Raw genomic sequence first — 230,686 nt, 5'->3', positions numbered from 1 at the left:
CCCTGGAGGGAATCGCAATCACCGCGCTTCGCGTGGACGGTGTGCAGCACGAGTTCTCGATGATCCCCGGGGTCACCGAAGACGTTGCCGACATCATCCTCAACCTGAAGGGCGTGCGCTTCAAGGCCGAGGAGCCGACCGACGGTGCCGTGCACCTGATGGTGAAGGGCCCCGGCACGTGGACGGCAGCCGACATTGGTGAGGCCACGAGCGAGTTCGAGATCCTGAATCCCGAGCACCACATCGCGACGCTGTCCGAGGACGCCAACCTGTCCGTGGAGCTGCGCATCGGCGTTGGTCGCGGATACGTGCCGGCCGACGAGAACAAGCGCGCCGACGACCCGATTGGTGTCGTTGCGGTCGATGCCATCTTCACGCCGATCCAGAACGTTCGCTACAACATCACGCAGACGCGTGTGGGCGAGAAGATAGACTACGAGCGCCTGAGCCTCGAGGTCACCACCGACGGTTCCGTCCAGCCTGAAGATGCCCTGGCGCGGGCCGCGCAGATTCTGCGTGACCACGTCAACATGTTCATCAAGATGGACAGCGAGCCGCAGCCGACCGAGCAGGAGAAAGAAGTGGATGCCGAAGTGGCCCGCGTTCGCGAGCTGCTGAGCCAATCCGTAGACGAACTCGACCTCTCGGTCCGTGCCCACAACTGCCTCAAGGCCGCCAACATCAAGACCATCGGTGATCTGGTGCGTCGCGAGGAGTCCGAGATGCTGAAGTTCCGCAACTTCGGCCGCAAATCGCTCCAGGAACTGATGCAGGTCCTGGAAGAGCGCAACCTGCACTTCGGACTCGATGTCGACAAGTACCTCGAGTCGGTCAAAAACTAGCTAGCACGGGAGGCCGCGCCGGTCTTCCAGCAAGGTTTACGTCATGAGACACCAGAACAAGATCGCCAAGCTGGGGCGCACCAGCTCGCACCGCAAGGCCACCATGGCCGCGCTGTCGACGGCGCTCATCAAGCACAAGCGCATCACGACCACGCTGGCCAAAGCCAAGGCCCTGCGTTCCTACGTGGAGCCGCTGATCAGCCGGTCCCGGACCGACAACACCCACAACCGTCGTCAGGTCTTTCGCTACCTGCAGGACAAGCACGCCGTGACGGAGCTGTTCTCGGGTATCGCCGACAAGGTCGGTGACAGGCCCGGAGGCTACACCCGTGTGGTGAAGCTCGGGCAGCGTGCCGGGGACAGTGCCCAGATGGCCATCATCGAATTCGTTGATTACAACGAGACCGGTGATTCCGGCCGTTCTACCGGACGGAAGCGCCGCACGCGTCGTGGACGCTCGGGTGGGGGCCGTTCAAAAGTGGCCGCCGCCGCATCCGCCGCCGTGGAGACGGTGAAGGACGCTGCCGAGTCGGTCGCGGATTCCGCCGAGGATCTCGCGGAGAAGGCAGCTGATGTGGCCGAGGACGCGATGGACAAGATCGAGGACGCTGCGGAAGCCGTCGTCGACAAGGTCGAAGACGCCGCCGAGGCCGTAGCCGACAAGGTCGAGGACCTGGTCGACGACGCCAAGGAGAAACTCTCGGGCGACGACGACTCCGACGAGGAAGCGAAGCAAGGCTGATCCGCGCTCGGTCAGAATTGAAGCGGGGTGCTCCCAGATTGGGGGCACCCCGTTTTTTTGTATAGCCAGAGGCCGGTTTAGCCCGGGCCCACAGGAACCGGCCCCATCGGACGCGTACCATTCGGCATGGCACTGTCTTCATCGATTCTGAAGGGCACGGAGATCGAGGTCGAGCCGGAGTTCCGGGAGGCTGTCGACAACCTGATCGAGTCCTGCCGGCGCACGCTGCCCGCTGTGGATGAAGACATGATCCGTCGTGCCTTCCACGTTGCGCACTGGGCCCATCGCAACGATCGCCGGGCCACCGGTGAGCCGTACATCGTCCATCCCCTGGCGGTCGCCCAGATCTGTGTCGATCAGATTGGTCTCGACGACATCACCGTCGCCGCAGCGCTTCTGCACGACGTAGTGGAGGACACCGAAGTGTCGCTGGAGTTTATTCGGGCGACGTTCGGGGATACGATGGCCGAGATCATCGACGGTCTGACGAAGATTGGCGGCGCGTTCGAAAGCCGGGCCGTCGGGCAGGCGGAGAATGTGCGCAAGCTCATGCTGTCGATGGCCTCCGATATCCGGGTAATCCTGGTCAAGTTTGCCGATCGCCTGCACAACATGCGCACCCTGGGTTCGCTCTCCCGGCACAAGCAGTTCAAGATTGCGACAGAGACCCATGAGCTCTTTGCGCCGCTTGCACATCGCTTCGGGTTCAATGCGCTGAAGAGTGAACTCGAGGACCTGTCTCTCAAGGTGCTCAATCCCGACATGTTCTCGCTCATCGAGAAGGGGCTTCGGGACTCTCGCAAGGACAGAGAGGGCTACATCGAGCGCTTCATTGGTCCGGTCACCGAGCGGCTGGAGCAGGATGGATTCAAGTTCACCATCTACGGTCGGTCGAAGAACTTTTATTCGATCTACCGCAAGATGAAGCGGCAGAACAAGCCGCTGAGCGAGATCTATGACATCTTTGCCATCCGCATCGTGCTGGAGTCGAGCGGCAAACAGGGCAGGGAGGATTGCTGGCTGGTCTATTCCATTCTGACGGATCTCTACAAGCCGCTGCCGGAGCGATTCAGGGACTTCGTTTCGGTGCCGAAGTCCAACGGTTATCAGAGCCTGCACACTACGGTGCTCGGGCCCGAAGGCCGCCGGGTTGAGATTCAGATCCGCACCCGCGAGATGCACGAGGTGGCAGAGAAGGGTGTGGCAGCCCACTGGAAGTACAAGGAGGGGGTGGCCCGCTCGGATGCCGAGATGGAGGACTTCCTCACCTGGGTGCGCGAGCTGCTGGAGGGGCCGAAGCCGGAGCAGGCCACGGAGTTCGTTCAGGACTTTCGCCTCAATCTCTATGACGAGGAGATCTACGTCTTCACTCCTCGAGGCGACCTCCTGACGCTGCCCGTCGGGGCGTCACCGGTGGACTTTGCCTTTCAGGTGCACACCGAAGTCGGATTCCATTGCATCGGTGCGAAGGTCAACGGCAAGATGGTGCCGCTATCCCACAAGCTGCACAGCGGAGACCAGGTCGAGGTCATAACCTCCAAGAAGCAAACCCCCAATCCGGACTGGATCAAGTTCGTCGTCACCCAGAAGGCGCGCAGCCGGATTCGCCACTGGATCAACGAGAAGCGGCGCAAGGCCATCGAGCACGGCAGGGAGACCTGGGCAAAACGAGCCAAGAGGGCCGGGATCGAGTTCACGGAGCACGAACTGTCCATCTGGGCCACCAAGCTGCGCTTCCCCAACCAGGCCCAGCTTTTCTACGAGATCGGGACCGGCCTCTTCGACGTCAAGGACCTGCTCTCCCTGGTCCGCGGTCTGCGCAACGCGGAAGGCGATGGGGCGGATGTTGCACCGGAACGCCCTGACGAGTTTGAGACGTTCCTGGAAACCGCCCAGTCCAGCGGTTCGCCGGCCCTTCTCATCGATGGAGAGTTGCACAACGACATCGCCACGGACTATGCGTCGTGCTGCAACCCGATCCCCGGCGACGATGTGTTCGGTTACATCTCCCGAACCGGAGCCATCAAGATCCACCGGGTGAACTGCCGCAATGCGCCGAATCTGCTGATCAACCAACCGGACCGCGTGGTGCCGGTGCAATGGAGCCGTCAGAAGGACGTCAGCTTTGTGACGGCCCTGCGCATCATGGGTGAGGACCGGGTTGGCATTGTGTCGGACATCACGACCGTCATCTCCAAGAACCTCAAGACCAACATCCGATCCATATCCGTGGAGACGGTCGACGGGGTGTTCGAGGGCACGATCGTCATGTTTGTCTCGGACCTTGCGCACCTCAGGCGCCTCATCGACCGGATCAAGAAGATCGAGGGCATCCACGGGGTGTACCGGTTCGAGGAGCAGATCGAGGACGGGCGCTGAGTCGCTTAGCTGCGGCGCCCCTTTGCGCCGGGTCCCGTCGCTTCGGCGCCCCCTCGCGCCGGGTCCCGTCGGCGCGGCGTCTCTTCGTTGCTGAGTCCCCCGGCTTCGCGCCCCGCAGGCGCCGAGCCGGCCGGCCGCCGGGCTCCTGAGCATCTCCCGGGGAAAACCCCGGCTTCTACGCGGCTTCATGGAGCGTCGGGCAGATCCGGTTGACAAGCGTCGACGGCAATCGTTTCTTCTAGGCCTCAGGAAAATCAATGCTTTACCCCAAGAGCGAATGAGCGCGAGACCGCGTACACTGACCAAGAAGGACGTCGCACGGCGCGTGTCCGAACTGGTGGACAGTCCCATCTACAAGTGCGAGCCGTGGGTAAGTGCGGTGGTAGACGCGCTGGGGGGGTTGATGATGGAGGCCGACCCGGAGGTCCGCATCGAACTACGCGATTTCGGGGTCTTCGAAGTGAAGAAGACCAAGGCGAAGCCCAAGGCGCGCAATCCGAAGACCAATGAGACCGTCTTCATCCCAAGCCGCCGCAAGACTCACTTCAAGCCCAGCAAGAAGCTGAAGGCTGTGCTGCAGCAGCCGCTGCTGGACCTCAACTACGAGGTGCCGCAGGGTAGCGCCGATGAGCTGGGAGAAGTGCTGCTGGAGGACGCGGCGTACTAGGGCGGCGTTGAACAGCTCGAGTGCGAGGAACGCCCCGGCCGGCTCCGGTCCGGCGGCCAGGGTTCTCGGCGTGGACGTCGGCAACAAGCGAGTGGGAGTCGCGAAGGCCGATCCGCTGCGCATGTTTGCCCAGCCTGTCGGCACGTTTGATCCCAACACCGCTCTGGAACGCATCCGTCTCATCCATGAGTCGGACGGTGTTGAGACCGTGGTTGTGGGGTGGCCGCTCACCGAGAAAGGTTCAGAGGGTCCGGCCACCCGCATGGTGAACACCTATGTCCGGCGCATCCGGAAGGCCGTCCCCGGCGTGCACATCGTTCGGCTCGATGAGCGCTATACCAGCGAAGAGGCTCGTGACCGGTTGCGCACGAGCCGATCGGGCGTTCCGGTCGATACCATAGCCGCGGGCATCATCCTGCAGGAGTATCTGGACCGCAACTAGAGGGAACGTTTCGTCAGGCCGACGTACACGGTGCCTCTCAAGCGAGACGCATGATTCTGCCCATTCATACGTACGGCGACCCGATTCTGCGAGAGCAGACGAGGGAGGTGACGGAGAATTCCGAGGGCCTGCAGACGCTCATCGACGACATGATCGAGACGATGCACGGTGCGGCCGGAATCGGCCTGGCAGCGCCCCAGGTAGGCCGGACGGAACGCCTGTTCGTGGTGGATCTCGGCCCGCTGATTGACGAGGAGGACCCTGCCACGCTGACGTGGCCGGAGCAGCCCATGGTTTTCATCAATCCGGTCATCGTCGAGGAGTCCGACGATGAGTGCGAGTACGAAGAGGGCTGTCTGTCTATCCCGGACCTCCGTGAGTACGTGGCGCGGCCGGAAGCGATACGGGTGCACTACCGGGACCGCAATCTCGAGAAGCAGGATATCCAGGTGGACGACATGCTGGCACGCGTCATCCAGCATGAGTTTGACCACCTGGAAGGCGTGCTCTTTATCGATCGCATCTCGCCGTTTCGCAGGCGCCTGTTGAAGCGACGCCTCAAAGACATGGCAGCCGGGAATGTCGAGGCGGAATATCCGCTCGCAGTCGATCCGGCCTGATCAGGTGCGCCAGATGATGGCCGCGCCAGCGAAGAGAGCAGCCTGAACAAGCACGATGGTCGCTCCGCTGGGCAGGTCCGCCACGTAAGCCAGCGCCAGTCCGGCCAGCGAGGAGAGCACCCCCACGGTGACTGAGATCACCGTCATCGTCGAGAAGCGTGCGGCTGCGAGTCGTGCGGTCGCTGCCGGGATGACGAGGAAGGCCGCCATGAGAATGATGCCGACCATCTTGACGGATACTACAACCGTTATTGCAAGGAAAACGAACAGGATATAGTCGTCGCGTTCGACAGGTAGGCGGTCGGCATTAGCGGCATCGCGGTCGAAACTGGCGTAGGCCCAGCGACCCCAGAGGCGGGGGATGGTGAGGGCCGTCATGATGGTCATCGCTCCGCCGACCAACAGATCAATTGTCGAAACGGCCAGCACGGAGCCGAACAAATAGGCAAACGCATCGACATTGACGCTGCGCCGCAGGGCCAGGAAAATGAGGCCAAGGGCGACCGCCACCGCAAAGAAAACGCCGACGGCAGTATCGCCGGCAAGGCGGGTCCGTCTCCTGACGACGTTGATGCCGATGGCGACGACAATGGTAAAGGGCAGGGCAACCACCAGTGGTTCTGCACCCAGGAGCAGTCCAAGGGCCACGCCGCCAAAAGCGGCATGGGCCAGTCCTGCTCCGAGGAAGCTCATTCGACGCTGGACCACGAACACGCCGAAGTAGCTGGCCATGGCGCCTACGAGCACCGAAGCCAGCACTGCACGCTGGAGAAAGGGGTAGGAAAGGGCCTCGATCATCGAACCCCGGCGGTTTGCACGCCGTGGGCGTGCCCGACATGACCGAACGCGGCGCGGACATTGGGTTCGCTGAGTGCGTCGGCCGGCGTGCCGAAGGCGATCTGGCGCCCCTTCAACAGGAGGACCTTGCTGGCGTGGTGCACGGCGGCATCCCAGTCGTGCGTTACCAGCACAACCGTGCCTCCGGTCTGCTCCCGAAAGTCGTCAAGCAGCGCGTACAGGTCTGCCGTGCCGGCCGCATCAACGCCGGCTTCCGGTTCGTCCAGAAGCAGCACTTCGACTTCCCTGGCCATCGCTCGTGCCAGATACACACGCTGCAGTTCACCGCCGGAGAGCTGGTTGACCTGACGGTCCGACAGATGGGCGGCACCGACCCGGCCCAGCGCCCTTTCCGACCACGTCCTGAGTTCGCGGTCCAGCCGCCCCGGCCAGGCGCGGCTGCGGGCGCTGGCGACGAGTTCCACCGCGCGGGCCGGAAAAGTGCGGTCGAGTGTCTTGATCTGGGGCACATATCCGACGGAGCCCGCAGGCACCAAAGACGGCACGTGTCCCAGGACCAGCAGTTGGCCGGCGGTGGGCGGCGTAAGTCCGATCAGCGTGCGGACCAGCGTCGATTTGCCAGAGCCGTTGGGTCCCAGGACCGCAACGAGGTCGCCGCCCTCGGCCAGGAACGAGACGTGACTCAGTACATCCCGTTCGCCCAGGCGCACGTGCAGGTTCTCTGCTGCGAGGGTGATGCTCACGGTGTGGCGTTCTCGGTCCGGACCGCCTGAGCGATCCCGCTGGTGATTGCTCGAATCAGCGCATCGTAGGTGGGTGCCGTTTCCGGACGGCCTACGGGATCGACGGCAACAAAGGGAACGCCGGCAGCCTCGGCGACTCGGCGCGCGGCGAGCTCCGGGAAGCCGGTCTGACCTACCACGATGCCGGTTTCCCGTGCGTGGTCGATGGCGGCGCGCACCGCGGCAGGGGAGGGCTCCACACCTTCGACCGGGGCGATGACAAACCGGGTGACCACGCCGGCTCGCGCCAGGTAAGCAGACAGGAACGTGGAGGCCACGACGACGGTCTGACCCCGCAGACGCTGCATGTCGGCAGCGGTTTGTGCGAGTGCTTCTGACTGCATGCGAGCCCGCTCCCGGAGCTGATCACAGCCCAGGGGCGTCTGTCCGCACATGGTCTCTGCGAGCGCAGGCAATCGCCCAGCGACGGCCAGGGGATCCAGCCACGCATGAGGGTCCATTTCCGGGGTCAACAACCACGCAACGGGCCCAGGAGACAGGTCTTCGATCCAGCCATCGACTTCCGGCGTCACGCCAACCACCAGGGACGACTGAGCGGCAAGCCGTGCCGCGGACGGAAGCGGATCGTACGCGTGCGGGGACACGCCTGCCGGCAAGATGGAGGCGACAGGCGCTCCAGTGAGGTCGCCCAGCAGGAGAGAGACAGGGTGCATCGTGGCCACCGGCGCCCCGGTCCGGGACGGCGGCGACGTGCAAGCCGTCAAGCCGACAGCCAGAACAAGGAGCACAGCTTTCATCGAACAGCCGCCGCCATGTCACGGGCCGTCTCCAGGAACGGCCTGAATTGAACGCCCAGCTCCGCTACCGCCTTGGCGTTTTCATAACAGGTTCGGTGTCCGGTCACGCGGGCGGCCTCCCGTGTCAGGAGCGCGGGTCGTCCGGAAATTCGCGCCCACACCTCTGAAACCGCTCCGGCGACCAGGGCCTTGCGAAGCGAAATGGATCGTTTGGGAGGCTGCACGCCGAGTTCGTCGGCCAGAGTCGACAGAATGACCTGCCAGGTCAGGTTCTCCGAGGCCAGGATGTAGCGTTCCCCTGTTCGGCCTCGGTCCATGGCAGCGATGTGTCCGGCTGCGACGTCCCGCACATCGACCACATTCGTGGCCCCGGAAGGAATGCCGGGCACTTTACCGCGCTTCAGGTTGCCCGCAATCCGCATGGTGTTCTCTCCGGGGCGCCCCGGCCCCATCACCAGGGATGGGTTCACCATGACGGCGTCGAGTCCCTCCGCTACACCCCGATGGATTTCGAGTTCGGCGAGGTGTTTGGACAGCGCGTAGTGGGTGTTGAGTGAGGACTCCACCCAGTCCGTCGTCTCGTCATAACAGCCCTGGGACCGTTCGGGTCGGCCCAGCGCGGCAATCGACGAGGTATGCACCAGACGTTCGACGCCTTCCTCGAGACACGCGTCGACCACCGTCCGCGTGCCGCCTACGTTGACCCGCATCATCGGGGCGTGCTCCCTGGCGCCCCCGAATCCGACGAAGGCCGCACAATGATACACGCGAGCGCACCCGCGAACGGCCTGCTGCACAGGTTCCGGGTCCGTCACGTCCCCTTCGATCACTTGCAGGCGCTCCACCGGCAGGCGGTCAAGTCTGGCGGGGTTGCGCGCCAGCACGCGGACCTCATCGCCAGCATCAAGCAGGGCTCGCACCAGCCAGGTCCCGACGAAGCCCGAGCCGCCGGTCACAAGGGTCACACGCATCAGGAGGCCAGTCTGATCAGCAACGCGTCCTTGCCGACGGCATCTCCGGGCACCACGGAGACGGACTCAACGGTGCCCGCCGAAGCAGCGCGAAGCTCATTTTCCATTTTCATGGCCTCAAGAACCACCAGGCCGTCTCCGGCAGACACCTCTGTTCCAGGTTCAACCAGCACCTTGAGTACCAGGCCGGGCATGGGAGCCCGGACCTCGCGCTCGGCGGCACCCTGCGAATTCTCAAAGCCCATCGACTCCAGAAGCAGGGCGCGACGGTCCTTCCAGCGGATCTCTCGTCTCCCGGCGGGAGTGCGTACGATGAGGCCGTCGGGAAGCCGTTCCTCAATCGTTACCACGACAGAGGATCCGTCCAGCAGCACTGCGAAGCGGTCCGGTCCCACGGGCGTCACGGTCAGCGGGAGGGGCACGTTGTCCCTCACGACGCGTTTGCCGTCTGCGTCGAGCGTGTGGGTGTCGCCTTCGACGTCGATATGGTAGGTTTCCAGGGCCACGCGGTCTGATTCGGGCCGCAATATACTCTGCTCCGCGTGCTGCGATGATCAGGATTCCGTGACGGTGTTGACCCCCGAACTGATGGTGCGGGCGTATGCCTCGGGATACTTCCCGATGGCGGACTCCGAGGAGGATGGTGCCGTCTATTGGTACCGGCCGAAGCTCCGCACGGTCATTCCCATTGTCGGGCTCCACGTGCCGCGGCGCCTACAGCGCACGCTCCGGTCGGGCCGCTTCGAGTCACGCTTCAATGCCGAGTTCGAAGCCGTGGTCCGCGCTTGTGCGGACCGGGAGGAGGGCACCTGGCTCTCTGAGGAGATCATTCAGGTTTTCCTGGAACTGCACGGCCTGGGCCGGGCCTACTGCATGTCGGTCTACCGGGAGGGTCGACTGGTCGGTGGCATCTACGGGATGATGCTCGGGAGGGCATTCTTCGCTGAGTCCATGTTTCATCGGCATCGCGATGCGTCGAAGGTGGCCCTCGTCGAGCTGGTCAACTGGCTGCGTGAGCGTTCATTTCTGCTCCTGGATGCGCAGTTTATGACGGACCACCTCCGCCAGTTCGGTGCCTATGAAGTCGAGGACACGCAGTACGAGGAGTTGCTGAACCGCGCGCTTCGTTTGGGGGCCGACGCGGATCCGCTTGTGGCGCAACTGCTCGGCTAGACCCGTTTCTACTGATCTTCAACGCCTTTGGCAGATCCACCGCGTCCAACCCGCATCTAAGTCGCCGCACCTACATGACCATGAGCGATATCACCCGTCTTGGAGTCTTTACTTCCGGTGGCGATGCACCCGGGATGAATGCCTGCGTGCGAGCGGTCGTGCGCACCGCGCTGTCGTATGACCTGGAAGTCGTCGGCATCCGGCGCGGCTACCAGGGCATGATAGAGGACGACATGGTGGAGATGGACGGGAAGTCGGTCTCCAACATCGTGCAGAAAGGTGGCACCATCCTGAAGAGCGCCCGGTCCCAGGCGTTTCGCACGGCAGAGGGGCGAGCAAAGGCCGCCGAGAACCTGAAGAAGGCCGGGGTGGAGGGTCTGATCGCCATCGGAGGCGACGGGAGTCTGCAGGGGGCGTCCGTATTCTATGACGAACACGGGTTCCCGCTGGTCGGCTGTCCGGGTACGATCGACAATGACCTGTTCGGCACCGACGAGACCATCGGCTATGACACGGCGCTGAATACCGCCCTGGAGAACATCGACAAGATCCGTGATACGGCCGACGCACATGACCGTCTCTTCCTGGTCGAGGTCATGGGCAGGGACGCCGGCTTTATTGCGCTGAATTGCGGGATTGGAGGCGGAGCCGAGTTGGTACTGATCCCGGAGATGCTGTCCGATCTCGATGAGGTCAAGCGCCAGATCCGGTCCCAGATGAGCAGCTCCAGCCGCTCCTCAATCGTGGTCGTGGCGGAAGGCGATGAGCTCGGCGGTGCAAACAGCATTGCGCAGGCATTGCGGGCAGATGCGGGCTTCGACCACATCGACCTCAAGGTCTGCATTCTGGGACATACCCAGCGGGGTGGCTCACCGACGGCCCGGGATCGGGTCCTGGCAAGCCGCCTGGGTGCCGCTGCCGTCGACTCGCTGATGGAAGGTCACTACAACGTGATGGTGGGCGTAATCAACGGGGACATCCGGTTGACGCCTTCCAAGAACGTCTGGGGCCGCAGCAAGGCCATCAATTACGAATTGCTCAAGCTGACCGAGCAGCTGCGTTGACATGAGTACCGAGAACTATCCTTCACCGGCCGCAGCGGCGGGCAAGAAGAGCGATGTGGCGGCGATGTTCGACACCATCGCGCCCCGGTACGACCTCCTGAATCGGGTGCTGAGCATGGGCATCGATCGCGGGTGGCGCAAGCGTGTCGTGCAGGCGGTCAAGGACGTAGCTCCGAGTCGTGTGCTGGACGTGGCCACCGGAACCGGAGACCTGGCCATCGAGTGCGTCCGGGCCGGGGTCCCTCAGGTGACCGGAGTGGACATCGCCGAGGAAATGCTGGTCTACGGTAGGGAGAAGCTCAACTCACCCGACCTGAAAGGCCGGGTGACGCTACGCTACGGCGATGCCGAGAATCTGCCGTTTGAATCAGACGAGTTCGACGCGGCCATGGTCGCGTTCGGCGTTCGCAATTTCGAGGACCTCGATGCCGGTCTCCGGGACATGGCTCGCGTGCTCAAACCTGGTGGCAAGCTGGTGGTCCTGGAATTCAGTCATCCGACTGCATTTCCGATCAAGCAGGCCTACGGCCTGTACAGCAAACACATTTTGCCGCGCGTGGGCGGGTGGCTGAGCGGTGATTCCGGGGCGTACCGCTATCTGCCGGACTCGATCGCCGTGTTTCCGGATGGGGAAGACTTCCTGGCGCGCATGCGAAATGCCGGATACCGGGATGTCGCGCAGCGACGCATGACGTTCGGCATCGCCTCCATGTACACAGGCTTCGCGACCTGAGACCGCCTGGACCAGTTCAGGAGCGGTACTTGGTCAGGCAGCACTCGTTCTTCCGCCCGCGCTTCTTGTACTCGACCTGATCCATCAGGCGGCGCATGATGTGCACACCCAGGCCGCCGGCCCGACGCGCGCGCGCGAACTTCATCAGATCGGGCTCCGTGTAGTTGCTCGGATCAAAGCTCTCGCCCTCGTCCCGAATCCGCACGGTGAAGCGATCCGGTTGCACGATGACGGCGATGTCGATGGGGTGTTCAGCCTCCCCCTTGTAGGCGTGCTTTATGACGTTGGCGCATGCCTCGTCCACGGCCATCTTGAGCTGCTCCACCGTGTCCTCGGGGAATTTGGCATCCGCGGCATGGACCTCCACGAACTGACGCACGTCCTCCAGGTAGCGCGTCGAGCTCGGGATGGTCAATTTGTGGATGCGTTTGGTCACGGTGCTGAGGACCTCAGGCGCTGGCGGGCGGCGTATCGAACTTGCCGACGGCATCGTTCTCGGACTCGACGATGTCGAACAGCATCGGGAAGCCCAGCAAGTCGAAGACGTTGTACACCTTGGGCTGCAGCGCGGCGATCTTGATATCGCCCCCACGCTCGCGGATCTCTTCGATGTACGCCATGAAAACGCCCAGGCCCGCGCTCGAGATGTAGTTCAGGTTTGCGCCGTTCACGAGGATCTGCACACAGTCATCCTCCTGACACTTCTGAATGGCGGCTTCCAGTTCGGCTGCGGTATGCGCGTCCAGCTCGCCCTTCAGGTCGAGGACCTGGACCCGGCCGACTGATCGGAAGCCTACTGAAAAACTGCTCATGCTGACGGATTGGTGTTCTGGAGTGGCCGGCGCAAACTACGCGTGCTGCACGGCTCCCGCCATGTCCAGCTCAGCGGCCTCGGGCAGGGCCGCCAGGCCGTGCCACTTGAGGACCATGAGTGTCATGTCGTCTCCGTATTCGCCGTTCTCGGTGATAAAGGTGTTCAGGTCGGTGATCAGCGCCGTGTGAATGCCTTCTGCGGACTCCTGGCGCACGTCTGAAAGGACTTCCAGGAGCCGGTCATAGCCATATTCGCTACCGTCGGGAGCCCGCGATTCCACGACCCCGTCGGTGTAGAGCACGTACACATCGCCTGGTTGCAGTGCGATGCGGGTCTCGGTCAGCGCCTGTCGGAACAGACTCCCCCGGTCCAGCCCCAGGCCGATTCCCTGCGAGCGGAGAAAGCGGGCTTTGCCGTCAATACCGACTGCCGCCGCGGGGCAGTGCCCGGCGCGGGCCAGCACAAACTCCTGCTTGCGGGTGTCCACAAGGCCGTAGATCACGGATACGAACACGTTGCGATCCAGCGACTGGGAGAGTGCCGTGTTCGCATGCTCCAGAAAGTCCGCCGGGGTCGGCGCCAGCCGGGATACGGACTGGAAGATGCCTTGCATTTCGGCCATGTAGAAGGCGGCCGAAGTGCCCTTGCCCGAGACATCCGCAATGATGATCCCCAGCCGGTCTTCCGAGAGGTGCACAAAGTCGTAGTAGTCGCCGCCGACCTCCTGGGCGGGCACGCTCGACGCGGCCACGGAAAGACCGGCAATGCTGGGCACGGTCTGCGGAAGCAGTCGCTGCTGCACTTCCCGGGCGATGGCGAGCTCTCGTTTCAGGCGCTCCTTTTCGACCTGCTGTTCGAACAGATTGGCATTTTCGATGGCCAGGCTGGCCTGGGCGGCCAGGATGGCGATGGTATCCACCTCGTCCCGTTCGAAACCGCGGACCACCTCCTTGCAGGCGAAGAGCGCGCCCAGAAAACGGTCCCGGCCGATCAGAGGGGCGACGACCATGCTGGAAATACTGCTTGCCGCTTTCGCCCGCACGCGGTGATCCCTGACCGCCTGCTCCAGTACGATGGGATTCATCCCGCTGGTGGCCTCCTCAAACAGGCCGTGGAGGTCAACCAGCTGGCCGACTTCCTCCGGGCCGACCCGAGAGGCGGCAACCACTCTCGGCGTGAGCGTGCCCGACTCGGGATCGGCAATGGCCAGCCATGCCGAACTCGCAATGCCCGCCTCCACCGGCGACGCCGCGATCGCCGCGTGCAACCGATCTGAGTCAAGCACCTGCCCCACAATGGTGGTCAGACTCTGCATGGCTGCACGCTCGCCTGCCCGAGCCTCAAATTCGCCGGTGGTCGGCAGATGGAAGAGCAGCGAAAGCACCGTGGTCGTGCAGTAGAGGATGCCGAAGATGGCCGCCAGGCTGCTGAACATGGCCAGCGGATAGCTGAAGCTCTGCACATACGTGTGACTGCCCGGCAAGGTGGATTCCGTCAGGATCGGGTCACCCATGATGCCGATGCCCAACACCAACACAAGGAGCAGGAGCAGCGAGAGACCGATGGCCACCATCTTCTCCCGAAAACTGAGAAACACAATCCAGGACAGCCGGAACGAGCAGACCACCATGAAGACGACGGCCACGATCATGGAGATGGTCTGGAGGTCGCCCAGCGGCTCGCCTGCCCGGATCCCGATCACCGAGAGCGCGGTCACCACCATGGCGCCGACCATGAGGTACCAGTTCCGCTGCGAGGACCGGGTACGTTTGACCAGCACGAGGTCCTTGATGCGCAGCATCAGTATCACAGCGAATGTCCCGTAGAGCAGCCCGATGATGTTCATCTTGAACACCGTGGCCAGCGAAAGCGGGGCACCGGTCTCGAAATCGAACCCAAGGGCCAGACTCGGATCCACCGAGGCGGGGGGGCGCGCAATCAGCAGCACCAGATGCGAGACCACGATGACGACACTGGCCGCCAGGGCCGTGGACCAGAACGACTTGGCGGGTGCGGGTCTGCGTCTCGCGAAGGACTCGGCCAGGAGCGCCCAAAGCCCGCCGTAGCCAATCATGATCACGACGTCGTAGCCCAGCGCCAGCGCCTGGGACGGGGGCTGACCACTCCAGGCAAGGATGTGGTAGACCAGTGCCAGCGCGGTGGCCCCTGTAAACAGCAGGCCCATCAGCAGCGACCGCGTCCGGGTAGGAGCGGTTTTCTTTCGCCGGGGTATGGGTAGCTGCATCAGGTGGAGTGCGGGCGGCCTGGGAGGTTGGCAGTGTACCGCCCCTCCGGGGGCTTTGTTACACGGATCGAGGGCCAGAGAAGGCTCGAAACCCCCAGTGACCGAGGGGCCTCCTGGAGGCGTTGTGACCGTGTCCGGAGGCCAAGTTAAGCGAGATTCGCCCCTCGCGCCGCAGCGGGGTAACTTCCGTGCGCACCCTCCGTAGAGCAGCGGACTCCCGACCTCCACCTATGAAGCGTAAACGCGTCGTACGCCTCCAGCTCCTTGCTCTGGCGGCTATAGCCGTCCTGGTTTTCTGGCGATTCACTCGAGGTCCGGGTACCCCCCCCGGCCTTGTGACCATTTCCGATCTGGACGAGGGGGAGGTGGTGGTAAGGACCTTCGAACTCGAAACGGGCTCCACGGTGGCGATCCATGCCGTCGGCTCGGTTGAGGACGAGGACGGTCAGGTGCCGGCAGCCTATGGTTGGATCCTCCGCCGTGACTCGCGCGAGGTTGTCTGGACCCAGGATCTCTCCGATGGTCTGCGGGAGCGCACGCGTGTCACGACTTCGGATTCGGTGTGGATGGAGCCGGGGACCTACGAGGCCTACTTCACCAGCTTTGGGGCCACGGAGCGCTCCAGGAGCGGTCGCGGGGCTCTGGGGCTGAAGGCACACTGGACCAACGACCAGAAATTCTGGCAGATGGTCATCACCCCGACGAACGGAGCCGGGCAGGTGGTTCGACTGGAGTTGGATGCCTGGGACGACGATGCGGTCTGGAGCACCGGTGCCGTGGGAAATCGCAAGACAGTCTCGACCCGCCTGCGCGTTGAAGAGCCCACGGAGGTGAGGATTTATGCGGTCGCCGAGCTGTGCGTGCGTGACTGCGACACGGCCACCATCACCCCGCTCGGCGAAGACGAGCCTGTGTGGCAGATGACCCGGGAGAACACCTCCGAAGCCGGGGGTTTGCTTCGCAACAGAAAGTTTGACGGCCCGGTGGCACTGCAGCCTGGCATCTACGAGGCCGTGTTCACGACAGACGGCTCGCACGCGGCACGTGGATGGAGGGCAAACCCACCCTTTGATCCGATCGCTTGGGGCATGCGCCTGTGGGGCAACCCCGAGCAGGTCCGGGAATTTGATCCATGGACGGGCCCGGAGCCCATCGTCTCGTTCCGTGAGGTCGGGAACGACGCCGATCTGGAGGCTGTCCTGGAGGTCTCGGAGCCGGTCCGGCTCGTTGTGGTGTCTACGGGCGAGGTGGGTTCCGGTGATACGGTGTATGACTATGCCTGGCTTGAGGCTGAAGGAGTAGACCGGGTCTGGGAGCAGACCGTCGACAACAGTGAGTCGGCCGGTGGCGACCGCACGAACCGGGTCGAGACGGCTTTTCTGGATCTGGAGTCCGGCACCTACACGCTGCGCTATGTGACGGATGGCTCACATGCATTTGGAGACTGGAGACGACGAGAGCCGGCCTTCCCCGAGCGATGGGGCGTGTCCGTATTCCCGCTGGAGGCGGCTGACGGAGACCGGGTGCAGGTGATCTCATCCGGTTCGCGGGAAGCCCCGGTAGTTGCCGTGTCGGACGATCCCGGCGAGACCATGGGCGCTCCGCCGGACGAGAGTCAGATCCTGTTCAACGCGACTCGATTGGGAAACGAGCAACAGCGCACCGGTGCCTTTTCGTTCGAGAAGAAGACCCGAGTCCGCATCATAGGCCTGGGCGAACTCTCGGATGGCGGCCGCTACGACTACGGCTGGATTGAATCATCCGAGGGTGCGACCGTCTGGGAGATGACCCGGCGCAATACGCGTCCGGCCGGAGGAAACGACATCAACCGGATCTACGACGGGATTCTGGAATTGGACCCGGGCAGTTATGTGATAGGCTTCAAGACCGACTTTTCCCACTCCTACGGTGATTTTGGCGGGGGCGCACCCCGCAATCCGGAGGCCTGGGGGATTCGGGTCTACAATCTCGATAGATGACGGACAAGGCAGGGACCCTGTTGTGTCGATTCGAGGGTCCCGCCGACACAGCCGAATGGCTGATCGCGGAGCTCAGCGAGTTCGGCTTTGGTGCATTTGAGGAAACCACGGAGGGCGTGCTCGCCTACGGCGACGAACTGGAGCTACCGCCCGATGCTACCGATGAGCTGAGGAGATTGGTCGCGCCGACGGGTCATCGCCTGGTTTCAGTCTCCCGTCAGGCTCCGCGAAACTGGAACGAGCGGTGGGAGCGCGGTATCACCCCCGTCTCCGCCGGCCCGTTCTGCGTGCACCCGCCCTGGCACCCACCGGAGCCTGGACTCAGGGCCATTTGCATCGAGCCGAAGATGAGCTTCGGAACGGCACACCACGCGACCACACGACTCATGCTGCGCGGCATGCCGCATGTGGTGCGGTCGGGCGATTCGGTGCTGGATGCAGGGACCGGGACGGGCGTGCTTGCCATCGCTGCGCGCATGCTGGGAGCCCGTCAGGTGATCGGGTTTGACATCGATCCCTGGAGTGAAGAGAACGCTCGCGAGAACCTGGAGCGCAACCAGACCACCGGCGTGGAAGTGCGCATCGGCGGGTTGCCCGCTGCGGGGCCAGGCCCGTTTGATGCCGTCCTGGCCAACATCAATCGCCGTGCCCTGCAAGAGATGCTCCCCGGCTTCACAGCCAGACTCGCCGCTGGGGGGCGGCTGCTCCTGTCCGGTGTGCTGCGCACGGACCGAGCGATGATGGAGAGCGCCGTTTCCGCGGCCGGGCTCAGGGTTATTGACGTGGATGTTGAGGATGAATGGATAACGATTCGCGCGGAGAAGCCCGTGGAACCTTAGGTCCGGCCCCCGTAACACCCGGCCCTTGAGAAGAAACAGGCCGACCCCATGCTTGACCGGGTACTGGATGCCCTGGAAACCGTAATCGAACCGGACTCCGGAGAACACGTGCTCCGGCGGGGCATGGTGCGAGACCTGGATGTCGACGATGCGAGCGTTTCGCTCACGCTGGTCCTGGACGATCCGGGCAGCGCGTTCGCGGCCACCGCTCAGCGGGAGGTAGAACACGCACTTCGCGCGGCGCTGGCTGACGGAGTGCAGATTGGCGTTGCCGTCGACAACCCGGTCATCGGATTCGGGGATGACCTGCAGGTGGACGGAAAGAAGGAGCTGCTTCCCGGTGTTCGCCACACGCTGGCAGTGGCCTCCGGGAAAGGGGGCGTGGGCAAGAGCACCGTGACCGTCAATCTGGCCGTGGCTCTGGCTCGCCAGGGCTATCGGGTGGGACTGGTCGACACCGACATCTACGGCCCCTCGATGCCCGTGATGCTGGGCCTGGAGACGGCCAAACCACGAGTGAACGAGCAGCGGCGCATCCTGCCGATCGAAACCCGCGGCATCAAGGTGCTGTCGATGGGATTTCTGGTCGATCCGGACAAGGCCGTGATCTGGAGAGGCCCCATGGTCTCCAGTGCGATCCGGCAGTTTCTCGGGGAAGCCGAGTGGGGGGATCTTGATTTCCTGCTCATGGACCTCCCGCCGGGCACAGGGGACATCCAGCTCACCATCGTGCAGACCGTGCCTCTGGCTGGGGCCGTGATCGTGTCGACCCCACAGAAAGTGGCCCTGGCAGACGCGCGCAAGGGGGTAGCCATGTTCAGACAGGTCGACGTTCCCGTTGTCGGCATGGTCGAAAACATGGCATGGTTCGAGCCGCCGGATGCGCCCGGCAAGCGCTACTTCCTGTTCGGCGAGAATGGCGCGGCGGAATTGGCGCAAGAGGAGGGCGTGCCTCTTCTGGGTCAGATTCCCCTTCAGCAGCCCCTCCGGGAGGCCTGCGATTCCGGGGAACCGGCCGCTGCAGGGGATGGGCCCATCGCGGCTCAGTTTGATGCTCTGGCTCGCAACACGGCCCGTTCGGTGTTTCGACGGGCTGCCACGCTCCCTGCGTCCAAAAAGATTGAAATACTCTACAAGTAGATCTTTCCCCGGGTTGAGCCGTTCCCATTCCATCCCAGATTTCGCCCCGTATGCCTGAGCAGCCCTCGTCCCTGAGCCTCGAAGACCGCGTCGAAGCCGCACTCGATCAGTTGCGGCCCTACCTGATGGCGGACGGAGGGTCGGTGCGGTTGCGCCGGATTACCTCGGACATGGTGGCGGAGCTCGAACTTCTGGGGGCCTGCGGCACCTGTCCCATGTCGACCATGACCCTGCGAGCCGGGATCGAGCAGGCCGTGCGGCGCTCCGTACCGGAAATCATGCGCGTTGAGGCCGTAGGAGCAGGCAGCTACGCCTGATCTCCCGAGTGTGCCCGTGGCCGGAGAGGTCGGCTGGATCTAGCCCTGCGGTCCGCCATTCAGGCGATCCTGGATGTGCCATCCCCAATCGAGGATGGAGCGCATGGAGCCCGCGGCCTCGATCAGCCTGCCTGTGAACTCCGGAGCCATCAGCTCCTCCTCCTGGAAGGATTGCGTGACGATGAACGATTTGTGTCGGATCGCCTCGCCGATGTCCTCATCGTCCGTTTGATAGCCTCGTGGCAGTCTCTTGAGCATGCCGCCGTATTCCATCAGTTCCAGTCCGCCCAGCGCATTCATCATGCCACGAAAGCGGTCCGGTTCTGCAACGATGTCGTCTCGGATGGCTGCCAGCAGGTCCTTGTCCGGCTGCCAGAAGCCGGCCACAGTGAAGCAGTTGTCCGGCTCCACGTGGATATAGAGCCCTCCGCTTGCCTTCCGGGATCCGGATCGCGATAGCACGGCGCCAAGGTGGGTCTTGTAGGGATCCTTGTTCTTCGAGAAGCGGGTGTCCCGATAGATGCGGAAGACTGATTTGGTGGCATCGCCGCGGAGAGGGATGCCAACGGTGGTTGCCGCACGCCCCGCATCCTCGACCAGGCAGCGAAGCGGCCAGAGGCACTCGTCGTCGAAGGTCTGCTTCCTTGGCTTGAACCAGTCCCGCTCATTGTTTGCCTTCAGGTCCCGGAGAAACTGAAAGGCCTCGGGCCGAAAACCGGGGAAGGGAGGAAGCGTGTCCATCTTAGTCGGGGTTGGCACCAGTGTGCCATGCAAGGTAGGCCAGGAAACCAGCTCCTGTGGCAAGCGCCGGTTCGTCCACGGTCATGCGCGGCGTGTGCAGTCCGTGCACGATACCCTCCGGCTCGTTGCGAATGCCCAGGGTGTAGTAGCACCCGGGCACCTCGCGCAAATAGTAGGCAAAGTCTTCGGCCACGTACCAGCGATCCAGATCCACCACGTGGTCCGGCCCGACGTACTCCTCGGCCGCCCTGCGTACACGAGTCGCCTGGACCTGGTCGTTCACCAGGGTTGGATAGCCCACGTGAATGTCAACGTCCGCTTTAGCGCCGAAGGCAGCGGCCGTGTGCTCGGCCACTCGCGTGATGAGGTCATGACCCCTGAAGCGCCAGGTGTCATCCATGGATCGGAAGGTGCCGCCCAGCACGACCCGGTCGGGAATGACGTTGGGCGCATCGCCCGCATCTACCTTGCAGAAGGACAGCACCGAAGGCACGTCCGGCGGACGGTTGCGGCTGATGACAGACTGCAACGCGGTGATCACGTGAGCGGCTGCGTGCACCGGATCAGAGCGTAGCAGGTGTGGCTCAGCCGCGTGCCCGCCCTGGCCCGTGATGGTGATGAAGACCTCGTCGGAGGCAGCCATGAAGGCGCCTGCCCGCACCCCGATCGTGCCGGAGGGAAGGTCCGGCCTGACGTGCTGGCCGAAGGCCGTGCCTACCGAAGGACGTCCCTCCAGCGGAGCGAGGCAGCCGTCCTCAATCATGGGTTTGGCTCCCCCCGGCACCTTCTCCTCGGCCGGCTGGAAGATCAGGCGCACCGAACCGTGCAGTTCCTCGCGCAGCTCCTGCAGGATCTGCGCGGCGGTCAGCAGCATGGCCGTGTGCCCGTCGTGGCCACACGCATGCATTTTGCCGGGAACGGTGGAGACAAAGTCGAAGATGTTTTCCTCGAGAATCGGTAGCGCATCCATGTCCGCGCGCAGCATGCGGGAGGGTCCCGGCAGTGCACCGTCGATGAATCCAACTACACCCGTCCGCGCAAGACCACGACGCACGGGGATGCCGAAGCTCTTGAGGGTTTCTGCGACGAGACCGGACGTGCGAATCTCCTCGAACGCCAGTTCAGGATGGCGGTGAAGGTCCCGGCGCACCGCGATTGTGTTCGGGAGCAGGTCCCGGGCACGTGTTTGAATGCGATCCCGCACGTCTAGTTGAACCCGGTGCCGGAAACGGCCGGCCGGGCATCCTGATTGGCCACCTGCCAGGCCGTGGCAAAAATCAGTCGGCTGATCGTCGCGAGCCGGTCATACTCAATCTTGTGGGGCTCGTCGCCTGGGCCGTGGTAGTCTTCGTGGGTCCCGGTAAAGAAGAAGATGAACGGGATCTCGTGCTTGCCGAAGTTCCAGTGGTCGGACCGCCGGTAGAATTGGTTCGGATCGTTGCGGGAATTGAACCGCTCGTTCAGGTCCAGATCGGTCCCCAGCAGGGTGTTCATGCGACCGTTCAGGTCGTGCAGTTCCTGCGAGATCAGGTTGGAGCCGATAATGTAGACGTAGTGGTCGCTGTCGCCCGGGTGGGTGGGATCAACACGGCCGATCATGTCGATGTTGAGGTTGGCCACCGTGTTGTCCAGGTCAAAGATGGGCTCCGCGTCCGTGTAATACCGGCTTCCGAGCAGTCCCTTCTCCTCACCGGACACATTCAGAAATACCACGGAGCGCCGTGGGCCGTGGCCGTCCGCACGGGCCTTCTCGAATGCTTCGGCGATCTCCAGAACGGCCACGGTGCCCGAGCCATCGTCGTCGGCACCGTTGAACACCTGGTCCTCACCTTCAGGCCGGCCGGTCATGCCTACGTGGTCGTAGTGAGACGACACGACCACCACCTCATGGCGAAGCTGTGGGTCCGATCCTTCGATAAAAGCAACGACGTTCTCCGAAGACGTCTCGTAGGTCTCGGTCTGGATGGTCGCCGAGACTTCCGCGTCTCCAAGGTCGAACACCACTGGCGCCCGGTCCGCGGCAATCCGGTCACGGATGTCGGCCACCGTGCGTCCCGAGGGAGCGAGGATCGAGTTGGCCAGATCCGAGGAGATCAACATGATGGGGGGCGTGGGACGCCCGCTGCCCGAGGGTTCCTCCAGGGACAGCGACCCTACACCGCCGAGGCTCGCTGCCCGTTCGTCGGCGATGGCCATGAGCGCCTCGTTACTGCGCGGGGAGGAGTCAGAAATAAGGAGCACGCCCTTCGGCAAACCCGACTGAAAGAGATATCGCAGCTTGACATTTGGGGAAGAGGACCAGCGTGATGGGGTGCCGTCTGCGGTGATCAGGCTGGTTTCGGCATCGGACATGGGTTCGTCCGCAAGCAGCATCAACCATTTGTCCGAGTAGTCGAGACCGGCTGCCTTCATGGCTGCAAAGTCGTCGTAGTCCAGGCCTGCGTCCGCAATGCCATGGCCACCGAAAACAACGCCTGCCGTGGTTTCAGGGGTGTCCCCGAACACGAGTACGGAGTGGCCGTCACGGTTGGCCGCGGAGAACACACTGGTTCTTCCGCCCGGCACAGTGAGTTCCGAGCCCGACTGGCGTCGGCCATAAAGCGGAAATGGCTGCAGGTATGCCTGGGGTCCTGGTGTTTCGGCCGGCGCCGCTGTCCCGGCTGGCGTGATGCCCATTTTGCGGTACTGGGCCGCGAGGTACTCAGCCGCCATGCGCTGTCCCCTCGTAGCCGTCTCCCGTCCTTCGAAATGGTCGGAGGCGAAGAAGTACAGGTGTGCGGCCAGGTCGGACGCAGAGATGGTCTCTTGATAGGATCGCACGAGGTCCGGCGCATCGTCTGCCGTTGGCGTCGTGGCGGGGGCGGGCACCGGGGTAGCGTCCTGCGCCTGCGCAGGCATCACCAGCAGGAGTGTCAGCAGGGGAAGAAGTTGTTTCATGACGTCAGGCCAGGCGCCCGCGCTTGTTCAGATACGCAAGCAGCGCCTTGTTGTAGGGTTGGGCCGTATCGAGCTCAACGAAATCAATGTTGCGCTCGCGGCATCGATTGCGGAACCGCTCCGAAAAGGCCTCGACCGCGGCCCGATAGTTCTCTTTGATCTGTGCCGGCTGCAGGGTCATTTCCTCGCCGGTCTCCATGTCCCTGAAGAGCATGGGCACATCGGGAAAGCTGAAACGGCGCTCGGTCTCGCTTTCCAGAACATGGAACACCAGGACTTCGTGACCTCGGTAGCGCAGATGGCGGAGGGCCTTCATCAGGTCCTCGTGCTGACTGACGTTTTCGAACAGGTCGGTGATGACTACCACCAGCGAGCGGCGCGAAATCCTCTCAGCCACCTCGTTGAGCACGGTGGCTGCTCCGGTCCGGGACTCTGAACTGTCCAGCTGGGTGAATTCGTGCAGAGTCGTCAGCAACTGGCGGAGATAGCCCTGGGTGGATCGGGGCGGCCGCAGCGTGTGCACCCTGTCGTCGAATCCGATCAGGCCAGTGGCATCCTTCTGCTTTACCATCAGGTAGTGCAGGGCGGAAGCGAGGTAGGCTCCGTACTCCAGTTTGGACAGTTCCGCCGAGCCGCGGTACCGCATGGAGGGGGAGGTGTCCAGCACCACGTAGTGGCGCAGGTTGGTCTCTTCCTCGTACTGCTTGACGTAGTGCCGGTCGGTCTTGGCGTAGACTTTCCAGTCGACGTGACGAAGCTCATCGCCCGGATTGTAGGGTCGATGCTCAGCAAACTCGACCGAAAACCCGTGATAGGGGCTCTTGTGCAGTCCTGTAATGAAGCCCTCTACAATCAGACGGGCCCGCATCTCCATGTTGCGCAACTGGGACACCACGACCGGGTCCAGGTAGCGCAGCACAGTATCGGTTTCAGCCATGAAGTCCGGTTTTCAGGAGGCGATGGAAGGCACGCCGTCCACGGGAGTTCCGCCGGACAACCAGACCCTTGAGCAGCGGGGTCTTGACGGAAGTTCAACGGTGCGGGAGGGGGTACGACCGGCACTTCCGTGCGTAGATTGCCCGTATGGAATCGGGGGACGTCGTAAAGGCTCAACTGCTGGACGAGCGTGATCTGGGACGCACCCTGGATCGCATGGCGCAGCAGATTGTGGAGCACGTCCCGCCGGGCGCAGACGCCGCCGCGACCATGGCCCTGGTGGGCATGCAGTCGCGCGGTGTGCATCTGGCCCGTCGCATTCACGACCGCATCAGCACGTTCGAGGGCATCGACATTCCGCTGGGTGTGCTGGATGCGACCATGTACCGGGACGACTTCAGACTCCGTCTCAAGCAGCCCGTCATCCGGGAGACCCGCATTCCGTTCGATCTGTCGGAGCGCCAGGTCTTCCTCGTGGACGATGTACTCTACACGGGGCGAACGGTAAGAGCGGCCCTCGACGCCCTCATGGACCTGGGCCGCCCGTCCGCGGTTCACTTCATGGCCATCGTTGACCGCGGTCTGCGCGAACTGCCCATCCGCGCCGATATCGTTGGCCGTCATGTGCCCACGTTCCCGGGAGAGGAAGTTCGGGTTCGCCTCAAGGAGTGTGACGGCATGGACGGCGTCTGGCTGGTTGAAAACCCCAAAGCCGGAGGAGGTCGCTAGTGGAGATCGCGGAGCAGTTGCAGCATCGTCACCTGCTTGGTCTCCAGGGCTATTCGGCGGCCGAGATCAAGCTGATCCTCGCTACGGCGCGCGAGTTTCGGGAGGTGCTGAATCGCCCCATCCGTCGTGTGCCCTCCCTGCGGGGCGTGACGGTTGTCAATCTTTTTTTTGAGGCTTCCACCCGAACCCGAGTGAGCTTCGAGTTGGCTGAGAAGCGGCTCTCCGCGGACACGGTCAACTTCTCGGCGTCGGGCTCTTCGGTTTCCAAGGGGGAAACCCTCAAGGACACCGCCCGCACCATCGAGGCGATGAAGATCGACATGGTCGTCATCCGGCACCGGTCGCCCGGGGCGCCGCAGTTCCTTACACGGTGCGTGGACGCCGCCGTTATCAATGCGGGGGACGGCTCCCACGAGCATCCCACGCAGGCGTTGCTCGACACGCTGACAATCTCTGATCACTACCCGGAGTTCAGGGGGCTCAAGGTCAGCATTCTCGGGGACATTCTGTTTTCCCGCGTGGCCCGGTCCAACATCTATGCGTTGGCGGCGCTTGGCGCGGAGATCACGCTCTGCGGACCGCCGACGCTGCTGCCGCCTCAGGTCGCCGATATGGTCGATGCGCCTGTCCGCATTACGCACCGACTGGATGAGGCGCTGGAGGGTGCCGATGTCGCGATGGCACTTCGGATTCAGTTGGAGCGACAGGGCAGGCAGCTGTTCCCCAGCGTGCGGGAATACCACGAACGCTTCGGAATTACCCGCGAGCACATCGACCGGTACAAGGACCTCATCGTCATGCACCCCGGGCCCGTCAACCGCGGCGTGGAGTTGGCCTCCGACGTGGTGGATCACGAGCGCGCAGTCATCCTGAACCAGGTGACCAACGGTGTGGCGGTCCGCATGGCAGTGCTCTACCTGCTGTCAGGACGTCAGAGCTCGGCCGAAGGGTAGGTTCTGAGGATGTGGTAGCGGTGGCCTGCGACGCAGTGCCCCTGGACCGCAGTGCCCTTTGATCGCAGTTCAGTCGATTCGTCGTTCAGGGGTTGACCCGATGCGCTGCGGGCGCGTACCGTTTGTGCGTCGGATTGGAAGCGCTTCCAGTCAGGACATCCCTCCAAACCATCCCTTGGGGCCATGGAAGTGAAGCAGGACCGCCTGGAAACGTTCTTGGATGCCGTCAAACACCGCAATCCGGGAGAGGCTGAATTCCACCAGGCGGTCAAGGAGGTGGCCGAAAAGCTGTGGCCGTTCCTTGCGAAGCACCCCGAATACCGGGACGCGCGCATTCTCGAGCGCATGACCGAACCGGACCGCGTGATGATGTTCAGGGTGACCTGGGTCGACGATAATGGCCAGATCCAGGTGAATCGCGGCTACCGCGTGCAGTTCAACGGGGCGATCGGTCCGTACAAGGGCGGGCTGAGGTTTCATCCCAGCGTAAACCTCGGGATTCTGAAGTTCCTGGCGTTTGAGCAGATCCTGAAGAACAGCCTTACCACACTACCCATGGGAGGCGGGAAAGGCGGAAGTGACTTCGATCCGAAAGGCAAGAGCGACAACGAGGTGATGCGCTTCTGCCAGAGCTTCATGTCCGAACTGTTCAGGCACATCGGCAAGAACGTGGATGTGCCGGCAGGGGATATCGGCGTCGGCGCCCGGGAGGTCGGTTACCTGTTTGGTCAGTATCGACGTCTTCGGAACGAGTTTACCGGGACCCTGACCGGGAAAGGCATGGAATTCGGGGGCAGCCTGATCAGGCCCGAGGCCACCGGCTACGGCTCCGTCTATTTTGCGCGCGAAATGCTGGCCACGCAGGCAAAGGACATCGAGGGCCACACCTGCCTCGTCTCGGGCTCCGGCAATGTGGCGCAGTACACGGTAGAGAAGCTTATCGAGTTGGGAGGCAAAGTCCTGACCATGTCGGATTCCTCCGGGTTCGTGTATGACCCCGAAGGCATCGACAGGGAAAAGCTCGAATTCATCATGGAGCTCAAGAACCAGCGTCGCGGTCGGATATCCGAGTTCGCCGAGGAGTACGGGGTCGAGTACCATGAGGGCAAGCGGCCATGGCACGCCGGCGGCGAGCTGGCCTTTCCATCGGCAACGCAGAACGAGATTTCCGAGGAGGACGCGGAAGCCCTGGTAGACAACGGATGCATTCTGGTGTCAGAAGGCGCCAACATGCCCACAACGGCCGAGGCTGCAAAAATCTTCGAGGATGCCCAGCTGTTGTTCGGGCCCGGCAAGGCGGCCAATGCGGGAGGCGTTGCCATTTCCGGCCTGGAGATGACCCAGAACTCGATGCGTCTGCAATGGACCCGGGAGCAGGTTGACACCAAGTTGAAGGAGATCATGTCCAACATCCACGAGACCTGCGTCGAATACGGCCGGGAGAGTGACGACTACGTGGACTACGCGCGTGGAGCGAACGTGGGCGGATTCGTGAAGGTGGCCAACGCGATGCTGGCGTACGGAGCAGTCTAGGCCGCGAGACCTCTCCCAGACGTCGGCGCGCATCGACCGGCGGCTGAGGCGGCCGTGAAGCGGCCATGAGAACCCCTGGCCGGGTGAACCGCCCTCTCCGGGCGGCGTGACACCCGCATGGAACCGATTCTCAAGCTGGAGTCCGTGCGCAAGCACTTTGTGGAGGGAGGGCGCCGCCGCGACATCCTGCGAGGCGCGTCCCTCGAGATGGCCCCGGGAGCCTTCACGGCGCTACTCGGCAGGAGCGGGGCCGGGAAGAGTACGCTGCTGAATCTGATCGGGGGTCTCGACGTCGCGGACGGGGGTACCGTAAGCGTGGCGGGTCAAGACCTCGGCAAGCTGGACGACGATGCGCGCACCGACCTGCGTGCACGATCGATGGGATTCGTGTTTCAGGCATTCAATCTCATCCCTACCCTGACCGCCGCAGAGAATCTGAGCTTGCCGCTCGTCCTTGCGGGCAAATCGCTCAGGGAAGCATCCGAAGCCGCAGGGATGATGTTGCAGCAGGTAGGCCTCGGCGACCGTGGGACTGCCAGGCCGGACAGGCTCTCCGGAGGCGAGCAGCAGCGAGTGGCCATCGCCCGCGCGCTGATTCATGAGCCGCGACTGGTGTTGGCCGACGAGCCCACGGGCAACCTTGACTACGAGACCGGACGCGAAATCATGGATCTCCTGCACGGCATGGTTCGGGAGCGAGGCGTCAGCATGCTTGTGGTAACCCACGACACCGATTTCCTGCGCATCTCGGACCGGGTTGTGCGTCTGCACGGCGGTCTGCTCCATGAGCAGGAGGGAAGAGCGGCGTGATTCGGCTGCTGGCCATTGCGGCGGGACGTTATTTCGCCGGACACCGGCTCCAGTTGGTGATGTCCGTGGTCGGAATTGCCGTCGGTGTTGCCATGATCACCGGCGTCGATCTGGCGGTGAGTTCGGCCAATCGCGCATTTGAGTTGTCGGCAGAAACGGTGGCCGGCCGCACCACGCATTATCTGACTGGTGCCGACGGAACGGTCGAGAGCGAGGTGTACCGAACCCTGCGCGTTCGGCACGGGATTCGGGACGTGGCACCCGTTGCCGAAGGGTATGTGCGCACCGCCGCCGGCACGTTCCGGCTGCTTGGCATCGACCCTCTGGCTGCGACGGCTCCCGGCCGCTCATTGCCGGGTTTTCCAGAACCCGGCCGGCTGATGGTCGGGTCTGACGCGGTCGTGCTCTCCGCCGGAGGCTTGGCAGTGCTTGCCGGAACAGACTCGGTCACAGTGGACGCGGCGGGAAGGTCGTTCACGCTGGCGGTCGCAGGCGTGGTGAGGCCGGACGAGGAGGCAGGCAGACAGGGTTGGTCGGACCTGATGGTGGCGGATGTTGCCACGGCGCAGCGGGTGCTTGGGCTGGGCGATCAGTTGAGCCGGATAGATCTCATTACAACCGATGACGGGGCCCGGGAAATTGAGGCACTTGCCGGCCCCGGCATTCGGCTTGAGCGGCCGGAATCGCGGAGCAACGCGCTGGGGCAGATGACCGCTGCGTTCGAAACCAACCTGCAGGCACTGAGCTACCTGGCGCTTGTGGTCGGCATGTTCCTGATCTACAACATCATGAGCTTCTCCGTCGTGCAGCGGCGGCCGGTTTACAGCAGGCTCAGGGCGACGGGTGTATCCAGGACACTCGTTCAGGGCTCCGTGCTCATGGAGGCCGCTGCGTTGGGGCTGGTCGGCAGCGTGGTCGGACTGGGACTCGGAGCCGCACTCGGTGAGGGCTTGGTACGCCTGGTCACCCGAGCCATCAACGACCTGTACTTCGTGGTGAATGTGCGGGAGGTGGGTCTGGACGGCTGGCAGGTGGGCAAGTCACTAGTGGTGGGACTTGCTGCGAGCCTGGGTTCGGCGTGGGTTCCTGCCCGCGCGGCGGCCTCGGTGCCGGCAGCAGATGCCCTGCGACGTTCTGACGAAGAAGATCGATTTGCTGCTGGGATCGCAGGCATGGCCCGCTGGGGTGCGGTGCTTGGTGGGCTGTCCATCGTCGTGCTGGTGCTGCCCGCAGGAGTGGCTGGTGGTTATCTCGGACTCTTGCTTCTGATCGTCTCATTCGCACTGACTGGTCCAGCGCTCGTCCGGGGCCTCGCAGCCGGAGCACGACGCTTCGGAGGAGGACTTCCTGTTCGCATGGCGGTCGGCGGGATTCGGGAGCACCTGAGTCGCACTTCGATTGCCACGGTGGCACTCGCGGTCTCGGTGGCCGCCGCCGTGGGCGTCGGGGTAATGGTGGACAGCTTTCGCGGGACCGTTCAGGAATGGCTGGGGACCACGCTGCGGGCAGATCTCTACATCCGCGCTCCGGGCTCTGTGCTCCGGCTGGGAGGAGGCGTCGTCGCCCCGGAAGCGATAGCCGTCATGCGCGGTATGGAGGGTGTGGAGGCGTCGTATGGTGTCCGGCGGGTCGACGTCGAAACCTCGGATGGACCGGTCGCACTTGTCGTGATTGAGTCGGGACCCCAAGGCAGAGCCGCCTATCGGTTCACGGAGACCACGGTCGACGATCCATGGGCCGCCTTTGCCGGCGGAGACGTCTTTGTCTCGGAGCCGTACGCATTCCGGACCGGGACCGGCGCAGGCGATACTCTGGAAGTGCAGACCGAGACGGGGCCTCAGGTTGTGCGCGCGGTCGCCGAGTATGTGGATTACGGATCCGACATGGGCGTCGTATTGATGGAAAGGGCTGCGTACGAGCGGTCCTTCGATGACACCACCTACAACGGCATTGCATTGTACCTGGAGCCAGGAGTCGACCCGGAGGCCATGGTCACTCGCGTTCGGGAAGAGACGGCTGGCATACAGGGGCTGATCGTCAGTTCCAATCGCGCTCTTCGGGACGCCTCACTCGAAATCTTCGACCGCACGTTCGCCATCACATGGGTCCTGCGTGCTTTGGCGCTCATTGTAGCCGTCATCGGGGTGATCAGCGCGCTTGCCGCCATCCAGCTGGAGCGCTCCTGGGAGTTTGCGGTACAACGGGCCGTCGGATTGCGCCGGGGAGCCCTCCAACGGGTAATGCTGCTGCAAAGCGGCCTCATGGGCGCTTTCGCCGGGCTACTTTCCATTCCGCTCGGCATCGCCCTGGCTGCCGGACTCGTTTATGTCATCAATCGCCGGTCCTTCGGGTGGACGCTCGACTTCAGTGTGGACCCCGTCATTCTCCTGCAGGCGGTGGTGGTCTCCATCGTGGCGGCACTTGCCGCCGGGTGGATTCCGGCTCGGGCGGCATCGCGCGCCTCTCTCGCCTCTCGACTCAAGGGACCCCATGCGTAGCCTCTCCCTGTTTGCGCTTGTGCTGTGTCTGGCGGCCTGTGATTCACCCAGTCCCCTGCCGTCCATCTCCATCACAGAGGCGCTGTCGGTAGACACGACCGGCTTTGCCAGGGCGAAGCCCGACTACCGATTGGATTTCCCCGGTGATCACGGTCCGCACCCGGACTTTTTCCTGGAATGGTGGTACTTCACCGGCAATGTGGATACGGAGGACGGAGAGCAGCTGGGCTATCAGTTCACCATTTTCCGAAATGCACTTGCGCCGGGGGGCCAGGAGAGCTACCCGACAGGATGGTCAACGAACCAGCTGTACAGCGCGCATCTCGCACTGTCCCGTCCGGACAAAGAGGAATTTGTCAGCATGGAGCGGCTCGCACGTGGAGCTGCCGGATTGGCTGGAGCGTCGGTGACCGACTCGGTGAACGTATGGGTCGAGGACTGGCGATTTACCGCAGACCCCGAACTCAGCACGCTGAAGCTCCATGCGTTCGGCGGCACGGGAGGGCTCAGTCTCAACCTGCGGCCCCTCAAACCGATCGTGCTTCAGGGAGAACAGGGATACAGCCCGAAGGGGCGGGACGATGGGCAGGCGTCCCACTATTACGCCATAACCCGGATCGAGACGGACGGGCTCATGGTGGTGGACGGCGACAGCCTCGCCGTGAGTGGCTTTTCGTGGTTTGACCGCGAATGGAGCACGTCCTTACTCTCACGCGACCAGGCGGGGTGGGACTGGTTCGCTTTGCAACTGGACGACGGCTACGACCTGATGTATTTCCGCCTGCGCTCGGACAGCCTCGACTACGTGGACGGGAGCCTGATTGACCCGAGCGGCCGCCGCCAGGCGTTCGATGCGGGATCGGCGGTCCTGGAAGCGACGCGGTTCTGGACCAGCCCGAGGTCTGGCGCGAGGTATCCGGTAGCATGGAGGCTGACGGCCCCTGAAGCCGACATCGCCCTCGAAATAGAGTCCGCACAGAATGATCAGGAGTTACAAACCTCGATTCGCTACTGGGAGGGCATGGTCAGGGTTGGCGGCACGTCGCGTGGGCGCGCAGTTTCCGGGAGGGGCTATGTGGAGATGACGGGATATGAGCCTGATGAGTAACCGTCCCGCGTTACGGTTGGAGCAGCCGGAACTGCGTATCAGGGATGGCCGGGTGCTGGATCTGGTACGCCGCAGATGGGTGGTGCTGACTCCCGAGGAGTGGGTGCGCCAGCACACCATGCATTTCCTGCTGCAGAGGGCCCGGGCTCCCCACGGGTTGCTGTCGGTTGAGAAGGCGCATCATTCGCATGCCGGCGCGCGGCGCACAGACGTCACCGTGTATGCCCGGGACGGCTCCAGATGGATGGTGGTGGAGTGCAAGGCGCCCGACGTGAGGCTTGCACAGTCCTCCCTCGACCAGGTCGCACGCTATGCCCGGGAATTGAAGCCGCGTTACATTGCCGTGACGAACGGTATGTCCCTGTACTGTGCGGAGCGTGTCGGCGACCGGTACGCGTTCGTGCCTCAATTCCCCGAGTATCCCGACATTGAATCCTCTTGATCCCGGCCACCACGCCGAGGAACTGAAGGCCGCGCTCGCCGCCGTCCAGGCGGCAGCAGCACTGACAGAGGCCGTTCGGGCCTCCACCAGGCCAGACACACTGGAGAAAGGTGACCGGAGCCCGGTAACGATTGCGGACTTCGGAAGTCAGGCCGTGGTGTGTCGGACGCTGGAGGTCGCTCTTCCGGATGACCCGGTGATCGCAGAGGAATCCGCCGACGCCCTGCGCAGGGACGGCCACCAGGCGGTGCTAGAGCGTGTCACGCACTTCGTGCGCGGAGTCGTCGCGGACGCGACGGCCGAATCCGTGCTGCACTGGATCGATCGGGGAGCACTGCAGGAGGCCCGGCCGCGGTTCTGGACGCTGGATCCCATCGACGGGACCAAGGGGTTCCTGCGGGGCGACCAGTACGCCGTGGCACTGGCCCTCATCGAAGGCAATCGACCCGTGGTCGCGGCCCTGGCCTGTCCTGCTCTCCCCGGGGCTGACGGGGCCGGGGTGGTCCAGTGGGCGGTGTCAGGGGCCGGGACCTGGGAGGCTCCACTCGGCGACCTGTCCCGCGCCCGTCGGATTTCCGTCACCGAGGCGCGAACTCCCCGCGAAGCGCGATTGGCGGAGTCGGTGGAATCGGGTCACAGCTCGCACACCGACTCGGCGCGGGTCCAGGCGACGTTGGGTATTTCCAGGCCACCTGTGCGCATGGATAGCCAGGCCAAATACGCCCTGGTAGCCCGCGGGCAGGCGGACATGTACATGCGACTGCCGGTGCGCAAGGCGTATACAGAGCGTATCTGGGACCACGCGGCGGGGTCCCTGGTCGTTTCGGAGAGTGGTGGGCGGGTCACCGATGTGTTCGGCAACGCACTCGACTTCGGCTACGGGGCCTTCCTGAAAACCAATACGGGCGTGGTAGCGACCAACGGCCACCTTCATGACCCCGTGCTGGCGGCCCTCGAGCGGGAGGGAATCGGACTGAAGCCCGTGCCCTAGGAGCGGCCCGGGCTCGACGATCAGGCTCGGCGACAGACCGTCAGAATGCGCGGGGCCTGGGTCGCGCCGCGGCGGGCTCAGGCGAAGGCATCAACCAGCTGCTCGCACGCACGCTGGAGCTCGTCGAACTCCTTGGCATAGCAGAACCGCAGGAATCCGGCGCCGTCGACCGGGTCCCTGAAGAAGCTTCTGCCGGCAACCGCACCGACGCCGGCTTCGCTGACCAGCGTGCGAGCTGCTTCCTGGTCGTGCGAAAAGCCCTCAAACCGGCCTTGAAGCGGCGTGAAGTCGGCCAGCACGTAGTAGGCACCCTGAGGGCGGTTCGCACGAAAACCCGCCTCCTCAAGTGCCGTGCACATCATGTCTCTCTTGACCGTGTAGTCGGCCAGCATTTCGGTAAAGTAGGCCTCAGGCATGCGCAGTCCGGCCGCCACGCCGTGCTGAAGGGGGGTTGGGGCGCAGATGTATACGAGGTCGTTGATCAGGCCCATCGGGGCAATGAGGTGCTCGGGCCCCATGGCATACCCCAGCCGCCAGCCGGTCATGTTGAAGGTCTTCGAGAAGCCGCTGATGGTCAGCGTGCGCTCCCAGGCCCCCTCGATGCTGCCCAGGGAAACATGCTCCCGACCATCATAAACCATGTGCTCATAGATCTCGTCCGTGAGCGCGTACAGATCGTGGCGTTCAAGCAGGTCGGTCAGCTGCTCCAACTCCGCGCGGCTCCACACCTTGCCGTGCGGGTTGCCGGGGGTATTTACCAGGACGGCCTTGGTCCGAGGCGAGATGGCGGCCTCCAGGGCCTCGAAATCAATGTCCCAGTTCGGTGCGGTGGTCTTTACAAACCGCATGTCGATGCCGAGCAGCGCCAGCATGTTGCGGTGGTATCCATAGAAGGGCTCGAACAGGATCACTTCGTCGCCCTGGTCAAGCATTGTCAGCATCGCGCACATGAACGCACCAGTGGACCCGGCTGAAACCATCACCTCCCGTGTCCCGGTGATCGGCAGTCGGTTGAAGTCGCGAGCCTTCTGAACCACGAGCTCCCGAAGCGACTCGATGCCTGCATAATGCGAGTAGATGGACCGATCACCGTCTATCGCCTGCTTGGCGGCCTCCTTGATCGGGTCCGGTGTGGGCATGTCACAGATGCCCTGACCCAGGTTGATACCCCCGTGCTCGCGGATCAGCAGGGAAATGGCTCGGATATCACTCTGACCCAGCCTGCTGGTGCGGTCGGATAAAGGCTTCATACGCTCTGAATTCGAAGGGAGTGGAGGGGGGAGCTTCCGATGGGGGCGCGCACAGGCGCGCCAGCATCTCGCTGCGGATACGCCAATGTCCGTTTGTGGCGGACGACGAGTATAACATTTCAGACGCCCGCAGCACAAAGCGGACTTTTTGCGCCACGATCGCGACAAAAGGGGTCTCAGGAGCCGATTTCAGCAGACTGCCCCGTTCTCGACAACTGGTGTTTCGTTGCTGTCTAATCACATCAGCAAGTCCGATGAAAGCTGCTGCTACGCAAATGTGCTCCAAGCACGGATGGCTCCGCGAGGGTCTCTCGACTATCGTGTCCGCCGTCCTGCTTCTGGCGATGTTCGGCGCCGCGCCCGCCTTTGGGCAGACGGCCGTTGATCTCGTCATTGGCAAAGGAAATACGCCCGATCAAGTGGCGTACCCAGGCGATGTCACTACGTATACCGTAACGCTTACCAACTCAAGCGCAACGGTAGACGCAGACGACATCGAAATCACGGATGACCTCCCCGAGGATCATCTGGGCAACGCCATTTTCGGTGTGCCCTTCAACGTGATGAACACGCACGGCACGTACTCCTACGATGCCGGCACTAACACGATCACCGTGAGTGACATCGATCTGGCCCCGCTGGCTACGATGACGCTTACGTACGACGTGGCTGTGGTCACGCCCTTTGAGGGTGACTACACGAACACGGCGGCTGTGACATTTCCTCCGGCCTGGATCTTTGATCCGGACCTGTCGAACAACACAACGTCGTATCTCCTGACGGTTCTTGAGCCGATTAAATTCCCGGCCAAGTCCGCCGTCCAGGCACTGGTTGCCTGCCAGAATGAGGCAGACGCCTTCCATATCCTCGCCGGCCAGATGAATGGTCCGATCCTGCGCTCCGTGCCGGACGGATTCTTCCTCGGCGGACGTCGCTGGTCCACCTCTACGGTTGGCCTGCCCGTTGAGAATCTGGTTGTGAATGACCTCTTTGTTGTCCGTAACCCGGTTTCCGGTGTTGCTGACCAGGTCTTCGCCGCGGTTTGGGGCTATGACGGCCTTTACCGCACGGACGACTGCGGTCGCACGTGGTCTACGGTCGACTTCCCGGGCATGGCCCAGTACGGCGATCCCTTCAAGATTGTCTACGCCATTACCCGTGGCCCCGGTGGTCCGCTTGGCTACATCCTGTACGCCTCTGCCGACCGCGGTCGCATCTTCCGCTCGCTTGACGGTGGCATCACCTGGGACATGACCATGTCTCTGCCGGGTGGAAGCGCCGACACGCCGTGGGCGATCGCTGCCGATCCGACCACGGAAGGTCTGCTCTTTGCCGGAACGTTCGGCAACGGTCTCTACATCTCCCGTGACTACGGCGAGTTCTGGGAGCGTACGGGCAACAACGGCATCCCCGGTTCGGGCGCCATGCACATCTTCGACCTGGAGTTCGATCCCGAGAAGATGCCCATGACGTTGTGGGCGGCCACCGCTGAAGGCGTGTTCTTCACGCAGGACGAAGGCTTCTCATGGGCCGAGCAGTCCGACGGTCTCGAGATCACCGGCAACAACGGTGTGACGTTCGTCACCAAGGAGGCACGCGCCATTGCGTTCGCCAAGCCGAACCCCGGTTCGACGCTGCTCGACTACAGCCTCTACACGGCTGTCTGGGGCGCGGGCATCTTCAAGCTCGAAGGCGACCGCTACTACACCAACTGGGACCCGGTTCTCCTGCGCAACTTCGACTCCAACGCCATCCTGGTGCACAACGGTTCTCTGATCGTGGGCACCAACGGCCAGGGCATGTACGAAGTGCCGATCGCTGCCTCCTCGACCTCCACCGAGGGTGTCACGGCTGAGATCCCCGAGGGCTTCAACCTGCAGCAGAACTACCCGAACCCGTTCAACCCGACCACGTCGATCTCCTTCGACCTGCCGGAAGCAGCGGCTGTTCGACTCTCCGTATTCGATGTGCTCGGTCGCGAAGTTGCCGTCCTGGTCGACGGTAAAATGAATGCCGGAAACCACGCCGTGTCTTTCGACGCAGCTGGCTTCCAGAGCGGCATGTACATCTACAGGCTGGAAACGGCCGCGCACACGCTCACCAAGAGCATGGTGCTGATGAAGTAACTCGCAGCCGCGAGGCACAGTAGCGTAGCGGAGCAGGTCGGGACGCGGGCTTTCGAGCACGCGTCCCGACCGCATTTTCCAGGGGTAAATGCCCCTCGCCCCAGCGCGGGATTCCGGATGTCCGGGATCCCGCGCCGTGTTTTGGCGGAGCCTTCAGGCGCGCGATCCGGTCTCGGGTTGAGACGGATCGTTTCGAAATGGAACGTGCGCGGAATCCGCAAGAAGCCGTTTTTGGCCCGAAATGGCCGGTTTGTGCGATCCGGTCATGTCCGAATGGTTTTCGGCCCCGCTTTTGTGTCAGGCAGTCCGAACACCAACAGAAGGGGGGCAGCGCCACCCCCAACAGCCATGATCGGACTCATTCTCCTCGTTATCAGCCTCGCCATTGCCGGCGTCGGATTGTACCGCGCCGAAAAGACGCTCTTCTCCAGAGGCACGGCAAGTGCGGATGCCTCTGCGCGACAGCTTGCGGAAGCAGCCGAGGCTTTCCCCGTTGAAGCAGCGCGCCACGACACGTTCGAGTCGGAGGCACCGCTGGCCGATCAGGACTTCCCGATTGCCACGGGCGATGGGGTTGCGAGCGTGCCCGGGCCAATTTCCGTCTCTCCAAACACCCAGATCCCGGTCGCCAACGATCAGGTGCTCGTGGTGGACCTTGATCAAAAAGTGCGCAGCAGGCTTCGCGAAATTCTGGGCGACACGTACAGTGTGGTCGAGGCCGAGAACGCAGCGCGTGCGGTGTCCATGATGTCGCGGCGCCAGCCGGCGCTTGCCATCGTCGGTTCCAATGTCAAGGACCGCCATGGACGCCCTTTCTGGGAATGGATGCGGCGCTCGGACACGCTGGGCCAGGTGCCGGTCCTGCTGATCACGGCATTGACGGCGCACGAGGACATCGCCGATCGCTTTGATCACCTGCCGTATCGTCCGTCGGCCGTGCTCCGCAAGCCGCTTCTCATCGACGAGGTGGGCCGTACGGTGTCCCGCATTGTGGAAGGCAACGAGGACTCCTGGAGCAGCGATCCCACATGGGGAACGTTCCAGATCGGCAATGACGAAGATGCGCGGTTCGTGCGGCGCGCCCAGCAGGATGTAGAAGGCAATATCGCCAACCCCTCCTTCGGTGTGCGCGAGCTGTCGGCCGAGATGGGCCTGTCGGCGCGGCAGCTCCAGCGACGGCTTCGCGAAACCACCGGACAGTCTCCGAACTCATTTATCCGCTCCATTCGCCTCCAGCAGGCGGCCCGCATGCTCGAGCATGGTTCGGAGCCGGTCTCTCAGGTGGCGTATGCTGTCGGCTTCAACAGCCTGTCGTACTTCGCAAAGTGCTTCCGCGAGCACTTCGGACGGAACCCCTCCGAGTTCACGGCGCGTCGCGCTCGCACCGGCGCCTCGGTCTGAGACCGCCCGATCCGGCAACTCGGGCCCGCCGTCCCACGGTCCGGGCTATGAGTCCTCCCCGGAGGCGACGTTCTCGGGGGGCGGATCATCCCGGCCCAACCAGCGACGGAGCACTCGGCGCCAGGACGGGAAATCGGTCTGATAGGTGAGGCCGGCTCCGGCGGTGTTGGTGAGGTCGGCATTCTGAAGAATGTCCCCCTCGCGGCGGAAGAAGACTTGCGCAGAGACGGCCGGGCTCAGTCTCACCTCGACGACGAACTCGCCCTGAATGCCTTGGGTGTTCGCCCGCGTGTTGTCGGTGCTGGATCCCTGGTAAACCCCCTCGCCCCGGATGATGAGTCGCTCATCGAGCAGTCGGAGCGCCACCCCATAGGTGATGTCGAGGTCTTCGGCCCGCTCTCCCTGGAGCCCGAAATTGAAGTCGACATTCGGCAGTGCCGCATCCAGGAAGCGGGACAACTGCGACGACACAAGCTGGGAAACGCTGTTGAATGCCAGCTGCTCGCCCGCTCCGGCGCTCAGGTTGTCGGTGGTAAGCTGGAAGGAATTGGTCAGCAGCACGCTGGTGGCATACTCCGTAGCGCGGTCCGGTTGGTTGAGCCGGGCCTCCAGTGCCTGATAATCGCCCAGGGCGTTTTGGTTGGAGCGATCGATACTCAGTCCCAGATCCACCTGGGGCGATGCGACGAGGCCGGTGATGGACAACTCGACGACCAGGGGAATCAGCGCGCCGCCAAGATTCACATCATCCAGACCTGTCGTGCTGGCCCGCGTCCGGTACAGCGCGGACAGATTCATGCGCGCGTTGATGGGGTCTCCAACCCAGGAGAGCGTTCCACCAGGCTGAATGATGAAGCGGCGCACGAACACCTCGCCTGCTGTAAACAGGTAGTCGCCGCCAAGCACCTCCATCTGACCGAAAACGAGGAATTCCCCCTGATTGCGTCGGATCTGCACGCGTCCGGTGCTTTCGGCATTGATCACATCGCCCAGAAGCGGGTCGATTACAAGGTGAATGAGTGATCCGCGCGGGGCCTGGATATTCATGTCCATGTCCAGCCCGTCAAGAAATTGTCGCTCGGCAGAAGCGCGTCGTGCCAGCACAAACGGTCTGCGGATCAGTCGCTCAAGGTCCGGCAGCTGGCCGGTCGAATCGGCGAAAATGATGAACGACGCATCTCCCTCCTCGATGGCCTCCACGATGGGGATGAAGAGCTGGCTGTCCTCGGACGTACGGCCGTCAGGAATGCGCAGCGTGGCGTTGGTGAGGGGGCCGGTAAGTGTGGCTGAACCGGTGCCTTTGATAAACCCGTAGAACGGCAGCTCCGGCGTCTCGCCCCGATTCATGACAAGCAGGTCTTCGAGGGTCCCCGACACGTCGAAGGAAAAGAACCTGTAATCGTTGAAATACATCGGCCCCGCGAGATCGGCGGTGCCCCCATTCTCATCGGTGAGCAGCACGCGCTCGAAATGGATGGCATCCCGGTCGATGCGCACCGAGCCCTCCATGGAATAGTCGATCCCGATGAGCGGAATGCCGAAATCGACCCGGTCCACGTCCAGCCTGGCGTTCACGGTGGGGCTGCCGAACGCGCCAGTCATGGTACCGCCTCCGTACGCGAATCCGGTAAACCGGTCCACGCTCTCGTTGAAGATGTACTTCAGGAAGAAGAGGTCGATGCGCTCGCCGTCGATGGCCAGGTCCCAGTTGCCCGGGTCACCCTCGGAGGGAGGTCGCACGGTGCCGGCTACCGTCAGCCGGTTGTCGATGACTTCACTCACGGGTGCAACCGACGCGGGCGTAGGGGTTGGCGCGATGCGAAGATCAAGGCGAATTTCCTCAGAGCCGGGCGGTATGTCGGTGCGAATGAATACGCTGCCCAGCTGCCGGTCATCCATGATGAAGGCCGGTACGCGCACCGTGCCGGTCGTCAAAGGCCGATCAAACCCTCCGGTAATGCGCACATCCGCCGAGAGCAGTCCACCTAATTGCCGACGCAGGCTGGCAAATTCGGTCAACTCGGCCAGACGGAGTGAGCGGGCTGTGACTGAAAGGGTATCCCCCGGTGCCGGAGAAATTGTGCCCGCCAGGGTCAGCCGCTGTGATCCCAGTCGTTCCGTAATGGTCAGGTTGTCGACGGCCACGGCATCATTGAAGAGATCAATGACGGCAGGGGACTGAAGGGACCAGTTCAGCTGACGGGCCTCGACCTGCAGGGTGTCCAGGCGCAAGCGCGTCCGGTCGTCACGAAGCCGGGTATCAGCCGAGACGACAAAGGGGCCGATGTCAGACCCCCTTCCGGCCCGCATGGTGACTCGGCCGCGCCGTTGTGCCAGATCGACGGCCAGGTGCCAGTCAGGCACGGCGGTCACCCCTGCCGTCACGGTATCGGAGCGCACGTCCAGCGAGAGGATCAGGTTTTCTTCCACCTGCCCGTCGTACCGCGTTTCGAGCGCCAGCGTGGCCTCGCCGGAGCGCAGCCCGTATCGGCCCCATCGCAGGGAGTCGGACAGGAGGGTGAGTTGCGAGTCGATGTGATTGGCGTCGGCGTTCAGGCGCAGGCCCAGTTCGGCGGTTCCAGCCACGGCCGGGATCCCGGGAACGAGCGACGCCGGCCTCGACAGATCTGATATGGTCAGGCTGCCGAAGGATTGCAGGGGCTCGGTGCCGAGCAGCGGTTCGCGCAGCAGAGAGGCGGTGACGTCATCGACCGATGCCAGGCCACCGGACCGGTCATAAGGCTTCTGCTGCTCCCGGCGCAGTCCGTCCGTCAGGGCACGACCCCAGAATTGCAGCGCCTGCAGGGCGTGGTCCGGTGAATCGCCAAGTACGACTCGACCGGCCGCCCCGGTGCCGTCCAGGGTCAGTACGTAGAGCGTGTCCTCAAGCGCGGACCGGAGTCGGACCTGCTGCGGCAAAGCATGTGTCTCTCCACGTGGGTTCGTGATTCTGGAGGAGTCGACGCGAGCGGAGACGGTGCCGAGCAATCGACTGCGGTCGTCAATCTGGGCTACCAACTCGCCGTTGAGGCTGGTCGACAGTCCATCCCGACCAAGAAGCGCGCCGAGGTCGACATCGTCCAGTTGCGCGTCCAGTTCGAGCGCGCCGGAGGCCTGCCAGGCCATGTCGGCAGTCATGGCGCCGGCCGGCTGGATCAGTCGCGTGGTGGCCGAGCCTCCGCCTGGATTCCAGCTGGATTGCAGGCGCACCACGTCCGCAAAAACGGGTCCGATCCGGGAGTCCCGCATCGAGGCGGTCAGCGTGCCCGAGGTCCGCGCGCTCTCGAGTGCCAGCACGCCGTCCAGCGTCGTAATGGTATTGAGCAGGGCATCGCCTCCACCGGTGAGGTACAGCTGTCCGGTATCGAGCGATGTAGTCTCCAACAGACCCTGGACCCGCAGGTAGGTGTCCGATCCCGCAAGTCGGGGTGCTGCCGAGTCCAGCTCGTCAAATCCCGGTGCCAGGCGGAATTCGCCATCGAAGGATGCAGAGCCGGCCTCCGTGGCAGCAACCAGCCGAACGTCGGACCGGCCGGCCAGGGCGCCCTCAAGCTGAAGCCGGCCGTTAACGAAGACTTCAGCCGCAAGGGAGTCAACCAGCAGTCTGTCCGGTAGCAGCAAGGAGGGTGCGATGCGCTCGAGGTCGCTGCGCAAGAGTGGTGTCGCTTCCAACTCCATGTCCGCCAGCGCCACCGTCGGAAGCCCCGAGACGGTGCCCGAGAGTGCTACCCGGGATCCGCCGGAAGAGAGGCCGAGCTCGGAAATCACAAAATCGTCGAGCGTGCCGCTGGCCGACAGAGTCAACTCCGCTGATCCTCGCAGGGGAGATGAGGTGACAAAACCGGACAGTTCGTCAAAGGACACCCGGGACGGCTCCAGGGCAACTCGGAATTCGGGCCGATCGGTGCGTTCGACAAAGCCGGAAAACTGCACGTCAGACCCTGCCGTTTGCAGAATAGCCTGGTTGACCGTGATGCGGGAGGAGTCGACGACGGCCTGTCCGGAAGCCCCCAGCACATCGAGTGCCGGCTCCCGACCCAGTCCGCTCGCCGCTAGCAATTCGATCAGGTAACGACCTTCCGACTGTTCGATACGCGTATCGAAGGACAGGTTCTCCGCAAGCGTAACGGCCTCGCCGGACACTATGCGGCCGCCCCGGGCCAGCAGTCTTGCCGAACGGAAATCCCAGGCGGACGCGCCTGTCCGGGCGGAGTCCGGCCGGCGTGGAAACACATCCGACCACCCCGTGGCTCCCACCGAATCGACGGCCAGCCGCAAGGACGGATTTATGAGCTCTACCCGGCGCGTGTCCAGACGTCGCCTGAGCAGGTCTTCCCAGGAAGGACGAACCCGGATGGTGTCAACCTGCAGCAGGTCCATGCCGCCTGCATCGCGCACGCGCACATCGATGGCGGTGAACTGTTGTGCCAGATTTCCCGTCAGTCGTCCAATCTGCAGGGACGCCTCGGTCGAGCGCGAGAACTGGGCTTCAATCTGCCGTGCTACCTGTTCACGACCGATCTCTGTGCGTGTCGCCGCGAAGAACGCTACCACAAGAAGCAGCAGCACGGCACCGATCGCGCCGGCGGTATTCCGGGAGATATGCTTGAGGGGAGCAGCCATCCCGTCAAATACGACGGCCGCGGGTCAGAGTGCCCGGGAGGTGCCGTTCAGGTGCATTTGCGTGGGTGCGGCCGCGGGTCAGAGTGCCCGGGCGGGGCCGTTCAGGTGCATTTGCGCACGGCGGGTAGCGTTCGGGCCTCGGCGCCCCGGGCAGTCACGTCACCAGCACGTGTCGCCAGGCCGCTTCCAGGTCGGCCGGAGCGATATTCTCCTCCAGGTACGGTTGCCCGAGCCGCTTCAGGAGCACGAATCGAAGCCGGCCCGCATCGACCTTTTTGTCGGCGCGCATGGCCTGCATCACTTCTCCCAACGCCACGTCCGCGGGAATGGGTGGCACGGGAATCTGGCGAACCAGCAAGTCCGTGCGCATATAGTCCAGCTTCGGGTGATACCGACGTGACAGGTAGAGGGCAGCGCGCATGCCGATGGCAACGGCCTCCCCATGAGTCAGGATCTGATACTCTGTGGCCTGCTCCAGCGCGTGCCCGAACGTGTGGCCGAAATTGAGGTACATACGCGGCCCGCGCTCGCGCTCGTCGCGGCTCACGATGTCCACTTTGACCTGGCAGGCCCTGCGAAGCACTTCGCCGACTACCGCCTGATCCCGCGCGGCGAATCGAGGCCAGGCGTCACTGAGGATTTCGAACAGCCGCGGGTCGCCGATGAGCGCGTGCTTGATCACCTCCGCCGCGCCGCTCATCCACTCCCTCGGCGGAAGCGTGGCGAGGGTGTTCGTGTCCGTCAGCACCAGCGCCGGCTGGTGGAAGGCCCCGACCAGATTCTTGCCGGCGTCGTGGTTGATTCCCGTTTTTCCGCCGATGGAGGAGTCGACTTGCGCCAGGAGCGAGGTGGGCACGTGTACGAGGGGCACGCCACGCAGCAATGTCGCCGCTGCGAATCCGGCCAGATCACCGATAACCCCACCCCCGAGGGCAACAATCGGTGTTTTTCGATCGATCCCCCAACCGAGAGCCGCGTCGTAGATGGCTTGCAGGTGTTCGGGGCTCTTGGTCGACTCTCCCGGCGGAAGGGCCAGCAGCCGCGGCTCCCAGCCGTCCTGCTTGAGGGTCGTATCCACCGGCACGCCGTAGAGATCGGCCACATTCTTGTCGCTGACAACCAGGACGCGGCCGGGTCGCAGGCCGACGTCCCGCATGGCGACGGCGAGATCAAGCAGGGGGCGAAAGGCGACCGGGTATCCAATACCGGTCGGAAAATGAACGCGAATGGCGTCAGATCTCATGCTGCGGGAGAATCGGGAACGATGCGAATCACGACGCAAGTTAGGTCGTCGTGCGGCTCCTGTCCCGATACAAACGCGGCATGGGCTCCGCGAATGGCGGAAAGCACAGACTCTGCCGAGCCCTCCTGTGCCCGGACGAGGTCGATGAGCCGTTGACGACCGAACTCGTTGCCCGCAGGGTCACGTGCCTCCGTGAGGCCGTCCGAGTACAGAATGAGCAGGTCGTCCCCCTGTATCTCGAGCGTCTCTTCCGTAGTGAACCGCTCAAACAGGTCCGTGCGCTCCAGGCCGATTCCGATGCCGGGAGGCTGCAGCACGTAGACCGACGCATCCGATCTCCGAACCACGAGAAGGGGGCAGTGACCGGCCCGGGCAAAGCGCAGTTGTCGCTTGCGCACATCCAGAAGCGCGTAGACCAGGGTGGCGAACATGCTGCGATCAGAGGACTGACCGAACATGCGGTTCACGTGGGCCAACACGCTGAGTGGCGACTGGTCCGATTCAGACCGCGACTGAAGAAAGCCCTTGAGCATGGTCATGTAGAGCGCGGCCGGCATGCCTTTGCCGGACACGTCCCCTACGACAATTCCGAGTCGATCGTCGTCGAATTCCAGGAAGTCGTAGTAGTCGCCACCGACCTCCCGGGCGGGCTCGGAAAAGGCCGCCACCTCCAGGCCTGCCGGCTCAGGCACGCGCGCCGGCAACATGCGAAGCTGCGCCTGGCGGGCGATATCGAGCTCCAGCTTCAGCCGCTCCCGCTCGGAAATGAAGCGAACATATTTGGGGGCAAACGCCTTGTCGTCCACCTGTTCGCCCCGGAAGACCGCATACGTGCCGTAGGCCAATACGGTGAGACCGGCTGTCAGCGTGATGAGACCGGCCGTTTCGAAGGCCGGGTGCAACAGGTAGGTGGCCGTGACCTTGCTCAATCCGATGAAGAGAAAGCCGCAGAACACCGTCCACAGGTCGTACCGCGCAAAGAACAGGTAGCCCGCCACACCCGTCACCACCGACAGCGCCGCGCCGATGCGGCGGTCCAGCACGACCGTCGTTTCGGAAAAGAACGTGCCGAACAGCACGGCGGTGATGGCCATGGCGACCCACGTTCTTTTCAGTCTCAGCTTCAGAAGGCCGAGCACGAACAGGAAGGCATAGGTGGTGCCGAGAACGGCGTCAATGATCGCCGTCGGTACCGCAAACCCGTGTGGAAACACCGCCGACATCAGGTACAGGTCCTGCTGTCCCACGACCGTCCACTGATTGCCGGCCACTAGGGGTAGCAGCACGTACCAGACGCCCAGAGTAATCCCGGCAAGCGACGCACCTCTGAGGATGCCGGAGCCCACATCGCGCGTGAAAAGCCGTTGGGCAAAAAGCTTGTCGAACGTGGCCAGTTTGGACGGCCAGGCCTCTCGGGAGACGGATTCCCCGGCGTTCCACACAAAGAAGACGGCGAGGGAGGTGAAGAACACCTGCAGGCTGATTCCAACCAGCGCAAATGCGGCCGTGAAGTTGCCCTCTGCATCCGAAAACGTCGAATGCATGATGTAAGGCGCCACGTTGAAGGTCCACCAGGAAAACAGGACCAGCACGGCAAACGCCATCAGAAAACCATTGCGCACCCCAATTTCGCTGGATCGGAATCGCAGTGCGAAAATGATCAGGGCGGCCACCCATACCAGCGTGACCAGAATCAGGATGCCGAAGTCCCAGAGCGTGTGCAGGGTCTCTACCGGCTGGAACCGGGCCTGGAATTCGTCCGAGAGCTCCACGGTACGGGACCAACTGGCCACCTCATCGCCCGCAATCACCAGGCGCAGGAACTGGCGCGAGTCCTCGGCCCCCGGCATGGGTCGACTCCAGAGCAGGGTATGATCGCTTCGCGCGGTCAACTGGTCCACGCGCGACTCTACCAGCGTCCATCCGTCGAGGGGCTGGCCGGCCACCTGCTCAACAAAGGTCGTCGCCATCGCCCGGGCCTGCGTCTCATCGAGCCGGACGCCACTGGCTCCCGGCACCGTCGGGTGGGCGATGCGGAAAACCGACCCATCAGGCGCCACACGCACCCGGATCGGCGCACTCCGCGAGGGGTGGGACAGGAACACCTCCCACCAGACCGGTGGACGGAAGGCAATCAGTTCCTCGGCTGCCTGTACCTCGGTTTGCAGGAACGCAGACCATGCGTGGTCGGTGCGCAGCGAGACATTCTCGACCTCGGCGTCTGCCACATGGTAGCCCAGCTCCTTGAGATGCGCGATGGCCACATAACCCGCTTCGGTCCGGTCAATCTGAAGCGGCGACCGAGACAGCGGCTGATGCTGTTCGAACCGTTGCCAGAACACCAGAATTCCAACCAGGCCCAGAACGGCGAGTAACCCGCGCTCCACGTACCAGGAGCCGGAGCGGGAGGGAGTCTCGGACGTTGGAGGGGGCATAGGCGACGACAATGGCCCACAAGGTACTGGACTTTGCACACAACGTGGCTGCGCGCATCCTGCGGCCGGGAGATGCGGCGGTGGACGCTACCGTGGGTAACGGTCACGACACCCGCTTTCTGGCCGAAAGGGTCGGACCGGGAGGGCAGATCTGGGGCTTCGATGTACAGGCAAAGGCGTTGCGTCGCGCTCATGAGCGGCTGCGGGACGTGTCCGCATCCGTCACGCTGATCCGCGACTCGCACGCTTCGATGGCAGCTTACGTGGCAATGCCCATGCGCGTTGCACTTTTCAACCTTGGATACTTGCCCGGGGGATCTCGCGCGGTCACGACCACGGCGGAGAGCACGATCACCGCGCTGGAAGCCTCCTGGAGCCTGCTGACGCACGATGGGCGCATCGTACTGGTGCTCTACCGCGGTCACCCGGGAGGGGCCGAAGAGGCGCGGGCTGTCCTGGACTGGGCCGGGGGACTGGGTTCTGCATCGGTGGTGCGCTTTGGATTCACGGGGCGCGGTGGGGCACCACCCGAAGCCTTGGTCGTAGCACGCCGCCCCTCGCACGGATCCCGGTAACGCCCGGAGGCCTGTCGCAACCGAGACCCCGTCATGTGCCTCATACTCTTCGCCATCAACAGCCATCCGGAGTATCCGCTGGTGCTCGCGGCCAATCGAGACGAGTTTCTCTCCCGTCCAACGGCACCGGCCGGCTTCTGGAAGGATGCGCCTGAACGGCTCGGCGGCCGAGACCTGACGGCCGGCGGAACGTGGCTGGCGGTATCGAAGGTCGGAGGTCTGGCTGCGGTCACCAACGTGCGCGAACCGTCTCGATTTCGCGAAGGTGCTCGGTCCCGGGGGGATCTGGTAACGGGTGCGCTCGAGGCCCTGCCGGACACCGAGACCTATCTCCAGGGCCTTGACGGATCCGAGTACAACGGGTACAACCTGATTGTCATCTCAGGCGGTGAAGCGTGGTACACGTCAAATCGTGTTGAGGGTCAGCAGAGACTGGCAGGCGGCGTCTACGGGCTCAGCAACGCCCGGCTCGATACCCCGTGGCCAAAAGTGGTGCGGGGCAAGGACAGGCTGGCTGAGGCCCTCAGCGGCCTCGCTGCGACGCGGCCCGACCTTGAGCCGCTGTTCCGGCTGCTGGCCGACACGGATGGTGCCCCCGATGCAGAGCTCCCCGACACCGGCGTGCCACTCGACGTGGAGCGCAGGCTGGCCTCCCCGTTCATTCGCATGGACGGCTATGGGACGAGGTCGTCCACGGTTGTGCTCTGGCGCTCCGACGGCACGTGTCTGTTCGCAGAACGCACCTTCCCACCGGCCGGTGGCTCGGCCGAAGACCGCCGGTTCGAGGTGGCGTTACCCGAACCCATTCCCTCTCTGTCATGAAGCCCGTACGCTCCCGCGTCGAACGCGGTCATTACGAAACGCGCGTCACGACCAGGCACCACCGCCTTGTCGCAGACGAGCCCAAAGAGCTGGGCGGTTCCGATCTCGGCCCGACGCCCTACGAACTGCTGGCTGCCGCCCTCGGCACCTGTACTGCGATTACGCTTCGCATGTACGCGGACCGCAAGGGTTGGCCGTTGGATGCGGTTGATGTGCGCGTGGACCACCAGAAAATCCACGCCAGGGACTGTGACTGCGAGACCACCGCAACGGGGCGCATTGACCTCATGCGCAGAGACATCGTGCTGGAGGGAGCCCTGGAAGCCGATCAGCGAGCGCGGCTGCTGGAGATCGCCGACAAGTGTCCGGTACACCGCACGCTGGAAGGCGAGATTGTTGTGACCACCAACCTGCTGGAGCAGTTGGACTGACCAGTCAGGCGTGCATGGTCGCTCTGACTCCAATTCCGGGGGCGACCGGAAGCCTTGGGTGCCCGTCGACAAGTGCCACGCCTTCAAACGGAGGATTGGCGATCAGTTCGGCGCCGTCCAGATCCGTGAAGTCCGCCAGCGAAGCCAGATGTGCCGCGGCCGTGATGGCGACGGCGCTTTCGACCATGCAGCCCAGCACGACCTGCATGTCAAGCGCACGCGCCATGTCGATCAGCTTGAGTGTCGCAGCGATGCCGCCGCACTTGGCGAGCTTGACGTTGACGCCGTCCGCCGCACCGGCCAGTGCGATCAGATCGTCCACCGTGTGCGCGCTCTCGTCCGCAATCAGCGGTGGGCGTCCCGATGGAGCCAGCAGTCGACGCAACAGGTGCCAGTCCTCCGGGTCGGTCTGGGCGATGGGCTGCTCAATGAATGAGACCTTTAGTTCAGCCAGTTGCGGGATGATGCGCACCGCCTCGGGGATGGACCACCCACCGTTGGCATCGACGCACAGTTCGGCCTCGGGACGGGTCAGGCGCACGGTACGCGCCACGCGCACGTCCTCGTCGGTGTCGCCCGAGCCCAGCTTGAGTTTCAGACGGTCGCCCTCGGGCAGGGTGGGAGCGGCTCCGGTTTCCGGAATTCCAACGGTGCGGTAGCTGGCCGGGGCGGCAGACGGATCCAGGCCGAGCATTGCATGAAGCGGTTGGCCGGCGGCCTGGGCCCACCAATCGTGCAGGGCAAGGTCCAGGGCGCAGCGAGCCGCAGCCGGGCCGTCGGGCAGATTCGAGATCCATGTGCGGATGGGAGGCGGCGAATCCGGGTTCCATTCGGGCAGCTTCACTCCGTCAAGCCACGCTGCCACCTCCGGATAGCCGACCCCGAGGTAGGGCGGCAATCCCGCCTCGCCAACCGCTTCGCCAAGCCGCACGAGCACATTGGTGCGCTCGGCACTGACGCCGTGCGCAATACGAAAGGGGCGTGCCAACTTCAGAACGAGTGGCTCGGTGACGATGGGTCTCATGCCAGGTGAAACGTGCTCATATCCATACGCGCCGATTCGGTCCGTAAAGGGCCGTGTGGCTGGCTTCGGGCGTGTCAAAATCCACGAGACCTGGTCCGGAAACGCTCGGAAGGCCCGTGCGCGTGCCCGCATCATACGCCGTGACGGTCGTCCAGGCCTGGAATGCGACGCGGTGGGCAGGGCTCGCCGCGCGGCCGACCGGGCGGATGGTCAGTCCCTCCGGACCCTGGTCTTCAGGTCCCGAGCTCAACCCGATCGGACCGTTGCCCCGGCTGTCGGCAGTACGGGCGATGGACGCTTCGCACACCCTGCCGCTTCCGTCTCCGGTCCGCACGTGACCGCACAGTGCGCGGGTGGAGGCCGTGATCTCAGCAAGGTGACGGAGAACAAGAGCGTCGCCCCGCCGCGACGACAGGCCGTCTGCCCACTCCAGGCGCAACGCCGGGGTTGCGGAACCGAGAATGACCTGATCCAGGGAGGCCGCCAGGCGTAGCAGGGTTTCTCCGTCCAGCGTGTCGGCCAGTCGCGAGAGCGAGTACAAGATCGGCACGGTCGGCACGTGTCGCGGGGTGGCGGTCACGGCACGCGAAAGCAGTTCCCAGCCGGCCTCGCACGCATCCACCGGCCGGGCGCCGGAAACCGGCGCCGGCCGGATCTCCACCTGCGCGCCGAGCAGGCCCTGGGGCAATTGCCCTTCGGGCCAATGCCCCAGGGCCCGCTCGGCAAGGGCCTGAACGGCAGACGCCGCGGCTGCGGAGCCAAGCTCCGCGGCCGCGGCGTCTACTGCTGCCTCGATGCGATTCAAGTGACCTAGGGTTTGGTCAGCGCTGTGAAGTAGGTGGTTACCTGTCCGTTCGCCGGACGGAGAACTCGCACAATAAACGAGTCGCCGGATTCAATATCCCGGTAGATCCCCCGGAAATCCTCTACACCGGCGACGGGCTGCCGGTCGGCTTCGATGATCACATCGCCGTTGCGCAACTCGCCTTCGCTGTACGCCCGGCTGGAAACATCCACGTTGGTCACGAGCGCGCCGCGCTGACCGGCTTCAAAGCCCAGACGTTCCGGATTGCTCAGGTCCCGCAGCGCCATGCCGAGGTCGGCCATGGGGTTGGCATCGTCCTCCTCCTGGAGAACCGGCTCCTGACCATTGTTGGCGGTGATGATTTCGGCGCGTCGACCGAGCTCGACGGTCACTGTGCGGCGATCGTCGTCGCGAACCACTTCCAGCTTGACGCGCGCGCCTGGAGCCAGGTTGCCCACAAGAATGCGCAGCTCGTTGGCATCACGCAGCCGGCGATCGTTCACGGCGGTGATCACATCTCCCTCCCTGAGTCCTGCGTTGTCGGCGGGCTGGCCAGGCAGGATCAAGGTGATCTGTGCGGCACCACGCGGCACGTCCAACGCTTCGGCGAGCGCGGCGCTGATCGGTGCGAAGTTGAGGCCGAGGGCTCCGCGTTCCACGCGGCCTTCGTCAATCAACTGGGCCGCGACGTTCTCCACGACGTCAACCGGGATGGCGAAGCCGATGCCCTGGTTGCCCCCAGTTCGTGAGTAGATGGCCGAGTTGATGCCGATCATGCGTCCCCGCAGATCTACAAGCGGCCCGCCCGAGTTGCCCGGGTTGATGGCCGCATCGGTCTGGATGAACTGCGCAAAAAAGTTCAGGCCCGAAAGATTGCTGCTCGAGCGTCCAAGCGCCGAGACAATCCCGGAAGTCACCGTGTTGCCGAGATCGGCTGACAGGGGGGAGCCGAATGCCATGACCCACTGGCCGACGCGCACGTCATCGATCCGCCCATACTGCAGATATGGCAGCCCATCGGCTTCAATGCGAATGACGGCCAGATCACTTTCGGCATCCGTTCCGACGACTTCCGCGTCGTAGAACTCGCCATTGAACAGCTGCACCTCCAGATCATCCGCGTTGCGGATGACATGGTCATTGGTGATGATGTAGCCGTTGTCCCGGATGATTACCCCCGAACCCAGCGCCTGGGACCGCTGCTGATCGGGCTGCTGGTCACGACCGGGCCCGTTGAAGAAGTTCTCGAAGGGAGTTCCCGAGAACGGGTCGGGCCGGTCCACAACCCGCTCGGAGCGGATTTGTACCACTGCCGGATTCACGGCTTCAGCGACGGAGATGAAGGAGGACTCGAAGTCCAGGACGCTCGGTGTCGGAGCTGCCTCTTCCAGGGTCACGGGACCGGCCTTGACAGGCGTCCCGATCTTGTCACCGGCGTCCATCCAGTTGGCCCCGACGGTAGCCGACAGCAGGCCGGCGATAAAAGCGCCTACCAGAAGCATGGCCACCGTGGTGCGTGCGAGAGCGTTCATTTCTGGGTGCGAATAGTCAGTTATACGTGTCAGGTTTGTACGCAAAACTGGCCGATTTGTGCCAGTAGGCGCACATTCTCAAGGGATACGGTCAGCAAACGAACGAGGGTTGGGCATTCGTGTGTGCCCTGCTACCGTTCGGCCTTCCATAGCGCCGGTTAGCGATGCCGGACCCTTCGCACGATTCGGATCAACCCTTCGCGAGGTGCCCCAGCGCATGGGCGTGAAGCGCCGCCAGCAGGCGATCGTGGATGCCGCCGAAACCGCCGTTCGACATGATCAGGGCCACGTCGCCCGGCGCGAGGTATTCGGTGAGCGCAGGCAACAGCTCGTCTGCAGATGCCCCGACGACACCGTGCACCCCTCCGGTGCCAACGGCTTCCAGCAGCGCCTCGGTGTCCATGAAGTCCTCGCGGCGGTCGTTGTGTCGGAAGGGTGGGGAGGACAGAAACAAAGCGTCGGCACCGAGGAAAGCCTCCTGGTAGCCTCTCTGAAAGACCCGCCGACGGCTTGAGTTGGAACGCGGCTCGAAGACCGCGACGATCCTGCGGGCCGGCCAGCGCTCGCGCGCGGCCTGCAGGGTGGCGCGAACGGCAGTAGGGTGATGGGCAAAATCGTCGACTACCACCACGCCCCCGGCCTCGCCTCGAACCTCCTGCCTGCGCTTGATACCGGCGAACGTCTGCAGTCCGTCGCAGAGCGCATCGACCGGGACGCCCTCCGCCAGGGCCACCGCCAGCACGGCCAGCGTGTTTTGCAGATTGTGGGTGCCGGACAGAGGCAGATAGAAGTCGCCGACTTGATCGCCTCCGGATACAAGGGTAAAGTGCTGACCCTCGTCCGCCGGCCGGACCCCGGTAGCGTGGATGTCCGCTGCAGGGCTGATGCCGTAAGTAGTCGTTCTGGCGCGGGTCCATCCGGCGAGCGCGGCGACCTCCGCATCGTCCGCATTGAGTACCAGCGTGCTGTCCGGTGCGGCCGACGCCGCAAACAGGCGGAAGGCCTGCCTGTAGTCTTCCCAGGAGTCGTAGATGTCGGCGTGGTCGAACTCCATCGATGTCACGATGCCGACATCGGGGGTGTAATGCAGGAATTTGGGGCGCTTGTCGAAGTAGGCGCTGTCGTACTCGTCTCCTTCGACCACGAAATGCGTTCCCGAACCGATGGAGTAGGAGCGGTTTCCGTTCACCATTACGCCACCGACCAGAAATCCCGGGTCGCAGCCGGCGGCGGCCAGCACGTGGACCATGAGGCTGGTGGTAGTCGTCTTGCCGTGCGTTCCGGCCACGACAATGGACCGGCGTTCGGCGAGGAAATAGCGGGCGAGGATCTCCGGGAAGGAGCCCTGAACAAGCCCCCGATCACGGGCCGCTGCGGCCTCTGCATGGGTCGGAGTGCAGGCGTTGCCCACGACCACCAGATCCGGTTGCGGGTCGAGGTTGTCGGCAGAGTAGCCCTCCGCCACGGGAATGCCCAGTTCCGCCAGGCGCGTGCTCATGGGCGGCCAGGCAGCCGCATCGGAGCCACGCACCTCATAACCGGCCTCCCGGAGAAGGCCGGCCAGCGAGCCCATACCCGTGCCGCAAATGCCGATCAGCCAGGCATCACGAAAGGAACCCGGCTCCGGCAGCTCGGGCCGGTCGAAAACCCTCAGATGAGCGTCCGGGAGCCGGGTGATGTCTTTCATGCGGTCACGGGCTGCTTGCTGGACATGCGCTCAGAGACCGAATCGAATACCGAGTACATGACAGGCACAATGACCAGTGTCAGGAACGTGGCAAAGGTCAGTCCGCTGATAATGGCGGTGCCCATCGGACCCCAAAACTGCGTGTTCTCGGAGCCGAACTGGAAGTTGGGATCCAGATTCGTCAGCAGGCCCACGAAGTCGATGTTGATGCCGAAGGTCAGCGGAATCAGGCCGAGCACGGTCGTCATGGCGGTAAGCAGCACCGGTCGCAGTCGGGTGGCCCCGGCCTCGATGATGGCGTCATGCTTGGCCATGCCGCGCTCTCGCAGCTGCATGGCGTAGTCGACCAGGACGATGTTGTTGTTCACCACGATACCGGCCAGACTGATGACGCCGATGAAGGTCATCAGACCATACGGGGTGCGGGTGAGCAGGAGGCCGAGCAGCACGCCGATCAGCGACAGGCCGACGGCCACCATGATGATGAACGGGGCGCTCACGCTGTTGAACTGCGCGACCATGATCATAAAAATCAGCGCGACACCCACGAGGAGTACGATGGTCAGGAAGCTGAAGCTCTCATTGAATTCCTCGTTCTCGCCGGTGTAGGCCATCTGGTACCCGGGAGGCAGCGCTTCCTGGTAGGGCCCCAGGAGCTGCTGGACCTGCGCCAGGATCGCCTGACCGTTGGCGCCGGGGGCAGCGTCACCGCTGACGGTCGCCACGCGATCCAGGTCCAGACGGGTAACCGAGCCGAGTCCGCCCTGCACGCTCAGGTCGGCGACCGCTGTCAGCGGAATCTGCCTGCCTTCGTCCAGGATGGTCAGGTTGTTCAGGCTTTCCAGGCTGGCCCGGTCCGACTCGCGCAGCCGCACGGTGATGTCGAACTCGTCCTCGCCGTCCCGCCACTTGCCGGCCTCGACACCGTTGATGGCCGAACGCACGGTGGAGGCCACCTTGCTGGTGTTCAGTCCGAACCGGGCTGCCCGCTCGCGGTCGATTTCCACCTGGAGCTCGGGCCGTCCGGTGTTGAGGTTGTCACGTACGTCCACCAGGCCTGGGATGGCGCCGGTGTCGGCGGCCTCGACCAGCATCTGCTTGACTTCCTCGGCAATGCGCTGGATCTCGACAAACTCCTCCCCGGAGATCTCAATGTTGACCGGTGCGCCGGTCGGCGGGCCGTTCGAGTCCTGCGTGATCTCGATCTCAGCACCAGGAATTCCCTGGAGCTGATCCCGGATTCGAGCCAGCGTCTCCGTGGACGGCTCATCCCGGTCGGCATAATCCACCAGGTTCAGCGTCACGCGGGACCGTTCCGGGCTGGCGCCCCCGCCTCCGAAGTCAAAGTCACCGCCGACTCCGACGTTGACGAGCAGGCTCTTCACGTTGTCCTTGGCCGCCTCAGAGGACTCCAGCAGGCCCAGGATGCGTGAATGCACTTCCGTGGCCAGCTGGTTGGAGGCCTGGATGTTCATGCCCAGCGGGCCGGAGGCCGTGATGCGTACCTGACGTGGGTCCGTCGTCGGGAAGAACTCGGTGCCTGTGGGCGCCAGACCAAACATGGTCAGGATGGCCACGAATGCGCCGAGCGACACGTTGAGCAGGCGCGAGCGGTTGTCGGTGAGGATCAGGCGCTCTCGTTTGTTGAACGCCCAGCCGAGTGCGCCCACGACCACAATGATGATGGGCAGCACCAGCAGATCCACAATGGTGCTGACCGCCACGGTGCGCGGCCCCATTGCCATGAGCAGCAGCAGTGCGAGCGAGATGCCGCCAAAAATGGCGCCGCCCCGCACGGAGCTCTTGCCCCCGATGTAAATGGCCTCGAGGGAATGCAGCACCACGCCCAGCACGCCGATCACCAGCAAAATGACGCCGGGAATGAGCACAATCGTGGCGCTCGTACCGCCGAGGGTTGCCGAGACCAGGCCGGAAACGACCAGGAGCACGAAACCCGCGGTCAAACTGACCAGGGCGGCCGTGTTGCGCAGCATGGCGCGCTTGACGCTGTAGTCTCGGACCAGCATCCAGTCAAGGAAGGACCGGTACCGCTGGATCAGACGAGGGAGGCCTGTGGAGACAAAACGGTCCCCGATGGGCTTCATGACTCGCGCGTGCAGAATCATGAGAACCGGGACGGCCACCGCAAGCACCACGAGTGTCTTCCAGTTGGCCAGCCCGATCATGAGTGCCAGCGCCACAATCGCGGCCGTAAACACCCTGCGCTGCAGCTTGGACCGCTTCGGCTTGTCCTCGGACTCCAGACGCACAAAGATGCCGGTGATGACCGGGTTGATGATGATCGCCACAAAGAGCGAACAACAGAGTGTGACGATCAGCGTGAGCGGCATGTAGCTCATGAACTCGCCAATCACGCCCGGCCAGAAGAGCATGGGCACGAACACCGCCACGGTCGTGAGCGTGGAGGCGATCACGGCGCCGGCCACCTCGGCCGTCGCCAGCCGGGCGGCCTCAAACCGCCCGTAACCCTCTTCCCTGAATCGGTAGATGTTCTCTACGATCACGATTGCGTTGTCGACGAGCATGCCGAGCGCAATGATCAGTGAGAAGAGGATGATGAAGTTCAGCGTGTAGCCCAGGGCCTGGAAGACCGTGAACGAGATGAACATCGAGAGCGGAATGGCGATGCCCACCAGCGTCGCGTTGCGCACGCCCAGGAAGAACAGCAGCACGGCGATCACGAAAATCAGCCCCGAGATGATGCTGTTCTCCAGGTCCATGATGAGTTCCTCGACCGCTTCGGACTCATCGCCCGTAATCACGACGTTCGTCCCGTTCGGGAACGGATACTCAGCCAGCACCTGATCCACGGCCGCGACAGTCTCGAGGATGTTCTCACCGGAGCGCTTCTTGACGTTCAGGCTGATGACCGGCAGTGTGTCCGGGTTTTCGGCGACCACCTCCAGTTGGCCCTCGATTTCCTCGACCTGGTACACGGCCAGACGGGAGTATGACTCGCGCTCCTTGAAGCCAAACGTCACGTTAGCCACGTCGCGCACATAGATCGGAGTGCCACCGGGGCTTTTGACCACCAGGTCGCTGATCTCGGAGGGCTCCGAAAACTCGCCGTCGACGCGCACCAGGAAGTTCAGGGCATCGACATCCACGGAACCGCCCGGGATGTTGGTATTCTCGTTGCGAATGGCATCAACCACGTCCTGGAACGCCACGTTGTAGCCCTGCAGGGCCACGAGATCCACATCGATCTGGACCTCACGCTCGAGTCCACCGATCAGGTCCACCTCGAGGATGCCCGGCACGCCCTCGATCTCGTCCTGAAGCTCCTCGGCCACCTCCTTCAGGCGGGGCAGCGGGTACGGCGCTGACAGGTTGACGACCAGAATCGGGAACTCCGAAAAGTCGATTTCACTGACGATGGGCTCCTCGACATCGTTGGGCAGGTCAGCCCTGGCCACATCCACCTTGTCCCGAACCTTCGAAAACGCCTCGTCGATGGAGATGTCCGGCTCAAATTCGATGATCACCGAGGACACCCCCTCGGTGGAGGTGGATCGGATTTCCTTGATGCCGTTGACGTTCTGAACCTCACGCTCCACGTGTTGCGTGATCAGGCTCTCGATGTCGTCCGGAGACGCCCCCGGGTACACCGTGGTCACCACGATGTTGGGCACCTCGATGGAGGGAGCGGCTTCCTTCGGAATCGTCGTGTAGGAGTAGATGCCGCCCAGCACCAGCGTGACCGTCAGAACAACGACGGTCGTGCGATACTTGATAGCCAGATTGGTAATGGTCATGTCGGCTACTCGGTCGTGGTGCGGTTGGCGATTTCTATGGCGTCCCCTTCGGTCACATTGGTCTGCCCGACGACGATGATTTCATCGCCCGCCTGCAGACCCGACTCCACCACCGCGAGGCCGCGGTAGGAGGCGCCGAGCACCACCGGACGTCGCTCTGCAACCTGCACCGTGCCGTCTCCCGGGGAAGTGACCACGAAGACAGACGAACGGTCCTCTTCGCGCAGTACCGCGGTGATGGGCACCACGAGACGCTGATCGAGCACGGCACGGGTGACGAGCAGATTGGCGATCATCGCGGGCTTGAGTGCACCGTCGGGGTTGTTCACCTCCACCTCCACACGGAATGTGCGGCTCTGAGGATCGATGACGCGGCTCGCGAAGCGCACGACTCCTTCGATGTCAGGGATGCCATATGCGGAAAACGAAGCCCGGGCGCCACTGCCGACCTGAATGTCGGAGGCGTAGCGCTCCGGCACTCCGGCGACAATATTGACGCGGCTTGTATTGACCAGGCGAAGCACCTGGCTGCCAGGCAACAGCTGTTCGCCGGCATCGGCATAGTGCTCCTCGACGGTGCCGGAGAATGGGGCCAGCACGCGTGTATTGTCCAGGGCTTTCGTTGCCTGGGCCACCGCAGATTCCGCCTGGCTGCGCTGGGCACGGGCCTGAATGAGCTGGGTGCGCACGGACTCGAACTCCAGTGCACTGATGATTGAGTCCTGGAAGAGCGGCTCCTGGCGGTTGAAGTTGTCCTGCGCCAGGTTTTCCTGGGCTTTCTGGACTTCCAGGATGGCCTCGGCCTGTCGCAACGCGGCGGCCAGCAGTTCAGAGTCCATGCGCGCGACCACGGCTCCGCGTCCGACAGTGCGGCCGAGCGGCGCAATGTACTCGAGCGTACCACCTGCCTGTGCGGACAGCGACGCGTCGTTCGGGGCTTCGATGGTACCGGTGATCTGCACCACGTCCTCGAACGTGGTGGGCTGAACCACAGCCGTCTCCACGCGCACCACGCGGGTGGTGGGCGCCGGGGTGGCGGTGGTGGTCGGCTCGGCGTCGCCGTTGGAACCGTCCTCGCCGGATGCAGCGCAACCAGCCAGGACCAGAAGGAGGGCGACGATCAGGCCGCCAGTAACTGAAGAGAGGGGACGGGACATTGTAGTCATCATGTTGGGGCGCTACTGGTTGGACGTCAGGGACGGGTCGGTGAGTCCTTCCGGAGCACCTACGGCGGCTTCGAAAGCGGATTCGGCCACGAGGAAATCGTGGATGGCCTGGAGATAATTCAGTCGGCTCTGGTCCAGCTGGTCACTGGCCTCGCGGACCTCGAGGGGGGAGGCGACGCCTTCACGGAGTCGGGTCTCCGCAAAGCTGTAGTTCAGCTCCGCACGCTCGACGTTCTTCTCCTGGCTGGCCAGGCGCTGGCGGGCGGTGCGCAGGTTGCGCAGGGCCTGGTCGACTTCGACGGCCACGGCGCGCTGCAGGAATTCGTGATCTACCTCTGCCTTCTGTTTGGCGATGCGGCGCTGCTGCACCCGGCGATGCGTGCCCAGGCCGTCAAACAGCGTCCAGCTCAGCCGAAGGCCCACGTTCACAGACGTGTCCCAGTAGGCGTCGCTGAAGTAGCCGAGTTCCTGCGTCGAGAAGCTGAAGGGGTCATTCGGGTCACTGACCGTGATAACCCGGGAGTCCGGCACGTTGCCGATGTAGCCCACGTTCAGGAAAGCGTCCAGGGTGGGCAGATAGGCAGACTTGGCCACCTTGAGCTGGATGTCTTCCAGTTCGACCGCGATGCGAGCCTGCTCCAGGTCCGGGCGCCGGGTGAGGGCTTCGTTGATGGCCGCATCGCGCGCAATCAGCAGGGCGCTGGCAGCGCGTTCTCCGTCGAGGCTGCCGCGGAGGCGTACCTCCTGGGTCCCCGGAATGCCGAGGAGAAGCTTGAGGTTGTCGATGGCGGAGGCGGCCGCCGTCGAGGTCTGCGTCAGCTGGGTCTCCAGGTTGGCCAGGTTCACTTCTGCGCTCAGGCGCTGGAATTTGGGCGCAACGCCCTCGGCCACCTGACGCGCGACTTCGGAGGTCGTGGCGCGTGAGCGTCGCACACTGAGGTCCATCACACGAGTCTGTTCCTGCGCCAGAAGAGCGCCGAGAAAGGCGGCCTTGACGTCATTCACGACAACCTGCTCCTGCCGCTCGAGGGCCGCCGAGTTCAGCGGTTTCAGCCACCGGGAAGCTCCGGCTGCGCCGAGCACGGCGCGAGGGTCGAAGATCTTCTGCGTGATTGACAGACTGTTTGCGTACTGGGTCGGTACCGCAAACGGGTTGTCGGAGTTGTCCCGTACTATTCCCGCAGCTTCCAGGCCTGCCTGCTGCCTCAGGAAGAACTCCTCAACCGAGATCGGCTGAGTCTCTGCGCTTCCGTCAGTTCGGGCCTGCTCGTTGAACGCCAGCCAGTCGATAAACCCGAGGGACTGAAAGAAGCTGCCTGCAGACGATCCGGAGAAGGGGTTGGCCGAGCGCACGTTTCGCGTGTACGACGATGACAGCGAGACCTGCGGGAAAAGCTGAGCCCACCCTTCGTTCACCAGGGCGCTGGCGTTCTCTTCCTCCAGCTGGAGATTGCGGATGACATTGTTGTTCACCCGGGCAATCTGGATCGCCTCGTCCATCGTAAGCGTCACAGGGCCGTCCGTCTGCGCCTGTGCCGGGTGGGGCAGAAGCGTCATCGCGACCGTCACCAGGGCGATCAGTAGGGGGGGCAAGGGTAGTCGATTCATGGTCACTCCTGCGGAATCAGAAGTCCGTCAAAAAGGAACGTCGATAGGAAATCGCCGGCGGCTTCTGCACCACCGGAGGGCTTGGCCTGACCCGTATGGGCACGTTCGAGCGCCCGATGCATCTGCAGGCCATTGATGTTGCCGAAAAGCATGTCGGCCACCGCGTGCGGCGGAAACGGGCGCATGGCACCAAGCTCGATGGCTCGCTGCACGTGGCCGGAAAGGGCAGTCGTAACCCGGTGCCGCTGGCCCAGGAAGAAGTCGAGCTTCTGCGGGTCGTCCGAAAGGCACATGCGATGTGCCTCGCGGGCCAGAATCAGAAACAGGTTTTCCCGCTCTTCGAAGTATTCGAAGCACCGCGTGATGAAGCCCCGAAACCTTGCGCGCGCACTGCGGCGCCAGGTTTCCGGGTCGGTCTCCGGGAAGGAGCGCTCGATGATCGCGGTGAGGTCGTCATAGATCTCCTCGAAGATGGCGAAGAGAAGCTCGTCCTTGCCGTCGGGGAAGTAGTTGTAGAGCGTGCCTTTGCCCAGCTCCGCGCGCAACGCGACTTCATCCAGGGTCGCCCCACCAAATCCTTTCTCCGCAAACACAGAACGTGCTGCGACGAGAATTTCGGTACGTCTGGCCAGTCGCTCGCGCTCGCGTCGGCTGGCAACGGGTGAGGATGAAGCGAGACCGGCGGCGGTCTCGGAAGAGGCGGGTCGGATCAAGGGAAAGGGGGACGGCCGGCTTGGAAGTCGTAAGGTGACCGGCCAGTCAGATCGCGACCGATACGTCAGCATCTTTGACGAGATGCGCCCTTCCTGTTAAGCGAGCGTGAACAAACGGCCCTCCCCAGCCCTGCACATATGTGCCGGCGCATCCTAGGACCCGAACATGGACGAACGCGCAGTTGAACCCCTACTGCGGGAGGGGCGGGCCGGCGCTCCTGCCGGGGTCTAGACGTGTTCTCCCAGCTGGTGCGAGTCCAGGTAGTCGACGACCGCCTTCACCTGCTGCGCGTTGTCGCGGTTGCAAACCAGCACGGCGTCCCCGGTGTCGATGACCATGGCGTCGTGCATGCCGACCAGCACAATGAGGCGGTCGTCAGAGGACACCAGACACCGGCTGGAAGAGTGCATGACCGCCTGCCCGGTGATGGCATTTCCATGCTTGTCCTTGGGGCTGAGGTCATACACGGCCCTCCAGTCCCCGACGTCGCTCCAGCCGAACGTGCCGGGCACCACATAGACTTTCTCAGCCCGCTCCATCACCCCGTAGTCGATGGAGATGCTCTTGCACGAGGAGAAGGCGCGCACCAGGGCGGCCGACTCTTCCGGCGTGTCGATCACCCCATCGACCGGGGAGAAGGCCTCGGCGAGATCCGGCATCAGGCGCTCGATCGCGTCAATGATGGTCTGTGCGCGCCAGACAAACATGCCGGAGTTCCACAGGAAATCGCCCGAGTCCAGGAAGCGCTCTGCGGTAGCCATATCCGGCTTTTCGGCGAACGTGCGCACACGATGGGCCTCCAGGGCCTCCGAATCGGAGGCCTCGAACTGGATGTATCCGTATCCGGTGGCAGGGTGGGTGGGCTCGATACCGATGGTCACCAGAGCCCCGTTTTCCTGCGCTGCATCTATGGCAACCCGCAACACCTCCTGGAACCGGGCCACGTTCGTGATGACATGGTCTGCCGGCAGGACCACCATGGTTGCGTCGGGGTCCCGCGCTGCCAGCTTCATCGCCGAATAGAGAATGCACGGGGCCGTGTTCTTGCTGAGCGGTTCCGCCAGGATGTTCTCGGCGGGAAGCGACGGCAACTGCTCGGCGGTCGTCTCGACGTAGCGTGCATTGGTGACGACATACGAGTGCTCTGGCTCGACGACCCCCTGAAGGCGGGCGACGGTGTTCTGGATCAGCGTCGCCTCTCCGAAGACATTCAGAAACTGTTTCGGTCGCGCTTTTCGGCTTCTTGGCCAGAATCGGGATCCAATCCCACCGGCCATGATGACCGCATGCGTCATAGGGGGAACACAGGTAAGGAATAGAACTGCTCGCCCGGAAACTACAGGTTGAACCCGCAGGACCGGCGTTAATTGCGGAGTAAGATAGAGGCCGCCGACTGTCCATATTTGTGGACGCCATATGGACGGCTTTTCCGCTGTTTCCGCCGTTTTCGGGCGATGGGCTCTTCATGTCGATACGGGCGCGCGCTTTGCACAGGCGCTGGTCACATCGGAAGAGAGCTGTTACAGACCCAACCCGAACGATCATGAAAGCATTCCGTACCATTCCCGCCCTCCTGGCACTCGCCGTGGCCTTCTCGGGCTGCGTCTTTGAAGAGTCTGTCGGCCCTCCCGGACCGACCGGCCCCCCGGGCCCTGCCGGAAACGCCAACGTGTTCACGTTGAACTTTGACTTCTTGCTGGCAGATGCTGCGTTCAATGGAGACGTCGCCTCGGTACAGTACGATGTCGACGACATCACCGTGAACGTGGTGGACGAAGGCGCTGTGCTGCTCTTCTTCCGCGATCAGGGCACGTGGACCGCCATGCCCTACACGTTCTACACGCCGGGAGGCAATCCCGTCTCGTTCAATTTCGGTTACGAGGTCGGTTTCCTGGAGGTGTTCTACGAGTCGCCGTCGGCCAATTTGGCCAATCTGCCGGACCGCGAAATGAAAGCGGTGATCATAGACGGATTTCCGGCCTTCAAGGCAGGGATCGACCTGACGGACTATGATGCCGTGGCTCGCTATTTCGGTCTTGAGGACTGAGCCCCTGCCAGAATTGTGAGAGTGGCGGTCGACCGGCTTTAGTCGATGTGGGCTGCGTCGATAATCAACGCAACACTGGACGACCCACCTCAACGTGATTCTGGCACCATGCGCGACCTCAATTTCGAGTCCAAGAGCCTGATTCGTCGCACGAGCACGCCCAAAATGCGGCACGTCATCGCAGGCTTCTGCCGAACAGCACTCGAGGACTATCGTGAGGCGGGGTATCCCTTTGGCAAAACCATGGACGGCATGCTGCTCTGGTTCGAGTACGGCCAGCGCACCACCGACAACTAGGGATCCACGCCAGGAATTTGCCAGAAGCCCCGTGTCCAGCTGGACGCGGGGCTTTTCCTTGTCTCAGCAGTTCGGCCGCCCGGCCGGCGTCATTTGAGGGGCATCAGCCGCTTGCGGGCACCGTTCTCCGACAAGACGCTCACGGCATAGACCCCGGTGCTGAGCTGCGAGACATCGATCGACATGCGCCCCGGCATGTGAGCCTCTCGCTCCAGCACCACCCGGCCCAGCAGATCTGTGACGACCACCCGTGCAGGTATATCAAGGTTCAGCCAGACCTGACCCGTCGCAGGTAGTGGCCACAGCTCGAGCTCGGGAGCACGGCTGGGCAGTTCCGTGCCGGTTGGCGTCGAAAAGCTGAAGCGTGCGAACACCGGGAGGTGGTCGGAGGTGCGGCTGTACTGGGATAGCTCCTGCAGCAACTCGTCGAAGCGATCCGTCGAACCGGGGACCAGATCGGCGTAGAGCTCATCGGAGATCATCACATTGTCGATGGTCGAGCCGGAGGTACAGCTCGAACTGTTTCCGCAGAACGTCGGCACGTTGTCCGGAAGCAAGAACTGGTAGTCCGGATCGTCGACCAGCGAGCGGAAAGGCGTATCCCGACCAAAGGTGATGGAGCGGTCGGTCTCATCGTTCCAGTCGCCGAGCACCATCACTTCGTCACTCGCATGCAGGAAGTCCAGCCTGTTCTTGAGCGCCGTCGCGGCGTCCTTGCGCCGCTGCCAAGACGTGGTATCGGAGCAGCACTTCATGTGAAGCGTCACGAACATCACCTGCAGCGTGGTGTCAGGCAGTGTGACGTTGGCCTCCATGACGTACGGGCGTCGACCTGCGTACTCGTAGTCGAAGTCAGAATTGCTGAACATCGGGCGCGCCGTGCGCACGCTGATTACATCCTTTCTGTAGACAAATGCGGTGTACAGATTGGTTGTCGTCGAAACGCGGGCATCCCAGTCGTTTCCAAGTCGCGCGAGCAGCTCGGTGATGACGGACGGCGCCGTGACTTCCTGCAGCGCCCAGAGATCGATTCCGGATTGCTGCATTACGGAGACGACGTTGGCCATCTGCGGGTCTGCCGTCTGGAATTGCTCTACGTTCCAGGTCGCCACGTCCAGCGTAGAGACCGAGCCTTTTCGGGTCACGGTCTGGGCAGAAGCAAGTCCGGCAGCGACCGCAAAAACGAGGAGGAGCGTCGAGGTTCTGATCATGGCGCGTGCAACGAAGGCGTTCGAAGGGCGATCCACGAAAAAGAGGTTGCGCCGGCCGGAGATGTAACGTCGGCTTGAGAGATCGCAGCCGATGATGGTCTACTCGAAGTCGGTGTTCAGCCGAAAGCGCGACAGGCGATTGTTGCCGGTGTCCGCGACGTACACGATGCGGTTGAAGTAGCCGACGCCCTGCGGATTCCGGAACTGCCGGGAGCCGTCGCCGGTGCCGCCGAAGGAAACGACGACGGGTTTCGAAGACCGCGCACCCGGCGGCGGGGCCACGCCCTCGACGCCCGCAGCGGTAAACGTGAAGAGACTGTCCTTGGCGGCGTCCAGGACAAACAGGTAGTTGGAGCCGTCAGCGGCGAACATCAGGTCCGACGGATGCGAGAACCGGAATTCGTCATACAGGAATCCATCTCCTGCCTGGTCGTTGGCCGTGATGGTGAGTTTGTCGGTGTCCGGGCGATACTCGAGGCCGTCGGAGGTGAGCACGGTGATGATGCTCAGCACGGCAAACCGGATCGGAGCTCCCGCCGGCTTCGGGCCAAGCGGCCCGTCAGGATCGGATGACTGCGCGAGAATCAATTCCTTGTTCTCATCCGGAGAGCCGAAAAAATTGCGCTGCGGAGGATGCACGAACGTGGTCACGTCCGTCGGAAAGATGGCGCTGCGCAAGCTCTCCCGGTTGGGGTCCAGCACGCCGATGGCCTGCACGTTCTGGCCCTCGACCGTGAATTCCAGGATGCCGTTGTGGGGCAGAATGATGGAAGTCCTGTCGTTGATCGGCCCCCGACGGGAGACGTAGATGCGGTTGTTGTTCAGCACCCCGACGCCGGTGAACTCGACTTCCTCGTCCGTCTCGATGGGATCCGGGCGATTGAACTTTCTGGAGTCGTCGTCGAACGGATGCCAGATAATGTTGGAGAGACGGGGCGAGCCGGTGGTCAGGCCGGCGTAGTGCAACACCACCGGCAGGCTCCATGTCTGGCCGTTGAGCAGGGTATCGCGTCTGGCTGTCACATAGACATCCAGCTTGCGGTCCTGAACGACCGACGTGGCCCCCTGCGGAATGTCCAGAAACAGCGCGGGGCGGCCGGACAGGTCCAGAACGTGCAGGCCTCTTCCGTCGACCACGTAGATGAACTCGTCGTAGCCCACGTATACGTCCTGAGGCGCATCGAAAGGCGCACCGTCAGCCCCCACTTCGAAGAACGGGAAGAGCGGCACGTACTCGACCTCGGAAATGAGACCGGGCTCCTGGCGTCCGGCCTCGAAGATTTCGTCCGTCACCGGATCACTCTTCGAACCGAAGATGTCGTCACAGCCCAGCAGCAGGCCGGTCAGCAGGAGAGGGGCGATGAGGGAGGTGGACTTCACGGACAGGGTCACAGAGAGATATTCAGTCCCAGGCGGTGCACGTTGCCCAGGCGCTCGAGTCGATTGAATCCATAGTCCGCGCGCAGAGCGGGAGTGATGCCCGGGATGGCAAGGCCCGCTCCAAGGCTTGGTGCGGTGGCCTCCTCGACGCCCAGCCGAAATCCGGCGCGCAGCCACAGGGTCGACTGCCATCCGTATTCGATGCCCATGTTCCAGGTCTCGGCGTTGTCCGCGGGGTTGTTGAGCTGCGCAGAAATGGTCGCGGCGTGTTCGGATGAGTTGCGGAGCACATCGTAGGCGAGCCCCAGCATAAAGGTTGTCGGCGGCGTGGTCCGTTCGAAGTCCGTCTCGAGTGTCGTCGGCGTGTCTCCGATGATCGTGCGCTCAAGCTCGCCGCTGGGGGTGCCGTCCAGCCCGAAGTTGCGCACTGCGACTCCCATCTGGGCGCCGGTGGCACCGACGCGATAAAAGACTCCGAGGTCGAACACGTACGTCGAGTTGGTCAGACCGGCGACGGACTCCCGCACGTACTTGGCAGTGATTCCATAACTGAAGAGATCAGTCAGGCGCTGAGAAGCCGTCAGCCCCAGCGCAAGGTCTCTGAGGGCGAAGGTCTCGCCCGTGCCGAACGGCTGGAACTCCGTGGTGACATCCATGGCCCCAGAGTCCAGCGTCTGCACGCCGAAGCCCAGGGAGAAGCTGCTGCCGGGCAGTCGGTAGACGGCGGACGCTCCGGCCATCTGGATGTCGACGAAGTAGGAAGCGCGCTGCAGGGAAACGTGCAATCCGTCCAGTTGGGCGCCCAGGGCCGGGTTCCAGAAGATCGCCCCCGCGTCTTTGGCCGTGGCCACGGCGGTCTGACCCAGAGCGGCGCCACGGGGGTCGACCGGAATCTTCAGAAACTGGAATCCGGAGGTGCCGGCTCGCTCGCCGCCGAGGGACGGGAGGATCTGGGCACCTGCCGGGGCAGGGGCGACGCTTGCGGCAAGCGTCAGCAGCAGAAGGGCGGCGATGAGCGTCCCTGAGGATGCTCTGCGAGCGCCGCGGCGTATGCAGAAGGGCATTCTCATCAGAAGCGGAACGATGCCCCCAGCATGATGTGGCGCTGTGCCATGAAGCGCGCGGGGTTGAACGGCGGCAGTCCGCTGCTGTTGGGATCCTCGTAGCGGGGGTCACGCGTGCCTGTGGAGACGTCGTAGGCGGGGTTGTCCCGCAGGGATACGAAATCGGTGCCTTCGGGCACTTCCGGGTAGGCTTCGCCGGTCACAGGGTTGACGATGACCGAGTTCTTCTGATTGAAGACGTTGGTGATCTCCAGGCTAAGCGCGAGGTCGGTGCCGGCGATATTGACCGTGCGCTGGATGTTCATGTCGAACCACCACCAGGATTTGCCGATGTTCTCGAATCGCGCGCTGGGATCCGAGTCCTGTTCGTAGACGGGTCGCCAATCCTGCTCGCCACTGAACGGGTTGATTTCGTTTCCTCGGAAGATGACCGGCGTGTAGCGCTGTCCGCTGCGGAACGTGGTGGACAGGTAGGCCCTGAAGTTGTTCAGACCGGGGATACCGAAGGCCGGCCGGTCTCGGAACCGGGAAAACGTCACCGAGGCCTTCAGGTCCAGGGGCCGGTCCCAGGCCAGGGGCGTCTCGAAGGTGTTGTCAATGTCGCCGTTGGCCAGGAATTGGCTCAGCGCGTCGTTATTGGTCGAACTCAGACCTGTAGCGCGGGAAAATGACCCCGAAACACGTCCCTGGAACCAGTCACCGATGCGCTTCAGATAGCTGGCCTCGACGCCGCGTACGCGCGCGAAGTCTCCGTTCACCCGGAATGCCCTCGAGACCTCGCGGCCGGTCGGATCGGGAACGACCACGTTCTCGACGGTAATGAAGTCGAATTTGTCCCGCCAGAAGGCCGTCAGGTTCAGAGCGTCGTTGCTGGAAAACTGCGTGCGCAATCCCAGCTCGTAGCTGATGTCTACCTCCGGATCCAGATTGGGATTGCCCAGATCGGCGAAGAAGGAGCGGTCCTGGAAGAAGGGATCCAGGCCGGTGTAGACAAATGTCGGGTGGGGGATGCGCGTTGAGTGGCCGTAGTTGAAGAACAGGACACGGTTTTCCTGGATCGGGAAGGACACTCTGACCTTCGGCAGGAGCCGGAATTTGGTGCGCAGACCCAAAAAACCGATTGTCGCGCTGTCGTAGGCTTCCCGAACCGAGGGCAGGATGGGCGCGCGCTCATCGTCCATGAGATCGTCCACATACCGGCCCGGTGACCAGTACTCCAGCCGAGCGCCCAGATTGGCGATGAGGCCGCGATAGCGAACCTGGTGTGTGCCGAACAGTGCACCACGCCGTGGCTTCACCCGCCAGATGTCGGAGCTCTCGCCCAGGCGGTCCGTGCTCGTGCCCTCGGATGTGCCGATGGGAGCCCCGACCCACGGGCGGATGACGTCAATCCACTGGTAGTCGTTGAACTTCAGTTCCAGGCCAGCCGTGGTGCGGTTGTTCTTGTCCTCACTGAAGAGGGTATAGGTCATTCGGGCGGTGACTTCCTCGGCAAAATGGTCGTGGAAGCGGGTCGCAATACCGCCATTGTTGATCAGCCCGGGGCCGGGCAGCACAAACAGGGCGTTCGGGTCCAGCGGTTCGCCGTCTGCATCGACGAACACATTCGCGGGGAAGGGCACGATGGACGTCGGGTCCAGTTCGGTGTCCACGTTCTGCGGTCGCCAGTCCCGTCCGTTCGCATCTGCCCGCAGGCGGGTGAACAGCCGCGACAGCTGCACGTCATAGAACGAGCGGTCGTTCAGCACATGCGACCACTTCACGTACGAAATGATGTTGTCGTGCGCGTACGTATTCCCGTTGTCAGGCTGAAGAATGAAGGCGTACTGGAATCCGGGCTGAACGATGGCTTCGTTGCCCGTCACCTGCAGCATGCGGGTGTTCTGGTTGACCGTGAGCGAACGCTGGTACGAGGTCTGCACCTTCATGCCCGGCTTCACGTCATAGGTTAGCTTACTGATGCCGTTCCACCGGTTGCCCGTGCGCGGGCTGAAGAACGTATTCTGGATCAGCGAAGAGCGCACCTGCTCGGGCGTAGCCACCTGGCGCGTGAACCCGTCCGAGAGCTGAACCTGTCCGGATGCGAAGAAGCGCAGTTTGCCCTTCACGACGGGACCGCTGAGATTGAACTCGTAGATGGACTCCGCAAAATTGGAGGGGGCATCCTCATTGAAGCCGAGTCCGTCCCGCTTGTGGCTAAAGAAGCCGGCGAATTCGTCCGTCCCGTCCTGGGTGGTGACGGCAACGACCCCCGAAGTCACATCTCCGAATTCGGCTCCGAGGCCTCCGGTCGTCACCTCAATTTCCGAGAACGCGTTGGATCCGATGTCCAGGCCGAATCCGGTGCCGGCCAGGGGATCCTTGGCGGACACACCGTCCACAATGAAGCCGGTCTCGTCGGCGCGCCCGCCGCGAATGTAGAGGCCCGTTGGGTCCTGGATGATGCCGACCTGGGTGGCAACTGCAGATTGCACATCGCGCAGAGGCGCCACCTCCAGCTCCTCGCGGCTGATGGAGAGCGTGCTGGAGGAGTTCTCGACGTCGACCAGCGGCCGATCACCGACCACCACAATTTCGTCGTCGGTGGAGAGGACGGCCTCTTCCAACTGCACGTCGAGGCGGGTCGTTTGCCCGTCGCGTACGACGATGCCCGTGAAGAGCAGGGTTTCGAACCCGATGTAGGAGACGCGCACCGAGTATTCGCCGGCGCGCATCGACGGGATGGAGTAGTTGCCGTCGATATCGGAGGCGGCCCCGAAGCTGGTGCCCACCACGATCACGTTGACGCCGATCAGAGACTCTCCGGACGACGAGTCCGTGATCCGTCCGGCAATCGTACCCTGGGCAAATGCCTGCGGTACGAGGCCGCTCCCCAACAGGAGCATCGAGAGTATCAGGCAGCTTCGATTCATCGTGGGAAGCCCAGGCTTTCTAGCATCAGGTGCACCGCTCGGACGGGTGCGGTCGGATCGCCGTTTTCGCCGACGAGCAGGTCGGCACCGGTTTGCTCATTGATCAACGGGATCGCAAACAGTCCGACACGGCGGTCACCACTGATCGAGGCCACGGTGGACGGTCCTGTCCACGTACCCTGGCGACTGCCCTGACGGGTCACGTACCGGTAGCGCGCATCGTAGAGCGGAATCACATTGGCTCCGGTCGCGACGTAGGGGAGTGTATTGATCTGGAATCCGGAGGACTTCAGGGGCGGCATGGGCTCCGAAACGCCCGGCAGGGTCCCCGTGGGGGTCAGCGGCGCATTGAACGCCAGGCGCAGGGACGGGCGAAGACTGTCGGGGAACGTGATCAGCTCCGTGATGGGCATCAGGAAGATGGCCGGATTGACCTCGGCTTCGTCGGACTCGATGGGCAGGGAGACGGGGGAGTGCACCATGAGTTTGCCGCCGTTGTCGAAGAACGTGTCCATCGATGCCGCGGCAAACGGCAGGTTGTTGGTGCTGATCCGGTCTGTCGTCGAGGTGGACAGCCAATAGATGTAGTTCCACCGGGCCAGCGTCTGGGCCAGCGTCGGGTCCGCTAGGGCGGGGAGGGATTCGGACCGCGGAGTACCGCCGGCCGACCCCGTTGTGAACGGTCGCGTCAGATCCCACACGTCTACTTCCCGGCCGGCCGGCAGGTAGTCCTGCAGCACGCCCAGGTGGTAGGTCGCCATGCGCGGGTTCGTCGACTTTCGATAGTCGTTTACGAAGAGCACATCGGAAGTCTGGGCCTTGACGTACCACGTATAGCGTTCGATGACGCTGGTGGTGTCGGTCTGGTCGACAGCCCGGAGATAGAACGTGTTCTCCTCGTTCAGGCGCATTCCCGGAACGGTCTGTCCTGAACGGAAGAATCCGCGTCCGGTAAACACCTCCGCGTCCGTGGCAAGGCCTCCGGAAACGTCGGTAGGGCCGACGAGGGTCACGAAATCAACGTCCGGCTCCAGCGGCACGTACGTCGTGGAGTCGTTCAGGCTGATTTCGATGCGACTCAGGTTGGCCAACCCCTCCGGGTCGTCCGCCCGCCAGGAGAAGGAGACGAGTGGAAACGTCGTGTCCGGCGGAAGCTCGAATTGTCCCAGTCGGATCGTGGGAGGTGAGTTCTGAATCGGGAAGACGGTCCGGGCTGGCGTCGGGTCGACAAGTCCCTCGTTGTCGATGGCCCGGACCTCGAACACCACATCGGCGATGCGCTCACCCCGTGGGATGGGCAGCAGAACCAGCGAATCGTTCGATGTGGTAAAGGTCCATTCACCGGTTGCCGGCTCTGTCGTGCCAAAGAAGCGGACTTCGAAGCCGGAGACGAAGCCGTCCGGATCGGTGCCGCTCCAGGACACCAGCACGGTGCTGGTCAGGCGGATATTGCCCGCCAGGTTGTCGACCAGCGAGGTGTCTCTGACGGCCAGTTCGGTGTCGGGTGTGCGCGGGTCAAAGCGCTCACCCTCGAAGCCGGTGTCGCAGGCGGCCAGAAAGGCCGCCGCGACAACGGCTGAGATGATGAAGGTGCGAAGTCGCAAGAACTGCAGGGAACGGCATTTCGGGGAGGGCGCTGGGCGCCCTCCCCGGATGCCGGTTTCGCTTACTTGAGCAGGAGCATGGTGCGTGTAAACACACGCGATCCGGCCTCGAGGCGGTAGACGTACACGCCGGACGCAAGGTCACGTGCGTTGAAGTCCACCGTGTACTTGCCGGGGGTCTGCTGGTTGTTCACGAGCGTCGACACGCGACGGCCCAGCACGTCGAACACCTCCAGCCTGACCATTTCGGTCGCGGCCACGTCGTACCGGATGGTTGTCGCCGGGTTGAAGGGGTTCGGGTAGTTGGCGTGCAGCTCGAAGTCGACCGGCAAACCGTCGGCTTCGTTGGACAGACCGCCCATGCCGATGTCGTCCATGGTCTCCGGCATCAGCTTGTAGTTGCTGAACGTATAGGACCACAGCCCCTGGATGAAGGCAAAGGTCTGACCCTCTGCCAGGCCGTCGTTGAACTCCTCGGAGATCTGGTCCGAAGCATCGTCCACGCGCACGTAGGCGCCCGTGCCAATGGTACCGACCGTGAACTCGCCGAAGTCTCTTGAACCGTCGGCCTGCGGGGTGCCCACCTCGACGCCCTCAAAGCGCAGCATCATGCCCTCGTGGGCTTCAGCAATCGAGGCATCCTGCAGGGCCTCCGTCGAGACGACCTTGTAGTCGAGCGATGCGCCACCGGTGGACACGACCTCAAACGTCAGATCACTCAGTCGGGTGAGACCGAATCTCTCCTCGATGAGCGCGTTCGTGATCTGGATCACGTCGCCCCGAAGCAGTGCGTCGGTCGCGGAAGACCCGCGCAGAACAACACCGGACCAGGCGCCGAGACCGGAGTCATCCTGGATGGCGGTCAGGCCGGAGGTGCCCGGGTCCGTCACGACGGTTGCCGTGATGTTCATGTCCGCGGTGATTCCCACGAATGGCGAGTTGCCGGGGCCGCCATCCGGAGTCTGCTGCACGTGGGAGATCCGGGTGATGCCGTTTGCGAGCACTCGGTAGGAATCGGAGGGCTCGAACTCAACGGAGGAGGCACCCGTGTTGTCGGTCGCCCGCACGTAATACACGACGAATACCTCGTCCACCTGGGCCGGGATGGTGAAGCTGAAAGTGCCGTCCCCGTTGTCGGTACCCGGAGTGGTCTGCTCGGCAGCATTGTCGGAGGTGATGTACACCAGTTCGACCGTGTCGAGCGAGCGACTCGGGTCGGCAGCAACGCTGGCAGTCACAGTGATCGGGTCCGCGCCCGGCACGAAGTCGGGTTTGGTCAGTCCGGTCACCAGCGGCGGCGACTGCGTGATCTCGACATCCGCGTCCGCGAAGGGAACGAAGTTGAGGATGGTCTCGGAGCCCTCGGGAATACCGCGATTGAACGGGTCATCGCCCTGGAAGACGACGAATCCCTGCACGTTTACCCGAGATCCCGGCGGCGGCGGCACGAAGTCGTCGTCGAGCGTATTCCAGCCGTCGGGGTAGTCTGAGCGGTCATTCCGGTACCGGAGCGACATGTCGTAGAAGCTCACAACCGTCGCGCCGCCGTCAGTGGAGATCAACCAGTTCGGACGGTCGGTCGAGATATCACGCGCAATGACGGTCGCGTCCTCAAACCGCACGAACTGCCCGTTCATGCTCGGGAGATTGCTCCAGTTGGGCTGCACTCCGGCATCGACGGCTTTGTTGATGTCCGCAGACGTAACCACGACCGGGTTCAGGATGCTGGCGTCCAGGTTCTGGTCCGTGTAGGAGCCAAGCAATGTCACCGTCGTGGGCGCCAGCTGCATGGACGTTCCGAACGGAGACACTTCGCCCGTCACCTCGATCACGTCGCCGATGGTGGTATTGATCAGCCCGGAGGTCTGGTAGTTGCCGTCGACAAGCTGGATGCCCATTCCATCGGGTCCGGCCGCGTCCGCATTGACGTCACGCACATAGACGTGGATGCGGTTCGGACCACCATCACCCACGTTGGCGAGGCCGGAACTGAGCGGGTCTGTCATCACGACAGCCCGGAAGGTCACTTCCGTGCCAACCGTAGCGTTCGAGTAAATCAGACCTGCGATGGATCCCGGGTCGAGGGAAGCACCAGCCGATTCCAGGGCCGTGATATTGTCCTGGGAAATGGCATTGATGTCACGAACCGAGAAGCCGATCACAACCTCTTCCAGCGCGTCCGGAGACTCAGGCCAGAGCTTGTAGTTGCCGAAGCTGTACCCCCAGGTACCGCTGATCGCGGCAAAGCGCTGGCCGGCCCGGAGGCCGTCGTTGAAGGTTTCGGGGAAGGCGTCGGAGTCGTCGTCCACCCGGACTTCTGCGTCCGCGCCGACGTCAGTCACGGTGAACTCGCCGAAGTCCCGGGAACCGTCGGCCTGGTTGGTGCCGATTTCGATGCCCTCGAAGCGGACCATCATGCCTTCATAGGCCTCAGCCACAGATGCATCCTGCAGAGCGGAGGTGGTGATGACCGATGCGCCGAGCGCCGTTCCGCCGGTCGATGTCACGGTGAACGTGAGATCCCGCAGGCGGGTCAGGCCAAAGCGCTCTTCGATCTGGGCGTTGGTGATGTTGATGACATCGCCTTCGTTCAGCCCGTCGGTCTCCGAAGCTCCCCGAATGAAGATGCCGCCCCATGCGCCCGTGTCATCCTGCACCGCGAGGATGCCGGACACCGAGGTCTGGGTCATCACCGTGACGGTGAGGTCCATATCAGTGGTCAGACCGGTGAACGGGCTGTCCCCGGGGCCCCCATCGGCGGTCTGCTGAATGTGCGAGACCTGCGTGATGCCGTTCGTCAGGAACCGTGTGCTTGCAATGGGCTCCTGAACCGGGGACGTGGCGCCGGTGTTGTCGGTTGCGCGCACCCAGTAGGTGATGAACACGCCGTCGGCCTGGGCCGGAAGCGGGAAGATGTAGGTATTCCCGGACTGGAGCGCACCTGCGACCGTGCGTTCGGTGGCGTTGTCGGACGTGGTGTACACGAGCTCGACCGATGTGAGGGTACGGGACTGGTCGACGGCCACATCGGCAGAGATGACCACGCCGCTGGTCGTTGGCACACGATCGGGGCGGGACAGGTTCGAAACGGCCGGCGGGCTCTCAGTAATCTCGAGGTCGGAATCGGCAAACGGCACGAAGTTCAGCAGAGCCTCGGAGCCCTGCGGAATCGCGCGGTTGAACGGGTCATCGCCCTGGAAGACGACAAAACCCTGCACGTTGACCGTGGCTCCGGCCGGAGGCGGCACGAAGTCATTGTCGAGCGTATTCCAGCCACTGGGATAGTCGCTGCGGTCATTCCGGTAGCGCAGGGACATGTCGTAGAACGAAGCGAGCGTCGTGCCCCCATCGGATGAGACCAGCCAGTTCGGACGGTCGGTGGAGATGTCCCGGATGGTCACCGTGGCCCCCTCCAGACGTACATACTGACCGTTCAGGTCGGCGAGGTTGCTCCAGTTCACCTGGACGCCGTCGTCAAGGGCCTTGTTCATGTCGGCCGTGGTGACGGTCACCGGATCGAGAATGGAAGCATCCAGGTTCTGGTCGGTGTACGAGCCCAGCAGCGTGACCGTGGTCGGGGCCAACTGCATCGAGGTGCCGAACGGAGACACCTCACCCGTAACGTCGATCACGTCGCCGATGGTGGTGTTGATCAACCCGGAGGTCTGATAGTTGCCGTCCACGAGCTGGATACCCATGCCCTCGTTGCCCATCGTAGCCGCATTCACATCACGGACGTAAACGTGGATTCGGTTGGGGCCGCCGTCTCCGACGTTGGCAAGTCCCGAACTGAACGGGTCGGTCATGACCACCGCCCGGATGGTCACCTCGGTACCGACGGTGGGGTTGGCGTAAATCAACCCGGCGATAGAGCCTGGATCCAGGCTTGCGCCGGCCGCCTCTAGCTGATTGATGTTGTCTTGCGAAATCGCGTTGATGTCTCGCACCGTCGTCTGACCCAACGCGGGCAGGACGACAAATGCCAGGAGTGTCAACAGCGCTGTAACTCTCTGTACCATGGCGATGTGAGGGTGGGTGCTTTGGGCTACTTGATAATCACGAACTTGCCACGCTGGATATCACCAGTATCCAGATCCTTCACCGTGTAGAGGTACAACCCTCCAGCGATGTTGAGCGAGTTCTCGGATAGGATGTCCCAGGAGTGTTCACCTCCCGGAAGACGTCGGTTTTCGGCGCTGAACTGGTCGTACCAGCGGATGTCGCCGATGTAGGAATCTGCCTCGTGCAGCATTTCCTTCACGATCTCTCCAGCCAGGGTGTACACCCTGATCTCGGCGCGCGGCGGCAGGTTGTAGAAGTTCAGGCGGCGGGTCCGGTTGGTGCCGCCGTCCCAGGCCGCATTGGCGCGGTAAGGATTCGGGTAGACACCCACCGAGAGCGATCCATCGGAACTGGGCGTGCCCGGGAATACTCGCGTGGCGTTTGCGACGCGGGAGGACTCGAACGACGGAAGTCCGGCTTCCTCATCCCCGGTGTCAAAGGCGGTGAGCGTAAACAGGTATTGCCATCCGTTGAGCAGGTTGTCCACCTCAAACCGGTACCAGTACTCATTCGGGTCGCCCTCGAACGTGACCGGCGAACTCAGCGCCACTTCCCGGAAGCCGTTGTTGAAACCCGCGCGGTTGCCCTCGAGGTCGAACTGCGCCACGAGGCTGGCGCGATCCAGGATATTTCCTCCACGGTCATCGCCCGGATTCGTGCGATAGATGCGGTATCCCTCGAAATCCCGGATACCCGTCACGGGGTCCACGAACTCTTCCGCCGATCGATCCCAGTACAGAACCACCCGGGAATCCTGCTGTCCGGTGGCAGCGTCGGTTTCTGTCTCGAACTCAACCCGCAGGCGCGGTGAGGACGGTGGCTCCGGAATGAGGTAACGGTCCAGACGGCCGTTGGCGTTCACATCCTCGCCCAGGTCGAGTCGGCCGTTGTAATTGGTATCCTCGCCGGCATACGTCCGTCGTGCCCACTCCAGGTTGCCGATCAGAATGCGGCGACTGTCCTCGGTGTCGACGGGTTTTCCGCCCTGTCCCTGGTATTCGTCAGGTTTGAGCGCGCCGACAAACGAAAATGACACGGTCAACGTGTCTCCCGGGAGCACTGTGGGGTAAGGCCCGGACGGGGTCAGACCGATCCAGTTGCCCGTGGCGCTTTGTCCGTCCGTGCGAAGGCGGTTTCGCCAGGCGACCAGGGCTGTCTGGTATTCGTCGTCGGACTGGAAGCTTCGCGGATCCGGATAGGGCGTCGACATCCTGTCGTACTTGTCCTGGTCCGAAGCAGGGCGGGTAAACACGTCCGTTCCGCCACTGAACAGCCACCACCTTGGGTTCACGGCCGGTCTGGAGTAGCCATCGGCCTCGTACTCGTCACCCAAACTGGGGTGGAAGAACCGGCGCTGGCCGGTGCGCGGATCCTTCCATTCGGCTCCAAGGAATCCGATCGCCCCGTAGGTATTGACGGTTTCTTCCGTGCCTCCCGCATTGAACGCGTAGGAGGTCGTCAGGCTGTCCAGATACCCCAATCCACCCTTGTTGAAGAACGCGCCGCCCGTTTCCGTGGTGGTATTGATGTTGCGGACGACCAGGTCGTGGTAGAGACCCACGTACACCGAGTCCCACGCCACATCGCTGATGTTCACGATGTCGAAATTCACTAGCACGAAGTACTCCGTGAAGGGGAAATTCCACGCGTGACTGATCATGGACACCTCGGCACCCAGTTGGCCCTGGGGATCGGGCATCTGGATGGAAGTCCCGGGCAGAACTGCCGAGGTATCTTCAAACGTTGCCATGTAGTCCAGGTGACTGATGGCTGCGCTCGCAAACGCGTCCGATTCCGGTAGCCGGGACCTTCTGAAAATCGGCGTGGACTGGGCGAACTCGTAGCCCGTGGAGCCAGGGCGATACCCGTTTGATACCGTTACCGCTCCGGTTCGCACTGTGGTGATGCCATCCGAGCGGATGGCACCAATCCAGAGTCCCGATTCGAAGAGGTGTTCGACCCCGGAATCCAGCGGGTACTCGAAGGAGGGAGGCCCACTCGGGTTATTGCGAACGTTGGCCCGACCGAAGAAACCGGCGTTGGTGACCGTGAGTCCAACATTACCGATGTCTACGACCGCTTCCTCAAACGACTGCCCCATCGCTGAAAACGGCAGGACAACAACAAACATGAGAACGGCCGAAACCGATCGGGTCATTCGCGCGAAAACCAGGGTTGGTGGGTAGGCGGCCCGGGCCGCTGACGGCAGAAGTGCCGTTGGTTCAGTCCGGAAGATGGAGGACATCCTCCTCGGGTGCAACCCCCAAACCCGTCTCGTTATGCACAGACTACTTCTGCTTTTCGGTTTGTTAATCTCCGGGTGTGGCGCGGGCGGGGATGAGGTGCAGCCTGCCGAGACGGCGCAGGCCGCGGGTCCTCAGACGTTTATGGGCAGGGAGATCGCCGAGGTACTGGAAAGCGAGCACTATCAGGAAGGTGTCGACCGACCGGACAGGGACGTGCGCGAGATGCCTGCGAGACTCATTGCCGCCTTGCGGCTCGGTCCTGCAGACCGCGTCGCGGATATTGGCGCGGGCACCGGCTACTACGCGCTACGGCTGGCTCCGGAGGTACCCCATGGGCGTGTGTTTGCAGTAGATCTCGCTCCGGCGCTTCTGGACACGGTCCGGAGCCGGGCCTCGGAGGCGGGTTTCAGAAACGTTCAGCCTGTGCTTGGCGATGTCCGGAGCGTCAATCTGCCCCCGGAGAGCATCGATCTTGCGCTCATCGTGGTGTCCTACCACGAATTCTCCCACCCGGAAGACATGCTGAACAGCCTGCTGGATGCGCTTCGTCCCGGGGGGCGTCTGGTGCTGGTGGAGTACCGGGGTGAGGATCCAACCATCCCGGTTGCCGACAGGCACCGAATGACGGAAGCCCAGGCGCGTCGAGAGGTCGAATCCGTCGGCTTTGAGTTCATCGAAAACCTCGATGCCCTCCCACAGCAGCACGTGTTGGTGTTTCAGAAGGCGCTGGGGTAGCGATCCGTCAGTCTGGAAGCTCTACTTCCAGCAGTCGCCAGAGATACCAACAGGCGACAGTGCGCCAGGGACTCCAGTGCTGCGTCTCCGCCTCGAGATGCTTTGGAGGAGGCAGGTCGTCCATGCCGCGCAGTCGGGCAAACCCTTTTCTGATGCCGAGGTCGCCGGAAGGCATGATGTCCGGTCTGCCCAGCCTGAACATCAGCATCATGTTGACGGTCCAGACGCCGACCCCCCGAACCACGGTCAGGCGTTCCCGGATTTCCTGGTTTTCCATCCCGCGCAGTGTGCTCGCATCAGGCACCGTGCCGTCCAGCACGTGCTCTGCCAGCGATCGCAGCGCGCGCGTCTTGGCACCAGACAGGCCTGCACCGCGCAGGTCGGCATCCTGAAGTCTCGAAAGGGCCTTGGGCGTCGGTTCTCCGCTGAACAGCGCCTCGACCCGTGCAAAGATGGTCGCTGCGGCTCGACCGGACAGCTGCTGGTACACGATCGAGCGCATCAGGGCGTGGAAGACGTTGTCGAGCGGCTGATAACGCATCGAAAACGGGCCCACCGCGTCAAAGACGGCCTCGAGGGCGGGGTCGGCGGCTCGCAGGTGCGCGAGGGCGTCGTGTGGATTGAACGGATAATCCGGCATGGGCGCAGTATCGTGGCGCGCCCGGAATAGATTCCACTGCCAGAACGACGACATCACCTGTTGCCTGCCTCCTCTGATCTTGCTGCCCTCTTTCTGTTGGGCCTGTTCGGAAGCGCCCACTGCCTCGGCATGTGTGGAGGGTTCTCAATTCTGGGGCGTCGTACCGGGTGGTGGTCCATGTACGCACTGGGCAAGACGCTGACCTACGGAGTGCTGGGTGCTATCGTCGGTCTGATCGGTCACGGCATCATGTCGGTGGCCCCGGGTCAGCAGGCACTGGCACTCCTGGTGGGGGCCCTGCTACTAGTCATGGGACTTGCCACGGCCGGTGTCCTGCCGGACAGATGGGCGATGCCGTCCCGGCTCACGGCCTGGATGGGTGCCGTGTTGACTCGCGTGCGTGGGGCCGGGCGCATCCGGGGGCCCTTCCTTCTCGGGCTGGTCAACGGATTCCTGCCGTGTGGTCTGGTCTACGCGGCCTTGCTGGCCTCTGCCCAGCAGGGTTCACCTGTGCCTGCTGCCGTCGGCATGCTTGCGTTTGGTGTTGCCACGCTTCCGGCGCTCGGTCTGGTGGCTGTCGGCACAGACCTGCTTACCCCCGGGCGCCGCCGGTGGGTCACCCGTGCTGGAGGTTGGCTGGTCGTGGTATTCGCGCTCGTTACGCTCTGGCGCGGTCTGTCGCCTCCGATGATGCACTGACCGGCAGTTCCCTGTCTTCCAGCAAGACGCGCACGGCGGGCGTGGCCGTGTCGTCGAACTGGCCGGCCCGTACCGCCCAGAAGAATGCAGCTACAAACAGGCCGGCCAGCAGAATGGCGAGGGGAATGAGCACGAAGAGGATGTTCATGTCAGGCGGCCCTTGAGAAGTTGGTGGCGGACCTGAGGCTCCGTTTGACAGGTGCGCCTCGAAACGGCCGATGCAGGGCCGCAGCCAGAACGACGGCCAGGGAACTTATGGGCATGGCTATGGCCGCGACCAATGGGGTGACGAGGCCGGTCGCGGCGGCTGCCGCGCCAGCGAGGTTGTAGAGCACTGAAAAGCCCAGCGCGCCATATATGGTGCGCAGCGTGCGGGTGCCGCCATCCAGGAGGACAGGCACTTCGGCGATATCCGTTCGCGTGAGCACGATGTCCCCCGCAAATCGGCCATCACGTCTGCCGGCATCGATGGAGACGCCGACATCGGCCGCTGCCAGGGCCGGCGCATCATTGAGGCCGTCGCCGACCATCATGACGGTGCGGCCCTGACTCTGAAGCCGGCGGATGCGCTGCTTCTTGTCCTCCGGAGAGACACCACCTTCAATTTCGTCCGGTTTGAGGCCGAGTTGCATGCCCACGGATCGAGCAACCTCCGGGTGGTCACCGGAGAGCAGCTGAATACGCATGCCGCGGCTACGCAAATCGCTTACAACCTCCGGGGCCCGCTCGCGCACCCCATCGCCCAGGCCGAGACCGGCCGTAATGACGTCGTCCACCGCTATCAGCACCGGAGTCAGCCCTGCCGCGGCGACGTCGGCTGCACGGGAAGCGAGTTTATTCGGGTCCCGCATGCCGCCCAGCCAATCGGGCGAGCCAACCTGCACCTGCCGGCCCTGAACCGTGCCTTCGACGCCGGCTCCCGGAATCACAGTCGTCCCGGTCGCCTCAAATCGCGTGCTGGTTGCGCGCTGACAGACCGCGTGCGCCACCGGGTGGGGCACACCGCGTTCCAGCGCAGCGGCCATCGCGAGGGCGTCTTCGGACCCGCGAAACCACAGCACGCTCGGGGTGCCTTCGGTGAGCGTTCCTGTCTTGTCCAGAAGCACCGTGTCGACGCGATGCAGCGTCTGCACGGCAGCCTCATGCCTGATGAAGGTGCCCCGCCGGGCGGCCTGGCCCATCGCCACGACCATGGACAGCGGCGTTGCCATGCCCAACGCGCACGGGCAGGTGATTACGAGCAGGGCGACAACGCGGGACACGGCCTCTGATGGCTGATGGGCAAGCGTCCAGGCAAGCGTCAGCGCGGCCGCAGCCAGCACCGTGGCGACAAACGGGGCGGCCAGTCTGGAGGCGGTCAGTGCGACCGGAGCTCGGTTGGCGTCATGACGGGCCGTCGCCAGCAGGCCGCCCAGCCTGGAGGCTGATCCTGTGGCCTCGACACGCACGTCCACCGGTCGGGACAGGTTAACCGTGCCCGCCAGCACCCGAGAGTCCGGCGCGATGGGCTCCGCGCGGGATTCACCTGTCATCGCGGACGCGTCCACGGAACTGGCACCCCTCGTCACGGTGCCGTCGGCCGGGAACGCTTCGCCGGGAAGCACGCGGATCACCGCGCCCCTGTTCAAGGCCCCGGCGGATACCGTGCGACCGTCTCCGGCGAGCCGGGCGCGTCGAGGCACGGAGGCGGCGAGGTCACCGGCGGCACGCGCGGCTGCGTTCCTGGCGCGCAGCTGCAGGAGGCGGGCCGTGAGCAAGGCCGCCGTGAGTACGGTCAGCGAATCGAACCAGAGTTCTCCGTGTCCGGCGAAGACGGATGCCGTGGAGTCCGCGAAGCCCACTGCAAGACCGAGTGCAATGGGTACGTCCATGTCCAGATGCCTCCAGTTTCGATCCCTGAAGGCAGCCTGCACGGAGCGTGCTGCTCGCTGAAAAAACGAGCTTCCTGCGCCGAATACCGCCGGTGCGGCCAGAATGAGGCTCAACCAGCGTGCGCTTTCGAAGAGTTGACCCTCCGATGGCGCCAGCCCTGCGTAAAATGCGAATGCAAGCAGCATGACATTGCCCGCCAGGGCCCATGCAAGGCCCACCCGGCGGAGCAGTCGCCGCTCCTCGTCCCGTCGCACGGACTCCTGGGCCTCGACTGGATGCAGGATGTAGCCGAATCCCGAGGTCCAATCGGCGATCTTCGACAGTGGGGCGGCATGCTGGTCCCACGTCAGCGCCAGACGGGCTCGCGAGAGGTCCAGCCTGGCGCTGCGCACGGATGGGATCTGCCGGGGCAACTGTTCCAGCAGCCAGACGCAGGCGGCGCAGTGCACACCCTCCACGAACAACTCGGCCTGCCGGTTCGAACCCTCGCCGGTCTGCGTGGTGTGGGCGTCGAGAAACTCCTCAGAGTCGAACTGGAGGTGGTTGGATCCGCGAGCAGAGGCAGCAGGGCGCGGCCCGGTAGTGGCAATCCCCGAGAGCTTGTAGAAGTCGTCCGCCAGTCCGGATGCGTGCAGAAGGCGGTTAACGGCCGCGCAGGATGCGCAGCAGAACTGCTCATCCACCACGTGCCGACCCAGCGGCAGGTCGCAGTGTGCGCAGGCCGGCATGCTACTCACTGCCGCGCGGGGGCCGCTTCGGAGCTGTCTGTAGCCGGAGCCAGCCCGGGACGAGGTTCGTCTCGCACGACCTGTACGCCCCCATCCGAGTGGGCGAAGTAGACCACGGAAAGGCCGGCGGCCATGCCGGAGACCAGCAATGCGACGACAAAAAGCGGCCAGGCAATGTGCGCAGGGATTTTCATGGAGTCAGCGTCGGGCCGAGGAATGGGAAGGTGACGGTCTGGCTGGAACCGTCCCGGAAGTCGATGCGGAACGTGGCGTCCATGCGGTCAGAGGCGAGCGCGGCCTGGGGCAGGAGGGCCCAGACTTCGAGTCGTTTCATCTCTCCCGGTTCAAGGAGCACGGGTACCGTGCCTACCGGGCGCACTTCGCCGGCCGGGTTGACCATGCTCACCGAGAATCCCGAGGTGCCAGGGGTCTGGTTTCGCACCCGGAAACGCAGCCGGTTGGCAACCTGCTCATCGCCCACCAGGGAGTAGGGTTGTCCGGCTACCCGGCCCACATTCACGTCGTAGTCCTGTCGCGATACGACGACCGTCGTGAATGCGCTCAGCGCTATCACAAGCAGCAGACTGTACAGCACGGTGCGCGGTCGCAATCGGTGCACTGTCTTGCCCGCCAGCGCATTCTCGGAGGTGTATCGAATGAGCCCCCGGGGTTTGTCCACACGATCCATGATGGCATCACAGGCGTCGATGCACTGGGTGCAGGCGATGCACTCCATCTGCAGTCCGTCCCGAATATCGATGCCCGTGGGGCAGGTCCGAACGCACGCCGCGCAGTCGATGCAGTCGCCGAGTGCCGCCACGGACCCGTCCGCGATGGCCTTCTTGTTGGGCTTGCCGCGCGGCTCGCCCCGCCCGGGATCGTAGCTCACAATCAGCGAATCCGGGTCCAGCAGGACCGACTGCATGCGGGCGTACGGGCAGGTGATGGTGCACATCTGCTCGCGGAAGTAGCCGAAATCGAACAGGATCAGTCCTGTTGTGGCTGCCATGAGCACGAACACGCCCCAGTGCTCCCGCGGGGAGCCTGTCATCCATTCGAGAAGGCTGTCCCACCCAACGAAGTAGGCCACAAACGTGTGCGCAAGCACGACGGAGACCAGCGTGTAGGCGGTCCATTTGGCCGTCTTGCGGCGGGTACGATCCCAGGAGGCGGGGCCTTCATCGCGGCGCTTTCGAGTGACCTCACGGCCTTCGAAAAAGCGCTCGATGGGCCTGAAAATGAACTCGAGGTACACGGTTTGAGGACATCCCCAGCCGCACCACACACGCCCCAGCATGGCCGTCGCAAGAATCACCAGCGTGATCATGCCGATCAGGAAGGCCATGAGCAGCACAGTGTCGGTTGGGTAGAACACCAGCCCGAACAGCGCGAACTCGCGACGCACGACATCCAGCAGTACGGCAGGGCGTCCGGCGATGGGAATAATGGGCAGGAGGAGCCACGTCACAATGAGGATCCAGCCGACCACTTTTCGCTGGCGGAGAAACCGACCGGCACTCTCCACGGGATACAGCCAGCGGCGCTTGCCGTCCCTCCTCAGGGTCGAGAGAACCTCCTCCGGGGATTCCAGGATATCCGGGACCGTGCTCACCCTGCGCCTTCGGCCTGCGTGACGGAAGTGCCTTCCGGCCCTTTGGCCCCATCGGGGTTGGAACCCTCGATGCTGCGGATGAAAGCGACCAGCTGTGCTCGGGCCTCAGCCGAAAGAATCGGCCCCCAGGGTGCCATCCCTTTTGCGACCACGCCGTCCGAGATGACCTGGAAAATTGCCTCGTTGCCGGCTCCGTGTATCCAGTATTCGTCCGTCAGATTCGGCCCGATGAGCCCTCCGCCGGCCGGTCCGTGACAGGCCGCGCAGTTGGTGGCAAAGAGTTCGGCGCCTGCCAGGGCAGCCTGCTCATCGCCCACATAGACGGCCAGGGCTTCTTCCGATGCCTCAAAACTGGGGTTCGCGGCCTCCCAGGCCTGGCGGCGTTCGGCGATTTCCTCCTGACCGGCCGCCAGGTCCTCTTCATACGATGGAATGACGTCCGAAAAGTGCAGGCCGAGGATGTAAATGGGAGCCCAGATGATGGATGCCCACAGGATCCACAGCCACCAGCCCGGCATCGGGTTGTCATATTCCCGGATGCCGTCATAGTTGTGGTCCTGGATGACGACATCTTCCTGCGGTTTGTCAGCCATGGGTAGGAGTCGGGGTCTGAATGTGTGGTTCGGGGTCCGAGAGCGGCTGGTTCTTTGCCCGCTCGCGGTCGGCTCCGCTCAGGCTGAAGGCGTAGATGACGATGGCCACGAAGGCCACGACGAACGCCAGCAGTCCTACCTGCGCAAGTGCGCCGGTTTCAATCGCTCCGAGTAGTTCACGTACCATCAGTTGACCTCCGTGCCGGCGAGAGTGTTTTCGGACGGTAGCGCAGCCTGTGTGCCGATCCCGGCCGCTCGGATGTCCTGTCCAAGGCGCTGCAGGTAGGCGATGAGGGCTACGACCTCCTTGTCGCCCAGCTGGGGCGGACCTCCGGCCCACTCGATGCGCCGTGCGATGTCGAAAGCCTGTTGGCGGGCGAGCTCCGTGGCGCCATCGACCTGCGAATCGGAATAGGGCGTGCCGAGCACGCGCAGACGTGCCAGTTTGGTGGGCAGGTCATCCAGCCGGGCGTCCTTGCGCAGCAGCCAGTCGTACTTCGGCATGATGGAGTTCGGGCTCGTCGAGCGCGGATCCTCGAAGTGCCGCACGTGCCATAGATCCGGGTACTTGCCGCCGACCCGCGAAAGGTCCGGGCCGGTGCGCTTGGATCCCCAGAGGAACGGTCGTTCGTAGATGGTTTCGCCCGGGCGGCCGTAGGGGCCGTAGCGCTCCAGTTCCTGTCGGAAGGGACGAACCATCTGCGAGTGACAGCCCACGCATCCCTCGCGGATGTAGATGTCGCGACCCGCCAGCTCGAGGGGCGTGAATGGCTCAACGGTACTGATTTCGGGCACATTGTCCTCGATGAGCACCATGGGAATGAACTCGGCGGCGCCTCCAACCAGGATGCTGATCGTCACCAGGATGGTGAACACCAGCGGCCAGCCTTCCAGTTTGCGATGCATGCTCATGCGGCCACCTCTTTCGGGCTTGCGAACGCGGGGTCAGGCAGTTCTCTGGGCGCGCTCTTGATGGTTCTGTACATGTTGTAGCCCATCATGCCCACGCCCACCAGATACATGGTGCCGCCAATCAGACGCACCCAGTACATGGGCACGATCTGGATGACCGTTTCCATGAAGTCGGGGTAGAGCAGGCGACCGGCCTCGTCAAAGGCGCGCCACATCAGGCCCTGGGTCACGCCGGCCGAGTACATCGCCATGACGTACAGCAGCATGCCGATCGTGCCCACCCAGAAGTGGGCGTTGGCGAGGCGGTCGGACCAGAGAGGCGTGCGCCACAGACGTGGAAGCAGCCAGTAGATCATGCCGAAGGTCATGAAGCCGTTCCAACCCAGCGCTCCGGCGTGCACGTGGCCGATGGTCCAGTCCGTGTAGTGGCTCAGTGCATTGACCGACTTGATGGACAGCAGGGGCCCTTCGAACGTGGACATGCCGTAGAACGTGATGCCTATGACGAACATCTTGAGCACCACGCTGTCCCGCAGCTTGTGCCATGCGCCGCGCAGCGTGAACAGGCCGTTGATCATGCCGCCCCAGCTGGGCATCCACAGCATCACGGAGAAGACCATGCCCAGGGTCGCCGCCCATTCCGGCACGGCCGTGTAGTTCAAGTGATGCGGGCCGGCCCAGATGTAGATGAACACCAGGCTCCAGAAATGCACGATGGACAGCCGATAGGAAAAGACCGGGCGCTCGGCGGCCTTCGGCAGGAAGTAGTACATCAGGCCCAGAAAGGGCGTGGTGAGGAAGAAGGCCACCGCGTTGTGACCGTACCACCACTGGACCAGCGCATCCTGCACGCCCGCGTAAATGGGGTAGCTCTTCGTGAAGCTGATCGGGATGGCGAGGCTGTTTCCGATGTGCAACACGGCCACCGTGATGATGGTGGCGATGTAAAACCACAGCGCCACGTACATGTGCTTCTCGCGGCGGCGGGCAAGCGTGGTGAAGAAGTTGACGGCGAAAATCACCCAGACGACCGCGATGGCGATGTCGATGGGCCATTCCAGTTCGGCGTATTCCTTGGATGTGGTGATGCCGAGCGGCAGCGTGATCGCCGCCGCCACGATGATGGCCTGCCACCCCCAAAAGTGCACCTTGCTCAGCGAGTCGAAGGCCATGCGCGCCTTGCAGAGGCGCTGCGTGGAGTAGTAGATCGCCGCAAAAATGGCGTTGCCGGCAAACGCAAAAATGACCGCATTCGTGTGAAGCGGTCTCAGGCGGCCGAAGGTGAGGTACTCACCCAGATTGGCCTGCCAGTAGGGCAACTGGAGGGCGATGAGGGCGCCGACGAGCATGCCGACGAAGCCCCACACGAAGGTGGCGATGACGAACATGCGAACGATCCGTTCGTCGTAGCGATACACCTCCACGTTGGGGTCCGTCAGGGTGCCTTCGGGCACCGTGGTGGTAACCTGCATCGGGGGTTGGGCTTGTTGGACGGGCAAGGACCGGTTTCTCCGGCCGGACCGGGACTCTGCGCATCTGCTGTGTCCCGGCGGTGCAATGATCGCCCGACCTTCCAGGGCACTATGCCGGTACCCCCCGCGAGGCCGTGTACTGGATTGCGCAAGGCGTTTGTGGGGGGTTACCCTACAGCACATCAACCCGCCCAGACCCCCGATGCGCCTGATTCCGCTGCTCGCCTTGCTGATGGTCCTCCCGGCCGCCGCACAAGATACCCGGGTGTATGTGGGTAGCGGCGTCGGCTTCACTGCCGGGCCCGGAGACGTTGTGGACTGGTGGCAGCGAGGGCCTACCTTTGATGTGGCGCTTGGCCGCCGTTTCGCCGATCGCTTTGAGGTAACGGCAGGGCTGGGCTACGTGTCCCTGCCACTCAGTAGAGACAAACTGCTGGCTGTAGGAGCCGATATCGACATTTCGGGGGGGGAGTACACGGTGACTTCGTTTCAGGCCGGACTTCGCCTGGAGTTCGAGCGGGGCACCTTTTTCAGGCCCTACTTGCACGTGGGTGTGGGGCTGCACAGCGTATCGATCAAGGAGCTCCTCCTGACGGTGAACAATCCGGAAGACGTGTGTCCCGGGCAGCCGACATGCGTGTTCACGTTTGCTCCCGCGACAAGGGAGGATGAAACCGTGCCCGGACTGCGGCTCGGAGCGGGTGTTGCGTGGTACCTTTCCGACACGGTGTGGCTCTATGCCGAGCCCTCGTACCACATCATCTTGGCTGAGGAGCGGACCGGACTGGTCCCGTTCCGGCTGGGAGTCGCTTCCGCATTCTGAACCTCATGCGCTGTCTTACCCTCGCCCTCCTGCTCTCTCTCACGGTTTCGGCCAGCGCCCAGACTCAGGATGAAGCATCCCGCCCCGTCTACAGTGCGGTCTTCATGGAAGGCACGCCGGTATTGGACGGCCACGTCCTGGCTGATCCATTCTGGGACGCTGTAGGCGGAAGTGATGACTTCTGGCAAACGCAGCCGAGCGCTGGAAGTCCGGCCTCCGAGCGCACCGAGGTCCGCATCGCCTACACCGCGGACACGTTGTATGTGGGTGCCATTCTGTTCGATTCGCAGCCCTCGGCCGTGATTGCGACCGACGCTCGCCGGGACGCCTCTCTTGACGACACCGACAGCTTTCGTTTCATCCTGGACACCTATCGCGATGGGCAGAACGGGTTTGTCTTCGGCACCAGCCCCGCCGGGCTGGAGTTTGACGCTCAGGTGTCTCGCGAGGGCCAGGGCGGATTTGGCAACGCCCGACAACAGGGCGGCAGCGGCGCCGGTGTCAACGTCAACTGGGATGGCTCGTGGCGGGTCAGGACGGCCGTCGACGAAAACGGGTGGAGCGCCGAGTTCGCGATCCCGTTCCGCACGCTGCGATACTCGAGCGATACCGAACAGGTCTGGGGGTTCAATGCCCAGCGCAACATTCGTCGCCGCAACGAGCGGGCGTTCTGGTCTCCGCTTCCCCGCGCGTGGAATCTGTATCGCGTCTCTGTGGCCGGATCGTTGGAGGGATTGCGGGTGCCGTCCCTGCGCAACCTGACCTTCACGCCCTACACGCTGGGACAGGTCCAGCGCGACTACACCGGCCCGCAAACGGTGACAAGCGAAGATGCCGACTTCGGGGCGGACCTCAAATACGGCATTACCCCCAGCCTCACGCTGGACGCCACCTACAACACGGACTTTGCCCAGGTGGAGGTGGACGAGCAGCAGGTCAACCTGGACCGTTTCTCGCTGTTCTTCCCGGAAAAGCGGCCCTTCTTCCTGGAGAATGCCGGTCTGTTTGCGGTGGGCGAGCCCTCCGAAGTGGAGTTGTTCTTCAGCCGCCGCATCGGCATTCAGAACGGGGTCGCGGTGCCCATCGTAGGCGGCCTGCGGCTCAGTGGCCAGACAGGAGACACCCGGGTGGGTCTGCTCAACATGCAGACCGGCTCGTCAGACGGGCAGTTCGTGGCAAACAACTTCACCGTCGGCCGTGTGCAGCGGGAGTTGCCCAACCGGTCCTCCTTTGGTGCGCTCATCACGAATCGGGAGGGCACCGGAGATCTGGCACCAGCGAACGATTACAACCGGCTGGCGGCGGTAGACGGCCGGCTTGGGCTGGGCCAGTACGGCATGCTGCAGGGATTCGTGGCACGCACCGTGTCTCCAGGGGACGATAGTGACCCGTGGGGCCTGAATGTCGAAGCCAATTACCAGGATGACGTGTGGCGGTTGATTGCGGCCTACACCCGTGTAGGGGAAGGCTTCAATCCGGAGGTGGGTTTCCTGCGACGGAGTGCCTATCACAAGACTACCCTGCTACTCTTCCGCGCAATCCGACCCGACAACTTCCTGGGTCTCCTGGAAATGCGTCCCCACATCAGCTACCGCGGATTCTGGGGTCTGGACGGGTTCCACGAAACCGGTTTCCTGCACGTGGACAGTCATTGGGAATGGCCGACGGGCCATGAAGTGCACACCGGTATCAACTTCACGCGCGAGGGCGTGCGGCAGGCATTCGAAATCCAGGACGGATTCGTGGTGCCGCCGGATACGTACGACCATCGCGAGGCCATGATCATCGCCTGGACGGACCAAAGCCGGCCGATCAGTCTCAACACGCGCACCATCGCCGGCGGGTTCTTCGGAGGCGATCGGGTATCGTTCAATCCGTCCCTGCGGGTGCGGAGGGGCGATGCGCTCACTGCCGAATTCGGCCTCAGCTACAACCGCATCGATCTGCCTTCAGGCAGCTTCACCACAAACCTTTACCGCTCGCGGCTCTCCTACTCATTCACGCCCCGGCTGTACCTGCAAAGCCTGATTCAGTACAGTGATCAGGCTGGTGTCTGGTCCGCCAATCTGCGCCTGGGGTGGCTGCAGGAGGCCAACACGGGCCTCTTCATCGTAATCAACCAGACCAGCGATCTTGATGGTGCGCTGGATGAGGCGCTACAGCGCGGCATTACCGTCAAGTACAGCAGACTGATTGACGTTCTGTAGAGAACCCAAGTCCGCCCGCGAAAGCGTCAGTCCTGCACCTTGATCATCTCCACGCGGAATTTCAGCGTGGTGTAGGGGGGGATGCTGCCAGGCACACCGACCGAGCCATAGGCCATGTGGGGCGGGATGACCAGCCGTCGCACACCACCTTCGCGCATGCCGATGATTCCGCGATCCCAGCCGCGGATTACCTGTCCGGTGCCGAGCGTGAAGACAAACGGTTGGCCTGAAAACTCGGTTGAATCGAATACCTGACCGTCGACGAACGTGCCGGTGTAACTCACAGCAACCTGACGTCCGGCTTCGGCAGCGACACCCACGCCCTCCGCGACGACATCGACGATGACGTCATCCACGATGGCTTCAACCATCACTTCGTAGATGACGGTGGCATTCGGCGGCACCGGACAGGAGCCGTCGCTCAGGCACCGACCCTCCCGACCGAAGGCCAGATGGGCCGGGATGGTGAGCCGACGGGTTCCTCCGACTTCCATGCCCGGAAGGCCGAGCAGCCAACCCTCAATGACCTGTCCCTCCACCATGGTGAAGTACCAGGCTTCACCGCGTTCGGTGGTGGAGTCGAATACGGTGCCGTCTTCCAGACGCCCCTCATAGTTCACCTTGAGGGTCTGCCCCAGGGCAACCAATTCTCCGGATCCGGGAGACAGATCCAGCACCTCGAGCGATCCTTCTTCACCCGAGCCTCCGGAATCGCAGCCGGCTACAAACAGGAAAGCCGCCAAAAGGCTCAGAACGGCAGGTACGCGCATGATCAATTGCTGTGTGGGGGACACGGAGGCTACTCGTCTCGTGCAGGGCGGTTCGGACGATGGGGTCACAGACGCGCCCACCCGCCCTGGCGAGCGGGTGAACGGGTCCATACACGCGGCGGATGATCAGCCTGCGGCCTGCAGACTCTCGAGTTTGGCGACGTTGTCCCGCACATGCTGGGCGGACTGGTCCAGCAAGGCACGCTCGTCGTCCGTCAGCGCGACCTCGATGATTTCCTCGACGCCGTTGCGTCCGAGGCGCGCCGGCGCTCCCATGAACAGACCGTCCTGACCCCACTGCCCGGTCAGCCAGACGGCGCAGGGCAGGACACGCCCGGAATCCTTGATAATGGCCTCTACCATCTGGGCAGCTGCGGCGCCCGGTGCATACCACGCGGAGGTGCCCATGAGCTTGACGATCTCGCCACCTCCGAACTTCGTGCGATCCACGATGGCGTCAATCTTCTCCTTCGAGAGGAGTTGGGTCAACGCAATGCCCCCGATGGTGGTGTAGGAGGGCAGGGGCACCATGGTGTCTCCGTGGCCTCCCATGAGCAATGCCTGAATGTCTTTCACCGACACCCCGAGCTCCATGGACAGGAACGCACGGTACCGGGCGGTGTCGAGCACGCCGGCCATACCCATCACACGATGGCTCGGGAATCCGGCCGACATGTACGACACGTAGGTCATCACGTCCAGGGGATTCGAAACAACGATGATGATCGAATCGGGGCTGTGTGCCACGAACTGGTCGGTCACCGACTTGACGATGGCGGCGTTCTTCGCCAGCAGATCGTCCCGGCTCATGCCCGGTTTGCGGGCCAGGCCGGCGGTAATCACGCAGATATCCGACCCGGCAGTATCGGCGTAGTCGTTCGTGCCGGTAACCTTGGTGTCGAACAGATGGATGGGGGCCGCTTCGGCCATGTCCAGGGCTTTGCCCTGAGGCAGGCCGTCGACGATGTCGATGAGCACGACCTCATCGGCGATATCCATGCGGGCGGTGCATTCGGCGGCGGTTGCGCCGACGTTGCCGGCGCCGACAACGGTGACTTTCATAGCGTTTCGATTGGGCTGGGATAGCGAACGGGAAAATGCTGCTTACAGGGCTGTCAAGGTGCCAATATTCTGCAAATGTGCCGCCTGCCGGCAGTCGAGCGCCGTGGCCTGGCAGGATGGGCAACCCGGCCGGTGGCGAATCGCCGAAGGCAGCTACCCGGCGGCCCGCGCGGCACGAATGGCCGCAGGGCGGCAGAATTTTGGGCCAGCCAGGCTTGCACGGGGCTCGAAGCACGTGCCTCGGAGGCCATTCTCACTTGGGCACAGGCTTTGGATGAGCGCGGCTGCCTCCCGTTCATTATTCCCCCTGCCTCTCAGCACATGACCGCAACTCTTCGCCTTCGACTCTGGATTGCCGGCATCGCCGTCGCGGTGACCGTCATTGCAATCCAGTCTGCGGCCGACATGGCCACCGTCGTCGGCCAGCGCGCTGCAATCACCGCAGCAAGCAGCGACCTGGCCTCGCTTTCCCGCTTTGATGGTCGACTGGCGGCGAGCGGCGGTTCGCGCATGGAGCCGACCGATCCTGCATGGGCATCCTGGGCGGCAGTCGCTGGTCCTGCAGCCGAATCCGTGGAGCGGGCCCGGTCATGGCTGGACCGCATCGACCATGTGGCACTGGCTGGTGGCGATCCAGGAAGGGCGGCCGATGTGCGCTGGTACGTGCGCAAGGCGGCTGCAGAACTCCGGGCCGGTGCGGCAGTCAACTCCAACGGACTTGCCGCTTCCTGGCAGGGCCTGTCGCGAAACCTTCTCCTGGCCTATATCCTGCTCTTTGGCGGGGCACTGGGCGTCTACCTGCTCAAGGTGCTGCCGACGCGTGGCATCACGGTGGTCACCACGCGGTCCGCCACGCGGGAAGAACTCAAGCCGGTCGAGCTGCCGGGACTGGAATTGGCCCACGTACGCCACGAGCTGCGCACGCCGCTGACGGTGATGATGGGCTATGCGGCCGAGTTGGAAGGTCTGGTTGACGGGGACGCCAGGGAGTTTGCGCGCACCATTAGACAGGCGGGCACCAGACTCAATGATACCCTGGAGCAGCTCATGACTTACGCCGAGTTGACGGACCATGAGGCCTCGCTGGTCTCGGAGCCCGTTGAGGTGCATCAGGTCGTGGAGAAGGTGATATCCCGACTGCGTCCCACGGCCTTCGACAAACGGCTCAGCTTCGTTTACCGCGCCACCAAAGAGGACGCCTGGGTGCGCACCAGCCCCGAGGCAATCGAGACCGCGATTGCCCATTTGGTGGAAAACGCGCTCAAATACACGGAAAAGGGCTCGGTGGTCGTCTCGGTAGAGTGTGACAACGGAAAAGTCCGCGTGGCCGTCGAGGACACGGGGGTCGGCTTCGACGAGGCCCGCCTTGCCGAACTGGCCGCCCCATTCCAGCAGGGCTCAAGGGGCGACTCTCGCAAGCACGAGGGCATCGGCTTGGGACTGACAATCGCTCGCAGCGTTGCCGAGTCCAGCGGTGGCCGGCTTACCGCCTCGAGCCTGAAGGGCGTGGGCAGCCGATTCGCGATCACCATGCCCCAAATCACCGAGGCAACCGTCACACCGATCAGACGGGCTGCGTAAGCGGAACCCGGCGGTGGTCGGGTCCGGGATTGTTCCTGTTGATCTCCGGACATGGCCGGTTCTCTCGGCTATGCCATCAGGGTGACATATCTTCCGAGCTATGATGCGTGCGAGGTCGCGCCATGGCTCTGAATGAGCAATCCTTCGTAGTTGTTGACACCGAAACCACGGGTACAGACCCGACGGAGGACCGCATCATAGAAATCGGTGCGGTACGCATTGAAGGTGGCCTGATCACCGAGCGCTTTGAACAGCTCGTGGACCCTGAGAGGCCGCTGCCGTCCACCATCACCCGCCTGACCGGGATCCGTCCCGAGATGCTGGCCGGCGAACCCGTTGTGGGCCCGGTGCTGGAACGCTTTCGAGAATGGGTCGGGGACGCGCATCTCGTGGCGCACAATGCCGGATTTGACCAGCGCTTTCTGGCCCTCGAGGCTCTGCGCACGGACGCGAGGGCGGCCTTCGAAGAACCCTTTCTGTGTACGCTTCGCCTCGCGCGGCGATTGTTGCCGGGCCTGCCGTCGAAGGGCCTGGACGCCTTGAAGGAGTTCTACGGGCTGAGCATCGAGCGCCGTCACCGAGCGTTGGATGACGCGGACCTCACCGGTCGCGTACTGATCCGGCTCATGCCCCATGCTGAGACACTGGGCGCCCGGGATGCCGAAGCGTTGCGACGCCTGCAGGTGGGTCACTACGCCACGAGTGGCGCTGTGACCCGGCGGCTTGAGAAGTTGCGCACGGGCCTGATTGCGAACGCTCCGGTCACTCCGGGGGTGTACCGCTTCTTCGACGGGAAGGGACGACTTCTCTACATCGGAAAGGCCCGGTCTTTACGGCACCGCCTTCGCCAATATGTTGTCGCTGTTGAGGCCCTGCCGCCTCGTACACGCAAAATGATGACACGGATACACGATATATCGTGGACGCAATGTGACACCGAGCTAGAGGCCATGCTGCATGAGTCTCATGCGATCAAGGAAGATCGACCGCGCCACAACCGCGCCATGAGGACCTATCGCAAGCGGCCGTTCCTGAGACTGGAGGAGGGTGAGGTCTCCCTGCGAACCGTGATCCGCCGCGACGGAGCTTGCTATCACGGGCCGATGTCTGGCGCGCTGTTTGCCAAAGTGATGGCGGAGGTGTTGGAGGCCTGCTTCGACCGTCGATATACCAATCGACCGCTGATTCGCAATCCGCTCGACCGGGAGCGCAGGGAGCACATGATGCGGGCAGCCGGATGGCTTTCCCGTTGTGCTGCAGACCCCGGCGATGAGCGTTCATTCCTGATGGGCAACGTCGCGGCCGTGCAGGGGCGCATGACCCAGTCCATGCAGGATGCCTCCGCCGATTTCGACTTTGAGGCTGCCGCGACCCTGCGGGACTGGAGTGACCTGTTGCAGCGTCGAGCGCAGCGACCTGGCCCGCTTGCACCGCGTGTTTTTGACCGGGATGCGGTGCTCATCGCCCGAATGTCAGGTGGGCGGGTGGAGATGGTCGCCCTGCGGTCGGGACTGCCCGTAGCGTTTGCGACCAGGGACGAGGATTTGGACCGCCTTCTGGCTTCGGCATTCGACGGAGCAGGCGACGCGGCCCAGCTGGGCCGTGAGGAGGCCGAGTCGGCACACGTGGTCGCACACTGGTCCCACCTGCACCGCTCGGGTCTGCAGACGTTCAGACGACAGGAAGGGGAGTCGCTGGCTGAATTTGGCGAACGCGTGCGAGAAGGCGTGCTCACGCCGGCCTAGGTTCGACAAGCCATCGGCAGGTAAACGCACAAAGGCGGCCGGACAACGCCCGACCGCCTTTGTACACCGGAACACCAGCCACTGCTATCGCAGCAGCACGAAGGACCTGGACTCCGAGTAGGTCCCGCTCTTCATCAGATAGAGATAAACCCCGCTGGGAAGGTCGACGGCTTCGAACGTCACGTCATGCCACCCCGCCGGCATGGTGTCGTTGACCAGGGTGGATACGCGTCGTCCCAGCGCATCGAACACTTCGATATGCACATGCTCGGAAACCGGGAGCCCGAATCGAATCCGCGTCACCGGATTGAACGGGTTCGGATAGTTCTGCTGCAACTCGAATTCCTCGGGCAGCGCCTCATCCTCGACGGACGTGATATACCCCCTGACGAAGGTGAAGGTGGATACGGCACTCTCGGTTTCCAGCTCACCGTCTGAGGCGATGATGCGGTGATACACGGTGGTACCTTCTCCCGGGGAAGCGCCGGCGCTGTCGAGCACTTCAGCAATCTCCGAAACCAGGACGGTGAGTTCGGTCTCGTCCGTGTCCGTCTGCAGCACCGGTGTCGTCACTTCTTCGTCGGAGCCCAGCACCCACTTGTAGGTGAGCGCGTCGCCCTCGACGTCTACGGCCTCGTTGAAGTCAATCGTGATGACTTCACCGGAATCGACCGGGTTCTCGAACACTTCGCCGCCCACGAACACCTGTGAGCCGTCAAGCGGGAAGACGAACACGGAGACGTCCGGGTCGAAGCGCGGAGCGTCGTTCACGGGCGTGATCGTCACAGTTACTGTGGCGGAGGTCGTGATGCCACCGTCGCTGATCTCATAGGTGAACGAGTCCGTGCCGAAGAAGTCGTCATCAGGCGTGTAGACCACATTTCCGTCCTGATCGACAGTGGCCGTTCCGTTTGGCGGGTCGCTGACAGAGATCACCGTGAGGGCGTCGCCGTTGGGGTCGGTGTCGTTGACAAGCACCTGGATCACGACCGGGTTGTCCTCCGCCACCGTGCCTTCGTCGTCCTCGGCGATCGGGGCGGCTGCTCCGAGCGCGATGGTCACCGTACCGGTTGAGGTGGCCCCCTCGTCGTCCGACACCGTGTAGGTGAAGGAGTCCAGGTTCTGGAAGGCCGGACCCGGCACGTAGACGACGGTGCCGTCGCTCTGGATACTTACCGTACCGAACTGCGCGCCGCTCACATCTGTGACCGTCAGATTCTGCGAGTCGATGTCGGTGTCGTTGGAGAGCACGTCGACTGTGACCGAAGTCTCACCGACTTCGATGGTGCCGAAGTCAGCCTCGGCGACAGGGGCATCGTTCACCGTGTTGATCGTCACCGTCACCCGACCCGGTGCGGATTGGGCCTGGCCGTCATTCACCGTGTAGGTGAAGGTATCCGTACCGCTGAACTCGGCTGGAGGCGTGTAGGTGACGGAGCCGTCAACGTTGCGTGCAACGAGGCCTTTGTCCGCCGCGATGACCAGGTCGAGTGAGATCGGGTCACCCTCCACATCGGTGTCGTTCGCAAGCAGATCCGTAATACGAACGGGCGTATCCTCATCAGTGGTCACGAAGTCTGCCACGGCAACCGGGATATCGTTCACCGCCGCGACTTCCACCGTGACCGTGCCCGAAGTCGAGCCGCCCCTGCCGTCCGAGATGATGTACTCGAAGGTGTCCTGACCGAAGAAGTTTTCGTTCGGGGTGTACAGGAGCTCCGCGCCCGAAAGCGTGACGGTTCCGTTGTCCGGCTGTGTGAACTGGATCAGTGTGACTGTGTCTGCATCGTCGTCAAAGTCGTTGGCGAGCACGTTGATGCTGATGGACTCGTCTTCATCTATGCTGGCCTGGTCGGGTGCTGCAACCGGCAGATTGTTCGGTGTTTTCGCCGGCGCTCCGGGGTCGACGATGACGCCGTTGGCCAACATATCGTCGTCGCCCCGTCCACCATCCTTGAAATGAAGGATGAGCTCGTTTCCGATGATCTGAGCCCCTGTTTCACCGTCATACGTGAACTCGTACCAGTGCGGCGTATCGTCGTCTGGTTCCGGGCCGTACTTGAAATAGGTGGTGATGCCGTGGCCTTCCGGCAGACTGATGCGCACCACGGACGTCGGGTTGCCGATGCCTCCACGAATCTCGAAATCAAGGAATCCCTGTGGAAACTCTGCCTCCGGGGGAGGGGGGTCGCTCGGCGGTGCGGGGCTTTGCGTGGTCGACGTTAGTCCCGTGACCTCGGATCCGGGTTCTGAGGAGACCGAGATGTACTGGCCGGTTGCTGCGCTCGGAAGCGAAGCCACATTAGCCTGCTGACTGTCGGGTACGCCGTCGTTGTTGCCGTCTCCATTGTTGGGTGCGGCCGCCTCGATGGCTTCGTCGATGCCGTCGTTATCCGCCGGGAGTGGCGTGATAGTGATGATCAGGTTGGCAGTCGACCTTCCTCCGTTTCCGTCGCCCACCGTGTAGCTGACGGTTTCGCTACCCGATGCGCCAGCGTTTGGCGTGTACTCGATTCCCCCTCGTTTGCGGGCGATGGTGCCCTTGCTGGCCGCCCCGACCGAAGTAATGGAAAGGGCGTCGCCGTCCGGGTCCGAGTCATTCGCCAGCACGTCGTATACCGCAGCCGACCCTTCAAAGGCCCGGCGCACATCATCGACGGCCACTGGCGGGTCGTTCGATGGGCGAATTGTGATCGTAACCGTGCCAGTCGCATCCGCTCCGTTGGCATCTGCCACCGTGTACTGGAAAGTGTCGGTGCCCGAGAAGTTGGCGTTTGGTGTGTAAGTAACGGTACCGTCGTCGTTGTCCGTGGCAGTGCCGTTCGCTGGCGTTGTCACCGTCGTGAGGCTGATCGCATCGCCGTCTGGATCGCTCGCGCCGGCGAGCAGCGCGAGGGTGATCGACGAGTCTTCGTCGATGACCTCGTCGACATCGGGTGTCACGGGGGGCTGATTGACGCTGTTCACCGTGACGACAATTGACCCACGGGCCGAAGCCTCCCCGTCAGTTATCGTGTATGTGAATCGATCGGCTCCGACAAAGTCTGGTTCCGGTGTGTACGTGATGTCTCCTCCAGACCCGATCGAGACGCTTCCATTTGGGGGGTCCTCCACACTGGAAATCGCAAGGTTGTCGCCGTCCAGGTCCGTGTCGTTTGCGAGCGCTGGGATGGATACGGGCGTGCCCTGATTGGTCTCAGCCTCATCACGCACGGCACGCGGCGCATCGTTCACGGGAGTGACCTGGACAGAGACGGTGGCCTGGTCCGTGCGCCCCGCGGCGTCCTCCACGGTGTACCTGAAGCTGAAAGCGCCGTTCACGTTCGCGTCCGGTGTGAACAGAATGCGCCCGTTTCCGGCATCCGACAGGGTTACGCCTGCTCCCGGATCCGTGACCTCATCGATCTCGAGGCCCAGCCCGCTCGGATCGATGTCATTGGCCAGCACGTCGAGCGTGATGGGCGTGTCCTCAGGAGTGGAATAGGAGTCGTCGTTGGCGGTCAGGGCGGCCGGGTTCATTTCGACCGGCAGTGGTCCGGTCGGCGTGTACTCGTCCATGGGCAGCCGGACGGAAGTTGGCCAACCCGCTGCGGTCGGAGCCACCCAGCGAACGCGTCGTCGGCCGGGGTCATCAAAATCAGCCCCCTGTTCTTCGCCCAACGGATTTGTGCCGTCTGGGCCGAATGCATACTTGAACAGAAACCCGGAGGGCGCGGGGCCCTGAAGAGTGACCACGCCTTCAAACAGGTCGGGGTCAGTGGCGGACGGCAGGAGTTCAAATCGCTGATCCTGGGTGAAGCCCTGCGAGATCGCAAACAGTGGTTCCAGTCCGAGGTTGACCCACACCTTGTCGGTCGTGCCGTCAAATCCGGGCGCACCGTCCATGTCCACGTTGAACGTCACGTCGATCTGGGTGCCGGCTGGGATGATGTTCGCGGCGGTGAGGTCGTTGAACGACTCCTTGCCTACGTCCATGTCAATGCCGCTGTACTGGAAGAACCGATTTGCCCCCCCGGTATCATGCGGCTCCTCCCACACGGGAGGCGGTGCCGCACCGAAGCGAACGGGATCGAGGTTAATGAAGAACTTGTACGGCACGTCCTGGCCCGGGAAACCCGGAATCTCGAGGGTCGCCTCATAGTCTCCATCCCCGACGCCCGTCATGATGCAAGACGGGTCCAGACAAGCCCATCCGTTGAAGGGACCGACAACATGGACCTCGTCGGCGGCTGGGTCAAAGAGTCCCGCCAATTGATAGGGCAGGGTGTTGACCTCGAACGTGACGTTGGCGAGGACCGGAGGCGCAGCCGGCGGACCGGCAAGTGCGCTTGGCATCACATCCGGGGCAGGGAAGCTGTTGAGGACTGTGCCCACGAGGTCGAGTTCTTCAATCAGCCCGGATCCGTTGTCGGTGGCTGCAAACAGGCGGTTGTCGACAAAGTCCACGCCCAACATGTCCGAGCCGGACATGGTCATCGTATTGAGAATCGCGCCGCTGACGGGATCGACTTCATGCAGGAGACTGGGCGTCGAACCCCAGTCGCTGATGAAGAGGGACTGGTGGGTGTTGGAGAATCCCATACCTCCAATCACGTTGACAGCCACGGTGGTCGTATGCATGATCGCACCCGTGGCGGGATCGATGTGGAAGACCTCGTTGGTGGCCGGACGCAATGCGAAGAGCGTGGGCGTCGCTCCCGGGTCCCCATAAGCCAACGCATCGATGGTCGCATCGAGGCCTGCGCCTGGTGCCGGGAAAGATGGTTCAATCGTATCCAGCACCTGGCCGGTGCACGGGTCAACCGTGAAGATGGTCTCGGGATACAAGCCGTCATCGCCGGAGATGTAGTAGAGCGCATTGCCGTCGAAGGCCAGGCCTTCGGGGCCGCCGAGCGTCGAGGGCGTGCCCGGAGGATGGGTCGTTACCGGAGTCAGGAATCGCCGCTCGATGTTACCGTTGTTGGGGTTCATCGCGGTGATCGTGCGACTCTCGCTGTCGACGCTGTAAAGCAGGTCGGTGTCACAGGTGGGCGGCAGTCCGGGTGGACCCGCAAGCGCTGCGTTGAATCCCGAACCGGGTTGCGGAAACTTGTTCAGTCGTGGAGCGCCGCTGCTGGGCACGATATCCACGATCTCCTGCGTGGACTGGAGCGACAAAAACATCTTGCTGAGCACGAAGTCGATGCCCAGCACGCCGTCCTCCGGCAGGGTACTCCAGTTCCCCACGGTGCCGCCGGTCGACGGGTCCACCATGTGGATGGTATTCGTGGACGAATCCGAGATATACAGATAGCCGTCCTGTGTATTGAAGCCCATGCCGCCGACCTTTTGCACACCCGTCAGCGTGATGGTCGAGTAGATCTTTGAGGCCGGGTTGATCTTGAAGATCACGCCGTCCGAGGGGCGGTTTGCGTACAGGAACGTGCCGTCACTGGCCAGGGCGTCGATGGCCTGGTCCAGGTTGCCGGTGCCGGAGGCCGGCGGCAGCGTCATCGTATCGATCACGAGTCCTGTGTTCGGATCGATATAAAAGATGGTCCGGTTGGTGAGTTCGGTGTAGCCCATCCCGGTTTCCGACGCATTCCCGCTCGTGTAGTACAGCGTCGTGCCGTCGTACGCCAGGCCGTCAGGGCCGCCGCCGCTCGGCTTGTGGGACGGCACCGGCGTCGGGAAAGAGCGGATGACGAATCCGTTGAACGGATCGAGTTCGTAGATCAGGTCAGTGTCGCTGTCGATGGAGAAGAGGGGTGCGTGCCCCACCGTTCCCGTCGGTGCGGTGGGCGGCGTGCCCGGCCCACCTGCCAGCGCGCTCGGCTGGTCGTCCTCGGCGAAGAACGAGTTCAGCACCGTGCCCGCGAAGTCAATCTCCTTGATCTCGCCGGGTGATTTGTTCTGCGAGATGAAGGGCCTGTTGCCCACGAAGTCCACACCCAGCACATCTCCCACCGGCAGGGTGTGCGTAGCTATCGGCGCTCCGGAGGCGGGGTTGATCTCGAAGACCGTGTTCGGGCTTGCGTTGAAGTCGGAGACGAAAAAGGTCTGCCGAGCGTTGGAGAAACCAAGGCCGCCGATTCCATTGACCGTCAGGGTAGTCGTACCGACCAGCGATCCCGTCGCGTTGTCAAAATGGTAGATCTCATTCGTGGCCGGACGAAGCGCGAACAACATGTCGACTCCGCCGAGCGTGCCGTTCGCAAGTGCGTCAATCGTGGGGTCCGTGGGGGGCGAGGTGACGGGAACTGAAGGCCAGGGTGGCGTCGCCGCGTCCAGTACCGCGCCGGTGCATGGGTCCACTTTGTAGACCACGTCCGGAGTGCTCGGATGATCGCCGCTGATGTAGCTCAGCTTGGTTCCGTCAAACGCGAGGCCCTCGGGTCCGCCGAAACTGCCGCCCGGGGGCTGCGTGGCGATCGGGGCCAGGTACTCGTGCAGGATGGTTCCCACGTTGGGATCGTACACCGAAATGCTCGACCGCAAGCTGTTCACCGAGTACAGCACGTCGGTCCGGCAGACCCAGCTGGATCCCGGGCCCCCGGCCAAGGCGGAAATCAGCGGCATGGCTCCCGGACCCCCGAAGCGATTCAGCTCGAGCGCCGTGGTGCCGCTGGTCGGGCTTACATCGACGATCTCCGTCGGCTGATTGACGAACAGCTTGTTGTGCACAAAGTCGATGCCCAGGATGCCGTCACTCGGCATGTCGAAGGATGAGTGCACGTTCCCCTTGGAAGCGCCCGTCGCGTGAACCCTGAGGACCCGCTTGGAAGAAGCCGGCTCGGAGAGGTACAGGAAACCGTCATACGGGTTGAACCCCATGCCTCCCAGCGAACTGGTAACGTTTACCGTAAACGACGGCGGGGTCGAGGCACTGGTGAAGCTGGCCAGGCTGATCTCGAAGACCACATTGTCGTACGGCCGATGGGCCCACAGCGTTGTTCCATCGGTCGCCAGCGCGTCAATAGCGTGGTTCATGGCGCCCGGCGTGCCGGCAGGTGCCGGAAGTGTCTTGGTCGCGTCCACGACACCCGTGCTGGCGTTGATGCGGTGAATCGTCCTGTTGTCCACGGCCGTGTATGGGCCACCGGTTTCGGAAACGTTGCCGCTGACGAAGTAGAGATAGACGCCGTCAAACGCCAGGCCCTCCGGCCCAGGACCTCCTCCGGGAGTGTATGTGGGCACCGGGGTCGCAATCGGAGAGCCGATCACGCTGCCATCCCAGGGATTCAGTTGATAGATCTGGCTGGTGCCGGAGTCGACGGAGTACAGCGCCGGAACCTGCCCTGCTGCCGTGCTGACGAGGCCAAAAAATGCGACGAGCGTAATCAGATGCTTCATTGCGAATCAGTGCGGCTGAGCCGGAGAGGGACTGAACAGGCGCCCCGTGGGAGCGCTGCTTGATCCAATACGCGACGATTGGGGGAGGGAAAGGCCAGCGGGGAGGGAGAGATTCGGGGATTATTCGGCGTTCGACCGGAGAATCTTCAGGATGCCCGGGAAACGCGCGGAGGCCCGGTCGTTGAATATGCCAAACCCTCGACTCCGCTTCCATGCATACTCCCACCATTCTCTGCATCGCGTCCTATTTCAAGGGCGCCCGGCTCATGCGCGCAGCCAAGGCCCGGGGCGCGCACGTCATCCTGGTGACGCTGGAAAAACTGGCCGATGAGCCGTGGCCGGATGAGGCCATCGACGAGAAGTTTCTGATGCCCGACATCCACAAGCAGCCGGACATCATGAACGCGGTGGCCTATCTGATGCGGGACCGGAAGATCGATCGCATCATCGCCATGGACGAATACGATACCGTGACGGCCGCCCAGCTGCGCGAGTATTTGCGCATACCGGGGCTGGGCGAAACCACGGGCAGGCACTTCAGGGACAAGCTCGCCATGCGGGTGGAGGCGCGCGACTCCGGCATTCCGGTACCTCCATTCACGGCCGTGTTTAACCACGGCGATGTAGCGCGATTCATGGAGCAGACGCCGGGTCCATGGCTGCTGAAGCCGCGCACCGAGGCCTCCGCGATGGGAATCCGGAAGATCAACGCGCCTGATGAGCTATGGCCTGTGCTCGAAGAATTGGGCGATGCGGCCTCAGGCTATCTGATGGAAGCCTTCGTGCGCGGCGATGTCTTTCACGTCGACGCCGTGACTTCCGAAAGTAAGGTGCAGTTCGCGGCGGTTTCGAAGTACGGCAGGCCTCCGCTGGAAGTCTACCAGGGCGGCGGCGTGTTCGTGACCAAGACCGTTCCGTCATCGTCTGCGGACGGCAAGGCGTTGCTGAAAGCCAACCGCAAGCTTATCAAGGAATTCGGCATGGTCCGTGGCGCAACCCATGCCGAGTTCATCAAGGGAGAGGACGGCACGTTCTACTTCCTGGAAGTGGCCGCCCGTGTCGGAGGCGCGCACATCGACCTGCTGGTGGAGCATGCGACCGACGTCAACCTCTGGGAGGAATGGGCGCGTGTGGAGCTCGCCAACATACTGAAGGTGGACTATGAGGCACCGAAACCGGCCAAGCGCTCCGCAGGGCTACTGGTCTGTCTTGCCCGTGACGAACGACCGGACACCGCGCACTACGACGATCAGGAGATCGTCTGGCGCATGAACAAGAAGCAGCACGCGGGTTTGATCGTGCGGTCCGAATCGCAGGATCGCGTGGACGAACTGCTGGAGAGTTACTCGCAGCGCTTTGCGCAGGACTTCCTGGCCGTCGCGCCTCCCCTGGAAAGCGAGAAGCAGATGCAGAGCCTGGAGTGACCCGCCGAGCCCGTCCGGGTTACTCGCCTCGACGTTTGTGGATGGCCCTCCAGTAAATGTCCAGATAGCGACGGGCTGAGCGGTCCCAGGAGAAGTCGGTGGACATGCCTCTCAGCTGCATCTCCCTCCAGGCATCCTGGTCGGAGAACAGGTTGATGGCGCGCTTGATGGTTGTCATTAGCGCGTACGGGGAAGGATCGTAGAACGAGAAGCCGTTGCCCTGGCCGCCCATTTCGTGCCAGTCCCTCACCGTGTCCGCCAGGCCTCCGGTGTGACGCACCACCGGCACGGTGCCGTAGGCCAGGGAATACATCTGATTCAGGCCACACGGTTCGTAATGACTCGGCATCAGGAAACAGTCCGAGCCGGCCTCTACGCGGTGCGCGAGACCTTCGTTGTACCCCACGTACACGCCGACCTGTGTCGGGAAGGCCGCCTTCGCCCAACTGAAGAAGTCCTCGATCTGCGAAGACCCGCTTCCAAGCACCACCAGTTGCATCTTCTCCGAGCGCAGAAGCGGCTCGAGGATCGGCTGCAGCAGGTCAAAGCCCTTCTGCTCGGCGAAGCGTGATACAATGCCGAAGACCGGTGTCGCGGCATCGAACGGCAATCCGAACTCCTTCAGCAGTGCCTGCTTGTTCTTGACCTTGTCGTCCAGGCTCTCCGCGTCGTAGTTCGCGGCGATGTAGGGGTCGGTGGCCGGATTCCAGACTTCCGGGTCGATGCCGTTCAGAATGCCGTACAGGTCACTGCCCCTGCTGCGAAGCACGCCGTCGAGCCCCGCACCGTACTGGGGTGTCTGGATTTCGTGAGCGTAGGTTTCGGAGACGGTACTGATGATGTCCGCGTACACCAGACCGGACTTCAGGAAGGAAAATGCGCCGTGGTTTTCGTAGGGCCCTCCTGGAAACCAGCCATCCCTGGGCAATCCGGCCTTGTCGATGGCTGAATCCGAAAAGAGCCCCTGGTAGCCAATGTTGTGTATCGAGAGCACCGAGGCCGTCGGCCTGAACAGGGCGTCCCAGTCATAACTGCGCTTCAGCATGACCGGCATCAACGCCGACTGCCAGTCATTGCAGTGCAGGATGTCAGGCGACCACGCGTAACGCTGCATGATCTGGAAGGCTGCCTGCTGCAGCACGATGAAGCGCTCGTCCTCGTCGGGATCGTTCGTGTAGAGCGAGCCCCGGTGGTAGTACCGCGGGCAGTCGATCAGGTACACCTCGACCGACGTGTCCGGGATGTGCCCGTAGAACACATTTACCGGCTGCATGCGGCCCGCCACCGGTACCGGTAGCTCATACAGATCGCTCGCGAATACGAACCCGTAGTCGTCGACCTTGATCGAGTCGTACAGCGGCATGAAGAGTTTGACCTCGCAATCGAGCTGGGCCAGGGCCGCAGGCAGGGCGCCGCTTACGTCCGCGAGCCCACCCGTTTTGGCAAAAGGCACCGTCTCACTGGTGCAGAACGCTACGCGCATGACGATTTTCTGCTTGACCGAACCTCAAGATAGACGCAGGGCGTGTGCGCTCCAGCGCTGGCCCCCCATCTGACAGAAACCTCACCAACCGTGCTGCCGACCCTCGACCACTATCCGACCCGCTTCACTACGCCGGCACGTCGCACCGAACTGCTGACGGGCTGCTCGGAGTTCACCACCAGGAAGCTTGGCGAGTCAGAAGAGGGCCGGGATGTCATCGGCGTTCGTCTTGGCCAGGGCCCTCTTCGGGCCACCATAATCGCAGGTTCACATGCCGACGAGCCGGTTGGTCCCGAGACCTTGCTCGCCCTCCTCATGGATGTCGAGCGGCGTCCCGATGCCTGGTCCGAGCTACTGGGTGCCTGGTCATTGACCGTCATTCCGCAGGTAAACCCCGACGGGGAGGCCCGCAATCAGTCCTGGATACGCCGCTGGCCCGACCTCGCCGGGTACCTGATGCACGCCGTGCGGGAGTTGCCAGGCCGGGACATAGAATTCGGATACCCTGACCTGCGCCCTGAGAACAGGGTCGTCGCACGGGCGATGCGGTATGCGGCGCCCCTGAACCTGCACATGTCCCTGCACGGCATGGGATTCTCCGACGGAGCCATGCTGCTCATCGATCGCTATTGGGGATGGCGCGCCGCGGTGCTTCGAGACGGGTTTCGGGCGGCCTCGGCGTCGCAGGGACTGCGCATGCACGATCACAATCGCATGGGCGAAAAGGGCTTCTTTCAGATCGAGCCGGGCTATACCACCACCCCGGAGGGTGCGGCCATGCGCACCTACTTTGAAAGTCGGGGAGAGCCGGAGACGGCGGCCCGCTTCAGGGACAGTTCCATGGAATACGCCCGCTCCCTCGGAGGTGACCCGCTCTGTGTGGTTACGGAACTTCCGCTGTTTCTGGTCGGAGGCTCATTCCGAGCGGGTGTGCCGGAGGCCTACCTGGAGTTCAACCGGCAGAAGCCAGAACTACGAGCAAGACTGGCAGCCGGAGAGGCCGCGGAGGACGTGCTGGGCTCCCTTTCCGTAGCGGCCTTGCCACTGTCCACGGCGGTTCGACTTCAGTGGGAGGCCATGCGACTGGCGGTCATGACGGCGTCCGGAAAACCCGCTTAACACCGTACACCGCAGCGCTTTATGGAGGCGGCGCGCGCTTGATGTTAAGCTTTTGTTGCGAAAGCGCTTTTCCATTTGGGAAGAGGATCCGGCTGGTCGATGCGTGATTTCAGCATCAAGTGTCGGGGAAATCACTCCCGCACTTCTCCAACTCAGCAAAAGAAGCTTCCTTAAGCAATACAATGATCTCCAAGAAAATCAGCCCGAAAGGCAAGTCGGTCCGCGTGACCTTCGAACTCCCGGCAGACGTGGCCGCTGACAGCGCCGCCGTCGTGGGCGAGTTCAACGACTGGAACGCCGAGAAGGGAACCATGAAGCTCGACAAGAAGAAGGGCGTCTGGACCAAAGGCGTTTCCGTCAAGCCGGGCGACACCTTCCAGTTTCGTTATGTAGTGGACGGCGACAAGTGGCTCAACGATGAGCAGGCCGACTCCTACGTGGCCAACGAGTACTTCGGCGAGAACTGCGTCGTCGAGGCCTAGGCTCGCAGCCGGCTTTTGACCGGTGAAAGGCGGGGCGCCCTGGTGGTGCCCCGCCTTTTTTATTGGCTTCGGGCTAGCCGAAAAGCAGCCGCACCACGTACACCGCCATGAAGAGCGCGAAGATGTCGGCGATGAGGCCGGCCGACAGAGCGTGCCGGGTCTTCTTGACATTGACTGCTCCGAAGTAAACGGCAATCACGTAGAACGTGGTTTCGGTGGAGCCGAACATGGTGGCCGCCATCTTGACCAGAATGGAGTCCTGACCGTACTGCTGGATCATGTCCAGCACGATCGCGGCGGATCCGGATCCGGTCAATGGTCGGAGAATCATCATGGGCAGCACCTCGGACGGCACACCAATGAGTCCGAGGACGCCACGGAGCCCATCGATCATGAAGTCCATGGCTCCTGAGGCGCGAAACATGGCGATGGCGAACAGAATCGCGACCAGATACGGGATAATGGTGACTGCGACCTCAAAGCCGCCCTTGGCTCCCTCGACGAACTCCTCGTAGACGGGCACCTTCTTGTAAAGGCCGTACAGCGGGAAGCCGACGATCAGCAGCGGCAGAACGAAGACCGAGAAGACCTCTATGAACGCACGAATGGTATCCATCAGGCGTGCCTCATCGGATTGGTTTCACGGTGTTTCTTGCGTTTGCCGAGCAGCTTGGCTGCAGTGATGGCCACGATCAGCGACATCCCGGTTACAATGAGAATGGCAAAGATCAGTTGATTGATTTGCAGCCCCATGATGGCCACGAGCAGCACCGGGGGCACGATCTGAACGCTGGCCGTGTTCATGGCCAGCAGCATGACCATGCTGTCTGTTGCCGTGTCCTTCTCCGGGTTCAACTCCTGCAGGCTCTCCATCGCCTTGATGCCCAATGGAGTGGCCGCGTTGGCCAGACCGAGCATGTTGGCTGAGAGATTCAGCACAATCATCGCAAATGCGGGATGCCCCTCCGGAATGTCCGGGAAGAGCCTTTTCAGGGCAGGCTGCGTGGCGCGCACCACCATGTTGAGCATGCCTGACTTCTCGGCAATCTGTATCAGACCCATCCAAAGCGCCATGACACCGATGAGGCCCAGCGCGAGGTTCACGGCGGTCTCGGCCATGTCGAAAGCAGCACCCGCGATGGCCTGCATCTTGGTGAAGCGCACAGCCCGGAAGCGCACGGTGCCGGTGACTTCGCCGCCGCCGACATCGCCCAGCGTTATGGGACCGCGGAGGTCGTTGTCTCTTGGCGAGGTGTACTGCCGGATGGTGGCAAGCGGTTCGGGAAGCGTGGCGTCCTCGGCAAAGCGGATTTCACGGCCTTCGCGCGCCTGGATGAGGGTCCCTTCAAAGCTGCCCGGATCCTCCGCTTCGACGCCATAGGCGCCCGCAAAGTCACGGAATCGGACCTCGACGGGCACGCTTCGCGCAGCTTCGTCGTACCCTTGAGGAAAGGTGATGTGCAGGGGAATGGGCTCACCGTTGCGGAAGGTGTCCCGTGCCACGTCCGAGAAGTCGCTGACAATGGCGAACAGGAAACTGAATCCGATCAGCCCACCCCAGATGTAATTGAGCATTACGCCTGTGACTGTTCAGCGGGATGATAGCAAAGCCGGACTCCATACGGAACGAAGGCTCCAGGTTGTGGCGATGGGCGCAGAGAGCACCGGGAAGACCACGCTCGTACGTGCGCTGTCGGCAGAGCGGGGCTGGCCCTGGGTGGCAGAGGCAGCGCGAAAGCATGTTGAAGCCGTGGGCCGGCCGCTGAGTCGGTTTGATGTGGCGCCCATCGCGGCGCGTCATCTGGCAGCCGTCCGGACCGCTCCGGACACCCCCGTGCTACTGCTCGATACGGACCTGCTGGCCACACTTGCCTATGCGGAGCACTACCACGCCACCAGCCCCGGCTGGCTGCGTTCCGCAGCCAGCCGGGGCCTCGCCGACCTGTACCTCGTCTGCAAGCCGGACTTCGCGTTTGATCCGGAGCCAGTCCAGCGCGGGTCCGCGCAGGACCGGCTCCGGATCCAGGCGCGCATGGAGGCCCTGCTCGCTGAGTTCGACGCCTGCGTCGTCGAGCTCAGCGGCCCGCTTGAAGAGCGGCTCGCCACGGCCCTGGCCGCCATAGACGACCTGCTTCAGAAATCGGCGACATAGAGGGCCCGATCCGTGGTACCGCCGTGGACCCGGATTCCGGGTCGAGCCGCGGCGACCAGCGCACTGCGTACCTCCGATGGCGTCGCCCGGGGGTTCGCCCACAGATACAGGGCGGCCGCACCCGCCACGTGAGGCGCGGCCATCGAGGTGCCCGTCATGCGGGCCGGTGCTCCGGAATCGGAAACTGATGGTGCCAGTGACACAATGCCGGTGCCCGGCGCCAGCAGATCGATCACGGAGCCGAAGTTGGAGTAGGGGGCCAGGACGCCGTCAGCGTCGTGGGCGCCTACGGTGATGACATCGGCCACGTGCGCCGGAGTGACGTGGGAGGCGTCGACTGCCTGATTTCCGGCCGCGACCACAACGACGGCTCCGGCGGCGGCGAGCGTCGCCACGGCTTCGTCAAGGGCGGTGGGGCTTTCGCTGCCGATGTATTCGCCCAGGGAAAGGTTCACCACCATCGGCCGGTCCGGATCAGTCCGGCGCAGGTCTATCAGGTGCTCTACAGCAGCAATAACGACCGACACATCCGCGGTCCCGTCATCTCCGAGCACCTTGTAGTTGTGAACCAGCGCGCCGGGTGCGATGCCCACGAGGCCGTCGGCGTCATCGACGGCGGCCAGAATGCCGGCGACATGTGTCCCGTGGCCGTCATGGTCGGCCGGATCAGCTATGAGGTCGCCACGAAAGTCGAGCGCCTCAACCACGTTAAGGTCCGGGTTGCTGATACCGGTGTCCAGCACGTAGACGGGCACAGGGACAGCACCCTGCCCATCGCCCGAGATTGCGCTGCTCTCCTGGCCTCCGGCCATCGCCACACTCCAGGGAATGCGTTGGCCCGCGTGTGAATGCTCGGGCAGGGAAGGAACCGACTCGACGTCGAAATCCGGCTCCATCCAGGCAATGTCTGCATCGTCTTGCAGGGCCCGAAGGATGGCCGAGAAGTCGGTACCGCCTGTGGTGTCTTCAATCGTGAGTGCGAATCCGGAGAATGCTTCCTGATACTCGAATCGTGCGCTTGTCTGATAGCGCTCAAGCACTTTGTACCGTTCCAGCACCCGGTAGCGACGCACGACGGCCCCGGGCTTCATGGAGACGATGAGTCCGAGGGCGTTGTCGCGCTTCCCCGCAGTGCGGCCGGACTGCCGGGCGTCTTCCAGCAAGTGTGCGTGTCGGAGCTTGGAGAGGGGTTCCTGGGTCGGGCCGTTGAAATCACAGCCGGCTGCCGCCACTGCAAGAGCGGCCATTGCGGGGATGGTCAGTCGCATGATGAGAGAGAGGTGGGGTGAGTTCCATGCCCACTAGAGGACCATGCCAGCCAATGTGTAACGCGATGCCGCAAAAAAATCTGTACCGCGACCCCAACGGGCCCGGCATATCACCCCCAACTACCCTTTAAGACCATGCCCCAAAAGGCCGAAACCAACAGGAATCGCGCAGACCGTTTCCCATGCGACATCTCCTGTTTTTCGTGCCGTTTCTCGTGCTTGGCGTTTCATGCCAGACGATCACCGAACCCGACGTGCTCGGTGAGGGCAATCCCGACTCCGACCCGCAGCGCCTCGAGGTCGTGGGGTACCATGCCTGGTGGTCTGGCGAGGCCTGGCGCGACTACGACTTCAATGCCCTGGACGGCATCTACTTCTTCTCCCTGGAGATCGGAAAGGATGGTCGCATTGAGAATGACCGCGCGTGGCCGGAAGGCTGGCAGGCCCTGATCGCGACCGCCAGAGCGACCGATACCGAAGTCATTCCGAGCGTTACGATCCTGGATCCCGACACGTATCGCGCCGTGTTCTCGGACACTGCGGCCGTAGCGGCACTGAAAGAGGAGATCGTCAACCTCGCAACCGACGTTTCTGCCGACGGCGTGCACCTGGACTTCGAGATGTTCGAGCGCGTGGATCCGGAGATCCGGCAGGCGGTCACTGATCTGGTGGCCGAAGCCCGCGCCGAGATGCGCGAACGTCGCGAGGACACACAACTCACCATGTACATGCTCGCGGAAGATCCGGCGGATGTGCTGGACGAAGCCGCCATCGCACCCCATCTCGACAAACTCATCGTGCAGGCCTACGACCTGCACTGGCAACACGGTGACCAGGCCGGCCCCGTGGCTCCCATCAGCGGTTGGGCAGGTCGCAACTGGAACGGCATCCTGACCCGTTTCCTGGGATTCGGAGTCGATCCAGAGAAGATGCTCTTTACCGTGCCCTACTTCGGCTACGAGTGGCCGACGATGGACTACCTGCCGGGAGCGCGCACGACGGGCCCGGGCACGATCCTCGCTTACGGGAAAGGCCCTGAGGGCATTCCGAGCGCGCGGGATCGTGCTGCGGAATACGGAAAACTGCGTGACGCCGAGTCCGGCTCCCCGTACTACGCCTACCGGGACAGCATCGGGGACTGGCACCAGGGATGGTTCGAAGACGCCGAGTCCATCGCCCAGAAATACCTGTTTGCCTCCGGCGAGGGGCTGGCCGGTGTGGCCATCTTTCCGCTGGCCTACGGCGATCGCGAACTCCTGGTCACCCTGACGGCGGCTCGCGAGCAGTTGCAGACCGGCGTCTCCCCGTGAGGCGATTCCTGCCCCTGCTTGGGGTTCTGGCCGTGCTGAGCAGCGCGGTGTCCGCGCAGCCGCGAGTTTTGGGTTACCACGCGTGGTGGATGCAGGACAGCTGGAAGGACTACGACCTCGAGTTGTACGACAAGCTGCTGTTCTTCGAGTTCTCGGTTGACGGCACTGGCGCTGTGCATGAACGGCATGGCTGGCCCGATGCCTGGCAGCCCATGATTCAGGCGGTTCATGGGGCCGGGGGCAAGGTTGCGCCGACGTTTGCAATCCTCGACCCGGTCGTGTTTTCGTCCGTGCTCGGGAGTGCGGATGCCCGGGGGCGCCTTGAGGAAACGGTCATGGAAATGGTTCGCGCGGGCGATGCGGACGGCGCCCACCTCAATTTTGAGGTCTTCGAGGCTTCCACACCGGCCGCACGGGCCGGATTTACGCAACTGGTGCGCCGACTGCGGGCTCGGCTTAAGGACTGGCGGCCGGATGCCGAGTTGACCGTCTTCCTGCCCGGGTTCGATCACGGCGAGGCGTACGACGAGGTGGCCTTGGCGGATGCGGCAGACTATCTGGTGGTTCAGGGCTACGACATGCACTGGCTGACCGCTCCAACGGCCGGTCCGGTAGCTCCGGTGCGGGGATGGAATGGTGCATCCTGGGAGGGCATCACAGCCCGCTACGCTGCTCTCGGCGTTGACCCGGCGGACATCGTAATGGCGGTGCCCTATTTCGGGTATGAGTGGCCGGTCACAGGTCCTGCTTCGGGAGCCTCAACGCGAGGGGAGGGTGTGCCGATCACCTATGCCACCGTTTCGCCGGACCTGCTTCCGCTCATCCGGATTTCGGCTCTGGACCGTGGCCGTACGCACGGCGTGATGCGGGATCCGACGACCGACTCGCCGTACTACACCTACCAGGGCGCCGACGGCTGGTATCAGGGTTGGTACGAGGATGATCGCAGCCTCGACGCGAAGTACCGGTTTGTCCGTGAGCGCGGACTGGGCGGCGTGGCCGTCTTCCTGCTCGGCTACGACGGTGGATTGCTGGAGCCTGGGCTACGCCGCACGTTCGGTCGCTAGGTGCTGAATGACCAGGTCTGCCACCACGCCCCACGGGTCCGGCAGTCCTTTCCAGAGCAGCTTCGGAATCTGCACGTCCCCGGCGACGCCTAGGCCGATGGTGAGTGAGGCGCTCGCGGGGGCCCCGACCCCATCGTCCATTAGGATGCACACCCCGGAACCGGCCAGGTCGGCAGGGGGATGTACCGATGCCCATGGCGCCGGACCCGAACGCTGTACGCGACAGCGCGCTGCGAGCGCATGCGCCAGAGCGGCGTTTTCCGATGTGTCCGGTACCACCACGACCGGGCCGGTCTCCGAGGCCTGATTCGGCCAGGTGGCCTGTTCGCACAGTTCGATCAGGATTCTGCCAGTTTCTCGAGGATGCAGAAAGACGATGCGCTTTCCGTCCGCCCCCGGCCGCACGGTGCCCAGCAGGGTGAATCCGTCCGCTTTGAGGCGCTCGGCCTCGGCATCGAGATCATCCACCTCGAATGCCAGATGATGCACACCCGGGCCACGTTTTTCCAGGAAGCCGGCAATGGGTGAATCGGAACCCAGAGACTCCAGCAGTTCCAGCTTGGTGCTGCCGGCCAGCAGGAAGTGTGTGGCTACCCCTTCAGCCTCCACGGTCTCCTGCTTGTAGCGCTCCGTGCCCAGCACGCGTTTGAGGATATCGAGGGTGGCGTCGGCTTCGGCTACAGCGATGCCGATGTGCTCCAGTCGTCGCATGCGTCTTCAGCCAAGAATTTCCGGGGGTGGGGGCCTGAGCGGGCTTTGCAAGTTAACCCCGATGTGCACACGACTCATGAACATCTCAGCGAGAAGCCGCCAAGGGACCTGCAGCGTCCCGTCATGGCGGCGAGTGTGGCTGTCGCTGTGGTCATGCTGGTCGGCAAGCTGGGCGCGTGGTACATCACGGGCAGCGCGGCCATCCTTTCGGATGCCATGGAGTCGGTGGTGCATCTGCTCGCCACCGGTTTTGCGGCGTTCAGCGTCTGGTATGCGGTTCGTCCACCGGACCGCACGCATCCCTACGGACATGGCAAGATTGCCTACCTCTCGAGCGGGTTTGAGGGAGGGCTGATCATGATTGCGGCCGTGGTGATTGTATACACGGCCGTCGGCGACCTGATCGCGGGTCCGACCCTGGACGAACTGGGCATCGGACTGGCCATTACGGCCGCTCTCATGCTGGTCAATCTGGTGCTCGGCGTAGCGCTGATCCGGGTGGGACGCCGGCATCACTCGCTGGTAATCGAGTCCAACGGCCGGCACGTTCTGACGGACATGTGGACCAGTTTGGGCGTTCTCGTAGGCGTGGGGCTGGTCCAGCTGACCGGCATCGTATGGCTTGATCCGGTGACAGCCATTCTGATCGGGATCAACATCCTCTGGACGGCTGGCAGCCTGATGCGTCGCAGTGTCTACGGACTGATGGAGCAGGCCGACCCCGATGACGAACGGGCCCTGCAGGCGGTGCTGGACCGGGCAGTCGCCAGCGGTATCGTCAACGGCTGGCATGAACTGCGGCACCGGCGCGTGCACAACCAGGTCTGGGTAGAATTCCACCTGCTGTTTCCGAACGCCATGACGGTCGTGGAGGCACACTACCGTGGCAGTCGTGTGGAGGGCGAGGTGCGCGCCCTCTTCCCGCACGCGGATGTAGTGGTTACGCCACACTTCGAGCCTGAGAAAGGGCACGACGCCGCCCACCCTCACGGACACGAAGCGCCGGAGCCCGGCCGGGTCTAGTTTCCGCGTATGAGCAGGCAAAGGATCATCGTGATTGGGGGAGTTGCGGCCGGTCCGGCAGCAGCTGCAGAGGCCAAACGCACGGCCCCCGACGCAGATGTGCTGCTGGTCGAGCAGGGTCCACGCATCTCGTACGGAGCCTGCGAAATGCCCTGGCTGCTCAGCGGCGTGGTAGGGCGAGCAGAAGATTTGGTCGTCTTGACCCCGGCCGAGATGGAGCGGACCCGCGGCGTCGTTGTGCGCACGCTGACTCGCGCGAACGCGGTGGACCTTCAAAAACGACGCGTCGACCTGACGGATCAGGCCAGCGGCCACTCCACGTCGGAACGATTCGACAAGCTGATTCTGGCCACCGGCGCCGAAGTGGCCTGGCCGTCCATGGAGGGCCTGGAAGGACCCGGCATCCACTCGTTTCGCACGCTGAGGGATGCGGAAACGGTCGCGGGTGTTTCCGAGGGCCACTCGGATCGCTGGGTCGTGATCGGAGGAGGGTACATCGGAATCGAAGTGGCCGAGCAGCTGGCCGTCGCAGGGCACCGGGTGACGCTACTGGCCCCTCATGGACCGCTGGCCCACCGGCTGGATGCGGAGCTGGGCGGTGTACTCGCCGGGGCCCTCATGGCGGCGGGTATCGGGGTTCGGGGCTCTCGGGCGGTGGCCGTCCGGCGCCAGTCGATTGGTGCGCCTCTGGCAGTGGTAACGGACGATGGCGAGCGGATCGGCACGGACCGCATTCTCGTGGCGACGGGCACTCGGCCTCGGCCCTGCCTGGTGCCGGAACTCAAGGCGGGTCGATCCGGAGCCCTGACGGTGGATGCCCACATGCGCACGTCCCACACGGCCGTTTGGGCCTGTGGCGACGGCGTGGAAGTCACGCATCTGGTCACTGACAAGCCGGCCTGGGTACCCCTTTCACCGATCGCTTATCGGACCGGTCACGTAGCCGGACGCAATGCGGCACGTTCGGGCCGGTCCAGGCCTGCGAGTTTCCCCGGCACGGTCGCCGCATACGGAATGAAGGCGGCGGGACTCGAGGTGGCCACGGTTGGCTTGACCGCTCAGGAGGCGCGCGATGCGGGCTTCGATGTGGTGAGCACGACGGGTGCCCATCGAAGCCGCAGCTCGCTCATGCCGGGCGCCGAGCGCATTTACGTGCACCTGATCGCGGATCGTGCGTCGGGGCGCCTCCTTGGGGGGCAGCTGCTCGGGGCCGATGGCGCCGCGCTACGGGCAAACGTCCTGGTACCTCTCCTGCGTTCCAGTGCCACGGTTTCGGACCTGTACGATCAGGATCTGCTGTACACGCCGCCGGTTGCGCCGAGTCTGGATCCACTGCTCAAGACCGCGCGAACCCTCAAGAAACTGCTCGACGCATGAGCGCATCATCGTCCGCCGGCGTGCGGGGTCGCATCGAAGCGGTTGAGCGCCTGATCCGTATCCAGGATGAGGGCGCCTTCGCAGGATTGGTTGGCCGCGCCGGACTGCCAAAGGATGTCGAACGAGTAGCCACAGCGTTTGTGGGCAACGTCACTCGCTGGAAGCGGTGGCTGGATCACCTGGCGGAGACCTGCTACCGGGGTGAGTACCGCTCGCTCGAACCGGCCGTGCGGGAGTTGCTGCGCGTGGGCACCTACGATCTCGCAGTCGCCGGCACGGCGCCCCACGCAGCGGTGCACCAGGCGGTAGAGGCGGCGCGTCTGCACGTTAGACCAGGGGCCGGGAAACTGGTTAACGCCGTGTTGCGGGCACTGGATCGCAAGAAGCCATGGTTGAGCTTTGAGGACGACGGATCTGCCGATGCCCTGGCTGTGCGGTGGTCCCATCCGACCTGGATGGTCAAACGCTGGCTCCGGCGATTCGGGGTTGACGACACGCGGGCGCTCTTGATGTGGAATAACCGGCCGCCTGCGTACAGCGTCCGGGTGGCCGCGGAGCGGGGAGATTTGGAGCGATTCCTCGAGGAGGAGCATGTGCCCTGGCGATCGTCGAGATGGTTGGATGACTACGTCCAGGTTGACCGGTTGCAACCGCTTGTGCGCGCCGGCTGGATCCAGCGCGGCGATGCCGTCGTGCAGGACGAGAGCGCGGGCCTTATAGTGCGCCTGGTGGATGCACAGGCCGGGGAGACCATCGTCGACGCTTGCGCGGCCCCCGGCGGAAAGAGTCGGTACCTCATCGAACGCATGGATCGCTCAGGTCGGCTGATTGCCATCGATGCCTCCGCGTCCCGGCTGAGGCTGCTGGAAGACATGCCGGGTCCGATAGAGCGGGTCGCCGCGGACTTCCGCGACTGGGCAAGCTCGCACCAGGGAATGGCGGACCGGGTTCTGGTCGATGCGCCCTGTACCGGCCTTGGCGTCCTGGCAGGGCGCGCGGACCTGCGTTGGCGCAGATCGCCCGAGGATTTTGCGCAGTTGGCCCCGCTTCAGCGGGAGCTTATGGATGCCGCCGCCGGCGTGGTGCGTCCGGGTGGCCTGTTTGTGTATTCCACCTGCTCGATCGCCCCGGAGGAAAATGAACTGCAGGCCGAGGCGTTTCTCGAGAGGCACGCAGGATTCGAGGCTGAGAGCGCCCTCGACTCGGTGCCGGACAAGCTGGTCACCGACGCAGGGCATCTGGCCACGCTTCCACAGCGCGACGGCATTGACGGGGCGTTCGGGGCACGATTCCGCCGACTCGGCTGAGGAGGGCGAAACCAAGCGGGCGGGGCCGCATTCCGGCACGGAGTTCGCAAGACCCCGCTTCATGACCGTTCGCCTGCGTCTGACCTTCCTGGCTGTGCTGATTTTCGCTGCCCACCCGGCGTTGGGGCAGCGCGTGGCCAAATACGGCGCGGACTTTCTTGCCGGCGGAGTCGGCGCGCGAAGCCTTGGCATGGGCGGTGCCCATGTGGCCTTGGCCGACGACGTCAACGCGGTCTACTGGAACGCGGCCGGGCTCATGGGCCTGGAATTCCCCCAGGTTGCCTACATGCACGCAGAGCGGTTCTCCGGGTCGGTTTCGTTTGACTACGCAGCCGGGGCCATGCCGCTGACGGACCGGTCCACGGTGGCTCTGGCCATTTTTCGCAGCGGCGTCAACGACATCAAGAATACGCTCGATGCATGGGATCCGGCGCGTGATCAGCCGAGGCCGGATCCTGGCGATTTCATTACCACCTTCTCCGCGGCGGATTACGCGGTCTTCGTCGGGTACGGTCGCACACTGCGGGACCGCCTCGACATCGGATTGACAGCCAAACTCATTCGCCGCAGCATCGGCGACTTTGCCTCTGCCTGGGGCTATTCGTTCGATGCGTCGGCCAAATGGACCGGACCGAGCTGGCAGTTTGGTGTCAATCTGCAGGATTTGACCACCATGTTGCAGAGCTGGAGTGTGAACAGCGACAACCTGCAACAGCTCGAGACTGTCTTCGGCGACGAAATGCCGGAAGGCGGCTCCGAGTTGGTGCTGCCGGTTGCACGCTTCGGGGTCGCTCATACCGCGCCCGCCGCCTCCGGCACGCTGACCTTCGCTGCGGACCTGGATCTGGCTTTTGACGGGCAGGATGCCAATGCCATCGACGTGGCGGGCGTTTCCCTGCATCCGCGGCTCGGCGCCGAGTACGCCTACGAAGGAGTCGCCTTTCTCCGCGCGGGGCTGGCCCGTATTCGTCAGGTTCAGGGCGAGGGACTGGACATGTCTCCTACGGTCGGCGCTGGTTTTGCCTTCCGCGGCATCGCGGTGGATTACGGCTTCGGTGACTTTGCAGGTCTCACCTCAGCGCTTGGATTCTCGCACCGGGTGTCGCTGTCGTATCGCTTCAGCAAAGAAGCCTATCGCCGGCCCTCCGCGGACTGAGTCCCGCCGGAACGGGTTGCCTAGTTTGTGGCATGCCCGCGAAGCCTTCAATCCCTGAGCGCAATACAGTAGCGCTTGTTATTCCGCTCTACAACGAGGCCGACATTCTGGCGGACCTGGTGCGGGAGATCGAACAATTCCGCGTCCAGGCCCCGGAAGTGACCGAAGTCGTCTTCGTGGACGATGGGTCCCGCGACGACACGGCCAGGTTGGCTCGGGAGCTCACCGCGTCGCTGTCGGGCTACGTGCTGGTACGCTTCTCCCGGAATTTCGGGCACCAGCTGGCCGTCACCGCCGGTATGCACTTTGTCACCGCAGACGCGGCCGTGATCCTGGATGCCGATCTGCAGGATCCACTTCCGGTCGTGCGGGAGATGATCGACCGCTGGCAGGAGGGGTACGATGTCGTGTATGGCGTCCGTCGACAACGGGATGGGGACTCCCACCTCCAACAGGTCACGGCTCGTGCGTTCTATCGGGTGTTCCGGCGCATGTCCGATGTTGATGCGCCGCTGGATACCGGAGACTTTCGACTCGTTTCCCGCCCGGTCCTGGACGCCTTTCGTGAGCTTGGCGAGCAGCAGCCATACGTACGAGGACTGGTATCCTGGCTCGGGTTCAACCAGATCGGCGTCGAGTACGACCGAGCCCCACGGATGGGAGGAGAGAGCAAGTACGCATGGCGTGATCGCATGCGCCTTGCCCTCGACGGGATCGCTTCGTTTTCCGGCAGGCCGCTTCGGGTTGCCGTGCGCATCGGTCTCGGCGTGTCGGCGCTCTCGGTGGTTGGTCTCGTCTGGGTGCTCATCGCCCGACTGGCCACGGATTCGACCGTGCCAGGCTGGGCCTCCATCTTGTTTGTAGGGTTCTTCTTCGGCGGGCTGCAGATCTTTTTCCTTGGGGTTGTCGGGTCGTACCTGGCACGTGTCTACGAGGAGGTGAAAGGACGTCCCCGGTACGTCGTGCGGGAAGTCTGGACCACGGGCAATCGGCGGGAGGGCTGAGGAACCATTTCGGCGTGATGCGTTGCGGATCGAAACTGTGCGCATTCCCATGGACCGTGACGACTGGACCGGCATCATCGTAAGCGTGGCGCTTCATGCGCTGCTGCTGTTCGGTCTGTCAGTACTCAACGTTCGCGCGGTAGAGCAGCCTCAGATGGGCTTCATCGAGGTGGACTTCGGTGCGTTCTCGGAGGGGCGTCCGGTAAGCAGGGCGGTGACCCAGGAGCCTGTGCCTCCTCAGCCGGAGCCCGAGACGCCGGTGGAGGAAACCACCCCCGCGCCCGCCCCCGAAGAATCGCGCCCCGTCGACCTCCCCGAGACCGTAGCCGAGACTCCCGAGCAGATCAACGAGCCGGAGACCGAGGTCGTCGCTCCTGTGAGTCAGCCCGAGACCGCTCAGGAGGAGCCTGCAGAGGAGCCTGCGCCGACGCAGCCCATCCGCCCGCTCGGATCCGGCGACCCCGAAGGTGCGAGCGAAGCGCAGCAGGGAGAGGATGGGGAAGGCCAGGAAGAAACGCGCCGCGCGCCGTTTTCCATTGAGGGCCTGAACCGCCAGGCGGTCCAGACCATTCTGCCGACGTACGCCGAGCAGGTGAACGCCGTCATTCGGGTGCGCATCACCGTTGCGCCTTCCGGTCGCGTCACGCGCCGCATTCCGCTCATTAAGGGCAATCCGGCCCTGGAGCAGGCGGTCATGAATGCCCTGCTCAACTGGCGATTCAATCCGCTCCCGCCAAACGCTCCGCAAGAGGATCAGACCGGAGTGGTGACTTTCCGCTTCCAGCTGCGGTAGGCGGGTTCGGGCGTTCGTGATGGCGCGGCGGTCCCGGCTCGCGGACGCTTTCCCGCGGTGAGCCCGGCCGTGTCCCGGCGGGCAGGCTGTCCCGCGCCCCGGCGGCTGCCCCGACGCGCTCTGGCGGCGAGGCCGGCGCCCCGGCGGCTACCCCGGCCCGCGTTCCGCGGGCGGCCCCGGCGGTGAGGCTGGCCGCGCTCCGGGGGCGCCCGGGTCCCGGCGGTGAGGCTGTCCGCCCTCCGGCGGGTGCCCCCGACGCCCCGGCGGCTACCCCGATCCGCGTTCCGGGGGCGGCCCGGGTGTAAAACCGCCCCTCCATTCCACCTCGGTGGCATCCCGAGCCGCCGCGAGGTGTAAAGGGGCCCCTTATTCCATGTGCGCGGCGTCGCCGAGTGAACCGCACATGGAAATCGCCGCCCGGATTCCGCATACCGCCATCGGGGCAGTCCTGCCAGGGCGCCTTTCGACGGCCGCGGTCGCTTCCGCCTGCCAGGGCGCCGGCCGCGGTCGCCTCAGCCCGCGAGGGCACGGATTCCGCATACCGCCATCGGGGCAGTCCTGCCAGGGCGCCTTTCGCCGGCGGCGGCCGCCTCAGCCTGCCAGGCCACGCCTCCCGCGTACGGCTCACGCGCATTTCGCTCACCGCGGTCGAGCCAGTCTGCCAGGACGCACACCGCTCACCGCGGGCGCCCCAGGCCTCCCCAGCTGCGTGGATACAGGCTATCCAGCGCACCGTCGTCGGGCCTGTAGAGCCCTACTCCGAAGGGCAGCCCCTCGCAGCGCACCTGAGCGAATCCGAAGCCTGCAGGAGTAGGGCCGGGCGAGACCGCATCGCCCCTCAGGAAGGCCCAGAGTGACTCCCGTGACACAGTCGTCACCTGCCGTGTAGGCCGAGAACCCAGCCACAGCGCGGCCTGGGTCGTCAGCTTCGGAACGCGCCCGCTCAGACGAAGGAAACTGAAACCCCGCTGCACGGGCTTCAGTCCGGGTGCTTCATCGAGGTCCGTCGAAACAGCGTCCAGCGACTTGCCGGGCCGAAGCTGGAAACGCAGATCCCTCGACCAGTCCGGTGCAAGGCCGAACTCGGTCTGCACGAACTCCAGCATGGAGCGTACATCCCCTGTTTCGGGTGCCCCGGCCTCACCACCTCCCGGCCCGCCGGCGTCCGCCCCGGCCTCACCGCGCCCGGTCCCGCCTCCATCCACCCCGGCCTTCCTCAGCAGAACGGCGAAGAATCCCCCCGAATCCACCTGACCCGGCCAGAACCGCAGCGCATGTTCCAATGAGGCGTGCAGGACCTGCCCACCCCACTCGGTGAGACCAGGACTGGAAGCCAGACCAGAGAGTGAAACCGGCTCCACGGTGACTCCGGGCACCGTGCGCAGCACCTGGTCCACGACGCACTCGTTCTCTTCCGGCGCAAACGTACAGGTGGAGTAGACAAGCCGACCTCCGGGTCGCAGTGCGCGCAAGGCATTCTCCAGCAGCGCACGCTGAACCTGAGCGAGTCTCTGGCGGCTCTCGGCACTGGTCGCCAGCGGAGCGCGTGGGTGCTTCCTGAGGGTGCCTTCGCAGCTGCAGGGCACGTCCACTATGGCGGCATCAAACCAGGCTGAGGGAAACCGCCCGCTCCTGCCGTCGAGCACTGTGACCGCGACATTTGGCAGCCCCAGCCGGTCGATGGTCGTGCGAAGCACGTTGAGGCGGCCGCCTGCGCGGTCGTTCGCCACGACGGTGCCCAGCCCGGCCATTTGGGTGGCCAGCTCCGCGGTCTTGTTGCCCGGCGCGGCGCAGAGGTCCAGCAGGCGCTCGCCCGGGACCGGCGCAAGCATCTCCACGGGGACCATGGACACCTCCTCCTGTACATGAAAGAGGCCGGCTCTGTAGGCCAGGGACTCGGCCATGCCGGGTCCGGAGGACCACCGGATACCGCCCGCCCGCCAGCTCAGCGGTTCCACATCGAAGCCGTCCTCCCGCATCCAGTTCAGTCCGTGCGGGCGCCCGGGGTGCAACCAGCCAGAGGGGGGTAGCGGCGCGGCACAGGACGCGACGAACGCCTTCCAGTCCGGCACAATCTCCCGATACCGCTCCAGGCAGTCCAGGACCTTCGGATTCAAGGCGCTACCTGACATGCGTGCGCAGTCCAACCTCGAACAACAAGTCCTCGGCGGGCGCCGCCGGGTGCGTGCGGTACTGCGACCGAAGCACGTTGCGAGCCCTCGCAAAGACACCACCACGCTCCCCCCAGAGGTCCTTGCTCGCCGTCAGGTCGAGTCTGGCGGAAGCCGGCACCCGATCCGACAGGTGAGGCCATTCGGCCGACGATCGAAATCGGAACAGCACCTCCAGGTGCACGCGCGGCACGGGCATCATCGAAAGCGCATAGTGAATGCGCGTCCGGGGGATCGTGGACCACCGATCAGAAACGGCAGGCTGCCCGCCGGCCGGCAGAATGACGGTGTAGCTCACGCGCTGCGCGAAATGCTCCCCGGCGCGCACACTTCCCCAGATGCGCAGACCCGCGAGCGTGCCCCGAGCGTCCTGCCCAAAGGTCCATGTCCCCGCATAGCGGGCAAGGAACAGGGAGTCCGGTTGCATTCGCGTCAGCGGAGCTGGTGCGTCGTGGATGCGCCGCAGCCAGGCGTGTGCGCCCGCACGTCGCCCCCCGAGGTCACGTACATAACTCACGTCCACCGCACTCATACGCAGGGCCGAAACCCGTTCGGTCTCCAGCGCCTGCCCTGACCCGGGTCCAGGGAAATCCCAGCCGGCGGCAAGACTCGCCGCAGCCCCGGACGGAGGGCTGGCCAGGAAGGTGCCTCGTACCTGCAGGCGATGCGGAGACGGCCCCGAATCCAGTTCGGCCAACAGGCCCGGCCGAATCCCGGAGCCCAGGCTGAGTTGCCCCGCAAAGCGGCGGAGCCAACCGCGCGTCGAGACAGACCGTCGCTCTCCACCGAAGGTCAGCACGCCGGTGTTGTCAAGCTCGTACCCGCGTAACCGGCGCCTCTCAAGGGCGATGCGCACGGTGCCCGTCCGACGCTCCAGCCGGGCCTGGAGCAGGCCGGAGCGCTCGGCCCACCCCAGTTCGAGATCGCCGAGGCTCTCACGAGGCAAAAAGCGGCTTCGGCTCCATCGCCACCCGTAATGAACCGCCCCAAGGGGCGATTCCAACCGGCCGCCACCCTGCGCGGCTTCGACATGCCGCGAGGCAGGCAACTCGGAACCCATCAGCTCGAAAAACGGCAGGTCCCGCATCCGGAGCGCAGCGAAAGAGGCAGAATGGGCTCGCCAGCTGACTCCAGCGCTCGGCCGAAAGAGAGTCACCCGAGGTTTCCGGACCCCATCGTACAGGACGTACACCCGGTCCAGAATGTCGGGGTCGGTGAAGTGGGCCTGATCTGCACGGATGCCGCCATGCAGGCCCACCTCGCCCCTCGATCCCGACACCGCGAGGTCAGCCGAAGGACCGTGACGATCAATGTTGGGCGTGGCGAACCGGGTGTAGCGGAAGGGACCCGGATCACCCACTTCATTGCCGGCCGTGATCACAGCGTTGGCCCGCAGTGAGCCGGGCGATTTCGTCGTAATGTGAATCCAGCCGGTGCTGGAGAAATCCGCCCCAGTAGCACCGGGGGCCGCAATCACCACGTGCTCGATGCGGGAGGCGGAGACCGGCAGCATCTCCAGGTGAGGAACTCCCAGCATCCACGACTCCAGCGGCACGCCATCCAGCGTGACTCGGAAGGACTGCACGCCGGGCAGGCCCGCCTCGGCGACTACCCCATCGCGGGCCAGCGGATCGGCAGAAATCGGCGCGTACAGGGCAGATCGCTCCAGGATATCACCCAGGCGAACCAGCCCCAGTTTACGGATGGTGTCGCCGTCGAGCGTATCGGCAAGCTGGCCAGAGGCAGGAGCGGCCCATCCCCCCAACAGAATCAGGGTCGAGGCGATGCGGAACACCGACGCCAGTCGCTGGGCAACCATCACCGGAGGATGTCCCGCATCCAGCTCGGCATCTCGAGGCTGCGTCGCACGGACACGTGAAGCAGGTGCAGGTCGACTTCCCGGGCCGTGTAGGCACGCTCCGCCGCCCATTCCAGCTCAACAGCCAGGCGGGGCCCGACTGTGTATGTCACCGCCAGTCCAAGGCCGGCGAGGAATTCGCTCTCGTTCCGGATACCCGGCTCCGAGCGGTCGTCGAACGCCATGCGTGTATTGCCAATCCGTCCTGAGGCGCGAGCCTGCACCGGGCCCAGCTCGACAAGTTGCCTCGACACGCCTGCCCAGGCAGTCAGCGCATCGAAATCGGGCACCCGCCGATCTGCACGCCACCGCACGAACCGGAGGCCGGTCGCCAGTCGCAGGCCGTAGAAGTCGGTGTCCGCGGAGACGGTTGCGCCCGGTGAAGGGGTCCACCAGGACGCAAGGTCACCTGAGGAGACCACGGCCACGGGCCCTCCCGCAACATCGAGCTCCGTAAACGCCTGGCCGTGCGCTTCCGCTACGTGGCCCATCGCCAGGATCAGAAGGCCCAGGACGATGGTGAGGCGCAGTTCCGGCAGCGGCTTCAATTTGCGGGTCCGACGTTCCAGCGCCAGCCGCTGCCGAACGTGATGACGGGCTGGGTGCGGAGCGCGCCGGAGATATGCCGGTCATTGGAGATACGATTGAAGCCGGCGTCCAGAATCAGGTATCCGCGATCTCGCCGGGCTCGCACTCGCACAGCCGCCCGCAGGGAACGCTCCACCGTGCCGACCAACAGCGTGGCGAACGTGTCGTCGAACCTGAATGGCTGGCGAATGTCACGCTCGCCCTGCCAGATACCCTGCAGGTAAGGCTCGATATGGAGATTGAAGGCTGCATTCGAGAACTCGGCCCCGAGACGCGTCTGCACATAGTCCGAGAACTGCGTGGCAATTCCCCGCTGCAGGTACAGCCAGCGACCCTCAGGCTGGAACGTATTGTAGGTGCGGCTTGCTACGGCTTCTGCATGCGCTCGCATGACCAGACGCGGCCTGACCCTGTGCTCTGCCACCACCGCTGCCGCGAACGATGCCGGTTCGTCGCCAAAAAAAAGGTCGACATCATCCACCATGAGCTGGGCATGCAGCAGCCATGCGTCGGGGCGAGCCGTGATCATCACGCCCAATAGTGCATTGTTCTCCTCGTTCTTGGGTCGATTATCGACGGCCAGCACCAGAAACTGGGTCGGATTCAGGTATTTGAGGGATAGTCCGGCGTTTGGCCCGGAGAACAATGCTGCCTCGAGAATGCTCAGCGTGAAGCGAGGCGAGGGCGTCCAGTCCAGGCGATGCGCGCTCATCCAACGCCGATCGGAGCCGGTGCGCACCGAATCGTCCCCGGCGGTCCCGGTGAATCGGCCGTCTCCGGTCATGCTGTCGAGTTCGCCAAGCATGGACGTCAGAGTCCAGGTGTCGTTGCCGAGCCGGAACTGCAGGGCATCAAACGAGCGGGCATTCTCGCTGACCAGCAGTCCACTGCCGCCCGGGAGACCCCAGTGGGTGGCGATGCGGCCCAGGTGCAACGAAGCCCGATCGCCAGCGAGGCCCACATAGCTCTGGTCGTTGCGCATGAAAGCCCGGAGCACGCTGTCGAGGCCGTCCGGATCGCGATCCCAGTAGGCGTCAGCGCGGAAGGCCGCCCGGGCAACAAGCCGGCCGTCGAGGTAATGCAGTCCGGATTCCAGGTACGGATAGAGTTCGGCATCCTCCAGCGGGCGAGCCGGGTCCAGTCGCCGGTGGCTGGCGGCACGCAAACCCATGCGCCCGGTGTAGCCGGTTCCTGCCTCTGAGGCGGACCGGGGGAGGGCGTGCAGCACGGCCTGGACCAGCGGGTGGTCGCCTCCTGTCGCAGCACGGCGCACTTCGAGTGCGGTGTAGGGCAGCCGGTCGGGGTGCAGTTCGTGCAGCAACCCGAGTGTCTGCGCCAGCCGGATGTCCTCGTACACCGGGTCATCCAGCGGGATGAACAGCGATGCCTGTCCCAGGGCCGCCTGAGAGCCCATCGCACAGGCGAGGACCAGAAAAGCTGGCAGAAATCGGAACACAGGCGAGGGCTTGGGGTCGATGCGGCCCTGCAAAGTAGCCCCATCCGAGCCCAGAAGCGACGCTGGGTCATTTGTCGCCCGGGGCCTACCTTCGCCGACGTCCCATGACGCGCCGAGTCGAACTTCTAGCCCTCCTTCTCGCGGATGCGTTGGCCCTGATGGGGGCCAATCTGCTGTGGCACAAGGCCCGTTTCGAATGGGAATGGTTCTCGGACCCGGTCAATGTGCCCGTGCCGGCGCTGGTGTGGATTGTGGTGCTGGCTCTGTCGATGGGCTGGCTGGTGGTCTTCCTGTTTTTCGGCATGTATCGGGAGCGGTACGCGTCCAGCCGGTTCGACGAGTTCGTCTCCCTGGCCAAGGTCGTGACGATCGGCATCCTGGTCATGTTCTTCTTCCTGTTCATCGACCAGCTGGATGCCTACGCGGCGCGCAGCAACCTGGTGTTCTACTGGTTTGCCGTGTTCGGTCTGGTCGCGCTGGGGCGGTTTGTGGTGCGCTCCGTACAGAAATTCCTGATCCTTCGGGGCAAGGGCCTTCACCGCGCGCTGGTTGTGGGGTGGGACGACCGCCTTGGGCAGCTCTACCGGGACGTGGCCGCGTACCCCGAGGCGGGTCTCGAGATTGTAGGTGCCATTCAGCTCAGCCACGGGGGCGATGGGGTCGCTGCCAGGGGACCGGACGGATCGGTGATGCAGGCGGGAAACGACATCGCAGATCTCCCAAGGCTCATCGACGAGTTGCAGGTGCAGGACGTGCTCATTGCCCTCGGTGCCGGTGACCAGGACCCGCTTCTGGAAGTGCTGCGGCTCTGCGACGGCAAGCCCGTGCGGCTGAAACTGGTCCCCGACTTCTATTCGGTGATTGGCGGCATGGCGCGCACCGAGCACATGTATGGGTTGCCGCTGATCGAGGTGATGCCGGAGCCCATGGCGGCCTGGGAGGAAAGCACCAAGCGGCTCATTGATCTGGTGGCGTCGGGTATCGTGTTGGTGGTTGGTGCGCCCGTGTGGCTGGCGATCGGTCTGGCCGTGCGACTCACATCATCCGGCCCGGCCATCTACCGCCAGCAGCGTGTGGGCAAGCTGGGCCGGGTGTTCACGATGTACAAGTTTCGTACGATGCGCCAGGACGCGGAGGCAGAGACCGGCCCGGTCTGGGCGACGGAGGATGACCCCCGGTATACGGCCGTCGGCCGGTGGCTGCGCAAGACCCGCCTCGACGAGATTCCCCAGTTCTGGAATGTTTTCAAAGGAGACATGAGTCTGGTGGGTCCCCGCCCCGAGCGTCCCTATTTTGTCGAGAAGCTGGCGGCGGAGATTCCGCTCTACAATCGTCGTCACCGCGTGAAGCCCGGCATCACCGGCTGGGCGCAGGTCAAATGGAAATACGATACCTCGCTGGACGACGTGCGCCAGAAGGTGAAATATGACCTGTTCTACATCGAGAACCTCGGCCTGCGCCGTGACCTGCAGATTCTGCTGAGAACGATCACAACCGCCCTCAAAGGCTCGGGACAATAGGCTCCCGAACGTCCATGGCCACGAAGACCGCGCGACGCGCAACGTTGGATCCGTCTGATACGGAGGCGCTGTACCGCGCCCTGGCTCTGCCACGTGCCGTGGAGCAGAAGATGCTCCGGCTCATCAGGCAGAATCGTCTCGCCAAGTGGTTCTCCGGCTTCGGCCAGGAGGCCATCGCGGTGGGTTGTGCCGCGGCACTGCGGGAGGACGATTACCTGCTGCCCATGCACCGCAATCTGGGCATGTGGACCACCCGGGGAGTGCCGCTGGAGCCACTCTTCTGTCAACTCATGGGGCGGGAAGGCGGCTTCACCAACGGGCGGGACCGCACCTTCCACTTTGGTCTACCGGACCATCGCATTGTCGGCATGATATCGCATCTGGCGGCCATGCTGCCGGTGGCATGCGGGTTGGGCCTGGGCGCACGCATGCAGGGAGAGGATGCGGTGGCGCTCGCGCTGGTCGGTGAGGGCGCGACTCGCGAAGGCGACTTTCATGAGGCGTTGAACCTCGCCGCCACGTGGGACTTGCCGGTCCTGTTCGTGATCGAGAACAACGGCTACGGGCTGTCTACTCCGACCTCACAGGCCATGCGCGTGGTGGATCTGGCCGATGCGGCCTCCGGCTACGCCATGCCGGGTGTGTCTGTGGATGGCAACGATCTGGTGGCCGTCATGGAGGCCGTGTCTGAGGCCGCGGACCGCGCGCGGCGGGGCGACGGACCGACACTGCTGGAAATGAAGACGTTTCGGGTGCGCGGCCATGAGGAAGCCTCGGGCGTGAAGTACGTGCCTTCGGAGCTCATCGCGGAATGGGAGACGAAGGATCCGGTTGCTCGATTCGGAGAGCACCTGAGCCCCGAGCGCAGGGCAGAGATCGACCGCGAGGCGGAGGAACGTGTGGAGGCCGTGGCCGAGTGGGCCTTGACCCAACCGGAGGTCACCGGCACCAGAGATGTCGAGCGCGCGGCGCTCTTTGCTGCCGGAGGGCACCGCCCGGGAAGGGCGGCGACGGAGAGCAGGGAGCTGCGCTTCATCGATGCCGTCTCCGAGGCCCTTCGAGAGGCGATGCGTGAGGACGATTCGGTCCTGCTCATGGGACAGGACGTAGCCGACTACGGCGGCGTGTTCAAGGTCACGGCGGGGTTCCTGGAGGAGTTCGGCACGGACCGCGTGCGCAACACGCCGATCATCGAGAGCGGTGCCGTAGGCGCGTGCATGGGCCTGGCGCTGACAGGCTTACGACCGGTCCTCGAAATCCAGTACGCAGACTTCATTTCCTGCGGGTTCAACCAGATCGTAAACAATCTGGCGACCACACACTACCGATGGGGCGGCGCACTCCCGGTGACCATTCGGGCACCCTACGGCGGCCAGATCGGTGCGGGCCCGTTCCACTCCCAGTCCATGGAGGCCTGGTTCTGCCACACCCCTGGTCTGAAGGTGGTCATTCCCTCTACACCTGCCGAGGCCAAGGGCCTGTTGCTTGCGTCCATCGACGAACCCAACCCGGTGCTCTTCTTTGAGCACAAGCTGCTCTACCGCATGAAGCGTGGAGCGGTCCCGGACGGCTCCGAGCGCATCGCCCTTGGGACGGCTGGCGTTGTGCGCCCCGGGAGCGCCGCTACGATTGTGTCCTGGGGTCTCGGCGTGGATTGGGCCCTGGAGGCCGCCGATGGCCTGGATGTCGAGGTCATCGACCTCAGAACGCTGATTCCCTGGGATCGGGAGACTGTTTTGGAAAGCGTGCGTAAGACCGGTCGCTTGCTGGTTGTCCATGAAGCGCCCCGAACCGCTGGTTTCGGTGCGGAGATCGCGGCAGAGATCACCGAGGAGGCGTTCACCTGGCTGGACGCGCCTCCCATGCGAGTGGCCGCGGAAGACCTTCCGATTCCCTTTGCGGCGGCTCTCGAGCGTGACGTGCACAGCGCCCGACCCCGGGTGGCCGCCGCCCTGCAGCGCCTGCTTTCTTTTTGACCCATGTCTGAGTCGTTTGAGGCCGTCATCGGCCTGGAAGTCCACTGTCAGCTGCTGACCGAGTCCAAGGCGTTCAGCCCGGATTCGGCGGCCTTCGGTGCCGAACCCAACCACCACGTCGACCCGGTGAGCCTTGGGCACCCGGGCACGTTGCCTGTTCTCAATGAACAGGTGGTGGCCCACACCATTCGCATGGGGCTGGCGACCAATTGCCAGATCGCCCCGCGCAGCGTGCTGGCACGAAAGCATTACTTCTATCCAGACCTTCCCAAAGGGTACCAGATCTCCCAATTCGAAACGCCGATCTGCGCAGACGGACACCTGACCGTCGTCATGGATCAGGGAGACTCGAAAGGGGACGAGCGCACGTTCGGAATCACGCGCATCCATATCGAGGAGGACGCGGGCAAGTCGGTGCATGACGTTGATCCGCTCGCGACCCTGCTTGACTACAACCGCTGTGGGGTGCCCCTGATCGAGATCGTCTCGGAGCCGGATCTGAGATCACCACGAGAGGCGTATCTGTACCTTCGCAAGATTCGCCAACTGGTGCGCTATCTGGGCATTTGTGACGGCAACATGGAGGAGGGATCCCTCCGCTGTGATGCCAACATTTCTGTGCGCCCGCAAGGACAGACCGAACTGGGCACCAAGACCGAAATCAAGAACCTGAACTCCTTTCGAAACGTAGAGCGGGCGCTGGAGCACGAGATCGCCCGGCAGATTTCACTCGTCAGGGCCGGGGAGGAGATCGTGCAGGAAACGCTGCTCTGGGATGCGGACGCCGGTCGCACACGATCGATGCGCTCCAAGGAGGAAGCGCACGACTACCGCTATTTCCCCGACCCGGACCTCTGCCCGATCGTGGTGACGGACGCCATGCTGGAGGAGGCCAGGCGCAGTCTGCCCACCTTGCCGGATGCACGCATGGAACGCTACATCGCCTCTTGGGGAGTTCCTGCCTACAACGCGGCCGTGCTGACCGAAGAACGGGCCGTTTCCGACTACTTCGAGGCCGTCGTAGGCGCGCTGAATGGTGACCCGGCAGACGGGGCACAGGCCGCATCGAACGTCATCATGACCGACGGGCTGCGCCTTCAGGCGGAGCACCACCTGGATTTTGCCTCATTCCCCGTGGAACCGAAGCGGATGGCCGCGTTGGTGGCCCTTCGTCTGGAAGATCGGATTTCGTCAACGGCACAGGTGGAGCTCCTGGAGCACATGCTGAACGATGGCCGAGATCCGGAGGCCATTGCCGCCGAGCGCAATCTGGTGCAGGAGTCGGATGCGGGCGCCCTGGAGCCCTATGTCGATGAGGTGCTGGCCGCCCATCCGGACAACGTGCGCATGTACCTGTCGGGCAAGGCCGGCCTGATCGGCTTCTTCATTGGCCAGGTCATGCGCTCGTACCCCGGGTCTCCGGATCCCAAACTGGTGCGCGAACTGTTTGTAGCGCGGCTGGCCTCCATGGACAACGAATCGACCGAATGAAACCCCTTTTTGCTGCGCTGCCCTCGGGGCTCGCTCTCTGTTCGCTGCTGCTCTTTGCCGGATGCGGAGGGGAGTCCACCGCCGCGCAGGTGTCCACCCACGTGTCTGGTCAACTGACGGTCAGGGCCGACGTCGATTCGCTGGCAGATCACAGTGGCTTTGAGGTCCTGGTGGCATCGAACCTTGACGGCGACGTCGATACGCTTGCTGTGACAATCACAGACGTGCAGGGCAACTTTGCGATGGACGTGTCCGCTGCCGACCGCGGGATCTATCCCATGATGATCTCGCGCGCCGGCCAGACGCTTACCATTGAGGAACTGGTGCTGGCCGATGGCGACTCGACACGGGTCTCGGCCCGGTTTCCCCTGGATGGGCGGCCCGTTCGCATTGTCTCCCAGGAGAACGCCGCCTGGACCGCCTACAAGAATACCAAGGCGCAGTACAATCGCATGGTACTGACCCTGGTGCAGTCCAATCCGGATTACTCGGAGGCGGACATGGCAGGCGTCGTGCAGCAGGCTGCTTCCATCTACTGGGGGTTGAATGAGACCTTCCCGGAGACCTTCGGTGCGCTGGTTGCTGCTGCCGAGTCGGTCGTGATGCTGGAAGGCTGGCAGGATTCGCTGGCAGTCAGCCGCGCCCGGGAGATTCTCGACACGCATCCAAGTCGCGTGCAGATTGTGCGCGCGCTGCGTCGTTCGGTGGCCCGCATGGAGGGTCAGCGTGGTGCTGTCAACTTCGTTCGTTCCTACATGACGGGCGAGGATGAGGAAGACGATGCGGCCCTGCTGGCCGAGGTCGTGGTGGCCTATATGGACAGTCTCCAATCGGCCGATGCCATCAGCGCGGCGCGCGATCTGCAGGCCACCTATCCCGAGTCCAGCTGGAGTCGTTGGGCTGAGGGTGCCATCTATGAGGTCGAGTACCTGCTGCCGGGACTTCCCGCACCCGAGTTCTCCCTGATCGATGTGGACGGAGAGGTGCTGGACAAACAGGTGCTCGCGGATCAGTTTTACATGCTGGAGTTCTTCACGCCCACGCATCCGCTCTTCCAGGAAGAACTGGGCCGGCGGCAGGCGTTGTTGAACGCCCTGGACGACAACATCTTCGAGGCCATCTCCATTTCCGTGGACCCGGACTCGGCCTACAACGAGGCCTTGCTGGACGGACGCGACTTTCAGGGTCGGTTCGTATTTGCGCCTGAAGGCCCTGAAAGCGAAGTGGCAACCGCCTACAACGTCAATGTCATCCCGACCCGCGTCCTTGTCGATCCGAACGGTCTCATTGTTCGCAAGTACGTAGGAGCCGCTCTGGAGGAGCTGGAGGCCGATCTGGCCATGCTGCTCCGGGCACTCACCTCTCAGCAGTAATCAGCATCATGCTCGTCGCCGGAAACTGGAAAATGAACACGGACCTTACCGAGGCCCGTCAACTCGCGTCCGCCGTGGTGTCGGCAGTCGGCCCGACCTCCGTCGATGTGGCGGTCTGCCCGCCGTTCTTGAGCCTGGACGCCGTCTTTTCGGCGGTGCACGGCTCGACGATTCGCGTCGGTGCGCAGGATATGCACTGGGAGCAGCGAGGCGCGTTCACCGGCGCAATTTCTGCCAGCATGCTACGCTCGGTAGGCTGCCACTACGTGATTCTGGGACATTCCGAGCGTCGGGAATACTTCGGAGAGACCGATGAGACCGTTAACCACAAGGTGCATCGGGCCCTGGAGGGCAAACTGGTCCCCATTGTCTGTGTCGGGGAGAAGCTTGCGGATCGGGATGCCGGCCGACAGAATGAGGTTGTGACCCGACAGATTCAGGAGGGGCTGAGCGATGCGAACGTGGAATGGGATTCCAGTCTGGTGGTAGCCTATGAACCCGTCTGGGCCATTGGCACGGGAAGAACCGCAAGTCCCGAGCAGGCCGAAGCGATGCACGGCCATATCCGTTCGCTGCTCGTCTCCCAGTTTGGTGAGAAGGTCGGTGGCGGCATTCGCATCCTGTACGGCGGGTCGGTCAAGCCCGGGAACGCCGAGGAGCTGTTCTCCCGCAAGGATGTAGACGGCGGCCTTATCGGTGGAGCCAGCCTGACCGCGCAGGATTTTGCCGCAATCGTTCGAGCAGCCGAGGCCCGGCAGGGCTGAAATGTCGTCCCGTCCGGTGCCCGGATCTGCCTTGCTGGTGGCGGTGGTCCTGCTCGGGCTCACCGCATGCAGCGGTGGCCTGGTGTCGACCGGGGAAGGAGAGGGCTGGACACGGTACTACGAGGAGGGCGTACCAGACTTCGACTTCGAGTTGGTGCACACGTCGGAGGATTCCGTGCGAGCAGTGGTGGGCCTTATTCCAGCCACACTGGTGTTTCGCCGAAGGGACGACGGCGCGTTTCGGGCCGCGTTTCGCTACCACATATCCGTAGATGACCGCGTCCGGGTTGAGGTGGAGGACTCGCTGGTGTTCGAGGACGTAGAGCCAACTCGCTCGTTCGAGAGGCTGGCCGTGGAGTCGGGGCTCGCCGCCGGCGCGACCGCGGTTGTCTCGGCTCGCCTGACAGACCGGGCGACAGGTCGCACCGCCGTGCGTAGTCAAACTGCTGCGCGAACGGCGAACTCCGCGGGGAGCATAGGACGCATAGGACTCGGGCTGGCAGGAGGACTTGTGTCCGGCTGGGCCGTGTCCCGTGGCGCCTCCCCGGTGGCCACCGCCCATGTACGTGCGTTGGGAGACGGCTGTGTGGAATGGGCGCTGGTGCATGTGCCGACCGACACGTCCGTCGCCGTACTGCCCTACGCGCTCTCCCCATCGTACGGATCACGAGCCTATCGGGGTGCCCTGTACTCTGAAGCGGATACGCTTTCGACGGAGCGGGTGCCGGTCAGAGTGGGGTCACACGTGCTTTCGTGGAAACTCCCGGCGCTCAGCAGGAGTGGTGTCCATCGAGTCGAACTAAGCCTGTGGTCGGGGTGCACGCCACCGGCCTCCCCGGAGCGGGCAGCCGGACGCTCGGCGCTGACTCGCCCGGAGGGCTTTCCGCGCATAACCCGGCTTGATCAGATGATCGACGCGCTTACCTACCTCGCCACCGAGGACGAAATGCAGGCCATCCGGGAGGCAGGTAGTGCGGCGGCCCGGAAAGAGGCGTTTGATGCATTCTGGGGTCGCACCGTCGGCGATCCCATCCTCGCCCGACGGGCGCTGGCCAACTACTACTCGCGAGTCGAGGAGGCCAACCGGCTCTATTCGGGATTCAAGGAAGGGTGGAAGACGGACCGGGGTATGGTGTACCTGGTCATGGGACCGCCCCTGTATGTCGAGGACTCCATCGACCAGCTGCGCTGGTTCTACTCCTACGACGAGCGCAACCCGGGTCGCTATTTCGTTTTTGATCGAGTTCGCGGCTTTCCGGACGAACTCAACGTGCCCCACTACGTGCTCAACAGGTCGATGGAGCAGGAGCGGGAGTGGCGTCTTGCCGTGCAGCGGTGGCGCAGAGGCGAGGCCCGCTAAAGGGGGGGACGAGCGAGGCCCGCAACGCACGTCCAGGAGTCGTCCGGCCCGCCAGACGCGCCCGGGGGCGTGCCCCAGATTGCTGCAGCGCCGTTCAGTCAGTCTTCGCTGATCCCGCCGAAGCGTCTTTCGAGGCGGGTTTGGAGTCGCTGCCTGAGCTGGACTTGGCTTCCGACTTGCCCTCAGCTCCGCTCTTTGAGCCTTCGGAGCCCTTGCGGGCGTAGTCCGTCAGGTAAAAGCCGGATCCCTTGAATACGAGGCCGGCACCTCCGGTGATGAGTCGCTTGACCGGCTGCCCGGTGGTGGGGCAGTTGGTGAGCGCATCTTCGGTAATGCGCTGCTCGATCTCAAAGGTCGATCCGTCCTCGCGCCTGTACGTGTAGGTCGGCATGGCTGTGTGACTCGCGTATTCGGTGGCGCTTCAAGCAGGGCGAACGAATCCAGGTTCCGCCGGACCTGGTGGATTGCACCACTCTTTACAGTCAGTCCGCAACGTGGGTGTGGTCCGGATCCATGATTGTCTCGTGCACAAGGTCTGCCAGCGCCCGCCTGACAGGCACATGGCCTGAATTGCGTCGTGACGGATACACCCGGTTCGAAAGCAGGATCAGGTAGAGTTCTTCGTCCGGATCAAACCAGATGGACGTGCCGGTGAATCCCGTGTGCCCAAAGCTGGATGGACCAAAATACCTGCCCGCTGAGGAGCGCTCCGGACTCTTGGTGTCCCACCCCAGTGCCCGGGAGTGCTGCTCGGGGTTTACGGCGGTCGTAAAGAGTTCGATGGTTTCCGGCTGCAGGAACTGTCGATCTCCAATGCGTCCATCCCGAACGATCATATTCGCGAATCTGCTCAGATCCTGTACCGTCGAGAACAATCCGGCATGACCGGCAACGCCACCCATGATCCAGGCCGTTTCATCGTGCACTTCGCCCTGAAGGAGGCGGTATCGGAAGTAGCGATCTGCCTCGGTCGGCACGACGTCGCCACGCGCTCCACGACCCACGGCCCGGAAACCGGTGTCCCACATCCCAAGCGGCTCGAAGATCTCCTCCCGGGCGTATGTGGCGAATCCCCGACCGGAGACGCGCTCGACAATTTCGGCGAGTATGATCGGTCCGAAGTCCGAATACCTCGACTCCGTGCCAGGCTCGTAGACCAGTTCCTCGTCAAATATGGCCTGGAGCACACGCCCACGGGAACGAATGCCCTGGCGATAGAAAGGCCGAAAGGGTATCAGGCCGCCGGTGTGGGTAAGCAGCTGCCGCACTGTGACGGAATCCTTGCCGTTCTGCCCGAAATCGTGCACGTAGTGCATCACCGGGCGATCCAGATCGAGCCGCCCCTGTTCGTAAAGCTGCATGATGGCGGTAGTCGTCGCGATCACTTTCGTGAGCGACGCCAGGTCAAAGACCGAGGTTTCCGTCACTGCGGTCGCCGAATCGTAGGTGTACGTTCCGTAACCCCGGGTGTGGACCAGCGCGCCAGGGCGACCGACTGCCACGGCGGCTCCTGGAAATGCCCGATCCGCGATCGCCTGGGCCATCAGGGTCTCGATGCGGTCCAGTTCGGCCCCGACCATGGCCGCCTCCTCGGCTTCCACCATGCGGGGATAGCGGGCCTGGAGCCGCTGCCCGGAGCCGACGGGTAGCGCCACCGAAAGAGCGACCGGCGTACGACCGGAAACATCCGCCCTCCTGGAGACGGCATCGGCAGCCGCACGAAGCTCGGCCGGTCCGTCGCCGTAGGTCAAAAAGACCCGCGCGTCCGATGGGGCCGCAGAGGCGACATACGGGGTGCCGAGCACAACGATGTGTGCCCCTTGGCCCTGCAGCTCCCTGAACACCTGTCGAATCGCCCCCGCCGTTTCGCGCCGATACCGCCATGACGAAGCTGTGGCATAGACGGCAACAACCACGTCGTCCGCGGCGCGAACTGCACGACGCACGGCCCCCTGCATCGAGGTTGCGGTACCAGGAGTCACCAGAACCGTCTCCATGCGAGCGCCGGGCAGCCGATCGCGCAGCATCTCCCGAAGCGGGTGATGCCGCTCCGGGTCGCTTCGATCTGAAACGGCGATGAACGCGACATTGGTGCCGGGCCGGTCTGAGATTCCAGCTGCGGCCGTGTCGCCGAGCAACGTCAGGCCCTCGCGTGCAACTCTGGCCGAAAGCGCGCGCTGATCCGCGTTGGCCACCTCGCGCCGCACATCGTCCAGCGGAGCAAATCGCTGAGTATGCAGGCCGGCCGAGGCCTTTGCTCTGAGGATGCGGCGAACGCGCATGTCGAGTTCGGATTCGGAGATCGTGCCGTTCTCGATCGCCGCCAGGAGGGCCCGTCTGGCCGCCCGCACATTGGTCGACATCATCAGCATGTCGACGCCTGCCCGAAATGCGTCCACCGCGATCGTGCCGGGAGTACCCTGCTGCACTCCGGCCATGTTGAGAGCGTCGGAAACGATGAGGCCCTGAAAGTTCAATGAGTCGCGCAGCAGACCGTTCACCAGCGGCGGCGACAGGGTAGCCGGCCGGCGACTTCCCGCATCCAGGTTGGGGAAGGCCACATGCGCGGTCATGATGCTCGCTGCCCCGGCTGAAACCGCAGCCCGAAAGGGCACCAGGTCCACCGAGTCGATCCGGGCATAGTCCACGGTCAGCACCGGCATGCTGAAATGCGAGTCACGACTCGTGGAGCCATGGCCCGGGAAGTGTTTGGCCGTGGCCAGCACGCCACCATCCTGCAGACCCCGCACGAACGCGTCGACCATGACCGCGGCCAGTCCGGGTTGATCACTGAATGACCGGATGTCGATGACCGGATTGCCCGCATTTGCGTTGACATCGGCTACAGGGGCCAGCACGTGTCGCACGCCGACGGCACGGGCCTCAAGCGCGGTCGCACTACCAGAGAGATAAGCCAGGTCAGGATCCCTGGTGGCCGCGATCGCCATGGCAGACGGCAGGCGTGTGGCACCGGTCAGGCGCATGCCCGCGCCGGTTTCCATGTCCTGGGAAATGAGCAGCGGAACCGGGGCCTCACGCTGCATCTCATTGGCGAAAGCCGCCTGGTGGTGGGGAGTACCCTGAAAAAAGATGACGCCGCCGACCTGCAGGTCCCGGACCAGTTCCACTACGCGTCGGTGCTCCGGGGAGTCGGTGGATCCGAACGTGCCCGGAGCAGGCACCGCAAAGAGCTGCGACACCTTCTGCTCTCTGGACATGTGCTGCAGCGTGCTCTCCGCCCAGGCGACACCGGCGCGATCCAACCGAATCCGATGCGGAAACGGATCCTCTTCAGGAACTCCCGGCGGGTCGGCGGAGCAGCCGGTCAAAAAGCCGGCGAGAAGGACAACTACAAGGGGCCCGCCCCATCGAGCGAGGGGCCGGAGACAAGTATGCATGTTCAAAACTAAGTGGTCTGGCAACCGGTGTCACCAGTTTCGGGCCAATTAGCGTGTACACGGTGGTGATTTGTCGAAGGGGGTGGTGCCGTGGCCGGCGAGGTGCGATTTTCGGGCGCCGACCCCCACCGAATGACTCCACAGCAGCACCGAGGACTTCTGCCAACGCTCTTTCTGGGCGTTTTGCTGGCTGCACTCGACATCGCCGTGTTGGGGCCGGCGCTTCCCGCCATCGGAAGCCACTTCCAGGTGGACGAACGCACGCTGGCCTGGGCCTTCAACACGTTTGTGTTCTTCAACCTGCTGGGTGTGCCCGTGATGACCAAGCTGTCGGACCGGCATGGTCGTCGCCTGGTCTATCTGGTCGATGTCGGACTCTTTGCAGTCGGCGCGCTGATCGTGGTGCTTGCACCCAGCTACGCGGTGCTGCTTGTAGGTCGCGCCCTGCAGGGCCTCGGGGCCTCCGGAATCTTCCCTGTGGCTTCGGCTGTGGTCGGAGACGCATTTCCCAAGGAGCGCCGCGGTCGCGCCCTCGGCATTCTTGGAGCGGTGTTCGGTGTCGCATTCCTCATCGGCCCCATCCTGGCCGGCGTGCTGCTTCTGGTGGATTGGCGGCTCATCTACGTCGCCTATCTGCCTCTGGCGGTTACGGTCATGATCATGGGGGCGCGCAGGTTGCCCGCCTCCACATCGCCCGACAGAAAACCGTTGGATTGGCCCGGTCTTGCCCTGCTGGGAATGGTACTGGTTTCGCTGGCCTACGCAGTCAACAGGGTCGATGCAGCCCGTCTTGCGCAGAGCCTCGAGGATCCGCGGGTGTGGGGAGCCGTCATGTTCGTTCTGGTGGGCCTGCCCCTCTTTGTGCTTCGCGAGCGGCGCGCGGAAGACCCGGTGGTGCGTCCGGGACTGTTCCGGGATCGACAGGTGATCATTGCAGCAGCGCTGGCCGGGGCCGCCGGACTCAGCGAGTCCGCATTCATATTTCTGCCGGGACTGGCCATTGAGGCGTTCGGCGTCTCAGCCAGCACCGCGAGCTTCATGCTTCTCCCGCTTGTGGGCTCGATTGTTATCGCCTCGCCGGTGGCGGGCCGGATCCTGGACCGGATCGGCTCTCGCCTGGTGGTGCTGGCCTGTCAGGCCATCCTGGTAGCCGGCATCGGCCTCCTGGCCTGGAAAGGGCACCAGTTGCTCTGGTTTTACGTGGGTACCGTGCTCTTTGGCGCCGGGTTGGCGGGCATCATGGGCCCGGCACTGAGCTATATCCTGCTTGCGGCCGCCAGTGTCTCGGAACGCGGCGTATCCCAGGGACTCATCACCCTGTTTATCAGCGTCGGGCAGTTGGTCGGGAGTGCGGGAATCGGAGCCGTGGCTGCTTCGGTAGCGGGCAGCGAAGGGTACCAACTGGGTCTGCTTGCGATTGCGGCCTGCGGAGGTGTGGCGTGGCTCGCCGCACTTGCGCTGCGGGCGCGGCGCGATGCTTGAATGAGGCGTGGCTCGCCGCCCTGGCGCTGCGGGCGCGGCGTAGTGCCTGAATGAGGCGTGGCTCGCCGCGCTTGCGCTGCGGGCGCGGCGCAGTGCTTGAGGCCGCCCGCTAGGCCCTGTCTTCGGGCGGACGCGCGGGCAACCGCTCGGCGAGGTACCCGAGCAGGGCGATGCCCAGCGCCTCGGCCAGGACTCGGCCGGCCATGCGGCGGAGGATAAATACCAGCGTGCGCGGCAGGATTGCCACGGCGATCATCGCGCCAAAAAATCCCAGGAACCAGCGGGTGAGTGGGTTGCCGGAAGGGCGGGCCATGTATCAGTCGGTTTCAGCTGCGAGTTGTCCGCACGCGGCGGCAATGTCCTGGCCGCGGCTCCTCCGAACAGTAACACGCACGCCGCCATCGACCAACACCCGGATGAACGCATTCAACGTTTTCTCTTCCGTCCGGTCGAAGCCCAGGCCGGGCACGGGGTTGTACATGATCAGATTGACCTTGGAAGGGGCCCATCGGCAGACCCGGGCCAGGTTACGCGCGTCCTCCACGCTGTCGTTGAATCCGGAGAACATGCAGTACTCGTAGGTGACCGGTTTTCCAGTGGTCGACGCGTAGTGGCGCACCGCGTCGCGAAGGGCAGTCAGGTCTGTCTTGGCGGCGCGGTTGACGGGCATGATCGATGAGCGCTTCGTGTCGTCGGGCGCATGCAGCGATATCGCCAGATTGGCCGGGACCTCATCGTCCGCGAGCTGCCTGATCCGCCGCGCCAGGCCGACCGTGGAGATGGTGATCCGACGAGCGGAGAGCCCCAGGCCGGCCTCGTCACGCAGCAGATGCACGCTTCGGACAACCTCCTGGTAGTTCTGGAGGGGCTCGCCCATACCCATGTAGACCACGTTGCTCACACCGCGCCCGAACTCCTTGTGCGCCAGGGCGTCCAGCAGGACCACCTGTTCAAGAATTTCGCCCGCAGTCAGATTCTGGTGGAAGCCCATGCGGCCCGTGGCGCAAAAGGAACACGCCATCGCACATCCTACCTGGCTGGAGACGCACACGGTAAGGCGGGTTGCGGGACCTTCTCCATAGCGGTCATTTTCGGTCGCAAAGTCCGGGATCAGCACAGACTCCACATGGCGCCCGGAGGAGAGCCTGAAGAGCAATTTGATGGTCTGGTCCCGGGACTGAACGCGGTGGGTGAGCGCAAGGCGCGCAAGCGTTGTCTCTGAAGCCAAAGCACTGCGCAGTGCCGCGGGCAGATTGCTCATCGCCTCTACGGAGGCGGCGTCGCTATGGTACACCCATCGATAGAGCTGCTTCGCTCGATACGACGGCTGCCCCAGCCGCGCGACAAGCGCCTCCATCCCCTCGAGGGAGAGGCTGGTCAGTTCCACCGGAGCAGTCATTGCTCAGACCAGGCGATCTACGACGATAAGCAGGACCAGCAGCGGGATATAGTAGACCGTCGCCTTAAGCAGTCCGCGTGCAGCGACGCCTGTCATCTGATGGTGGAATCGCGCGACCGGCACAAAAAACCAGATGCCGATCAGCAATGCGCCGGCTGCGTAGATCAGCCCCGCTGCGTCAATCAGAAACGGGACCAGAGACGCGGCTACCATGAGCACCGAAAAGAGTACCACCTGAAATCGCAGGGAACGTCCGTCAGGCGCCGCAACCGACAGCATCTGATGCCCACCGCGGGCATAGTCGCTGCGATACATCCAGGCCAGCGCGTAGAAGTGGGGCAGCTGCCAGCAAATCAGAACGGCGAAGAAGGCCCATCCGGCCATTCCGAACGTACCCGTGGCCGCCGTGTATCCGCCGAGCGCAGGGAGCGCACCGGGGAGCGTTCCGACGAACGTGTTCCAGGTACTCACGCGTTTCAGAGGCGTGTACACAAACAGGTAGAGTGCCACGGTTGCCGCTGCCAGAATGCCGGTAAGCGGGTTGGTCAGCGGGCACAGCAGCCCCACGCCGGCGGCAACCAGAAACAGACCGAACCGCAGTGCGCTGCCGGGGGCTATGCGGCCGGCCGGAAGGGGCCGGGACGCCGTGCGCTTCATCTGAAGATCGAGTTCACGCTCCAGGTAGTGGTTCAGGGCACAGCCACCCGCTGAAGTGAGTGTGACTCCGATCAGCGTCCACATAAGCGTCAGCCAGTCCACAGCTGCGGATCCGCCAAGCATGAAGCCGGCAAGGGCCGAAATGGCAACCAGAAAAGAGATTTCTGGTTTGGTCAGCGTCAGATAGTCTCGCCAGATGGGCGGCGCGACCGCGGAAGCCGGTATGGGAGTAGAACCGTTCAAGCGGGGACAGGGCTCAGTCGGCGCGCACGCGCCAACGCCAGGGCGCCGACCACATTGAGCGAGAACAGGGCGGCACCGATGACGAGGTGAAGCGAGTTTACGACAACCTGCAGGTTGCTGGGCTGCAGCACGCCCGCCTCATCCAGAAGTACAAAGTAGGCAACAAAGCCCAACGCTACCTGCGCGACCACGGTGGCCAGCAGGACGCCTCCAAGAGTGCGCAATCCGGACGCGGAACGAAGCACTTTCACGTGGACCACCACGGCAAAGAGCGCGACGAACGCCCAGCTGATGTGCAAACCTGCAAGTAGCGGATCTATCCCGGTGCCGGGGTGACGCAGCAAAGCACCCAAAATAATCTGGACGTATACCGCGCCAGCGGCCAGCCAGCCGGCTTTTGGAAGGTTGATGGTCGGGGCAGGGCCGGGTCTCTGCCAGAGTCCCGAAGTGAAGAGCGCCATCGCTGCGAGGGTCGCAAAGAACAGCTGCGCGACACAGGCGTGCACGACCGCAAGGTCCAGGGAGACCAGTGCCACCCTGAGCCCGCCCAGCACACCCTGGAATATGACCAGCACCAATGCGGCCATGCCCAGGCGTCGCATCCAGGCCCGGTCGTCCGATCTCCAGGTCCACAACGCGAGAACCAGCGTGAACAGGCCAACCAGCGCACCCGCAAGCCGATGACCGTGCTCGGCAAGGATTGGCGTGACCTTCCACCAACCCGGCCACGGGTTGAATGGGTCGTATGAATCGAACGAGGTTGGCCAGTCGGGCACGGCCAGCCCGGCATCAATCGAGGTGACGAATGCACCCCAGGCGAGCAGGCCAACAGCGGCCGCGATCGCGGCAATCGTGAATCGGAATCGTGCGCGCATGCAATCAGGGGGTCGGCTGCTCTCACTCCGCATCGCCCGACAGTATCCCGAAGGTTTGCGAAGAGACCTCCAAATGCGCCGGTCGATGGCCGGGGAGCCTGTCCATCCCACGAAGCCCCGGCATCTGCGCACACATGTGCTCATTTCGGGACTGGTACATATATTGACGTGCTGTACCGACTCCAGCAAACCCCCTTCAATTCCGTTGTCGGACGGACGACTTACAGGTAAGCCTTTCCACCGCGCCATGGCGTGGTTGACGCTGCTTTCCACGCTGCACGTGCTCGTGCTACCGCTCGCCAACGCGACGTCGGCCAAGCCGTCGTCCGCGTACGCGACGTGGTTGGGTAACCAGGCCTCGCTGGACGGCCAGCCGGGGCTACAGGTCGCGCTTGACGAGGCGGCAGGCGAGCGCCACCGATCGCTGGAGTCCTTTGTTCGTGATTTTGTCCGCAGCCTGCCCGGTGATGCCGATGTAGTGGCTGCCGGACTTGCGTTCGGCGAGCGGATCGAGACAGCCGACCAGCTCCTTGCGCTTATCCTGAAGGATCTGCGCTCGCTTTCCCCGCGCGAACCGCTGGCGGATGCCCGGGTGCGCTCGGCCGAGAATACTGCCCTCTCAGCTTCGGTGCGTGCCGTGCTGGAGGCGAGGGAAAGAGCGCGGGCGCCGGGCCACACACTGGAGGCTCCGGCCGCACCGTCGGCCCCCGAATTCCAGGCCTCATTCGGCCTACTGAGCTCGATACAGGCGCTGGGACCCTAGCGGATTCCTGTCCGCAGTCGCGGGCATCTGCCATTTTCGCGCCACTGGCGCACTCCAGGACCCGCCGATGGCGGGCCATGACGCATTCACCCAGCATAACCCAGATCCATGCAGGGAAACGGTTTCAAGATCTTTCTGATCGGTTTCTTTCTGGCACTGTCGGGCTACTACCTGTACCCGTCGTTCCAGAACTACTTCATCAACCAGGAGCGCGACTCCCTCACCGAGGAAGCCCTCGCGGAGTACGACGCTGAAAACTATTCGCGCATCCGCACGGTGCGGGAGAAGGCCCTCAAGCTGGGCCTGGACCTGCTCGGCGGCATGCACGTGACGCTCGAGGTCCGTGTCGACGCGCTGATTCGGGAACTGGCCACGGACACGGACGATGCGTTCGAACAGGTTCTCGATGTTGCCCGCCAGCGGGCTGACGACGAGGGCGTTTCGGTCATCGATGCCTTTGTCCAGGAATTTGAGGCGCGCGATTCCGAAGCCAGACTCTCCCGGTATTTCCGGAATGACGGAGCCGGCATTACGCGTCGTTCCACGAACCAGGAGGTGGCCGACTACCTCCGTACGGAAGCGGCCGATGCGGTCAACCGCGCCATCGAGATCATCCGAGATCGCGTGGACCGCTACGGCGTGACAGAACCGGCCATCCAGAAGCAGGGCACCCGGCGCATCATTGTGGAGTTGCCGGGCATCAACGACCCGGAGCGAATTCGTGGTCTGCTGCGCGGCACGGCCCGCCTGGAGTTCCGGCTCATGTCGGATGAGGGTGAGCTGACCCGCGCGCTGCAGAACATCATCCAGTACTACGAGCCCGAGGTGGACTCCACGGACGCTGCAGATGCCGCAGCGGACACCACACTGGGCGTGCAGGATCTGCTGGCGCAGGACCCGGCCGGCCCCACAAACTCGCTGCTGGATGTGATGCAGCCGGTTGGGCAGGGCGTGACCTTCGGCCGTGTCTCCGAGCAGGACACCAGCGCCGTAAATGTGCTCCTGAGCGACCCCCGCGTGCAGGACTTCCTGCCTCAGGGCGTGCGGCTTATGTACACGTCGGCACCAATGGGCACGACCCAGGAAGGCTTTGAGGTCTACGACCTGCTCGGCGTGCGCCAGGAGGTCGAGTTGGGCGGCGAAACCATTACGGATGCCCGTGTGGACTTCGACCAGTTCACCAACGTGCCCGAAGTCACGATGACGATGAACTCCGAAGGCTCCCGCACATGGGCGCGTCTTACCGGGGCGAACGTCGGCCGCAATGTGGCCATCGTTCTGGACAACGTGGTCTATTCCTATCCGGTCGTGGAGCAGCGCATCACGGGAGGCCGCTCCAACATTTCCGGTCTGGATTCCAGGGAGGAAGCGCAGGACATCGTCACGGTGCTCAAGTCCGGTGCTCTGCCTGCGCCGGTCGAGATCATCGCTGAGCGCGGTGTGGGTCCAAGCCTCGGTCAGGCCTCGATCCGGGCCGGACTGAACTCGGTCATTCTCGGCCTGGTGCTCGTGGCGCTGTTCATGATCTTCTACTACCGGACCGGCGGCATGGTGGCCAACCTGGCTCTGGTGTTGAACATGATCTTCGTGCTCGGCATCCTTGCCGGGTTCAATGCCACGCTGACGCTGCCGGGCATCGCCGGTATTGTGCTGACCATTGGTATGGCGGTCGATGCCAACGTGCTGATTTTTGATCGCATCCGGGAAGAGGGCAACACCGGCAGGACGCTGAAGGCCTCCATTTCCGGCGGATACTCGAAGGCGCTCTCGGCCATTTTCGATGCGAACATCACGACGTTCTTCGTCGGCGTGATTCTGTACTCGTTCGGCATCGGCCCCATCCAGGGTTTTGCGGTGACACTGATGGCGGGCATTCTGTCATCCATGTTCACGGCCATCGTCTTCACCCGCATCCTCTTCGACTACATGGTGATTGAGCGGCGCATGACCGTCAGCTACGGCTGATCGGGCACCGTTCCAACCTCACCAAGACACATAGACTGTCATGCGCATATTTGAAAACGCGAACTACAAGTTCGTAGACAGCCGGACAAAGGGGTATATCCTCTCCGGCATCCTGCTGGTGGCAAGTATCGCCAGCATCGCGATTCGGGGCCTCGAGCTCGGAATCGACTTCCAGGGCGGTATGGAGTTCGTCGTAGAAACTGCCACGCCGCTCGATGCGACCGAGGTCCGCGTCGGACTCGGCGGCGTGCTCGGCTTTGAGCCCGAAGTCAAGACGTTTGACGACGCCCTGCTTGTCCGCACTCTCCCGACGGAGAGCATCACGGCAGTGCAGAATCAGATCGTTGACGGATTCAGCTCTCTCTATCCGGATTCGAATCCGGTGATCGTAAAGACCGATATCGTCGGGCCCCGGTTTGCCGAGGACCTCAAGCGGGGGGCGATTTATTCGATCCTGGGCTCGCTGCTCGTCATCTTCGTCTACATCCTGATCCGCTTTGAATGGCGATTCGGGCTGGGCGCCGTGGCTGCACTGTTCCACGACGTGACGATCACACTCGGTGTGTTCTCGGCGCTGCAGGGCATCCTGCCCTTCTCGCTGCAGATCGACCAGACGATCATCGCAGCCTTCCTGACGATTGTCGGTTACTCGCTGAACGACACGGTGGTCGTGTTCGACCGAATACGTGAGTACTCAGCGATCTTCAAGACGGAGGCCTACACCTCGATGGTCAACAAATCGATCAATCAGACGCTCAGTCGCACGATTGTGACCTCAGGAACCACATTGCTCGTGGTAGCGGTCCTCTTTATATTCGGCGGCGAAGTCCTCCGCGGCTTCGCTTTTGCGCTGATCATCGGCATCCTGATCGGTACGTACTCCTCTATTTTCGTGGCCTCCCCGGTAGTCGTCGAACTCCGGAATCGCCTCGGTAATACAGGCCGCTGATCGTACCAGGAGCGCCTACACCCACCTCAGACACCGGCATGAATTACAACGTCGACGAACGGTATAACTGCGTCGTCATCACCCTCAAAGGGAACGTCATGGGCGGACCTGACGGGTCCAAACTCCACGATGCCCTGCACGAGCTCAAAGAGGCTGGCAAGACCAACGTGGTTGCCGACCTGGGCAAAGTCAAGTTCATGAACTCCAGTGGTCTGGGAATGCTCATCAGTGCCATGACCACCATGCGTAATGCGGGCGGAGACCTGAGGTTGGCCAATGTGGCTGATCGCATCCAGTCGCTGCTCGTCATTACCAAGCTGATCACGGTGTTCAAGCACTTTGATTCCGTGGACGCGGCCGTCGAGAGCTATTCGGAAGAGTAGGCGCCTCAGAAAAGGACCAGTTCTTCGAAAGGCGGCGGGCACCAACCCGCCGCCTTTCCTGTGTAAAGGGGGTACGGACCCCGGCCCGCCGGGAATCGTTGGGAAGGCGGCCATCGCCAAAAAAGAGTCAGCAGCATGCCGGTAACGGTTGTAATCGGAAGCCAGTGGGGTGACGAGGGCAAAGGAAAGCTCGTCGACCTGCTTTCCGCGGAAGTAGACATCGTAGCGCGCTACCAGGGTGGGGCCAACGCCGGCCACACGATCTGCATCGGTGATGAGACGCACGTGCTCCACCTGGTGCCGAGCGGCATCTTCCATGACGGCGTGCAGTGCGTCATCGGCAACGGCGTGGTGATCGACCCCGTGGCCGTCATGGACGAGATTCGCATGATCCGTCAGCTGGGCATTCGCGTGGAGGGTCGTCTGTTCATCTCCCACAATGCCCACCTGATCATGCCGTACCACAAGCGCATCGAGCAGGTGCGTGAGCGGGCTCGTGATGCGGGTGCCATCGGCACGACTGGCCGTGGCATCGGACCGGCCTACGTAGACAAGTTCGCCCGGACGGGCATTCGGGTCGTTGATCTGCTTGACCGGGACGTGCTGCGTCGCAAGCTGACCACGGCCATCCAGGAGAAGAATGCCATCCTTCGCGAGGTGTACAAGGAGGAAGAGCTGGACGTCGAGGCCATCATCGAGGAGTACGTCGAGTTTGACCAGCTCATCGACCCCTTTGTCACGGATACCACCCAACTCCTGGGCGATGGACTTGCTGCCGGCAAACACGTGCTCGCTGAAGGGGCGCAGGGCTCGCTGCTCGACGTGGATCACGGGACGTACCCGTTCGTGACGTCCAGTCATCCGACTGCGGGAGGGGCGTGCACCGGTCTGGGCATTCCGCCGACCGAAGTGAACCGCGTCATCGCCATCGTGAAGGCGTACACCACGCGCGTCGGAAACGGCCCCTTCCCGACAGAGCTTGAAGACGCGACCGGAGAATTGCTTCGCAAGAACGGCCACGAGTTCGGGGCCACTACCGGCCGCCCCAGGCGGTGTGGGTGGCTGGACCTCGTTGCGCTCAACTACACATCGCGCATCAACGGCTTCACCGAGTTGGCGATCACAAAGCTCGATGTGCTTTCCGGAATTGACGCGCTAAAGGTTGCCACGCGCTACCGGCAGGGAGACGGCAAGGTCAACACGCGATTCCCGAGCCATCTCGAAGGGCTTCAGAACGCATCGCCCGAATACCAGGAGTTGCCTGGGTGGCAGGAAGACATCACGGAGGTCGCTTCGTACGATGACCTGCCCGACACGGCGCGGTCCTACCTCCAGTTTGTGTCCGAAAACCTGAACGTGCCCATTTCGTACGTCTCGACCGGACCCAAGCGCTCCCAGACCATCGCCATAGACGGAGTCACCGCCTGACGTTGCTACCGAACAGGAGGCGCCAGCCTCCGAACGGACCAATTGCATGAAGGCATACAGAATGTCGGTCAACCTCAAACTGGGGTTGATCGTATTTGCGGTCGCCATTGCGGTGGCGTCGCTGTGGTACACCAATTCGCTGGCTGAGCAGCTTCGCGAAAGGGAGCAATCCATCATCGAGCTGTGGGCGATGGCCCTTGCGCAGGTACCACGCGCTGCAGCGCAGGGCATCAACCCGTATGAGCAGGAACTGCGGGACCTGAATCGTCTGCTGGCAACGGGCGAAATGATGGACGCCGCGGGGCAGCCGCTCAGCAGGACGCAGCGAGAGACACTTCGCCGGGCCGTCGTATGGTCTCAGGGTATGCCTCCCGTGAACGACCTGACGTTCATCCTGGAGGCCTTCATGGAGCCCGACTTCGGGATTCCACACATCCTCGTGGACTCCACGGACGGCAGCGCCATCGGTTGGCGCAACGTGCCGATCGAGGGCGCGAGCCTGACCGCCATGGCGCCACCGGACTCGGCGCGAGCAGCAACGGTCCTGGCTCGCTTGCAACGGGACATGATGGCGCAGCATGATCCCATTCGCATCGACTTGAGCTACGGGACCCCCACCGGGGAGACCATCCAGTGGGTGCAGTACATGCTGTACGGGGAGAGTGCGCTGGTTCGAGATCTGAGGCGTTTTCCCTTCGTCCAGTTGCTCTTTGTGGCGTTGTTCGTGCTGGTAGGGTACCTCAGTTTTTCCTACGTGCGACGTAGTGAGCAGTCCAGCCTCTGGGTGGGGATGGCCAAGGAGGCTGCGCATCAGTTGGGCACCCCCATCTCCAGTCTCATGGGCTGGCTCGAAGTTCTGCGCATGCCGGACGTCGGGCGGGAGCAGGAGCAGACCGCGTTTGGAGAGATTGAAAAGGACATCGCCCGCCTGGAGCGTGTGACGGCACGCTTCTCCGACATCGGTTCACTGCCGAAGCTGGAGGTGCAGCCTGTCGACCCCGTCGTCGAGAATATTGTAGGGTACATGCGCCACCGACTCCCGACTCGAGGTCGGGCCATTCAGCTCACGACGGATCTTGATCGGGGGCTGCGCGCGAGCCTGAATCCCGAGTTGTTTGAGTGGGTGATCGAGAACCTGATCAAGAACGCCATGGATGCCATTGAGGGCGATAAAGGCGCGATTCAGGTTCGGGGCAGGCGCTTTGAGGATCGCATACGCGTGGATGTGGCCGACACCGGCAAGGGCATCGATCGGCGGGACGCCAACCATGTCTTCAAGCCAGGATACAGTACCAAGAAGCGGGGTTGGGGGCTCGGACTGAGCCTGGCAAAGCGCATTGTCGAGGATTACCACGGCGGCACGCTTACGCTCGTCGCCTCGAAACCCGGAGAGGGCTCGACCTTCCGGATTGAGATCCCCGCGGCCTGACCTGAGTCAGTCCGGAAAGGAGACGCGGCCGGGCAGCGCCACGTCCGTCTGGCGGGATACCACCAGGAAGATGTCGTCCCGGTGCCGCAGCGCCACCGCGGTTCGGCCTTCGAACGTCCGCATGCGCGGGGCTCCGCCGGTTGCAAGGTTGTCGAGCGTGGCCCGATCAAGCGTTATGCGGTCTGCCCGGGCTCCAAGCATGGCGTAGTTCAGCACCCCGATGGTGATGTCGCGCTGATCCCCGGACGGCCCGAAGAAGAAGACCGGGATGCGCACACCCGTGGCGATCTCCGGGAACGCGACCCCAGTCAGGCCCGTGCCGACGATGTTGGGTACTGCGAAATCCCAGTCCACACGACCGTCAAACCAGTCTGCGGCCTGCTCTCGGCTTCGGGTTTCCAGCTCGACCTCGGTGAAGGGCACAATCTGGGCGGCCCGCTCCAGCGCATCCGCGGGAGGGGGAATCTGGACGACTTCCTGTCGCGGGAAGAGTTGGGTCACAGCGACCGCGGTCAGCGCGCCGATGGCGAGCAGGGAGAGCACGGCCGGAACGCGGGTGCGGAGAGGACGCTTGCGACGTGTCGCGGGACGCATGAGCGCGCCGGCCGTCTTGCGGATCAGTTCGGATCCCGGCCGCTCGAGAAATCTGTCCAGATCCAGCGCATCCAGGGCAACTTCCGCCGTGCAGACCTCCTGTGCGGCGAGCCTGGATGCCGCTTCACCCAGGAACAGCGCGGCTCTCGGGGCCGGAATGCCCAGAACGGTGCCAAGGTCGTCCGGTGCGCGCATGCCACGGGTTGCCAGAAAGGTCACGGTGCGGTCACGCTGGTCCATGGCCGCATACGCGCGGGCGAGCCGGTCACGCAGCAGCTCCCGGTTGATGCGTGCCGAGACGAGCGATGCGGGTTCGAGGTCGCTTTGCGGCTGTGATGGATCGGAATGGGGAGATGCGGTGACCGGTGCGTCGGGGGGTGAGGTTGACGCGGTCGCGGAGAGCGAGCTTGTCGCGGCGTCGGGCGGCGCACCAGTCGCGGTCTCGGAGGGTGAGCTAGTCGCGGCGTCGGAGGGTGAGCTTGTCGCGGCGTCGGCCGGCGCGGCCGCCGGCCCGGAGGGAGGCGTCGCGACGGCCCCGAGGGGCACTGGTTCGATGTCGTCAAAGGCCATTCCAGAGGCCGTAACCATCGCGCCCAGCAGTGCAAACCGGTTAGCCGCTCCGGCCGATCGGTAGGCCTCCACAACCAGCGATTCGGCCGCCTCCAGACTGTTGGTCATGACCTGTGCGAGGGCGAACGCCTCCGCCAGGTGGGGCACGCGTGTCGTGGCGTCGTTCTTAGCCATCCAGGAAGACTACATTGATGGGTGACCCGGTGCGCAGTCCGTACAGTTCGGCAGCGTTTCCGCGGGAAACCGCAATTTCGAGCAGGTCAGTGCTATTGAAAAGCAGGAGTGGGTCGCCCCCTGAAACGGCGGCGTAAGTCGGCTGCACGTCATCCAGGATGACGGTGCCGGCATAGCACTTGAAGCGCCGCTTGGATCGGCCGCCGATGAACTCCTCGCGGGTGATGTTCGTGACGCAGTTCCCGAATCGGTCCACGTGGACCACCCAGCCCCGAATTCCCTGCTCGTCGTGAATTGGCAAGGCCCAATGCAGGGGGGTCAATTGGCTTAGCGGCGATCCCAATTCGGACAAGGGGATTCCCGCCGCAAGATGGGCCGCGGCCGGTGCAAAGACATCTCGGCCGTGGAACGTGGAGCTCGGGTCTGGTACACGCCAGAAGTCGGGGTTGTCGAGCACCACTGCTTCATCCGGCCGGGCCTGCAATACCAGGGAAAAGAGACCATTGTCGGGACCCACGAAGTACTGCCCGGCCTTACCGACTGCCACGGCCTTGCGGGCAGAACCGACGCCCGGGTCGACGACGGACACATGTACGGTGCCCGGCGGAAAGTGTGCAGCAGAGTCGCGCAGCACAAACGCCCCCTGCATCACATCCTGAGGCGGGATGTCGTGGGTGATATCCACGATCCGCACCTCCGGGGCAACAGACAGGACCACGCCCTTCATCGCCGCGACGTATGCGTCGCGGGTACCAAAGTCGGTGAGCAGCGTGAGGATGCCGTTGGGAGCGGGCATGCCGATGAGCGAGGCGCGGGAAAGCAGCGCGGAAGTTAGCAAAGATCAGGGCTTCGGGTGCTGCATGAACCGTGTTCGCCGGCTGTCCGCGCATCGCACATTCTGGAACCGGGAACCGGCCGTATCGTCTGCAACGCATGGCGCAAACCCCGTCCGACACGGATACCCGACACGGCGAAGCCCTCAACAAGTTCATCCTGTTCTGGGGTGAAATGGCTTCCAACTGGGGCATCAACCGAACCATGGCTCAGATCCACGCCTTCCTGTATGCGCAGGAGGAGCCGGTCGACACCGATCACATCATGGAGCGGTTGCAGATCTCACGCGGCAACGCCAACATGAATCTGCGCTCGCTGATGAACTGGAATCTGGTGCGCAAAACGCACCTTCCAGGATCCCGCAAGGACTTCTTCATTGCCGAGAAAGACGTGTGGGAAATCACCCTGCAGATTATCCGCGAGCGCGAGCGCAGGGAGATCCAGCCCGTTATGCAACAGCTTCAGGAGTGTCGGGAGTTGTTGACGGGGCAGGAGAGCGGGCCCTGTCCGGATGATCTGTCTCCGGCCGAGCGACATTTTTGCGAGCGCCTCGACAATCTGATGCGCCTGATGGAGGTGTTCGAAGGACTGTCCAAGACCATCCTGCCGTTCATCCAGGCACAAAATGTGGAACTGCTGCGCCAACTAGTAGGCCTCTCCGATGAGCAAGACCAATCACGTTGAAACCGGGCGCCAGGGCGAGGCGATTGCAGAGGAGTACCTGCAGGGCAAGGGCTATCAGATCATGGCCACCAACTATCGGTTCGAGCGATCGGAGGTGGACATTGTCGCCTTTCAGCCCAGAGAACGATGGGAGGACGGCGGCGACATGGTCTTCGTGGAAGTAAAGACGCGCCGGGGCACCGGATTCGGGCACCCGGAGGAAGCCGTAACGCCGGAGAAGAGGAAGCACCTGATCCGCGCGGCACGCGCCTGGCTGCACGAGAATCGTATGGATCGTACACCCGCCCGATTCGACGTGGTTGCAATCACCTGGCTGCCCGGGCAGGAGCCCGAGATTCACCACATTGAGAACGCGTTCTGGACCTTCTGAGCGGCGGTTGGAGGGGGCGGCGCCGGGTCTGTAGCCGCGGCGGGTGCCCTGGTGCCGGCCTGTGGCCGCGGCGTGAGCTCTCTGGCGCCGAGCCTGTGGCCGCGGCTTGAGTCTGGGCGCCGAGCCTGTGGCCGCGGCTTGAGTCCGGGCGCCGAGCTTGTGGCCGCGGCGTGAGTCCGGGCGCCGAGCACGGGGAGTGGAAAGACCCACCCCAATTCCATGTTTGAGGCCGCGCGGACGCCCCCCGAGGGTAAAAGCCCACCCATATTCGATGTCGGGGTCGGCGCAGAGGTCTGCGGAGTGTAAACGGCCAGCCCGATTCCACGTTTGAGGCCGAGGGACTCAAGGCGCAGCGGTGTCCGTCGCGGGCAGCCCCGACCGCATCGGAGCGGCGAGCGCCCCTCGCCGAGCACGGGGAGTGGAAAGACCCACCCCAATTCCATGTTTGAGGCCGCGCGGACGCCCCCGGAGTGTAAAAGCCCACCCATATTCGATGTCGGGGTCGGCGCGGAGGTCTGCGAAGTGTAAACGGCCAGCCCGATTCCACGTTTGAGGCCGAGGGACTCAAGGCGCAGCGCTGTCCGTCGCGGGCAGCCCCGACCGCACCGCTGCGGCGAGGCCCGTCCGCCCCGCCGCGTGCCGCCCCGACCGCCCCGGCCGCCCCGCGCCGCAACCACCAAACCGCCGCCCCCTAATCCCGCCCAGTCATCGCGCGATTGAACCGGTCCGGTGCCACGTATCGGGTGTGGTAGCGCTGCCAATCGCCCGGATGCCTGCGATACACCGGATCCTGCTCGAGACCACGGGGCGGCGTGTCGTATGCGGTTGTTTCGTGGCTGGGGAGTGGCAGGACGGTTGTAGAGAAGGTGGTATTCAGGTCGCCGTCCTTGACCCAGCCGTCCCCGACCAACACGTAGTTGCGCGTAAATCCATCGGCGGGTGGATCCAGGGCCTCGAAGCGAAGCACGAGTTCATCGCCCGCATTCATGATGACGTATCGATCCTCTACGGCCCGGAGCAACTCCAGGACGTCCCCAAACCGTGTGTGGTAGCCCTCCAGGTCCCGCCAGATGGGCCGTGTCGCGACGAGTTGATCGTACTGGGGCAACTCGGGAGACACGCGGTCGGCGGCCTCAACGCGCGAGAATCCTCGAAATCGCAGGGTAGCGGAGGACAGGGGCAGCATGCGTTCCACTGGCCGATCGCCAGACGGAGCAGCCCAACCAAGCTGGTCCCAGTAGACCTCCAGATTCGTGCGCAGGCGAAAGCGCCGCTCCGCACCGGGCAGCCACAGGTCGGCAAGCTCAAGAATGACGGTTTTTTGCTTGCCTGACGGGAATCCGAGATCCCGCCGCACGGTGGACCACCCTCCGCGGCCGTCGGGAATCTCAAGTTGCAGACTGGTCGGCACCTCGCGGGCGGCCTGGTCCACGGCCACGTTGATGGAGCTATCCGTGGGTCGCACCCATCCAAAGCCTACGAACACTGCATTCGCCGGCGCGGAATCCGGGAGCACCATCTCCAGGGTGTGATCATGGGCGATGCCCTGGTAGCGAGCCCTTTCCGGTCCGGGCACATAGGTGTCGTCACGCGACAGGGCCGCGCCGTCTGCCGGGTTTCCGCGGGCATCCAGTACAGAGGCCATCGGACCCATGGCCTCAAACAGGTGCGTTCGGCCGTCGGGCGGCGGAAATGCGAACCGCTCGTCCAGCCTAACCTCGGTGCCCGTGGGGTGGTCCACCGCCATCAGCCCGACGTAGTCAAAGAAATGAGTCTCCCACAGCTCCGCGGTGATCCGGACCTCCAACAATTCGTCTCGTTCGGCAAGCGCGGAGCCAGGGATCAGGATCCTGTCCTCGGTCGCCGCAATGCCCGCCGTTTCCTGTGCGTTGATCCGCAGGCCCAGCGGCGAGCGCCAGATAAAGTCGGTGATGAAAGTCGCCACGCCTTCTGTTCCCACCGCAAAGACCCACGGACATGATCCTTTGAGCCGCTGCTGCGCCAACACGGTTTCGTCCGACAGCAGATCAAATTCCACCTGGATGTCGCCGTTGGGCCACGTGATGCGGGCTACTTCGGTGAGCAGGTTGTCTCCGAGGCCGAAGTGAACCAGGAAGCCATCGATCGGCCGCTTCTGATACAGGAGTCCGGAACGAAGCTCCACCTCGCCGCCCACGGCGAATGTGTTGATTCTGCGGTCTCCGAGAACCTCGGCCGTGCGCGGGCGAATGCGTTTCCACTGATATCCGGCGAGGCCGTCAGGCAGGTACGCCAGGGCCTCGCCCTGCGCACCTCGCCCTACCAGCGCCGGGCCACCGGCCTCGGTTAGGGCAGCCGCTCCGTCCATCGTAAATCCGACAATCGGATCGAGCGCACGCAGCGTGCCGTCCGAGTCCGTGAGGTAAACGTGCACGCTGGTTCCAGCCTGAAGCACCCAGTCCACGGCCCCGTTGTTGTCCAACTCAACCAGCATGAGCTCCGTCACGCCGGGGGGAAGGGCGCCTTCAACCACCGCCGCCTCCGCCTGCTCACCGGGTGAAAGTCGCAGCACTCCCTGCTCGGTGACCGCGGCAAGCTCGAATCTTCCGTCGGCATTGCCGTCGTCAAGGCCGACGGCCACAACGTCCTGACCGAGCGTTTCCGGGGCCGCCCAGCGCCCGTTGCGCAGGTTCTCGTGCCATTGCAGCGATCCGTTGTCAGCCAGGACCGCCAGGTCAGGGTCGCCGTCGGCATCCAGGTCCGCCCATTTTAGGTCACGCACCAGGACATCGCCCACCAGTCGATCCAGGACAAAGGTGCCGTCTCCCAGGTTCTGGAGCACGCGCAATCCACCGTCCTCCAGGGCGACGAGCAGATCGAGGTCGCCCTCCATATCCACATCAAACGCCCACACCCCCCGGGCCGCCGTCGTCACGGGAGTCGCACCCTGACTCTCGGTGAATGAGCCTGCAGGAGTCTGCCTGAACACGGTAACGCCGGATGGACCCGCCACTGCCAGGTCCATGAGGTAGTCCTGATCCAGATCCTGCACGGCAGTCCCTGAACCGGGAGCATCCGTCAGCCGCACCTCAGTGCCGTCGGGAAGCGAGAGCACGCGGCCGCGGGCGAGCAACACGGAAGGAGTCTCGGAGTCGCCTACAAACGCGGGAGCCGACCAGGTCCACCCCGCATCGGTGACCGGGATGGGATCAGCCCGCATGACGAGTTGCAGGTCGGCCGGGGCCACCCGGTTGGGCGGCGGAGAAAGGGCCAGGGGTGTCTCGAGGGGAGGCGCCACCAGCTCGGGCGGACTTTCTATCGCGTCCAGATCCGCGCGATACCAGTCAGCCCGCATGAGCACGTTGGTAAGCCGGGCCATGGTCGCTTCGGAACTGCCGTCGAGCCCGGAGAGCTCCTCCTGCAGAACGTCAGGGTCTGGATGAGGCCGTTCGAGCAAGGCCCCCCTTAAACCCGGAACCTCCAATCCCGCATTAACCCTGGCCATCATCAGGGCCGTGTTGGCGGGTGCCAGATCCGAAGCCTGCTCGAGCAGCCCGGCAGCTGCATCAGGCCGGAGCTGCGCAAGCAGAACGAGCGTGCGGGGGGAATGCGCAGAAACACCCTCCAGTTGGGCCACGGCCGAGGCCGTGTCGCCGACGGCGAGACTGGCGTGGGCGACAATCAATGCGACACGTGCATCCGAAGCCCCGTCCATGGCCTCCGACGCTGCCACAGCGGCGGCGTCGGTCTCTCCGCGCCGCAAAGCCAGGAGTGTCTGGTTGGCCCAGGCCGCCGATTCGGACGGTACGATTTCGGTCACCACCTCAAGGCGCGCGCGGGCACGCAGGTCATCCCCGATCTGCATCGCTGCCACGCCGCCGTAGAAGGCACCGAGCGCCTCCAGATACTCCTCCGAACCCGGTTCCGGGACGGCAGGCGCACATCCGGCAGCAAGCGCAATCAGCAGAAGCAGAACGGAAGGGCGCCGTGGCGTCATGGCGGAATCAGTCAGGGGAGGGTGGTGCCGTTTTCAGGTGGATACCGGGAGGGCGGTACTCCTTCGGGAGCTCATCGCCCACCCGCTCAAATGCAAGATACCCGTAGACGGTGACTCCGTACGGATCGACGACCGTGCCCAGCCAGTCGATGAGCGTCGGCCCGTCGGACAGGCGGATCCAGGAGGTTTGCGCGGCCGGGGCTCGAAAGGTGCCCATTTTCTTCAGGAAGGCAGGCTCTTCCAGCTCCGGCTCGTAGATGATCTCCACAAATCCGTTGAATCGCAGGATGACACCGGCGGTGTCTGCCTTGCCAAGCAGGCGCTCAGGGGCGAGCGGAAAGCGCATCGATGCGCGATTGGGGTCATTCAGCGACGGTCTCCGGTACACGTGGAAGCCCTGCTCTTTGGTCGAGTCCGCCAGGAGGGCAAGGAGAAAGTGCCGGAAACTGCCCCGAAACGCCTGCTCGCGCAGGGCAGCCCAGGCCTCCGCCTCCTCGCGGGATTGCGGCTCGAGCTCCTCAAACACGGGGTCCCCGTCATATCGAAGTACACTGGGCGTGTAATCGTAGTCCTTCAGGAGATAGGTGGTGCGGTACCCCAGGTCACGATTCTCAATGATCAGGGGGGCCGACGCGGTTGCCTGCAGCCGACCCCACCAGTTGCGATCAAAGTCCAGAACCTCCGGATTGATGATGCGGGCAGCTCCGGCCGTTCGGGATTGGCCCAGAAACTCGCGTGTAAACCGTTCCAGGTTCTTCTGCCAGCGATCGTCCGTCCGGGCCACTACCTCGAGGCCATCCAGCGGAACCACACGGGGGTTGAGCCTGAAATTGACCTCGAGATCCGACGAGAACAGCATCGTGTCGACGGCCGCCGGGGCGTAACCGAGCATGGAAGCCACCACACGATGGGAGCCCGAGGGAAGGCCCGCCAGCACGAATCTCCCGTGCGTTCCTGTCGCTGTGCCGGCGAGGGATCCGGCCACAAACACATGGGCTCCAGGCAAGGGCTCGCCGGTCTCGGCGTCCGTAACCACGCCGAAAATGTCCTGGCAGCGGGCCTCCGGCACGACCCCAAGAGCACACGCCATCAGAGTGAGCAGGGCCAGACGGGCGATGGGCTTGCGGCCCGGATTCACCGTCCCGGCCGGTACTCTTTCGGCATCTGGTCAGCCACCCGTTCGAAAGCCAGGTAGCCGTAAAACGTCACGCCGTACGGGTCCACAAAGTCACCCTTGTAATCGAACACAGTCGGACCGTTCTCCAGATTGATCCAGCTGGTCTGGTAGCGGGCCTTTGCGCGCCTTCCACGCCGTTGCCAGTTCAGGTACGCTTCCGATTCCACCTCGCCCAGGTACACAATCTCCACGAAACCGTTGAAGCCCAGGATGTACTCATCCGGTGCATCTCCCGGCTTGAACAGGGAACCGGGGTTGTCGATCGGAAAGCGCTGCTCCCCCTGGAGCATGGCCACTTGACCCCGGGGTGACTCCCCGGCGACCGACACGCTGGGGCGGGTATACAGCTTGAACCCCTGCCGCTCCGAGCGATCCGCCAGGAGTGCCAGGACCAAATGCCTGAAAGACCCCATGAAGGCTTCCTGCCGCTTCCGTGCCCATCGTTCGCGATCCTGGACGGACGCCGAGTCGATTTCGGTGAACAGGGGTTCGCCGTCGTACTGCGTTCGTCCCGCCGTAGCCTGGAAATCGTTCAGGAAGTACTGCAGGCGGTAGCCCAGCGCCCGGTTTTCAATTTCCAGCGGGCCCGAAGCGTACGCCCGGAATCGCCCGAGCTTCTCCGAGAAGTCCAGGACCTCCGGGTTGAGAATCTTCGTCTCCATGGCATTGGGCGTTTCCCCAATGAACAGGTTCTCGAACCGCTCCAGGTACCTGGCCCAGTTCGGGTCGCCCTGCGCCTCGACGGTCACTTCGCCGACCTCCAACACCTTTTGTCGGAGCTGGAAGTCCAGGTTATAGGCCCTCGGGCGGAACAGGGAGTCTACCGCGACCGGCTCGAAGCCCAGCATCGATACGTACAGCCGGTGTGCCCCCGGAGGCAGGCTTTCCAACGCGTACCGGCCCTCACTGTCCGTGACGGTCCCGATCTGGGATGCCGCGATGAAGACGTGCGCGCCGGGTAGGGGGTCCCCGGTTCCAGCCTCGGTCACCTGGCCCGAGATACGAGTGCTCTGACCCTGCGCCATGGGCGCCAGGGACAGGAGGGAGATGAGGGCGATGCAGTACCGCATGAGGGTCAATGTTGGCGTTTCCCGATCGCTACACAAACTCGGGGCCAGTTGGCGTGCAACCCATCAAATGCCTCCGCAGCGTAAAAATACAGGGACCAATTGTCCAGCACGATGGGCACGGCGTCTACTATCTGGCCTGCCGGATGGCATCAAGCGTGGCCGGATCCTCAAGGCTTGACAGATCGCCCGGATCGAGATCCAGGTGCGCTGCGCGGATCACACGTCGCATGACTTTGCTGTTGCGCGTTTTCGGCAACGCGTCCACAAAGTAGATGGCCTTCGGCTTCAGGGGTTTGCCCAACTCCGCGGTGAGGCGATCATACAGGCCCTTTCGTAAGGCCTCGCCTCCATCGGTACCCGGAACGGGCACGCAGAACGCGACCACAACTTCCCCCTTGATTTCATGGGGCACTCCGATCGCTGCGCTCTCGGCCACATCCGGGTGTGCGTTCAGCAGGGCCTCGACCTCAGCGGGTCCCAGCCGTTTACCGGCGACCTTGATCGTGTCGTCGCTTCGGCCGAGGATGTACCACAGACCGTCCTCGTCGATGGCCGCGAAATCACCGTGCACCCAGATGCCCGGAAAACGCCTCCAGTACGAGTCCAGGTAGCGCTCGCGGTCCCCCCAGAATCCGCGCGTCATGCCGATCCACGGACCGCGAATGGCAAGTTCGCCCACGGCTCCACGCACCGGGTTGCCTTCCTCGTCCAGCACATCCGCATCCATGCCGGGCACGGGTCCCGAGAACGCGCAGGGCCGGAGCGGTCTGAAGAAGTTGCCGCAGACAATACCCCCGGAGATTTCTGTGCCTCCGGAATAGTTGAGGATCGGCTTGCGGGCTTCCAGCACGTTGCGAAACAGCCAACGCCATGAATCCGGATCCCAGGGGCTTCCCGTGGATCCGACGGCTCTCAGGGCCGAGAGATCATGGCGTCCCGGCAGGTCCGCGCCGTGGGGTGCCAGGGCGCGGACAAGCACCGGGCTGAGGCCGAGGTGGGTCACTCCATGGCGAGAGACCACCTCCCAGACCCGGTCCGGGGCAGGATGGTCGGGAGCGCCGTCATAGAACACCATCGTCGCACCGGCCGCCAGCGCGCCGAAGACCAGCCAGGGGCCCATCATCCAGCCCATGTCGGTCATCCAGTACATAACCTCCCCGGGCTTCAGGTCCATGGCGTGCACCATGTCCTGGGCCGCCTTGATGGGAAACCCGCAGTGCGTGTGCACCGCACCCTTGGGACGTCCCGTCGTGCCGCTGGTGTAAATCACCATCAGCACGTCCTCCGCATCCATCTCCCGGGTCTCCGCCTCGTCGGGTTGGCCGTCCACGAAGTCGCTCCAGGAGATGTCGCGCCCGGTGGCAAGGGGAGGAGCCAGTCCGGCGTGATCCAGAACGATTACTGTGCGCACGGTCGGGCAGTGCCCCAGTGCCTCATCCACCGTCGGCTTCAGCTCGACCGGTCGACCGCGTCGGCGAAACCCGTCCGCCGTAAAGAGGGCGGCTGCCTCGGCGTCTCTCAGCCGCGTCGCCACTGCGGACGGCCCATAGCCCGAGAACAGAGGCAGTATGATGCCCCCGACCTTGATTACAGCAAGGAATGCTGCGGCCAACTCGACGCACATCGGCATCATGAGCCCGACGGCATCTCCAGGTCCGATGCCGGCCCGGCGCAAAGCATTGGCAACCCGGCAGACTTCGGCATTCAATTCTGCATAGCTCAGCACCCGGACGGTGCCGTCCTCCCCCTCAAACCGCAGCGCCGCTCGCTCTCCGTGCCCGTCCTCAATCCATCGGTCCAGCAGACTGTCCACAATGTTCATGCGCCCCCCGACACACCACCGCGGGAATTCAGGGCCACCCTCCGCATCCATGACCCGGCTGTAGGGTTTTCTGAACCGGATGCCGAGATCCTGAATCACAGCGTGCCAGAACCATTCCCTGTCTTCGACACTGCGCTGCTGCAGGGTGTCCAGATCAGGGATTCCGTGCTCCTGCATGAACCGGGTCAGGTTGCTTCCGGCTACGACCTCCGGATCCGGATGCCAGGCGATGTCCTCGGAGAAGGGGTAGGAAGCAGGATTCATGGGCGATGGGGTTTCGAAAAAACAGCGACCTGATGCCAGGGACAGGTCAACCGCCAAACCTGGCGTGGGATTCAGCGTTGACCGCGCCGAAATTCGGTAAAAAGCCCGACCCAACATGTATCGAGCGGTTGTCCTCGCGTTTCTGTTTTGCCTTGGCTGTAGCCCATCGGCTCCACCTCCGGCAGGTCTGGTTCAAGACATCCTTCCCGGAGTGGATGCCTCCAATCCCGAGGACCTGATCATGTGGCAAGGCGACATGTACTTCCAGGCGAACGACGGCGAGTTCGGCAGCGAGGTCTGGCGCCTCACCTCCAGCGGTCTTGAGCGAGTCACCGATATCGAGCCGGAGAGCGGCAACGCAGCCCCCTCGCGCTTTTTCATCTACGACGGCGAGTTGTACTTCACGGCACTTCTTGACGCGTACGGCCGAGAAATCTGGAAGTACGACGGCAGAACGGCGCAGCGGCTCAGTGACATCTTTCCGGGCCCCGATTCGTCTTCTCCGACGGACTTCATGGAGTGGAACGATGCCCTCTATTTCCGCGCCAACGACGGCAGCACCGGATTCGAACTCTGGAAGTACGAGAACGGCACGTTTTCGCCGGCTTTCGATGTGGATGTGGGGCCGGGCAGTTCCAACCCCTCGCAGCTGACTGTTTTTGGAGGGCAACTGTGCTACACCGCCCAGACTGGCGCGGAGGGCACTGAACTCTATTGCACCGACGGCTCTACGCCGGGTTTGGTGGAGGACCTGAATCCGGGGCCGAGCGGTTCCCGGCCCAGCGAGCTTACGCAGCTTGGCAGCACCCTCTACTTCTACGCCTATCGCGCGGATGTGGGCACCGAACTGTTCTCGTTCGATGGCCAGGGAATCTCTCTTGTCGCGGACATCAACCCCGGAGAGCCCGGATCGAATCCCCGCAATTTCGCAGTGTGGGAAGGAGCCCTCTACTTTGCCGCCTCCAACGGGGTATTCGGTCATGAACTCTGGCGAATCGAGGAGGGCGGCGAGCCTACCATGCTGGTCGATCTGAACAGCGGTCCGGCAGCCGGAGACCCCTACGGGTTTACCGCTTTCAACGGAGAGCTGTATTTCGTCGGCACGGATGCCACAAACGGCGTCGAACTCCGCCGAACCGATGGCAGGGACGTGTATTTGGTGACTGACCTGCATGTCGGTCCGGGCAACAGTGACCCCGCAAATCTGCGTGTGTTTGACGACATGCTCTACTTTTCCGCGCGTGACGCGCAGCATGGTGCAGAGCTGCGGCGCTCGGATGGCACGGCCGTCGAGCTGGTGATCGACATCTGGCCGGGCCCGGTCGGGTCGAATCCTGCCGACCTTACCTCGGTGGATTCGGACCGGGTGTGTTTCTCTGCCACCGCCGAAGGAATCGGCAGGGAGTTGTACTGCGTGTCCAAGACACATACCGCCTTTCCTGCAGATTCCGAGCAGCCCGCTGCGGAGCCTGCCGGCTAGACAGGCGGGGCTACATCGCTCCTACTGTCCGTTCGTCGGCAGAGCGTGACGCTCGGGTTGCCAGGAGAGCATGTAGTCGGCTTCCTCGTTGTCCAGGGCCACTTGCGTGAGCTTGAGGGGGCGGAACGTGTCGACCATCACGGCCAGTTCCTCGGTGCCTCGTTTGCCGATGGACGCTTCCGCCGTGCCGGGGTGCGGTCCATGGGCAATGCCCCCGGGATGCAGCGTAAATGAGCCCCGATTGATTCCCCTTCGACTCATGAAGTCGCCTTCGGCGTAGTACAGCACCTCGTCCGAATCAATGTTGGAATGATTGTACGGGGCCGGGATGGCCTTCGGGTGGTAGTCGTACAATCGCGGCACAAACGAGCAGATCACGAAGTTGCGCCCCGCGAACATCTGATGTACCGGCGGCGGCTGGTGCACGCGGCCCGTGATTGGCTCGAAGTCGTGGATGGAAATGGCGTATGGATACATGTAGCCGTCCCAGCCCACGAAGTCGAACGGGTGGTAGCGATAGACGATGGGGTGGAGGTACCCGTGCTTCTTGATGCGGACCTCGAACTCGCCTTCCTCGTCATGGGTGACGAGATCCGTCGGAGGCCGTATGTCGCGCTCGCAATACGGGCTGTGCTCCAGGAGCTGCCCCATGTCGTTCTTGTAGCGTCGGGGATAGCGGATCTCGGAGAAACTCTCGATGATCAGCAGCCTGGGGCGCTTGTCGCCGGTGAATCGCCACCGGTGGGTGATCGTGCGCGGGATGTGCACATAGTCCCCCTGCCGGAACTCCACCGTGCCGAAGGGACTCTCCAGTTCGCCTTCGCCGTCGTGCACGTACACCATTTCATCGGCCTGGGCATTCCGGTAGAAGTAGCCCATGTCTTCGGTCGGGCCGGCCAGCGCCAGGCGCACGTCACTGTTGCCCATGATGTACTTCCGTGACTCCAGCCAGGCACCGTCAGACGGCACCTGGTGCCCGAGGATATGCCGGTGCGCCAGGAAATCCTGATCGGCGTAGGCGATGTCATACGGAATCGGGTCCAGCGTGCGCTCCACCAACGTTGGCGGGTGCAGGTGGTAGGCGATTGACGAGATGCCGCTGAAGCCCTCGGCACCGATCACCTCTTCACTGAAGAGCGTGCCGTCTTCCTTGCGCATCTGTGTGTGGCGCTTGTGGGGAAGGCGCCCCATCCGGACGTAGTGTGGCATGACAGTGGGTGGTGAGTTCCGGGGTTGTGACGGCCGGCAGGTCGTAAGGGTCCGGAGCTAGAGCGTGCCGCGGAGCTCCTGTTCCCGCTCGATGGCCTCGAACAGGGCCTTGAAGTTGCCCTTTCCGAACGAGCGTGCGCCCTTGCGCTGGATGATCTCGTAGAACACGGTCGGCCGGTCCTGAACCGGCTTGGTAAAGATCTGCAGCAGATACCCCTCGTCATCCCGGTCTACGAGGATGCCGAGTTCACCGAGTTCAGCGACGTTCTCGTCAATCCGGCCGACGCGGTCCTGCAGCTCGTCGTAGTAGGTGGTCGGTACGTGCAGGAACTCCACGCCCCGTGAGCGCAGGGCGCTGACGGTTTCCAGGATGTTGTCGGTCGCCATGGCCACGTGCTGCACGCCGGGTCCGCCGTAGAACTCGAGATACTCATCGATCTGGCTCTTCTTGCGTCCATGGGCCGGTTCGTTGATGGGAAACTTGATGCGGTCGTTCCCACTGGCCATCACCTTGGACATCAGCGCCGTGTACTCGGTCGAGATATCACTGTCGTCGAAGGAGATCAGGTTCCGGAATCCCATCACGTCCGCGTAGAAGTCCACGTACGTGTTCATGTCGCCCAGTTCGACGTTGCCCACGCAGTGGTCGACGTACTTGAGACCGACCGGACTGGGCTTCCAGAATGGGTTGTCCCAGGCCTTGAATCCCGGCAAGAACAGTCCCGCATAGTTCTTGCGCTCGACAAACGTGTGCACCGTATCGCCGTAGGTCGCAATCGAGGCCATGACCACTTCGCCGTGCTCGTCGCTCAGGGTCTGCGGCTCCATCACTGCCCGCGCCCCGCGCTCCGTGGTCGCCTGGAACGAATACGTGGCATCGTCGACCCAGAGAGCGATGTCCCGGATACCGTCACCATGACGCCGCACGTGGTCGGCGATAAAGCTGTTCGGGTCCAGGGCCGAAGTAAGCACAAAGCGGATCTTGTCCTGCTGAAGCAGGAAGCTTGTCCTGTCCCGACTGCCGGTCTCCAGACCACGATAGCCGATAATCTGGAAGCCGAACGCGTTCTGGTAATAGTGCGCTGCCTGCCGGGCGTTGCCGACGTAGAACTCTACATAGTCCGTCCCGTTGATCGGGAGAAAGTCGGTCTGGGAGGCCGTATCCGGCGCGGCGAGGGTCTCAGAATGGGCCATGAGGTCTCTGGCGTTTTGTGGCGGGTTTTTGATCGCGGAAGCGCTTGCGAAGTTTCGCCGGAAATCAGGGTGAGCCTGCGCTTTGCCTTGTCATGTGCCAGCGTATTGCGCGATAGCCAATCATTATTCGGTAAAACGCCACTAGAACCAAACAGGAAGCGTCGCGCCCCCGCGCCACGAGGGCTCAGGCAAACAATCTTCGGTATGAAAAAAAGTGACAGGGCCTGGACCACGTTGAGCAGCGCGTATGTGCTTCGAAGACGGTGGATGAACCTGCGTATGGACCACGTGCGACTGCCGTCCGGTGCCGAGATGCCCGAGTTCCACGTGCTGGAGTATCCGGATTGGGCCGCAACCATCTGCATCCGGGAGGACGGTCGGCACGTACTGGTGGAACAATACCGGTACGGGGTGCACCGTCTGAGTCTTGAGTTTGCCTCGGGAGCCATCGATCCCGGAGAATCTCCGGAGGATGGCGCCAGAAGGGAGCTTCTCGAGGAGACCGGTTATGCAGCCGATACCTTTACGCATCTCGGAGTCTTTGCACCGGATCCCTCGAAACACACGAACTGGGCGCACCTGTACGTTGCACACGGAGCAAAACAGGTCGCTGAGCCGCAACCGGACGCAGGTGAGGACCTGCGGCTCGTCACCCTTGAGGTGGACGAACTTCGACAGGCCGTTGCCGACAACCGCATCATCCATGGGATTCACATTGCCGCGATTGGTCTTGCCGAGGCGCGCGGGCTGCTGCGCTAGCCTGACGCTGCTGATACTGGCGATGGGCTGCGGGCCCAATTTGCCGGATGTGCGGTCACTTCAGGTGGAGAGACCCAGTTGGGATTCGCTTCTGGTGGTCCTGCATTTTGATGAGCCGGCCCGCATGACTGCCGTCCCCCAACGACCGCGGTTCGTCCAGGTGACACTGTTCGATGCCGGCTATGACACCCTGTACACGGGGCAGGACTCGGTTGTCTTCGTGCCGGACGGCTCGCTCGGGCCGAATGAACCCGTGCTGGTCGAGGCCTGCGGTGTCTTCGAGACTGGTCAGGTGTGTGAGCAGCGGGCCATTCATGCATCGCCCAAGCGCATTCAGTCGGATCTTGAGATCGACTTCCCGGTGGACGAGACCATGGCCCGAGGCCGTTATCGGCTCAAACCGCGCATCCAGCGGGCACGCTTCGGGACCAGCGATTGGGAGAACCTGGACGATCCCATCCCGAATCGCCTGGAGGCCAGGGTGCGCGTGCTGGAGACCGAGGATGCGGGCATGACCGTTCCCATGGAGGTCGGGGGAGGTCGTTTTGACCTGCGCAGGGCCGACGGGTACCGGGACTTTCGCTTTTACCTGCTTTCAGCCTTCCGGCAATACGGACGCGCGGAGGTGGAATTCCAGCTGCAGACCACCTACCAGAACGGTCCGTTGACCGTCGCCTCCACGGTGCTCACGCTAAGTCGCAAGACGGAAGAGGAGCAGGTCGCCGACGTCTCGGCGCTGGCTGAGGCGGCGGGGGAGCGTGTGCTGGAACAGGTTACCGGCGGACGCAGCACAAGACGAGCCTACGTGTTCGTCAACGATTGGGAGTACGACGCCGGCACCGGTCGATACATGGCGGAGGTAGAACTGCACTGGCGGTTCAGCCGCCGCGGAGACTGGTACGAGCTCGTCGGGCGACTGGAGGCCGACGACACCGGGCGCAACGCGAGGTACACATTCGTGAAAGCGAACAACGACGCCGACCGGAGGTGGCGCGCGGAGATCGATGGTCGCGTGATCGAACTGGGCGACCTTCCCATGCCGGCCCGAACTCCGGATAACCCGGACCTGACCTGGTAGGCGCTACAGGCGACTGCCGACGCTGTCGGGGCTGCTGCCGGCCGTCGGTACAATCTGGAACAGGACCGGCAGCCGCATGCGCACAGCGACGGCTTCGCCGCCGGACCGCCCGGGCATGAACAGGGTTTGCCGGAGGGCCTGTACGGCGGCGGAGTCACACAGCGGGTGCAGCGACTGATAGACCAGTATGTCCGAGGCCCGGCCGTCCTTTTCGACGATGAAATCGAGCACCAGCCGGCCCTCTATGCCCTCATCAATGGCCTTCTGCGGGTACCTGATGTTGATGTAATACGCCCCCAGACCGCCGCGAATCTCGGGCATGGTCTCGGCGGCCGCGAGCACCAGCCGCTCCATGCGCTCGACGCGATTCTGCTGGGGCTCGCCGGCGGACTCGACCTCCGCCTCCTCCTCCTCACCGTCCTCGGTTCCGGCCACCGGCTCATCCGCCATCACGGGGGCCACGGTCCGTTCCTGGGGCTGCTCAAAGACGATGCCGGGCGCAGCAGAAAGCCCCTCTTCGAATCGCACGTTTTCCAGTGCAATCACCTCATCGCTCGTGATGACCTGCCAGCCTACGCGATTCTGCGCTTCTGGCGCCCACGGAAGTCGAACCAGTACAATTCCGGTCAGAAGCACCGTGACGAGCGCTACCAGGACGCGGCTCAGGTAAGCCTCATTGCGATCCCGTACGGAGGGACGATGCTCGGGGGGATTCATGCGTCGTGGGTCCGATCCTTCACTGCACGTTCAAGAACTGCATAGGTTGCAATGACCGAGAGCACGGATCTTGCAGCATGGTAACAGCACTGTTCATCGAGGAGAAAGGCAAAAACCCGGCAGTAAACCTGCGAGAGGTGCCGCTGGATTCGCTGCCGGAGGGTGATCTGGACGTAGAGGTGCTTTGGTCGAGCCTCAACTACAAGGATGCCCTGGCCCTGACCGGCAGAAGCCCCATTGTGCGTGCACCGTTTCCGTTTGTCCCGGGGATCGATCTCGCCGGCCGGGTGCTGGCATCACGGTCCCCGACGTTTGCGCCTGGTGACATGGTGCTGCAGACCGGGTGGGGACTCGGCGAGAACCGCTGGGGTGGCTATGCCGGGAGAGCCTGCCTTAGATCGGAGCATGTGGTCCCACTTCCAGAGGGCATGTCGGCTCGCGAGGCGATGATTGTCGGCACCGCCGGCTTCACCGCCATGCTCGCCTGCATGGCGATACAAGCGCATGGTGTGGCCGATGGGCCCATCGCCGTTACGGGAGCGTCCGGTGGGGTCGGCAGCATATCGGTGGCGCTGCTCGCCCGCCTGGGCCACGAGGTCGTGGCATCCACCGGCTCGGGAGATCCCGGTTACCTCCAGGAGTTGGGTGCCTCCCGCATCATCGGGCGCGACGACCTGGCCTCGGGAGCGCATCGTGCGCTGGATTCCGGGCGATGGGGTGGTGCCGTGGACAGCGTGGGCGGTTCGACCCTCGAGGCGCTCATCAGTCAGACCATGACCCGGGGAGCGATCGCCGCCTGCGGGCTGGCAGGGGGGCATGAGCTCAACACCACCGTGTTTCCGTTCATTTTGCGGGGTGTGGGACTGCTCGGCATCGACTCAAATACGTGTCCGGATGCCCTGAGGCGGGAGGCCTGGTCCCGTCTGCGTGATCTCATGGACGGAGAGTTGTACGCGCTGCTGGCCGCGGAAACGGACCTGGCCGGCGTGCATGGAGAGGCCGTGGCGCTACTCGGCGGCAAGAAGCGTGGGCGAACCGTGGTTCGGTGCGCATGACCCGATCCGTGTGGCATACAGCTTCACCGGCCCGGCTGGAGGCGGACGTCTGCATTGTCGGCGCGGGAATTCTGGGGTGTTCCACGGCCTTCTGGCTGCGCCGGGTCGCGCCTGCGCTGCGCGTGACGGTGCTCGACGCACGATGGCCGGCCTGGGGCGCCAGCGGCCGGAATGCCGGTTTTTTGCTACAGGGAGCGGTTACTGACTACGTCACGGACATTGAACTCTATGGACTGGATCGCGCCCGTCGCCTGCGCCGGTTTACGCACGAGAACCGCGATCGCCTGCTTGACGAGATTCCCGGTGCCGCCTTCCGCTTCGTGCCCTCCGGCAGTCTGACCGTCGCCGGGGACGGTGCCGAGGAAGAACGCCTGCGCCGGTCGGCCGGGCGCATGCGCGAAGACGGTTTTGCGGGTTCCTTTCTGGAGTCCGACGCGCTGAATGCCCGCATTGGGTCGGTCGGATTCCTCGGAGGCCTGTTCACCGAGACAGGTGGCATGCTGGACCCGTTCGAGCTGGTCAACCAACTCGTTGCACGTTCAGGGGCCCTCGTGCGTAGGAATCACCGTGCGGTCGCGGTCCATCAAGGCCGCGTGGTTGGCGATGGCTTCGAGGTACGCGCCGACCAGATTGTCATCGCCGCCGGTCCGTGGGCCCCCGATCTATGGCCTGCCGCCGCGGCCTGGGTGGAGCCGCACAGGGCCCAGATGCTGGCGCTCAAACCACGCGTTCCGGCGCGCATTCCCGCGCCGGTCTATAGCCACGAGGGGTACTATTATCTGCGCAGCGACTATGACGGGCGCGTCCTTGTTGGAGGGGCGCGTCACCGGCATCGGACCGAAGAGGCGGGGTTCCTCGAGGGCACGTCGGTCAAGCTTCAGGCAGACCTGGAGGCCTATGCGCATGCACACTTCCCGTCCCTCGCCGGAGCCGAGGTAGTGCGCCGCTGGTCAGGCATCATGGGCTTCTCGCCAGACGGGCTCCCGGTCGTGGGACCGGTGGGCGATGGAATTTGGATGGCAACCGGCTTCACCGGTCACGGCATGGCGTATGGATTCCGGGCCGGGCAGCTGCTGGCCCGCGGTCTGACGGGCGCGGTTGACGAGGCCGGCGATCTGTTTGCCCCGGACCGCCCGGAGCTTACCGCTCACGCCGCCTCAGCGTGAGCCTGCCCGCGTTTCATCGGGGCAACCACTCCGAGTGAGCCTGACTGAGACCCTGGCCGGATTCGTTCAGAACCTCGTGTGCCCAGCCAAATTCGGATCGCGCCGCCGAACGTACTACAAGCGCATCCCCGGCCCGAGACTCGCTGCGAAACTGGATCTGCAGTCGTCGCAAACGGTGCCTGTCGAGCCAATCGGACTCCATCGAGTCCAGCATCCAGGCGAGGTAGCGAACGTGATTCACATGCTGATTCAAGTCCATGTCGGATGGCGCTGCCACGAGCGGCATACGGACCCCATCGTCCTCCACAGGGGGCAGTCTGCTGAAGTCGTCCACCAGGGAGCGAGCCCGCTCAGGGAGCTGGATTCCGGTCACCTGCTCGGGTAGTCGGGCTGGTCTGCGGCGGGCCGTGTCGATGAGGAACCAGGCCGTGGTCGCTCGTGCGACTGCGCCGGAACTCGCCGTTAGCTCGAAGTCGCGGATGGCGAAGATGCCCTGAAGTCCCGCAGGCCACGTGCGCACCTGCACGGTGTCCTGCCACGCAGGGAACTGCTCGATCTCGATAACCAGGCGGGAAAGCACCCAGGTGAGGTTCATGCCGGCCAGTGCCTCCCCGGACACACCCAGCAGGGCGGCGTGGTTGGCGGCCGCTTCCTGCAGGTAGTTGCAGAGCACGTCCGGTCGTGCCATCCCGTCGGGTCCCGCCTCGTAGGCCCGCACCCGGAACGTCTCATCCCGGATGGTCCGGTCTTTGCCTTCACTCATCACGCGGCGAAGGTACAGTCCTGCGGTGTCCTGCGCATCATAAGCAGGCCTGGTACACCATCTGCCGCACCCGTACCGAGCAACCCTGAAGGATGATTCATTTGTTCCGCCGACTCGATCGGCAAACCCGCGCAGAAGAGGATTCCGGGCCGATTGCGGTGGTGGCCGAGCAGCTGCCCACCGAGGAGCCCGTGGCTGCGCCTCATTTGAACATCGTGCGCCTCGAGCCTCGTCGCGGCCGCGTCCACCGTGTATACGAAGATCCGTCGCTATATCCCATGGAGGAAAAACGTGCCGAAACCGACCGGGTAATCGCCTATCTGCAGGCAACCGGAGAACTACAACCGGGCACGCTCCAGCGCGCCAAAAGACTGTGGAGGGCTACCGGTCGCCGGGAACGCCTCTGGAGGGTGTTGTTGCGCACCGAGGAGATCCCCGCTGACAAAATCTATGAGGCCGCAGCCGTTTCCTTCGGGTTCGCTCCGGTCGAGGTGTCCATGCTTGAAACCGTGGGCCTGGTGGATCACCTCTCGAAGTCGTGGCCGAACACGGTCATCCCGCGCCTGCTGGGCCTTGGCGTGTTGCCCGTGGTGCCTGCGGACGGAAGGAAGCGCAAGGGCGTTGTGACCTTCGCTGCCTACGACCCGTCCCGTCGCGAAGTGCGTCGGGCCATCGAAACCGTGGCAGAGAACACGCACTCGATTCGATTCCTGTCGAAGAGCAACATGGAGAAGGTGGTCAAGGCCGTGTCCGACTTCCTGCCCAAGGTGATTCCGGGCACGATCCACGCCATCGGCAGCCAGACCACAGATTCTGAAATCACAGTTCGTAAAGCCGCCTAGTCTGCATGGCGAACGGCGAGTTCGGTATGGGTAGCAAGTTTGCCCGCAACCGCGGAACGCGGGAGCGGGCAAACGCGCAGGAAGACGGTTCGCTTCCGGAGGTGACCTTCGAGGCCGCCTGCCGGAACGACCGCGTGGTGTACCGCCTGATCGACAAGGGCGTTATCACCGAAAACGACGTGCGCGCTGCCTATGGCGAATGGACCATCGGCCGGGAAAACGGCGTGCGCGTGCCGCTCTGGCGCATGCTGACGCTGGCCACCGAGCTGGATACGGAAACCATCTACTTCGAAGCCTCCAAGGTGTACGCCTTCGAGGAGGCTGAAATCGAAGAAAAGCAGGTGCTCAAGTTCCTCGAGGAGCACCGGGAATCGTTCGATGAGGAGGCATGGGATGGCATGTTGGAGCTGTTCCTGCTGCCGATCGCCCTGGATACGGAGCCCCTTTCCGGTGAGACTCGCTGGACGTTCGCAACGCACGACCCGACCAGGCCGGAGATCCATCAGCTCCTGAAGCGCATGGACGTGCGCCGGTTTGAGGTCCGGTACTGCCCGGAAGCCGAACTGGCCACCCTGGTAACGGAAAGCTTCGTCAGCAGGAACGAATACCTCGAGCGACTCGAGAACGCCCAGGACTTCTTCGACATCGGCCACCAGGCCGATGTGGGCGAGGATCTGGTCACCGACCAGGCCCTGGAGCAGGAGATCAAGGGTTCCAAGCTCATCAACCTGTTTGAGGCTGCCCTGATCGAGGCGGTTAAAATCGGTACCTCGGACCTGCACATATTCCCGAATCCCGACGGTAAGATCGAAATCCACTTTCGGGTCGATGGCGAACTGACCATGTGGTACCGCGAAGAGACGGTACGCGCAGAGGCATTCCTGGCAGTGGTCAAGGACAACGCCGTCAACGTAGACCGTTTCGAGCGCGACCGGGCCCAGGACGGCTTCATTCAGCGCTGGATTGACGAAACGCTGATTCGTTTCCGCGTCAGTGTCCTGCCGATTGCCACGGCCCGGCAGGAGATCTCCGCCGAAAGCATCGTGATCCGAGTGCTTGACGACCGCAAGGTGCTGACCGACCTGCGCAAGATCGGCCTGCTCGAGACCGCCATGAAGCGGTTTGAGATGGCCATCCGCCAGCCCAACGGCATGGTCATCCTGACCGGGCCCACTGGATCGGGCAAGTCCACCACGCTGGTCGCAGCCCTGCATCAGGTGGTCACGCCCAAGGTGAACGTGCTCACCGTCGAGGACCCGGTCGAGTACATCATTCGCGGCGTGCGCCAGATCAAGCTGAGTCACAAACTGGACCTGGAGGGCGCGCTCCGGGCCATCCTGCGACACGACCCCGACATCGTGATGGTCGGAGAGATGCGTGACCGGCAGACCGCTGAACTCGCGGTGAAACTGGCCAACACCGGCCACCTCTGCTTTTCGACGCTGCACACCAACGATGCCCCTAGCGCCGTCTCCCGTTTGTTCAAGATGGGCGTGGAGCCGTTCCTCATCGCGTATGCCATCAACCTCGTCGTGGCCCAGCGCCTGGTGCGCCGCCTCTGCCCGGATTGCAAGCGCCCGGACCCCGCCCCGGATGAGGACCTGCTGCAGTTCCTCGGATTCCCACCCGAGGCCAGCGAATCGGGAGCCATCTACATCCCCGGCAGCGACCCCAACTGCCCGGTCTGCAAGGGCGTCGGGTACAAGGGCCGTCGGGCCATCGCCGAGGTGTTGCCCTTCACGCCCGCCATCCGAAAGATTGTGATGGAGTCCGAGACCATGGTTGACGAAGAGGCGCTCAAGGACACAGCCGTCTCCGAGGGCATGCTCACGCTGCCGGATTCCGCAAAGGAACTGGTCATGCTGACCGACACCAGTGTCGAGGAGATGATGCGGGTCACTGGCGCCGAACTGTAGCCCGGCAGTTCCGGACCGATCAGCCGGTGCTTTGCATGGCAGCGGCAATCCCGTTGATGCTCAGGAAGAGCAATTGACCGAGAAACACCCGATGCTCCTCGGACTCCGCCGTGCGGTACCGCTTGATGAGCTCGATCTGGATGTCGTTCAACGGGTCCGTCAGGGGATTTCGGTATCGAAGCGAGGCCCTGACAGCACCGCTGTGGGCCAGGAGTGGGCCCCCCGTCACGGATTCGACCGCTGCCCGTCCGGACTCGAAGTCTCCGACGATGCGCTGGTGGAACGCCTCATCCTTCGCGAGGCGGGCATACCGTTCTGCCACCTCCAGCCTGGCCCGGGCCATCTCCAACTGCACCGCGTCCATGACCGCCGCAAAGAACGGCCAGTCCCGGTACATCTCGCGGAGCGTCTCGAACGCATCTTCCGCGACGTGGCCGAGACCCGCACCCGTTCCGTACCAGCCTGGAATCGTATACCGCGTCTGGGTCCACGCGAATACCCACGGGATGGCACGGAGTCCATCGAAATCCACCTGACCCGCCGCCTTTCGCGAAACAGGGCGTGAGGCAATGGGAAGACGGGAAATGTGTTCGATGGGAGTGATCGACGTGTACCAGCCCCAGAAATCCGGGTCGTCAATCAGACCCCGGTAGGCCGCCATGGCGTGATCGGCGATACGCTCCATGGCATCCGTCCAGGCGGTCGGATAATCCTCGTCGTCCGGCTCCAGCGTTGCCGTCGACAGGGTCGCGCTCACGATCTGCTCCAGGTGGCGGTGTGCGATGTCGGGCTGCGCATACCGGAACGAGATAACCTCTCCCTGCTCGGTAAAGCGGATTCGACCGTTACGGCAGTCCGCAGGCATCGCCGAAATCGCTCTGTTTGCGCGGCCGCCTCCGCGACCAACCGTACCGCCCCGCCCGTGAAAGAGCCGAAAGTCGACGTCCGCCTTCCTGCACACCTGCCCAAGGGTGCGCTGGGCACGGTGCAGTGCCCAATTCGCCATCCAGAAGCCTCCGTCCTTGTTCGAGTCCGAATAACCCAGCATGATCTCCTGGAAGCGGCCGCGTCGCTCGAGATGCGCGCGGTACACCGGATGCGCGAACAGCGTCTCCATGAAGGTGCCGCAGTGGGCCAGATCGTCCACCGTCTCGAATAGCGGGGCGATATCCAGGGGGCAGTCGAACCCGTCCCTGTCCAGTCGCGCCAGACCCACCTCCTTGGCCAGCAGCATGACCTCCAGGAGGTCGGACACGGTGTGGGTCATGGACACGATGAACGTGCCAAAGGCGTCCCGGTCGCATTCCAGGATGTGCCCGATAGCCCGGAACGTGGCGAGCACCATCTCCGCCGTTTCGTCGAGGTCCTGCCCCGGAGGCAGCAGTGGGCGGGGGTTCTGCAGTTCCGCGGTCAGCACGCGCTGCTTCTCGGGCTCGTCCAGTGATCCGTAGTCCTCGACCACGCCGGCCGCCCGAAGGATGGCTCCAACCGCTTCTGCGTGCACACGGCTGTGCTGTCGCACGTCCAGCGCGGCCAGGTGCAGTCCGAACGCCGATGCCCGATCTGCAAGGCGCTGCAGTGACCCCGACCAGGCGGCCTCACTCAGGCCGGCTTCCTCCAGTGCAGTCTGCAGGAGGGCGATGTCCTCGCAGAAAGCCTGACCGGTGTACGATGAGGCGACCGGCGCAGCAAGGTCCCGTTCCGACTCCCGGATGGCATGGAGGCGCGCCATCATGAACGAAAGCTTCAGCCGAAACGGCTCTCGCTCAAAGTGCTGATGCACGATGTCGGGCAGACTGACCTCACGCGCATCCCGCTCAAGGCTGTCCAGCAGGATGCGTGGCGTGTGCAGCTGCTCCCTGGAGATGCTCAGCGTGCGCCGAACCGAGCGCAGCTCCTTCGTGAACTGGTCGAGCACAGCTGCACGCTGTCTGGCGAACGTGCGAAGCGTCGTTTCCGGCGTCACGAACGGGTTTCCGTCGCGGTCCGAGCCGATCCAGCTTCGAAAGCGAACGGGTGTCGCACTGCGCAGGTGCAGCCCGTAGTGCTTCAAGGCGGCCCGACGCAGGTCGCTGGCGATGCCAGGTAGCGTATCCCAGATGGTATGGGTCAGGAAGTAGAGCCCGTATTCCACCTCGTCGGCCACAGTCAGACGCCTGGGTCGCACTTCATCCGTGACGTGGAGCAGGTGAATATCCCGCTCCAGATCCTCCTCGAGCGCGTCCCTTTCGGCATGCGTCAACCGGTCGCGGTTGAGACGCGTCAACGAAGCACCCACTGCCTGCTGCCGGTACAGGATCGAGCGCCGTCGGGCCTCGGTGGGGTGGGCGGTCAATGTAGGCCGAATATCAAGCCGCGCGACCAGTCGCTCAAACGTCTCCGCATCAATGCCTTCGGCTTTCATGCGGGCGACACCGGCCATGACCGACTCCGGTCTGCCTTCGCCCGGCGCAGCGGCCAGGGCCCGCTCCCGGTTGATGCGAACGATCTCGGACTTCTCGGACTGATTCAGAAGATGAAACAGTGCGGTATCGGCTCGGAGCAGCTGCTCCAGAGTTTCGTCATCCTGCTCTGCCAGCCATGCTGCCGGGTCGTCGGACTGGTGCAATGCCGACAGGCAAGCCCGCAGCTCCGGCGAGACGGCTTTGGAAAGGTCTGTGGCGAGGCGATCTATGGTGGCGGCCAGCGACTCCGTGCTGCCGCCCGAGGCCGCTCCGAGCGGCCAGGGAAGGGTCGTAGACATGAGGGGAATATAGCCGGGCAACCCGTCGTATCTTCGCGGGCCGTCGTCAAGAAATCCCTCGAATTGCACCTTGCTGGAGCTGGTTCTCCTCCTGGCAGTCACTCTGTCTGACGACGATGAAGCAGGACTGGCGCGTGCCATTCGGGCCGGAGATCGCACCGCCTTCCGCACCTTTTTCGAGGCCCATCATCAGGCCTTGCTGCGCTACCTGGTACACAAGCAGGTTGCCCCTGACGTCGCGGAGGATCTGGTGCAGAATGCGTTCGTCTACATCTGGGAGCAGCGACACCAGATCCGGGATGACGGCTCGCTCAGAGGGCTGCTCTTCCGGATCGGCTACACGCGGGCCCTGAATCATTTCCGGGACACGGCCCGACTCACCGGGGACCTGCCCGACGAGGCGGCGCCGGAGGCGGACCCCGGAGAGCGCATGGACGTGCAGGAACAGGTAGCACGTGCCGTCGCACGCCTGCCCGAGCGGCGACGAGCCGTGTTTGAGCTGTGTGTGCTTCAGGGACTCACCTACCGGGAGGCGGCCGAAGCGCTTGAGATCACCCCCAAAACCGTTGAAAACCACATGGGGTACGCGCTCAAGGCGGTGCGCGAGGAACTGAAGGAACTGCGCCCCTGAGCAGTGCCCGCAAAAAAGTTCGTGCTTCCTTGGGGGGAGGCGGTCGTGGGCTGTGTAGTCAGGTCGAGAGGGAGGGCGCCATCGAGCGACCCGATCAAGACAGTTCCCAAGACAACCTGTATACATCACAGTCATGAAATCCACCCTGCATCTGGTCCGCGGCGCCTTCCTTGCGCTGATTATTGCGGGCACCCTGGCCGCCTGCGACAGCACGACGGCCCTGACCGAAGATTCTTTCGATGAGGAGGTCCTGACCGCCTTCACCGCAGAGCTCACGGCCGACCTGGCGCTCTCCTCGAGCCAGCAGTCTGCGCTCAACACCACCGCCGCCCGCTTTGCCAACGACGGCGCGGACGATCCTGGTTTCCTTTGGAGGCTGGCCGCCGAACTGGCCACCACGCTCACCGACGCGCAGAAGGATTCGCTGCTCGCCGGACAGTTCAGAGATTTGCGTGGCGTTCTCGGCCAGGATCGTCCCGCTCCGTCGGATCGTCCTCAGGACGGTCAGCGAGCCAAAGGCAAGAAGCGTTGCCGTGCCGCGCACGCCAATCAGGGCGGTTCCGGGGCTGGTTTGCGCTCCATCCTAACCGATGAGCAGCGAGACGCCGTCAAGGAGATCCGCGAATCCCGCCGCGCCGAGCTGGAGGCACTGCTTGCAGATCTGAAGGCTGCTCGCGAGGCGGGAGACTCCGCTGCCGTTCAGGCCGCACATGATGCCATCAAGGCTATCCATGAAGCCCTCAAGGCGGAAGTAGACGCCTGGCTGGACGCCAATCTCACGCAGGAGCAGAAGGACGCGATTGCCGCCGCTGAGGCCGAGCGCGAAGCTGCCCGTGCCGAGCGCCAGGCTGCGGAGCGTGCGGTGATGATCGAGGTGCTCGGAATCACTGAGGCCCAGGCGGATGAAATCCTCGCCGCCGAACAGGCCTTCCGCGAGGCTCTGCAGGGGCTGGATCGTTCCGCGACCGATTTCCGCGATCAGGTAGGCGCCCTGCGCACTGATCTGGAGGCTGCCGTCTCTGCCACGATCAGCAACGACGCGGCGTTTGAGATCTGGCAGATCCACCAGGTGCTCTCGCACCGCGCTCGCAAACACCTCAAGGCCCGGTGCCGGGCCGCCTTCGGAGGCCGCCAGACCGGTGGGGGGTCAAACGGCTGATCCAAAGGCTCGTGTGCCGGTAACGCGGGGTCCCGACGGGCCCCGCGATCCGGCATGAAACCCCCGGAGCCTCTATTCTTTCACGCACCATGAGCCCCTCGCTACCAAACCAGAACGATCAAGAGCTCGCTGCCCGCATCGGGCATGAAGGTGGGCTTCCTGCGGCCGGCCAGGACCCGGTGATCGATGCGATCCGGGCGTGGAAGGACAGTGTAGAAGTCCAGGCAGATGAGCGCGCAGGAGCCCGGATGTGGGCCGGCATCGAGCGCGCCACAAGAGCGGGCTCGGACCGTGCGCCGGTTCGGCGATTGACGGTGATGCGCCTTGTCTGGGGTTCCGTAAGCGTGGCCGCCGCCGTGCTGGTCCTGGTTCTGGTGCCTCGCGTGCTCAGTCCCGCCTCGGGGCAGTTGGTAGCCAGCGCCGCTCAGGAGCAGGGCACCTTTGAGACTGCGGATGGCAGCACGGTTGTGCTCCGGCCGCACTCTTCGCTATTCCAGGTCGACGACCAGACGTACAGGCTGGAGGGGGAGGCGTTCTTTGACGTCACCCACAATCCGGACCGCGTATTCGCCGTCGCCACTGAGGCCGGCACGGTGCAGGTCCTCGGAACCCGATTCAACGTGGCCGCCATCGGGGAGCAAACCTCCGTCTATCTGGAGAGTGGACGGGTTCGTTTCGATACGGGGGAGGAAGCACGTGAACTGGTGCCGGGTCAGCAATTGGCCCATCGCTCGGGAACGCCGCTGTCGGACCCTGAGGCGAGCGATGGGCTCGAGGAGACGGACTGGATTCGGGGAGAACTGAGCTTTGACTCCCGGCCCGCAGGCAGCATTGCGTCCGAACTCGCGCGCCACTATCAGATCCGCATCGACTTGCCGGGCACGTTGCGCGGAGAATCGATGTCGGGAACGCTGCTCCTGCAGAGTCAGGCCCAAGCGCTGGAGGATTTCGGCCTGGTTCTCGGCGGACGATTCGTGCCTTCCGGAAACGGCGTACGGTTTATCGAACAATAGCATGAGGATCCGCCGGAGGGCATGGTCGGAACGGGGCCTGCAGGCAATGGTGCTTGTGGGCCTTCTGGCATTCTCGGCGGTCGACTCACGCGGCCAGGTATTCCGCGATGCCGAGGTCCGGGATGTGCTGCGATCCGTGGAGGAGAGCAGTCAGTTCCGCTTTCTCTACCGGGATGCGCTCCTGGCCGGGCGCAAGGTCTCGGTCACTCTCGGTTCGGATCCGGTTGGCGAAGTGGCTGCTGCCCTGACGGCGATCGGGCTCGGCGTACGGGTGGACGCGGACCGGGAGCAGGTCCTGGTGTACCCGCTTTCCGAACCTGCATCGCCTGCTCCCGAGGTACGGCTGGAGGGCTTCGTGCTCGATGATCAGTCGGGAGCCCGACTGCCCCATGCCACGGTCACCTGGCTGGATGACCAGGGCGAACTCCGGGGCGTGGCATGCAATGAAGCAGGATACTTTGAAACCACGCTGCCCTCGGCGTCGGAGGAGCAGCTGACGGTCTCATACCTTGGATTTGAGAGCAGAACGGTCTCCGTATCCATGGGCGATGGGCCCCTGGAGATTTCCATACGCCTCGCCCCGCAACCACTTCAGAGCAGGGAAGTGGTCGTTGCAGGCACCATCCTCCATACGGACCTCGACACCACATGGCAGCACCTGATTCAGCCCGGGGTGATGGCGCCGCTCGGGGAATCGTCCGTATTGCGTTCGCTTTCCACACTTCCTTCCGTATCGCTGTCTGCGGCTCTGTCTGACGGCGTCTCGGTGCGAGGGTCGAAATCGGATGGATTCCAGGTGCTCCTGGACGGCCTGCCGGTGTACAGCCGAAGCCACATGTTCGGGTTGTTCGATGCGTTCAATGAAGACGCACTGCAGGCCGTCGGCTTCTACTACGGGATAGCGCCGGCCTCCTACCAGGCGCCACCGGGGGGCACATTGGCATTCCTGACACGCACCGGCTCGCAGGAACGGGTGGCAGGCACCATCGGCGCATCCAACACCTCGTTCAAGGGTACGCTGGAGGGGCCAGCCCTCGGAGGTCGCGGCAGTTGGCTGGTTTCAGGTCGGCTGTCGTATCTGGATGATCTGGACTGGTTCAACAACGATGTGCTTGTGGCCCAGGGCCTGGACATTGGTCGCGAAACCAGTCTGGAGCCGGCAGGACCGGCACGGGCGCAGGTGCTCAACGGCAGCGCCAATTACCATGATGTACACGCGAAGCTGCTGTTCGAGGGCGCCGACGGCGGGCGACTGACCGCCAGTGGTTATTTGGGGGGAGACCGCGCGAGCCAGGAGGGCGAACGCCGTTTTCGGGGACCCAACCAGGCTGCCGGTCATCTGACCCAGGGGCTGAGCGAGTGGGGCACCATGGTGGGCGGGCTCCAGTACCAGCGCAGTCTGCAGGGACGTGGGTTCCTCTCCGTCATTGCGGGAGCCTCTCGGTATGACGGCGCTTACAGCAATTCCTCGCTGGTGGCGCGAGTCCGACGCAATGACGCTGGGGCAGCCGCTCCGGAAGTCCGCCTGGACCAGTTTGCCAACGACAACCTGTTGGTCCAGATGCGGCTGGCTCCGGAATGGAGTTATGAACGCGCCGGGCTATGGTCGCTGGGCGCAGATCTGAATCTGTTGTCGGCGGAATACGAGGAGTCCACCTCCAGAAGGGCCGACTATCGTCTTGCCGGCAATGCGGGGCAGCTGGATGCCTACGTGGCCTGGGCATCAGCCCGGACCGGCCCTGCTCGTTTCAACCTGGGTCTGCGCTCCCATTACTTCACCTGGGGCGATCACCTTCGGCTCAGTCCGCGAGCGGAAATGCGGGTCGGTGGTGAGGGACCGGTCTCGATGTCGGTGGGCTTCAGTCGCAATCACCAGTTTGTGCACCAGTTGGAGGTGCAGCCGGTGCTCGAGAGTGCTCCCGATGTCTGGATCCTGAGCTCCGATACCGAGTCGCCGGGTCGGGTGGACTACTTCACCGGAGGGATCTACCTGCGGCCTTCGTCACGTGTATTTCTGCAGGCCGAAGGGTTTCTGAAGGAATACCAGAACCTCCGGCTTCATGAGTCTGCCAACCCGGACGGCAACGTGAGCCTGCAGGGTGAGCTCAACAACCCCTACCTGCCCAACGTGGACGGCTCCGCAAAAGGCGTGGAGGTCATGCTGCGGCACCGCACCGGACCGTTGCTCTGGAGTCACGGGTACACCCGCAGCAAGACCGTCTATACCAACCCGCGCGTGCTGGACGGACGTGAGTTTGCAGTGTCCTGGGATCGCCGAAACCAGTACACGGCGTCCGTCGAAACGGGCTGGAGGGGGTTCAGCACGAGCCTTACGTGGTACCTGGCTTCGGGAATCCCCAACCCGCTGCGGTTCGTGAACCAAGCGGAGGCCGAGCGGCTGCCGAGCTTCAGCCGGCTGGACGGCGGCGTGAGCTGGCAGCGGCAATTCGGCTCACGCGCCGTTATGGTCGGCTTTTCGGTCTACAACCTGACCGACCGCAACAATGTGTGGTATCGCACGCTCGTGCCTACTGCGATCTCCGGACCCACGGACAACCTGATGGTGACCGATGTGGAGGGGGTCGACGTATACGACCTGGGCCTGCACCCATCATTCGAGCTCTCCATCCGGTTCTGATCCCATCGCCCTGAACTGCGGGCGTGGCGTATCAGTCCAGTGGCACGATCCTGACGTTCTCGAGGTTGACCTCGCTCACAAGCTCGAGCATGCCGTTTGCATACAGACTGTCGTAGCGCTGGATCTGGTCGATTTCCAGGTCGACTTCTCCCTTGTAGTTGTAGTAATCCGCGATGCGCACGCCGGCGATCTCCCTGATGTTGTAGGCCTTCCGGAACCGAGAGCCTCCGTCGTTCACATGGAAGTAGTACGCCAGGTAGTCCAGTGCCCCGGATTCTGCGTCCATCCAGTAGATGAAGCGGTCGTCGTAGTCGCGGCCACCACCCTCCGGGACAAACGTCACCTCCACCTTGTGGTACTCGCGGCCGTCCAGCTCGACGGTGCCCAACAGCTGCTTGCGTGCCGCCGGGTCATTCAGTGGTAGCGGCAACAGCGCGAAATACACCACCGAGTTCACGCCGGTCTCGGCCGAGTTGTAGGCCGCCGAGTCCAGCTCAACGCGCATTCCGTCCACCTCACGAATCAGCCCATCGTTCGTGAGCAGGTCCCGGATGGCCGCTCCGGTGGTGTCAACGTACCGCCGTTCGTATTCGAAGAGGCCGTCGTTTCGAAGGACGCGGAACTGACGATCCCGGAAATCAAACGACAGTTCTGCCTTGTTGAGCACGGTGCCGTTTTGCCAGGCAATCGATCCATCTACCAGTTGTTGTGGATCGGCGGCGGGTGCCGAACAGCCGGCGAGCAGGAACAGCAGAATCAGGAGGAAACGCATGGGACTGGGTAACGCAATGCGGGGAGGTGTTACGGTACGCTACACGCTGCCGCTTCGCCGGAAGTAGAGTCGCCAGGCTCCGAGCGTCAGGAGCAGGTAGCCCGCCATGATGCCCATCAGCACCAGGTAACCAACCTCCTCGCCGTCAAACACCGTGAGCGGAAGATTGATGACGGCCAAAAGCGGAAAACCAAGCACCAGAGCCACCGCACTGGACAGCACGAGGTCTTGTGCAACCGGAGAGCGGTACTCGGGATCGAGAATGCGGATCAGCGCAAGACCCGAGGCGAGGGTGCCGGTCATCTCACCAAACATGCCGATAAATCGTGCGAACCGGTGGGTGCTGAACACCCAGGAGGCCGCTTTTCGCAGCACGAAGAACGTCGCGAACCCACCGAGCACGGCCATGACCGCAATCGGCACGGCGTACCGGATCACCAGGCCGACCGCGATCGCCATGATTGATGCCGCGATCAGGTAGTCCGCGAAGAGCCCGGTCATGCGGTCCAGCAGTCCTGGATCGGTGACGTGACGCGCACCAAACCGCCCCAGCAGATGCCGGGTCAGCAGCGCGAGCAGGTTCGCGAGGATGAAATGGAAGCTCCATACGATCGGTACCTCGGCGCCTCGGCCGACGGCCTCCAGAAATTCTGCAATGCCGGAGGCTGCCAGCAGGGTCAACGCATAGACGAGCACGATCAACGCAAGATGGAAGCCAAGCGGCTCGATGGCTCCAGGGGAGAACGTCAGCATGCCCGCCGGACTACGCTCCTGCTCCCCACGAACTCCCGTCCTTTCGGACGCCGGCAGATCCTGGGACGAGAACCCAGACCGATTTACCGTCGCCACACCCACCAGATAGGCAATCAGGAATCCCGCGGCCGCGATGGTCAGCCCGACCGAGCCGCCCTCAAGAAATCCGTACGCGCTCCAGGCTTCCCCAAGCGAGTAGGCCACGCCCGGACCCATGGCAAACCCCAGTGTCAACAGCATGCCGGCCGCTGGATTCAGCGTTGGGTCCAGCAGCGTACAGGCGAGCAGCATCACACCGATCCCGACGATCGCCTGCAGGGTCATGCACATGATTTGCATGAATCCGAGATGGATGGCGGCAGGCGAGCGATCGGCTGGACCGCCTTTGAGGCCCACGCAAATGAACGTCAGGGCCAGCAGGTGATATACCCAGATCCCCATGCGCTCCACGGAGATGGGCAGCCAGGCCAGAATCTCCGGTCCGACCAACAGTCCCAGCACTCCCGCGAGCAGAGCGTTCGGAATGAGGTACCGCTGCAGGAAACCGACATGAGCGCGCAGAAGCGTGGCCACCAGCAACGCCAGGCTGAGCACGGTGAAATCGTGCAACACCTCGCCGAACGACATCTCCAGCCTCCAGGCCTCCATCACACGCGCCCCTCCGTCAGAGCGAACAGAGCATCCTCCCACTGCAGGGCACTGCCGTCGTCGCGAAACTCCAGGTTGATGATCTCATCCCGGGTGGTCAACTGCAGCTTGAAGTTCTTCTCCACGCCGGAGAATAGGATTTCTTCATGGGCGATGCGGTCTGTGCCCAGGGCAACGGAATCGGTATGCAACGCTACGCGACGTAGTTGGCGGGACCCCATCGATCGCAGGTCCGGCCCCCGGCTTACGGTGACCAGATTGCGCACGATGGCACCGTCGGGACCAGGCTCAAGCGGCATCGCGCGCACGGTGTCGTACAGATCGCCGGTCAACAGGATGTCCCCGGTGCGCTCATCCCGGATGCGGCTGTCCGGCAGCATCTCCCACTGCACGGAGCCGTCCACGTTGGTGATTCGGTGACCGTCTGTGGTTCTGAGGCCGCCGTGTTCACCAGTCACCGGGTCCCGATACAGGAGTCGGTGGATGCCGTCGGCCGGCCGGAACGCGCGCAGTGGGCGGGTCTCCTCCGGTGCCACGTTCTCGTCGAAATCGATGGGGGCTGCGAGCTGCGCAATCGCGTCCTCCTGGGACAGGCCGTCCAGCGATACCGGGTCCAGTACCCGTACGCGGATTCGGGCAGGCCGGGGCCAGTCGGCCCAGCGTGGCCACGCGATGTAGGATCCCTCGGTGACGACGGGCCGCACGGGATAGCCGGCGCGGGAGAACAGCTTTGCTGTCGACGGTATCCAGCGCGTCGGTCTTCCGGCCCAGCGACGGCCACCTTCCGGGTAGATGAGCACGTTGCGGCCTGCGCGCAGCAATCTCAGAATGCGTGCGATGAGATGGGGCTCCGGCACCCGCTTGCGGGTCGACAACAGACCGATGCCCTTCAGGGCGGCAGCGACAATGCCCTCCTGCATGTACTCGGCGGTCAGGACGCCGGAGGAGCATCGACCGATGGGCAGCGGCCAGTTCACCATGAACGGGTCGTAGTCGTTCGAGTGGTTGCCGTACAGAAAGCACGGCTCCGCCAGCAGCTTTTCGCGGCCCTCGACTACCTCACATCGCCACAGTCCCCGCACCAGTGGCAGCAACGCGGCGCGCAGGCTGACTTCGCTGATAATGTGGGTGGGGGTAAGCGTCACGCGCGACAGGGGGCAGCCGTGCAAGATAGACCCGGATCATGGCAGGGAGGGGGGCGTATGGCGACCGAATCGAAACCACCCCCCTCTTTTCGTGACAAAAGCGGACATCGTCGAGCGCATTGCGGCCGGCACCGGACTGACCAAACTGGAAACGGAGGCCGTCGTGAACGGCTTCATTCATACGGTCAAGGACGCCATGTTGCACAACGAACGGGTCGATCTTCGCGGGTTCGGCTGCTTTCTGGTTCAGGAGCGTGCTCCCCGCTCAGCCCGCAATCCGCGGACGAATCAGCCCATCGCGGTCCCGGCAAGCGCCGTCCCTGTGTTCAAGCCCTCGAAGGAGTTTCGCAAGCAGGTGGACCTGCGCGTGAACAACAGCTGATGAAGCTTTTCTGCAAGGCTTGCGGCGGCGGCCTGAATCCTGAAGACGAACGCTGCTCGCTTTGCGGCACTCCGGCGGGCGTGGACCCGGATGAACTCGAGTATGTCGAGCTGACCGGGGGGATTGCCGACAATCCTTCTCCGGTTCTGATGCCGGGCGAATCCGAAGACTTCGCCGAGACGGAGGGGCAGGACGTTTTCTGCAACGACTGTGGCTGGAAGAATCCCGCGGGGGCAAACTTCTGCTCCCGCTGTGGCAAACCGCTCCAGCAGGTTGGCGCGGCGCCGGCCCGCGTGGTGACCAGGCCTCCGGTGTCGCGCACTGAAGGTTCCGGATCCTCGGTGGAGCAGGGGGTCGGGCTGCGTGTGGGAATCATCGTGGGATCTGCCGTGCTGATGGTGCTTGCGGCGTTCCTGCTGTATGCCATGTCTGCCGACCCGCCGATCGCTTCCGGACCGCAGCCTGCGGTACCATTGACGGCCGACGCCTTCGCGGATGTGGCGCCCGGTATTGCCCAGGCAGCTGAAGCGCTCCAGGACTCGGTGGAGGCATCCACTGGCGAAGAACGCGTCGGCTTCCTGCGTCGCACCGTGGAATTGTACATCGGGGCAGGCAGGTACGACCTCGCCGGAGAATATCAGCGTCAGGTGGCTGCGGAAACGGACCAGGAACTGGACTGGGCGTTTGCCGGCAACCTCTTCTATGATTCGATGGAGCGTGCAGTGGAACAGTCGGACTTGCGCGCCACACTCGCCAAGGCCGCCGTTGCGGCCTACCAGGAGGTCCTGAGGCTCAACCCCGACAACCTGGATGTACGCACGGACATGGCGGTCGCCTATCTGTCAGATCCGGACAATCCCATGGCGGCGATTCAGGAGACCCAGGAGGTGTTGCGACGTGATTCGCTGCACGTGCAGGCCAATTTCAACCGGGGCATTATGCTGTTTCAGATCAATCGCATGGAGCAGGCCCGGGATCAATTCCTGAAGGTCCAGCGCATTGTCGGAAATCCGGAGGACGCTCTCTGGCAGCGCGCGCAGAGCGCGATTGATCAGATTGAGGCGGCCATGAGCGGGCAGGGGACGTAGGCCCGGCTCTGCGGCCGGGCACGCCGCCCTGACCAGGCATCACCGCCTGCCCCCTGTTACCCTCGGCGTCTTGGGCGCGGCATTGGGTGTACGAACCCCAAACCTGATCCGACATGAGCGCCATGAGGACCCCGTTTGTGCATCTTTTGACCGCCGTTGTCCTGGCCGTTGCCGCTGCCGGCTGCATCATCGTTGTTGAAGAAGACGACGACTACTACTCCGAACTGCACGGGTCCAGCTGGTATCTGGAGATCATCTGGATACACGGCCACTCGCATCGCGTACAGCAGCAGGACTATGCGCTGAGCTTTGCCTCCGAGAACGAGTTGACCGGTACCGCAGGCTGTGCATCATTTACCGCGGGATATGACCTGGCCGACCAGGAGATTCGCATCAACCGCTTCAGGACCAGCACCTTCGGGTGCCAGGATGACGACCTCCGCAGCCTGTTTCTGGAACACCTGCCGGAGGTGAGCGATCTGGAGGTGGACGGCGTGCAACTTGAAATGACGACGGAGGCGGGCAACCGCTTGGTGTTCGGCCGGTGAGCCTCCCGTATCATGCCGGCACACCCCCTGACCGGACATGATATCTTTCAGCAAGGAGGACCTGGACCGCATCCAACAGGCGGTTCATGCGGCCGAAGGAAGTACCTCGGGAGAGATCGTTCCGTTCGTGGCCGCACGCAGCGATGCCTATCCCGACGTGCTGCTGCGTACCGCCATGATCGGCGCGCTACTGGGCGTCGGCATCGTGCTCGTTGCCGGTCAGCTTGCTGACGGGTGGGAAGGAGCCTGGACCGCCAGTCCGGTTTCGGTGGCCGCGGCCGGTTTGCTGTTCGGCGGCCTGGCCTGGCTCAGCGCCTACGCCATCCCGGGGCTTCGACGCCAGTTGGCGGGAGAACAGCGCATGGCCGTCGCCGTGCATCGGCGGGCACGTGAGGCGTTTCTGGACGAAGAGGTCTTCGACACGCGCGACCGCACGGGCATTCTGCTGTTTGTATCCCTCTTCGAGCGTCGCATTGAGGTGATGGGGGATGCCGGGATCAACGCCCGCGTCTCTCCGGACGATTGGGGCGACGTCATTGATACCATCCGGCAGGGCATCGTGCGCGGGGAGGCCGCTCAGGGCATCGTGGACGGAATTCGACTGTGCGGCGATCTGCTGACGAGGCAGGGCGTGGAGATCAAGCCGGACGACACGAACGAGTTGCCCGACGGGCTGCGCATCGACCCAGACTGAGAGGCCTACAGGAAGCCGAGCTCGAGCTTGGCTTCTTCGGACATCATGTCCGGGTGATAGGGGGGATCGAAGGTCAGTTCCACCTCGGCATCGGTGACTTCATCCATCGTGCGCACCCGCTGTTCCACCTGACCGGGAAGGAATCCGGCGGCCGGGCAATTCGGCGCCGTGAGGGTCATCCGGATGTTCACCGTGCGGTCCGGGTTGATCCGGATGGCATAGATGAGGCCCAGGTCGTAGACATTGACCGGGATTTCCGGGTCGTAGACCGTCTTGATCATCTCGACGATGTTCGTCTCCAGCTCCTCGTCAGACAGGTCTGAACCGGCCGTGGGTGTCTCTGAGGCGGCTGCAGTGGCCTCCTCCGTGGAGACATCGGATACAGGAGGCACCTCCTCGGCGACAGCTTCGGTGCTCTGCTCCACGTCTTCTCCGGGCTTGATCTCCTCGCTCATCGTGCCGCCTCCGCGTACGCCTTCATCCGTTTTATCATCGCATCCAGCCCGTTCTTGCGAGTGGGTGACAGATGCTCTTTCATGCCGATGCGGTCCAGAAATTCCATGCTGGCATCAGCTACGTCTGCCGGTGGCTGCTCGTCCAACACCCGAAGGAGCAGTGCCACAAGGCCCTTGGTGATGAGCGCATCGCTGTCCGCCTGGTAGTGGATGGTCCCGCGATCCGTGCGTTCTGCCGCAAGCCATACCTGACTCTGGCAGCCACGCACCCGATGTCCTTCCGTGCGATAGGCTTCGTCCAGGGCCGGCAGCCCCTTGCCCAGCTCGATCAGATGCTCGTAGCGGCCCATCCAGTCGTCAAAGAGCTCAAACTCCTCGACCACCTCGTCAGCACGCTCGTCGATGGTGCCGATGGCCGTCACGACAGGAATGCACGGGCTTTTTCGACAGATGCCAGGAGGCGCTCGACTTCATCGAGGGTATTGTAGAGCGCAAAGCTTGCCCGCAAGGTGCCCGGAACGCCGTAATGGTCCATCAGCGGCTGGGTACAATGATGGCCGCTCCGGACGGCAACGCCGTATCGGTCCATCACGGTGGCGACATCGTACGGGTGCAGTCCTTCCAGCAGGAAGGAGACCACCGCCGTCTTGCGGGCGGCCGTGCCTATCAGGCGCACTCCACCGAGGTCCTCAAGGCCTGCCATTGTGGCCGTGACCAACTGGTCCTCGTGCTCCTGGATCTCGTCGATGTCGAACTGCCGCAGGTATTCAATGGCGGCGCCCATGCCGATTACGCCGGCAATGTTGGGCGTGCCCGCCTCAAATTTGTGTGGGACCTCGTTGTACGTGGTCTGCTCGAAGGACACCGCCGAGATCATGTCTCCGCCACCCTGGTAGGGGGGCAACCGGTCCAGCCACTCGGCTTTTCCGTACAGGACCCCGGTCCCGGTCGGACCAAACACCTTGTGCGCGGACATGCAGTAGAAGTCGGCGTCCAGGGCGCGCACATCGACAGGGCCGTGCGCCACCGCCTGCGCCCCGTCCACAAGCACCACGGCGCCCATGCTGTGGGCGTCGGAGATGATCTGCTCCACCGGATTGATGGTACCAAGGCTGTTGGAGACGTGCACCACGGCGACGACGGCCGTTCGTGGGGTCAAGAGCGCCTGAAACGCCCCCATGTCCATTTGCCCCCGGTCATCCACCGGTACCACCTTGATCACTGCGCCCGTGGCCTCCGCGGCCAGTTGCCAGGGCACAATGTTGGAGTGGTGCTCCATGCCGGTCAGCAGAATCTCATCGCCCCGGCGCAGGTGACCACGGGCCATGGAACCGGCTACCACATTCACCGAGTCGGTCGTGCCCTTGGTGAAGACGATCTCGTTCGGGCTTGCGGCCCCGAGGAACCGCTGCATGACGCCGCGGACCGATTCGTAGGCGTCGGTGGCTTCCTGCGATAGCGTGTGCACCCCACGGTGCACGTTCGCATTTTCGCTGCGGTAGTACGCATCCAGCCGATCCAGCACGGTAAGCGGCTTCTGCGTGGTCGCTGCGTTGTCCAGATACACGAGCGGGTGCCCGTGAATGCGCCGGGACAGCACCGGGAAGTCCGCGCGCACCTCGGCCACGTCAAACGATCTGGTCGCTATGCGGGGCGGTGCCGGCTGCATGGGCGCGTTCAGTTTCTGGAGAGTCGGGTGCGAACCAGCTGGTCGATGTGCTCCCTGACAGGGTCCAGTGCGATGCGATCCAGCACATCGGACGCGAACGCCTCGAGGAGAATCAACCTGGCCTGCTCCGGACGGATACCCCTGGTGCGCAGGTAAAACATGGCGTCCTGATCCAGCTCGCCGGTCGTGGCGCCGTGGGAGCACTTGACGTCGTCGGCGTAGATCTCCAGCTCGGGCTTCGAGTAGGTGCGAGCCGACTCGTCCAGCAGAACACTCTTGTTCGACTGGTACGCGTTCGTCTTCTGCGCGTCCTGCCGGACCAGAACCTTGCCGTTGAATACACCAACGGAATTCGAGGCCAGAATGCCCTTGAACAGCTCGTTCGAGTAACACTCGGGCTTCGCGTGGTCAACCAGCGTGTGGTTATCGACGTGAGCCCCGTTCTGTGCGAGATAGAAGCCCGACAGGTGCGTTTCGCAGTATTCCCCGTCAGGCAGGAAATACGCCTGATTGCGTACAAGGCCCTCGGACAGCGTGATGACGTTGGTGGAGAAATTGGACTTCTCCTCCTGGTAGCTGCGCAGGCTGTTTACGTGCACGGTCTCTGCCGGCTCGTCAATGAGGCGCACGTGATCGATGAGCGCGTCCGTTGCCGTGAAGTACTCGGACACGGCGTTGATCAGGACCCGCTCCGAGCCCAGACCCCGACACACCTCAACCAGGCGGGCCTGGCTGCCGCGCTCGAACACGCCCAACACACGAGGCTGTACCAGGGACGGCTTGGCTCCGGATATAACCTGAAGAATCACCAGCGGCCGCTCCATGACCACGCCCTTGGCCAGGTGCACAAAGAGACCGTCCTGCACGAAGGCGGAATTGAGCTCGGTGAAGGCATCCCGGCTGGCGGTGCCTGACTGGTCCAGGTGCTCCAGCACAACCGGGTCAGACGCACTTTCTCCAAGGTCGAGCACGCGAACGCCACGGGGCAGACCGTCCAGGTCGCTCAGGTCGGCGCGAAAGCGGCCGTCCACCAGCACGGCACGAAACCCGTCCAGCCCGGAGATATCCAGGGCACGGACCGCATCGGCCGTCACCGCGTCGGCGGAACTGCCTGCGCCGACTTCGAGCGGCGGCAGCGACTCCAGCACCTTGCGAATGGGTGTGTACTTCCAGGCCTCGCTGCGCGCAGCCGGAATACCCTGGGTGCGGAACCGTTCGATGGCCTTCGAGCGACCGTCCTGCAGGCGGCCGTTCATGGTCACGCCGGAACGCTCTTCCCAGACCTCAACGAGGCGGGCTTCTATGGATGTGTTGTCAGCCATCAGGCGGGCACTGCTTCGTCTTTGATCCAGTCGTAGCCCTGCTCTTCGAGCTTGAGCGCCAACTCGCGGCCCCCGGACTTGACGATCTTTCCGTCCATGAGCACATGTACATAGTCCGGTACGATGTACTCCAGAAGACGCTGGTAGTGGGTAATGACCACGAACGAGCGATTCTGATTGCGAAGACGGTTCACGCCGTCTGCCACAATGCGGAGCGCGTCGATATCGAGGCCTGAATCGGTCTCGTCCAGCACGGCGAGCTTGGGCTCAAGCATGGCAAGCTGGAAAATCTCGTTCCGCTTCTTTTCGCCGCCGGAGAAACCTTCGTTGACTGCGCGTTGCTTCAGGCTGGGATCCAGATTCACCAGGGCAGCCTTCTCCTTCATCAGCTTCAGGAAGTCGACCGCACTCAACTCGTCTTCACCGCGGTGCTCACGAACGGAGTTGACCGCGTGGCGAAGGAAAGTCGACATGTTGACGCCCGGAAGTTCAACCGGGTACTGGAAGGCCAGAAACACCCCTTCGCGGGCGCGTTCATCCGGGTCCATGTCCAGCAGGTCCTCGCCGTCGAAGTCCACCGAACCTTCGGTGACTTCGTAGCCGTCACGGCCGGCCAGTACGGAGGCCAGCGTGCTTTTTCCGGAGCCATTGGGCCCCATGATGGCGTGCACTTCGCCGGATCCGACGTTCAGGTCGATTCCTTTGAGGATCTCCGTGCCGTCCTCTTCAATCTCGGCGTGAAGATTCTTGATGTCGAGCATATCAGGGAGTCGTTATCAGTCGTTGTGGGTGGCCGGTCCTAGCCGACGCTTCCTTCCAGTTCGATGGCGAGCAGCTTCTGCGCCTCCACGGCAAACTCCATCGGGAGTTTGGCCAGGATCTCCTTGCAGAAACCGTTGACGATCAGTTTGATCGCGTCCTGCTCGGAAATGCCGCGCTGGTTGCAGTAGAAAATCTGGTCTTCCCCCACCTTCGAGGTGGTCGCTTCGTGCTCCACTTTCGCTCCCGGATGGGCGATCTCCAGGTAGGGGAACGTGTGTGCGCCGCAGCGATCTCCGAGCAGCATGGAATCGCACTGCGAAAAGTTGCGTGCGCCAGCCGCCTTCGGGGCGATCTTGACCAGACCGCGATAGCTGTTCTGGCTGAACCCGGCGGAGATGCCCTTCGAAATGATCGTGCTGGACGTGTTCTTGCCCAGGTGGATCATCTTCGTGCCGGTGTCAGCCTGCTGGCGACCCTTGGTGAACGCCACCGAGTAGAACTCGCCAACCGAGCGATCACCCTTCAGGATGACACTCGGATACTTCCAGGTGATGGCGCTGCCGGTTTCCAGCTGGGTCCAGGAGATCTTGGAGTCGTCTCCCTCGCAGATGCCGCGCTTGGTGACAAAGTTGAAGACGCCGCCCTTGCCCTCCGCGTCTCCGGGATACCAGTTCTGCACGGTTGAGTACTTGACCTCAGCGCCCTTCTTGGCCACGATCTCCACAACCGCCGCGTGCAGCTGATTCTCGTCACGGCGCGGAGCCGTGCAGCCCTCCAGGTAGGAGACGTAGGAATCGTCCTCGGCCACAATCAGCGTGCGCTCGAACTGGCCGGTACCCGCCTCATTGATGCGGAAGTAGGTGGACAGCTCCATGGGGCAGCGTACCCCCTTGGGGATGTACGCAAAGGAACCGTCGGTGAACACGGCGGAGTTCAGGGCCGCGAAAAGGTTGTCCGTGTGAGGGACCACCGAACCCATGTATTTCTTGACCAGGTCCGGATGCTTTTCGACCGCCTCGCTGAATGAGCAGAACACCACGCCCTGCTTGGCCAACTCGTCCTTGAATGTGGTCGCGACCGAAACCGAGTCCATGACCACATCGACCGCCACACCCGCGAGCATTTTCTGCTCCTGGATCGGAATGCCAAGACGCTCGAACGTTTCCAGCAGCTTGGGATCGACTTCGTCGAGGCTCTCGTACTTCGGCTTGCTGTTGGGAGCCGAGTAGTAGCTGATGTCCTGGAAGTCCACTTCCGGGAAGTCCAGGTGAGCCCAGCGCGGCATGCCCTTCTCGGCCAGCAGCTTCTCAAAGTACCGGAAGGCGCGCAGACGCCAGTCAAGCAGCCACTGCGGCTCCTCCTTCTTGGAAGAAATTAGCCGGATGACGTCCTCCGAAAGTCCTTTCGGTACAGTATCCGACTCGATCTCCGTGACGAAGCCCCACTCGTAGTCACTGTCAGCGACTTCGTGGAGGTACTCTGTGCCCGTCGTGCTCATGCGCGGTGGGGTGGTGTTTAGACTGAATCTAAAGAAGGATAGTGCCACGTTTGCACCTGTCGCTTGTTCCAACAAGTGATAGGCGCAAGCCCTTGCAGAGGCCGCCTTTACGGCAGGTTCACAGAGGTCCGCGGCGGAAACTCTCGGGGCGGGAGAATGGTTGATTACCGTCCCAGAAGGCAACCCAAGAACGGGAAGATTGCATGACGATCGAAATCAGTGATCGAGCAGCGGACCAGATCCGTCGAACAGCGGCTGCTGAGTCCGTCGACCTGCAGCAGGTCATGCTGCGCGTTGCGGTTGTGCCTGGTGGTTGCTCCGGCCTCAGTTACGAGCTTGGCTGGGACACCACGGTGCAGGACTCAGACCACGTCTCTCACGGGGAAGGACTGCGCGTGGTGGTAGACCGCAAGAGCGCGCTGTACCTCGAGGGCACCATGCTCGATTTCACCGACGGCCTGGACGGCCAGGGCTTTCATTTCAACAACCCGCAGGCCTCGCGCACATGCGCCTGCGGCGAGTCGTTCGGGCTCTAGGACGTCCTACTCGGTCCGGCTCCAGCGCACCCGGTCGCCGGCCACAAGTCCCCAGGTGTCGATAAATCCTGCGGGCACCTCGAGCACCCAGATCACGGGTCCGGTGCTGGCGATGGTCTCAAGGCTGAGAGGGGGAGCGTATTTGACCGTGTTCACGATCACCGAGTCCTCTCCGATAAAGAAGAAGTCCAGTGACATGGGCGTATTCGCCATGTAGAAGCCCTGCATGCCCGGTTCGTCGAACACGAACAGCATGCCGGAGCGGTCGGGGAGAGAGGTGCGCTCCATGAGCCCACGGTTGCGTGACGAGTCGGTATCCGCGATCTCGATGTCGAGCGTGACAACGTCCTCGTCACCCCGCATCAGGGTCAGTTCGCCGTCCTTGCGGAACGGGATTTCAGCTTCCGTGGCGGGTTCAGGAGCAGATTCGGGCGCAGATTCTGGCGATGCGCAGGCTGCCAGAATCAGCGCCAGGAGCAGGATGCGGGTCATTCGGAGCGTCTCCATCGGATCAGGGTTCCGGGTTCGATGCCGTATCGGTCTGTAAAGCCGGCCCGCACCTCCAGAACGTGACGAACCGGCCCGTCCGAGTTGATGCGGGCCTCGGAATAGGGGGTGGCCCTCTTGGCGATGTTGACGATACGGTCGTCCTCGCCCACAAAAATGATATCCAGACTCAGCGGCGTGTTGCGCATCCAGAAGCTGCGCTCGCCCGTCTCGTCGTAGTAGAACAGCATGCCGCCCCGGTCAGGCATGCTGCGGCGATCCATCATGCCACGGGCCTGCGCCGAATCGCTGACGGCGATCTCGATGGCGATGCGCGTGATGACCGTGGAGTCGGGCCGGAGGAAGTCCAGGACCCCATCGCCCCGGAACTCAATGTCCTGTGGAATGCTCTCGGTCTGCTCGTTGGCGCAGGCCGCGAGGCCCAGCAGCATCAGGAGAGCGCAAGCCGCCGCACCACGGAATCGCACACCGTGCGTCCCTGAGGGGTCAGGCGAAGTCGCCGTCCTGATACCGGTTCGATGTGTCCGGCCTCTTCCAGCCATGCGATGTTTTCCAGGTTCTCGTCGAGCAGATCAACGCCGTAGCGCTGCTCGAGCAGTTCCAGATCAATGCCCTCGCGTGTGCGCAGGGCAAGCATGATGTATTCATCCGCCAGGTCATCCAGGAGGAGGTCCTCACGGTAGTCGAGCGGCAGTTGGCCGCCGTCGACGAAAGCTTCGTACGCGCGCAGGTTTCGGATGTTGGCCCAGCGTCGTGCCGGCAGACCCTTCCACCAGAACGAGTGGGCCGATGGACCGAACCCCAGATAGTTGGCGTGTCGCCAGTAGCTCGCGTTGTGCTGCGAGCGGAACCCCGGGCGGGCGAAGCTCGAGATCTCGTAGTGCTCCATGCCGCGGGACTCCAGGTACTCCATCGTAAACAGGTACTGGTCGGACGTGTCCTCATCCTCACGCGGCTGTACGATCCCGCGGCGCACCTGGTTGGCCAGTACCGTGCCCTCTTCCACGGTGAGAGAGTAGGTAGAGATATGCGGTACCTCCATCGTAACCGCGCGCTCAAGGTTGGCGGCCCAGTACTCTTCAGGCTGATCCGGCACGCCGAAAATGAGGTCGATGGAGAAGTTCTCGAAGCCCGCCTCCCGAACCGTGTCCACCACCTGCCGGGCCTGGAGCTCCGAATGGCTGCGGTTCATGAACGTCAGATCGGCCTCGAAAAAACTCTGGATGCCGATGCTCAACCTGTTGATGCCCAATGCCTTGAGCTGACGCAGGTAGGTCAGGCCTGCGTCGTCCGGGTTCATTTCGAACGTCACTTCCCGCACAGCGGACGTGTCGAAGGCGTCATTCAGTGCGCGCAGAATGGCCTCCACATCCTGGGCGTTCAGCCGACTCGGCGTGCCCCCTCCGAAGTAGATCGTTTCGATGGGCTCGCGGCTGGCGTACTCGCCGCCATAGTGGGCGATCTCCGCCGTGACGGCCCGCACGAACGGCGCATGCGATCGCGCCGTCGTCACGAAGTAGAAGTCGCAGTACGTGCAGCGCCGCTCACAGAACGGCACGTGGATGTAGATCCCGGCCAAGGTCTTGGTTCGATGGGCCGACGTCGGCTCGGCCCGGCGCGCTAGAAAATGACGCCGATGCGGAACGGGATATTGAAGGAGATCTCGTTCTCTCCCACGATCATCGCCGGGTTGATCTCATAGAAGAGAATCGTATCCCGGAGGCCCTGCACGTAGCCCATCCCGAAATGCAGGGTAGGGCCATTCTCGGCATTGGACCCGCTATTGACGGGGATGGCCGCGCCGATGCCTCCCAGTATGTACGGCGTCCGGTTGCCGGAGTCGTTGAGGGTCACGATCACCGATGCCTGCGGATCCAGCAGGTAGGTGGCCTCGTCCCGGCCTTCGAGCACGAATCCGGTCATGCCTGCTCCAAGCGCCATCGACAGATCTGCATTCACGGCCCATGACGCCCGACCGCGCAAGCCCACGCCCAAACCCTCGGTAGAACTGAGCGTCGTCTGAAACCCGAGGCCCAGTGCCGGAGGGGTCGCCTGTGCGGATGCAGTGCCGACGGGCAGCGTCGCGAGCAGGATCAGGCCTAGTAGGTGGCGCATCCGGGGCATGGTTGGTCGAAATTTGGTTTGAAGGCGGGAGGGGGGTTCGTAGCTTGCGCGCCGCTTGCCGGGAGGTGCATCCCGGTCGTGTTTCAGGTCCGCAGAGGCGGTTTTTGGCCCGTTTAGGCCTATCCGCGGCGGAAGATAGTAAGCGTGGTGGATTAACTGATGCGATTCTGCGTCTGTATCAAGCAAGTCCCGGACATTTCGGCGGCGGTTCAAACTGGTCGAATGGTGCTCAATGCCTACGACGCCTCTGCCGTCGAGGAAGCGCTGGTCCTCAAGGAGAAGCATGGCGGGTCCGTGGACCTCGTGCTCATCGGCCCTGAGGGTGCCCGGGAAACCATTCGAAAGGCACTGGCGATGGGCGCCGATGCGGCCCATCACATTGTGCGCGACGACGCGTCCGATCTGGACTCGAACGCGGTCTCGGAGATCCTGGCCGAGTTTTTCTCAGGTCAGTCGTTCGATGTCGTGGCGACCGGCAAACAGTCGCAGGACACCGACGCCGGTTTGGCCGGCAGCATGCTAGCCGAGCGACTCGGGATGCCATACGCCAGCAACGCGGTCGGGCTGGATATCGACGGCGACAAGCTGGTCGTGACGCGCCAGGGCGATGCGGGACAGGAGGTGCTCGAAGTCAGCACGCCCTGCCTTGTCACCTGCTCGAATGACATGAACAACCCGCGTATCCCGAGTCTGAAGGGCATCATGGCCGCCAAGCGTAAGCCCGTCGAGCAATCGGAGTCGGGCGCAGGTGCTGTCCTGACGACCGTGTCCGGTCTCGAGCCCGTGCCTGCGCGGGAGCCTGGCCAGACGCTCGAGGGTGAGCCCTCCGAGCTGGCGTCGGACGTGGTGAACCGTCTCGTGAACGAAGCCAAGGTGGAACTGTGAGTCGGATTCTCGTCTACGTGGCCGCCGACGGCGGACGTCTCAAGCGTTCGTCGCTTGAAGTGCTCAGTCATGCCCGCTCCCAGGCCCACTCCCGTGGCTGGACGGTCGATGCGCTGCTTGCCTCTCCGTCTGCGTCTTCGCTGGCCGGAGAGCTTGCCGCCTTCGGTCCGGATCGCGTGCTGACCATCGAGCATGAGGCCCTGGGGACGCACAGCACGCAGGCGTTGCTCGCGGCGCTCTCGACGGCCGTACAGGCGTGCGACCCCGCCGTAGTGGCGCTTGCTTCCACCGAGGCCGTCAAGGACGTGCTGGGCGCACTTGCCGTGCGCTCCGGTTCGGCGGCGATCCCGGACGTGGCGTCGTTTGAACTCACGGACGATGGGGTCGAGGCCCTCCGGCCGGTCATGGCGGCCAAGCATCTGGCCCGGACCAGCGCAAGCGGCCAGCGAGTCCTGGTCTCCGTGCGCTCGGGCTCCTACGATGCGGTGCCGGAAGCCGGATCACCCGCCGTGGAAGCCGTGCCGTTCGACTACGACGCGTCCAATCCGGCCGTGGTGCTGCGTGAACTGCTGACATCGGGTGGCGACGCCGTGGACCTGAACGAGGCACGTGTGGTGGTGGCCGCGGGGCGAGGCGTCAAGGATGACGAAGGCAAGGCCCTGGTCCAGGAACTGGCGGACCTGTTTGGGGGCGCCGTCGGCGCATCGCGGGCCGTTGTGGAGAACGGGCTGTTTCCGGCCACCGCGCAGATCGGACAGACCGGCAAGGTGGTCTCGCCGGAGCTCTACTTCGCCGTCGGCATCAGCGGTGCCATTCAGCACGTGGCGGGCATGGCCAACAGCAAGGTGATCGTGGCCATCAACAAGGATGCAGATGCCCCGATATTCCAGTATGCTACGTATGGCCTGGTCGGCGACCTGTACAAGATCATGCCTCCCCTCATTCAGGAACTGAAGGCGGCCCAGGCCGCCGGCTGATGGAAGAACCCTTTGACTGCATCGTCGTCGGTGGTGGCATTGCCGGCCTGAGCGCCGCGATGGTCCTGGCCCGGGCGGGACGCCGGTTTCTGCTGATCGAGCGCGGCGAGTTCTGCGGGTCCAAAAACGTTTCCGGCGGGGTGCTCTGGGGTACCGATCTCGAGCGACTGGTGCCCGGGTACTGGGAGGAAGAAGCCGGTTGGGAGCGGTTCGTGAACCACCGCCGGCTGTCCTTCATGGATCCGGGGTCGTGCTTCTCGGTGGACTTCAAGAGCAACCACTTCGACACGCCGCCCTACCAGGGCGTGATGGTGCTCCGGGCGCGGTTCGACGCCTGGCTGGCAGAGAAAGTCGAAGAGGTGATTGAAGCCGGTCCGGCCGCCGAGGAGAGCTTCCTCGCCACAAATATTCTTGTTGAGGAGCTCATCCAGGACGACAGCGGCAAGGTCGTAGGCATTCGGGCCGGGGAAGAGCAGTTTTTTGCGCATTCGGTGATTCTGGCCGAGGGCGTCAACAACCTCTTGACCCGCCAGATCGGCCTGGAGGAGAAGTACGTGCCGGCCGATCACGTGGCCGTCGGCGTGAAAGAGGTCATCCGGTTTGACCGCAAGGTGCTGGAGGACCGTTTCCAGCTGCGGGGTCGCAGCGGCATGACCAACGAATTCGTGGGCGCGTGCTCGGAGGGCGTGGACGGCGGCGGATTCCTGTATACGAATGAGGAGTCCGTGTCGATCGGTCTCGTGCTCGGCATGGCCGACCTGCGAGACAAGGGCCTGAAGCCTTACGACATCCTGAACACGTTCAAGGCACATCCAACTGTGGCGGACATGCTGCAGGGGGGCGAGCCGGTTGAGTACTCCGCTCACGTCGTGTCCACCGGTGATATCCGGGGCATGCCCAGGGAGATCTACGCCGACGGTGTGATGGTGGTCGGAGAGGCTGCACACCTGCTTCTAAACGCTGGAAAGGCCATTCAGGGCATGGACTACGCCATGCGCAGCGGCATGCTGGCGGCGGAGACCGCCATTGCGGCCGCCGATACGGGCGATGCGTCCAGTGCCGTGCTGAAACAGTATCGCGATGCCCTGGAGGCCAGTTACGTCATGCAGGACATGCGTAGTTTCCAGGACGCCGTGCACCTGCTGCACAGCGAAACCATGGGACAAAAAGTGCCGAAGGTCGTGTGTGACTTCGGCCGCCAGTTCTTTACGGTCGGCAACGCGCCCACACCAAAGGCCGGCAAGATGATGCGAACCGCGGTGAAGCGGCACGCGTCGTACTGGGAGCTCGTCAAACTCGGAGCCAAAGCAGCCCGCGCGCTATGAAAGCACTTTCGATATCGGAACGGCTCGGCATGGTCGCCTATCGCAACCAGGGTCGAACAGAGGCCAAGCCGCATATCGTGGTGGACACAGCCATCTGCAACAGCGGCTGTCTCCACAAGTGCACCACGTATGTGTGCCCGGCCAACTGCTACACCCTGGATGAGATGGGGCAGGTGCACTTTCAGTTCGAGGACTGTATAGAGTGCGGCACGTGCCTGTATGCCTGTGACCAAGGCGCGGTAGAGTGGAGTTTCCCCGATCCGGAGATCGGGCGCGGCGTCAACTGGAATCTGGGCTAGGTTGGCAAGGGTGATGCACGCGTCTCAGACGCCATTCCGATGCTATTCCCGATAGGCGACGACAATCGGGGCCTGCACCGCACCGCCTACGTCACGATTACCCTGCTCGTGGGGAATCTGGTGGTGTACTTCTTCCTGCAAGGCAGCGCCGCGTTCACGTACGGGTTCGCGGCCGTTCCGCTGGAGCTGACCACGGGTGTTGATCTGGTCTCTCCGGAGACCCTGCGCGTGCAGGGTCAGTCCATCGAGATTCCGCACGCGCCCGGTCCCACGCCGATCTGGCTGACCGCCATCACGGCCATGTTCATGCATGGCGGTCTCGGCCACCTGGCCGGCAATATGCTGTACCTGTGGATCTTCGGCGACAACGTCGAAAACCGGTTCGGCCACAGGGCCTTTTTGGCCTTCTATTTGGTCTCCGGCCTCGCCGCAACCGCTGCGCAGGTGGCACTGAAGCCATCGTCCGTGATTCCTACGCTTGGGGCGTCAGGGGCGATAGCGGGCGTGCTGGGGGCCTACCTCGTGTTGTTTCCGCGCAACAAGGTGCACTTCCTGTTCTTCCTGTGGGTGATTTCGGTGCCCGCGTTGGTGGCGATCGGATTCTGGATCGTGACCCAGTTTGTCTCGGGCTGGGGCAGCATCACCGCGGCCACCGAGCAGGCAGGTGGCGTGGCGTACGCGGCGCACATCGGCGGATTCGTCGCCGGCGTGGTGCTTGCGACGATCATGCGGGTCTTCATCAAGAAAGAGCGCCAGAACGTGTTCGAGGTGACCGTGCACAAGCGAGGGGATCGCATGTGGTAGCGGTGCCGCGGGTGGGCGATCCACCTCGGGCACTGGGCACAACCATGACCCCGCGCGCCCCAACCGGCGCGGCGATCCACCGCGGGCCCTGGGCGCAACCGCAGACCCGGGGCGCGACCGCGGGCCCTGGGAGCAACCGCAGGCCCGGGGCGCAACCGCGGGCCCGGGGCGCAACCGGTCCAACGCGCCCCAACCGGCCCGGCGCGTAACCTATAGCCGCCAGTCGGCTCCGCGCGTCATCCGGGCGGCCAAGGACATCGCCCCGACAAGCCCGGCTCCAAACAGCAGGCCTTCGATGGAGGCCAGCGCAATCTGCGTAGCCGGCCCGAAGTCCAGCTCGCCGAATAGCGCCCCGATGCGCTCCAGCTCCAGCTGGGAGTCGACGAAGGACTGGGCAAGGATGTGCAGGCTGCCACCAAGCAGCGCGCCGCCGGTCAGCGGGATAATCGCACCCGCCAGGGCACCACCCACAGCGGCGCCCGTTGCCACCCGCCACCGGGCAGCGTACGGGCCGGCCAGCCCACCGACCAGTGCGCCGATGCCGATGCCGACACCGAGCATGGCGCCTTCCGGTCCTCCCGTGATGCCGGCGGGCGCACGGCCGACGAGCAGGTTGAAAGCGTCCACACCAAGAAGCTTGGCCAAGGCACCGACGACAAGTCCCCCGAACGCGGCCCCACCGATGCGGTATAGCGTGCGGAGGCCAGGGGAGAAGTGCGCCAGGATGCCGCCTGACGCAAGTCCCGCGCTGACGCCGAAGCCGCCGGTCAGTCCGATCAATCCGCTCAGGCTGACCAGTACCAGTAGCGTCGAAATCGTGCCGACGCCGCCCTCCGGGGAGGCCAGCCCGAATCCGTAAAGGATGCCGCCCAGCACCCCGGCGAATCCGCCGCCCAGGGTGCCAGACCAGAGTTCGGTCACGGCAGGCTTCCAGGGCAGGGTGGTAGAGGCTTGTGCAGGCGGGGCGGTTGGCGCCGGCACGACCACATCGCTCGTGACCTGGCCGACGAACCGGTAGCCGTGTCGGGGCACGGTTTGGATCCAGGTGGGGTTGGAGGCGTCGTCGTCGAGCTCCTTGCGGATTTCCTTGATGGCCTGCGCCAGCGCCGAGTCGCTCACGACGACGTCATGCCATACCTCATCAAAGAAGCGGTCCTTCTCGACGAGTTGATCGGCCTCGCGCACGAGGAGGGTGAGTGCGTCCAGATAGCGGGCGTTGAGTTCAATGCGGTCGTTGCCCCGCCACAACTGCCGGTCCGCGACGTCAAGCACAAACGGCCCGAATCGGTACCGGACCTCGTCCGCGCTCACGGTCTGCTCATCAGTGCTCATAGTTTCCTCAGGCGCCGCTCATGGCGCTCATAGGGGTTATACGGAGATTATGCGCTCCTCACGACACGCAGTGGTCACGCTGGACCCGTGACCTGAGCACTGACATGGACATACTACTGCAATTTCTGATACTTGGCGCCTTCATCGCAGGCGTCGTCGCCCTTTACAAGTTTCTTGTTTCCCGGGCCGGGGGCAACCCCTGGTACGTCTGGGGGGTGCGCGTCACCCTGATCGGCGCGTTCCTGCTGTTCTGGGTGAACGGGGCTGTCGGCATCATCGGCCACGCGGACAACGACGCCAACATGCTCTACGGGGTGGTCTTCGTAGTCGGGGCGTTGATTGCGGGCATCACCCGGTTTCGGGCGATGGGCATGGTAGCGGCCCTCGGCGGAATGGCCGTGGCCCAGGCGCTTGTGCCTGCGATTGCCGTTGCCGCCCAGGTGGATCTGACCACGCACTGGTCTGCCGACATGGTGTGGCTGACTGCGTTCTGGTGCGCGATTTGGGCCGGGGGGGCTTTGCTGTTTCGGCGAGCTGGGGCGTTGGAGCTTCGGGCAGACGTCTGACGCGACTAGCGTGGGCCGGGGGGGCTGGCAGGTGCGTTGGGGGCGGTGTGCGCCGGCCCTCGCAGAAAATCGCGGCAGACGTCCGCCCGAAGGCGGTGAGGGCCGGCTGCGGGCGAAACCTCTCGGCGCCCGTGCACAATTAGCCCGGAAGGTTGAACCGAGGCCTGATTCTCAACCTCTGGCCCCCGGGGACGGCCCGAAAGGTTCAATCGGGGCTCCCAATGCAACCTTTGGCCCCCGGTGACGGCCCAAAAAGTTCAATCGGAGCCCCAATGCAACCTTTGGCCCCCAAGAACGGCCCGAAAGGTTCAATCGGGGCTCCCAATGCAACCTTTGGCCCCCAAGAACGGCCCGAAAGGTTCAATCGGGGCTGCCTATGCAACCTTTGGCCCCCGGGGACGGCCCAAAAGGTTCAATCGGAGCCCCCGATTCGCCTCTGGTCCCCAAGAACGGCCCGAAAGCTTGCAGGGCGAATCGCGCTCAGCACGGCTTCGTGCAATTTGGTCGAGTCGGTCGAACCGGACGTCGTGGCCCCTACGCGCAAACACGACCGAGTCGACCCACGCCTCCTTAAGATGATGCCTGTGCGCCGCGTCAGCGCAGGCGTTCCAGGCCGATTCTATCGCCCAAAGCCACACGCCAGCAAAGGGCAACCCTGCGAACCGTCGAACTCGCCCGGTTTCTCCATGCCCCCGGCCCGCGGACAGTCGGCGCCGCCCACCGCCGCTCACGCCGGAGTGCCGCACGTCACGTCCCCGCCGCCGCCCGGGCGTGCCGCCGTTCACGTCCCCGCCGCCGGCCGGGAGTGCCGCCGTCGTCCGCCGTCCGGGCGCCGCCGTCACGTCCCAGCCCGCCGCCCGGGCGTGCCCCCGGAGGCCTCAATCATGGAATCCGCACCCCATTTTCGACCTCAGCCTGCACGCCAACCGACCCGAACGTGGAAACGCACCCCCGAATTCGACTTCCAGCGCCCAAGAAATCGCCGAGACATGGAATCCACCCCCCAAAGTCCACAAACGCCCCGCCAGGCCCGGCGACGCCCACGCCAAGGCGAGCGCAGCGAAGCCGCCCCCCGGCGAAGCCGCGCACCCCAGCAACCCCGAGGCGAGCGAAGCGACGCCGACCCTCAGCCTCTCACCGCCGAGCCGCGCACTTCACACAACTCCGAGCCTCCGGCATGATCTCCAACCGCCCCGCCAAAATCTCCCCGCCACAAACGACGCAAGTACCGTAAGTCCCGTCGTCCAACGCCTTCAGCGCCTTCTCCACGTTCTTCAACCGCCCCTCCAGCCGCCGCCGCCCAGCCTGCCCAATCTGCTGAGCCTGCAAAGCCTCCATACGGGTCAACCGACCAATCGCATCATCAGGAACGATCGAGGAATCAGCAGCAACCTCCCCGCCCAACCGAGCGAGCAAAGCGAAGCGAAGCCCCTCCAGCGCCTGCCGAAACCGATCAGGATCCACCAGGACCCCCAAGAATCCCCGGCCTGAACAGGCGTGAACCGTGTTCGGGCGGACGTCTGCCGCGATTTTCTGCCGGGGCCGGCACACAACGATTCCAACGCGCCTGCAAGGCCTCCCGGCCCAAGGCGAATCGCGTCAGACGTCTGCCCGAACCCCCCGGCACCACAACCCTATTCCGCCGAAGCTTCCCCGTCGTCGCTACCAACCGCGTCCGCAGCAGCCTCCGCATCGTCCTTCTTCGCAGATGCAGACGCTGCTTTCTTCGCCTTGGCAGAGGTAGCCTTCTTCTTCCGAGGCTTCTTGGTCTTGAAAGAGAGCTCGCCCTTGTCGGCCTTTTCGTCGTACGTGATGATCAGCGTGTCGCCGTCCCCGAGACTGTGCCCCAGGATAGCTTCCGCCATCGGATCCTCGATGTACTTCTGAATGGCGCGACGAAGCGGACGCGCGCCGAACTTGGCGTCATAGCCCTTCTCGACAAGGAAATTCTTGGCCTTGTCGTCCAGGTCCACCGTGATGCCCAGCTCTTCGGCGCGGCGGAACAGGTCTCCGGCCATGAGATGGATGATCTCGTGGATGTGCTCTTTCTCGAGCGGGTGGAAGACGATGACGTCATCAATGCGGTTCAGAAACTCCGGATTGAAGACCCGCTTCAGCGCATCCTCGACCGTGCTCTTGAGCGCCTTGTAGTCAAAGTCCTTCTGCTCGCCCTGGCTGAAGCCGATGCCTTTGCCGAGGTTCTTGATATCACGCGCCCCGATGTTGGACGTCATGATGATGATGGTATTGCGGAAGTCCACCTTGCGGCCGAGGCCATCGGTGAGCTGCCCATCGTCCAGAACCTGGAGCAGGATGTTGAAGACGTCCGGGTGTGCTTTCTCGATCTCGTCGAGCAGCACCACGGAGTAGGGCTTGCGGCGCACTTTTTCGGTGAGCTGGCCGCCCTCTTCGTAGCCGACGTATCCGGGAGGCGCACCGACGAGGCGGGACACGGAGAACTTCTCCATGTACTCCGACATGTCCACGCGGATGAGTGCTTCCTGGTTGTCGAACAGGTATTCGGTCAGCTGCTTGGCCAGTTCGGTCTTGCCTACACCAGTCGGGCCGAGGAAGATGAATGAGCCAATCGGCCGCTTGGGATCCTTGAGACCCGCACGCGTGCGCCGAATGGACTTCGAGAGCTTCCGGATGGCCTCTTCCTGACCGATGACCGTGCCTTTCAGCTCTTCCTCCATGCGGAGCAGCTTCTCGGTCTCCGGCTCGGAGATGCGATCCACCGGAATACCGGTCATCATGGCCACGACTTCGGAGATGTCGTTGACGGCCACGTCATGGATCTCCGACTCGGCCTTTTCCTCCCACTCCTTCTTGGCCTTCTCCAGCTCCTCGATGAGCTTCTTCTCGGAGTCACGCAGACGCGCGGCCTCCTCGAACTTCTGGCTCTTGACGACCTGGTTCTTCTCTTCGCGGACCGCCTCGATGTCCTCCTCAAGCTTCACGATCTCCTTGGGAACGCGAATGTTGTTGAGGTGCACGCGGGCGCCGGCCTCGTCGAGCACGTCGATGGCCTTGTCCGGAAGGAATCGGTCGGTGATGTAGCGCTCGGCTAGCTTGACGGTAAGCTCGAGGGCCTCGTCCGAGTAGCTGACGTTGTGATGCGATTCGTAGCGGTCCTTGATATTCTGCAGGATCAGCACGGTCTCCTCCGGGGTGGAGGGGTCGACCAGAATCTTCTGGAAGCGACGGTCAAGCGCGCCGTCCTTCTCGATGTGCTGACGGTATTCGTCCAGCGTCGTAGCACCGATGCACTGGATCTCTCCGCGCGCTAGCGCGGGCTTGAACATGTTGGAGGCGTCCAGTGAACCGGATGCGCCGCCGGCGCCGACGATGGTGTGGAGTTCGTCAATGAAGAGAATGACGTCCGGGCTCTTCTCGAGCTCGTTCATCACCGCTTTCATGCGCTCCTCGAACTGGCCGCGGTACTTGGTGCCGGCCACCAGCGCGGCCAGATCCAGCGTCACGATGCGTTTGTCGTAGAGCACGCGGCTGACCTTGCGCTGCACGATGCGCATGGCCAGGCCCTCGGCGATGGCCGTCTTGCCCACGCCGGGCTCGCCAATGAGCACCGGGTTGTTCTTCTTGCGCCGGCTGAGGACCTGCGCCACGCGCTCGATCTCGCGTTCCCGGCCCACAACGGGGTCGAGCTTGCCCTCTTCGGCCAGGCGAGTCAGATCGCGTCCAAAATTGTCGAGTACGGGAGTTTTGCTCTTGTCCATCTTGCCACCACGATCCTGTTTGCCGGAGGACGAGGAACGGCCGCTCGACTGCCGACCGCCGCCGGAGCTGCCGCCGCGTGAGGATGCCGTACCGCTGACGATCGTATCGAGCTCTGACCGCACAGCGTCATAGGTAATGGAAAAGCCCTGCTGCAGGATCTGCGCGGCCAGATTCTCGTCATCGCGGAGCAGGCTCAAAAGCAGGTGCTCGGTGCCGATGACGTCGCTCTTGTACAGCTTGGCCTCGAGATAGGTGATCTTGAGCACCTTCTCGGCCTGTTTCGTGAGGGGGATGTTGCCCACCGTCAAGGTGCCGCCGGTCGACCGCACGGTCTCCTCGATCGACTTCTTCAGTTTGAAGAGGTCACAACCCAGGTTGCGAAGGATCTTGACGGCGATGCCCTCGCCCTCGCGAATGATTCCCAGAAGGAGGTGTTCGGTGCCGATATAATCGTGGCCCAGACGAATAGCCTCCTCCCGGGAGAAGGAAATCACGTCACGAACCCGATTGGAAAAGTTGCCTTCCATGTTCTATTGGTTGCGCCAGAAGCGGCAGGCGGGGGGATGCCCGGTGGGCGTGGTTGCAGCCGGTGGTATGCATCCTGCGATGCGGACCTCGGCCAGCAGACCGTCACAGGGCAAGAACCAGACCAAGCGGACAGCCACGGTCTGGTCCGCATCCCTCATGCGGCGAAGCTGGACCCACAGCCACACGTCTGCGTGGCGTTGGGGTTTTCAAACGTGAAGCCTCGCGCGTTCAGACCGTCCTGATAGTCGATCATCGTGCCCATCAAATAGAGACCGTGCCGCTTGTCCATGTAGACTGCGATACCGTCTACTTCAAACTGCAGGTCGTGGTCACGCTTTCGGTCAAAACCGAGCATGTAGCTCATTCCGGAACAGCCGCCTCCTCGAACGCCTACCCGCAGGCCGAACCCCTCAGGGAGGCTCTTGGTCTCCATGATGTTCCGGATCTCATTGGCGGCTCGATCCGAGAGCTGAAGGGGAGTAGTGGCGTCGGTTCCGATCATATACGTGCGTGGCGGATTGCACTCGCGCTTTGCAACGAAGGGTGTTTGGGGCTGTTCCACCGCGTGGCGCGACGGCAACATGTTCCGATCAGCGGGAAGCCACCACGACGACTCCGCGGTAGGATCGCCCGGATTCGCCGCGCGCGAGCACAATGTGGATCCCGTTCCGCACCCGCCGCCCTGACTCGTCCCGCCCGTCCCAGAACACGGCCTGTCCCAGTCCGGCCAGGGTGCGTACGGCCCGCCCGCGTCGGTCAAACACGCGGGCGTGCACACTCGCAGCCCCCGGCACCGTGATCCGGACCGACGTCTCGGAAGGATCGAACACCTGCGGGACAAGCTGGAGTCCGCCGGATTCGGGCGATGGACTCTGTGCCCGCCCCTCACCCGGAGAGGCACCACGGGTCGCCGCGCTGGACCGCCAGTTGCCTGGCGCATCTGCGGGCGCGCGCGCATCCACCCGTTCCAGGGAGATCCCCGCGGGGTCACGCAGATCCGCGGCGTGCAGATCCGGGGTCAGTTCGACATGGTCCAGCAGGAGGCCGTCACGCCGGTGAAGGGACAGCCGCACCCCATCGTTGCGGAGCGAAGGGGCTCCGGCTGCGTGCAGCCAGATACCACCACCATCGGGATAGGCCCGCTGCGCGAACCACGGCAGGTCCGCCGCGGCGACGCCCGAAACGGGAAAAACAAGCGTGATCAACGTGCCCGCTGCAGCCGCGGTGGGTCGCCAAGCGATCCGCACCGAGTCGGGCGTGGCCGGATACCGATCAATCCGCAGGTAGACTTCATTGAGCTCGACCAGCTCGAGGGCCAGGAGCTCCACGAACTCGACCCCACCCGGCTCGGCGTGGAACAGCACCTCATTGATCACGAGCGTGCCCTCCGCGGGCGCGGCAACCTCGACAAGCGGTGAGTGGGTACCCGGCGTCGGTTGATCGGCGTACCACCGCCCGTCCGGCAGCCGGTGCAAGGACGTGCCGGAGGGTGGCAGGGCGGGGTCGAGCAGGTCCGCATCGAAACTGGCTGTGTCGACCAGGGCGCCATAGGCATCCCTGATCTCCACCTCTTCGCTGCCCCCCGGCGGGTCGGCGACCAACATGGCGGCGCCGGGCCGCAGCGAGACGGGTCCGAGCGTGCGATCGCCAACCCGAGTGCGCCGCAGGCTGCGTGCCTGGTCGGATCGATTCCAGAGCTCAATCAGCGGACTCGGCCGAACCAGTCGCTCGCTCACGAGCACGTCCCCCGCCATCGGCCCGGGGACCGGGCTCAGCATCACCGTGGGCGCCGTGTTTCCGAACAGGTCTTCCAGACCGCTCAGGGTCAAACCCGGAGGCCGGAACGCCCACCCGGTGCGGTCGGTGACCCAGCTCAGCGGAGATCCGGCCAGCCGGCCCACGGGGAGCACCGGTTCCGACGCCTGCACCCAGACAGTGTCGGTATGCAGCCTGTCCGAGAAGACGATCTCCGGCGGCTCTCGGTCTGGCCGGTAGGCCGCGTTGCGCTGTCCGGGTGAGCCCGCTGCTGATGTCCAGTTCACCCGATGGTCTGAAGGCCCTCGCGGGTCATGTCGCTCCAGCACGGGCCCGCCCCAGTCGCCATCGTACGGCACCGCATCGATCTCCCTGCCGCCTGCACCCACCGCCGGCCGGTCGCCCCCGTTGTTCAGCGCCGGCCATGGCGAAACGGCCACAAATGGCACCCCGGGGAACGCCGTCGCAAACGCGTCGGCGTCCCGCACCAGAACCAGGTAACCCCCGGGTTCTAGCAGAAGGGATCGCGACGACACCCTGACCGGACGCAGACGCGAATCGTAAAACTCTATCTGTGCCATTTCAACCGTCTCGATGCCGACGTTGAGGAGCTCCACGTATTCCAGGGCCGGGTCCGCCGGAGCGAAGGCGATTTCGTTGATCACAAGGCAACAGAGAAGCAGCACGGCTCTTTTTGGAGGTAGAGGCGCGGAAGGAGCCCCATGCAACGCAATCCTGCCGTTCGTACTGTGCGGCGTGGATCAGGAGAGCCGCATAGCCGATCTGGAGGCACGGGTAGCCGCGTTGGAGGAGCGCCTCGCGAATCGGGTCGCCCCGGCGTCACCCACCCCCCGGCCCAAACCGCCCGATCGCCTCCGGGAGGCTGGTGCGCGACTGGTAGCGTTCCTGACAGGCGATGGGGCCCTGGCCCGCCTGGGCATGCTGCTCTTCCTGGCCGGCATCCTGTTTCTGGTGCGTTACGGCATTGAGCGTGGCTGGATCAACGAGTTGGTGCGCGTAGCACTGGCGGTTGTAGCGGGAGGGGTGCTGCTGGCACTGGCCGGCCGCCTGCGCGAGCGTCGCATGCTGGCCCACGTGCTTGCTGGTGGCGGGGTCGGAGCGTGGTACGTAGCCGTGTTCTCTGCGCACGTCTTCTACGGCATGATCGGCCTGATCCCGGCGCTTGTCCTGGCGACGGCAGTCAGCGGCGTGTGTCTGGCCCTCAGTCTGGTGGGTGGGGCAGGTGCGCTCGCTTCCGTGGCGTTCGGTGCGGCTACGGCGGCGCCGTTTGTGCTTTCCGGGGGAGAAGGGTCGCTGGTGGCCCTGACCGTGTATCTCGCGGCGGTCATGGTCACCGCGGGCATTGTCTACCGATCTCGAGGTTGGGTGCTGACCCACGCACTGCTTGCTGCCGGCATGACCGTCGCACTCGCGTTGGCGGCCGGAGAATTGCGTCCTGAGCACACCCTGGCGGTGCGGTCCACGGTGACCGGAGCCATTCTGGTGTTCTTCGGCGTGTTTGGTGTGCTGCCAATGATGTGGTGCGATGAGCGCCGGTGGGCACACGCAATTACCACCCTCCAGGCAATCGGCGTGCCGCTGCTGACGCTGGGCCTGCTCATGATTGCGCTCGATTTGAGCCGCTTGCCGGTGGGGTGGCTGGCCCTGGCCGGGGCGGCCGGGTATAGCGCGGTCTCCATCCGGGAGGGTAGGAACCTGCTGTTCCGCGCGGGACCCCTGTCGGCCGCCGCCTTGCTGGCCTCGGTGGGCTCGCTGGCCTTGTTGGACGGAGAGTCGTTCGGACCGCTACTGATTCTCGCTGCGGTGCTGCACGTAGTGCACGCGCGCTACCCGGCAGAGGCGGCCGGATGGGTCGCGCGGCTGCTGGTGCTCGTGGGCAGCGTGGGCATGGCCCTTCAGCTTCTGGATGGAACGTCGATCTGGTGGCAAGGCGTGGTCTTCGACGGGCTCGGCATCATCGCGCTGCCGGCCGTCGCCTCCGCCACCGCCGAAGCGGGACGACACTACGCCATCGCGTGGGTGCTCGGCCTGCTCTACCTCAACGCCGTCTTCGGTGCGCTGGGAGACTACCTGGATATCGGACCCGTCCTGGCGACGATCGCATGGGCCCTGCTGGCGGTGACGCTCCTGGCAACAGGCTTCCGCCTCCGGGAGCGCATCGTGCGCCTGGCCGGAATCTCCACAGTGGGACTGGTTGTGGGGAAGCTGCTCTTCTTCGATCTCGAGCAGATGGATGCGGTGTGGCGCATTCTGCTGTTCCTTGGGATCGGCGCGGCCCTGCTCGGAGCCAGCTATCTGTTCCCCGATTTCTGGGAGGAAGACCTCGAGGAGTCGCCGGTCGCCGAGCAGCCCTAGCGGGCGCGCTCCAGGTACGCTTCCAGCATGGCAGCCAGCATGCGAGGTGCCTTGCCGAACACCGCTTCGTCAATGTCGAAGCAGGAGTCATGCAGGGGATAGCTGGTCGCAGGCCCGTCGGAGGTGCCCACGCGCAGCAACATGCCGGGCACGTGCGTCAGATAGTGCGCAAAGTCTTCAGCGCCCATGCTGGGTGCCGGGATGTCGAAGATCGCGTCCTCTCCAAACATGCCCGTGATGGTTTCGCGGACCAGTCCCACCAGCTTGTGGTCATTCAGCACGGGGGGCGCTCCGTGATCGAAGTCGACGACCGTTTCGGCACCGAACTGCGCAGCCGTACGCTGAGCGGTTTCTGCGATCAGTGTGCGCACCGTATCGCGGTCCTCCCGGGCCGTGCAGCGCACAGTGCCACCAAACTCCACTTCCTGCGGGATGACGTTATAGGCATCGCCGCCGCGTAGCCGACAGACCGCCAGCACAGTACCATGACGCGCGTCCGTACGGCGGCCGACCACCTGGTAGAGCGTGTTCATCACGTTGGTCGCGATCCAGACCGTGTCTGCCGACTGGTGCGGTCGGGCGGAGTGGCCCGTCGACGGTCCGCGCACAATGACGCGGAAACGGTCGGCAGAAGCTGTGGCCGCTCCTGTGATAAGCCCAAACACCCCGGTCGGCAGGGTGGGATCCACATGGGAGGCGAACGCCGCCGAAACGCCCTCCAGTACGCCGTCGCGAATCATGAGCGGCGCGCCGCTGGGAATGCCCTCTTCGTTGGGCTGGAAAAAGACACGCACCGTGCCCTTCAGTCTGTCGCGACGTTCCGCCAGCAGCAGCGCGGTGCCGATGGCAATCGTGGTGTGCGCATCGTGGCCGCACAAATGCGCCAGGCCCTCACGAGTCGAGCGGTATTCGACATCCTTTCGGTCGTCGATGGGCAGGGCGTCGATGTCAGCCCGGTACGCAACGGTGGGACCATCGGCAGCACCGACGATATCCACATACAGGCCTGTTCGGGCCAGCGGACCGACCACCTCCAGACCACGTCGCTCGAACAGGTCGCGGATAAACCGGGCCGTGTCGTATTCGTGCAGCCCGATTTCCGGGTGCCGGTGCAGGTGGCGGCGGATGTCGGTCAGAAACGCTTCAAACCCGGCATGCTCCAGGGTAAGATCCAGCGGGATCTCAACGGCTTCGGGAGCAATCTGGAGTTCGTTCACAGGCGGTCTCGGGTCTGTCGCGTACTAAGCCGGAATAAACGGCGAGTCCGGCGGCGGGATCTGCCGTTCAGACAAGTCCGCGCCGTTTTCGCAGAAACCATTCGGCTGTCAGCAATACCAGGACCAGTACGAGGAACGGGTATCGCTGCCAAAGGCGGATGGAAGAGCGCACGACGCGGTCCCTGGGATGAAGCCAGGAGGCCTGGGCCGCAGGCTGGGAGAGCGCGCCAAGGGATGACAGGTCGAGGGCCTGTCCTCCTGTCCTGAGCGCAATCTGGCGCATTAGCGCGGCGTCGGCCCGGGTGTCTTGGTATTCGAGGGCCAATGGCCCCACCGAAAAGACGCCCGAGTCTTCGCCCAGCTGCTCATTCGCCAACGAGGCGGCCGCGGTGTAGGCGTATCGGCCCTCGGGAAGGGTGCCGGCGTCCGCCCGGTAGCGGCCTGACCCGATCGAGCGCATGGCAAACGGGAGGGTCGTTCCGTCCGGGGTGCGAATCTGAAGATCGACGGTAGCGCCGGGCACCGGTTGGGCTGACTCATCATAGACCTGCCCAAAGAACTCCACCCGTTCCCCGCCTTCGAACGACGTGGTCAGCGGGCGCACACGCACGGGTCTGTCATCCTCGGGCGCAGCGAGCCACTGCACGAGATTGCCAGTCAGGGTGGGCCAAACTTCCTGGTAGGCCTCCAGACTTGGTGGCAGGTTGCTCCATTGCCAGAATCCTGACGCGAGCAGCACGGCGGCCCGCGCGCCGGAGCGCCTGCGCAAGACCAGGGACGGGTCGTCGAGCGTGACGCCCCGGATGGCGGTCGTCGCCAGCACCTGGGCATCTGCGGCCGTCTGCCACGTCACGTCGGTGACTGCCATGGGGGGCAGGGCGTTCCAGGCATCCCCCGGGGCATTGGCCGGAAGGGCAAGCGCGGGATGTCGTAGCCCCGCTCCGGTGCGAACGGGTCGACCTTCGGTCCGTCCACTCCGGATGACGCGGGGCTGGACCGGAAGGATGGGCCCCAGTCGCTGCATGAGGCGAAAATCGGTGCGTTGGCCCAGGGTCAGCAGCAGCGGAATGGACTCTTCGGCGACGGCTGAGGCTACACGATCCACATCGCCCGCGTCCGTGCCCTGGGAAGGCCAACCGGACAGTATGAGCAGATCGTACTCCGTGAGGTCGGGCAGCGGCCCCTGGAAATAGCCGCCGGACGAGCGCCGAACGAACAGATCGACGGCGAGCTCATCGTCCGTGCCGAGCGCGGCCCGGATGGCGGTCAGGTCGGGACTCGGAGCGCCGCCGAGCAGAAGCACCCGGCGTCGGGATTCCAGGACCTGCACTGCGACCGATGCGACATTGTTGCGGTAGGTGAACTCGTCGACGGATCGGGAGACACTGATATCGTAGCGGACCAGCCCCGTGGTGTCGGGTACGACCTCCAGCGTGACAGGCACCTCACCGGCCTCCGCGGGCAGTGTGACCTGCTCCTGATCCAGGACGCGGCCTCCCTCCAGCACACGTACGGTGACTCGGGCGTTGCCAAAGCCCTCGTGGCGAATGCCGACTTCCATGGGCAGAGCGGTGCCGCGGTAGGCCACCTCGTTCGTCAGCACACGGCGCACTTGCACATCCTGTCGAGAGGTGGTGTCACCGAGCACCACCGTGTGCACAGGCACGGGGAAGCGGTCGGCAATGTGCAGGGGATTGCGGCCCGTGTTGTACCGGCCGTCCGACACCAGGACGACCGCCCTCAGGTTTTCACCTTCGAGCTCGGCCAGGGTCTGCTCCAATGCCGCCGAGATGTCAGTGCGGCCTCGGGAGAAGTGCATGGAGTCCGGCACATCGACCTGGAGGTCGGTGGCAAAGCGGAAGGCCCGCACGTCGGCTCCCGGGGGCGTTATCCCCGCTGCGGCTGCGCGGATTGCGGTCGTATCGCCGTCCGCGACCATGCTTTGGGAGTCGTCGATGAGCAGAGCCACAACGGGCGGATCCGCGGCGGTGCGCTCCCGGGTAATGAGGGGTTCGACCAGCAGAAAAATCAGCAGTAGCAGACTGGCCATGCGCAGTCCGGACAGCACGATGCGTCCCGAGCTCTCTACCCGCGGTACCGTATTGCGGTACAGCCAGATCGCCCCGGCGACGGCCAGCAGGCCGAGCAGGATCAGGATCCAGGGAGAAAGCCCGAAAGACAGGGACATGCGCTAGCGGATGAGGATGACGCTGCCGGTGGTAACCCGAGCGCCCGCAGTGAGGCGATAACCCAGCCAGCCGTTGGCTCCGGGTGGGGTAGGCAGATCCAGGACATGGCCTCCGGCACTGAGTCCTGGCAGGGTGCTGCGCGCCACCTCGCGTCCCAGCAGATCAAAGACCGTAATCTCCACGGGGCCGGCCTCGGGAAGCTGCACGGCCAGACGCGGACTGGTCCGGGACGGGTTGGGGAAGGCCTCTGCGCTGAAGCTGCCGGAGGGCGTGTCAGATTCGACGTCTGTGGTCCAGGTGGCCGCCAGAGCCAGGGCGGCTCCGGCATCAATCACTCCATGGCCCGTGCCGTTGTTCGGCTCGTGATGATGGCTGGCGGTGCGTTGCAGGATCTCACGAATCTGCATGGGCTGCAGGGTGGGATTCACCTGAAGCAATTGCGCCGCAATGCCGGCAACCATTGGCGCGGAGAACGAGGTGCCGTTGCCACCGGTCGAGTACCCGTTTCGGGTGGCTACCGTAACGCTGGATCCCATAGCCGATACATCCGGCTTGATGCGTCCATCTGCCGACGGGCCGCGTCCGCTGAACGAGGTGAGGATGCCGTTTGGACCGACAGCGCCGACCGCGATGACAGAGTCGCCGTCAGCGGGGGAGGTAATCTTGCCCCATGCGCTCGAGCCCGCATTGCCTGCACTGTTGACGACCGTCACACCCAACTGAGCCGCCAGGTCGGCCGCCTGCGTGGTGATGGGCGTGTCCCCGTCCATCTGGTCCACCGTGTAGCTGTTCTGGCCGGGGTCGAACTCCGAGTAGCCGAGCGAGATGTTCACCACGTCCGCTCCTCGGCTTTCCATCCACTCCATGCCGGCCACAAAGTTGTCTTCTTCCTGGTTGGTCTCGGTGGGAGCGTATTCCGTGCGGGCAAGAAGGATGTCGGCGGCGTAGGCCGGACCGATCAGGCGGCCTGGCGCATAGCCGGCCGCTACGCTCAGCACGGCGAGCGCGTGCCTGTTGTTGTCGTCCGGCTGCCCGGTGAAGTCACGTTGGTCCAGCAGGCGACCTGCATCCAGAATGTGCTGCGTGGCCGGGTGCTGGAGGTCGCCGGCCCCGGTATCCACGATGCCGAGAATGACCCCTGCGCCGTTGAGGCCGGCCTCGATCCCCGCGATCGCGTTGATGATCTCCAGTTGCCGATGGGACGAGCCGTAGTCCAAAGAGGCGACGGCGAGGGGCGCGGCGGGCTCAAGGCGCGGAAACGCAGGCTCCACCAGAGCTTCGGGGGGAAGCGCCTGTCCGACCGGGCGCGTGCCGGTGACGAAAGGCAGCCGTCGCACGGCTTCCAGCTCGTCCGGGCTGAGCCAGACAGAGACCGCGTTCAACCACCGGCTGCGATGTGCGACGCGACCTCCGGCAGCTTCGACCCCTTCCACATACCGTGGGGTCACCTGCAGGTCCAGGCTCGCCGGAGTGTCCATCGCCCGTATGGCCCTCCTGTGCAGGGCGCGATCGCTGATGGGGGCGGCTTTCGCGGCCACGGCGTCCTTGTCGGCAAAGAAGACCCAGTACTTGATGTCGGGCTGCTGGGCCCGGGCGGGAATCGCCAGCAGAAGCAGCAGGGGGATGAGCCGAAGTCGCATTAGAAATACGGGACCAGGAGGTAGGCGAAATAGGCGACGAATCCTGACAGCAGCAGACCGCCTTCGTAGCGATTGATGCGCTGGTGTGTCCACGCGAGCGGGAACAGCAGCAGCGTGAACCCGACCATGATCGGGAAGTGCAGTCGCAGGGCGTCCGGATCAATGGTCATCGGCTGAATCAGGGCCACGAGTCCCACGACGAACATGATGTTCAGCATATTCGACCCGAGAACGTTGCCGACCGATAGGTCGGATTCGCCGCGAAGGGCCGAGACCAGGGAGGCGGCGAGTTCGGGAAGGCTGGTGCCGACGGCCAACGCCGTGAGGCCAATCACCCCGGGATGGATGCCCAGGATATCCGCCATGCCGACGGCCGAGTCCACAAGCAGGTCGGCACCGATGGCAAGCATCACCATGCCGAACACGACATAGGCAACGCGTCCCCAGGTGCTGGACCGCAACCGGGCTATCAGCGTGTCGCCAACGGCGCCTTCCTTTTCCTCTTCGAGCGGGAGGTCCACAGGCGGAGCCGAACTCCTGCGATTCGCGATCAGGATGTAGGCCATGAAGGCAAACAGGCACGCGACGAGAATGATGCCGTCAATGCGGCCGATGCGCCCGTTGGACGCCAGAAACCAGAACAGAAGGGTGATTCCGAGCATCATCGGGTATTCCTTCTTCAGTGCTTCCGGCTCGACGGTGAGCGGGAGCAGGAGCGCCGTGATGCCCAGGATCAGTGCGATGTTGGCGATGTTGCTGCCGACGATATTGCCGATCGCCAGCGCATCCTGCCCGTCGAGCACGGCGACCACGTTCAGCAGGAGTTCGGGCATCGACGTGCCCACAGCCACAATGGTCAGGCCGATCACCATGGGTCTGATGCCCAGGCGGAGGGCGATGGCGCTGGCGCCTCGAACCAACCAGTCTGCCCCCAGATACAGTGCGCCCAACCCAAGGATAAAGAGCAGGATCAGGTAGAGCATGAAGGCGGAATCAGGTGGTCTTCTAGGAGCTCAGCGCGCTTCCGGAGAAGGCTCCCGGCAACAGGGAGGAGGGCGATATACGTTCGGCGGGTTTGGCGCCCCGGTCGATCGTGATGGTCGCGTCCCGGATCAGCTCAAATATCAACTGGCGACAGGCACCGCAGGGTGATGCATCGGGCGCCGTCGGGCAACTCAGCGCCAGCATTTCGGCGGGGAGGGCATCGTACGTAACTGCGGTGCCCAGAGCGTTGCGCTCGGCGCAGAGAATGCACGTCCAATCGGGGTGTTCCACGTTGCAGCCCGGGATGAGTCGGCCGTCGCGCGTACGCAATACCGCGCCGACAGGGAACTCGGATTCCGGGATATGCGCCCTGCGCGCGGCCTCGCGGGCGAGCGCGATCATGTCACCGTTCGCCTGCACAATGAACGGGCTGCGCACGTCCCGTGGTGTGGGCACGGCTCCGTTCCAGCACCAGAACCGATCCCCGGCAGGCAGGAGGCCGAAGCCGGATGCCAGGGCGGTCGTCGATGCGGGCACGGGTCCGGCCACGGCGAGAGCCACCAGTTCCCGATGGCCCATGGCGACGGCCGTCGTGACGGCGTTCAACGCGGCCGGGATTGTGAGCGGGAACGAGGCGCTCTCCACCCGAACGCCCGCGACAATCCCCCCGTCCGGGAGAAGCACGGCCGCGGAAGCCGCACGGCGGGAGTAGGGCACGTGGGCGCGGGAGGCGAATTCCCGCGCTACATCTAGCAGGGCCTCAGTGGTGTTTTCGGGGCTCATCGCGGCAGAGAACCGGTCTGTGGGGCGGGGGATCCGTCGTTGAGTGTGGCGGGCCGGTCCGTCGTCGAGCGTCGCCGGGGATTTGTCGTCGAGCGGGGCGGGGGTCCACCACGCTCAGTCCCGCCGGCGCCGACGCTCCCGCCAGCCCCACATCATGAGCACCGGCCACAACATCGCCGCTCCGACAGCCGAGATCGCACCCGCGCCCGATCCGAACAACATGTTTTGCAGCGGTGACCCGGCTCGATCGCTGACCAGATAGGCCCACGTCGAGCCGGGGCCCGGCGGCGGATCCTGCGCAGCCCTTGCGGCCCGCTCGGCGACCTCCTGGTGCAGGCGCTCTTCGAAATCACGGAATGCCTCCGCCAGTTGCTTGTTGTATTCGCGCAGAGGATCCAGACCCCCGAGCCGAACCAGGTGCACGCCTTCTTCAATGTCGGCTGCCAGGGCCAGATGGTCCGCCCAGAGCGTATCGAACGTGTCCAGGTAGAGCCGCCTCGTGTGTTCTGCGGTCAGGCGGCCGATGGGCTCAGGCGCTTCGTGCACGAACGGCTCCCGAATCCGGGACGCCTGTTTGCGCTGCTGCTCCAGGACTGCAGAGTATCGGGCAGTCGTTCCGCGGATTTCCCGGTTTCGGGAGTCTGCGATGCGTTGAACGCGGTCTACCTCCCGCTGCACCATGGGGTGTTGCAGGCGCGTGCGCTGCAGGGTCGACCGCAGCTGTTTCGGCACCAGTTCGTCGATCTCGAATCGCTCCATCATGGCGTCCTCGAGACAAATGAGGAATTCGCTGCTTCCCGGGTCTCCCTGGCGGCCGGCGCGGCCGCGGAGCTGGCGATCGATTCGTCTGGATTCGTGTCGAGTAGTTCCGATGACATGCAGGCCGCCCGCCCGCACAACCTGTTCCCTCAAGGCCTCATCGTGTCCACCCAGGCGAATGTCCGTGCCGCGACCCGCCATGTTGGTCGAGACCGTCACCCTGCCGGGCAGACCGGCGTCGGCGATGATCGCGGCCTCTTCGCGGTCATTGCGGGCATTGAGCACGGCGCAGTCCGTGCCGCGGTCCCTCAGCAGCGTTTGAATGCGCTCCGACTCGGCCACGGAGGCCGTGCCCACGAGCACCGGTCGTTCGCGACGGGTCATGGCGTGGACCCGGTCTGCCAGGGCCCGCTCCTTGGCCCCGGTTGTGGCAAAAATCGAATCGACCAGGTCATCCCGTCCGCTCGGGCGATGCGGTGGCACCACGACGACCGGCATCCCGTAGCCCTCCTCGAATTCCTCGGCCGCATCGACGGCCGTTGCCGTCATGCCGGCGCGCGCGGGATAGTGCTCGAGAAAATGCTGCATGGTGATCCGCTCCAGGATGCGGCCACCGGGCTGAATCGGTACGCCCTCCTTGGCTTCGACGGCAGCCTGCAGGCCGTCTGGCCATCGCCGATCCGGCACGACACGTCCGGTCAGGGGATCCACAATCTCAATGCGTGCATCGCGCACGATGTAGTCTTCATCCCGGGTGAGCAGCGCTGCGGCGTGCAGGGCCTGATTCAGCTCGGTGAGCAGCAGGTAGCGCGACGGATCGTGCAGGCTGTCGATGCCCAGTTGTCGTTCCAGATGCTGCAGCCCCCGGTCCGTGAGGTCTACGGTCATCGCGGTGGCATCCTGCTCGTAGTGGCTGCCGGGTTCCAGGTCAGCGACCAGTCGGGCGATGCGCGCCGGATCCGTGCCCGAGCGTTCGCGATCGGCGGCCAGGACCAGCGGAATCCTCGCCTCGTCAATCAGGATGGAGTCGGCTTCGTCCACGATGGCCGCGCGCAGTGGGCGGTGCAGACGTTCCGCCTGGGAGAAGGCTCGATGGTCTCTGAGCAGGTCGAAGCACGCTTCTTTCGCGGTGGCGTACGTGATGTCGCAGGCGTAGGCATGTCGGCGGGCATCGGGGTCGCCGGAGACCGCACCGACCGTCAGTCCGAGTGCACGGTAAAAGGCGCCCATCCACGCCGCGTCACGCTCGGCCAGATAGGTGTTGAACGTGAGCACATGGGTGGCGCCATGTTCCATGGCCAGGAGGGCGGCAGGGATGACCGCGGCCAGCGTCTTTCCTTCGCCCGTGTCCATCTGCACCATGTGGCCTTCGAGGAGGGCCAGGCCTGCGGCGATCTGGACCGGGTAGGGGCGCATGCCGAGCGTGCGCTCGGTGAGCTCGAGCATGGCGGCTACTCGGCGCTCCAGGGTTGCCTCCGGGGATCGCGCAATATCGACCAGGGCGCCTTGCGCCTGGGTCCGCAGGGTGGGGGCTATCGCAAGTACATCGCCCGTACGCTGCTCACAGCGGGCAAAGCGCTTGACTGCGGCTCTTTCCGCCCGGCGGGCGAAGAGTCCCTTGACCAGGTTGGACCGGGCCACCGGTCACTTCAATTCGCGGAACTGCTGGTTGTATTCGGCGAGGGTGACGGCCACTTCAGTGCGGGTGGCGGCACTGCCGGTGTGTCGCAGGTGCACGCAGGGCACATTCACCTCGCAGGCGCCCTGGTCATAGTCCGAGATGCCGGCCCATGTGACCTGATACCGCTCGTCCGGGGCGTCCTTGTATTCCACGATCGTGCCCTGTTCGGGCAGGTTGCCCTCCGTGTTGGATGTGCATCCAACCGCCAGGCCGGCGACGAGGAAAATCAGAAGAGCGCGCATGGGGACCGAGGGGTGAGCGGGACGCCTTTCAACGGATGCGGCCGTCCCGGTTCCACTCATGAGTACGGGCCAGAGCGCAAAATGCGCGATTTGCGGCCGTCGGCTCACACCACGAGCTCCTTCGCGAAATTGATGGACCGGAAGACGGGAATCTCTACCACATCTCCGTTCTGCTTGATGATGCGTACGCAGGCAGTGCCGTCCCCATCAAAACACAGCCGGATGGTGCATGGCTGGTCGATTCGGGTGACCTCCTTGTTCATCGACAGGTTGACGTGAAGTGTCTCCTGCAAAGCGGACCTCGGGAAAGTTGCGCCAACGTAGGCGCGGGCTTGTGACAAGAGTGTGTCACAAGGAAGGGGTACCTTCACGAGGAAGGCACCCCTTCGGTACCGGGAGCGGGGCTCGAACCCGCACGGGACATATGCCCCAACGGATTTTACGTACCACTACCGCTTTCGCGGCCTCGCAAGAGTTTGTGGTCTGGACCATGCCTTTACCATGTCGGAAGACCGATGTAGGCAGGAACCGTCTGGCCTCTACACCTTCCCCTCGGGAGGGGCTTGGCTCGGCGTTGCCAGCGACAGAAGCCGGTAAGGGTTCACCGAGTTTGATTCCTTTGTTACCCGGGCGTTTCCCCCCGGGAGACCCATCCTTGAGTCCGTTGCGTCTACCAATTCCGCCATCCCGGCGAGCAGCGGTCGGCTGACGGCCCAATATAGAGTTGTTCGAAGCCGAAATAACCAGTGATGCCGGTGGGTAGAGCGCGATCGTTTTCCAACGAAGAGTTCGTAGACGCCGTCGCAACCAGCACGTCGATTGCGCAGGTGCTCCGGCGACTACGCCGCCTCCGTGGGCACACTCTCTCTGACCCTCGGAATGTGCACCTTGGGGAAGCCATAGACCCGTGCCAGACGCCAGGTCCAGCGGCCGCTTCCACTGCAGGCACTTACCGGCCTGGAAAACACGAAGCTGCCTCCGGGCGGCACCGGCTCCGGCAGCCGAACCACATACTCGGAAGCACGCACCGGACGGTCTTCGTATCCGTCAATGTGGACCTCGAGCGCAAGCACCGTGACGCACCAATCCGAGAAGTTCTGGACTTCGCCGGTGATTGAGCCGTTCACACATTCGGCGTGGCCGCGGATCCGATTGGCCTGATGGGAGGGAAGCTTCATGGGTGCAGTGAATTGCCTTACCCCATAAAGCGATGGAAGCAGGCCGCAAGGGCCACAGAAGCCGCGCGTGCCAACCATCTGCTTGCGCCGACTGTCTCTTGACAGAAGCCCATCGACAGTCCGCTCCCCATGTGGAAGAACATCCTGCGCGTCGCCCTGCGAGGTATGCGGCGCGACTGGTCCTACACGCTCCTCAACGTTTCCGGGCTCGCGCTCGGCTTCGTGGCCGCCTTCCTGATCCTGATGTGGATCAATGATGAGATGGCGTTCAACACGCACTACGACGAGGTGGACCGTGTGCACCGCGTCATGCGCACGTCGTACTACGGGGACCGCATCTTCACCTGGCCGGCGATTACGGCGAAGCTGGACGAGGTGCTCGATGAGGAGTACGCGGAGATTGAAAAGGCGAGCCTGGTCAGTTGGAGCCAGCATCTGGCCTTTCGGCGGGGCGATCAGATGGCGCGGGAGGGAGGTCTGCACGCGGGTCCCGACTTCTTCCGCATTCTCTCGCACGATGTGCTGGCCGGTGACCCCGCCGACGCGCTGAAGGCGCCGGAGTCGATTGCCCTGTCCGAATCGATGGCGCGGAAGTACTTCCCGGCGGAGTACGCGTCGGGAGGGCCGCAGGCGGTGCTGGGCGGTACGCTCGTACTGGAGGACCGCATGGATGTCGTGGTGACCATGGTGTACGCGGATCCGAAGCCGCAGGCGACCTATCGGCCGGACTTCGTGCTCTCCATGGAAGAGTTCACCCGCCGCAACGACTGGGTGGACAGCTGGGGCAACAACGGGCTGCGCATGCTGGTGACTCTGACCCCGAACGCCGGCACGCAGGCGGTAAGCGACAAAATTGCGGACCTGATAACACAGAACAATGGCGACGAGAACCAGGTGCTCTTTCTGCAGCCGCTGAAGGACGTGTACCTGCGCAACAACTACGAGGGAGGTGTGCTGGTCGGCGGGCGCATCGACTATCTGCGCATCTTCGCGATGGTTGGGGTCTTTGTCCTGCTCATCGCTGCCATCAACTTCACTAACCTCGCAACGGCCCGGGCTACGCAGCGCGCTCGGGAGGTTGGGGTCCGCAAGACGTTCGGATCAGGACGTGGTCTGCTGGTGGGGCAGTTCTTGTCAGAATCGACGGCTCTGGCGCTACTGGCGTTTGTGCTGGCCGGCGCGGCCGTGATGCTGGCTCTGCCGTGGTTTAACGAGATCACGGCGAAAGAGATGGCGCTTGGGGACATCACGCCCGGCATGTGGCTGCTGTTTCTGGGTGTGGCACTCACGACCGGATTGACGGCAGGATGGTACCCGGCCCTGCACCTCTCCTCGTTCTCCGTGATCGGCGTGCTCCGCCGCAACACGCCCGGTGGCGGCGGTGGGCTAAACCTGCGCCGCGTCCTTGTGGTGTTTCAGTTCGCGCTGAGTGTGCTCCTGGTCATCGGTGCGGCGGCGGTATCGACGCAGCTGGACTACATCCGGTCGAAGCATCTCGGGCTGGACCGGGAAAACGTCTTCTACAGCCAGCAGTCGGGAGGCCTGTCGGATCAGTATGACGCCTTCAGGGCGCAGGCCATGTCGGATCCGTCGATTGCATCAATAACCACATCGTCCAGTCTTCCCATTGCTGTGAACTCATCGACCTCAGACGGCGTGAGGTGGGACGGCAAGGTCGACGGTGACAACACCCTCTATTCCATTCTGACTGTCGGGCACGACTTTGTGGAGACGATGCGCATGGAGCTCGCCGCCGGCCGCGGCTTCTCAAGGGAGTTCGCCACCGACTCAGCCAACGTGGTGATCAATGAGCGCGCGGCGGCCGCGATGGGCTTTGAGAATCCCGTTGGTCAGACCGTCACCGTGTGGGGTCGAACCGGTCAGATCGTGGGCGTGGTCGAGGATTTCCACTTCACGTCGCTCTACCAGGAGATCGATCCGCTGGTGCTGCGGCTTGAGCCTTCTGGCACGTCCTGGCTCTTCGTGAGGCCGGCCCCGGGCGGCACGGATCAGGCGCTTGCGCACTTTTCGGAGCTCTTTCGCACGTTCAATCCCACGACACCCCTGGAGACAACCTTCCTGGACGATCGCTTTGACCGCGACTATCGCAGTGAAGCGGTGATACAGTCACTTGCGCGCGGTTTCACGCTTCTGGCCGTGGTCGTCGCGTGTCTGGGCCTCTTCGGGCTTGCCGCCTTCGCCGCGGCCCGGCGTCGGAAGGAGATCGGCGTGCGAAAGGTGCTGGGTGCGACAGTCCCGGGCATCGTGGCGCTGCTCTCGCGCGAGTTTCTAGGGCTGGTGCTGGTGGCCTTCGTGGTTGCGATGCCTGTTGCCTGGGTGATGACTGCACGATGGCTGGATCGCTTTGCGTACCACGCAGAGCTGGGCTGGTCCGTGTTCGGCCTGACGGCGCTGGTGCTGAGCTCGGTCGCGCTGGCAACCGTCAGTCTGCAGGCGCTGCGGGCGGCCCGTCTGGATCCAGCCCGAACGCTGCGCGCGGAATAGTCAGGCAGCCTTGGCCTGTGCGGCCTGCTCGGCCACGGTCGTCAGCCATGCGTGCGCGGCCTCGGCGGTGCTGCGCTCGAAGGTATAGGCGTCGATCACCGTGGGGCTGTCGCTGGGACGCCAGATGAACAACTCGGAGCGCACGTCCTCGGCGGCGACTTCGGTTTCCAGGCGCTTGGCGAGGTCGATCGCCTCCTGCTCGCTTTTCAGGTTCACCAGAATGGTGTACATCGCGGCGCGATCGAGCTTACGGGAGACAGTGATATCGGACACAAACATGACCGTGAGAGGCTTTGGTTGCCGGCCACGGCTGCAAAGGCGGTGCCAATTTCAGGTTTTACCCTGCTGAGCCGCCCTGACGGCCCGCTCCAACTGCTTCAGTGGGTCCTGTTCGCTGAGACGGATTCCGTCCACCAGTCCGTGCAGGTATTCAATCACTTCAGAGCGCCCGGAGATTTCGCGCACCTCCCGGTTCACATGCACGAAATAGACCAAAAAACCATGTCTATGCCGCTTTGTGGTCAACTCCACGTGCAATCCGGCCGCGCGGAGTGCCGGCCTGAGGTGCTCGAGCGTCTCGACCACATCGCCCGCGGGATGGTCGTTCTCAGCGGGGCTCATGGACCTCGATGGACGCAAACAGGGGCATCGTCACGATTTCACCATCCTCGTCCTCGAACTCGACCTCGATATCGTACAGATCTTCCGGAACGATGCGGTCCATGGGGCCGGTAAACCGCACCTCGAACTCCTCCTCGACATCCCGGGAGAAGTGAATGGTGAAGCGGCGCGGTGTCTGATGCATGGGATTCGGGCGATGGGACCTGCGGCGAACGATTGGCCGGCCGACGCGTTTCTGCGACCCCCAAACCGATCCTCCATGTCCAACCTTGCCCGACCGACCGTGCTGCGTGTATCGCTGACTCTGGTCGCCTTGCTTGCAGCAGCCGTGCTGCTGGGTCCGCGGCCGGCGGCCACCGAGTCCTTCACCACGCTTCGGGAGCCTCTTGATATCCAGGACTGGGTGTCCGTCAAGGCCGCCGAGTTCGACGATATCGTGCCGGGCACCGAGCACCAGTTGATCTGGGCGGACTCGTCGGGAGCGCGGACCGAGTGGGCGGTTGTGTACATCCACGGGTTCTCCGGCTCCATCGGGATGTCCCGGCCTTTCGTGGACTCGCTGTCCGCGCGCCTCGGTGCCAACGCCTACATGCCTCGCATGTCCGGGCATGGCCGGCCGCCAGAAGTGTTTGGAGACGCAACATTGGCCGGTTGGGTGCAGGACACGGCAGACGCGGTTGAGATTGGCAGCCGTCTGGGAGAGAAGCTGCTGCTGGTCGGTCTTTCCAATGGCGCTGCCCTGTCTTACTGGGCCGCGACCCACGAGGAACTGGGATCGAAAATCGACGCCCTGGTGGTGCTTTCCCCGCATCTCGAGCCTGCGGATCCGCTCTCGGAAATCTTGCTTTGGCCCTGGGGAACGCAGATCGCCGAGATGGTGACCGGGGAGACGCGCAATTGGGAATCGTACAATGAGGCCCACTCCACCTACACCACCAACGGATACCCGACAAAAGTGCTCGCGGAGCTGATGGGCACGGTCAAGCTGCTCAGGCAGCAGGACCCGGCCGCGATCACCGCCCCGGTACTGATGATCTACTCAGCCGGGGACACCGTGGTTGATATCCCTGTGGCGCTCTCATTTTTTGAACGCATCCAGACCCGCAAACATCTCGTAGAGGTGGGCGATGTGGGTGATCCCAACAACCACGTGATTGTGGGCGAGGCCCTATCGCCCGAAAACACCGTGCCCACGGTCAGCCACATTCTGGCATTCCTCAACGCTTCCGAGTAGACCCATGCGCCTGCTGATCCCCATCCTGTTTCTGTTGATGCCTGTAGTTGCCAGCGCGCAGCACGCCAACCACGAGGACCACGAGGGTGTGCGCATGGCAGTCCTCGATTACCTGGAGGGGATCTACGACGTCGAGCCGGAGCGCATCGAAAGGAGCGTGAGCAAGGACCTGGTCAAATTTGGCTATTGGCGGGGAGACCCCAGCGCGGACTACCGCTCGTCTCCGATGAACTACGAGCAGCTTCACTCGCTGGCCGGAAGCTGGAACGTGGACAATCGGCAGGGAATCACGGCCGATTCACCACGGGAGATCGTGGTGCTGGATGTGCTGGACAAGACCGCCGCCGCGAAGCTGACGGCCCACTGGGGCATTGATTATTTCCAGCTGGAAAAGATCGATGGGCGCTGGATGATCCGTCACGTGCTCTGGCAGTCGCCGCCTGCGACGGACTGAGGCGCGGACTGCCGATTCTGGTCCGGCCCGCAACATCGACCGCGCGGTAGCATAGGAAGGGGACGCACCGGTCCCTCCCTCATGCGTAACCGTTAGTGACATGAAGGCTCTCATTGCCGCCGTCGCGCTCATTCTGCCGGTAGTTGCCGCGCAGGCGCAAACCACGTTCACCGGAACCCTGTCGTCCTCGGATCCCGCCCGGAGCGGGGGAGAGCGGTACGACCAACACACCTTTGAAGTCGTCGGAAGCCGCAAGGTGACCGTGCGCATGGAGTCGGACGCGTTCGACACGTACCTCGTGGTGCGTTCGCCGTCCGGCATGGAGACCGTCAATGACGACTTTGACGGCCAGCGCGTTTCCCAGGTCGAACTGTGGGCCACCGAACCCGGGACCTGGGTCGTCTGGGCCAGTCAGTACAGCTCGGAAGGGGAGGGTGCCTACACACTTCTCATAGACAAGGGTGCCGAGGCTCAGGTCGAGGTCCGGCAGGGTCGCCTGGATTACGCCGACACCGTTGCCCTGAAGGGAGAGTTCTTCGATACCCATGCATGGGATTCGGCTTCCGACGGTCAGTTCATCTTCGAGCTGGTGTCGTTCGGCTTCGACGGGTACCTGGTTGTGACCTCACCGACCGGTGAGATCTGGCGCAATGACGATGCAGGCTCGACGCAGTTGTCGCGAATCGGACCGGTCACCGGCACCGGGAAGTGGCGGATTGATGTGACGTCCGTTTCTGCCGGTGAGTCGGGGGCGTATGACCTGCGGCTGATTGTGGTGCCGCAGGTGGACTGAGGTCTGCTGGCCGGGGTGGCTGGCAGGGCTGGGGCTTGGCCAGCGTTTGCGGCGACGGCCCCGCGGTTGCGGGCTGGGTGGCTGGGGGCGCGGGCCGCTAGTATCCGGACGCCTTGCCGTCGTAGGCCCTCGAGTCGGCAGCGCCATACCGCAGGCCCGTCGCGTAGTCGATCGTGACGCCGTGTGCGTGGCCTTGCTGGCTGCGGAACCGCACTTCGTGCCCCATCAATTCGTAAAGCCGGATCGTGTCGGGCGAGAAGCCAAAGCGCTCAAACGTGGACCGGTCCGGCAGCCACTGGTGATGCATGCGCGGGGCTTCCACCGCCTGACCGACGTTCATGTCGAAGTCGATGGTGTTCAGCACGACCTGCAACACCGTATTGATGATCGTGCGACCGCCCGGGCTGCCGATGGCAAGAACGGGCCGGCCTCCCTGTGCCACGATCGTCGGTGTCATGGATGACAGCATGCGCTGCTCAGGCCGCACCAGATTGGGCTCGGTCCCAATCAGACCGGTCGTTGTGGTACGGCCCGGGATGGGATTGAAGTCCCCCATCTCGTTGTTGAGCAGGAAGCCGGTGCCGTCCGCCACCAACCGCGAGCCATAGCTGTATTCCAGGGTATAGGTGAGCGAGACCATGTTGCCTTCCGCATCGACGACGGAGAAATGCGTCGTCTCCTCGCTCTCGTAGGGCAACAGAGCGCTGTTGAATCGCGCGGAGTCGCTTTCGGACGCGCGGTAGAGATCGATTCCGGCCCGCAATTCGGCGGCGTACTCCTTGGAGGTGAGGCGCTCCACCGGCATGTCCGGGTTGAAGTTCGGATCCCCGACATGCTGGGCGCGGTCCGCGTAGGCCCGGCGCATGGACTCCGTAAGAAGGTGGGTGTAGAGCGCGGAGTTGTGTCCGATGGCCTCGAGGTCAAAACCCTCCAGGATATTGAGCATCTCAACGATGGCGATACCGCCTGAGCTCGGCGGGGACATCGCGTAGACGTCATATCCGCGATACGTGCCGTGAATCGGCTCCTGTTCTTCTGCTTCGTACGCGGCCAGATCCTCTTCAGTGATCATGCCGCCGTGTATCGCCATGTACTCGGCGAGCAGGCGCGCCGTCTCGCCTTTGTAGAAACCGTCCCGGCCGCCCTCCTTGATGCGACGCAGGGTTTCGGCCAGGTCGGGCTGCTGCCAGTTCTCGCCTGGTGCGTAGGGAGTGGTGCCGTCCTTGAGGAAGGAGGCCCGGGAGGCCGCATACATGTCTTCCGTGGTGCGGGCCATGCGGTTCATGAAGCCCTCCATGTACCGCGTCATCGGGATGCCCTCACGCGCAAGCTGTTCTGCCGGCGCAACCAGGTCTGCCCACGGAAGGGAGCCCAGTCGCTCGTGTGCCAGATATAGGCCCGCTACGGTGCCGGGCACGCCGACCGAGAGTGGACCTTCGTGGTTGCTGTTGTCCCGGATCTCACCGTCGGGGCCGAGAAACATGTCCTGTGTCGCCGCCAGCGGAGCCTTTTCCCGAAAGTTGAAGGCCGTCACATGGCCGTCGGCCCCGTGGTATACCAGGAAGCCGCCGCCGCCTATGTTGCCTGCGGTCGGGTAGGTCACGGCGAGTGCAAAGGCCGTGGCGATGGCCGCATCGACCGCGTTTCCGCCCTGCTTGAGGATGTCGACGCCTACGTCGCTGGCCGTGAACTGGCTCGTGACGACGATGCCGTTTTCGGCAGCGACGGGTATGCGCCCGGACTGGGCGTTGGCCACAACCGGAATAAGCAGAAGTGCGAGCAGCGCGGAGAGGCGACGGGACATGGCAGGGGTGCGAATGGTAGTGCGCTAAAGTACCGTGCGGGGTCGGACGGGGCCAGCGGGGCGTCGGCAGAACGCGGCCGATTGCGCGCCTCGCTGCAGGCAGAGATCGAGCACACGCCGGTTCTGGCGGTGGGCGAACGGCGAAACGGGCCCGTGCCCGGTGTCGGACGGGGTCAGCTAAGGAATACCCGGCAGGCGGCGCGCGCGGCTTCCTGCGCCTGGGCCTCGCTATCCAGCACGGAGACCGTTTCCTCGTACAGGGCGTAGGCGCTGGTGGTGGAATCGGCGATGCACAGTACGCCGAGTTTGCCGTATTCGGACAGCGCTCCAATGAGGTGGAAGACGACTCCTTCCTGGGTGGCGCTGTGGAAGTGTAGCCCGTGGTTGACGGCGATGTCTATCAGGTCAGCCGGCGTGAACCCACGATACAGCGGGTTGACCACATTGTCGGAGGCGTAGTATGCGAGCTGCGCCCCCGAGGGAGCCCGGTAGATGCCTGTGTCGGCCTCATAGCGGCCGTCCGTCAGGAATTGCAGCATCAGAAAGGGGTGGGTGGTCCCGCCCTTGCGCACGTTGATCTCGAGCGCGTAGTGTCGCCAGCCATGCGGTGTCTGCACCGACACGAAGTCCACGCCGTATCGCCCGAGAACACCCTGTTGTTGCAGCACCTCGCCAACCCGGGATCCAGCGCGCTGGATATCCAGCCGATAGTCGGCGCGGGCTGGGAACGTGCAGCCAAGGAACACCTGACCAGCCGGGCCGCCCAGCACCTGGTCATGGGTGCTCACGACAGCGGTGCGTCCGAGCGGGTCGATGCGGCCCTGCATGGAGGGGGAAACCTTGTTCGGTCCGTCGATCCAGGCCTCGACCACTCCACCCATGCGGGTCATCTCCGAGGTGAAGTGCTGCCAGTCTTCCCCGGCAGCCTCAAAGCGAATCTCCTCGGGAACGCGGGAGGAAAAGTCCTGGCGGACATTGGTGCGCTTGGGAAGGGCAGGAAAGTCGAACACCGCGTTTCCTTCCCCGGATACGCCCTCGTCCAGTTTGATCGCTGCGCGGCGGAGCCCTGGATGTGCACTCTTGAGCTCCACAAGGGCGTCGACGATGTCAGGACCACCATGCAGATTCTCAAAGCCGGGTGGATGCGGAACGCCTGCGAGCCGAAACACCTCCCGTCCGCCGCTCTTTGTGCCGGCGCGGCAGGCGCTTGGGTCACACGCGTAGAGAGGAATGCCCAGACGCACGGCCAACGTGCGCTCCAGCGACGTGGCATTGAAAACCGTGAGGTGGGCAGCCTGCGCATCGCCAATCGAATCCCGGATCCGCCGCACCAGGCGCGGTCGCTCCAGAATCTTGAGCGACAAGGGACGCGGCGACCCATCGAAGCAGGAGAGGAGTGTCAGACGCGACTTGGCATGACTGACCGGTACGCCTGGCAGGAGGTTCAAATAGTAGTCGATGATTGACGGCGCCAGCGGCTGGCTGGTGACCATGATCAGGCGCGTCGCCGGAAGGCGGAGCAGCATCAGAGTGAAGAGCATGCGCTCCTCGTAGAACTCGACGCCGGCCACCTTCTCGAGCAGGTCCGGGGAGATGCTGAGGGACGGCACCACGACCACGGTTCGCGGCGCGCGCGGATCGGGAAAGACGTCGCGGACCTGATCGACGAGCTGTTTCTGCAAGTCCGCAAAGAGCACTCGTTCGGCCTCCGACAGTGGGTCTGGCATGCCGAGGGAACGGTCGAATGAGCGCACCGGATGGTCCAGGACCAGGTCTCCGACCCGAAGGACGTCCGAGTTGCTGACTGCGTTTTCCGGGATCATGTCCATGTATAGCGAGCCGACGGCGCGTCTCGCGACGGGGCGGCCGGGTGCAAGGCGTGGGGAAATCCCTTACTCGGGGTGGAGGAACTGGCGGTGGTGCTGCTGCGGTTCGGCGGTGCCGCGGCGGTCTGGCGGTGCTGCGGCGGTTCGGCGGCGCCGCGGCGGTTATGCGGTGCCGCGGCGGTCGGGCGGTGCGGCTGCGGTCTGGCGGCGCCGCGGCGGTTCTGCGGCATTTCGGCGGTTCTGCGTCGGTTCGGCGGTGCTGCGGGCCCCGCCCGGCGCGTAGATGGAATCCGGAGGGCCTAGAGACTGCAACCCTTTTTGTGTAATTGCTCTCTGAGCGGGTTGCTGCATTAGATCCGGAAGCCCCAGTTGTCGGGGA

General features: G+C 63.7%; 190 protein-coding genes (1 of these 190 cut by a window edge). 88 read left to right on the top strand and 102 right to left on the bottom strand.

The features are described from left to right. From JJ896_17195 to def, 6 genes are all read left to right on the top strand, one after another. Positions 1-842: the 3' portion of a DNA-directed RNA polymerase subunit alpha gene (locus JJ896_17195; protein ID MBO6781397.1), read on the top strand. 142 nt of this gene lie to the left of the window's left edge; 842 of the gene's 984 nt are visible here — the last part of the coding sequence; its start codon lies off the left edge, out of view; the stop codon is at positions 840-842. A gap of 43 nt (positions 843-885) precedes the next feature. Next, a complete protein-coding gene (gene rplQ, locus JJ896_17190) occupies positions 886-1,584 on the top strand; it encodes a 50S ribosomal protein L17 (protein MBO6781396.1) in 699 nt (232 codons plus the stop codon). 126 nt (positions 1,585-1,710) lie between these two features. Further along, positions 1,711-3,963 (top strand): bifunctional (p)ppGpp synthetase/guanosine-3',5'-bis(diphosphate) 3'-pyrophosphohydrolase, encoded by a 2,253-nt coding sequence (locus JJ896_17185; GenBank protein MBO6781395.1) that lies wholly within the window; start codon positions 1,711-1,713, stop codon positions 3,961-3,963. Positions 3,964-4,240: 277 nt separating this feature from the next. Beyond that, a complete protein-coding gene (locus JJ896_17180) occupies positions 4,241-4,630 on the top strand; it encodes an integration host factor subunit beta (protein ID MBO6781394.1) in 390 nt (129 codons plus the stop codon). Between the two features lie 7 nt (positions 4,631-4,637). After that, entirely contained in the window at positions 4,638-5,072 is a 435-nt protein-coding gene (gene ruvX, locus JJ896_17175) for a Holliday junction resolvase RuvX (protein MBO6781393.1), read from the top strand. Positions 5,073-5,122: 50 nt separating this feature from the next. Next, the gene (gene def / locus JJ896_17170) at positions 5,123-5,692 is read left to right on the top strand and encodes a peptide deformylase (protein ID MBO6781392.1); all 570 of its coding nucleotides are present in this window, start codon (positions 5,123-5,125) and stop codon (positions 5,690-5,692) included. Here the strand turns inward: def and JJ896_17165 are convergent, their stop codons facing one another. From JJ896_17165 to JJ896_17145, 5 genes are read right to left on the bottom strand one after another with little or no spacing between them, the layout of a single operon-like run. Further along, a complete protein-coding gene (locus JJ896_17165) occupies positions 5,693-6,490 on the bottom strand; it encodes a metal ABC transporter permease (GenBank protein ID MBO6781391.1) in 798 nt (265 codons plus the stop codon). It lies immediately after the preceding gene. Next, positions 6,487-7,233 (bottom strand): metal ABC transporter ATP-binding protein, encoded by a 747-nt coding sequence (locus JJ896_17160; protein ID MBO6781390.1) that lies wholly within the window; start codon positions 7,231-7,233, stop codon positions 6,487-6,489. Before JJ896_17160 ends, JJ896_17165 begins: the two co-directional genes overlap by 4 nt. Beyond that, positions 7,230-8,030, bottom strand: coding sequence for a zinc ABC transporter substrate-binding protein (locus JJ896_17155; protein ID MBO6781389.1), 801 nt, complete (start codon positions 8,028-8,030; stop codon positions 7,230-7,232). Before JJ896_17155 ends, JJ896_17160 begins: the two co-directional genes overlap by 4 nt. Then, positions 8,027-9,001, bottom strand: coding sequence for an SDR family oxidoreductase (locus JJ896_17150; GenBank protein MBO6781388.1), 975 nt, complete (start codon positions 8,999-9,001; stop codon positions 8,027-8,029). The genes JJ896_17155 and JJ896_17150 overlap by 4 nt, the downstream gene beginning before the upstream one ends. Further along, positions 9,001-9,507 carry an acetyl-CoA carboxylase biotin carboxyl carrier protein subunit gene (locus JJ896_17145; GenBank protein ID MBO6781387.1) on the bottom strand — a complete coding sequence of 169 codons (507 nt, stop codon included), beginning with the start codon at positions 9,505-9,507 and terminating at the stop codon, positions 9,001-9,003. Before JJ896_17145 ends, JJ896_17150 begins: the two co-directional genes overlap by 1 nt. Positions 9,508-9,565: 58 nt before the next feature. Between JJ896_17145 and JJ896_17140 the strand changes: the two genes are divergently transcribed. From JJ896_17140 to ubiE, 3 genes are all read left to right on the top strand, one after another. After that, positions 9,566-10,174 (top strand): leucyl/phenylalanyl-tRNA--protein transferase, encoded by a 609-nt coding sequence (locus tag JJ896_17140; protein MBO6781386.1) that lies wholly within the window; start codon positions 9,566-9,568, stop codon positions 10,172-10,174. Between the two features lie 80 nt (positions 10,175-10,254). Beyond that, positions 10,255-11,238: a 6-phosphofructokinase gene (gene pfkA, locus JJ896_17135; protein ID MBO6781385.1), complete on the top strand. Its 984-nt coding sequence runs from the start codon at positions 10,255-10,257 to the stop codon at positions 11,236-11,238. Between the two features lies 1 nt (position 11,239). Beyond that, the gene (ubiE, locus tag JJ896_17130; GenBank protein ID MBO6781384.1) at positions 11,240-11,971 is read left to right on the top strand and encodes a bifunctional demethylmenaquinone methyltransferase/2-methoxy-6-polyprenyl-1,4-benzoquinol methylase UbiE; all 732 of its coding nucleotides are present in this window, start codon (positions 11,240-11,242) and stop codon (positions 11,969-11,971) included. Between the two features lie 16 nt (positions 11,972-11,987). Here ubiE and JJ896_17125 read toward each other — a convergent pair whose 3' ends face one another. The 3 genes from JJ896_17125 to JJ896_17115 are packed head-to-tail and all read right to left on the bottom strand — an operon-like array spanning position 11,988 to position 14,970. Beyond that, a complete protein-coding gene (locus JJ896_17125) occupies positions 11,988-12,407 on the bottom strand; it encodes an ATP-binding protein (protein ID MBO6781383.1) in 420 nt (139 codons plus the stop codon). 13 nt (positions 12,408-12,420) lie between these two features. Continuing rightward, positions 12,421-12,783, bottom strand: coding sequence for an STAS domain-containing protein (locus JJ896_17120; protein MBO6781382.1), 363 nt, complete (start codon positions 12,781-12,783; stop codon positions 12,421-12,423). 36 nt (positions 12,784-12,819) lie between these two features. Beyond that, positions 12,820-14,970 carry a SpoIIE family protein phosphatase gene (locus JJ896_17115; protein ID MBO6781381.1) on the bottom strand — a complete coding sequence of 717 codons (2,151 nt, stop codon included), beginning with the start codon at positions 14,968-14,970 and terminating at the stop codon, positions 12,820-12,822. A 290-nt stretch (positions 14,971-15,260) separates the two neighbouring features. On the opposite strand from JJ896_17115, the gene JJ896_17110 reads away from it, so the two are divergent. Genes JJ896_17110 through JJ896_17095 form a run of 4 tightly spaced genes read left to right on the top strand, consistent with a single transcriptional unit; the run spans position 15,261 to position 19,305 of the window. Then, complete coding sequence (locus JJ896_17110; GenBank protein MBO6781380.1) at positions 15,261-17,009, top strand: hypothetical protein; 1,749 nt, start codon at positions 15,261-15,263, stop codon at positions 17,007-17,009. Then, the gene (prmA, locus tag JJ896_17105; GenBank protein ID MBO6781379.1) at positions 17,006-17,848 is read left to right on the top strand and encodes a 50S ribosomal protein L11 methyltransferase; all 843 of its coding nucleotides are present in this window, start codon (positions 17,006-17,008) and stop codon (positions 17,846-17,848) included. The genes JJ896_17110 and prmA overlap by 4 nt, the downstream gene beginning before the upstream one ends. Before the next feature lie 48 nt (positions 17,849-17,896). Beyond that, complete coding sequence (locus JJ896_17100; protein ID MBO6781378.1) at positions 17,897-18,988, top strand: Mrp/NBP35 family ATP-binding protein; 1,092 nt, start codon at positions 17,897-17,899, stop codon at positions 18,986-18,988. 50 nt (positions 18,989-19,038) lie between these two features. Continuing rightward, the gene (locus tag JJ896_17095) at positions 19,039-19,305 is read left to right on the top strand and encodes a NifU family protein (protein MBO6781377.1); all 267 of its coding nucleotides are present in this window, start codon (positions 19,039-19,041) and stop codon (positions 19,303-19,305) included. Between the two features lie 39 nt (positions 19,306-19,344). Here JJ896_17095 and JJ896_17090 read toward each other — a convergent pair whose 3' ends face one another. Genes JJ896_17090 through JJ896_17075 form a run of 4 tightly spaced genes read right to left on the bottom strand, consistent with a single transcriptional unit; the run spans position 19,345 to position 23,920 of the window. Further along, positions 19,345-20,046, bottom strand: a complete 702-nt coding sequence (locus tag JJ896_17090; GenBank protein ID MBO6781376.1) for a DUF2461 domain-containing protein — start codon at positions 20,044-20,046, stop codon at positions 19,345-19,347. Between the two features lies 1 nt (position 20,047). Beyond that, on the bottom strand, positions 20,048-21,250 hold the full coding sequence (locus JJ896_17085) for an amidohydrolase (protein ID MBO6781375.1): 1,203 nt from the start codon (positions 21,248-21,250) through the stop codon (positions 20,048-20,050). A gap of 2 nt (positions 21,251-21,252) precedes the next feature. Beyond that, positions 21,253-22,983 carry a M28 family peptidase gene (locus tag JJ896_17080; GenBank protein MBO6781374.1) on the bottom strand — a complete coding sequence of 577 codons (1,731 nt, stop codon included), beginning with the start codon at positions 22,981-22,983 and terminating at the stop codon, positions 21,253-21,255. 4 nt (positions 22,984-22,987) lie between these two features. Further along, positions 22,988-23,920: a DUF58 domain-containing protein gene (locus tag JJ896_17075; protein MBO6781373.1), complete on the bottom strand. Its 933-nt coding sequence runs from the start codon at positions 23,918-23,920 to the stop codon at positions 22,988-22,990. A gap of 146 nt (positions 23,921-24,066) precedes the next feature. Between JJ896_17075 and pyrR the strand changes: the two genes are divergently transcribed. The 8 genes from pyrR to JJ896_17035 all read left to right on the top strand — a co-directional run bounded on the left by pyrR (position 24,067) and on the right by JJ896_17035 (position 32,983). Continuing rightward, complete coding sequence (gene pyrR / locus JJ896_17070; GenBank protein ID MBO6781372.1) at positions 24,067-24,648, top strand: bifunctional pyr operon transcriptional regulator/uracil phosphoribosyltransferase PyrR; 582 nt, start codon at positions 24,067-24,069, stop codon at positions 24,646-24,648. Next, positions 24,648-25,601, top strand: a complete 954-nt coding sequence (locus JJ896_17065) for an aspartate carbamoyltransferase catalytic subunit (protein MBO6781371.1) — start codon at positions 24,648-24,650, stop codon at positions 25,599-25,601. Before pyrR ends, JJ896_17065 begins: the two co-directional genes overlap by 1 nt. Positions 25,602-25,784: 183 nt before the next feature. Then, positions 25,785-27,134, top strand: a complete 1,350-nt coding sequence (gdhA, locus tag JJ896_17060) for an NADP-specific glutamate dehydrogenase (GenBank protein MBO6781370.1) — start codon at positions 25,785-25,787, stop codon at positions 27,132-27,134. Positions 27,135-27,251: 117 nt separating this feature from the next. Continuing rightward, a complete protein-coding gene (locus JJ896_17055) occupies positions 27,252-27,944 on the top strand; it encodes an ABC transporter ATP-binding protein (protein MBO6781369.1) in 693 nt (230 codons plus the stop codon). Further along, positions 27,941-30,442, top strand: a complete 2,502-nt coding sequence (locus JJ896_17050) for an FtsX-like permease family protein (GenBank protein ID MBO6781368.1) — start codon at positions 27,941-27,943, stop codon at positions 30,440-30,442. Before JJ896_17055 ends, JJ896_17050 begins: the two co-directional genes overlap by 4 nt. Next, entirely contained in the window at positions 30,435-31,550 is a 1,116-nt protein-coding gene (locus tag JJ896_17045; protein MBO6781367.1) for a hypothetical protein, read from the top strand. Before JJ896_17050 ends, JJ896_17045 begins: the two co-directional genes overlap by 8 nt. Continuing rightward, positions 31,543-31,992, top strand: coding sequence for a type I restriction enzyme HsdR N-terminal domain-containing protein (locus JJ896_17040; GenBank protein ID MBO6781366.1), 450 nt, complete (start codon positions 31,543-31,545; stop codon positions 31,990-31,992). The genes JJ896_17045 and JJ896_17040 overlap by 8 nt, the downstream gene beginning before the upstream one ends. Then, complete coding sequence (locus JJ896_17035) at positions 31,979-32,983, top strand: 3'(2'),5'-bisphosphate nucleotidase (GenBank protein ID MBO6781365.1); 1,005 nt, start codon at positions 31,979-31,981, stop codon at positions 32,981-32,983. Before JJ896_17040 ends, JJ896_17035 begins: the two co-directional genes overlap by 14 nt. Positions 32,984-33,060: 77 nt before the next feature. Here JJ896_17035 and JJ896_17030 read toward each other — a convergent pair whose 3' ends face one another. Beyond that, positions 33,061-34,233, bottom strand: a complete 1,173-nt coding sequence (locus tag JJ896_17030; GenBank protein MBO6781364.1) for a pyridoxal phosphate-dependent aminotransferase — start codon at positions 34,231-34,233, stop codon at positions 33,061-33,063. A gap of 254 nt (positions 34,234-34,487) precedes the next feature. Here JJ896_17030 and JJ896_17025 point away from each other — a divergent pair, with 254 nt between their 5' ends. Further along, positions 34,488-36,359: a T9SS type A sorting domain-containing protein gene (locus tag JJ896_17025; protein MBO6781363.1), complete on the top strand. Its 1,872-nt coding sequence runs from the start codon at positions 34,488-34,490 to the stop codon at positions 36,357-36,359. A 348-nt stretch (positions 36,360-36,707) separates the two neighbouring features. Further along, complete coding sequence (locus tag JJ896_17020; GenBank protein MBO6781362.1) at positions 36,708-37,760, top strand: helix-turn-helix domain-containing protein; 1,053 nt, start codon at positions 36,708-36,710, stop codon at positions 37,758-37,760. A gap of 45 nt (positions 37,761-37,805) precedes the next feature. Here the strand turns inward: JJ896_17020 and JJ896_17015 are convergent, their stop codons facing one another. The 3 genes from JJ896_17015 to JJ896_17005 form a co-directional block, all read right to left on the bottom strand. Next, positions 37,806-42,383, bottom strand: coding sequence for a translocation/assembly module TamB domain-containing protein (locus JJ896_17015; protein ID MBO6781361.1), 4,578 nt, complete (start codon positions 42,381-42,383; stop codon positions 37,806-37,808). A 154-nt stretch (positions 42,384-42,537) separates the two neighbouring features. After that, positions 42,538-43,626 (bottom strand): 3-dehydroquinate synthase, encoded by a 1,089-nt coding sequence (gene aroB / locus JJ896_17010; protein ID MBO6781360.1) that lies wholly within the window; start codon positions 43,624-43,626, stop codon positions 42,538-42,540. Beyond that, positions 43,623-46,061, bottom strand: a complete 2,439-nt coding sequence (locus tag JJ896_17005; GenBank protein MBO6781359.1) for a PP2C family protein-serine/threonine phosphatase — start codon at positions 46,059-46,061, stop codon at positions 43,623-43,625. Before JJ896_17005 ends, aroB begins: the two co-directional genes overlap by 4 nt. Before the next feature lie 11 nt (positions 46,062-46,072). Here JJ896_17005 and JJ896_17000 point away from each other — a divergent pair, with 11 nt between their 5' ends. The 3 genes from JJ896_17000 to JJ896_16990 are packed head-to-tail and all read left to right on the top strand — an operon-like array spanning position 46,073 to position 47,889. Further along, the gene (locus JJ896_17000) at positions 46,073-46,636 is read left to right on the top strand and encodes a class I SAM-dependent methyltransferase (protein ID MBO6781358.1); all 564 of its coding nucleotides are present in this window, start codon (positions 46,073-46,075) and stop codon (positions 46,634-46,636) included. 33 nt (positions 46,637-46,669) lie between these two features. Continuing rightward, the gene (locus JJ896_16995) at positions 46,670-47,458 is read left to right on the top strand and encodes an NRDE family protein (protein ID MBO6781357.1); all 789 of its coding nucleotides are present in this window, start codon (positions 46,670-46,672) and stop codon (positions 47,456-47,458) included. After that, positions 47,455-47,889: an OsmC family protein gene (locus JJ896_16990; GenBank protein MBO6781356.1), complete on the top strand. Its 435-nt coding sequence runs from the start codon at positions 47,455-47,457 to the stop codon at positions 47,887-47,889. Before JJ896_16995 ends, JJ896_16990 begins: the two co-directional genes overlap by 4 nt. Positions 47,890-47,893: 4 nt before the next feature. Here the strand turns inward: JJ896_16990 and JJ896_16985 are convergent, their stop codons facing one another. From JJ896_16985 to JJ896_16945, 9 genes are all read right to left on the bottom strand, one after another. Further along, on the bottom strand, positions 47,894-48,913 hold the full coding sequence (locus JJ896_16985; GenBank protein ID MBO6781355.1) for a hypothetical protein: 1,020 nt from the start codon (positions 48,911-48,913) through the stop codon (positions 47,894-47,896). A 16-nt stretch (positions 48,914-48,929) separates the two neighbouring features. After that, positions 48,930-49,718, bottom strand: coding sequence for a hypothetical protein (locus JJ896_16980; protein MBO6781354.1), 789 nt, complete (start codon positions 49,716-49,718; stop codon positions 48,930-48,932). 5 nt (positions 49,719-49,723) lie between these two features. Continuing rightward, the gene (locus tag JJ896_16975; protein MBO6781353.1) at positions 49,724-51,250 is read right to left on the bottom strand and encodes a Do family serine endopeptidase; all 1,527 of its coding nucleotides are present in this window, start codon (positions 51,248-51,250) and stop codon (positions 49,724-49,726) included. A gap of 190 nt (positions 51,251-51,440) precedes the next feature. Then, positions 51,441-52,937, bottom strand: a complete 1,497-nt coding sequence (locus JJ896_16970) for a UDP-N-acetylmuramate--L-alanine ligase (protein ID MBO6781352.1) — start codon at positions 52,935-52,937, stop codon at positions 51,441-51,443. Then, positions 52,934-56,713: an efflux RND transporter permease subunit gene (locus JJ896_16965; protein ID MBO6781351.1), complete on the bottom strand. Its 3,780-nt coding sequence runs from the start codon at positions 56,711-56,713 to the stop codon at positions 52,934-52,936. Before JJ896_16965 ends, JJ896_16970 begins: the two co-directional genes overlap by 4 nt. 5 nt (positions 56,714-56,718) lie before the next feature. Beyond that, positions 56,719-57,870: an efflux RND transporter periplasmic adaptor subunit gene (locus tag JJ896_16960; GenBank protein ID MBO6781350.1), complete on the bottom strand. Its 1,152-nt coding sequence runs from the start codon at positions 57,868-57,870 to the stop codon at positions 56,719-56,721. Positions 57,871-57,891: 21 nt separating this feature from the next. Further along, the gene (locus tag JJ896_16955) at positions 57,892-59,487 is read right to left on the bottom strand and encodes a TolC family protein (protein ID MBO6781349.1); all 1,596 of its coding nucleotides are present in this window, start codon (positions 59,485-59,487) and stop codon (positions 57,892-57,894) included. A 2-nt stretch (positions 59,488-59,489) separates the two neighbouring features. Continuing rightward, positions 59,490-60,200, bottom strand: coding sequence for a TetR/AcrR family transcriptional regulator (locus JJ896_16950; protein MBO6781348.1), 711 nt, complete (start codon positions 60,198-60,200; stop codon positions 59,490-59,492). Between the two features lie 228 nt (positions 60,201-60,428). After that, positions 60,429-61,496 carry a mannose-1-phosphate guanylyltransferase gene (locus tag JJ896_16945; protein ID MBO6781347.1) on the bottom strand — a complete coding sequence of 356 codons (1,068 nt, stop codon included), beginning with the start codon at positions 61,494-61,496 and terminating at the stop codon, positions 60,429-60,431. A 248-nt stretch (positions 61,497-61,744) separates the two neighbouring features. Here JJ896_16945 and JJ896_16940 point away from each other — a divergent pair, with 248 nt between their 5' ends. Then, entirely contained in the window at positions 61,745-62,248 is a 504-nt protein-coding gene (locus JJ896_16940; protein ID MBO6781346.1) for a hypothetical protein, read from the top strand. A gap of 108 nt (positions 62,249-62,356) precedes the next feature. Then, on the top strand, positions 62,357-62,545 hold the full coding sequence (locus JJ896_16935) for a hypothetical protein (GenBank protein ID MBO6781345.1): 189 nt from the start codon (positions 62,357-62,359) through the stop codon (positions 62,543-62,545). An 89-nt stretch (positions 62,546-62,634) separates the two neighbouring features. Here the strand turns inward: JJ896_16935 and JJ896_16930 are convergent, their stop codons facing one another. From JJ896_16930 to JJ896_16900, 7 genes are all read right to left on the bottom strand, one after another. After that, on the bottom strand, positions 62,635-63,756 hold the full coding sequence (locus JJ896_16930) for an endonuclease/exonuclease/phosphatase family protein (protein MBO6781344.1): 1,122 nt from the start codon (positions 63,754-63,756) through the stop codon (positions 62,635-62,637). Positions 63,757-63,855: 99 nt separating this feature from the next. Next, the gene (locus JJ896_16925; protein MBO6781343.1) at positions 63,856-65,136 is read right to left on the bottom strand and encodes a hypothetical protein; all 1,281 of its coding nucleotides are present in this window, start codon (positions 65,134-65,136) and stop codon (positions 63,856-63,858) included. An 8-nt stretch (positions 65,137-65,144) separates the two neighbouring features. Next, positions 65,145-66,206, bottom strand: a complete 1,062-nt coding sequence (locus tag JJ896_16920; GenBank protein ID MBO6781342.1) for a PorV/PorQ family protein — start codon at positions 66,204-66,206, stop codon at positions 65,145-65,147. Further along, complete coding sequence (locus JJ896_16915) at positions 66,206-69,112, bottom strand: TonB-dependent receptor (protein ID MBO6781341.1); 2,907 nt, start codon at positions 69,110-69,112, stop codon at positions 66,206-66,208. The genes JJ896_16920 and JJ896_16915 overlap by 1 nt, the downstream gene beginning before the upstream one ends. Then, positions 69,109-70,716 (bottom strand): hypothetical protein, encoded by a 1,608-nt coding sequence (locus JJ896_16910; GenBank protein MBO6781340.1) that lies wholly within the window; start codon positions 70,714-70,716, stop codon positions 69,109-69,111. Before JJ896_16910 ends, JJ896_16915 begins: the two co-directional genes overlap by 4 nt. A gap of 62 nt (positions 70,717-70,778) precedes the next feature. Beyond that, positions 70,779-74,735 carry a T9SS type A sorting domain-containing protein gene (locus JJ896_16905; protein ID MBO6781339.1) on the bottom strand — a complete coding sequence of 1,319 codons (3,957 nt, stop codon included), beginning with the start codon at positions 74,733-74,735 and terminating at the stop codon, positions 70,779-70,781. Between the two features lie 26 nt (positions 74,736-74,761). After that, a complete protein-coding gene (locus JJ896_16900) occupies positions 74,762-76,936 on the bottom strand; it encodes a hypothetical protein (GenBank protein ID MBO6781338.1) in 2,175 nt (724 codons plus the stop codon). Positions 76,937-77,057: 121 nt separating this feature from the next. On the opposite strand from JJ896_16900, the gene JJ896_16895 reads away from it, so the two are divergent. Continuing rightward, positions 77,058-77,759, top strand: a complete 702-nt coding sequence (locus tag JJ896_16895) for a methyltransferase domain-containing protein (GenBank protein MBO6781337.1) — start codon at positions 77,058-77,060, stop codon at positions 77,757-77,759. A 7-nt stretch (positions 77,760-77,766) separates the two neighbouring features. Here JJ896_16895 and JJ896_16890 read toward each other — a convergent pair whose 3' ends face one another. Beyond that, positions 77,767-78,453 (bottom strand): DNA-3-methyladenine glycosylase 2 family protein, encoded by a 687-nt coding sequence (locus tag JJ896_16890; GenBank protein ID MBO6781336.1) that lies wholly within the window; start codon positions 78,451-78,453, stop codon positions 77,767-77,769. A 6-nt stretch (positions 78,454-78,459) separates the two neighbouring features. On the opposite strand from JJ896_16890, the gene JJ896_16885 reads away from it, so the two are divergent. Next, positions 78,460-79,098, top strand: coding sequence for a sulfite exporter TauE/SafE family protein (locus JJ896_16885; protein ID MBO6781335.1), 639 nt, complete (start codon positions 78,460-78,462; stop codon positions 79,096-79,098). Here JJ896_16885 and ccoS read toward each other — a convergent pair. The 8 genes from ccoS to ccoN are packed head-to-tail and all read right to left on the bottom strand — an operon-like array spanning position 79,058 to position 86,287. After that, on the bottom strand, positions 79,058-79,246 hold the full coding sequence (gene ccoS, locus JJ896_16880) for a cbb3-type cytochrome oxidase assembly protein CcoS (GenBank protein ID MBO6781334.1): 189 nt from the start codon (positions 79,244-79,246) through the stop codon (positions 79,058-79,060). The two genes, JJ896_16885 and ccoS, sit on opposite strands and share 41 nt — an antisense overlap. A gap of 1 nt (position 79,247) precedes the next feature. Further along, the gene (locus JJ896_16875; GenBank protein MBO6781333.1) at positions 79,248-81,698 is read right to left on the bottom strand and encodes a heavy metal translocating P-type ATPase metal-binding domain-containing protein; all 2,451 of its coding nucleotides are present in this window, start codon (positions 81,696-81,698) and stop codon (positions 79,248-79,250) included. Positions 81,699-81,703: 5 nt separating this feature from the next. Beyond that, positions 81,704-81,892 carry a hypothetical protein gene (locus JJ896_16870; protein ID MBO6781332.1) on the bottom strand — a complete coding sequence of 63 codons (189 nt, stop codon included), beginning with the start codon at positions 81,890-81,892 and terminating at the stop codon, positions 81,704-81,706. Further along, positions 81,889-83,310, bottom strand: coding sequence for a cytochrome c oxidase accessory protein CcoG (ccoG, locus tag JJ896_16865; GenBank protein MBO6781331.1), 1,422 nt, complete (start codon positions 83,308-83,310; stop codon positions 81,889-81,891). The genes JJ896_16870 and ccoG overlap by 4 nt, the downstream gene beginning before the upstream one ends. Continuing rightward, complete coding sequence (locus tag JJ896_16860; GenBank protein ID MBO6781330.1) at positions 83,307-83,903, bottom strand: c-type cytochrome; 597 nt, start codon at positions 83,901-83,903, stop codon at positions 83,307-83,309. The genes ccoG and JJ896_16860 overlap by 4 nt, the downstream gene beginning before the upstream one ends. Beyond that, positions 83,896-84,090, bottom strand: a complete 195-nt coding sequence (locus tag JJ896_16855) for a cbb3-type cytochrome c oxidase subunit 3 (GenBank protein MBO6781329.1) — start codon at positions 84,088-84,090, stop codon at positions 83,896-83,898. Before JJ896_16855 ends, JJ896_16860 begins: the two co-directional genes overlap by 8 nt. After that, on the bottom strand, positions 84,090-84,809 hold the full coding sequence (gene ccoO, locus JJ896_16850; protein ID MBO6781328.1) for a cytochrome-c oxidase, cbb3-type subunit II: 720 nt from the start codon (positions 84,807-84,809) through the stop codon (positions 84,090-84,092). Before ccoO ends, JJ896_16855 begins: the two co-directional genes overlap by 1 nt. A 2-nt stretch (positions 84,810-84,811) precedes the next feature. Next, positions 84,812-86,287, bottom strand: coding sequence for a cytochrome-c oxidase, cbb3-type subunit I (gene ccoN / locus JJ896_16845; protein ID MBO6781327.1), 1,476 nt, complete (start codon positions 86,285-86,287; stop codon positions 84,812-84,814). A gap of 202 nt (positions 86,288-86,489) precedes the next feature. Between ccoN and JJ896_16840 the strand changes: the two genes are divergently transcribed. Further along, on the top strand, positions 86,490-87,110 hold the full coding sequence (locus JJ896_16840; protein MBO6781326.1) for a porin family protein: 621 nt from the start codon (positions 86,490-86,492) through the stop codon (positions 87,108-87,110). Between the two features lie 5 nt (positions 87,111-87,115). Then, a complete protein-coding gene (locus JJ896_16835; protein MBO6781325.1) occupies positions 87,116-89,317 on the top strand; it encodes a carbohydrate binding family 9 domain-containing protein in 2,202 nt (733 codons plus the stop codon). A 26-nt stretch (positions 89,318-89,343) separates the two neighbouring features. On the opposite strand, the gene JJ896_16830 is transcribed toward JJ896_16835, so the two are convergent. Next, the gene (locus tag JJ896_16830) at positions 89,344-90,087 is read right to left on the bottom strand and encodes an FKBP-type peptidyl-prolyl cis-trans isomerase (protein ID MBO6781324.1); all 744 of its coding nucleotides are present in this window, start codon (positions 90,085-90,087) and stop codon (positions 89,344-89,346) included. 126 nt (positions 90,088-90,213) lie between these two features. Further along, entirely contained in the window at positions 90,214-91,149 is a 936-nt protein-coding gene (gene mdh, locus JJ896_16825) for a malate dehydrogenase (GenBank protein ID MBO6781323.1), read from the bottom strand. 321 nt (positions 91,150-91,470) lie between these two features. Here mdh and JJ896_16820 point away from each other — a divergent pair, with 321 nt between their 5' ends. After that, complete coding sequence (locus JJ896_16820; protein ID MBO6781322.1) at positions 91,471-92,730, top strand: HAMP domain-containing histidine kinase; 1,260 nt, start codon at positions 91,471-91,473, stop codon at positions 92,728-92,730. 122 nt (positions 92,731-92,852) lie between these two features. Beyond that, positions 92,853-94,475, top strand: a complete 1,623-nt coding sequence (locus tag JJ896_16815; protein MBO6781321.1) for a GIY-YIG nuclease family protein — start codon at positions 92,853-92,855, stop codon at positions 94,473-94,475. Between the two features lie 84 nt (positions 94,476-94,559). Here JJ896_16815 and JJ896_16810 read toward each other — a convergent pair whose 3' ends face one another. Further along, positions 94,560-101,807 carry a tandem-95 repeat protein gene (locus JJ896_16810; GenBank protein ID MBO6781320.1) on the bottom strand — a complete coding sequence of 2,416 codons (7,248 nt, stop codon included), beginning with the start codon at positions 101,805-101,807 and terminating at the stop codon, positions 94,560-94,562. 212 nt (positions 101,808-102,019) lie between these two features. Here JJ896_16810 and JJ896_16805 point away from each other — a divergent pair, with 212 nt between their 5' ends. After that, positions 102,020-103,231, top strand: a complete 1,212-nt coding sequence (locus JJ896_16805; protein MBO6781319.1) for a hypothetical protein — start codon at positions 102,020-102,022, stop codon at positions 103,229-103,231. A gap of 19 nt (positions 103,232-103,250) precedes the next feature. On the opposite strand, the gene glgA is transcribed toward JJ896_16805, so the two are convergent. Further along, on the bottom strand, positions 103,251-104,714 hold the full coding sequence (glgA, locus tag JJ896_16800) for a glycogen synthase GlgA (protein MBO6781318.1): 1,464 nt from the start codon (positions 104,712-104,714) through the stop codon (positions 103,251-103,253). Between the two features lie 90 nt (positions 104,715-104,804). Here glgA and JJ896_16795 point away from each other — a divergent pair, with 90 nt between their 5' ends. Together JJ896_16795 and JJ896_16790 are read left to right on the top strand one after the other, a co-directional pair. Beyond that, positions 104,805-105,833 carry a hypothetical protein gene (locus tag JJ896_16795; GenBank protein MBO6781317.1) on the top strand — a complete coding sequence of 343 codons (1,029 nt, stop codon included), beginning with the start codon at positions 104,805-104,807 and terminating at the stop codon, positions 105,831-105,833. Positions 105,834-106,015: 182 nt separating this feature from the next. Continuing rightward, positions 106,016-106,315 carry an isoamylase early set domain-containing protein gene (locus JJ896_16790; protein MBO6781316.1) on the top strand — a complete coding sequence of 100 codons (300 nt, stop codon included), beginning with the start codon at positions 106,016-106,018 and terminating at the stop codon, positions 106,313-106,315. Between the two features lie 73 nt (positions 106,316-106,388). Here JJ896_16790 and JJ896_16785 read toward each other — a convergent pair whose 3' ends face one another. Further along, positions 106,389-106,931, bottom strand: coding sequence for a spore maturation protein (locus JJ896_16785; protein ID MBO6781315.1), 543 nt, complete (start codon positions 106,929-106,931; stop codon positions 106,389-106,391). Beyond that, a complete protein-coding gene (locus tag JJ896_16780; GenBank protein ID MBO6781314.1) occupies positions 106,931-107,890 on the bottom strand; it encodes a hypothetical protein in 960 nt (319 codons plus the stop codon). The genes JJ896_16785 and JJ896_16780 overlap by 1 nt, the downstream gene beginning before the upstream one ends. A 73-nt stretch (positions 107,891-107,963) precedes the next feature. Here JJ896_16780 and JJ896_16775 point away from each other — a divergent pair, with 73 nt between their 5' ends. Next, positions 107,964-108,467: an ATP-binding protein gene (locus tag JJ896_16775; GenBank protein MBO6781313.1), complete on the top strand. Its 504-nt coding sequence runs from the start codon at positions 107,964-107,966 to the stop codon at positions 108,465-108,467. On the opposite strand, the gene JJ896_16770 is transcribed toward JJ896_16775, so the two are convergent. Beyond that, on the bottom strand, positions 108,449-109,735 hold the full coding sequence (locus JJ896_16770; protein ID MBO6781312.1) for a S8 family serine peptidase: 1,287 nt from the start codon (positions 109,733-109,735) through the stop codon (positions 108,449-108,451). The genes JJ896_16775 and JJ896_16770 overlap by 19 nt on opposite strands. A 182-nt stretch (positions 109,736-109,917) precedes the next feature. On the opposite strand from JJ896_16770, the gene JJ896_16765 reads away from it, so the two are divergent. Both JJ896_16765 and JJ896_16760 read left to right on the top strand, forming a co-directional pair. After that, entirely contained in the window at positions 109,918-111,045 is a 1,128-nt protein-coding gene (locus JJ896_16765; GenBank protein ID MBO6781311.1) for a hypothetical protein, read from the top strand. Next, the gene (locus JJ896_16760; protein MBO6781310.1) at positions 111,042-112,112 is read left to right on the top strand and encodes a hypothetical protein; all 1,071 of its coding nucleotides are present in this window, start codon (positions 111,042-111,044) and stop codon (positions 112,110-112,112) included. The genes JJ896_16765 and JJ896_16760 overlap by 4 nt, the downstream gene beginning before the upstream one ends. On the opposite strand, the gene mce is transcribed toward JJ896_16760, so the two are convergent. After that, a complete protein-coding gene (gene mce, locus JJ896_16755; protein ID MBO6781309.1) occupies positions 112,089-112,823 on the bottom strand; it encodes a methylmalonyl-CoA epimerase in 735 nt (244 codons plus the stop codon). The two genes, JJ896_16760 and mce, sit on opposite strands and share 24 nt — an antisense overlap. Before the next feature lie 63 nt (positions 112,824-112,886). On the opposite strand from mce, the gene JJ896_16750 reads away from it, so the two are divergent. The 6 genes from JJ896_16750 (at position 112,887) to JJ896_16725 (ending at position 119,483) form a co-directional block, all read left to right on the top strand. Further along, entirely contained in the window at positions 112,887-113,846 is a 960-nt protein-coding gene (locus tag JJ896_16750; GenBank protein MBO6781308.1) for a cation transporter, read from the top strand. A 9-nt stretch (positions 113,847-113,855) separates the two neighbouring features. Continuing rightward, positions 113,856-115,223 (top strand): FAD-dependent oxidoreductase, encoded by a 1,368-nt coding sequence (locus JJ896_16745; GenBank protein ID MBO6781307.1) that lies wholly within the window; start codon positions 113,856-113,858, stop codon positions 115,221-115,223. Further along, positions 115,220-116,530 carry a hypothetical protein gene (locus JJ896_16740; GenBank protein MBO6781306.1) on the top strand — a complete coding sequence of 437 codons (1,311 nt, stop codon included), beginning with the start codon at positions 115,220-115,222 and terminating at the stop codon, positions 116,528-116,530. Before JJ896_16745 ends, JJ896_16740 begins: the two co-directional genes overlap by 4 nt. A 61-nt stretch (positions 116,531-116,591) precedes the next feature. Further along, entirely contained in the window at positions 116,592-117,686 is a 1,095-nt protein-coding gene (locus tag JJ896_16735; protein ID MBO6781305.1) for a PorV/PorQ family protein, read from the top strand. Between the two features lie 32 nt (positions 117,687-117,718). Next, complete coding sequence (locus JJ896_16730; protein ID MBO6781304.1) at positions 117,719-118,690, top strand: glycosyltransferase family 2 protein; 972 nt, start codon at positions 117,719-117,721, stop codon at positions 118,688-118,690. A gap of 22 nt (positions 118,691-118,712) precedes the next feature. Continuing rightward, a complete protein-coding gene (locus JJ896_16725) occupies positions 118,713-119,483 on the top strand; it encodes a TonB family protein (GenBank protein ID MBO6781303.1) in 771 nt (256 codons plus the stop codon). A gap of 677 nt (positions 119,484-120,160) precedes the next feature. Here the strand turns inward: JJ896_16725 and JJ896_16720 are convergent. From JJ896_16720 to JJ896_16705, 4 genes are read right to left on the bottom strand one after another with little or no spacing between them, the layout of a single operon-like run. Next, positions 120,161-121,600, bottom strand: a complete 1,440-nt coding sequence (locus tag JJ896_16720) for a hypothetical protein (GenBank protein MBO6781302.1) — start codon at positions 121,598-121,600, stop codon at positions 120,161-120,163. Between the two features lie 4 nt (positions 121,601-121,604). Next, positions 121,605-123,476 carry a hypothetical protein gene (locus tag JJ896_16715; GenBank protein MBO6781301.1) on the bottom strand — a complete coding sequence of 624 codons (1,872 nt, stop codon included), beginning with the start codon at positions 123,474-123,476 and terminating at the stop codon, positions 121,605-121,607. Continuing rightward, complete coding sequence (locus tag JJ896_16710) at positions 123,473-124,060, bottom strand: hypothetical protein (GenBank protein MBO6781300.1); 588 nt, start codon at positions 124,058-124,060, stop codon at positions 123,473-123,475. Before JJ896_16710 ends, JJ896_16715 begins: the two co-directional genes overlap by 4 nt. Next, entirely contained in the window at positions 124,057-125,556 is a 1,500-nt protein-coding gene (locus tag JJ896_16705) for a hypothetical protein (protein ID MBO6781299.1), read from the bottom strand. Before JJ896_16705 ends, JJ896_16710 begins: the two co-directional genes overlap by 4 nt. A 104-nt stretch (positions 125,557-125,660) precedes the next feature. Between JJ896_16705 and JJ896_16700 the strand changes: the two genes are divergently transcribed. Genes JJ896_16700 through JJ896_16675 form a run of 6 tightly spaced genes read left to right on the top strand, consistent with a single transcriptional unit; the run spans position 125,661 to position 134,040 of the window. After that, entirely contained in the window at positions 125,661-127,076 is a 1,416-nt protein-coding gene (locus tag JJ896_16700) for a sugar transferase (GenBank protein MBO6781298.1), read from the top strand. Positions 127,077-127,090: 14 nt separating this feature from the next. After that, on the top strand, positions 127,091-129,052 hold the full coding sequence (locus tag JJ896_16695) for a dehydrogenase E1 component subunit alpha/beta (protein MBO6781297.1): 1,962 nt from the start codon (positions 127,091-127,093) through the stop codon (positions 129,050-129,052). 3 nt (positions 129,053-129,055) lie between these two features. Further along, entirely contained in the window at positions 129,056-130,543 is a 1,488-nt protein-coding gene (gatB, locus tag JJ896_16690; GenBank protein ID MBO6781296.1) for an Asp-tRNA(Asn)/Glu-tRNA(Gln) amidotransferase subunit GatB, read from the top strand. Then, positions 130,540-131,916 carry a redoxin domain-containing protein gene (locus JJ896_16685; GenBank protein MBO6781295.1) on the top strand — a complete coding sequence of 459 codons (1,377 nt, stop codon included), beginning with the start codon at positions 130,540-130,542 and terminating at the stop codon, positions 131,914-131,916. The genes gatB and JJ896_16685 overlap by 4 nt, the downstream gene beginning before the upstream one ends. Positions 131,917-131,924: 8 nt before the next feature. After that, complete coding sequence (locus JJ896_16680) at positions 131,925-132,680, top strand: triose-phosphate isomerase (protein ID MBO6781294.1); 756 nt, start codon at positions 131,925-131,927, stop codon at positions 132,678-132,680. 1 nt (position 132,681) lies between these two features. After that, a complete protein-coding gene (locus tag JJ896_16675) occupies positions 132,682-134,040 on the top strand; it encodes a GWxTD domain-containing protein (GenBank protein ID MBO6781293.1) in 1,359 nt (452 codons plus the stop codon). A gap of 94 nt (positions 134,041-134,134) precedes the next feature. Here JJ896_16675 and JJ896_16670 read toward each other — a convergent pair whose 3' ends face one another. Continuing rightward, positions 134,135-134,431 carry an FmdB family transcriptional regulator gene (locus JJ896_16670; GenBank protein MBO6781292.1) on the bottom strand — a complete coding sequence of 99 codons (297 nt, stop codon included), beginning with the start codon at positions 134,429-134,431 and terminating at the stop codon, positions 134,135-134,137. Between the two features lie 91 nt (positions 134,432-134,522). Further along, positions 134,523-137,438, bottom strand: coding sequence for a serine hydrolase (locus tag JJ896_16665; protein MBO6781291.1), 2,916 nt, complete (start codon positions 137,436-137,438; stop codon positions 134,523-134,525). Positions 137,439-137,570: 132 nt separating this feature from the next. On the opposite strand from JJ896_16665, the gene JJ896_16660 reads away from it, so the two are divergent. Continuing rightward, a complete protein-coding gene (locus JJ896_16660) occupies positions 137,571-138,920 on the top strand; it encodes an MFS transporter (protein ID MBO6781290.1) in 1,350 nt (449 codons plus the stop codon). 109 nt (positions 138,921-139,029) lie between these two features. On the opposite strand, the gene JJ896_16655 is transcribed toward JJ896_16660, so the two are convergent. From JJ896_16655 to JJ896_16640, 4 genes are read right to left on the bottom strand one after another with little or no spacing between them, the layout of a single operon-like run. Continuing rightward, positions 139,030-139,233, bottom strand: coding sequence for a hypothetical protein (locus tag JJ896_16655; GenBank protein ID MBO6781289.1), 204 nt, complete (start codon positions 139,231-139,233; stop codon positions 139,030-139,032). A gap of 3 nt (positions 139,234-139,236) precedes the next feature. Then, on the bottom strand, positions 139,237-140,319 hold the full coding sequence (rlmN, locus tag JJ896_16650) for a 23S rRNA (adenine(2503)-C(2))-methyltransferase RlmN (protein ID MBO6781288.1): 1,083 nt from the start codon (positions 140,317-140,319) through the stop codon (positions 139,237-139,239). Between the two features lie 3 nt (positions 140,320-140,322). Then, positions 140,323-141,219 (bottom strand): protoheme IX farnesyltransferase, encoded by an 897-nt coding sequence (gene cyoE / locus JJ896_16645; GenBank protein MBO6781287.1) that lies wholly within the window; start codon positions 141,217-141,219, stop codon positions 140,323-140,325. Next, a complete protein-coding gene (locus JJ896_16640) occupies positions 141,216-142,094 on the bottom strand; it encodes a COX15/CtaA family protein (protein MBO6781286.1) in 879 nt (292 codons plus the stop codon). The genes cyoE and JJ896_16640 overlap by 4 nt, the downstream gene beginning before the upstream one ends. 247 nt (positions 142,095-142,341) lie before the next feature. Between JJ896_16640 and JJ896_16635 the strand changes: the two genes are divergently transcribed. From JJ896_16635 to JJ896_16610, 6 genes are all read left to right on the top strand, one after another. Then, complete coding sequence (locus JJ896_16635) at positions 142,342-142,857, top strand: hypothetical protein (protein ID MBO6781285.1); 516 nt, start codon at positions 142,342-142,344, stop codon at positions 142,855-142,857. A 108-nt stretch (positions 142,858-142,965) separates the two neighbouring features. Then, a complete protein-coding gene (secD, locus tag JJ896_16630; protein ID MBO6781284.1) occupies positions 142,966-144,822 on the top strand; it encodes a protein translocase subunit SecD in 1,857 nt (618 codons plus the stop codon). Positions 144,823-144,862: 40 nt separating this feature from the next. Further along, positions 144,863-145,771 (top strand): protein translocase subunit SecF, encoded by a 909-nt coding sequence (gene secF, locus JJ896_16625; GenBank protein ID MBO6781283.1) that lies wholly within the window; start codon positions 144,863-144,865, stop codon positions 145,769-145,771. Positions 145,772-145,809: 38 nt separating this feature from the next. After that, positions 145,810-146,154, top strand: a complete 345-nt coding sequence (locus JJ896_16620) for an STAS domain-containing protein (protein ID MBO6781282.1) — start codon at positions 145,810-145,812, stop codon at positions 146,152-146,154. 135 nt (positions 146,155-146,289) lie between these two features. Continuing rightward, the gene (locus JJ896_16615; protein ID MBO6781281.1) at positions 146,290-147,582 is read left to right on the top strand and encodes an adenylosuccinate synthase; all 1,293 of its coding nucleotides are present in this window, start codon (positions 146,290-146,292) and stop codon (positions 147,580-147,582) included. A 46-nt stretch (positions 147,583-147,628) separates the two neighbouring features. Beyond that, complete coding sequence (locus JJ896_16610) at positions 147,629-149,011, top strand: HAMP domain-containing histidine kinase (GenBank protein MBO6781280.1); 1,383 nt, start codon at positions 147,629-147,631, stop codon at positions 149,009-149,011. Between the two features lie 6 nt (positions 149,012-149,017). Here JJ896_16610 and JJ896_16605 read toward each other — a convergent pair whose 3' ends face one another. Then, positions 149,018-150,349: a hypothetical protein gene (locus tag JJ896_16605; GenBank protein MBO6781279.1), complete on the bottom strand. Its 1,332-nt coding sequence runs from the start codon at positions 150,347-150,349 to the stop codon at positions 149,018-149,020. Next, on the bottom strand, positions 150,342-151,187 hold the full coding sequence (locus tag JJ896_16600) for an SAM-dependent chlorinase/fluorinase (GenBank protein MBO6781278.1): 846 nt from the start codon (positions 151,185-151,187) through the stop codon (positions 150,342-150,344). The genes JJ896_16605 and JJ896_16600 overlap by 8 nt, the downstream gene beginning before the upstream one ends. A 95-nt stretch (positions 151,188-151,282) precedes the next feature. Here JJ896_16600 and JJ896_16595 point away from each other — a divergent pair, with 95 nt between their 5' ends. Together JJ896_16595 and JJ896_16590 are read left to right on the top strand one after the other, a co-directional pair. Beyond that, entirely contained in the window at positions 151,283-151,867 is a 585-nt protein-coding gene (locus JJ896_16595) for a hypothetical protein (protein MBO6781277.1), read from the top strand. Next, positions 151,845-152,237 carry a YraN family protein gene (locus JJ896_16590; protein ID MBO6781276.1) on the top strand — a complete coding sequence of 131 codons (393 nt, stop codon included), beginning with the start codon at positions 151,845-151,847 and terminating at the stop codon, positions 152,235-152,237. Before JJ896_16595 ends, JJ896_16590 begins: the two co-directional genes overlap by 23 nt. Before the next feature lie 691 nt (positions 152,238-152,928). Here JJ896_16590 and JJ896_16585 read toward each other — a convergent pair. The 4 genes from JJ896_16585 to JJ896_16570 form a co-directional block, all read right to left on the bottom strand. Beyond that, positions 152,929-156,213, bottom strand: a complete 3,285-nt coding sequence (locus tag JJ896_16585; protein MBO6781275.1) for a CRTAC1 family protein — start codon at positions 156,211-156,213, stop codon at positions 152,929-152,931. A gap of 7 nt (positions 156,214-156,220) precedes the next feature. Beyond that, a complete protein-coding gene (locus JJ896_16580; protein MBO6781274.1) occupies positions 156,221-157,303 on the bottom strand; it encodes a carboxypeptidase-like regulatory domain-containing protein in 1,083 nt (360 codons plus the stop codon). Between the two features lie 44 nt (positions 157,304-157,347). Further along, positions 157,348-158,460: a carboxypeptidase-like regulatory domain-containing protein gene (locus JJ896_16575; protein ID MBO6781273.1), complete on the bottom strand. Its 1,113-nt coding sequence runs from the start codon at positions 158,458-158,460 to the stop codon at positions 157,348-157,350. A gap of 127 nt (positions 158,461-158,587) precedes the next feature. Further along, positions 158,588-160,546 (bottom strand): AMP-binding protein, encoded by a 1,959-nt coding sequence (locus tag JJ896_16570; protein ID MBO6781272.1) that lies wholly within the window; start codon positions 160,544-160,546, stop codon positions 158,588-158,590. Between the two features lie 115 nt (positions 160,547-160,661). Between JJ896_16570 and JJ896_16565 the strand changes: the two genes are divergently transcribed. Further along, the gene (locus JJ896_16565; protein ID MBO6781271.1) at positions 160,662-162,026 is read left to right on the top strand and encodes a hypothetical protein; all 1,365 of its coding nucleotides are present in this window, start codon (positions 160,662-160,664) and stop codon (positions 162,024-162,026) included. 21 nt (positions 162,027-162,047) lie between these two features. On the opposite strand, the gene JJ896_16560 is transcribed toward JJ896_16565, so the two are convergent. Both JJ896_16560 and hppD read right to left on the bottom strand, forming a co-directional pair. Next, the gene (locus JJ896_16560) at positions 162,048-163,235 is read right to left on the bottom strand and encodes a homogentisate 1,2-dioxygenase (GenBank protein MBO6781270.1); all 1,188 of its coding nucleotides are present in this window, start codon (positions 163,233-163,235) and stop codon (positions 162,048-162,050) included. Between the two features lie 57 nt (positions 163,236-163,292). Continuing rightward, positions 163,293-164,429, bottom strand: coding sequence for a 4-hydroxyphenylpyruvate dioxygenase (gene hppD, locus JJ896_16555; GenBank protein ID MBO6781269.1), 1,137 nt, complete (start codon positions 164,427-164,429; stop codon positions 163,293-163,295). A gap of 204 nt (positions 164,430-164,633) precedes the next feature. Here hppD and JJ896_16550 point away from each other — a divergent pair, with 204 nt between their 5' ends. Together JJ896_16550 and JJ896_16545 are read left to right on the top strand one after the other, a co-directional pair. Continuing rightward, positions 164,634-165,188 carry an NUDIX hydrolase gene (locus tag JJ896_16550; GenBank protein ID MBO6781268.1) on the top strand — a complete coding sequence of 185 codons (555 nt, stop codon included), beginning with the start codon at positions 164,634-164,636 and terminating at the stop codon, positions 165,186-165,188. Positions 165,189-165,237: 49 nt separating this feature from the next. After that, positions 165,238-166,266, top strand: coding sequence for a hypothetical protein (locus tag JJ896_16545; GenBank protein MBO6781267.1), 1,029 nt, complete (start codon positions 165,238-165,240; stop codon positions 166,264-166,266). A gap of 3 nt (positions 166,267-166,269) precedes the next feature. Here the strand turns inward: JJ896_16545 and JJ896_16540 are convergent, their stop codons facing one another. Continuing rightward, positions 166,270-166,983, bottom strand: a complete 714-nt coding sequence (locus JJ896_16540) for an energy transducer TonB (GenBank protein ID MBO6781266.1) — start codon at positions 166,981-166,983, stop codon at positions 166,270-166,272. Between the two features lie 77 nt (positions 166,984-167,060). Here JJ896_16540 and JJ896_16535 point away from each other — a divergent pair, with 77 nt between their 5' ends. Next, positions 167,061-168,038, top strand: a complete 978-nt coding sequence (locus JJ896_16535) for an oxidoreductase (protein MBO6781265.1) — start codon at positions 167,061-167,063, stop codon at positions 168,036-168,038. Then, a complete protein-coding gene (locus JJ896_16530) occupies positions 168,035-169,204 on the top strand; it encodes an FAD-binding oxidoreductase (GenBank protein MBO6781264.1) in 1,170 nt (389 codons plus the stop codon). Before JJ896_16535 ends, JJ896_16530 begins: the two co-directional genes overlap by 4 nt. Positions 169,205-169,217: 13 nt before the next feature. On the opposite strand, the gene JJ896_16525 is transcribed toward JJ896_16530, so the two are convergent. After that, the gene (locus JJ896_16525) at positions 169,218-169,967 is read right to left on the bottom strand and encodes a hypothetical protein (protein MBO6781263.1); all 750 of its coding nucleotides are present in this window, start codon (positions 169,965-169,967) and stop codon (positions 169,218-169,220) included. 92 nt (positions 169,968-170,059) lie between these two features. Here JJ896_16525 and JJ896_16520 point away from each other — a divergent pair, with 92 nt between their 5' ends. Together JJ896_16520 and JJ896_16515 are read left to right on the top strand one after the other, a co-directional pair. Continuing rightward, on the top strand, positions 170,060-170,809 hold the full coding sequence (locus JJ896_16520; protein ID MBO6781262.1) for a hypothetical protein: 750 nt from the start codon (positions 170,060-170,062) through the stop codon (positions 170,807-170,809). A gap of 5 nt (positions 170,810-170,814) precedes the next feature. Then, entirely contained in the window at positions 170,815-172,725 is a 1,911-nt protein-coding gene (locus JJ896_16515; protein MBO6781261.1) for a type II/IV secretion system protein, read from the top strand. Between the two features lie 19 nt (positions 172,726-172,744). On the opposite strand, the gene ppc is transcribed toward JJ896_16515, so the two are convergent. Next, positions 172,745-175,468, bottom strand: a complete 2,724-nt coding sequence (gene ppc, locus JJ896_16510; protein ID MBO6781260.1) for a phosphoenolpyruvate carboxylase — start codon at positions 175,466-175,468, stop codon at positions 172,745-172,747. Positions 175,469-175,538: 70 nt separating this feature from the next. On the opposite strand from ppc, the gene JJ896_16505 reads away from it, so the two are divergent. From JJ896_16505 to JJ896_16490, 4 genes are all read left to right on the top strand, one after another. Then, positions 175,539-176,099, top strand: coding sequence for a sigma-70 family RNA polymerase sigma factor (locus JJ896_16505; protein ID MBO6781259.1), 561 nt, complete (start codon positions 175,539-175,541; stop codon positions 176,097-176,099). Positions 176,100-176,232: 133 nt separating this feature from the next. Continuing rightward, on the top strand, positions 176,233-177,258 hold the full coding sequence (locus tag JJ896_16500) for a hypothetical protein (GenBank protein MBO6781258.1): 1,026 nt from the start codon (positions 176,233-176,235) through the stop codon (positions 177,256-177,258). A gap of 89 nt (positions 177,259-177,347) precedes the next feature. Next, positions 177,348-178,271 (top strand): FecR domain-containing protein, encoded by a 924-nt coding sequence (locus JJ896_16495; GenBank protein MBO6781257.1) that lies wholly within the window; start codon positions 177,348-177,350, stop codon positions 178,269-178,271. A 1-nt stretch (position 178,272) separates the two neighbouring features. Next, entirely contained in the window at positions 178,273-180,909 is a 2,637-nt protein-coding gene (locus JJ896_16490) for a TonB-dependent receptor (protein MBO6781256.1), read from the top strand. Between the two features lie 31 nt (positions 180,910-180,940). On the opposite strand, the gene JJ896_16485 is transcribed toward JJ896_16490, so the two are convergent. The 3 genes from JJ896_16485 to JJ896_16475 are packed head-to-tail and all read right to left on the bottom strand — an operon-like array spanning position 180,941 to position 184,227. After that, on the bottom strand, positions 180,941-181,681 hold the full coding sequence (locus JJ896_16485; GenBank protein MBO6781255.1) for a hypothetical protein: 741 nt from the start codon (positions 181,679-181,681) through the stop codon (positions 180,941-180,943). 39 nt (positions 181,682-181,720) lie between these two features. Beyond that, positions 181,721-183,082: a hypothetical protein gene (locus tag JJ896_16480; GenBank protein MBO6781254.1), complete on the bottom strand. Its 1,362-nt coding sequence runs from the start codon at positions 183,080-183,082 to the stop codon at positions 181,721-181,723. Next, positions 183,082-184,227 (bottom strand): 1-acyl-sn-glycerol-3-phosphate acyltransferase, encoded by a 1,146-nt coding sequence (locus JJ896_16475; GenBank protein MBO6781253.1) that lies wholly within the window; start codon positions 184,225-184,227, stop codon positions 183,082-183,084. Before JJ896_16475 ends, JJ896_16480 begins: the two co-directional genes overlap by 1 nt. Positions 184,228-184,318: 91 nt before the next feature. Between JJ896_16475 and JJ896_16470 the strand changes: the two genes are divergently transcribed. The 4 genes from JJ896_16470 (at position 184,319) to JJ896_16455 (ending at position 186,939) form a co-directional block, all read left to right on the top strand. Beyond that, the gene (locus tag JJ896_16470) at positions 184,319-184,609 is read left to right on the top strand and encodes an integration host factor subunit beta (GenBank protein ID MBO6781252.1); all 291 of its coding nucleotides are present in this window, start codon (positions 184,319-184,321) and stop codon (positions 184,607-184,609) included. After that, a complete protein-coding gene (locus tag JJ896_16465) occupies positions 184,609-185,697 on the top strand; it encodes a zinc-ribbon domain-containing protein (protein ID MBO6781251.1) in 1,089 nt (362 codons plus the stop codon). Before JJ896_16470 ends, JJ896_16465 begins: the two co-directional genes overlap by 1 nt. Positions 185,698-185,810: 113 nt before the next feature. Beyond that, a complete protein-coding gene (locus JJ896_16460) occupies positions 185,811-186,245 on the top strand; it encodes an META domain-containing protein (protein ID MBO6781250.1) in 435 nt (144 codons plus the stop codon). A gap of 37 nt (positions 186,246-186,282) precedes the next feature. Continuing rightward, positions 186,283-186,939: a hypothetical protein gene (locus JJ896_16455; protein ID MBO6781249.1), complete on the top strand. Its 657-nt coding sequence runs from the start codon at positions 186,283-186,285 to the stop codon at positions 186,937-186,939. Positions 186,940-186,944: 5 nt separating this feature from the next. On the opposite strand, the gene JJ896_16450 is transcribed toward JJ896_16455, so the two are convergent. From JJ896_16450 to sufB, 6 genes are all read right to left on the bottom strand, one after another. Further along, positions 186,945-187,394: a DUF59 domain-containing protein gene (locus JJ896_16450; GenBank protein ID MBO6781248.1), complete on the bottom strand. Its 450-nt coding sequence runs from the start codon at positions 187,392-187,394 to the stop codon at positions 186,945-186,947. After that, positions 187,391-187,744 (bottom strand): SufE family protein, encoded by a 354-nt coding sequence (locus JJ896_16445; GenBank protein MBO6781247.1) that lies wholly within the window; start codon positions 187,742-187,744, stop codon positions 187,391-187,393. Before JJ896_16445 ends, JJ896_16450 begins: the two co-directional genes overlap by 4 nt. A gap of 68 nt (positions 187,745-187,812) precedes the next feature. Beyond that, positions 187,813-189,063, bottom strand: coding sequence for a cysteine desulfurase (locus JJ896_16440; protein MBO6781246.1), 1,251 nt, complete (start codon positions 189,061-189,063; stop codon positions 187,813-187,815). Positions 189,064-189,071: 8 nt separating this feature from the next. After that, positions 189,072-190,385 carry a Fe-S cluster assembly protein SufD gene (gene sufD, locus JJ896_16435; protein MBO6781245.1) on the bottom strand — a complete coding sequence of 438 codons (1,314 nt, stop codon included), beginning with the start codon at positions 190,383-190,385 and terminating at the stop codon, positions 189,072-189,074. Beyond that, complete coding sequence (sufC, locus tag JJ896_16430; protein ID MBO6781244.1) at positions 190,385-191,146, bottom strand: Fe-S cluster assembly ATPase SufC; 762 nt, start codon at positions 191,144-191,146, stop codon at positions 190,385-190,387. The genes sufD and sufC overlap by 1 nt, the downstream gene beginning before the upstream one ends. 38 nt (positions 191,147-191,184) lie before the next feature. Next, complete coding sequence (gene sufB, locus JJ896_16425; protein MBO6781243.1) at positions 191,185-192,645, bottom strand: Fe-S cluster assembly protein SufB; 1,461 nt, start codon at positions 192,643-192,645, stop codon at positions 191,185-191,187. Positions 192,646-192,848: 203 nt separating this feature from the next. Here sufB and JJ896_16420 point away from each other — a divergent pair, with 203 nt between their 5' ends. After that, entirely contained in the window at positions 192,849-193,181 is a 333-nt protein-coding gene (locus JJ896_16420; GenBank protein MBO6781242.1) for an iron-sulfur cluster assembly accessory protein, read from the top strand. 6 nt (positions 193,182-193,187) lie between these two features. On the opposite strand, the gene JJ896_16415 is transcribed toward JJ896_16420, so the two are convergent. Genes JJ896_16415 through JJ896_16400 form a run of 4 tightly spaced genes read right to left on the bottom strand, consistent with a single transcriptional unit; the run spans position 193,188 to position 195,803 of the window. Continuing rightward, complete coding sequence (locus JJ896_16415) at positions 193,188-193,688, bottom strand: DUF192 domain-containing protein (GenBank protein MBO6781241.1); 501 nt, start codon at positions 193,686-193,688, stop codon at positions 193,188-193,190. Then, positions 193,670-194,119, bottom strand: a complete 450-nt coding sequence (locus JJ896_16410) for a DUF192 domain-containing protein (protein ID MBO6781240.1) — start codon at positions 194,117-194,119, stop codon at positions 193,670-193,672. Before JJ896_16410 ends, JJ896_16415 begins: the two co-directional genes overlap by 19 nt. Then, positions 194,119-195,267 carry a radical SAM family heme chaperone HemW gene (hemW, locus tag JJ896_16405; GenBank protein ID MBO6781239.1) on the bottom strand — a complete coding sequence of 383 codons (1,149 nt, stop codon included), beginning with the start codon at positions 195,265-195,267 and terminating at the stop codon, positions 194,119-194,121. The genes JJ896_16410 and hemW overlap by 1 nt, the downstream gene beginning before the upstream one ends. 41 nt (positions 195,268-195,308) lie before the next feature. Further along, positions 195,309-195,803 carry a hypothetical protein gene (locus tag JJ896_16400; protein MBO6781238.1) on the bottom strand — a complete coding sequence of 165 codons (495 nt, stop codon included), beginning with the start codon at positions 195,801-195,803 and terminating at the stop codon, positions 195,309-195,311. A 231-nt stretch (positions 195,804-196,034) separates the two neighbouring features. Between JJ896_16400 and JJ896_16395 the strand changes: the two genes are divergently transcribed. The 5 genes from JJ896_16395 to JJ896_16375 are packed head-to-tail and all read left to right on the top strand — an operon-like array spanning position 196,035 to position 200,102. After that, positions 196,035-196,697 carry an electron transfer flavoprotein subunit beta/FixA family protein gene (locus JJ896_16395; protein MBO6781237.1) on the top strand — a complete coding sequence of 221 codons (663 nt, stop codon included), beginning with the start codon at positions 196,035-196,037 and terminating at the stop codon, positions 196,695-196,697. After that, entirely contained in the window at positions 196,694-197,674 is a 981-nt protein-coding gene (locus JJ896_16390) for an electron transfer flavoprotein subunit alpha/FixB family protein (GenBank protein MBO6781236.1), read from the top strand. Before JJ896_16395 ends, JJ896_16390 begins: the two co-directional genes overlap by 4 nt. Beyond that, on the top strand, positions 197,674-198,999 hold the full coding sequence (locus tag JJ896_16385; GenBank protein MBO6781235.1) for an FAD-dependent oxidoreductase: 1,326 nt from the start codon (positions 197,674-197,676) through the stop codon (positions 198,997-198,999). Before JJ896_16390 ends, JJ896_16385 begins: the two co-directional genes overlap by 1 nt. Next, positions 198,996-199,298, top strand: coding sequence for a hypothetical protein (locus JJ896_16380; protein MBO6781234.1), 303 nt, complete (start codon positions 198,996-198,998; stop codon positions 199,296-199,298). The genes JJ896_16385 and JJ896_16380 overlap by 4 nt, the downstream gene beginning before the upstream one ends. A 39-nt stretch (positions 199,299-199,337) precedes the next feature. Further along, the gene (locus tag JJ896_16375) at positions 199,338-200,102 is read left to right on the top strand and encodes a rhomboid family intramembrane serine protease (GenBank protein ID MBO6781233.1); all 765 of its coding nucleotides are present in this window, start codon (positions 199,338-199,340) and stop codon (positions 200,100-200,102) included. A gap of 210 nt (positions 200,103-200,312) precedes the next feature. Here JJ896_16375 and JJ896_16370 read toward each other — a convergent pair whose 3' ends face one another. After that, positions 200,313-201,434 carry a winged helix-turn-helix domain-containing protein gene (locus tag JJ896_16370; protein ID MBO6781232.1) on the bottom strand — a complete coding sequence of 374 codons (1,122 nt, stop codon included), beginning with the start codon at positions 201,432-201,434 and terminating at the stop codon, positions 200,313-200,315. Between the two features lie 104 nt (positions 201,435-201,538). On the opposite strand from JJ896_16370, the gene JJ896_16365 reads away from it, so the two are divergent. Next, the gene (locus tag JJ896_16365; protein MBO6781231.1) at positions 201,539-202,000 is read left to right on the top strand and encodes a hypothetical protein; all 462 of its coding nucleotides are present in this window, start codon (positions 201,539-201,541) and stop codon (positions 201,998-202,000) included. A 1,134-nt stretch (positions 202,001-203,134) separates the two neighbouring features. On the opposite strand, the gene JJ896_16360 is transcribed toward JJ896_16365, so the two are convergent. From JJ896_16360 to JJ896_16345, 4 genes are all read right to left on the bottom strand, one after another. Beyond that, positions 203,135-203,464, bottom strand: coding sequence for a TraR/DksA C4-type zinc finger protein (locus JJ896_16360; protein ID MBO6781230.1), 330 nt, complete (start codon positions 203,462-203,464; stop codon positions 203,135-203,137). A gap of 170 nt (positions 203,465-203,634) precedes the next feature. Continuing rightward, a complete protein-coding gene (locus JJ896_16355) occupies positions 203,635-206,265 on the bottom strand; it encodes an ATP-dependent Clp protease ATP-binding subunit (protein ID MBO6781229.1) in 2,631 nt (876 codons plus the stop codon). 155 nt (positions 206,266-206,420) lie between these two features. Further along, positions 206,421-206,768, bottom strand: a complete 348-nt coding sequence (locus JJ896_16350; GenBank protein ID MBO6781228.1) for an iron-sulfur cluster assembly accessory protein — start codon at positions 206,766-206,768, stop codon at positions 206,421-206,423. An 88-nt stretch (positions 206,769-206,856) separates the two neighbouring features. After that, positions 206,857-208,707 carry a hypothetical protein gene (locus tag JJ896_16345; protein MBO6781227.1) on the bottom strand — a complete coding sequence of 617 codons (1,851 nt, stop codon included), beginning with the start codon at positions 208,705-208,707 and terminating at the stop codon, positions 206,857-206,859. Between the two features lie 70 nt (positions 208,708-208,777). On the opposite strand from JJ896_16345, the gene JJ896_16340 reads away from it, so the two are divergent. Continuing rightward, a complete protein-coding gene (locus tag JJ896_16340) occupies positions 208,778-210,397 on the top strand; it encodes a DUF2339 domain-containing protein (GenBank protein ID MBO6781226.1) in 1,620 nt (539 codons plus the stop codon). On the opposite strand, the gene JJ896_16335 is transcribed toward JJ896_16340, so the two are convergent. The 9 genes from JJ896_16335 to JJ896_16295 all read right to left on the bottom strand — a co-directional run bounded on the left by JJ896_16335 (position 210,394) and on the right by JJ896_16295 (position 221,070). Beyond that, positions 210,394-211,614: an amidohydrolase gene (locus JJ896_16335; GenBank protein MBO6781225.1), complete on the bottom strand. Its 1,221-nt coding sequence runs from the start codon at positions 211,612-211,614 to the stop codon at positions 210,394-210,396. The two genes, JJ896_16340 and JJ896_16335, sit on opposite strands and share 4 nt — an antisense overlap. 67 nt (positions 211,615-211,681) lie before the next feature. Next, positions 211,682-213,802 (bottom strand): hypothetical protein, encoded by a 2,121-nt coding sequence (locus JJ896_16330; GenBank protein MBO6781224.1) that lies wholly within the window; start codon positions 213,800-213,802, stop codon positions 211,682-211,684. Between the two features lie 3 nt (positions 213,803-213,805). After that, complete coding sequence (locus JJ896_16325) at positions 213,806-215,443, bottom strand: S8 family serine peptidase (protein ID MBO6781223.1); 1,638 nt, start codon at positions 215,441-215,443, stop codon at positions 213,806-213,808. Beyond that, positions 215,443-216,426: a calcium/sodium antiporter gene (locus JJ896_16320; protein MBO6781222.1), complete on the bottom strand. Its 984-nt coding sequence runs from the start codon at positions 216,424-216,426 to the stop codon at positions 215,443-215,445. The genes JJ896_16325 and JJ896_16320 overlap by 1 nt, the downstream gene beginning before the upstream one ends. 22 nt (positions 216,427-216,448) lie before the next feature. Beyond that, a complete protein-coding gene (locus JJ896_16315; protein MBO6781221.1) occupies positions 216,449-217,210 on the bottom strand; it encodes a cytidine deaminase in 762 nt (253 codons plus the stop codon). Between the two features lie 114 nt (positions 217,211-217,324). Next, positions 217,325-219,610, bottom strand: coding sequence for a hypothetical protein (locus JJ896_16310; protein MBO6781220.1), 2,286 nt, complete (start codon positions 219,608-219,610; stop codon positions 217,325-217,327). A 3-nt stretch (positions 219,611-219,613) separates the two neighbouring features. Next, complete coding sequence (locus JJ896_16305; GenBank protein MBO6781219.1) at positions 219,614-219,892, bottom strand: hypothetical protein; 279 nt, start codon at positions 219,890-219,892, stop codon at positions 219,614-219,616. Positions 219,893-219,996: 104 nt separating this feature from the next. Continuing rightward, positions 219,997-220,185: a hypothetical protein gene (locus tag JJ896_16300; GenBank protein MBO6781218.1), complete on the bottom strand. Its 189-nt coding sequence runs from the start codon at positions 220,183-220,185 to the stop codon at positions 219,997-219,999. Positions 220,186-220,731: 546 nt separating this feature from the next. Beyond that, entirely contained in the window at positions 220,732-221,070 is a 339-nt protein-coding gene (locus JJ896_16295) for a hypothetical protein (protein MBO6781217.1), read from the bottom strand. Positions 221,071-221,199: 129 nt separating this feature from the next. Between JJ896_16295 and JJ896_16290 the strand changes: the two genes are divergently transcribed. Then, the gene (locus tag JJ896_16290; protein ID MBO6781216.1) at positions 221,200-223,575 is read left to right on the top strand and encodes an ABC transporter permease; all 2,376 of its coding nucleotides are present in this window, start codon (positions 221,200-221,202) and stop codon (positions 223,573-223,575) included. Here the strand turns inward: JJ896_16290 and JJ896_16285 are convergent, their stop codons facing one another. Genes JJ896_16285 through JJ896_16275 form a run of 3 tightly spaced genes read right to left on the bottom strand, consistent with a single transcriptional unit; the run spans position 223,576 to position 224,380 of the window. Further along, positions 223,576-223,854 (bottom strand): hypothetical protein, encoded by a 279-nt coding sequence (locus JJ896_16285; GenBank protein ID MBO6781215.1) that lies wholly within the window; start codon positions 223,852-223,854, stop codon positions 223,576-223,578. Between the two features lie 51 nt (positions 223,855-223,905). Next, entirely contained in the window at positions 223,906-224,196 is a 291-nt protein-coding gene (locus JJ896_16280; GenBank protein MBO6781214.1) for a hypothetical protein, read from the bottom strand. Then, positions 224,183-224,380 (bottom strand): hypothetical protein, encoded by a 198-nt coding sequence (locus JJ896_16275; protein MBO6781213.1) that lies wholly within the window; start codon positions 224,378-224,380, stop codon positions 224,183-224,185. The genes JJ896_16280 and JJ896_16275 overlap by 14 nt, the downstream gene beginning before the upstream one ends. Before the next feature lie 75 nt (positions 224,381-224,455). Between JJ896_16275 and JJ896_16270 the strand changes: the two genes are divergently transcribed. From JJ896_16270 to JJ896_16260, 3 genes are all read left to right on the top strand, one after another. Continuing rightward, a complete protein-coding gene (locus JJ896_16270) occupies positions 224,456-225,430 on the top strand; it encodes an alpha/beta hydrolase (GenBank protein MBO6781212.1) in 975 nt (324 codons plus the stop codon). 4 nt (positions 225,431-225,434) lie between these two features. Further along, positions 225,435-225,884 (top strand): nuclear transport factor 2 family protein, encoded by a 450-nt coding sequence (locus tag JJ896_16265; GenBank protein ID MBO6781211.1) that lies wholly within the window; start codon positions 225,435-225,437, stop codon positions 225,882-225,884. Between the two features lie 100 nt (positions 225,885-225,984). Then, on the top strand, positions 225,985-226,677 hold the full coding sequence (locus JJ896_16260; GenBank protein ID MBO6781210.1) for a hypothetical protein: 693 nt from the start codon (positions 225,985-225,987) through the stop codon (positions 226,675-226,677). Positions 226,678-226,774: 97 nt separating this feature from the next. Here the strand turns inward: JJ896_16260 and ggt are convergent, their stop codons facing one another. Together ggt and JJ896_16250 are read right to left on the bottom strand one after the other, a co-directional pair. After that, the gene (ggt, locus tag JJ896_16255; GenBank protein MBO6781209.1) at positions 226,775-228,481 is read right to left on the bottom strand and encodes a gamma-glutamyltransferase; all 1,707 of its coding nucleotides are present in this window, start codon (positions 228,479-228,481) and stop codon (positions 226,775-226,777) included. A 173-nt stretch (positions 228,482-228,654) separates the two neighbouring features. Further along, on the bottom strand, positions 228,655-230,310 hold the full coding sequence (locus JJ896_16250) for a hypothetical protein (GenBank protein MBO6781208.1): 1,656 nt from the start codon (positions 230,308-230,310) through the stop codon (positions 228,655-228,657). Positions 230,311-230,686 lie beyond the last annotated feature (376 nt).

This window comes from Rhodothermales bacterium (genome assembly GCA_017643395.1).
Classification (GTDB): Bacteria; Bacteroidota; Rhodothermia; order Rhodothermales; family UBA10348; genus JABDJZ01.
Note: the sequence above shows the minus strand (reverse complement) of the source record. Positions and strands in the feature narration are given on the sequence as shown.

Excerpts from the sequence above, each read along its gene's own strand:
- JJ896_16595 (MBO6781277.1), top strand. The coding sequence starts at position 151,283 with ATGGCGCAAACCCCGTCCGACACGGATACCCGACACGGCGAAGCCCTC.
- JJ896_16450 (MBO6781248.1), bottom strand. The coding sequence starts at position 187,394 with ATGAGCGAGGAGATCAAGCCCGGAGAAGACGTGGAGCAGAGCACCGAA.
- JJ896_16785 (MBO6781315.1), bottom strand. The coding sequence starts at position 106,931 with ATGGATACCATTCGTGCGTTCATAGAGGTCTTCTCGGTCTTCGTTCTG.
- JJ896_16440 (MBO6781246.1), bottom strand. The coding sequence starts at position 189,063 with ATGCAGCCGGCACCGCCCCGCATAGCGACCAGATCGTTTGACGTGGCC.
- JJ896_17090 (MBO6781376.1), bottom strand. The coding sequence starts at position 20,046 with ATGGACACGCTTCCTCCCTTCCCCGGTTTTCGGCCCGAGGCCTTTCAG.
- JJ896_16525 (MBO6781263.1), bottom strand. The coding sequence starts at position 169,967 with ATGAGTGAAGGCAAAGACCGGACCATCCGGGATGAGACGTTCCGGGTG.
- ccoN (MBO6781327.1), bottom strand. The coding sequence starts at position 86,287 with ATGCAGGTTACCACCACGGTGCCCGAAGGCACCCTGACGGACCCCAAC.
- JJ896_16820 (MBO6781322.1), top strand. The coding sequence starts at position 91,471 with ATGACCGCAACTCTTCGCCTTCGACTCTGGATTGCCGGCATCGCCGTC.
- JJ896_16260 (MBO6781210.1), top strand. The coding sequence starts at position 225,985 with ATGAAGGCTCTCATTGCCGCCGTCGCGCTCATTCTGCCGGTAGTTGCC.
- ggt (MBO6781209.1), bottom strand. The coding sequence starts at position 228,481 with ATGTCCCGTCGCCTCTCCGCGCTGCTCGCACTTCTGCTTATTCCGGTT.
- JJ896_16550 (MBO6781268.1), top strand. The coding sequence starts at position 164,634 with ATGAAAAAAAGTGACAGGGCCTGGACCACGTTGAGCAGCGCGTATGTG.
- JJ896_16640 (MBO6781286.1), bottom strand. The coding sequence starts at position 142,094 with ATGCGCGCACGATTCCGATTCACGATTGCCGCGATCGCGGCCGCTGTT.
- JJ896_16815 (MBO6781321.1), top strand. The coding sequence starts at position 92,853 with ATGGCTCTGAATGAGCAATCCTTCGTAGTTGTTGACACCGAAACCACG.
- JJ896_17055 (MBO6781369.1), top strand. The coding sequence starts at position 27,252 with ATGGAACCGATTCTCAAGCTGGAGTCCGTGCGCAAGCACTTTGTGGAG.
- JJ896_16385 (MBO6781235.1), top strand. The coding sequence starts at position 197,674 with ATGGAAGAACCCTTTGACTGCATCGTCGTCGGTGGTGGCATTGCCGGC.
- mce (MBO6781309.1), bottom strand. The coding sequence starts at position 112,823 with ATGCGACGACTGGAGCACATCGGCATCGCTGTAGCCGAAGCCGACGCC.
- JJ896_16830 (MBO6781324.1), bottom strand. The coding sequence starts at position 90,087 with ATGCGCGTACCTGCCGTTCTGAGCCTTTTGGCGGCTTTCCTGTTTGTA.
- JJ896_16520 (MBO6781262.1), top strand. The coding sequence starts at position 170,060 with ATGATTCATTTGTTCCGCCGACTCGATCGGCAAACCCGCGCAGAAGAG.
- JJ896_16835 (MBO6781325.1), top strand. The coding sequence starts at position 87,116 with ATGCGCTGTCTTACCCTCGCCCTCCTGCTCTCTCTCACGGTTTCGGCC.
- JJ896_16635 (MBO6781285.1), top strand. The coding sequence starts at position 142,342 with ATGGCGTGGTTGACGCTGCTTTCCACGCTGCACGTGCTCGTGCTACCG.
- JJ896_17020 (MBO6781362.1), top strand. The coding sequence starts at position 36,708 with ATGATCGGACTCATTCTCCTCGTTATCAGCCTCGCCATTGCCGGCGTC.
- JJ896_16355 (MBO6781229.1), bottom strand. The coding sequence starts at position 206,265 with ATGGAAGGCAACTTTTCCAATCGGGTTCGTGACGTGATTTCCTTCTCC.
- aroB (MBO6781360.1), bottom strand. The coding sequence starts at position 43,626 with ATGAGATCTGACGCCATTCGCGTTCATTTTCCGACCGGTATTGGATAC.
- mdh (MBO6781323.1), bottom strand. The coding sequence starts at position 91,149 with ATGAAAGTCACCGTTGTCGGCGCCGGCAACGTCGGCGCAACCGCCGCC.
- sufD (MBO6781245.1), bottom strand. The coding sequence starts at position 190,385 with ATGGCTGACAACACATCCATAGAAGCCCGCCTCGTTGAGGTCTGGGAA.
- JJ896_16585 (MBO6781275.1), bottom strand. The coding sequence starts at position 156,213 with ATGACGCCACGGCGCCCTTCCGTTCTGCTTCTGCTGATTGCGCTTGCT.
- JJ896_16375 (MBO6781233.1), top strand. The coding sequence starts at position 199,338 with ATGCTATTCCCGATAGGCGACGACAATCGGGGCCTGCACCGCACCGCC.
- JJ896_16455 (MBO6781249.1), top strand. The coding sequence starts at position 186,283 with ATGATATCTTTCAGCAAGGAGGACCTGGACCGCATCCAACAGGCGGTT.
- JJ896_16905 (MBO6781339.1), bottom strand. The coding sequence starts at position 74,735 with ATGGTACAGAGAGTTACAGCGCTGTTGACACTCCTGGCATTTGTCGTC.
- JJ896_16580 (MBO6781274.1), bottom strand. The coding sequence starts at position 157,303 with ATGGCGTGTGCTCTTGGGGTCGTGCCGGAGGCCCGCTGCCAGGACATT.
- JJ896_16840 (MBO6781326.1), top strand. The coding sequence starts at position 86,490 with ATGCGCCTGATTCCGCTGCTCGCCTTGCTGATGGTCCTCCCGGCCGCC.
- JJ896_16330 (MBO6781224.1), bottom strand. The coding sequence starts at position 213,802 with ATGTCCCTGTCTTTCGGGCTTTCTCCCTGGATCCTGATCCTGCTCGGC.
- JJ896_16535 (MBO6781265.1), top strand. The coding sequence starts at position 167,061 with ATGGTAACAGCACTGTTCATCGAGGAGAAAGGCAAAAACCCGGCAGTA.
- JJ896_16490 (MBO6781256.1), top strand. The coding sequence starts at position 178,273 with ATGAGGATCCGCCGGAGGGCATGGTCGGAACGGGGCCTGCAGGCAATG.
- JJ896_16400 (MBO6781238.1), bottom strand. The coding sequence starts at position 195,803 with ATGCGCCACCTACTAGGCCTGATCCTGCTCGCGACGCTGCCCGTCGGC.
- JJ896_16990 (MBO6781356.1), top strand. The coding sequence starts at position 47,455 with ATGAAGCCCGTACGCTCCCGCGTCGAACGCGGTCATTACGAAACGCGC.
- JJ896_17155 (MBO6781389.1), bottom strand. The coding sequence starts at position 8,030 with ATGAAAGCTGTGCTCCTTGTTCTGGCTGTCGGCTTGACGGCTTGCACG.
- JJ896_17000 (MBO6781358.1), top strand. The coding sequence starts at position 46,073 with ATGGCCCACAAGGTACTGGACTTTGCACACAACGTGGCTGCGCGCATC.
- JJ896_17150 (MBO6781388.1), bottom strand. The coding sequence starts at position 9,001 with ATGCGTGTGACCCTTGTGACCGGCGGCTCGGGCTTCGTCGGGACCTGG.
- JJ896_16960 (MBO6781350.1), bottom strand. The coding sequence starts at position 57,870 with ATGTCCCGTCCCCTCTCTTCAGTTACTGGCGGCCTGATCGTCGCCCTC.
- JJ896_16560 (MBO6781270.1), bottom strand. The coding sequence starts at position 163,235 with ATGCCACACTACGTCCGGATGGGGCGCCTTCCCCACAAGCGCCACACA.
- JJ896_17095 (MBO6781377.1), top strand. The coding sequence starts at position 19,039 with ATGCCTGAGCAGCCCTCGTCCCTGAGCCTCGAAGACCGCGTCGAAGCC.
- JJ896_16480 (MBO6781254.1), bottom strand. The coding sequence starts at position 183,082 with ATGGAGGCCTGGAGGCTGGAGATGTCGTTCGGCGAGGTGTTGCACGAT.
- JJ896_16875 (MBO6781333.1), bottom strand. The coding sequence starts at position 81,698 with ATGCCGGCCTGCGCACACTGCGACCTGCCGCTGGGTCGGCACGTGGTG.
- JJ896_17040 (MBO6781366.1), top strand. The coding sequence starts at position 31,543 with ATGAGTAACCGTCCCGCGTTACGGTTGGAGCAGCCGGAACTGCGTATC.
- JJ896_16515 (MBO6781261.1), top strand. The coding sequence starts at position 170,815 with ATGGCGAACGGCGAGTTCGGTATGGGTAGCAAGTTTGCCCGCAACCGC.
- JJ896_16685 (MBO6781295.1), top strand. The coding sequence starts at position 130,540 with ATGAAACCCCTTTTTGCTGCGCTGCCCTCGGGGCTCGCTCTCTGTTCG.
- JJ896_16945 (MBO6781347.1), bottom strand. The coding sequence starts at position 61,496 with ATGACGCATGCGGTCATCATGGCCGGTGGGATTGGATCCCGATTCTGG.
- JJ896_16985 (MBO6781355.1), bottom strand. The coding sequence starts at position 48,913 with ATGAGACCCATCGTCACCGAGCCACTCGTTCTGAAGTTGGCACGCCCC.
- hppD (MBO6781269.1), bottom strand. The coding sequence starts at position 164,429 with ATGGCCCATTCTGAGACCCTCGCCGCGCCGGATACGGCCTCCCAGACC.
- JJ896_16810 (MBO6781320.1), bottom strand. The coding sequence starts at position 101,807 with ATGAAGCATCTGATTACGCTCGTCGCATTTTTTGGCCTCGTCAGCACG.
- JJ896_17115 (MBO6781381.1), bottom strand. The coding sequence starts at position 14,970 with ATGGGCCTGCTGTTTACAGGGGCCACCGCGCTGGCACTGGTCTACCAC.
- JJ896_17180 (MBO6781394.1), top strand. The coding sequence starts at position 4,241 with ATGAGCGCGAGACCGCGTACACTGACCAAGAAGGACGTCGCACGGCGC.
- JJ896_17165 (MBO6781391.1), bottom strand. The coding sequence starts at position 6,490 with ATGATCGAGGCCCTTTCCTACCCCTTTCTCCAGCGTGCAGTGCTGGCT.
- secF (MBO6781283.1), top strand. The coding sequence starts at position 144,863 with ATGCGCATATTTGAAAACGCGAACTACAAGTTCGTAGACAGCCGGACA.
- JJ896_17075 (MBO6781373.1), bottom strand. The coding sequence starts at position 23,920 with ATGGCTGAAACCGATACTGTGCTGCGCTACCTGGACCCGGTCGTGGTG.
- JJ896_16305 (MBO6781219.1), bottom strand. The coding sequence starts at position 219,892 with ATGCGCGCTCTTCTGATTTTCCTCGTCGCCGGCCTGGCGGTTGGATGC.
- JJ896_16900 (MBO6781338.1), bottom strand. The coding sequence starts at position 76,936 with ATGACCCGATCGGTTTCGGCCGTTCTCATGTTTGTTGTTGTCCTGCCG.
- JJ896_16265 (MBO6781211.1), top strand. The coding sequence starts at position 225,435 with ATGCGCCTGCTGATCCCCATCCTGTTTCTGTTGATGCCTGTAGTTGCC.
- JJ896_16970 (MBO6781352.1), bottom strand. The coding sequence starts at position 52,937 with ATGAAAGACATCACCCGGCTCCCGGACGCTCATCTGAGGGTTTTCGAC.
- JJ896_16270 (MBO6781212.1), top strand. The coding sequence starts at position 224,456 with ATGTCCAACCTTGCCCGACCGACCGTGCTGCGTGTATCGCTGACTCTG.
- JJ896_17110 (MBO6781380.1), top strand. The coding sequence starts at position 15,261 with ATGAAGCGTAAACGCGTCGTACGCCTCCAGCTCCTTGCTCTGGCGGCT.
- JJ896_16380 (MBO6781234.1), top strand. The coding sequence starts at position 198,996 with ATGAAAGCACTTTCGATATCGGAACGGCTCGGCATGGTCGCCTATCGC.
- JJ896_16915 (MBO6781341.1), bottom strand. The coding sequence starts at position 69,112 with ATGAATCGAAGCTGCCTGATACTCTCGATGCTCCTGTTGGGGAGCGGC.
- JJ896_16575 (MBO6781273.1), bottom strand. The coding sequence starts at position 158,460 with ATGCGGTACTGCATCGCCCTCATCTCCCTCCTGTCCCTGGCGCCCATG.
- JJ896_16420 (MBO6781242.1), top strand. The coding sequence starts at position 192,849 with ATGACGATCGAAATCAGTGATCGAGCAGCGGACCAGATCCGTCGAACA.
- JJ896_16445 (MBO6781247.1), bottom strand. The coding sequence starts at position 187,744 with ATGGGCCGCTACGAGCATCTGATCGAGCTGGGCAAGGGGCTGCCGGCC.
- JJ896_16530 (MBO6781264.1), top strand. The coding sequence starts at position 168,035 with ATGACCCGATCCGTGTGGCATACAGCTTCACCGGCCCGGCTGGAGGCG.
- JJ896_16890 (MBO6781336.1), bottom strand. The coding sequence starts at position 78,453 with ATGTCGTCGTTCTGGCAGTGGAATCTATTCCGGGCGCGCCACGATACT.
- JJ896_16460 (MBO6781250.1), top strand. The coding sequence starts at position 185,811 with ATGAGCGCCATGAGGACCCCGTTTGTGCATCTTTTGACCGCCGTTGTC.
- JJ896_17005 (MBO6781359.1), bottom strand. The coding sequence starts at position 46,061 with ATGCCCCCTCCAACGTCCGAGACTCCCTCCCGCTCCGGCTCCTGGTAC.
- JJ896_16485 (MBO6781255.1), bottom strand. The coding sequence starts at position 181,681 with ATGCGTTTCCTCCTGATTCTGCTGTTCCTGCTCGCCGGCTGTTCGGCA.
- JJ896_16620 (MBO6781282.1), top strand. The coding sequence starts at position 145,810 with ATGAATTACAACGTCGACGAACGGTATAACTGCGTCGTCATCACCCTC.
- JJ896_16940 (MBO6781346.1), top strand. The coding sequence starts at position 61,745 with ATGAAAGCATTCCGTACCATTCCCGCCCTCCTGGCACTCGCCGTGGCC.
- JJ896_16935 (MBO6781345.1), top strand. The coding sequence starts at position 62,357 with ATGCGCGACCTCAATTTCGAGTCCAAGAGCCTGATTCGTCGCACGAGC.
- JJ896_17030 (MBO6781364.1), bottom strand. The coding sequence starts at position 34,233 with ATGAAGCCTTTATCCGACCGCACCAGCAGGCTGGGTCAGAGTGATATC.
- JJ896_16790 (MBO6781316.1), top strand. The coding sequence starts at position 106,016 with ATGATCTCCAAGAAAATCAGCCCGAAAGGCAAGTCGGTCCGCGTGACC.
- secD (MBO6781284.1), top strand. The coding sequence starts at position 142,966 with ATGCAGGGAAACGGTTTCAAGATCTTTCTGATCGGTTTCTTTCTGGCA.
- JJ896_16350 (MBO6781228.1), bottom strand. The coding sequence starts at position 206,768 with ATGATCGGAACCGACGCCACTACTCCCCTTCAGCTCTCGGATCGAGCC.
- ubiE (MBO6781384.1), top strand. The coding sequence starts at position 11,240 with ATGAGTACCGAGAACTATCCTTCACCGGCCGCAGCGGCGGGCAAGAAG.
- gdhA (MBO6781370.1), top strand. The coding sequence starts at position 25,785 with ATGGAAGTGAAGCAGGACCGCCTGGAAACGTTCTTGGATGCCGTCAAA.
- JJ896_16805 (MBO6781319.1), top strand. The coding sequence starts at position 102,020 with ATGCATACTCCCACCATTCTCTGCATCGCGTCCTATTTCAAGGGCGCC.
- gatB (MBO6781296.1), top strand. The coding sequence starts at position 129,056 with ATGTCTGAGTCGTTTGAGGCCGTCATCGGCCTGGAAGTCCACTGTCAG.
- JJ896_16895 (MBO6781337.1), top strand. The coding sequence starts at position 77,058 with ATGCACAGACTACTTCTGCTTTTCGGTTTGTTAATCTCCGGGTGTGGC.
- JJ896_16365 (MBO6781231.1), top strand. The coding sequence starts at position 201,539 with ATGGACATACTACTGCAATTTCTGATACTTGGCGCCTTCATCGCAGGC.
- JJ896_16735 (MBO6781305.1), top strand. The coding sequence starts at position 116,592 with ATGACCGTTCGCCTGCGTCTGACCTTCCTGGCTGTGCTGATTTTCGCT.
- JJ896_16285 (MBO6781215.1), bottom strand. The coding sequence starts at position 223,854 with ATGTTTGTGTCCGATATCACTGTCTCCCGTAAGCTCGATCGCGCCGCG.
- JJ896_16975 (MBO6781353.1), bottom strand. The coding sequence starts at position 51,250 with ATGAACGCTCTCGCACGCACCACGGTGGCCATGCTTCTGGTAGGCGCT.
- JJ896_16995 (MBO6781357.1), top strand. The coding sequence starts at position 46,670 with ATGTGCCTCATACTCTTCGCCATCAACAGCCATCCGGAGTATCCGCTG.
- JJ896_16965 (MBO6781351.1), bottom strand. The coding sequence starts at position 56,713 with ATGACCATTACCAATCTGGCTATCAAGTATCGCACGACCGTCGTTGTT.
- JJ896_16745 (MBO6781307.1), top strand. The coding sequence starts at position 113,856 with ATGAGCAGGCAAAGGATCATCGTGATTGGGGGAGTTGCGGCCGGTCCG.
- JJ896_17015 (MBO6781361.1), bottom strand. The coding sequence starts at position 42,383 with ATGGCTGCTCCCCTCAAGCATATCTCCCGGAATACCGCCGGCGCGATC.
- rlmN (MBO6781288.1), bottom strand. The coding sequence starts at position 140,319 with ATGACTGCTCCGGTGGAACTGACCAGCCTCTCCCTCGAGGGGATGGAG.
- JJ896_16605 (MBO6781279.1), bottom strand. The coding sequence starts at position 150,349 with ATGGCTAAGAACGACGCCACGACACGCGTGCCCCACCTGGCGGAGGCG.
- ccoS (MBO6781334.1), bottom strand. The coding sequence starts at position 79,246 with ATGAACATCCTCTTCGTGCTCATTCCCCTCGCCATTCTGCTGGCCGGC.
- JJ896_16955 (MBO6781349.1), bottom strand. The coding sequence starts at position 59,487 with ATGAATCGACTACCCTTGCCCCCCCTACTGATCGCCCTGGTGACGGTC.
- JJ896_16675 (MBO6781293.1), top strand. The coding sequence starts at position 132,682 with ATGTCGTCCCGTCCGGTGCCCGGATCTGCCTTGCTGGTGGCGGTGGTC.
- JJ896_16315 (MBO6781221.1), bottom strand. The coding sequence starts at position 217,210 with ATGAGCCCCGAAAACACCACTGAGGCCCTGCTAGATGTAGCGCGGGAA.
- pfkA (MBO6781385.1), top strand. The coding sequence starts at position 10,255 with ATGAGCGATATCACCCGTCTTGGAGTCTTTACTTCCGGTGGCGATGCA.
- prmA (MBO6781379.1), top strand. The coding sequence starts at position 17,006 with ATGACGGACAAGGCAGGGACCCTGTTGTGTCGATTCGAGGGTCCCGCC.
- JJ896_16540 (MBO6781266.1), bottom strand. The coding sequence starts at position 166,983 with ATGAATCCCCCCGAGCATCGTCCCTCCGTACGGGATCGCAATGAGGCT.
- glgA (MBO6781318.1), bottom strand. The coding sequence starts at position 104,714 with ATGCGCGTAGCGTTCTGCACCAGTGAGACGGTGCCTTTTGCCAAAACG.
- JJ896_16275 (MBO6781213.1), bottom strand. The coding sequence starts at position 224,380 with ATGCATCAGACACCGCGCCGCTTCACCATTCACTTCTCCCGGGATGTC.
- pyrR (MBO6781372.1), top strand. The coding sequence starts at position 24,067 with ATGGAATCGGGGGACGTCGTAAAGGCTCAACTGCTGGACGAGCGTGAT.
- sufB (MBO6781243.1), bottom strand. The coding sequence starts at position 192,645 with ATGAGCACGACGGGCACAGAGTACCTCCACGAAGTCGCTGACAGTGAC.
- JJ896_16695 (MBO6781297.1), top strand. The coding sequence starts at position 127,091 with ATGGCCACGAAGACCGCGCGACGCGCAACGTTGGATCCGTCTGATACG.
- JJ896_16590 (MBO6781276.1), top strand. The coding sequence starts at position 151,845 with ATGAGCAAGACCAATCACGTTGAAACCGGGCGCCAGGGCGAGGCGATT.
- ccoO (MBO6781328.1), bottom strand. The coding sequence starts at position 84,809 with ATGCATCGCAAACTGGAAGGCTGGCCGCTGGTGTTCACCATCCTGGTG.
- JJ896_16870 (MBO6781332.1), bottom strand. The coding sequence starts at position 81,892 with ATGAAAATCCCTGCGCACATTGCCTGGCCGCTTTTTGTCGTCGCATTG.
- JJ896_16250 (MBO6781208.1), bottom strand. The coding sequence starts at position 230,310 with ATGGACATGATCCCGGAAAACGCAGTCAGCAACTCGGACGTCCTTCGG.
- JJ896_16495 (MBO6781257.1), top strand. The coding sequence starts at position 177,348 with ATGAGCCCCTCGCTACCAAACCAGAACGATCAAGAGCTCGCTGCCCGC.
- JJ896_17025 (MBO6781363.1), top strand. The coding sequence starts at position 34,488 with ATGAAAGCTGCTGCTACGCAAATGTGCTCCAAGCACGGATGGCTCCGC.
- JJ896_16610 (MBO6781280.1), top strand. The coding sequence starts at position 147,629 with ATGAAGGCATACAGAATGTCGGTCAACCTCAAACTGGGGTTGATCGTA.
- JJ896_16765 (MBO6781311.1), top strand. The coding sequence starts at position 109,918 with ATGCGACATCTCCTGTTTTTCGTGCCGTTTCTCGTGCTTGGCGTTTCA.
- JJ896_16680 (MBO6781294.1), top strand. The coding sequence starts at position 131,925 with ATGCTCGTCGCCGGAAACTGGAAAATGAACACGGACCTTACCGAGGCC.
- JJ896_17080 (MBO6781374.1), bottom strand. The coding sequence starts at position 22,983 with ATGAAACAACTTCTTCCCCTGCTGACACTCCTGCTGGTGATGCCTGCG.
- JJ896_17045 (MBO6781367.1), top strand. The coding sequence starts at position 30,435 with ATGCGTAGCCTCTCCCTGTTTGCGCTTGTGCTGTGTCTGGCGGCCTGT.
- JJ896_16855 (MBO6781329.1), bottom strand. The coding sequence starts at position 84,090 with ATGGTACGTGAACTACTCGGAGCGATTGAAACCGGCGCACTTGCGCAG.
- JJ896_16670 (MBO6781292.1), bottom strand. The coding sequence starts at position 134,431 with ATGCCGACCTACACGTACAGGCGCGAGGACGGATCGACCTTTGAGATC.
- JJ896_16920 (MBO6781342.1), bottom strand. The coding sequence starts at position 66,206 with ATGAGAATGCCCTTCTGCATACGCCGCGGCGCTCGCAGAGCATCCTCA.
- JJ896_16395 (MBO6781237.1), top strand. The coding sequence starts at position 196,035 with ATGGTGCTCAATGCCTACGACGCCTCTGCCGTCGAGGAAGCGCTGGTC.
- JJ896_16860 (MBO6781330.1), bottom strand. The coding sequence starts at position 83,903 with ATGGCTGACAAACCGCAGGAAGATGTCGTCATCCAGGACCACAACTAT.
- JJ896_16295 (MBO6781217.1), bottom strand. The coding sequence starts at position 221,070 with ATGAAGCTTCCCTCCCATCAGGCCAATCGGATCCGCGGCCACGCCGAA.
- JJ896_16325 (MBO6781223.1), bottom strand. The coding sequence starts at position 215,443 with ATGCGACTTCGGCTCATCCCCCTGCTGCTTCTGCTGGCGATTCCCGCC.
- JJ896_16290 (MBO6781216.1), top strand. The coding sequence starts at position 221,200 with ATGTGGAAGAACATCCTGCGCGTCGCCCTGCGAGGTATGCGGCGCGAC.
- JJ896_16465 (MBO6781251.1), top strand. The coding sequence starts at position 184,609 with ATGAAGCTTTTCTGCAAGGCTTGCGGCGGCGGCCTGAATCCTGAAGAC.
- JJ896_16370 (MBO6781232.1), bottom strand. The coding sequence starts at position 201,434 with ATGAGCACTGATGAGCAGACCGTGAGCGCGGACGAGGTCCGGTACCGA.
- ppc (MBO6781260.1), bottom strand. The coding sequence starts at position 175,468 with ATGTCTACGACCCTTCCCTGGCCGCTCGGAGCGGCCTCGGGCGGCAGC.
- JJ896_16500 (MBO6781258.1), top strand. The coding sequence starts at position 176,233 with ATGAAATCCACCCTGCATCTGGTCCGCGGCGCCTTCCTTGCGCTGATT.
- JJ896_17185 (MBO6781395.1), top strand. The coding sequence starts at position 1,711 with ATGGCACTGTCTTCATCGATTCTGAAGGGCACGGAGATCGAGGTCGAG.
- JJ896_16320 (MBO6781222.1), bottom strand. The coding sequence starts at position 216,426 with ATGCTCTACCTGATCCTGCTCTTTATCCTTGGGTTGGGCGCACTGTAT.
- sufC (MBO6781244.1), bottom strand. The coding sequence starts at position 191,146 with ATGCTCGACATCAAGAATCTTCACGCCGAGATTGAAGAGGACGGCACG.
- JJ896_16930 (MBO6781344.1), bottom strand. The coding sequence starts at position 63,756 with ATGATCAGAACCTCGACGCTCCTCCTCGTTTTTGCGGTCGCTGCCGGA.
- JJ896_16280 (MBO6781214.1), bottom strand. The coding sequence starts at position 224,196 with ATGAGCCCCGCTGAGAACGACCATCCCGCGGGCGATGTGGTCGAGACG.
- def (MBO6781392.1), top strand. The coding sequence starts at position 5,123 with ATGATTCTGCCCATTCATACGTACGGCGACCCGATTCTGCGAGAGCAG.
- JJ896_16775 (MBO6781313.1), top strand. The coding sequence starts at position 107,964 with ATGGGCGCAGAGAGCACCGGGAAGACCACGCTCGTACGTGCGCTGTCG.
- JJ896_16770 (MBO6781312.1), bottom strand. The coding sequence starts at position 109,735 with ATGCGACTGACCATCCCCGCAATGGCCGCTCTTGCAGTGGCGGCAGCC.
- JJ896_16410 (MBO6781240.1), bottom strand. The coding sequence starts at position 194,119 with ATGCTGCTGGGCCTCGCGGCCTGCGCCAACGAGCAGACCGAGAGCATT.
- rplQ (MBO6781396.1), top strand. The coding sequence starts at position 886 with ATGAGACACCAGAACAAGATCGCCAAGCTGGGGCGCACCAGCTCGCAC.
- JJ896_17120 (MBO6781382.1), bottom strand. The coding sequence starts at position 12,783 with ATGAGCAGTTTTTCAGTAGGCTTCCGATCAGTCGGCCGGGTCCAGGTC.
- JJ896_16660 (MBO6781290.1), top strand. The coding sequence starts at position 137,571 with ATGACTCCACAGCAGCACCGAGGACTTCTGCCAACGCTCTTTCTGGGC.
- JJ896_16740 (MBO6781306.1), top strand. The coding sequence starts at position 115,220 with ATGAGCGCATCATCGTCCGCCGGCGTGCGGGGTCGCATCGAAGCGGTT.
- JJ896_16665 (MBO6781291.1), bottom strand. The coding sequence starts at position 137,438 with ATGCATACTTGTCTCCGGCCCCTCGCTCGATGGGGCGGGCCCCTTGTA.
- JJ896_16700 (MBO6781298.1), top strand. The coding sequence starts at position 125,661 with ATGACGCGCCGAGTCGAACTTCTAGCCCTCCTTCTCGCGGATGCGTTG.
- JJ896_16565 (MBO6781271.1), top strand. The coding sequence starts at position 160,662 with ATGTATCGAGCGGTTGTCCTCGCGTTTCTGTTTTGCCTTGGCTGTAGC.
- JJ896_16780 (MBO6781314.1), bottom strand. The coding sequence starts at position 107,890 with ATGCTCAATTACATCTGGGGTGGGCTGATCGGATTCAGTTTCCTGTTC.
- JJ896_16655 (MBO6781289.1), bottom strand. The coding sequence starts at position 139,233 with ATGGCCCGCCCTTCCGGCAACCCACTCACCCGCTGGTTCCTGGGATTT.
- JJ896_16570 (MBO6781272.1), bottom strand. The coding sequence starts at position 160,546 with ATGAATCCTGCTTCCTACCCCTTCTCCGAGGACATCGCCTGGCATCCG.
- JJ896_16615 (MBO6781281.1), top strand. The coding sequence starts at position 146,290 with ATGCCGGTAACGGTTGTAATCGGAAGCCAGTGGGGTGACGAGGGCAAA.
- JJ896_17100 (MBO6781378.1), top strand. The coding sequence starts at position 17,897 with ATGCTTGACCGGGTACTGGATGCCCTGGAAACCGTAATCGAACCGGAC.
- JJ896_16415 (MBO6781241.1), bottom strand. The coding sequence starts at position 193,688 with ATGGAGACGCTCCGAATGACCCGCATCCTGCTCCTGGCGCTGATTCTG.
- JJ896_16730 (MBO6781304.1), top strand. The coding sequence starts at position 117,719 with ATGCCCGCGAAGCCTTCAATCCCTGAGCGCAATACAGTAGCGCTTGTT.